General features: G+C 72.5%; 206 protein-coding genes, 7 tRNA genes, 4 pseudogenes and 1 riboswitch (1 of these 218 only partly in view). Of the genes and pseudogenes, 154 read left to right on the plus strand and 63 right to left on the minus strand.

The features are described from left to right. From arc to prcA, 5 genes are all read left to right on the plus strand, one after another. On the plus strand, positions 1–176 hold the end of the coding sequence (arc, locus tag PZB77_RS26050; protein WP_275495061.1) for a proteasome ATPase. It extends 1,591 nt beyond the left edge of the window; 176 of the gene's 1,767 nt are visible here — the last part of the coding sequence; the start codon falls outside the window, past its left edge; its stop codon occupies positions 174–176. A gap of 261 nt (positions 177–437) precedes the next feature. Beyond that, the gene (gene dop, locus PZB77_RS26055; RefSeq protein WP_275495062.1) at positions 438–1,949 is read left to right on the plus strand and encodes a depupylase/deamidase Dop; all 1,512 of its coding nucleotides are present in this window, start codon (positions 438–440) and stop codon (positions 1,947–1,949) included. A gap of 128 nt (positions 1,950–2,077) precedes the next feature. Continuing rightward, positions 2,078–2,296 carry a ubiquitin-like protein Pup gene (locus tag PZB77_RS26060; protein WP_275495063.1) on the plus strand — a complete coding sequence of 73 codons (219 nt, stop codon included), beginning with the start codon at positions 2,078–2,080 and terminating at the stop codon, positions 2,294–2,296. A 316-nt stretch (positions 2,297–2,612) separates the two neighbouring features. Next, positions 2,613–3,461, plus strand: coding sequence for a proteasome subunit beta (gene prcB, locus PZB77_RS26065; RefSeq protein ID WP_275495064.1), 849 nt, complete (start codon positions 2,613–2,615; stop codon positions 3,459–3,461). A gap of 58 nt (positions 3,462–3,519) precedes the next feature. Continuing rightward, positions 3,520–4,296: a proteasome subunit alpha gene (prcA, locus tag PZB77_RS26070; RefSeq protein WP_275495065.1), complete on the plus strand. Its 777-nt coding sequence runs from the start codon at positions 3,520–3,522 to the stop codon at positions 4,294–4,296. 71 nt (positions 4,297–4,367) lie between these two features. Here the strand turns inward: prcA and PZB77_RS26075 are convergent, their stop codons facing one another. Further along, positions 4,368–5,396, minus strand: a complete 1,029-nt coding sequence (locus PZB77_RS26075; RefSeq protein ID WP_275495066.1) for a LacI family DNA-binding transcriptional regulator — start codon at positions 5,394–5,396, stop codon at positions 4,368–4,370. A gap of 165 nt (positions 5,397–5,561) precedes the next feature. On the opposite strand from PZB77_RS26075, the gene PZB77_RS26080 reads away from it, so the two are divergent. The 12 genes from PZB77_RS26080 to PZB77_RS26135 all read left to right on the plus strand — a co-directional run bounded on the left by PZB77_RS26080 (position 5,562) and on the right by PZB77_RS26135 (position 17,864). After that, positions 5,562–6,824 carry an MFS transporter gene (locus PZB77_RS26080; RefSeq protein WP_275495067.1) on the plus strand — a complete coding sequence of 421 codons (1,263 nt, stop codon included), beginning with the start codon at positions 5,562–5,564 and terminating at the stop codon, positions 6,822–6,824. Positions 6,825–6,833: 9 nt separating this feature from the next. Then, entirely contained in the window at positions 6,834–8,195 is a 1,362-nt protein-coding gene (gene pafA / locus PZB77_RS26085) for a Pup--protein ligase (RefSeq protein WP_275495068.1), read from the plus strand. Positions 8,196–8,460: 265 nt separating this feature from the next. Next, positions 8,461–9,399, plus strand: coding sequence for an FKBP-type peptidyl-prolyl cis-trans isomerase (locus PZB77_RS26090; RefSeq protein ID WP_275495069.1), 939 nt, complete (start codon positions 8,461–8,463; stop codon positions 9,397–9,399). 45 nt (positions 9,400–9,444) lie between these two features. Then, complete coding sequence (locus tag PZB77_RS26095; RefSeq protein ID WP_275495070.1) at positions 9,445–9,816, plus strand: FKBP-type peptidyl-prolyl cis-trans isomerase; 372 nt, start codon at positions 9,445–9,447, stop codon at positions 9,814–9,816. A gap of 217 nt (positions 9,817–10,033) precedes the next feature. Continuing rightward, entirely contained in the window at positions 10,034–10,987 is a 954-nt protein-coding gene (locus tag PZB77_RS26100; protein ID WP_275495071.1) for a WYL domain-containing protein, read from the plus strand. 17 nt (positions 10,988–11,004) lie between these two features. Continuing rightward, complete coding sequence (locus PZB77_RS26105; protein WP_275495072.1) at positions 11,005–11,961, plus strand: WYL domain-containing protein; 957 nt, start codon at positions 11,005–11,007, stop codon at positions 11,959–11,961. A gap of 26 nt (positions 11,962–11,987) precedes the next feature. Then, entirely contained in the window at positions 11,988–12,269 is a 282-nt protein-coding gene (locus tag PZB77_RS26110; protein WP_343299909.1) for a hypothetical protein, read from the plus strand. A 21-nt stretch (positions 12,270–12,290) separates the two neighbouring features. After that, positions 12,291–12,488 (plus strand): hypothetical protein, encoded by a 198-nt coding sequence (locus PZB77_RS26115; RefSeq protein WP_275495074.1) that lies wholly within the window; start codon positions 12,291–12,293, stop codon positions 12,486–12,488. A 218-nt stretch (positions 12,489–12,706) separates the two neighbouring features. Then, a complete protein-coding gene (tatA, locus tag PZB77_RS26120) occupies positions 12,707–12,997 on the plus strand; it encodes a Sec-independent protein translocase subunit TatA (RefSeq protein ID WP_275495075.1) in 291 nt (96 codons plus the stop codon). 49 nt (positions 12,998–13,046) lie between these two features. Further along, positions 13,047–14,012 (plus strand): twin-arginine translocase subunit TatC, encoded by a 966-nt coding sequence (gene tatC / locus PZB77_RS26125; RefSeq protein ID WP_275495076.1) that lies wholly within the window; start codon positions 13,047–13,049, stop codon positions 14,010–14,012. Between the two features lie 18 nt (positions 14,013–14,030). Further along, positions 14,031–14,921 (plus strand): diacylglycerol kinase, encoded by an 891-nt coding sequence (locus PZB77_RS26130; RefSeq protein ID WP_275495077.1) that lies wholly within the window; start codon positions 14,031–14,033, stop codon positions 14,919–14,921. 114 nt (positions 14,922–15,035) lie between these two features. Next, on the plus strand, positions 15,036–17,864 hold the full coding sequence (locus tag PZB77_RS26135; protein WP_275495078.1) for a DEAD/DEAH box helicase: 2,829 nt from the start codon (positions 15,036–15,038) through the stop codon (positions 17,862–17,864). 86 nt (positions 17,865–17,950) lie between these two features. Here PZB77_RS26135 and PZB77_RS26140 read toward each other — a convergent pair whose 3' ends face one another. The 12 genes and pseudogenes from PZB77_RS26140 to PZB77_RS26190 form a co-directional block, all read right to left on the minus strand. After that, positions 17,951–18,400, minus strand: a complete 450-nt coding sequence (locus PZB77_RS26140; RefSeq protein ID WP_275495079.1) for a spore-associated protein — start codon at positions 18,398–18,400, stop codon at positions 17,951–17,953. Positions 18,401–18,558: 158 nt separating this feature from the next. After that, positions 18,559–19,323, minus strand: a complete 765-nt coding sequence (locus PZB77_RS26145; RefSeq protein ID WP_275495080.1) for a hypothetical protein — start codon at positions 19,321–19,323, stop codon at positions 18,559–18,561. Between the two features lie 411 nt (positions 19,324–19,734). Then, the gene (locus PZB77_RS26150) at positions 19,735–20,838 is read right to left on the minus strand and encodes an LLM class flavin-dependent oxidoreductase (protein WP_275495081.1); all 1,104 of its coding nucleotides are present in this window, start codon (positions 20,836–20,838) and stop codon (positions 19,735–19,737) included. A 183-nt stretch (positions 20,839–21,021) separates the two neighbouring features. Then, positions 21,022–21,237 carry a hypothetical protein gene (locus PZB77_RS31290; protein WP_343299912.1) on the minus strand — a complete coding sequence of 72 codons (216 nt, stop codon included), beginning with the start codon at positions 21,235–21,237 and terminating at the stop codon, positions 21,022–21,024. Between the two features lie 49 nt (positions 21,238–21,286). Next, a pseudogene (locus PZB77_RS31295) lies at positions 21,287–21,379 on the minus strand (hypothetical protein); the annotation flags it as partial. A gap of 85 nt (positions 21,380–21,464) precedes the next feature. Continuing rightward, on the minus strand, positions 21,465–21,977 hold the full coding sequence (locus PZB77_RS26160) for an SPW repeat protein (protein ID WP_275495082.1): 513 nt from the start codon (positions 21,975–21,977) through the stop codon (positions 21,465–21,467). Between the two features lie 284 nt (positions 21,978–22,261). After that, a complete protein-coding gene (locus PZB77_RS26165) occupies positions 22,262–22,906 on the minus strand; it encodes a fasciclin domain-containing protein (RefSeq protein WP_275496221.1) in 645 nt (214 codons plus the stop codon). A gap of 144 nt (positions 22,907–23,050) precedes the next feature. Continuing rightward, positions 23,051–24,619, minus strand: a complete 1,569-nt coding sequence (locus tag PZB77_RS26170; RefSeq protein WP_275496222.1) for a molybdopterin-dependent oxidoreductase — start codon at positions 24,617–24,619, stop codon at positions 23,051–23,053. A 229-nt stretch (positions 24,620–24,848) separates the two neighbouring features. Next, positions 24,849–25,604 carry an anti-sigma factor gene (locus tag PZB77_RS26175; protein ID WP_275495083.1) on the minus strand — a complete coding sequence of 252 codons (756 nt, stop codon included), beginning with the start codon at positions 25,602–25,604 and terminating at the stop codon, positions 24,849–24,851. Then, positions 25,601–26,185: a sigma-70 family RNA polymerase sigma factor gene (locus tag PZB77_RS26180; protein ID WP_275495084.1), complete on the minus strand. Its 585-nt coding sequence runs from the start codon at positions 26,183–26,185 to the stop codon at positions 25,601–25,603. Before PZB77_RS26180 ends, PZB77_RS26175 begins: the two co-directional genes overlap by 4 nt. A gap of 248 nt (positions 26,186–26,433) precedes the next feature. Further along, a complete protein-coding gene (locus tag PZB77_RS26185; RefSeq protein WP_275495085.1) occupies positions 26,434–27,276 on the minus strand; it encodes a siderophore-interacting protein in 843 nt (280 codons plus the stop codon). A 283-nt stretch (positions 27,277–27,559) separates the two neighbouring features. Further along, on the minus strand, positions 27,560–28,477 hold the full coding sequence (locus tag PZB77_RS26190; RefSeq protein ID WP_275496223.1) for a 5'-3' exonuclease: 918 nt from the start codon (positions 28,475–28,477) through the stop codon (positions 27,560–27,562). Positions 28,478–28,731: 254 nt separating this feature from the next. Here PZB77_RS26190 and PZB77_RS26195 point away from each other — a divergent pair, with 254 nt between their 5' ends. The 3 genes from PZB77_RS26195 (at position 28,732) to PZB77_RS26205 (ending at position 33,220) form a co-directional block, all read left to right on the plus strand. Further along, complete coding sequence (locus PZB77_RS26195) at positions 28,732–29,889, plus strand: glycine betaine/L-proline ABC transporter ATP-binding protein (RefSeq protein ID WP_275495086.1); 1,158 nt, start codon at positions 28,732–28,734, stop codon at positions 29,887–29,889. After that, the gene (locus PZB77_RS26200) at positions 29,882–32,503 is read left to right on the plus strand and encodes an ABC transporter permease/substrate binding protein (RefSeq protein WP_275495087.1); all 2,622 of its coding nucleotides are present in this window, start codon (positions 29,882–29,884) and stop codon (positions 32,501–32,503) included. Before PZB77_RS26195 ends, PZB77_RS26200 begins: the two co-directional genes overlap by 8 nt. 162 nt (positions 32,504–32,665) lie before the next feature. Then, on the plus strand, positions 32,666–33,220 hold the full coding sequence (locus PZB77_RS26205; protein ID WP_275495088.1) for a helix-turn-helix domain-containing protein: 555 nt from the start codon (positions 32,666–32,668) through the stop codon (positions 33,218–33,220). Between the two features lie 25 nt (positions 33,221–33,245). On the opposite strand, the gene PZB77_RS26210 is transcribed toward PZB77_RS26205, so the two are convergent. Continuing rightward, entirely contained in the window at positions 33,246–34,394 is a 1,149-nt protein-coding gene (locus PZB77_RS26210; protein ID WP_275495089.1) for a TDT family transporter, read from the minus strand. Between the two features lie 70 nt (positions 34,395–34,464). On the opposite strand from PZB77_RS26210, the gene PZB77_RS26215 reads away from it, so the two are divergent. Further along, entirely contained in the window at positions 34,465–35,400 is a 936-nt protein-coding gene (locus PZB77_RS26215; RefSeq protein ID WP_275495090.1) for a LysR family transcriptional regulator, read from the plus strand. A 78-nt stretch (positions 35,401–35,478) separates the two neighbouring features. Here PZB77_RS26215 and PZB77_RS26220 read toward each other — a convergent pair whose 3' ends face one another. Beyond that, positions 35,479–36,681 (minus strand): amino acid deaminase/aldolase, encoded by a 1,203-nt coding sequence (locus PZB77_RS26220; protein ID WP_275495091.1) that lies wholly within the window; start codon positions 36,679–36,681, stop codon positions 35,479–35,481. A gap of 804 nt (positions 36,682–37,485) precedes the next feature. Here PZB77_RS26220 and PZB77_RS26225 point away from each other — a divergent pair. Next, positions 37,486–38,388, plus strand: coding sequence for a hypothetical protein (locus PZB77_RS26225; protein ID WP_275495092.1), 903 nt, complete (start codon positions 37,486–37,488; stop codon positions 38,386–38,388). Next, positions 38,385–39,623 (plus strand): type VII secretion-associated serine protease mycosin, encoded by a 1,239-nt coding sequence (gene mycP / locus PZB77_RS26230; RefSeq protein ID WP_275495093.1) that lies wholly within the window; start codon positions 38,385–38,387, stop codon positions 39,621–39,623. Before PZB77_RS26225 ends, mycP begins: the two co-directional genes overlap by 4 nt. Before the next feature lie 93 nt (positions 39,624–39,716). On the opposite strand, the gene PZB77_RS26235 is transcribed toward mycP, so the two are convergent. After that, positions 39,717–40,655: a serine hydrolase gene (locus PZB77_RS26235; RefSeq protein ID WP_275495094.1), complete on the minus strand. Its 939-nt coding sequence runs from the start codon at positions 40,653–40,655 to the stop codon at positions 39,717–39,719. 85 nt (positions 40,656–40,740) lie between these two features. On the opposite strand from PZB77_RS26235, the gene PZB77_RS26240 reads away from it, so the two are divergent. Both PZB77_RS26240 and PZB77_RS26245 read left to right on the plus strand, forming a co-directional pair. After that, complete coding sequence (locus PZB77_RS26240) at positions 40,741–41,469, plus strand: SseB family protein (RefSeq protein ID WP_275495095.1); 729 nt, start codon at positions 40,741–40,743, stop codon at positions 41,467–41,469. A gap of 345 nt (positions 41,470–41,814) precedes the next feature. Continuing rightward, positions 41,815–43,131, plus strand: coding sequence for a PQQ-binding-like beta-propeller repeat protein (locus PZB77_RS26245; RefSeq protein WP_275495096.1), 1,317 nt, complete (start codon positions 41,815–41,817; stop codon positions 43,129–43,131). Between the two features lie 147 nt (positions 43,132–43,278). On the opposite strand, the gene PZB77_RS26250 is transcribed toward PZB77_RS26245, so the two are convergent. Further along, positions 43,279–43,638: a DUF1844 domain-containing protein gene (locus tag PZB77_RS26250; RefSeq protein ID WP_275495097.1), complete on the minus strand. Its 360-nt coding sequence runs from the start codon at positions 43,636–43,638 to the stop codon at positions 43,279–43,281. Between the two features lie 369 nt (positions 43,639–44,007). On the opposite strand from PZB77_RS26250, the gene infC reads away from it, so the two are divergent. The 9 genes from infC (at position 44,008) to PZB77_RS26295 (ending at position 54,265) form a co-directional block, all read left to right on the plus strand. After that, complete coding sequence (gene infC, locus PZB77_RS26255) at positions 44,008–44,736, plus strand: translation initiation factor IF-3 (protein WP_275495098.1); 729 nt, start codon at positions 44,008–44,010, stop codon at positions 44,734–44,736. A gap of 117 nt (positions 44,737–44,853) precedes the next feature. Next, positions 44,854–45,048, plus strand: coding sequence for a 50S ribosomal protein L35 (gene rpmI, locus PZB77_RS26260; RefSeq protein WP_275495099.1), 195 nt, complete (start codon positions 44,854–44,856; stop codon positions 45,046–45,048). Between the two features lie 113 nt (positions 45,049–45,161). Beyond that, entirely contained in the window at positions 45,162–45,545 is a 384-nt protein-coding gene (rplT, locus tag PZB77_RS26265; RefSeq protein WP_275495100.1) for a 50S ribosomal protein L20, read from the plus strand. A 148-nt stretch (positions 45,546–45,693) separates the two neighbouring features. Then, positions 45,694–46,533: an RNA methyltransferase gene (locus tag PZB77_RS26270; RefSeq protein WP_275495101.1), complete on the plus strand. Its 840-nt coding sequence runs from the start codon at positions 45,694–45,696 to the stop codon at positions 46,531–46,533. Positions 46,534–46,756: 223 nt separating this feature from the next. Continuing rightward, entirely contained in the window at positions 46,757–47,863 is a 1,107-nt protein-coding gene (locus PZB77_RS26275; RefSeq protein ID WP_275496224.1) for a PAS domain-containing sensor histidine kinase, read from the plus strand. Positions 47,864–48,064: 201 nt separating this feature from the next. After that, positions 48,065–49,204, plus strand: coding sequence for a phenylalanine--tRNA ligase subunit alpha (pheS, locus tag PZB77_RS26280; RefSeq protein ID WP_275495102.1), 1,140 nt, complete (start codon positions 48,065–48,067; stop codon positions 49,202–49,204). Further along, the gene (gene pheT / locus PZB77_RS26285) at positions 49,204–51,717 is read left to right on the plus strand and encodes a phenylalanine--tRNA ligase subunit beta (protein WP_275495103.1); all 2,514 of its coding nucleotides are present in this window, start codon (positions 49,204–49,206) and stop codon (positions 51,715–51,717) included. Before pheS ends, pheT begins: the two co-directional genes overlap by 1 nt. A 586-nt stretch (positions 51,718–52,303) precedes the next feature. Then, positions 52,304–53,647, plus strand: coding sequence for a transcriptional regulator (locus PZB77_RS26290; protein ID WP_275495104.1), 1,344 nt, complete (start codon positions 52,304–52,306; stop codon positions 53,645–53,647). An 87-nt stretch (positions 53,648–53,734) separates the two neighbouring features. Further along, positions 53,735–54,265: an NUDIX domain-containing protein gene (locus PZB77_RS26295; RefSeq protein ID WP_275495105.1), complete on the plus strand. Its 531-nt coding sequence runs from the start codon at positions 53,735–53,737 to the stop codon at positions 54,263–54,265. A gap of 342 nt (positions 54,266–54,607) precedes the next feature. Here PZB77_RS26295 and PZB77_RS26300 read toward each other — a convergent pair whose 3' ends face one another. Continuing rightward, positions 54,608–55,486: an ATP-binding protein gene (locus PZB77_RS26300; RefSeq protein WP_275495106.1), complete on the minus strand. Its 879-nt coding sequence runs from the start codon at positions 55,484–55,486 to the stop codon at positions 54,608–54,610. A 224-nt stretch (positions 55,487–55,710) separates the two neighbouring features. On the opposite strand from PZB77_RS26300, the gene PZB77_RS26305 reads away from it, so the two are divergent. Beyond that, positions 55,711–55,932, plus strand: coding sequence for a DUF6480 family protein (locus PZB77_RS26305; RefSeq protein ID WP_275495107.1), 222 nt, complete (start codon positions 55,711–55,713; stop codon positions 55,930–55,932). Between the two features lie 375 nt (positions 55,933–56,307). Here the strand turns inward: PZB77_RS26305 and PZB77_RS26310 are convergent, their stop codons facing one another. Beyond that, positions 56,308–57,168 carry a 3-hydroxybutyryl-CoA dehydrogenase gene (locus tag PZB77_RS26310; protein WP_275495108.1) on the minus strand — a complete coding sequence of 287 codons (861 nt, stop codon included), beginning with the start codon at positions 57,166–57,168 and terminating at the stop codon, positions 56,308–56,310. A 197-nt stretch (positions 57,169–57,365) separates the two neighbouring features. On the opposite strand from PZB77_RS26310, the gene PZB77_RS26315 reads away from it, so the two are divergent. After that, positions 57,366–58,598, plus strand: a complete 1,233-nt coding sequence (locus PZB77_RS26315) for a family 10 glycosylhydrolase (protein ID WP_275495109.1) — start codon at positions 57,366–57,368, stop codon at positions 58,596–58,598. A 398-nt stretch (positions 58,599–58,996) separates the two neighbouring features. Here PZB77_RS26315 and PZB77_RS26320 read toward each other — a convergent pair whose 3' ends face one another. Continuing rightward, complete coding sequence (locus tag PZB77_RS26320; protein ID WP_275495110.1) at positions 58,997–59,368, minus strand: hypothetical protein; 372 nt, start codon at positions 59,366–59,368, stop codon at positions 58,997–58,999. Between the two features lie 240 nt (positions 59,369–59,608). Here PZB77_RS26320 and PZB77_RS26325 point away from each other — a divergent pair, with 240 nt between their 5' ends. Beyond that, positions 59,609–60,868, plus strand: a complete 1,260-nt coding sequence (locus PZB77_RS26325; protein ID WP_275496225.1) for a tetratricopeptide repeat protein — start codon at positions 59,609–59,611, stop codon at positions 60,866–60,868. A 59-nt stretch (positions 60,869–60,927) separates the two neighbouring features. On the opposite strand, the gene PZB77_RS26330 is transcribed toward PZB77_RS26325, so the two are convergent. Both PZB77_RS26330 and PZB77_RS26335 read right to left on the minus strand, forming a co-directional pair. Continuing rightward, complete coding sequence (locus PZB77_RS26330) at positions 60,928–61,137, minus strand: DUF1918 domain-containing protein (protein WP_275495111.1); 210 nt, start codon at positions 61,135–61,137, stop codon at positions 60,928–60,930. A gap of 42 nt (positions 61,138–61,179) precedes the next feature. Further along, a complete protein-coding gene (locus PZB77_RS26335) occupies positions 61,180–62,184 on the minus strand; it encodes a DMT family transporter (protein ID WP_275495112.1) in 1,005 nt (334 codons plus the stop codon). Here PZB77_RS26335 and PZB77_RS26340 point away from each other — a divergent pair. Next, positions 62,183–63,715: a PLP-dependent aminotransferase family protein gene (locus tag PZB77_RS26340; protein ID WP_275495113.1), complete on the plus strand. Its 1,533-nt coding sequence runs from the start codon at positions 62,183–62,185 to the stop codon at positions 63,713–63,715. The genes PZB77_RS26335 and PZB77_RS26340 overlap by 2 nt on opposite strands. Here the strand turns inward: PZB77_RS26340 and PZB77_RS26345 are convergent. After that, positions 63,652–64,413 (minus strand): SDR family NAD(P)-dependent oxidoreductase, encoded by a 762-nt coding sequence (locus tag PZB77_RS26345; protein WP_275495114.1) that lies wholly within the window; start codon positions 64,411–64,413, stop codon positions 63,652–63,654. The genes PZB77_RS26340 and PZB77_RS26345 overlap by 64 nt on opposite strands. Positions 64,414–64,599: 186 nt before the next feature. Between PZB77_RS26345 and PZB77_RS26350 the strand changes: the two genes are divergently transcribed. From PZB77_RS26350 to PZB77_RS26365, 4 genes are all read left to right on the plus strand, one after another. Beyond that, the gene (locus PZB77_RS26350; RefSeq protein WP_275495115.1) at positions 64,600–65,475 is read left to right on the plus strand and encodes a helix-turn-helix transcriptional regulator; all 876 of its coding nucleotides are present in this window, start codon (positions 64,600–64,602) and stop codon (positions 65,473–65,475) included. Positions 65,476–65,631: 156 nt separating this feature from the next. Further along, positions 65,632–66,063 (plus strand): GNAT family N-acetyltransferase, encoded by a 432-nt coding sequence (locus tag PZB77_RS26355; RefSeq protein WP_275495116.1) that lies wholly within the window; start codon positions 65,632–65,634, stop codon positions 66,061–66,063. 67 nt (positions 66,064–66,130) lie between these two features. Further along, positions 66,131–66,706, plus strand: a complete 576-nt coding sequence (locus PZB77_RS26360) for a histidine phosphatase family protein (RefSeq protein WP_275495117.1) — start codon at positions 66,131–66,133, stop codon at positions 66,704–66,706. 138 nt (positions 66,707–66,844) lie between these two features. Then, positions 66,845–67,390 (plus strand): DinB family protein, encoded by a 546-nt coding sequence (locus PZB77_RS26365; protein ID WP_275495118.1) that lies wholly within the window; start codon positions 66,845–66,847, stop codon positions 67,388–67,390. Positions 67,391–67,507: 117 nt separating this feature from the next. Here the strand turns inward: PZB77_RS26365 and PZB77_RS26370 are convergent, their stop codons facing one another. Both PZB77_RS26370 and PZB77_RS26375 read right to left on the minus strand, forming a co-directional pair. Next, complete coding sequence (locus PZB77_RS26370) at positions 67,508–68,665, minus strand: DUF6596 domain-containing protein (protein ID WP_275496227.1); 1,158 nt, start codon at positions 68,663–68,665, stop codon at positions 67,508–67,510. Positions 68,666–68,673: 8 nt separating this feature from the next. Continuing rightward, the gene (locus PZB77_RS26375) at positions 68,674–69,081 is read right to left on the minus strand and encodes a YciI family protein (protein WP_275495119.1); all 408 of its coding nucleotides are present in this window, start codon (positions 69,079–69,081) and stop codon (positions 68,674–68,676) included. Between the two features lie 290 nt (positions 69,082–69,371). Between PZB77_RS26375 and PZB77_RS26380 the strand changes: the two genes are divergently transcribed. Next, positions 69,372–70,520, plus strand: a complete 1,149-nt coding sequence (locus tag PZB77_RS26380; protein WP_275495120.1) for a serine hydrolase domain-containing protein — start codon at positions 69,372–69,374, stop codon at positions 70,518–70,520. 134 nt (positions 70,521–70,654) lie between these two features. Here the strand turns inward: PZB77_RS26380 and PZB77_RS26385 are convergent, their stop codons facing one another. Both PZB77_RS26385 and PZB77_RS26390 read right to left on the minus strand, forming a co-directional pair. Next, positions 70,655–71,152: a peptidylprolyl isomerase gene (locus PZB77_RS26385; RefSeq protein ID WP_275495121.1), complete on the minus strand. Its 498-nt coding sequence runs from the start codon at positions 71,150–71,152 to the stop codon at positions 70,655–70,657. A 299-nt stretch (positions 71,153–71,451) separates the two neighbouring features. Beyond that, on the minus strand, positions 71,452–72,240 hold the full coding sequence (locus tag PZB77_RS26390) for a LysR family substrate-binding domain-containing protein (protein ID WP_275495122.1): 789 nt from the start codon (positions 72,238–72,240) through the stop codon (positions 71,452–71,454). Between the two features lie 125 nt (positions 72,241–72,365). On the opposite strand from PZB77_RS26390, the gene PZB77_RS26395 reads away from it, so the two are divergent. From PZB77_RS26395 to PZB77_RS26410, 4 genes are all read left to right on the plus strand, one after another. Beyond that, the gene (locus PZB77_RS26395) at positions 72,366–72,770 is read left to right on the plus strand and encodes a DUF5997 family protein (RefSeq protein ID WP_275495123.1); all 405 of its coding nucleotides are present in this window, start codon (positions 72,366–72,368) and stop codon (positions 72,768–72,770) included. A gap of 187 nt (positions 72,771–72,957) precedes the next feature. Further along, complete coding sequence (locus PZB77_RS26400; protein ID WP_275496228.1) at positions 72,958–73,848, plus strand: NAD(P)-dependent oxidoreductase; 891 nt, start codon at positions 72,958–72,960, stop codon at positions 73,846–73,848. A 311-nt stretch (positions 73,849–74,159) separates the two neighbouring features. After that, positions 74,160–75,053 (plus strand): neutral zinc metallopeptidase, encoded by an 894-nt coding sequence (locus PZB77_RS26405; protein WP_275495124.1) that lies wholly within the window; start codon positions 74,160–74,162, stop codon positions 75,051–75,053. A gap of 240 nt (positions 75,054–75,293) precedes the next feature. Further along, positions 75,294–76,178 carry an IS5 family transposase gene (locus PZB77_RS26410; protein WP_275492889.1) on the plus strand — a complete coding sequence of 295 codons (885 nt, stop codon included), beginning with the start codon at positions 75,294–75,296 and terminating at the stop codon, positions 76,176–76,178. A gap of 23 nt (positions 76,179–76,201) precedes the next feature. On the opposite strand, the gene PZB77_RS26415 is transcribed toward PZB77_RS26410, so the two are convergent. Both PZB77_RS26415 and PZB77_RS26420 read right to left on the minus strand, forming a co-directional pair. Further along, complete coding sequence (locus PZB77_RS26415) at positions 76,202–77,521, minus strand: hypothetical protein (RefSeq protein WP_275495125.1); 1,320 nt, start codon at positions 77,519–77,521, stop codon at positions 76,202–76,204. 161 nt (positions 77,522–77,682) lie between these two features. Next, the gene (locus PZB77_RS26420) at positions 77,683–78,279 is read right to left on the minus strand and encodes a TetR/AcrR family transcriptional regulator (RefSeq protein WP_275495126.1); all 597 of its coding nucleotides are present in this window, start codon (positions 78,277–78,279) and stop codon (positions 77,683–77,685) included. Between the two features lie 108 nt (positions 78,280–78,387). Between PZB77_RS26420 and PZB77_RS26425 the strand changes: the two genes are divergently transcribed. Beyond that, a complete protein-coding gene (locus tag PZB77_RS26425) occupies positions 78,388–79,416 on the plus strand; it encodes an aldo/keto reductase (protein ID WP_275495127.1) in 1,029 nt (342 codons plus the stop codon). Positions 79,417–79,560: 144 nt separating this feature from the next. Here the strand turns inward: PZB77_RS26425 and PZB77_RS26430 are convergent, their stop codons facing one another. Next, positions 79,561–81,087, minus strand: coding sequence for a multicopper oxidase domain-containing protein (locus tag PZB77_RS26430; protein WP_275495128.1), 1,527 nt, complete (start codon positions 81,085–81,087; stop codon positions 79,561–79,563). Positions 81,088–81,383: 296 nt separating this feature from the next. Between PZB77_RS26430 and argC the strand changes: the two genes are divergently transcribed. The 5 genes from argC (at position 81,384) to PZB77_RS26455 (ending at position 86,399) form a co-directional block, all read left to right on the plus strand. Next, a complete protein-coding gene (gene argC / locus PZB77_RS26435; RefSeq protein ID WP_275495129.1) occupies positions 81,384–82,412 on the plus strand; it encodes an N-acetyl-gamma-glutamyl-phosphate reductase in 1,029 nt (342 codons plus the stop codon). Between the two features lie 118 nt (positions 82,413–82,530). Further along, complete coding sequence (gene argJ / locus PZB77_RS26440; protein ID WP_275495130.1) at positions 82,531–83,685, plus strand: bifunctional glutamate N-acetyltransferase/amino-acid acetyltransferase ArgJ; 1,155 nt, start codon at positions 82,531–82,533, stop codon at positions 83,683–83,685. Next, the gene (argB, locus tag PZB77_RS26445) at positions 83,682–84,638 is read left to right on the plus strand and encodes an acetylglutamate kinase (RefSeq protein WP_275495131.1); all 957 of its coding nucleotides are present in this window, start codon (positions 83,682–83,684) and stop codon (positions 84,636–84,638) included. Before argJ ends, argB begins: the two co-directional genes overlap by 4 nt. After that, positions 84,635–85,837, plus strand: coding sequence for an acetylornithine transaminase (locus PZB77_RS26450; RefSeq protein WP_275495132.1), 1,203 nt, complete (start codon positions 84,635–84,637; stop codon positions 85,835–85,837). Before argB ends, PZB77_RS26450 begins: the two co-directional genes overlap by 4 nt. A 25-nt stretch (positions 85,838–85,862) precedes the next feature. Then, the gene (locus tag PZB77_RS26455) at positions 85,863–86,399 is read left to right on the plus strand and encodes an arginine repressor (RefSeq protein ID WP_275495133.1); all 537 of its coding nucleotides are present in this window, start codon (positions 85,863–85,865) and stop codon (positions 86,397–86,399) included. Positions 86,400–86,475: 76 nt separating this feature from the next. On the opposite strand, the gene PZB77_RS26460 is transcribed toward PZB77_RS26455, so the two are convergent. Further along, positions 86,476–87,183: a L,D-transpeptidase family protein gene (locus PZB77_RS26460; RefSeq protein WP_275495134.1), complete on the minus strand. Its 708-nt coding sequence runs from the start codon at positions 87,181–87,183 to the stop codon at positions 86,476–86,478. 98 nt (positions 87,184–87,281) lie between these two features. After that, positions 87,282–88,727 (minus strand): hypothetical protein, encoded by a 1,446-nt coding sequence (locus tag PZB77_RS26465; RefSeq protein WP_275495135.1) that lies wholly within the window; start codon positions 88,725–88,727, stop codon positions 87,282–87,284. Positions 88,728–88,994: 267 nt separating this feature from the next. Here PZB77_RS26465 and argH point away from each other — a divergent pair, with 267 nt between their 5' ends. The 3 genes from argH (at position 88,995) to PZB77_RS26480 (ending at position 91,914) form a co-directional block, all read left to right on the plus strand. Next, positions 88,995–90,428 carry an argininosuccinate lyase gene (gene argH, locus PZB77_RS26470; RefSeq protein WP_275495136.1) on the plus strand — a complete coding sequence of 478 codons (1,434 nt, stop codon included), beginning with the start codon at positions 88,995–88,997 and terminating at the stop codon, positions 90,426–90,428. A 105-nt stretch (positions 90,429–90,533) separates the two neighbouring features. Continuing rightward, positions 90,534–91,505, plus strand: coding sequence for an aldo/keto reductase (locus tag PZB77_RS26475; RefSeq protein ID WP_275495137.1), 972 nt, complete (start codon positions 90,534–90,536; stop codon positions 91,503–91,505). A gap of 193 nt (positions 91,506–91,698) precedes the next feature. Next, a complete protein-coding gene (locus PZB77_RS26480; RefSeq protein ID WP_275495138.1) occupies positions 91,699–91,914 on the plus strand; it encodes a DUF6243 family protein in 216 nt (71 codons plus the stop codon). 135 nt (positions 91,915–92,049) lie between these two features. Here PZB77_RS26480 and PZB77_RS26485 read toward each other — a convergent pair whose 3' ends face one another. Continuing rightward, on the minus strand, positions 92,050–92,565 hold the full coding sequence (locus PZB77_RS26485) for a hypothetical protein (protein ID WP_275495139.1): 516 nt from the start codon (positions 92,563–92,565) through the stop codon (positions 92,050–92,052). A gap of 122 nt (positions 92,566–92,687) precedes the next feature. On the opposite strand from PZB77_RS26485, the gene PZB77_RS26490 reads away from it, so the two are divergent. Then, positions 92,688–94,229, plus strand: coding sequence for an MFS transporter (locus tag PZB77_RS26490; protein WP_275495140.1), 1,542 nt, complete (start codon positions 92,688–92,690; stop codon positions 94,227–94,229). A 7-nt stretch (positions 94,230–94,236) separates the two neighbouring features. Here the strand turns inward: PZB77_RS26490 and PZB77_RS26495 are convergent, their stop codons facing one another. Together PZB77_RS26495 and PZB77_RS26500 are read right to left on the minus strand one after the other, a co-directional pair. Further along, on the minus strand, positions 94,237–94,983 hold the full coding sequence (locus PZB77_RS26495; RefSeq protein WP_275495141.1) for a class I SAM-dependent methyltransferase: 747 nt from the start codon (positions 94,981–94,983) through the stop codon (positions 94,237–94,239). Between the two features lie 132 nt (positions 94,984–95,115). Then, on the minus strand, positions 95,116–95,787 hold the full coding sequence (locus tag PZB77_RS26500) for a lysophospholipid acyltransferase family protein (protein ID WP_275495142.1): 672 nt from the start codon (positions 95,785–95,787) through the stop codon (positions 95,116–95,118). A gap of 238 nt (positions 95,788–96,025) precedes the next feature. Here PZB77_RS26500 and PZB77_RS26505 point away from each other — a divergent pair, with 238 nt between their 5' ends. The 3 genes from PZB77_RS26505 (at position 96,026) to PZB77_RS26515 (ending at position 98,535) form a co-directional block, all read left to right on the plus strand. After that, complete coding sequence (locus PZB77_RS26505; RefSeq protein ID WP_275495143.1) at positions 96,026–97,201, plus strand: glycerophosphodiester phosphodiesterase; 1,176 nt, start codon at positions 96,026–96,028, stop codon at positions 97,199–97,201. Between the two features lie 279 nt (positions 97,202–97,480). Continuing rightward, the gene (locus tag PZB77_RS26510; protein ID WP_275496229.1) at positions 97,481–97,990 is read left to right on the plus strand and encodes a sigma-70 family RNA polymerase sigma factor; all 510 of its coding nucleotides are present in this window, start codon (positions 97,481–97,483) and stop codon (positions 97,988–97,990) included. Positions 97,991–98,028: 38 nt separating this feature from the next. Continuing rightward, positions 98,029–98,535 carry a GNAT family N-acetyltransferase gene (locus PZB77_RS26515; RefSeq protein WP_275495144.1) on the plus strand — a complete coding sequence of 169 codons (507 nt, stop codon included), beginning with the start codon at positions 98,029–98,031 and terminating at the stop codon, positions 98,533–98,535. 77 nt (positions 98,536–98,612) lie between these two features. Here the strand turns inward: PZB77_RS26515 and PZB77_RS26520 are convergent, their stop codons facing one another. Beyond that, positions 98,613–99,059, minus strand: a complete 447-nt coding sequence (locus PZB77_RS26520) for a hypothetical protein (protein ID WP_275495145.1) — start codon at positions 99,057–99,059, stop codon at positions 98,613–98,615. A 1-nt stretch (position 99,060) separates the two neighbouring features. Further along, on the minus strand, positions 99,061–99,420 hold the full coding sequence (locus PZB77_RS26525; protein ID WP_275495146.1) for a hypothetical protein: 360 nt from the start codon (positions 99,418–99,420) through the stop codon (positions 99,061–99,063). Between the two features lie 720 nt (positions 99,421–100,140). Between PZB77_RS26525 and PZB77_RS26530 the strand changes: the two genes are divergently transcribed. The 8 genes from PZB77_RS26530 (at position 100,141) to PZB77_RS26565 (ending at position 111,542) form a co-directional block, all read left to right on the plus strand. Beyond that, the gene (locus PZB77_RS26530; RefSeq protein ID WP_275495147.1) at positions 100,141–101,247 is read left to right on the plus strand and encodes an ATP-binding cassette domain-containing protein; all 1,107 of its coding nucleotides are present in this window, start codon (positions 100,141–100,143) and stop codon (positions 101,245–101,247) included. Beyond that, on the plus strand, positions 101,244–101,912 hold the full coding sequence (locus PZB77_RS26535; protein ID WP_275495148.1) for a methionine ABC transporter permease: 669 nt from the start codon (positions 101,244–101,246) through the stop codon (positions 101,910–101,912). Before PZB77_RS26530 ends, PZB77_RS26535 begins: the two co-directional genes overlap by 4 nt. 120 nt (positions 101,913–102,032) lie before the next feature. After that, positions 102,033–102,896, plus strand: coding sequence for a MetQ/NlpA family ABC transporter substrate-binding protein (locus tag PZB77_RS26540; protein ID WP_275495149.1), 864 nt, complete (start codon positions 102,033–102,035; stop codon positions 102,894–102,896). Between the two features lie 140 nt (positions 102,897–103,036). Further along, the gene (locus tag PZB77_RS26545) at positions 103,037–103,675 is read left to right on the plus strand and encodes a GNAT family N-acetyltransferase (RefSeq protein WP_275495150.1); all 639 of its coding nucleotides are present in this window, start codon (positions 103,037–103,039) and stop codon (positions 103,673–103,675) included. A gap of 160 nt (positions 103,676–103,835) precedes the next feature. Then, the gene (gene cbiE, locus PZB77_RS26550; RefSeq protein ID WP_275495151.1) at positions 103,836–105,092 is read left to right on the plus strand and encodes a precorrin-6y C5,15-methyltransferase (decarboxylating) subunit CbiE; all 1,257 of its coding nucleotides are present in this window, start codon (positions 103,836–103,838) and stop codon (positions 105,090–105,092) included. Between the two features lie 335 nt (positions 105,093–105,427). Continuing rightward, positions 105,428–109,030 carry a nicotinate-nucleotide--dimethylbenzimidazole phosphoribosyltransferase gene (cobT, locus tag PZB77_RS26555; RefSeq protein ID WP_275495152.1) on the plus strand — a complete coding sequence of 1,201 codons (3,603 nt, stop codon included), beginning with the start codon at positions 105,428–105,430 and terminating at the stop codon, positions 109,028–109,030. A 374-nt stretch (positions 109,031–109,404) separates the two neighbouring features. After that, positions 109,405–110,658 carry a uroporphyrinogen-III C-methyltransferase gene (cobA, locus tag PZB77_RS26560; RefSeq protein WP_275495153.1) on the plus strand — a complete coding sequence of 418 codons (1,254 nt, stop codon included), beginning with the start codon at positions 109,405–109,407 and terminating at the stop codon, positions 110,656–110,658. 71 nt (positions 110,659–110,729) lie between these two features. After that, positions 110,730–111,542, plus strand: a complete 813-nt coding sequence (locus PZB77_RS26565; protein ID WP_275495154.1) for an RNA methyltransferase — start codon at positions 110,730–110,732, stop codon at positions 111,540–111,542. Positions 111,543–111,568: 26 nt separating this feature from the next. Here the strand turns inward: PZB77_RS26565 and PZB77_RS26570 are convergent, their stop codons facing one another. Beyond that, a complete protein-coding gene (locus PZB77_RS26570) occupies positions 111,569–112,948 on the minus strand; it encodes a serine/threonine-protein kinase (RefSeq protein WP_275495155.1) in 1,380 nt (459 codons plus the stop codon). A 583-nt stretch (positions 112,949–113,531) separates the two neighbouring features. Between PZB77_RS26570 and PZB77_RS26575 the strand changes: the two genes are divergently transcribed. The 3 genes from PZB77_RS26575 (at position 113,532) to PZB77_RS26585 (ending at position 115,367) form a co-directional block, all read left to right on the plus strand. After that, positions 113,532–113,738, plus strand: a complete 207-nt coding sequence (locus tag PZB77_RS26575) for a hypothetical protein (protein ID WP_275495156.1) — start codon at positions 113,532–113,534, stop codon at positions 113,736–113,738. A gap of 309 nt (positions 113,739–114,047) precedes the next feature. Then, the gene (locus PZB77_RS26580) at positions 114,048–115,010 is read left to right on the plus strand and encodes an aminoglycoside phosphotransferase family protein (RefSeq protein WP_275495157.1); all 963 of its coding nucleotides are present in this window, start codon (positions 114,048–114,050) and stop codon (positions 115,008–115,010) included. A gap of 66 nt (positions 115,011–115,076) precedes the next feature. After that, positions 115,077–115,367, plus strand: a complete 291-nt coding sequence (locus PZB77_RS26585) for a zf-TFIIB domain-containing protein (protein ID WP_275495158.1) — start codon at positions 115,077–115,079, stop codon at positions 115,365–115,367. A gap of 112 nt (positions 115,368–115,479) precedes the next feature. Here the strand turns inward: PZB77_RS26585 and PZB77_RS26590 are convergent. From PZB77_RS26590 to PZB77_RS26610, 5 genes are all read right to left on the minus strand, one after another. Then, positions 115,480–115,554 (minus strand) — tRNA-Val (locus PZB77_RS26590). A gap of 22 nt (positions 115,555–115,576) precedes the next feature. Further along, positions 115,577–115,648, minus strand: a tRNA-Val gene (locus tag PZB77_RS26595). 21 nt (positions 115,649–115,669) lie between these two features. Next, positions 115,670–115,741: transfer RNA gene (locus PZB77_RS26600), tRNA-Val, on the minus strand. Between the two features lies 1 nt (position 115,742). Continuing rightward, positions 115,743–115,816: transfer RNA gene (locus PZB77_RS26605), tRNA-Cys, on the minus strand. A gap of 38 nt (positions 115,817–115,854) precedes the next feature. Beyond that, positions 115,855–115,927 (minus strand) — tRNA-Gly (locus PZB77_RS26610). A 164-nt stretch (positions 115,928–116,091) separates the two neighbouring features. Here PZB77_RS26610 and PZB77_RS26615 point away from each other — a divergent pair. Next, entirely contained in the window at positions 116,092–117,114 is a 1,023-nt protein-coding gene (locus PZB77_RS26615) for a chorismate-binding protein (RefSeq protein ID WP_275496230.1), read from the plus strand. A 54-nt stretch (positions 117,115–117,168) separates the two neighbouring features. Then, positions 117,169–118,011, plus strand: a complete 843-nt coding sequence (locus tag PZB77_RS26620; RefSeq protein ID WP_275495159.1) for a GNAT family N-acetyltransferase — start codon at positions 117,169–117,171, stop codon at positions 118,009–118,011. 56 nt (positions 118,012–118,067) lie between these two features. On the opposite strand, the gene PZB77_RS26625 is transcribed toward PZB77_RS26620, so the two are convergent. Further along, positions 118,068–118,595, minus strand: a complete 528-nt coding sequence (locus tag PZB77_RS26625; RefSeq protein ID WP_275495160.1) for a DsbA family protein — start codon at positions 118,593–118,595, stop codon at positions 118,068–118,070. Between the two features lie 258 nt (positions 118,596–118,853). On the opposite strand from PZB77_RS26625, the gene PZB77_RS26630 reads away from it, so the two are divergent. From PZB77_RS26630 to PZB77_RS26640, 3 genes are all read left to right on the plus strand, one after another. Further along, positions 118,854–119,309: a hypothetical protein gene (locus tag PZB77_RS26630; RefSeq protein ID WP_275495161.1), complete on the plus strand. Its 456-nt coding sequence runs from the start codon at positions 118,854–118,856 to the stop codon at positions 119,307–119,309. Positions 119,310–119,586: 277 nt separating this feature from the next. After that, the gene (locus PZB77_RS26635; protein WP_275495162.1) at positions 119,587–120,606 is read left to right on the plus strand and encodes a LacI family DNA-binding transcriptional regulator; all 1,020 of its coding nucleotides are present in this window, start codon (positions 119,587–119,589) and stop codon (positions 120,604–120,606) included. Between the two features lie 146 nt (positions 120,607–120,752). Then, positions 120,753–120,908 (plus strand): hypothetical protein, encoded by a 156-nt coding sequence (locus PZB77_RS26640; protein WP_275495163.1) that lies wholly within the window; start codon positions 120,753–120,755, stop codon positions 120,906–120,908. 51 nt (positions 120,909–120,959) lie between these two features. Here PZB77_RS26640 and PZB77_RS26645 read toward each other — a convergent pair whose 3' ends face one another. Together PZB77_RS26645 and PZB77_RS26650 are read right to left on the minus strand one after the other, a co-directional pair. Further along, positions 120,960–121,532 carry a CGNR zinc finger domain-containing protein gene (locus PZB77_RS26645; RefSeq protein ID WP_275495164.1) on the minus strand — a complete coding sequence of 191 codons (573 nt, stop codon included), beginning with the start codon at positions 121,530–121,532 and terminating at the stop codon, positions 120,960–120,962. 237 nt (positions 121,533–121,769) lie between these two features. Beyond that, positions 121,770–122,183 (minus strand): SsgA family sporulation/cell division regulator, encoded by a 414-nt coding sequence (locus PZB77_RS26650; protein ID WP_003959770.1) that lies wholly within the window; start codon positions 122,181–122,183, stop codon positions 121,770–121,772. A 189-nt stretch (positions 122,184–122,372) separates the two neighbouring features. Between PZB77_RS26650 and PZB77_RS26655 the strand changes: the two genes are divergently transcribed. Then, positions 122,373–122,828 carry a TIGR02611 family protein gene (locus PZB77_RS26655; protein ID WP_275495165.1) on the plus strand — a complete coding sequence of 152 codons (456 nt, stop codon included), beginning with the start codon at positions 122,373–122,375 and terminating at the stop codon, positions 122,826–122,828. 54 nt (positions 122,829–122,882) lie between these two features. Further along, a tRNA-Val gene (locus PZB77_RS26660) sits at positions 122,883–122,954 on the plus strand. Positions 122,955–123,081: 127 nt separating this feature from the next. Here PZB77_RS26660 and PZB77_RS26665 read toward each other — a convergent pair. Continuing rightward, a complete protein-coding gene (locus PZB77_RS26665) occupies positions 123,082–125,502 on the minus strand; it encodes a hypothetical protein (RefSeq protein ID WP_275495166.1) in 2,421 nt (806 codons plus the stop codon). A 102-nt stretch (positions 125,503–125,604) separates the two neighbouring features. Here PZB77_RS26665 and PZB77_RS26670 point away from each other — a divergent pair, with 102 nt between their 5' ends. Together PZB77_RS26670 and PZB77_RS26675 are read left to right on the plus strand one after the other, a co-directional pair. Beyond that, positions 125,605–126,051 carry an SRPBCC family protein gene (locus tag PZB77_RS26670; protein ID WP_275495167.1) on the plus strand — a complete coding sequence of 149 codons (447 nt, stop codon included), beginning with the start codon at positions 125,605–125,607 and terminating at the stop codon, positions 126,049–126,051. 39 nt (positions 126,052–126,090) lie between these two features. Beyond that, positions 126,091–126,162 (plus strand) — tRNA-Val (locus PZB77_RS26675). A 95-nt stretch (positions 126,163–126,257) separates the two neighbouring features. On the opposite strand, the gene PZB77_RS26680 is transcribed toward PZB77_RS26675, so the two are convergent. Next, the gene (locus PZB77_RS26680; RefSeq protein WP_275495168.1) at positions 126,258–126,989 is read right to left on the minus strand and encodes a 3'-5' exonuclease; all 732 of its coding nucleotides are present in this window, start codon (positions 126,987–126,989) and stop codon (positions 126,258–126,260) included. Positions 126,990–127,123: 134 nt separating this feature from the next. On the opposite strand from PZB77_RS26680, the gene PZB77_RS26685 reads away from it, so the two are divergent. Next, positions 127,124–127,552 carry a hypothetical protein gene (locus PZB77_RS26685; RefSeq protein WP_275495169.1) on the plus strand — a complete coding sequence of 143 codons (429 nt, stop codon included), beginning with the start codon at positions 127,124–127,126 and terminating at the stop codon, positions 127,550–127,552. 207 nt (positions 127,553–127,759) lie between these two features. After that, positions 127,760–129,736, plus strand: coding sequence for a threonine--tRNA ligase (gene thrS, locus PZB77_RS26690; protein ID WP_275495170.1), 1,977 nt, complete (start codon positions 127,760–127,762; stop codon positions 129,734–129,736). A gap of 35 nt (positions 129,737–129,771) precedes the next feature. Here thrS and PZB77_RS26695 read toward each other — a convergent pair whose 3' ends face one another. Next, a complete protein-coding gene (locus tag PZB77_RS26695; RefSeq protein WP_275495171.1) occupies positions 129,772–130,488 on the minus strand; it encodes a potassium channel family protein in 717 nt (238 codons plus the stop codon). Positions 130,489–130,555: 67 nt separating this feature from the next. On the opposite strand from PZB77_RS26695, the gene PZB77_RS26700 reads away from it, so the two are divergent. Continuing rightward, positions 130,556–131,116: an HIT domain-containing protein gene (locus PZB77_RS26700; RefSeq protein WP_275495172.1), complete on the plus strand. Its 561-nt coding sequence runs from the start codon at positions 130,556–130,558 to the stop codon at positions 131,114–131,116. 151 nt (positions 131,117–131,267) lie between these two features. Here the strand turns inward: PZB77_RS26700 and PZB77_RS26705 are convergent, their stop codons facing one another. After that, positions 131,268–132,938 (minus strand): hypothetical protein, encoded by a 1,671-nt coding sequence (locus PZB77_RS26705; RefSeq protein ID WP_275495173.1) that lies wholly within the window; start codon positions 132,936–132,938, stop codon positions 131,268–131,270. A 306-nt stretch (positions 132,939–133,244) separates the two neighbouring features. Here PZB77_RS26705 and pgsA point away from each other — a divergent pair, with 306 nt between their 5' ends. The 15 genes and pseudogenes from pgsA to PZB77_RS26780 all read left to right on the plus strand — a co-directional run bounded on the left by pgsA (position 133,245) and on the right by PZB77_RS26780 (position 148,600). Further along, complete coding sequence (gene pgsA, locus PZB77_RS26710; RefSeq protein ID WP_275496231.1) at positions 133,245–133,928, plus strand: phosphatidylinositol phosphate synthase; 684 nt, start codon at positions 133,245–133,247, stop codon at positions 133,926–133,928. Beyond that, entirely contained in the window at positions 133,925–134,875 is a 951-nt protein-coding gene (locus PZB77_RS26715) for a phosphatidylinositol mannoside acyltransferase (RefSeq protein ID WP_275495174.1), read from the plus strand. Before pgsA ends, PZB77_RS26715 begins: the two co-directional genes overlap by 4 nt. Then, positions 134,872–136,032 (plus strand): annotated as a pseudogene (locus PZB77_RS26720) (glycosyltransferase family 4 protein); the annotation flags it as partial. The gene PZB77_RS26715 and the pseudogene PZB77_RS26720, both read left to right, overlap by 4 nt. Positions 136,033–136,187: 155 nt before the next feature. Next, the gene (locus tag PZB77_RS26725) at positions 136,188–136,733 is read left to right on the plus strand and encodes a hypothetical protein (protein WP_275495175.1); all 546 of its coding nucleotides are present in this window, start codon (positions 136,188–136,190) and stop codon (positions 136,731–136,733) included. 166 nt (positions 136,734–136,899) lie between these two features. Continuing rightward, positions 136,900–137,829, plus strand: a complete 930-nt coding sequence (pdxS, locus tag PZB77_RS26730) for a pyridoxal 5'-phosphate synthase lyase subunit PdxS (protein WP_275495176.1) — start codon at positions 136,900–136,902, stop codon at positions 137,827–137,829. A gap of 6 nt (positions 137,830–137,835) precedes the next feature. Further along, positions 137,836–138,438, plus strand: coding sequence for a pyridoxal 5'-phosphate synthase glutaminase subunit PdxT (gene pdxT / locus PZB77_RS26735; protein ID WP_275495177.1), 603 nt, complete (start codon positions 137,836–137,838; stop codon positions 138,436–138,438). 60 nt (positions 138,439–138,498) lie between these two features. Then, positions 138,499–139,254 carry a YebC/PmpR family DNA-binding transcriptional regulator gene (locus tag PZB77_RS26740; RefSeq protein WP_275495178.1) on the plus strand — a complete coding sequence of 252 codons (756 nt, stop codon included), beginning with the start codon at positions 138,499–138,501 and terminating at the stop codon, positions 139,252–139,254. A gap of 131 nt (positions 139,255–139,385) precedes the next feature. Continuing rightward, positions 139,386–139,919, plus strand: a complete 534-nt coding sequence (ruvC, locus tag PZB77_RS26745; protein WP_275495179.1) for a crossover junction endodeoxyribonuclease RuvC — start codon at positions 139,386–139,388, stop codon at positions 139,917–139,919. Then, a complete protein-coding gene (ruvA, locus tag PZB77_RS26750) occupies positions 139,916–140,542 on the plus strand; it encodes a Holliday junction branch migration protein RuvA (RefSeq protein ID WP_275495180.1) in 627 nt (208 codons plus the stop codon). The genes ruvC and ruvA overlap by 4 nt, the downstream gene beginning before the upstream one ends. Positions 140,543–140,574: 32 nt before the next feature. After that, positions 140,575–141,666, plus strand: a complete 1,092-nt coding sequence (gene ruvB / locus PZB77_RS26755; protein WP_275495181.1) for a Holliday junction branch migration DNA helicase RuvB — start codon at positions 140,575–140,577, stop codon at positions 141,664–141,666. A gap of 165 nt (positions 141,667–141,831) precedes the next feature. After that, positions 141,832–142,296 (plus strand): preprotein translocase subunit YajC, encoded by a 465-nt coding sequence (yajC, locus tag PZB77_RS26760; RefSeq protein ID WP_275495182.1) that lies wholly within the window; start codon positions 141,832–141,834, stop codon positions 142,294–142,296. Between the two features lie 147 nt (positions 142,297–142,443). Beyond that, entirely contained in the window at positions 142,444–144,234 is a 1,791-nt protein-coding gene (gene secD / locus PZB77_RS26765; RefSeq protein ID WP_275495183.1) for a protein translocase subunit SecD, read from the plus strand. 1 nt (position 144,235) lies between these two features. Continuing rightward, positions 144,236–145,348, plus strand: coding sequence for a protein translocase subunit SecF (secF, locus tag PZB77_RS26770; protein ID WP_275495184.1), 1,113 nt, complete (start codon positions 144,236–144,238; stop codon positions 145,346–145,348). Beyond that, positions 145,345–145,893, plus strand: a complete 549-nt coding sequence (locus tag PZB77_RS26775) for an adenine phosphoribosyltransferase (protein WP_275495185.1) — start codon at positions 145,345–145,347, stop codon at positions 145,891–145,893. Before secF ends, PZB77_RS26775 begins: the two co-directional genes overlap by 4 nt. Positions 145,894–146,050: 157 nt before the next feature. Next, the gene (locus PZB77_RS26780; protein WP_275495186.1) at positions 146,051–148,600 is read left to right on the plus strand and encodes a RelA/SpoT family protein; all 2,550 of its coding nucleotides are present in this window, start codon (positions 146,051–146,053) and stop codon (positions 148,598–148,600) included. A 111-nt stretch (positions 148,601–148,711) separates the two neighbouring features. On the opposite strand, the gene PZB77_RS26785 is transcribed toward PZB77_RS26780, so the two are convergent. Both PZB77_RS26785 and PZB77_RS26790 read right to left on the minus strand, forming a co-directional pair. Next, the gene (locus tag PZB77_RS26785; RefSeq protein ID WP_275495187.1) at positions 148,712–149,941 is read right to left on the minus strand and encodes a DUF349 domain-containing protein; all 1,230 of its coding nucleotides are present in this window, start codon (positions 149,939–149,941) and stop codon (positions 148,712–148,714) included. Between the two features lie 260 nt (positions 149,942–150,201). After that, complete coding sequence (locus tag PZB77_RS26790) at positions 150,202–150,984, minus strand: peptidylprolyl isomerase (RefSeq protein WP_275495188.1); 783 nt, start codon at positions 150,982–150,984, stop codon at positions 150,202–150,204. Positions 150,985–151,140: 156 nt separating this feature from the next. Between PZB77_RS26790 and PZB77_RS26795 the strand changes: the two genes are divergently transcribed. From PZB77_RS26795 to rpsD, 5 genes are all read left to right on the plus strand, one after another. Beyond that, the gene (locus PZB77_RS26795) at positions 151,141–151,827 is read left to right on the plus strand and encodes an MBL fold metallo-hydrolase (protein WP_275495189.1); all 687 of its coding nucleotides are present in this window, start codon (positions 151,141–151,143) and stop codon (positions 151,825–151,827) included. 14 nt (positions 151,828–151,841) lie between these two features. Continuing rightward, a complete protein-coding gene (gene hisS, locus PZB77_RS26800; RefSeq protein ID WP_275495190.1) occupies positions 151,842–153,104 on the plus strand; it encodes a histidine--tRNA ligase in 1,263 nt (420 codons plus the stop codon). A 378-nt stretch (positions 153,105–153,482) separates the two neighbouring features. Next, positions 153,483–154,118, plus strand: coding sequence for a vitamin K epoxide reductase family protein (locus PZB77_RS26805; protein WP_275495191.1), 636 nt, complete (start codon positions 153,483–153,485; stop codon positions 154,116–154,118). A gap of 91 nt (positions 154,119–154,209) precedes the next feature. Then, on the plus strand, positions 154,210–155,586 hold the full coding sequence (locus tag PZB77_RS26810; RefSeq protein WP_275495192.1) for a replication-associated recombination protein A: 1,377 nt from the start codon (positions 154,210–154,212) through the stop codon (positions 155,584–155,586). 270 nt (positions 155,587–155,856) lie between these two features. After that, positions 155,857–156,471: a 30S ribosomal protein S4 gene (gene rpsD / locus PZB77_RS26815; RefSeq protein WP_015607373.1), complete on the plus strand. Its 615-nt coding sequence runs from the start codon at positions 155,857–155,859 to the stop codon at positions 156,469–156,471. Between the two features lie 19 nt (positions 156,472–156,490). Here rpsD and PZB77_RS26820 read toward each other — a convergent pair whose 3' ends face one another. After that, positions 156,491–158,689, minus strand: a complete 2,199-nt coding sequence (locus tag PZB77_RS26820) for a regulator (RefSeq protein WP_275495193.1) — start codon at positions 158,687–158,689, stop codon at positions 156,491–156,493. 232 nt (positions 158,690–158,921) lie between these two features. On the opposite strand from PZB77_RS26820, the gene PZB77_RS26825 reads away from it, so the two are divergent. From PZB77_RS26825 to nusB, 13 genes are all read left to right on the plus strand, one after another. After that, complete coding sequence (locus tag PZB77_RS26825; RefSeq protein ID WP_275495194.1) at positions 158,922–159,368, plus strand: DUF948 domain-containing protein; 447 nt, start codon at positions 158,922–158,924, stop codon at positions 159,366–159,368. 7 nt (positions 159,369–159,375) lie between these two features. Next, positions 159,376–159,732: a hypothetical protein gene (locus PZB77_RS26830; RefSeq protein WP_275495195.1), complete on the plus strand. Its 357-nt coding sequence runs from the start codon at positions 159,376–159,378 to the stop codon at positions 159,730–159,732. Beyond that, positions 159,732–162,401 carry an alanine--tRNA ligase gene (alaS, locus tag PZB77_RS26835; protein WP_275495196.1) on the plus strand — a complete coding sequence of 890 codons (2,670 nt, stop codon included), beginning with the start codon at positions 159,732–159,734 and terminating at the stop codon, positions 162,399–162,401. The genes PZB77_RS26830 and alaS overlap by 1 nt, the downstream gene beginning before the upstream one ends. A gap of 17 nt (positions 162,402–162,418) precedes the next feature. Then, entirely contained in the window at positions 162,419–162,883 is a 465-nt protein-coding gene (gene ruvX / locus PZB77_RS26840) for a Holliday junction resolvase RuvX (protein WP_275496232.1), read from the plus strand. A gap of 99 nt (positions 162,884–162,982) precedes the next feature. Then, positions 162,983–164,917 (plus strand): endolytic transglycosylase MltG, encoded by a 1,935-nt coding sequence (gene mltG, locus PZB77_RS26845; RefSeq protein ID WP_275495197.1) that lies wholly within the window; start codon positions 162,983–162,985, stop codon positions 164,915–164,917. Then, entirely contained in the window at positions 164,904–165,740 is an 837-nt protein-coding gene (locus PZB77_RS26850; RefSeq protein WP_275495198.1) for a shikimate dehydrogenase, read from the plus strand. The genes mltG and PZB77_RS26850 overlap by 14 nt, the downstream gene beginning before the upstream one ends. A 457-nt stretch (positions 165,741–166,197) precedes the next feature. Next, entirely contained in the window at positions 166,198–167,382 is a 1,185-nt protein-coding gene (gene aroC, locus PZB77_RS26855; RefSeq protein ID WP_275495199.1) for a chorismate synthase, read from the plus strand. Next, a complete protein-coding gene (gene aroB / locus PZB77_RS26860) occupies positions 167,379–169,016 on the plus strand; it encodes a 3-dehydroquinate synthase (protein WP_275495200.1) in 1,638 nt (545 codons plus the stop codon). Before aroC ends, aroB begins: the two co-directional genes overlap by 4 nt. After that, a complete protein-coding gene (aroQ, locus tag PZB77_RS26865) occupies positions 169,013–169,453 on the plus strand; it encodes a type II 3-dehydroquinate dehydratase (protein WP_275495201.1) in 441 nt (146 codons plus the stop codon). The genes aroB and aroQ overlap by 4 nt, the downstream gene beginning before the upstream one ends. A 289-nt stretch (positions 169,454–169,742) precedes the next feature. Continuing rightward, positions 169,743–170,561, plus strand: coding sequence for a Pro-rich N-terminal domain-containing protein (locus tag PZB77_RS26870; RefSeq protein WP_275495202.1), 819 nt, complete (start codon positions 169,743–169,745; stop codon positions 170,559–170,561). 119 nt (positions 170,562–170,680) lie between these two features. Beyond that, the gene (locus PZB77_RS26875; RefSeq protein ID WP_275495203.1) at positions 170,681–171,787 is read left to right on the plus strand and encodes a M24 family metallopeptidase; all 1,107 of its coding nucleotides are present in this window, start codon (positions 170,681–170,683) and stop codon (positions 171,785–171,787) included. A gap of 52 nt (positions 171,788–171,839) precedes the next feature. Continuing rightward, a complete protein-coding gene (gene efp / locus PZB77_RS26880; protein ID WP_275495204.1) occupies positions 171,840–172,406 on the plus strand; it encodes an elongation factor P in 567 nt (188 codons plus the stop codon). 2 nt (positions 172,407–172,408) lie between these two features. Continuing rightward, entirely contained in the window at positions 172,409–172,840 is a 432-nt protein-coding gene (gene nusB / locus PZB77_RS26885) for a transcription antitermination factor NusB (RefSeq protein WP_275495205.1), read from the plus strand. 224 nt (positions 172,841–173,064) lie between these two features. Here nusB and bldD read toward each other — a convergent pair whose 3' ends face one another. Then, the gene (gene bldD, locus PZB77_RS26890; RefSeq protein WP_275495206.1) at positions 173,065–173,565 is read right to left on the minus strand and encodes a transcriptional regulator BldD; all 501 of its coding nucleotides are present in this window, start codon (positions 173,563–173,565) and stop codon (positions 173,065–173,067) included. Positions 173,566–173,796: 231 nt separating this feature from the next. Here bldD and pyrR point away from each other — a divergent pair, with 231 nt between their 5' ends. The 14 genes from pyrR (at position 173,797) to PZB77_RS26960 (ending at position 190,588) form a co-directional block, all read left to right on the plus strand. Beyond that, positions 173,797–174,381, plus strand: coding sequence for a bifunctional pyr operon transcriptional regulator/uracil phosphoribosyltransferase PyrR (gene pyrR, locus PZB77_RS26895; RefSeq protein ID WP_275495207.1), 585 nt, complete (start codon positions 173,797–173,799; stop codon positions 174,379–174,381). Between the two features lie 125 nt (positions 174,382–174,506). Next, complete coding sequence (locus tag PZB77_RS26900) at positions 174,507–175,484, plus strand: aspartate carbamoyltransferase catalytic subunit (protein ID WP_275495208.1); 978 nt, start codon at positions 174,507–174,509, stop codon at positions 175,482–175,484. A 2-nt stretch (positions 175,485–175,486) separates the two neighbouring features. Continuing rightward, positions 175,487–176,773 carry a dihydroorotase gene (locus PZB77_RS26905; protein ID WP_275495209.1) on the plus strand — a complete coding sequence of 429 codons (1,287 nt, stop codon included), beginning with the start codon at positions 175,487–175,489 and terminating at the stop codon, positions 176,771–176,773. Beyond that, positions 176,770–177,348: a hypothetical protein gene (locus PZB77_RS26910; RefSeq protein WP_275495210.1), complete on the plus strand. Its 579-nt coding sequence runs from the start codon at positions 176,770–176,772 to the stop codon at positions 177,346–177,348. Before PZB77_RS26905 ends, PZB77_RS26910 begins: the two co-directional genes overlap by 4 nt. Then, the gene (gene carA, locus PZB77_RS26915) at positions 177,345–178,502 is read left to right on the plus strand and encodes a glutamine-hydrolyzing carbamoyl-phosphate synthase small subunit (RefSeq protein WP_275495212.1); all 1,158 of its coding nucleotides are present in this window, start codon (positions 177,345–177,347) and stop codon (positions 178,500–178,502) included. Before PZB77_RS26910 ends, carA begins: the two co-directional genes overlap by 4 nt. Further along, positions 178,495–181,803 carry a carbamoyl-phosphate synthase large subunit gene (carB, locus tag PZB77_RS26920; RefSeq protein ID WP_275495213.1) on the plus strand — a complete coding sequence of 1,103 codons (3,309 nt, stop codon included), beginning with the start codon at positions 178,495–178,497 and terminating at the stop codon, positions 181,801–181,803. The genes carA and carB overlap by 8 nt, the downstream gene beginning before the upstream one ends. 102 nt (positions 181,804–181,905) lie before the next feature. After that, complete coding sequence (locus PZB77_RS26925; RefSeq protein WP_275495214.1) at positions 181,906–183,015, plus strand: quinone-dependent dihydroorotate dehydrogenase; 1,110 nt, start codon at positions 181,906–181,908, stop codon at positions 183,013–183,015. Then, positions 183,012–183,848, plus strand: a complete 837-nt coding sequence (pyrF, locus tag PZB77_RS26930; protein ID WP_275495215.1) for an orotidine-5'-phosphate decarboxylase — start codon at positions 183,012–183,014, stop codon at positions 183,846–183,848. Before PZB77_RS26925 ends, pyrF begins: the two co-directional genes overlap by 4 nt. 249 nt (positions 183,849–184,097) lie before the next feature. Then, the gene (locus tag PZB77_RS26935) at positions 184,098–184,421 is read left to right on the plus strand and encodes an integration host factor (protein WP_266702292.1); all 324 of its coding nucleotides are present in this window, start codon (positions 184,098–184,100) and stop codon (positions 184,419–184,421) included. Positions 184,422–184,459: 38 nt separating this feature from the next. Further along, a complete protein-coding gene (gmk, locus tag PZB77_RS26940) occupies positions 184,460–185,077 on the plus strand; it encodes a guanylate kinase (protein WP_275495216.1) in 618 nt (205 codons plus the stop codon). Between the two features lie 135 nt (positions 185,078–185,212). Continuing rightward, a complete protein-coding gene (rpoZ, locus tag PZB77_RS26945; protein ID WP_003970369.1) occupies positions 185,213–185,485 on the plus strand; it encodes a DNA-directed RNA polymerase subunit omega in 273 nt (90 codons plus the stop codon). 171 nt (positions 185,486–185,656) lie between these two features. Further along, positions 185,657–186,862 (plus strand): bifunctional phosphopantothenoylcysteine decarboxylase/phosphopantothenate--cysteine ligase CoaBC, encoded by a 1,206-nt coding sequence (coaBC, locus tag PZB77_RS26950; protein ID WP_275495219.1) that lies wholly within the window; start codon positions 185,657–185,659, stop codon positions 186,860–186,862. A 238-nt stretch (positions 186,863–187,100) separates the two neighbouring features. Next, positions 187,101–188,321, plus strand: coding sequence for a methionine adenosyltransferase (gene metK / locus PZB77_RS26955; RefSeq protein ID WP_275495220.1), 1,221 nt, complete (start codon positions 187,101–187,103; stop codon positions 188,319–188,321). A gap of 122 nt (positions 188,322–188,443) precedes the next feature. Beyond that, the gene (locus tag PZB77_RS26960) at positions 188,444–190,588 is read left to right on the plus strand and encodes a primosomal protein N' (RefSeq protein ID WP_275495221.1); all 2,145 of its coding nucleotides are present in this window, start codon (positions 188,444–188,446) and stop codon (positions 190,586–190,588) included. A 13-nt stretch (positions 190,589–190,601) separates the two neighbouring features. On the opposite strand, the gene PZB77_RS26965 is transcribed toward PZB77_RS26960, so the two are convergent. Then, on the minus strand, positions 190,602–191,156 hold the full coding sequence (locus PZB77_RS26965; protein ID WP_275495222.1) for a hypothetical protein: 555 nt from the start codon (positions 191,154–191,156) through the stop codon (positions 190,602–190,604). A 338-nt stretch (positions 191,157–191,494) separates the two neighbouring features. Here PZB77_RS26965 and fmt point away from each other — a divergent pair, with 338 nt between their 5' ends. The 4 genes from fmt (at position 191,495) to PZB77_RS26985 (ending at position 195,908) form a co-directional block, all read left to right on the plus strand. Further along, complete coding sequence (gene fmt, locus PZB77_RS26970; protein WP_275495223.1) at positions 191,495–192,427, plus strand: methionyl-tRNA formyltransferase; 933 nt, start codon at positions 191,495–191,497, stop codon at positions 192,425–192,427. 81 nt (positions 192,428–192,508) lie between these two features. Beyond that, positions 192,509–193,942: a transcription antitermination factor NusB gene (locus PZB77_RS26975; RefSeq protein ID WP_275495224.1), complete on the plus strand. Its 1,434-nt coding sequence runs from the start codon at positions 192,509–192,511 to the stop codon at positions 193,940–193,942. 154 nt (positions 193,943–194,096) lie between these two features. Continuing rightward, positions 194,097–194,780: a ribulose-phosphate 3-epimerase gene (gene rpe / locus PZB77_RS26980; RefSeq protein ID WP_275495225.1), complete on the plus strand. Its 684-nt coding sequence runs from the start codon at positions 194,097–194,099 to the stop codon at positions 194,778–194,780. 132 nt (positions 194,781–194,912) lie between these two features. Then, complete coding sequence (locus tag PZB77_RS26985) at positions 194,913–195,908, plus strand: sugar-binding domain-containing protein (protein ID WP_275496233.1); 996 nt, start codon at positions 194,913–194,915, stop codon at positions 195,906–195,908. Between the two features lie 71 nt (positions 195,909–195,979). On the opposite strand, the gene PZB77_RS26990 is transcribed toward PZB77_RS26985, so the two are convergent. Next, entirely contained in the window at positions 195,980–197,035 is a 1,056-nt protein-coding gene (locus PZB77_RS26990; RefSeq protein WP_275495226.1) for a terpene cyclase, read from the minus strand. 382 nt (positions 197,036–197,417) lie between these two features. Here PZB77_RS26990 and PZB77_RS26995 point away from each other — a divergent pair, with 382 nt between their 5' ends. The 5 genes from PZB77_RS26995 (at position 197,418) to PZB77_RS27015 (ending at position 203,884) form a co-directional block, all read left to right on the plus strand. Further along, positions 197,418–198,884: a GuaB1 family IMP dehydrogenase-related protein gene (locus PZB77_RS26995; RefSeq protein WP_275495227.1), complete on the plus strand. Its 1,467-nt coding sequence runs from the start codon at positions 197,418–197,420 to the stop codon at positions 198,882–198,884. 215 nt (positions 198,885–199,099) lie between these two features. Next, a complete protein-coding gene (locus PZB77_RS27000; protein WP_275495228.1) occupies positions 199,100–200,557 on the plus strand; it encodes an aldehyde dehydrogenase family protein in 1,458 nt (485 codons plus the stop codon). 109 nt (positions 200,558–200,666) lie between these two features. Beyond that, entirely contained in the window at positions 200,667–201,125 is a 459-nt protein-coding gene (locus PZB77_RS27005; RefSeq protein ID WP_275495229.1) for an Lrp/AsnC family transcriptional regulator, read from the plus strand. Between the two features lie 192 nt (positions 201,126–201,317). Beyond that, entirely contained in the window at positions 201,318–202,124 is an 807-nt protein-coding gene (locus PZB77_RS27010) for a carbon-nitrogen hydrolase family protein (protein ID WP_275495230.1), read from the plus strand. 68 nt (positions 202,125–202,192) lie between these two features. Further along, on the plus strand, positions 202,193–203,884 hold the full coding sequence (locus PZB77_RS27015) for an NAD(P)/FAD-dependent oxidoreductase (RefSeq protein WP_275495231.1): 1,692 nt from the start codon (positions 202,193–202,195) through the stop codon (positions 203,882–203,884). Positions 203,885–203,924: 40 nt separating this feature from the next. On the opposite strand, the gene PZB77_RS27020 is transcribed toward PZB77_RS27015, so the two are convergent. Next, complete coding sequence (locus PZB77_RS27020; protein WP_275495232.1) at positions 203,925–204,680, minus strand: DUF5995 family protein; 756 nt, start codon at positions 204,678–204,680, stop codon at positions 203,925–203,927. Between the two features lie 198 nt (positions 204,681–204,878). Between PZB77_RS27020 and PZB77_RS27025 the strand changes: the two genes are divergently transcribed. From PZB77_RS27025 to PZB77_RS27040, 4 genes and pseudogenes are all read left to right on the plus strand, one after another. After that, positions 204,879–206,021: a glycoside hydrolase family 6 protein gene (locus PZB77_RS27025; RefSeq protein WP_275496235.1), complete on the plus strand. Its 1,143-nt coding sequence runs from the start codon at positions 204,879–204,881 to the stop codon at positions 206,019–206,021. Between the two features lie 204 nt (positions 206,022–206,225). Beyond that, a complete protein-coding gene (locus tag PZB77_RS27030) occupies positions 206,226–207,596 on the plus strand; it encodes a solute carrier family 23 protein (RefSeq protein WP_275495233.1) in 1,371 nt (456 codons plus the stop codon). A gap of 436 nt (positions 207,597–208,032) precedes the next feature. Further along, positions 208,033–208,652 (plus strand): annotated as a pseudogene (locus PZB77_RS27035) (Tn3 family transposase); the annotation flags it as partial. 87 nt (positions 208,653–208,739) lie between these two features. Next, positions 208,740–209,909: a barstar family protein gene (locus tag PZB77_RS27040; RefSeq protein WP_275495234.1), complete on the plus strand. Its 1,170-nt coding sequence runs from the start codon at positions 208,740–208,742 to the stop codon at positions 209,907–209,909. A gap of 100 nt (positions 209,910–210,009) precedes the next feature. Here the strand turns inward: PZB77_RS27040 and PZB77_RS27045 are convergent, their stop codons facing one another. The 3 genes and pseudogenes from PZB77_RS27045 to PZB77_RS27055 all read right to left on the minus strand — a co-directional run bounded on the left by PZB77_RS27045 (position 210,010) and on the right by PZB77_RS27055 (position 213,141). Beyond that, a complete protein-coding gene (locus tag PZB77_RS27045) occupies positions 210,010–210,648 on the minus strand; it encodes an SMI1/KNR4 family protein (RefSeq protein ID WP_275495235.1) in 639 nt (212 codons plus the stop codon). A gap of 76 nt (positions 210,649–210,724) precedes the next feature. Beyond that, a pseudogene (locus tag PZB77_RS27050) lies at positions 210,725–211,427 on the minus strand (site-specific integrase). 481 nt (positions 211,428–211,908) lie between these two features. Then, the gene (locus PZB77_RS27055) at positions 211,909–213,141 is read right to left on the minus strand and encodes an MFS transporter (RefSeq protein ID WP_275496237.1); all 1,233 of its coding nucleotides are present in this window, start codon (positions 213,139–213,141) and stop codon (positions 211,909–211,911) included. Between the two features lie 136 nt (positions 213,142–213,277). On the opposite strand from PZB77_RS27055, the gene PZB77_RS27060 reads away from it, so the two are divergent. The 10 genes from PZB77_RS27060 (at position 213,278) to PZB77_RS27105 (ending at position 222,940) form a co-directional block, all read left to right on the plus strand. Further along, entirely contained in the window at positions 213,278–214,492 is a 1,215-nt protein-coding gene (locus PZB77_RS27060) for an ROK family transcriptional regulator (protein WP_275495236.1), read from the plus strand. A 133-nt stretch (positions 214,493–214,625) separates the two neighbouring features. Next, positions 214,626–214,756, plus strand: a riboswitch (FMN riboswitch). 546 nt (positions 214,757–215,302) lie between these two features. Continuing rightward, positions 215,303–215,932, plus strand: coding sequence for a riboflavin synthase (locus PZB77_RS27065; protein ID WP_275495237.1), 630 nt, complete (start codon positions 215,303–215,305; stop codon positions 215,930–215,932). Then, positions 215,929–216,573, plus strand: coding sequence for a nicotinamide mononucleotide transporter family protein (locus PZB77_RS27070; RefSeq protein ID WP_275495238.1), 645 nt, complete (start codon positions 215,929–215,931; stop codon positions 216,571–216,573). The genes PZB77_RS27065 and PZB77_RS27070 overlap by 4 nt, the downstream gene beginning before the upstream one ends. Further along, entirely contained in the window at positions 216,570–217,856 is a 1,287-nt protein-coding gene (locus PZB77_RS27075) for a bifunctional 3,4-dihydroxy-2-butanone-4-phosphate synthase/GTP cyclohydrolase II (RefSeq protein ID WP_275495239.1), read from the plus strand. The genes PZB77_RS27070 and PZB77_RS27075 overlap by 4 nt, the downstream gene beginning before the upstream one ends. Positions 217,857–217,901: 45 nt before the next feature. Continuing rightward, on the plus strand, positions 217,902–218,387 hold the full coding sequence (gene ribH / locus PZB77_RS27080) for a 6,7-dimethyl-8-ribityllumazine synthase (protein WP_275495240.1): 486 nt from the start codon (positions 217,902–217,904) through the stop codon (positions 218,385–218,387). A gap of 34 nt (positions 218,388–218,421) precedes the next feature. Then, positions 218,422–218,694 carry a phosphoribosyl-ATP diphosphatase gene (locus PZB77_RS27085; RefSeq protein WP_266702246.1) on the plus strand — a complete coding sequence of 91 codons (273 nt, stop codon included), beginning with the start codon at positions 218,422–218,424 and terminating at the stop codon, positions 218,692–218,694. A 98-nt stretch (positions 218,695–218,792) separates the two neighbouring features. Then, positions 218,793–219,641 carry an ATP phosphoribosyltransferase gene (hisG, locus tag PZB77_RS27090; protein ID WP_275495241.1) on the plus strand — a complete coding sequence of 283 codons (849 nt, stop codon included), beginning with the start codon at positions 218,793–218,795 and terminating at the stop codon, positions 219,639–219,641. 49 nt (positions 219,642–219,690) lie between these two features. Then, positions 219,691–220,155 carry a PH domain-containing protein gene (locus PZB77_RS27095; protein WP_275495242.1) on the plus strand — a complete coding sequence of 155 codons (465 nt, stop codon included), beginning with the start codon at positions 219,691–219,693 and terminating at the stop codon, positions 220,153–220,155. A 281-nt stretch (positions 220,156–220,436) separates the two neighbouring features. Next, positions 220,437–221,834 (plus strand): hemolysin family protein, encoded by a 1,398-nt coding sequence (locus PZB77_RS27100; RefSeq protein WP_275495243.1) that lies wholly within the window; start codon positions 220,437–220,439, stop codon positions 221,832–221,834. Then, positions 221,831–222,940: a hemolysin family protein gene (locus PZB77_RS27105; protein WP_275495244.1), complete on the plus strand. Its 1,110-nt coding sequence runs from the start codon at positions 221,831–221,833 to the stop codon at positions 222,938–222,940. The genes PZB77_RS27100 and PZB77_RS27105 overlap by 4 nt, the downstream gene beginning before the upstream one ends. Before the next feature lie 50 nt (positions 222,941–222,990). Here PZB77_RS27105 and PZB77_RS27110 read toward each other — a convergent pair whose 3' ends face one another. Continuing rightward, the gene (locus PZB77_RS27110; RefSeq protein ID WP_275495246.1) at positions 222,991–224,898 is read right to left on the minus strand and encodes an AAA family ATPase; all 1,908 of its coding nucleotides are present in this window, start codon (positions 224,896–224,898) and stop codon (positions 222,991–222,993) included. 347 nt (positions 224,899–225,245) lie between these two features. Continuing rightward, complete coding sequence (locus PZB77_RS27115; RefSeq protein WP_275495248.1) at positions 225,246–225,875, minus strand: hypothetical protein; 630 nt, start codon at positions 225,873–225,875, stop codon at positions 225,246–225,248. A 240-nt stretch (positions 225,876–226,115) separates the two neighbouring features. On the opposite strand from PZB77_RS27115, the gene PZB77_RS27120 reads away from it, so the two are divergent. Beyond that, entirely contained in the window at positions 226,116–227,495 is a 1,380-nt protein-coding gene (locus PZB77_RS27120; protein ID WP_275495249.1) for a peptidase C39 family protein, read from the plus strand. Positions 227,496–227,749: 254 nt separating this feature from the next. Here PZB77_RS27120 and PZB77_RS27125 read toward each other — a convergent pair whose 3' ends face one another. Further along, positions 227,750–228,952 carry a PP2C family protein-serine/threonine phosphatase gene (locus PZB77_RS27125; protein WP_275495250.1) on the minus strand — a complete coding sequence of 401 codons (1,203 nt, stop codon included), beginning with the start codon at positions 228,950–228,952 and terminating at the stop codon, positions 227,750–227,752. Between the last annotated feature and the right edge of the window lie 99 nt (positions 228,953–229,051).

Consider the following 229,051-nt stretch of genomic DNA (forward strand, 5'->3'; position numbering starts at 1 on the left):
ACGAGTTCAAGGAGAACGAGGACCTGCCGAACACGACCAACCCGGACGACTGGGCCCGTATTTCCGGAAAGAAGGGCGAGCGGATCGTCTTCATCCGCACGCTCGTCACCGGAAAGCAGGGCGCGGACACCGGCCGGTCCATCGACACGGTCGCGAACACCGGGCAGTACCTGTAAGAAGCGGACCGGCTGCGGCTGCCCGAGGAGGGCGTCCGCAGCCGGCTGTTTTTCCCGCTTTTCCCGCCCGTACCGGCGTCGTATCCGCGCCGCATCCGAAGAATGACGCAATGGATCTCCCCACCGGGGCAGAGGCGTTCTAGGCTCTGACGTACCGCCGAGCCGCGCAGTGCGGGGCCGGACGACCGCGCACGCAACCGGACAAGCAGCGGTACTTGAGCGCCGTTCCCCCAGGGGACGACGCCGGGCAAGGAGGGCCGCATGACCGTACGGCGAGTAATGGGCATCGAGACGGAGTACGGGATCTCCGTCCCCGGCCACCCCAACGCCAATGCCATGCTCACCTCGTCCCAGATCGTCAACGCCTACGCGGCGGCGATGCACCGGGCGCGCCGTGCCCGCTGGGACTTCGAGGAGGAGAATCCGCTGCGGGACGCGCGAGGCTTCGACCTCGCCCGCGAGACCGCCGACTCCAGCCAGCTCACCGACGAGGACATCGGTCTGGCCAACGTCATCCTGACCAACGGCGCCCGCCTCTACGTCGACCACGCGCACCCCGAGTACAGCTCCCCGGAGATCACCAACCCCCGGGACGCGGTGCTCTGGGACAAGGCCGGCGAACGCATCATGGCCGAGGCCGCCGAGCTGGCCGCCGCCATCCCCGGCGCCCAGCCGATCCACCTCTACAAGAACAACACCGACAACAAGGGCGCCTCCTACGGCACCCACGAGAACTACCTGATGCGTCGGGACACCCCCTTCTCCGACATCGTGCGCCACCTCACCCCTTTCTTCGTCAGCCGTCAGGTGATCACCGGGGCCGGCCGGGTCGGGATCGGTCAGGACGGCCACGACCACGGCTTCCAGCTCAGCCAGCGCGCCGACTACTTCGAGGTGGAGGTGGGGCTGGAGACGACCCTCAAGCGCCCCATCATCAACACCCGCGACGAGCCCCACTCGGACGCGGAGAAGTACCGCCGGCTGCACGTCATCATCGGGGACGCCAACCTCTCCGAGATCTCGACCTACCTGAAGCTCGGTACCACCTCACTGGTCCTCTCGATGATCGAGGACGGGTTCATCAACGTGGACCTCGCCGTCGACCAGCCCGTACGGACCCTGCACCAGGTGTCGCACGACCCCTCCCTCCAGCGCCTGATCACGCTCCGCAGCGGCCGGACGCTCACCGCGGTGCAGCTGCAGATGGAGTACTTCGAGCTGGCCCGCAAGTACGTCGAGGAGCGGTACGGCGCGGACGCCGACGAGCAGACCCGGGACGTCCTGGTGCGGTGGGAGGACACCCTCAACCGCCTGGAGAACGATCCGATGAGCCTGTCGGGAGAGCTGGACTGGGTGGCCAAGCGGGCCCTCATGGACGGCTACCGGCGCCGGGACGCCCTGGAGTGGGACGCCCCGAGGCTGCATCTGGTGGACCTCCAGTACGCGGACGTGCGGCCCGACAAGGGGCTCTACAACCGGCTCGTGGCCGGTGGGCGGATGAAGCGGCTGCTGGACGAGGCCGACGTCACCAGGGCGCGTACGAAACCGCCGGAGGACACCCGGGCGTACTTCCGCGGCCGCTGCCTCGACCAGTACGCCGACGACGTGGCCGCCGCCTCCTGGGATTCGGTCATCTTCGACCTGCCGGGACACGACTCCCTGCAGCGGGTGCCCACCATGGAGCCGCTGCGCGGGACGCGGGAGCACGTCGAGAACCTCCTGGACCGCTGCCGTACGGCGGAGGAGCTGGTCCGGGTGCTGTCCGGCGGCTGAACGGGCCGCCGGAGGGGAATGATCGGGACAGGGCCCGGACGTTGGAAAAGTACCGGGCCGATGTCGGACCCCGTGGGTAGGGTCTGATCGAGAGCTTCGAATGCTTCGAACCGAGCGGGGTGAGCTAGATGGCGACCAAGGACACCGGCGGCGGACAGCAGAAGGCGACGCGTTCCACCGAGGAGGCCGAGGAGCAGGCGCAGGAGGCGCAGGCTTCGGAGGACCTCAAGGAGCGCCAGGAGAAGCTGAGCGACGACGTCGACTCGGTACTGGACGAGATCGACGACGTCCTCGAGGAGAACGCCGAGGACTTCGTGCGGAGCTTCGTGCAGAAGGGCGGTCAGTAGCCGCCCCCCGGACACCGGACGCCTGCGGACCCCCGGCCGGGGAGAGCGGGTGTCCGGCGTCCCCGACGACCGGGGCGGTGTCCCGGGCGCGTGCCGTCGCCGCGGGCCGGGAGGCCACCGGCTCCGGCGCCCCGTCGCGGCGCCGGCACGGGGTCCGCCAGCCGTCTCCGGCCGCTTCCGCCGCACAGGTGGATCACCGCCACCCGACGGGTAGGGTCCGTGACGTACGGTGCTTCGACCGCACATCGGCCATCGGCACACCGGGCGTCCGCGCGACCCCCGGCGGGCCGTCGCATGCATACCTGGAGGGAAACGCGTGGAAGCCAACACACGTCACACCGGGCGTCTACCAGCTGCTTTCCTGACGCCGGGTTCGTCCTCGTTCATGGACTTCCTGTCCGACCACGCACCCGGGATGCTTCCGGGCAACCGGAACCTCCCGCCGCTCAAGGGGGCTGTCGAGGCACCGCACGGAACGACCATCGTCGCGGCCTCGTTCCCCGGCGGCGTGGTGCTCGCCGGTGACCGCCGGGCCACGATGGGCAACATGATCGCGCAGCGCGACATCGAGAAGGTCTTCCCGGCCGACGAGTACTCCGCCGTCGGCATCGCGGGCACCGCCGGTCTCGCGGTCGAGATGGTCAAGCTCTTCCAGCTGGAGCTGGAGCACTTCGAGAAGGTGGAGGGCGCGCAGCTCTCCCTGGAGGGCAAGGCCAACCGGCTCTCCACGATGATCCGCGGGAATCTGGCGATGGCCATGCAGGGACTCGCGGTCGTCCCGCTCTTCGCCGGCTTCGACGTCGACAAGGGCAAGGGCCGGATCTTCTCCTACGACGTGACCGGCGGCCGCTCCGAGGAGCACGTCGGCTACGCCTCCACGGGTTCCGGCTCGCTCTTCGCCCGGGGCTCCATGAAGAAGCTCTACCGCGAGGACCTGACGGAGTCCCAGGCGCTCACCCTGGTCGTGCAGGCCCTCTACGACGCCGCGGACGACGACTCCGCGACCGGCGGCCCCGACGTGGCCCGCCGCATCTACCCGATCGTCACGGTCATCACGGACGAGGGCTTCCGCCGGCTGTCGGACACGGAGTCCTCCGCGGTCGCCCGGGAGATCCTGGAGCGCCGCCTCGAACACCCCGACGGCCCGCGCGCGGCTCTGCTCTGACTTCCGGCCCGAGGCCCCCGAGATGCACTCGTCACTGACAGAAAGGGACGGATAGCCGGTGTCGACGCCGTTCTATGTCTCACCCCAGCAGGCCATGGCCGACCGGGCGGAGTACGCCCGTAAAGGCATCGCCCGCGGTCGCAGCCTGGTTGTGCTGCAGTACGCCGACGGCATTGTGTTCGTCGGCGAGAACCCGTCCCGCGCGCTGCACAAGTTCAGCGAGATCTACGACCGGATCGGCTTCGCCGCCGCCGGCAAGTACAACGAGTACGAGAACCTCCGCATCGGTGGGGTGCGCTACGCCGACCTGCGCGGATACACCTACGACCGCGACGACGTGACGGCCCGCGGGCTCGCCAACGTCTACGCCCAGACGCTCGGCACCATCTTCTCCAGCGCCGCCGAGAAGCCGTACGAGGTGGAGCTGGTCGTCGCCGAGGTCGGCGCCGAGCCCGAGGGCGACCAGATCTACCGGCTGCCGCACGACGGCTCGATCGTGGACGAGCACGGGTCGGTCGCGGTCGGCGGCAACGCCGAGCAGATCAGCACCTTCCTGGACCAGCGGCACCGCGACGGCATGACGCTCGCCGAGGCGCTCAAGCTCGCCGTGCAGGCGCTCTCCCGCGATCCCAACGGCAGCGAGCGGGAGATTCCCGCGGAGCGGCTCGAAGTCGCGGTGCTGGACCGGACCCGGCCCCAGCAGCGCAAGTTCAAGCGGATCGTCGGCCGGCAGCTCGCGCGGCTGCTGGATGCCGACGGGGCCGCGGGGACCACCACCGACGCACCGTCGGACGCCGAGGAGGCGGAGGAGACCGGCGGGTCGACCGAGGAGTAGGACGAGCGGCCGCTCCGCGACGGTGCCCCGGATCCCCGTCCACCGCGACGGCGGCCCGGGGCACCGTCATGTCACTCCCCGGGCGCCCGCGCGGTGGAGCCGCGTACCACCAGCTCCACGGGGAGGCTGCCGGTCGCGGCGGGGCGGCCGTCCAGCACCGCCAGCAGGGCCGCCATGCCCCGCTCGCCGACCTGCTCGGCCGGCAGCCGCACGGTGGTGAGTTCGGGCTCCACCGCGGTGGCCAGCGCCAGGTCGTCGAAGCCGGACACGGACAGGTCGTCCGGCACCCGCAGGCCGAGGCGGCGCGCCGCCTTGCAGGCTCCCGCCGCCAGGACGTCCCCGTCGCAGACCAGCGCGGTCGGGCGGTGCCCCGGTGCTGCCAGCGCCGTCTCGGCGGCGCGCAGCCCGTCGGCGACCTCCAGCGCCGAGGTGACCACGCGCAGCGAGGTGCCGGGCACGGCGGCCAGCGTCTCGCGCAGCGCACGGGCGCGCACCGCGAAGGTCCACGAGTCGACGGCGGCGGCGACGTGCGTGAACCGGCGGTGGCCGAGGGCGAGCAGGTGCTCCGCCACCTGGCGCATCCCGTCCGCGATGTCCAGGTTCACCCGCGCCGAGGCGCCCGGCCCGGACGGGTCGCTGTCCAGCATCACCAGGGGGAGTTCCGTGCCGCCCAGCGCGCCGAGCGCCTCCGTCGCCATGGACGAGGCGATCACCCCGTCGAGCGCGGCGCGGGCGCTGGCGAAGGGGTCCCTCGCCGGTCCCGTCCCGTCGGGGGAGGGGTAGAGCACCACCCCGAAGTCGTGGTCGACCGCGACCCGGGCGGCGCCGGTGTAGACCCGGGCGAAGAACTCGTGGGTGAGGGCGGGCACCACGAGGAGCGCGGTCCGGGTGCGTCCCAGGCGCAGGCTGCGGGCGGCGAGGTTGGGCCGGTAGCCGAGTTCGCGCGCGTTCGCCCTGACCCGCTCCGCGGTGGCGTCCGACACCCGGCCTGGCCACTTGCCGCCCAGCACCAGGGAGACCGTCGCCTGCGAGACCCCCGCGGCCCGGGCCACGTCCCTGCTGGTGGGGCGGGTCGCGGCCGGCTTGGGTGCGCTGCTCACTGGGGCCTCCGTGCGGGTGGTGCGGTGCCGGGCGATCCGGGCCGGCCGCCGGACGGCGGTGCCGCGCGGTGGACCGGCCACCTGCGCACATGGTACGTATGGCACTCGACGTTATACGTAAAACCTCGGGCGGGCGCGGGCCCGCAGCGGGGGAGAGGGGCGGGCATGGCCGCGGGATATGTGGACATCCTCCGGGAGCGGCACGCGGCCCGGCTGCTCACCGGCACCCTGGTGGGACGGCTGCCGAACGGCGTCGCCCCGATCGCCGTCGTGCTCTTCACCCGGGCCGAGGGCGGCAGTTACTCACTGGCCGGAGGGCTCGCCGCCGCGTACGGCCTCGCCACCGCCGTCGGCCAGCCGCTGCTCGGCCGGGCGGTGGACCTGTACGGCCAGCCGCGCGTGCAGTTCCCGGCGGCCGTCGTCTCCGCGCTCGGGATGGTGCTGCTGGCCCTGGCGGGCCTGGACCCGCTGCCGCTCGCCTACGCGGCGGTCGTCGTCGCGGGTGTGGCCACCCCGCCCCTGGAGGGCGGGCTGCGCGCCCTGTGGCCGTCCGTCCTGGGGGACAGGGAGGAGCGGGTGCACCGCGCCTACGCCCTGGACGCGGTCGCGCAGGAGGTCATGTTCACCGCCGGACCGCTGCTGGTGACCCTGCTGGTGTCGCTCTGGTCGCCCGGCGCCGCCCTCCTCGTCGTCAACGCCGCCGGGGTCCTGGGCGCCCTCTCGGTGGTCCTCTCCCCGCCCTCCCGCACCTGGCGGTCGGCGCCGCGCGAAGCCCACTGGCTCGGTGCCCTGCGCTCGCCCGGGCTCCTCGCCCTCCTCGCCTCGTTCTTCTTCGTCGGGCTCGCGCTGGGCTCGATCACCGTCGCGGGCGTCGCCTACGCCGACGACCAGGGCCGCGAGTCCGTGTACGGCTGGCTGATGGCGGCGCTGGGCGGCGGCGCGCTGATCGGCGGCGCGGTGTACGGGGCCCGGCAGTGGGCCGGGACGCCGGAGCGGCGGCTCCGGGGCATCGTCGCGCTGCTCGCCCTCGGCTACCTCCCGCTCGCGCTGACCCCCGGGGTGGGCGCGATGACGGCGCTCGCCGCCCTCGCCGGGGTGTTCCTCGCCCCGGCCATCGCCTGCTCGTTCCTCGTGGTCGACCGCCACGCTCCCCGGGGCACGGTGACCGAGGCGTTCTCCTGGCTCGTGACGACCATCGGCGTCGGTGCGGCGGCCGGCACGGCCGTGGCGGGACCCGCCGTCGAGCTGGGCGGGACGGCATGGAGTTTCGCCGTCGCGGGAGCCGGCGGAGTGGCCGCGCTGATCGTCCTGCTGGCGACCGGGAAGTTCCTCGCAGTTCCCGTACGCGCGCGCACCGTCGTGGCCGGATCGGAAAATGATCGGAACGGAGCTGTCGAACCCGGTTTCAGCTCACGCCGTAAGGCGTAATGTTCAGTCATGGACCGCCGCATTTTCGGGCTGGAGAACGAGTACGGCGTCACGTGCACGTTCAGGGGACAGCGCCGACTGTCACCTGACGAAGTGGCGCGCTACCTCTTCCGCCGTGTCGTGTCATGGGGCCGCAGCAGCAATGTCTTTCTGCGGAACGGCGCCCGCCTCTACCTCGACGTGGGTTCGCATCCGGAATACGCAACTCCCGAATGCGACGACCTCACCGAGCTCGTCACCCACGACAAGGCGGGCGAACGCATTCTGGAAGGTCTGCTCGTCGACGCCGAACGCCGCCTGCACGAGGAAGGAATCGCGGGCGACGTCTATCTCTTCAAGAACAACACCGACTCAGCGGGCAACTCCTACGGCTGCCACGAGAACTACCTTGTGGCCCGGCACGGGGAATTCTCCCGGCTCGCGGACATCCTCATTCCCTTCCTCGTCACGAGGCAGCTGATCTGCGGCGCGGGCAAGGTCTTGCAGACCCCGCGCGGCGCGGTCTACTGCGTGAGCCAGCGTGCCGAGCACATCTGGGAGGGCGTCAGCTCCGCCACCACGCGCTCCCGGCCGATCATCAACACCCGCGACGAGCCGCACGCGGACGCCGAGCGCTACCGCCGCCTGCACGTCATCGTCGGCGACTCCAACATGTCCGAGACGACCATGCTGCTCAAGGTCGGCGCCACCGACCTCGTGCTCCGCATGATCGAAGCGGGCACGGTGATGCGTGACCTGACGCTGGAGAACCCGATCCGGGCGATCCGCGAGGTCAGCCACGACACGACCGGCCGGCGCAAGGTGCGCCTGGCCAGCGGCCGCGAGGCGTCGGCCATCGAGATCCAGCGCGAGTACTACGACAAGGCCGTCGACTTCGTCGAGCGCCGGGGCATCCGCACCGGCAACGTCGACCGGGTCCTCGAACTCTGGGGCCGCACCCTGGACGCGATCGAGGCGGAGGACCTCGACAGGATCGCCACCGAGATCGACTGGGTCATGAAGTACAAGCTCATCGAGCGGTACCGGGCCAAGCACAACATGACCATGTCGCACCCGAGGGTCGCCCAGATAGACCTCGCCTACCACGACATCCACCGCCGCCGGGGCCTGTACTACCTCCTGGAGCGCAAGGGGCAGGCCGCCCGCATCTGCAACGACCTGAAGATCTTCGAGGGCAAGTCCGTGCCCCCGCAGACCACCCGGGCACGGCTGCGCGGGGACTTCATCAAGCGGGCCCAGGAGCAGCGGCGGGACTTCACGGTCGACTGGGTCCACCTCAAGCTCAACGACCAGGCGCAGCGCACGGTGCTCTGCAAGGACCCCTTCCGGTCCGTCGACGAGCGGGTGGAGAAGCTGATCGCGGGGATGTGACCTCGCGCGTCGTCCCCCGCCGCGTCACCCGGCACGGCGTGACAGGCCCCGGAACACCCGTTCCGGGGCCTGCCGGCGCGCCCGTGTCGTCCGGGGCGCCGGGGGCACTCGAACACCACGCCGTACGGGCCGCCCGGTGGCCGCTCGCACGGGGGGAGATGACCGGCCGGCCGCGTCGCGGGGCGTCGCGAACCGGTTCCGTACGGTGGGAAGGCCGTAAGGTGTCCGGGACCCCTGACCGTGTTGTCTGAGATCTGAGGAACCAGTGCGCCGACTTGCCGGCCTTCTCGTCGTCCCCCTCCTGCTGCTCTCCGCGGCGGCCTGCGGCAGCGACGACAAGGCCTCCGACTCCGCTTCGTCCGAGACCGGCGTGCCCGCGATCACCGCGGGCGCCAAGTTCGGTGAGAAACCCACCCTCGCCAAGGGCGCGGGCGACCCGCCCAAGGAGCTGAAGACCACGGTCATCAGCGAGGGCGACGGCGCCGAGCTGAAGAACGGTGACGCGATCCAGGTCAACTACCTCGGTCAGGCGTGGGACTCCACGAAGCCCTTCGACAACAGCTTCGACCGCAAGGCCCCGTTCGACCTGACCCTGGGCGCCGGCATGGTCATCCAGGGCTGGGACAAGGGCCTCCTCGGCCAGAAGGTCGGCAGCCGTGTCCAGCTCGTCATCCCGCCGGACCTCGGCTACGGCGAGCAGGGCCAGGGCGACATCAAGCCCAACGCGACGCTGGTCTTCGTGATCGACGTCGTCAAGGCCGTCCAGATCCCTGCCTCCGCCAAGGGCACCGAGGTCCCCCAGAAGGACGCCGCCCTGCCCAAGGTCGGCACCGGCACGGACGGCAAGGCGCCCAGCGTCACCGTCCCGAAGAGCGACCCGCCCGCCAAGCTCTCCTCCACCTACGTCCTGGAGTCCGACGGCGAGGTCGTCAAGGACACCGACAGCGTCGTGGTGAACTACGTCGGGCTGCTGTGGAAGGACGGAAAGACGTTCGACAGCACCTACGAACAGGGCAAGACGCAGACCTTCCCGCTGGAGCAGGTCACGCTCAAGGGCCTCAAGAGCGGGCTGGTGGGCAAGAAGGTCGGCAGCCGCGTCCTGCTGGTCATCCCGCCGGACCAGGGCTTCGGCGACGAGGCGCAGCAGTCGATTCCCGCCAAGTCGACGCTGGTCTTCGCGGTGGACCTGCTGACGAAGATGTAAGACTGACCCGGTTGTGCAGTTCATCTTTTCCGAGGAGCAGTTTCAGTGAGCATCGAGAAGCCCGAGGTCGACTTCCCGGGTGGCGAGCCGCCGGCCGATCTTGAGATCAAGGAGATCTGGGAGGGTGACGGCGCCGTCGCCCAGGACGGTGACACCGTCTCCGTCCACTACGTGGGTGTGGCCTTCTCCACCGGCGAGGAGTTCGACTCCTCGTGGAGCCGCGGTGTGCCGCTCAAGTTCCCGCTCGGCGCCGGCCGGGTCATCAAGGGCTGGGACCAGGGCGTCAAGGGCATGAAGGTCGGCGGCCGTCGCCAGCTGATCATCCCCGCCCACCTCGCCTACGGCGAGAACGGTGCCGGCAGCGCCATCGGCCCCGGCGAGACGCTGATCTTCGTCTGCGACCTCGTCGCCGTCTGACCCGGTCGCGACCTCGTCGCGGACCGGCCCCGTCGCCGGCCGTACCGGTCACGCCCCCTCACGGGGGCGGGTGACGCGCCTCCTCGCGGAGGCACAGGAGGGCCCGTGCCGTACGGCACGGGCCCTCCTGCCATCCGTACGGGGCACGCGTGTTTTTGCCGGGACCCCCGGGAGCGGTACGGTCGAGCGTCGTAGCGCATGGAGAGAAAGGGCGTCGATGGCGATTGCCAAGGCCGAGCGGCTGATGAACCTCGCGCTGTGCCTGCTGGGCACCCGGCGCCCGCTCAGCAAGCGGGAGCTCCGCGGCTCCATCGAGGCCTATCTCGAAGCCGGGTCCGACGAGTCCTTCAACCGCATGTTCGAGCGCGACAAGGACGACCTGCGCGAACTCGGTCTCGTCATCGAGACGGTGGAGGGGCTGGACGGCGACATCGGCTACCTCGCCCGCCGGGACAGCAACCGGCTCCCTCCCATCACGCTCGACGCGGAGGAGGCGGCGGCCCTGGAGATCGCCGCCAAGGTGTGGCAGCAGGCGCGCCTCGCCGGAGCGGCCAGCGGCGCGCTGCAGAAGCTGCGCGCCGCCGGAATGCCCGAGGCCGAGGACACCTACGAGGTACCGAGCGCCCTCGAACCGCGCATCCCCGTCCACGAGGCCGCGTTCGAACCGCTGATGCTCGCCTGCCGCGACCGACGCCCGGTCACCTTCGACTACCGCAAGGGCAATTCCGCCCACGCCGAGCAGCGCCAGGTCGAGCCCTGGGGGCTGGAGTGCTGGCGCGGCCACTGGTACCTGGCCGGCTGGGACCGCGAGCGCGGTGCCGAGCGCGTCTTCCGCCTCTCGCGCATCACCGGCAGGGTCCGCTCCCGGGCCGGTGTCTTCACCGCCGGCATCCCCGACGTCGTCACCGTCCGGGAGACCGTGGAGAGCTGGGCCGGCGAGACCGCCACCCGTACCGCCCGGATCAGGCTGCGGGCCGGCGCGGGCTTCCCGCTGCGGTCCCGCGCGGTCGTGACGCGGGAGCTCGGCGACGGCTGGGACGAGCTGGAGATCCCCTACGGACACGGGCTGGACGCCTGGCTCGTCGAGTTCGGACCCGACGTCGTGGTGCTCGAACCCGCCGATCTGCGGGCCGATGTGGTCGACCGGCTGCGCGCCGTGGCCAAGGACTGAAGGACGGGGACGGAACCATGGCCACGAACGCGATCGACCAGACCCGCCGCATGCTCTCCCTGGTGACCTATCTGCGCGAACGCCCCGGCGCCCACGTGCAGGACGTCGCCCGGGCCTTCGGCATCACCGAGGACGAGCTCATCTCCGACCTCGACGTCCTGCCCATGTGCGGCACCAGCTTCCGCGGCGGGGACCTGCTCGACATCGACACCGACGGCGACCGGATCTGGTGGCACAACCCGGACGACGTCGCCGAACCGCTGCGGCTCGCCGCCGACGAGGCGACCGCCCTGCTCGTCGCGGCGCGCGCCGTCGCCACCCTGCCCGGGCTGCGCGAGAGCGACCGGCTCGCGCTCGTACGGGCCACCGCGAAGCTGGAGACCGCGGCCGGGGAGAGCGGCGCGGCCAGCTCGCGGCTCTCGGTGACCTTCGAGTCCGAGGGCGGCGTCTTCGCCGACGTCGACCGGGCGATCTCCGAGCGCAGGCGGCTCTGGCTGCGTTACTACTCGCCCGCCCGGGACGAACTCACCGAGCGCGAGGTGGACCCGATCCGGCTCTTCGCCGTGGGCCACACCTACCTGGAGGGCTGGTGCCGGCTCTCCGAGGCCCGGCGCATCTTCCGCCTCGACCGGGTGGCGGAGATCCGGCTGCTCGACGCCCCGGCGGCGCCCCCGGAGCTGGAGCTGCGGGACCTGTCGGAAGGGCTCGTACAGCCGGCCGCCGAGGACCCGGAAGTGGTGATCGAGGTCGGCTCCGGTGGCCGGTGGGTCGCCGAGTACTACCCGCACGACAGTGCCGAGGAGCTCCCCGACGGCGGTCTGCGGATCACCCTGCGCACCCCGGACCCGGTCTCGCTGCGCCGGCTGGCGCTCCGGCTCGGGGGCGAGGGCCGCATCGTGTCGCCCCCGGAGCTCGCCGACAGCGCCCGGCGGGCCGCGGCCGACGCGCTGGCCGCCTACGACGGCGAGGTCTGACGATGACCGGAACGCAGGACGGCACCATGTCCCGGAGGCCGCGCACGGCGGGAGTCGTAGAAGCGGCCCGGCTCACCGCGGCGGTCCGCGCCGTACGCTTCAGGGCGGGCTGCCCCGACTGCCGTACGCGGTTCGAGCTCGGCGCCGAGGCACTGCGGCTCGCCATCGGGGCGGGCCCGAGCACCACGTTCTACTCCTTCACCTGTCCCGAGTGCGGTTCGGCCGTGCGCAAGCCCGCCGGGGAGCGCATCGTCGAGCTCCTCACCGGCGGCGGCGTCCGGACCCTGCGTCTGCACACCGCTCCGTAACGAGAGAGAGGCTCCGCCCGCATGCTCTGGCCCATGCTCGCCATCGCGCTGGGATTCCTCGGGACCGCCGTGCTCGGCGTCCTCGCCGTCCGGGTCTTCCTGGAGGTCCGGCGGCTGGGCCGCCAGGTGGCGACCACCTCGGAGCGGATCAACCAGGCGGCCCAGGACCTGGAACGGGCCGCGACGCGCCTCGCCGGCACGGCCGACGTCCTGCGATAGGTGGGGCAGCGCCCTCCGGATCGCCCGCCCGGAGGGGTACCCTGCTGAGGTCGGCCCAGGCGGGAGGCGTGGGCCGCAACCGCGTGTGTACGCAGGCATTGCCTCGCGTTTACCCCTGCGGGTTACGATCGCTGCCAGCTGACGGGTCGGACACGTGTCCGACTGATCGGGTAGTGAGCCCGTTTCTCAGTCGCCCCAGTGAGAAGGAAGTCGCACACATGATCGGCAATCTGAAGCCCCTAGAGATCGTTCTGATCATCGCTGTCATCCTGCTGCTCTTCGGTGCCAAGAAGCTCCCTGACATGGCGCGTTCGCTCGGCAAGTCCGCCCGCATCCTCAAGAGCGAGGCCAAGGCGATGAAGCGCGACGACGCCGAGCCCGCCGCCCCGACGACGGAGACGGTCGCCGACCCCGCTCCGCCGGCTCCGGCCCGTACCATCCAGGCCGCGCCGGGCGACGTCACCAGCTCCCGTCCCGTCGGCGAGCCCAAGCCCACCACCCAGAGCTGACGGCTGATCCGCTCCACCGACAGCCGACGCACGAGACGAGGGAAGTGGGTTGCTCAAGTCTGCCCGCAAGCAGGAGAAGAACGACGAGGGGCGGATGCCCCTCCTCGATCACCTGCGTGAGCTGCGTAACCGGCTTCTGAAGGCCGTTCTGGCCATTGTCGTGGTGACGATCGTCGCCGCCTTCTTCCAGAAGGACATCTACGACTTCCTTCTGCGACCGATCCTCTCGTCGGTCGGGTGCAAGGACGGCGTCGTCACCGCGGTCAACGGCAGGCCGTGCGCGCTGCTGAAGACCGACACCCTGATGGCGCCCTTCACCAACGCCCTGAAGGTCGCCCTCATGTCCGGCGTGCTCCTCGCCACGCCGGTCTGGCTCTACCAGCTCTGGGCCTTCGTGGCCCCGGGTCTGCACAAGGCCGAGAAGCGGTACGCCTACGGCTTCGCCGTCCTCGGCGCCCCGCTCTTCCTCGCCGGCGGCTACCTCGCCTACCTGATCCTGCCGCAGACCGCACAGATCATGCTCGGCTTCAGCCCGGACAACGTGCAGAACCAGATCGGGCTCGACAGCTACCTCGACCTGCTGACCCGCATGATCGTGGTCTTCGGCCTGGCCTTCGAGCTGCCCCTGCTCCTCGTCGCGCTGAACCTGACCGGAGTGGTCACCGGGAAGCGGATGCTCGGCTGGTGGCGCGGGATGATCGTCGGCCTCACCGCCTTCGCCGCCATCGCCACCCCCGGCGGCGAGCCGCTGTCGATGCTGCTCCTGGCCGGCCCGCTGGCCGTCCTGTACTTCATCGCGACGGGCTTCTCCCTCCTGAACGACAAGCGCCGCAACCGCGGCAACCCCGATGCCGGCCTCGACGACGACGAGGCCTCCGACCTCGACCTCACCCCCGAACGCATCGACGGGGTGGAGAGCGTCTCCGCGAGCCGGGCCACCCTTCCCGGACAGGCGTCCGGCGAGCAGGACGGCGCCGGAGCGCAGCGTCCGGGCGGTTACGACGACATCACCTGACCTTGTAGGGTCCGGCGGGTGACCAGTGAGATCACCCTCTTCGTCAATCCCACCGCGGGAAGCGGCCGGGGCGCGCGTGCCGCGCAGCCGGCCGCTTCCGCGTTGCGGGACGCCGGATTCTCCGTACGGACCGTGCTCGGCGAGAACGCCGACGACGCCCTGCGCCGGGCGCGCGAGGCGGTGGCCGGGGGGACCGGTGCGCTGGTCGCGGTGGGCGGGGACGGCCTGGTCGCCCTCGCGCTCCAGGCACTGGCCGGAACCCGGACTCCGCTGGGGGTGGTCGCGGTGGGCACCGGCAACGACTTCGCCCGGACCCTCGGGCTGCCGGTGGGCGACCCGGCGGTGGCGGGGCGGCTGGCCGCCGACGCACTGAAGCGGGAGCGGATACGCACCCTCGACCTCGGCCGGGCCGGCGACCGGTGGTTCGGCACCGTGCTGGCGTCCGGCTTCGACTCCCGGGTCAACGACCGCGGCAACCGGATGCGCTGGGCCCCCGGCCGCTTCAGGTACGACCTGGCCATCCTCGCCGAGCTGGCCACCTTCCGGCCGGTGCCGTACCGGATCCGGCTGGACGGCGGTGAGGAGCGCGAGATCGAGGCGACCCTGGTCGCCGTCGGCAACGGCACCTCGTACGGCGGCGGGATGCGGATCTGCGCGGACGCCGCGATGGACGACGGGCTCCTCGACGTGACCGTCGTCGGCGCCTGCAGCCGGACCACGCTGCTGAAGGTCTTCCCCCGCGTCTACCGGGGTACCCACCTCTCCCATCCCGCGGTCACCGTCCACCGCGCCGCCTCCGTCGAACTGGCCGCTCCCGGGACCACCGCCTACGCCGACGGCGAACCTCTGGGAGCGCTCCCGGTGAGGGCGGTGTGCGTACCGGGCGCCGTCCGCGTCCTCACGGACTGAGCCCCCGGGCCGGACCCGGGAGCACCTGCGGAAAAGGCGCCGGGAGAGCCGTGGATCCGGCCGGGAAAAAGGTCGCATGGAGTGTCGGAGGTGGCGGGTAGGCTCGTAGCCAAGATGACAGAGGACCTCTCACCAGCCGAGCGTTACCACGCCTCCCGCCTTCGCCAGGCCGAGATGGCCACCGCGCTGTGGCCCTTCCGCGAGATGTACGAGTTCGAACTCGACCCCTTCCAGATCGAGGCCTGCAAGGCACTGGAAGCGGGCAAGGGCGTGCTGGTCGCCGCCCCGACCGGCTCGGGCAAGACGATCGTCGGCGAGTTCGCGGTGCACCTCGCCCTGGAGCAGGGCCGCAAGTGCTTCTACACCACGCCGATCAAGGCGCTCTCCAACCAGAAGTTCGCCGATCTCGCCAAGCGCTACGGCGCCGACAAGGTCGGCCTGCTGACCGGTGACAACAGCGTCAACCCCGAGGCACCGGTGGTGGTCATGACCACCGAGGTCCTGCGGAACATGCTCTACGCGGGCTCCCAGTCCCTCACCGGTCTCGGGTACGTCGTGATGGACGAGGTGCACTACCTCTCCGACCGCTTCCGGGGCGCGGTCTGGGAGGAAGTGATCATCCACCTGCCCGAATCGGTGACGCTGGTCTCCCTCTCGGCGACCGTCTCCAACGCGGAGGAGTTCGGCGACTGGCTGGACACCGTGCGCGGCGACACCGAGGTGATCGTCTCCGAGGAGCGGCCGGTCCCGCTCTGGCAGCACGTGCTGGCCGGACGCCGGATGTACGACCTCTTCGAGGAGGAGACCGACCACGGCGGCCGCGGCTCCGGACGCCGGGAGACCAACCCCGACCTGATCCGGCTCGCCCGCTCGGAGAGCCAGGGCGGCTACAACCCGCGCGAGCGCCGGCGCGGCAAGATGGTGCGCGAGGCGGACCGCGAGCGCGAGCGCCGCCAGCGCAGCCGGATCTGGACGCCGTCCCGCCCCGAGGTCATCGACCGCCTCGACCACGAGGGACTGCTGCCCGCCATCACCTTCATCTTCAGCCGGGCGGCCTGCGAGGCGGCCGTGCAGCAGTGCCTCGCGGCCGGGTTGCGGCTCAACGACGAGGAGAAGCGCCGGACGGTACGGGAGATCGTCGAGGAGCGGACCGCCTCCATCCCCGGCGAGGACCTGCACGTCCTCGGGTACTACGAATGGCTCGAAGGGCTGGAGCGTGGCATCGCCGCGCACCACGCGGGCATGCTGCCGACCTTCAAGGAGGTCGTGGAGGAGCTGTTCGTCCGCGGGCTCGTCAAGGCCGTCTTCGCCACCGAGACCCTCGCCCTCGGCATCAACATGCCGGCACGCTCGGTGGTGCTGGAGAAGCTGGTCAAGTGGAACGGCGAGCAGCACGCGGACATCACGCCGGGCGAGTACACCCAGCTCACCGGCCGGGCCGGCCGCCGGGGCATCGACGTCGAGGGCCACGCCGTGGTGCTCTGGCAGCGCGGCCTGGACCCGGGTGCCCTGGCCGGCCTGGCGGGGACCCGCACCTACCCGCTCCGCTCCAGCTTCCGCCCCTCGTACAACATGGCGGTCAACCTGGTCCAGCAGTTCGGGCGGCACCGCTCGCGCGAGCTCCTGGAGACGTCCTTCGCGCAGTTCCAGGCGGACCGATCGGTCGTCGGGATCTCCCGTCAGGTGCAGAAGAACGAAGAGGGCCTGGAGGGGTACCGCGAGGGGATGACCTGCCACCTCGGGGACTTCGAGGAGTACGCCCGCCTGCGGCGGGAGCTCAAGGACCGTGAGACCGACCTGGCCAAGCAGGGCGCCTCGCAGCGCCGGGCCGCCGCCGCCTCGTCCCTGGAGAAGCTCAAGCCGGGCGACATCATCCACGTGCCGACCGGCAAGTTCGCCGGTCTGGCGCTGGTGCTGGACCCGGGGCTGCCCGCCGGGCGGGCCAACGGCCACCGGGGCTTCGAGCAGCACGACGGCCCCCGCCCGCTGGTGCTCACCGCCGAGCGCCAGGTCAAGCGGCTGGCGTCGATCGACTTCCCGGTGCCGGTGGAGGCCGTGGACCGGATGCGGGTGCCGAAGACGTTCAACGCCCGCTCGCCCCAGTCCCGCCGCGACCTCGCCTCCGCGCTGCGGACCAAGGCCGGCCACATCGTCCCGGAGCGCCACCGCAAGGGGCGCGCGGCGGCGGCCGACGACCGGGAGATCGCCCGTCTGCGCACCGAACTGCGGGCCCACCCCTGCCACGGCTGCGACGAACGCGAGGACCACGCGCGCTGGGCGGAGCGCTACCACCGGCTCAAGCGCGACACCCGGCAGCTGGAGAACCGCATCGAAGGGCGGACGAACACCATCGCCCGCACCTTCGACCGGATCGTCGCCCTGCTGACCGAGCTGGACTACCTGCGCTCCCACGAGGTCACCGAGCACGGCCGCCGACTGGCCAGGCTCTACGGCGAGCTCGACCTGCTGGCCAGCGAGTGCCTGCGCGACGGGGTCTGGGAGGGCCTCAACCCCGCCGAACTCGCGGCCTGCGTCTCGGCGTTGGTGTACGAGGCGCGGCAGGCCGACGACGCGGTGGCACCCAAGCTGCCGACCGGCCCGGCGAAGACCGCCCTGGCCGAGATGGTCCGCATCTGGGGCCGTCTCGACGCCCTGGAGGAGGACTTCAAGATCAACCAGACGGAAGGGGTCGGCCAGCGCGAACCCGACCTCGGCTTCGCGTGGGCGGTCTACATGTGGGCCTCCGGCCGCTCCCTGGACGAGGTGCTGCGCGAGGCCGAGATGCCCGCCGGCGACTTCGTCCGCTGGTGCAAGCAGGTCATCGACGTACTCGGCCAGGTCGCCGCGGCCGCCCCCCGCGAGGGGAGCACGGTCGCGAAGAACGCCCGCAAGGCCGTCGACGCGGTGCTCCGCGGAGTGGTGGCGTACAGCTCGGTGGGGTGAGGCGGCGCGCACGGACAGAGCGGGTCCGGGAGCACGGTGCTCCCGGACCCGCTCCGGCACTCAGCCCCCGAACCGGCCGTCCGGGGTCAGCGGACGGTGGTGGTCCGCTGCTCCCTCAGGGCCGCGCAGTTGGAGTTCTCCACCGACACGGACACGTTGGCGATGCCGCCGCCCCAGCTCACGCAGTGGCCCTTGCCGTAGACACGGACCGGACCGGCGTACGAGGTGTAGTTGCCGTAGTCGTCGGCCCACTCGTCGGTGTCGGGCACGTAGACGTACGCGGAGACGTTCGTGGCGGCGCCCGGGTTGGTGCGGATGGTCGCGACGCAGTTCTTGCCGTTCGACGCGTTGTACGTCAGGTAGACGGTGCCCAGCGAACCGATCGCCGCGGAGTTCACCGTCTTGTAGGCCGCGCCGCAGACCCCCTGCGGTGTGACGTTGGGCGCGGCCTGGGCAGTGGCGCCGAACGCCGCCGTGGTGCCCACCAGGAGCGCGGTCAACGCCCCGGCAGCCGCGACATTACGCGTGAATCCCATAATTTCCCCCTTGTGACTCCAGGAGCGTTTGCTCCCACTTGATGTGACCCTCGAACGCCACGGATGGTTGCACGGGGTGCACAGGGAGATATCGGGAAGCGGCCCGCCCCGCCCGGAAGCCGCGGAGGGACGCGCCCGGAGCGCGTCGGCCTCCCGCCTCAGCGGTGACGTTTCTCCAGCAGGGAGCGCCGGGCGGCCCGGGTACGCAGAACCCGGTAGTGGAGAGCGTCGAAGGGCCTGGGGGCATAGCGCCAGGGCAGGGCGTTCAGATGGCCGTCGACGTGGCGGAACTGTGCCACGGCCTCGCGGTAGCGCCCCTGCCGCACGAGGAAGTAGCCCACGAGGTGGCGCACGTACGGCAGCCTGGGGTGGTCGTCCGGTGCTGCCGCCAAGTCCGAAAGCGCGGCCTCGACCATGGCCCGCGCCTGCGGTGACTCGAAGGCCGCGGCGGACGGCCGCATGTCGTTGTTCTCGAACCAGGCGATCAGTGGGAGGACCGCCAGAAGGCTCCCGGCGGGCGCGTTCTCGGCAGCCTTCTCCGCGAAGTCGCGTGCGGTCTGCTGGGAGCCGTGCCACTTCGCGCACCAGTACTGCAAGGCGCTGACGTGTGCGTCGAAGTGGTGGGGAGCGCGCTCGGTTATCTCGCGCCAGAGCAGATGCATGTCGCGGTTGCGGTAGCTGAGTCCCATCGCCCGCCAGATACCGGCGATGTGGGGCGTGGGGTCCGCCGGGTTGAGCCGGGCGGCCCGGGCGAGGTCGTCGTGGGAGTCCCACGGCGCCTGGTGGAAGCGCGCGAACCTCGCCCGGGGTGCGACGTTCGCCCGCATCCGCCCCCGGAGCTTCCACGCGTACGCGATCCGGAACCGCGCGCGGACCAGCGCCGCGTCGGGGTCGTCGGGCCGGGCGGCCTCCCACGCCCGCAACCACCCGTCCCCCGAGCGGGCCGCGACCCGGCCGAGCACGTCGCTGTCAAGGCCCGCCGCTCCCAGTCCTCACCCGCCCCGGCCAGGAGCCGCGCCGCCGGCTCCCACTTCCGACGCCGGGCCGCTGCGACGGCCTTCCGCAACGCGGGTTCAGGACCCGCCAGTCGGCGGGTCTGCCACCTCAGCGGGAGGAGGCAGAACCAGAACAGGCAGACGACCGCCACCAGGACGAGGAACGACACCGCGATGACCCCCAGAAGATTTCCCGCGCGCAGGGAGACGGGAAGACCCGCGCTCCCCGTCGGCGTGGGCGGGGCGACACGTCGGTCCGACGCACCCGGCGGTCACACCGAATGATCATCGTAGGGGTGTTCTCCCGCCGGCGCGGCAGCGCCTCGGCCCCACCGGGGGTCAGGCGGCCGCGTTCCGCGCCGCGTCCCGCTTGGCGACTTCCTCCCGCACGATCGGGATGACGTGGCGGCCGAAGTCGATCGCGTCGTCGAGCAGGTCGTATCCCCGGGCGGACAGGATCTCGACGCCGAGGTCGTAGTAGTCCAGCAGGGCTTGGGCGACCGTCTCAGGAGTACCCACCAGGGCCGTCGAGTTGCCGGCACCGCCGGTCTCCGCCGAGGTCGGCGTCCAGAGCGCGCGATCGTGGCGCTCACCCCGCTCCGCGACGGCGAGCAGCCGCTGCGAACCCGCGTTCTGGGGGGCGGTCAGCGGGTGCCGGCGGCTCACGGGGCCGCCCGCCGTGCGGGCCTTGATCCGGTCGAGCGTCCGGTGCGCCTTCTCCCAGGCGAGCTCCTCGGTCGGGGCGATGATCGGGCGGAACGCCACCTGGATCTTCGGCACGTCGGTGCGGCCCGCCGCCTTCGCCGCGGCCTTGACCGATGCGATCTGCTCCGCGGTCTCGGCGAGGGGTTCGCCCCAGAGGCAGTAGATGTCGGCCTCGGCGCCCCCGGCCGCGTACGCCGCCGGGGACGAGCCCCCGAACGAGACCTGCGGGTGCGGCTGCTGGAGGGGGAAGATGTCGCTGACGAAGTCGTGGAAGCGGTAGTGGGTGCCCTCGTGGTCGAAGGGTTCGTGCGAGGTCCAGGCCCGCTTGATGATGCGGATCGCCTCCCGGGTGCGGGCGTACCGCTCGTCCTTGGTGAGGAAGTCGCCCTCGCGCTGCTGCTCGTGGTCGTTGCCGCCGGTGATGAAGTGGACCGCGAGGCGGCCGTCGCTGATCCGGTCGAGAGTGGCGAAGGTCTTCGCGGCGAACGTCGGGTACGAGACGTTGGGCCGGTGCGCGACGAGGATCTGCAGGCGGTCCGTACGGGCGGCGACGAAAGCGGCTGCCGGGGACGGGTCCGGGGAGCCGGAGCCGTACGCGAAGAGCACCCGGTCCCAGCCGTGGTCCTCGTGCGCGCGGGCCAGCCTGAGCGTGTACTCCTTGTCGAAGGACGCTCCCGAGCGGGGCGTCACTTCGGAACCGTCGTTGGTCGCGGCGATGCCGAGGAACTCTACGGGCATGGCGAAGCCTCATCTTCTGCTGCGGGGGCAACCGGCCGGACGGCGCGGCGCTGTCGTGCTGACGGAGAAGCAGTCAGGGACGACAGGACGCCGACCACACCCGACCGAAGTCGATGTGGTCGCGGGTGACCAGCCGCAGCTGAGGACGCATCCGCCGAGTCCACCAGCCGCACCGGTCCCGCGTCAACAGGGTGTCCGACGGGTGGGCGGCCCGGCGCCGCGGGGACGTGCGGTGCGGCGCGGGTGGGGGCGGACGGGTTCGGCTGTCGGCCGCCCGTCGCCGTACCAGTCCAGGCGCAGGGCGAGCCCACTCAGCCCGGCGGTGCGCACCACCCGGTCGCCGTCCACCGGGAGCGGTACGTGGAGCGACTCGGTCCAACGGGCCAGGATCGCGCTCATCTGGTGCACGGCAGCCGCGAGCGACCCGGTCGCCGCCGCGACCGGGTCGGTGTCCCCGCCGACGTCGCCGGAACCGGCCGAAGGGGTCGGGGAGGTCGAGCCCGTCCCGTTCGAGAAGGGACTCCGCCACGAGCACGGCCATCGGTGTGTCGCCCGTCGCCTCGCCGGGGCCCCAGCCGCAGCCCCCCGCACATCGTGCCGGCGCCGTCAGGGAACGTGCGGGGTTCTCAGCCCCGGGAAGCCCGTGAGGCCTGTCCGGCCCGTGAAGCCCGGCTTCCCCGTGCGCCGCGCTTCTTCATGGACGCGGCCGCGCAGATCACTCCCAGGACCACGGCGAGCCCGCCGATGATCACGTTGTTCAGGATCACGCCCAGATCGGGGCCGCTGCCCACGATCCATGGCGCGACGATCATCCAGGCACCCATCGCGCAGATGGCCCAGCTCAGCCCGTACATCCGCGAGGGCGACGCGGTGAAGCCGAGGCCCAGGACCGCGAGGGCGATGCCGATGACCAGGTTGTGCTGGACCAGGGAGGGCTGGCTCGACGTGAAGTGGAGCACCCAGGGGGAGACCGCGCAGTACAGACCGAGGAGGAAGACCGGTGCGTCCACGAGGGCCACGTCACGGCCCCCGAGCGTGCGGTCGTAGCGCTCCCGCATCTCCGGGAGGTCCGGATGATCCGCCATGTCGGCGGACGAGTCGGCACGGGTGCCGGCACGGGTGTGAGAGAGGTCGGACATGAGTCGTCTCCTTTTCTGTCCCGTGGGCCCGCCCGCCTCCGGCCCGAACTGGACGGAACGCCTGGTACGGACGGTGCCTCTCACCCCATGGTGCTCTTATCTCCCATTTACGCGGAGAGGTCCGGGGCGGGCCGGCCGCGCTTATCGCGGTGCACCCTCGGCCCGTAGGGAGCGCACCGCGATGAGCGCGGCCGACCCGTTCGGACCGGAAGAGGGCTCGGCGGGCGGTGGTCCCGCCGGCCAAGCCCTCCCCGGGGGCCCGGCCCAGCGGGCCGGGGCGGCGACTACATGGGCGGCATGAGGACCGAGTCGACGATGTAGACCGTGGCGTTGGCCGTCCGGACGTTGCCGCAGACGATCTTCGCGCTGTCGTTCACGGTGTAGGTCATGTCCGAGCCGGACGTCGTCAGCTTGCTCTTCTCCAGCGTCGCGAAGGAGCCGTTCGGCAGCTGCTTCGGAGCGATCTTCTCGCCGACCACGTGGTAGGTGAGGACCTTGGTCAGCTGCTCCTTGTCGGCGAGCAGCTTCTCCAGGTCGGCCTTCGGGACCTTGGCGAACGCCTCGTTGGTCGGCGCGAACACCGTGATGTTCTCGGCGTTGTTCAGCGTGTCGACCAGACCGGCCGCCTTGACCGCGGTGACCAGGGTCGCGAGGTCGGGGTTGTTCGACGCGGCGGTGGCGACCGGGTCCTGCGCCATGCCGTCGAAGGAGCCCGCACCGTCCTGCGGCACGGAGGAACAGGCGGGGCCGAAGGGCTGGTCCGGGGAGGCCGAGTCGCCCGTGGAGGCGCTGGCCGAGGCCGACTTGTCGGGCGCGGAGCCGGCGGCCGAGTCCTTGCTGTCCGAGGAGGAGCAGGCCGTCAGGGCCAGCGGCAGGACGGCGGCGGCCGCGACGGCGACGGCGAGACGACGGAGGTGCGGGTGGTTCAGGGTGTTCACGGTGTTCTCCTGGTGGGAAGGGTGATGCGGGGTCCGGGCGGTTCAGCGGCCCGGACGCGTCGGTAGGGAGCGAAGGGGTGGGGCGACCGCGGCCGAGGGAACTCTCCGGCCGCGGAGGGAAGTGGTGACGGGGGCTCAGGACACGTCGACCACCACCGAATGCCAGCCGGTCGCACCGTCGGGGACGGTGCCGGTGCGGTCGGCGGTCTGGGTGGCGCCGGTACCGTCCGTCGCGCGGACTTCGAGGGTGTGGTGGCCGGAGGTGGCGGGCCACTCCCACACCCACTGGCGCCAGGTGTCCCGGCCGTCCTCGGCACCCAGGCGAGCGGTGTGCCAGTCGCCGCCGTCCACCCGGACCTCGACCCGGGAGATGCCCCGGTGCTGGGCCCAGGCGACACCGCCGACCGGCACGGTGCCGGGCTTCGGCGAGGCGAAGGGGCGCGGGGTGTCGATCCGCGACTCCGTCTTGATCGGCGCTTCCGGTGCCCAACTCCGCTTGACCCAGTAGGCGTCGTAGGCGTCGAAGGTGGTGAGCTCGATCTCCTCGATCCACTTGCAGGCGGAGACGTAGCCGTACAGACCCGGTACGAGCATCCGCACCGGGAAGCCGTGCTCGAACGGCAGCGGTTCGCCGTTCATGCCGAGGGCGAGCATCGCGTCGCGGCCGTCCAGGACGGTCTCGACCGGGGTGCCCAGCGTCATCCCGTCCACCGAGCGCGAGACCAGCTGGTCGGCCGGGCCGCCCTCGGAGGGGGCCTTCACCCCGGCCTCGCGCAGCAGGTCCGCCAGCCGGACCCCGACCCACCGGGCGTTGCCGATGTACGGGCCCCCGACCTCGTTGGACACACAGGCCAGGGTGATGTCCCGCTCGACCGTCGGCCGGCGCAGCAGGTCGTGGTAGCCGAGGGTGAGCGGGCGGGTGACGCCCTTGCCGTGGATGCGCAGCCGCCAGCGGCCGGCGTCCACGCGGGGCACCACCAGCGCGGTGTCCACCCGGTAGAAGCTCCCGTTCGGGGTGAAGTAGGAGCTCACTCCCCGGACCCCGAGGTCCGTGCCCGAGGGAACGGCGGGGGCCGGCGAGCCGGCCACCGGCAGAGTGATCTCCGCGCGCGAGGCGGAGGCCCCGGCCTGTACGGAGGCGGCGAGGCGCCGCCCCGCGTACCCCGCACCGGCCGAGGCCGCCGCCGCGGAGGTGGCGGCGATCACGAAGCCGCGCCGGTCGAAACCGGCCGCCCCGCCCCGGGGAGCCCCGTCCCCGGGAGCCCCGTCCCCGGCCGCCGTCTCCCCAGCCGCGGGAGACGGGACCGGGGCCGGGGCCAGCCGCCCGGCCAGGAGATACAGCACTCCCGCGGCGACCACCGCCCCCACCACCGAGGGCAGCGCGTCGGCCGGGACGCCCTCGGGCCGTCCCACCGCCGCCACCGCCCCGACGAGACCGAAGACCAGCACGGCCGAGGCCCCGACGCGCCGGTGCCGCAGCGCCAGGACCCCCACCGCCAGCGCGAAGAGCGCCAGCAGCACGAGGATGCCGAGGCGCAGCACCAGCTTGTCGTCCGTGCCGAAGTTGCGTACGGCGAACTCCTTCACGGCCGGGGGAGTGCGGTCGACGACCGCACTCCCCACCGCCGTGACCGGTCCCGCCTCGGGACGGACGACCGCCGCGACCAACTCCCCGACGCACAGGGCGCAGAATGCGGCGATCACTCCGGCGAGCGCGCCCAGGGCGGCGCGCGCCCGGCCGGATCGCCGGGCCCCCGAGGCCCTCCGCGGTCGTGTGTCGTTCAGGTCTGCTGTCACACCAGGGATTCGGCGCCGAACGCCGCGCGGATGGGTCGTTCACCCGAACGGTTCACATCCGGACTCGCATTGACCCCGTGGAGCCTTGCGCGCGACGGCCCGGACCCCGGTGAGGGCAGGCGCGTGACGGCCCCGGTCAGGCGGTCGGGAAGTCCATCAGCGCCAGCGGCGCGGAGGTGGGCCGCGCCGAACCGCCCGCCGGCTCGACGGTGATGCCCATCCCCGACGCGCCGCCCACCGGACCGTCCAGGAGTACGGAGGCGGTCGCCGCGTCCGGGTCCATCAGCCCGGCCGGACGCATCGTCCCACCGTCGTCGAACCAGAGTTCGTAGACCTTGCCCCGCGGCGGCCGGGCCATGCCGGAGGCGAGGAAGACCGCCCGGTCCACGCTCGCCGAGACCACCACCGTGCCGCGCGCCCCGGCCACCGGCCCGCCCGCCGCCGTCTTCGCGTCGGGCGCGGCGAGCACGCGCGCCAGCAGCTCGTTCTGGCGCTGGGTGTGGTCGGCCTCCTGCCGTGCGTCCCGCGCCAGCTGGTTCTGCCACACCGCGACCCCGCCGAGGGCCGCCGCCGCCGCGAGGCAGGCCGCCAGCGCGTAGCGGGACCAGCGTCCGGGCCGTCCGGGGACCACCGTCGTCGGGGCGGGAACGCCGTGACCCGGTGACTCCTGACGGACCGTCGTGATTCTGCGCAGCACCTCCTCGCGCATGCCGCGCGGGGGAGAGGTGGAGACCGCGAGGGCGAGTCGGGACGCCGTGGCGGAGAGCTCCGCCACCTCCTGGGCGCACGCCCCGCACTCCGCGAGATGGCGCTCGAACGCGCGGCGCTCGTCCTCGGGGAGGGCGTGCAGCGCGTACGCACCGGTCAGCGTGTGGAGTTCGGCCGTGCTCACGCGCTCACCCCCAGGCAGTCGCGCATCCGGATCAGCCCGTCGCGCAGGCGTGTCTTCACCGTTCCCAGCGGGACGGCGAGGAGTTCGCCCACCTCACGGTAGGTCAGGCCCCGGTAGTACGCCAGGGTCACCGACTCGCGCTGGAGCTCGGACAGGGTCCGCAGGCAGCGGCGCACCTGTTCGCGCTCCAGCCGGATCTCGACCTGCTCGGTGACCTCGTCGTAGGCGGGAGTGCGGTCCAGCAGGGCGGCCCGGTGCTCCCGGGCGGCCGACGCCTCCGCCGAGCGGACACGGTCCACGGCCCGGTGATGGGCGAGCGTCAGCACCCAGTTCATGGCGCTGCCCCGGGACGGCTGGTAGCGCGGCGCGGTCCGCCACACCTCCACCAGCACCTCCTGGGTGACCTCCTCGGACTGGGCCGGGTCCCTCAGTACGGTCCGGACCAGGCCCAGGACGGGCCCGCAGATCGCGTCGTGGACCTGGGCGAACGCGCCCTGGTCACCCCGGGCGACCTGGACCAGCAGGTCCTGGAGATCGGGTCCGGCCGAGGGCACGGGGCCGATGTACACGGCTTCTTTCAACGCGGCTTCCTCCCAGGAGGCTCATGGAGTACCACCTGATTCGGAGCCGACGGCCGTACGGATGGGTACGGATCGAAAATCGTGGCGAAAACGCCTCCGCGGCCGGGCGGAGCCGGTGCGGGAAATTCTTCCACGGCCGCGGGCCCGGTCCGCGCGGCGCACGCGGCGGGCGGGCCGGACGCACCCGCGCGAAAGCCCCGGCGGCCCGTCCGGGGACGGCGGCCGGGGCCCCGCCGGGAGGGCCGTCGTCAGGAGGCGTCGGGCTCCTGCTCGCGCTCCACCTGTGCGTTCCACTCGCGCTTGACGGCGCGCCAGGCGTCGTCGTTCTGGCCGAGGCGCCAGTACCCCGAGATCGACAACCGGTCCAGCGGGATCTGGCGTTCGACGCGCAGGTACCGCCGGATCTCCTTGACGAATCCCGCCTCGCCGTGCACGAAGGCCTGCACCTCGCCCGCCGGGAACTCCAGCCCGAGCACGGCCGCGGTGACCAGCTCGCCGACCGGGCGCTCACCGCGGTGCAGCCAGGTGACCGAGATCCCCGCGGGGACGGTCAGCTCCTGCTCCTCGGTGGCGTCGGACACCTCGACGAAGACGTGGCCCCGGGCGCCTTCCGGCATCTGCTCCAGGGCGACGGCGATGGCGGGCAGTGCGCTCTCGTCGCCCACCAGCAGGTGCCAGTCCGCCTCCGCCCGCGGGGAGTAGTCGCCGCCCGGGCCGAGAATCGTCATCCGGTCCCCGGGGGCGGCCGCCGCGGCCCACGGGCCGGCCAGACCCTCGTCGCCGTGCACGACGAAGTCGATCGCCAGCTCCCGCGTGGCGGGGTCCCAGGCGCGCACGGTGTACGTACGCGTGGTCGGCCACAACTCGCGCGGGTAGGACTCGCGGATCGCCGCCATGTCGAAGGGGTGCGTGTAGTCGGCGCCCTCCGGCGCGAAGCAGAGCTTCACGTAGTGGTCGGCCAGGCCGTCGGTCGAGAAGGAGGCGAGGCCCTCGCCCCCCAGGACCACCCGCACCATGTGGGGGGTGATCTGTTCGGTGCGCACGACCTGCGCACCCTTGCCCTTGGGCGGTTGCCGCGTCGGACGCGCCACGTGGATCTCCCTGTGCTGGAACGTACGGAGACGTAAGGGACCGGAGGCCCGCAACCCGGAACGCGAGCCCGGCCGACCCGGAACTTAGGTCTGCCTAAGCTAGCACCGGCCGGCCCGTCCGGGCACCGGCGGTCCCGTCATCCATGCTTGCGCGGAACGTGCCGCGCGGGGCCTTGTCACCGGGTCCAGGGAACCACGCGTTCCTGTGGGAGCCGGGAGCGGGCTCCGCGCCCCGGGAGGAACCCGCCCCCTCCGGGAGCACGTAGCGCCGGGCCCGGGGACCTCAGGAGTGCAGCGCCGAGAGCAGCCGTTGCAACGCGCCGCGCAGGCCCCACCGCTCGGCCAGCTCCGCGAGGACCGCGGGATCGCGCGCCTCGCGGGGCAGCGTGGGGTCGAAGGCGGGCAGCGGCACGTCCACGGCGACCCGTACCACCTTCGGCGCGACCGCGACGTAGTCCCGGGCCTCGTCCAGCCGCTTGCGCTGCGAGGGGGTCAGCTTCGCCGCCGGGTCGTCCACCGCGGCCATGATGCCGGCGAGATCGCCGTAGGCGTCCAGCAGCTTCTTCGCCGTCTTCTCGCCGATGCCGGGGACGCCCGGGAGGCCGTCGCTGGGGTCCCCGCGCAGCAGGGCCAGATCGACGTAGCCCCGGCCGTCCACGCCGTACTTCTCGCGCAGCACCGCCTCGTCGGTCACCTGGAGCGTGCCGACGCCCTTGAGCGGATAGAGCACCCGCACCCGGCGCTCGTCGTCGACCAGCTGGTAGAGGTCCCGGTCGCCGGTGACGATGTCCACCGGCCCCCGCGCCAGGCCCGTCAGCGTGCCGATGACGTCGTCCGCCTCGTACGGCGCCACGCCCACCCGCGCGATCCCCACCGCGTCGAGCACCGCCTCGATCACCGGGACCTGGGGGGCGAGGGTGTCCGGGGTCTCCTCCTCGTCGGCCTGGCCGGCCTGGCCGGCCTGGGTCTCCGCGGCCACCCGGTGCGCCTTGTAGGTGGGGATCAGCTCGACCCGCCAGGCGGGCCGCCAGTCCGCGTCCATGCAGGCCACCAGGTCGTCCGGATGGTGGTCCTGGACCAGTCGGCCGATGAAGTCCAGCAGTCCGCGCACCGCGTTGACGGGGGTGCCGTCCGGCGCGCGCACCGAGTCCGGCACGCCGAAGTAGGCGCGGTAGTAGAGGGAGGCGGTGTCCAGGAGCATCAGGCGTCGCGTCACCCCCCGATCATGCCGCACGGCACCGACACCGGCCCGGGACGACCGCCCCGGAGGAAGCCGTACGACGTGACCCCGCTCACATCGGCGTTTGCTCGGGATAAGCCCGGGCACGCGTGGCACCGGAGCGGATCACGTCCAAATTTCAACTTGTGTACGTGCCAAGCGGACCGATTCCGTGCCGCTCCACGGTTCGTCCGCGGGGGAGGCGAAGCGTTCTCGGTTCTACCCGCGAGGTGTATGTGTCAAGGCTGCAGGCCGAGCATCTGTACAAGGTGTTCGGCAGACGACCCGATCAGGCCGTGGAAAAGCTCGGAAGCGGCGTGAGCCGCGACGAGCTGCGCGCCGACGGAACGACCGCAGCGGTGATCGACGCGTCGTTCACCGTGGAGCCGGGGCAGATCTTCGTCGTGATGGGTCTCTCGGGCTCCGGCAAGTCCACGCTTCTGCGCATGCTCAACGGACTGCTGGACCCCACAGCCGGAAGTGTGCTCTTCGACGGTCAGGACCTGACCTCCCTGACTCCCAGGGAACTGCGCCACGTCCGCTCGTCCCGGATCAGCATGGTCTTCCAGCACTTCGCGCTCTTCCCGCACCGCAATGTGCTGGAGAACGCCGCGTACGGCCTGGAAGTGCAGGGCGTGGCCAAGGGCGAGCGCGAGAAGCGCGCCGCCGAGGCGCTGGAACTGACCGGACTCGGCGGCTGGGAGAAGTCCTGGCCCGACGAGCTGTCCGGCGGCATGCAGCAACGCGTCGGACTGGCCCGCGCGCTCGCCACCGACGCGGACCTGCTCCTGATGGACGAGTCGTTCAGCGCGCTGGACCCGCTGATCCGCCGCGACATGCAGGACCAGCTCCTGGAGCTCCAGAAGCGCCTGAAGAAGACCATCGTCTTCATCACCCACGACCTCAACGAGGCCATGCGTCTGGGCGACACCATCGCGGTGATGCGCAACGGCGAGATCGTCCAGCTCGGTTCCGCCGAGGACATCCTCGTCACCCCGGCCGACGACTACGTCGCCTCCTTCACCCAGGACGTCGACCGCGCCCGCGTGCTGACCGCCGGCGCGATCATGGCCGAGCCGCACACCGTGATGGGCTCGAAGACCGAGGACGGCACCGAACTGCGCACCCCGCAGGACGTGTTGGCGGCGGCCCCCGCGGCGGTCGCCGCGGCCACGCCGGTCATCGAGCTCTTCGCCCCCTGCGCGACGAGCGCCAACCCGGTCGCGGTGACCGACGAACGGGGCAAGCTGGTCGGGGTCGTCCCCCGCGAGCGTCTCCTCGCCGTACTGGGCGAACCGATGAAGCCCGCCGTGCCGATGCCCGCCGCCGCGGGGACCCGCGACGCCGGGCCCGTGACCGGCCCCTCCGCCGCGAAGAAGGTGGCCCGTGTCTAGGCTCCCTCTCGGCGACTGGGTCAACTCCGCGGTCGACTGGCTGCAGACCCACCTCGCCTGGCTCTTCGACGCCATCAGCTCCGTCGTCGGCGGCATGTTCGACGGCATCGCGGCCGTCCTCTCCGGACCCGCGCCGCTGCTCTTTGCGGGCATCGTCGCCGTCGTCGCCTGGTGGCTGCGCGGACTGCCCGCCGCCCTCCTCACGTTCGTCGGCTTCTCCCTCATCGACTCCGTCGCGCTGTGGGACGAGGCGATGGACACCCTCACCCTGGTGCTCGTCGCCACCATCGTCACGCTGGTCCTGGCGGTCCCCCTCGGCATCTGGGCCTCCCGGTCCAAGGCCGTCAGCGCGGTGACCCGGCCGGTCCTCGACTTCATGCAGACCATGCCCGCCATGGTCTACCTGATCCCCGGTGTGATCTTCTTCGGCGTCGGAGTCGTCCCCGGCATCATCGCCACCATCATCTTCGCGCTGCCCCCGGGCGTCCGGATGACCGAGCTCGGCATCCGCCAGGTCGACGGTGAACTCGTCGAAGCGGCGGAGGCGTTCGGCACCACCTCCCGCAACACCCTGCTGCGCGTACAGCTCCCGCTCGCGCTGCCCACGATCATGGCGGGCATCAACCAGGTCATCATGCTCGGCCTGTCCATGGTGGTCATCGCCGGCATGGTCGGCGGCGGCGGTCTCGGCGGCTCCGTCTACCGCGCCATCGGCAACGTCGACGTGGGCCTCGGTTTCGAGGCGGGCATCTCCATCGTCATCCTCGCCATGTACCTGGACCGGATGACGGGCGCGCTGGGGCGCGAGGTCTCCCCGCTCGGCCGCCGGGCGCTCGCCAGGGCCCGCGCCTCGGCCGGCGGACCGAAGCTCTGGAACTACCGCCCGCAGGGCGTCGTCGCGCTCACCGGCGTGGTGATCCTCGCACTGGTCGCGGGCGGCATGGGCGTCTTCGGCGGCACCACGTCCTCCACCGCCGCGGGCACCTCGTCCGTCGGTGCGGGCAAGAAGATCAGCATGGGGTACATCCCCTGGGACGAGGGCATCGCCTCGACGTACCTGTGGAAGGAACTGCTGGAGCGCCAGGGCTTCGACGTCGACGTCAAGCAGTACGAGGCCGGCGCGCTCTACACCGGCATGGCCGGAGGCCAGATCGACTTCGAGACCGACTCCTGGCTCCCCGTCACCCACGCCAGCTACTGGAAGAAGTACCAGGACCGCCTGGAGGACCTCGGCTCCTGGTACGGCCCCACCTCGCTGGAACTGGCCGTCCCCGCTTACGTGAAGGACGTCCGGACGCTCGACGACCTCAAGGGCAAGGGGTCCGCCTTCCGGAACCGGATCGTCGGCATCGAGCCGAGCGCCGGTGAGTCGGCGCTCCTGAAGGAGAAGATCCTGCCGGGCTACGGCCTGGACGGCGAGTACAAGGTCGTCGACGGTTCCACGCCCTCGATGCTGGCCGAGCTGAAGCGCGCGTACGCCAAGAAGGAACCGATCGTCGTCCCGCTCTGGTCGCCGCACTGGGCCTACGACGGCTACGACCTGACCAAGCTGAAGGACACCAAGAACCTCTGGGGCAAGGGCGACGGCATCCACACCCTCTCCCGCAAGGGATTCGCCGCCGACAACCCCGAGGCCGCGTCCTGGCTGAAGAACTTCACGATGTCCGAGAAGCAGCTCACGAGCCTGGAGGCCGAGATACAGAGGGCCGGCGCGGGCAAGGAGCAGGACGCCGTCCGCACCTGGCTGAAGGCCCACCCGGACGCGGCCACCACGTGGACCCCCACCCCGAAGCGCTCCGCCGCGGCCGACGGCAAGGACGAGCGCGACCGCGCCCTGAACGTCGCCTGGTTCCCCTGGGAGGAGGACATCGCCGCCACCTACCTGTGGAAGGCGGTCCTGGAGGAGCGCGGCTACTCCATCAACCTCAAGCAGTTCGAGGTCGGTCCGATGTACGCCGCGATGTCGCGCGGCCAGCTCGACGTCCAGTTCGACGGCTGGCTGCCGTACACGCAGGCGAACTACTGGAAGAAGTACAAAAACGATCTGACGGACATCGGCTCCTGGTACGGCCCCACCTCCATCGAGGTCGCGGTGCCCTCCTACGTCAAGGACGTCCACACCCTCGCCGACCTCAAGGGCAAGTCCTCGCGGTTCCAGGGGCGCATCGTCGGCATCGAGCCCGGTACCGCCACCATGGAGAACCTGAAGAACGACGTCCTGCCGGCGTACGGGCTGGACAAGGAGTACGAGGTCGTGGACTCCTCCACCCCCGGCATGCTCGCCGAGCTGAAGCGGGCGTACGCCAAGAAGGAGCCGATCGCGGTCGTGCTCTGGACCCCGCACTGGGCGTACGACCGGTACGACCTCACCAAGCTGGCGGACCCGAAGAAGGGCTTCGGCGACCGTGACCGGCTGCACACGGTCGCGAGCAAGGAGTTTCCCTCGACGTACCCGCGGCTCGCGAAGTGGTTCGAGGACTTCGAGCTGACCGAGGACCAGCTCGCCGGACTGGAGAACGGCATCGCGAAGGCCGGCACCGGTCACGAGGAGGAAGCCGTGAAGACCTGGATGGGCGCCCATCCGGGAATCGTGGACGCGATGGCGCCGCAGTAGCGCGCCGGGACTCGACGTCCGCGCAGGTCAGGGGTGGTCACCGCCGGAAGGCGGGGGCCACCCCCTCGGCGTTGGGCGCTGCTCTCCCGCACGGGGGAATCACCCAACCACATGCGTAAGGTGCTGGCAGCCGGGAGGATGGCCAGGCGGGAGGGAACGGACATGGGCGAGAAGGACGAGAAGGAAGCACTGCGGGTGGGCGCCGCGGTGCGCCGGCGCCGAAGAACCCTGGGGCTCACGCTGGCCGTCGTGGCCGCGCGCAGCGGCCTCTCGGTGCCCTTCCTCAGTCAGATCGAGAACGAGAGGGCCCGGCCCAGCGCGCAGTCGCTCACCCGGGTCGCCCTGGCGCTGGAGACCACCACCGCCAAGCTGCGCGAGGCCGCCGACTCGGCACGCGCCGTGGACGTGGTGCGCGGCGACGACGAGGACGGCACGCGCCGGCTGGTGCGCGGACGCCACCAGCTCAGCGCCCTGGAGTTCACCGGGGAGCCGGACCTCGGCCGCGAGTTCCAGCACCGCAACGACGAGCTCATGTACGTCGTCGAGGGCGCCGTGGAGGTGGAGGCGGAGGGCCAGGCGTACCGGCTGGGCCGCGCCGACACGCTCTTCCTCTCCGGCGGGGTCCGCCACCGCTGGCGGGCCACCCTCCCCGGCACCCGACTCCTGGTCGTCGCGGTGGCCGAGCACATCGACGCCACCTACGACCCCCGCCGCTGAGCGACTCCGCGGCCCGGCCCCGCGCTCAGACCGTCACGACGGCAGAGGGACGGACCGGCGCCGCGAGCAGCGAGCCGCCGAGCAGCCCCCGTACGGTACGCGCCGCGGCCAGCGCCCACGCGGCCACCAGGCAGACGAAGAGGGCTTCGGCGAGCCACCCGAAGGCGTGCAGTCCGGTGTGCCGGGCGAGACCGGCCGCCCCGGTGACGCAGGTGCCGATCGGGAAGGTGAAGCCCCACCACGTCATCGCGAACCCCATTCCGGCCCGCAGGGCGCGCACGGTCAGGGCGGCGGAGAGGGCCAGCCAGAGCAGCGCGAAGCCCGTGGCCGGCACCCCGTAGAGCACCGCCAGGGCGCCGAGCCCGCTCGCGTACGGATCGCCGACCGCACCCGGAGCCACGTCGGCCAGCTGGTTCACCGCGGTCGTCGACTGGCCGAGCGGCCCCAGCACGAGGAAGAGCGTCGGCGTCAGCGCGAGGGGCAGCGGCCCGTGGTGCAGCAGCCGCGCGACGACCAGCGGCAGCACGGCCAGGACGGCCAGCAGCGACATCCCGAACATCGCGTAGCAGCCCATCAGCAGCGCCTCACGGCCCTGTCCCGCCGGGAGTTCCCGGATCAGCGGCGGGCCGAGCGCGGCGGACACCATGGGCGGGACCAGCGGCAGCAGCCACGCGGGGGCGGCGCTGCCGGGTTCGAGCCGGTGGCGCACCACCATGAGGTACGGGACGGCCACCGCGACGGCGAGCCCCAGCACGGTGCCCGCCGAGTACAGCACCGCGTCCACCACCAGCGCGGCCCGCCCACCCACCACCGGCGCCCCGGCCGCGTACGTGGCCCCGCCGACCGCGAGCAGCGCCATCGGCGGGCAGCCCAGGAACGGCGCGACCGCCGGGTCCAGCAGATGGGCGCGGGCCTGCCCCCGGTGATGGCGCCAGTGCCCGGCCCGCGCGATGAGGACCGCCACCAGCAGGAGGGCCGAGAGCGCCCAGACGGCGGTGCACGCACCCCGCAGACCGGGCACCCGGTGCGGCAGCGCCGCACCCGCGCTCGCGACGATCGCGGTGCCCATCACCACCGCGTACCAGTTCGGGCCGAAATGGCGCAGCGAGGGCAGCCGCGGCGCGTCGGGAAGCGTGGTCGGTGGCCGGACCAGGGTCCGCTCGTCTAGGGCCATTCCACGAGTCTCGGCCGCCCTCACGCCTCCCACCAGGGAGTTCGTGTCTATGGGGTCATAAGCTGGCCTTATGCCGCACGTTCCCGACGACCCCGCCCCCGTCCCCCTCTCCCACCGTGTCCCCGACCTCGGGGCGCTCGAACTGCTGCTCTCCGTCGCCCGCCACGGCAGTCTCGGCCGTGCCGCCAAAGAGCTCGGCATCAGCCAGCCCGCCGCCTCCGGCCGGGTCCGCACCATGGAGCGGCAGCTCGGGGTCGCGCTGCTGGACCGCTCCCCGCGCGGTTCCACCCTGACCGACGCGGGCGCCCTCGTCACCGACTGGGCCCGCCGGATCGTGGAGGCGGCCGAGGCCTTCGACGCGGGCGCCCAGGCGCTGCGCGACCGCCGGGACTCCCGGCTGCGGGTCGCGGCCAGCATGACGATCGCCGAGTACCTCCTGCCCGGCTGGCTGATCGCACTGCGCGCCGAACGCCCCGGCACCGCGGTCTCGCTGCTCGCCGGGAACTCCGAGCAGGTCGCCCGACGGCTCCTCCTCGGCGAGGCCGACCTCGGATTCGTGGAGGGTCTCACCACCCCCGACGGGCTCGACGGCACGGTCGTCGCGCACGACCGCCTGGTGGTCGTCGTCGCCCCCGTCCACCCCTGGGCCCGCCGCCGCACCCCGCTGACGCCGAGAGAACTGGCGGCGACCCCGCTGATCCTCCGGGAGCGGGGTTCCGGCACCCGCCAGGTCCTGCACGCGGCCCTCGCCGCGCACGGCGGTCTGGCCGAGCCGCTGCTGGAGCTCTCCTCCACGACCGCCGTGAAGGGCGCTGCGGAGAGTGGCGCCGGACCCTGCGTCCTGAGCGAACTCGCCCTCGGCGAGGAACTCTCCGCCCGCCGGCTCGTCCCCGTGCACCTCGCCGGCGTGCGGCTGCGGCGTCAGCTGCGGGCGGTCTGGCCCACCGGCCACCGCCCGGCCGGACCCGCCCGCGACCTGCTCACCCTGACGGCGGGCGGGATCTGACCGGTCACCTGTCCGAGGGCAGTTCCTCTCCGGGACGGCCCTCGGCCCGCCGGTGCGCCGTCCCGGAGCGACGGGTCCTCAGAGGAACGTCCGGCCCTCGCCCCGGTAGGTCGGTACGGTGGCCGTGATCCGATCGCCCTCGATCAGCTGCAACGCGTCGAAACGCTCGCAGAGTTCGCCCGCCTTCGCGTGCCGGAACCACACCTTGTCGCCGATCAGCAGATCGTCGGCGGCCGACCCCAGCAACGGCGTCTGGACCTCGCCGGGCCCCTCCTGCGGGTCGTAGCGCAGCCCTTCGGGGAGGTACGGCACGGGGAGCCGGTCCGGACCCGCCGCGCCGGACGCCGGATAACCGCCGCCGAGCACCGTCACCACGCCCACCCCGGGCCTGCGGACGACGGGCTGCGCGAAGAGCGCCGCCGGACGGCCGGTGAACGAGGTGTAGTTGTCGAAGAGCCGGGGGAGGTACAGTCCCGATCCCGCCGCGATCTCCGTCACCGCGGACTCGGCCGCCGTGTGCTGCACGCTCCCCGTGCCACCGCCGTTGACGAACTCCAGGTCGGGCGCGACCGTCCGGACCGCGCGGACCACCTCGGCGCGGCGCACCACCAGCTCCCGACGGGCCGTCGCCTGCATCAGCCGGACGGCCCGGGACCGCAGCGGACGGCCGGCGACCGCGTCGCCGACCCCCGCGATGTGCCCCTCGTACGCCATCAGGCCCACCAGGCGGAAGCCGGGCCGGCGCGCCACCGACCGGGCGAGGTCGGCGAGTTGGGCGGGGGAGCGCAACGGCGAGCGGAGCGCGCCCACCCGGACCCGGCCGCCCAGCAGACGCAGCGAGGTGTCCAGCTCCAGGGCCACCCGGATCACCTCGGCGCCGCCCGCCCGGGAAGCGTCGATCAGCTCCAGCTGCGCCGGGTCGTCCACCATCACCGTCACCGACGCGGCGAGCTTCGGGTCGGCGGCCAGCTCGGCGAAGGCCGCCCGGTCGGCGGACGGGTAGGCGAGCAGCACGTCGTCGAAGCCCGCCCGGGCCAGCCAGAGCGATTCCGCCATCGTGAAGGACATGATCCCGGCGAAGCCGGGCCGGGCGAGCACCCGCTCCAGCAGGGCCCGGCAGCGGACGGACTTGCTCGCCACCCTGATCGGCTTCCCGGCGGCGCGGGCGACGAGATCGTCCGCGTTGGCGTCGAAGGCTTCCAGGTCGACCACCGCGAGCGGTGCGTCGAGATGGGCGGTGGCCCGGTCGTAACGGGCCCGGTCGGTGGCGCGCACAGTCATGGCCGCAGCTTGCCAGAGAGGTGTACTCATCGGTAAGGCCTTACGGGCAATCACCGGTTCCGCGTTGCCGCCCCCGACGGCCGCCACGACGGTGCGACCTGCCGGCAAAGCGACGGGCACGGACGCCCCGCGCGGACGCCCGAACGGTGCGGACCTGTTCCCCGCGGCCCGCCCGCAGCCCGTAGAGTGACGGCACGCGGCGACCAACGGGCTTGCCCGGGTGCGTGTTCCGCGAGCGGTACGCGAGGTGAACCAGGGGGACGGATGAGTACCGAGGCGCAGCGCGCTCCCGTGCCGCCCCGCCCACCGGTCCCGCCCGGCGTACCCGCTCCGTCCGCCTCCTCCGTGCCGCCCGCGTCCGCCGCGCCTCCCGGCGCACCCGCGCCTCCCGTGCCCCCCGCGCCGACCGCTCCGCCGGCCCCGCCCGCCCCGCAGGGCCCCGTCCCCCCGGTGCCCGCGCAGGCCCCCGCGCCCCCTGCCGCCGGGCAGATTCCGTCCGGGACCACCCGGCGCCTGCGCCCGCCGCCCGCCACGGCGCCGCCCGCCGCCGTGCCCGGCGCTGTACCGCCGCCTGCCGCGGGGCCGTCCGCAGCCGTGCCGCCCGCCGCCGTACCGCCGTCCGCCGTACCGCCCGCACCCGTGCCGCCGTACGTCCCCGCGCCGACCCCGGCCGAGACGACCACCCGGCTGCGGCCCGTTCCGGCCGGCCCTCCGCCGCCCGCCGCCCGGCCCTCCGCCGTTCGGCCCCCCGCGGCCCCTCCCGCCGGTCCGCCTCCCGGGGGCCGGCGCAGGCCCGTCGGATCGGTGGACCTCACCCCGCCCCCCGGCGCCCCGCCGGCCTCGTACGGCGTGCGGCACCCGAGCACGTACCCCGTACCGCCGCGCTACGGCTTCCCCGAGACGCCGATGGAGAGGACCACCCGGCTGCGGCCGATCGGACCGGAACCCCGGCACCGGGCCAGGACCGCCGCCGCAGCCGCCTGCGTGGTGCTCGGGCTCGGCCTCATCGGCGGCGCCGCGGCGGGAGCCTGGCTCACCGACGACGCCTCCGCCTCCTCCGGCGCCGACACCTCCTGGTCCACGGCCCGGAGCGCCTGGCACAGCCTCCCCGTCGACACGCTCTTCCCCCGTACCCTCCAGGGCCGGGGGGCCGGACCGGGCGCCGCGGACCGGGTGTGGACCCGGCTCGGGGTCGCCGCCGACAGCGACTGCGCGGAGGCGCTCGACCCGCTGCTGGTGCGCGCGCTGGGACCGGTCGGCTGCGAACGCGTCGTCCGTGCCACCTACACCGACGCGACCCGCAGCACCGTCACCACCGTCGGCATGGTCTTCACCGAGGCGGACGCCGCCGCGATGCGGGCGCTCGGCACCCGGTTCACCGACCAGAAGCTCGGCGAGCGCAAGGACCTGATGCCCCGTACGTACCCCGTGCCCGGGACGGTCGCCGAGCGCTTCGGCGCCGCGCAGCGCGGCAGTTGGACGACGCACGTCGTCACCGGGGCGCCCGTCCTCGTCTACGCGGTCTCCGGATTCGCGGACGGCCGCGCCGTCACCGATCCGCAGCCCGCCGCCCTGGCCATGGCCAGGGGCGCCACCACCGCCGTCGCCCAGGCCGGTCTGGGCAACGATGCCGAGGGCGTGGCGGACCGGGTGGAACGCGCCCTGCGCACGAGAGTTGCCGACGGGACGGAGAAGAAGCCGCGATGAACCCCCGTGTCCCCGCGGCCTCCGTGTCCGGGTCCGGCCGCCGTCCGCACGCGGACCGCTCCCGTACCGCACGGGCCCTCACCGCCGCGTGTGCCGCCGGTCTGCTCGCGCTGCTGCCCGCCACCCCCGCGCGGGCCGACGCCATCCGGGACCAGCAGTGGGCACTCGCCGCCCTCCACACCGACCAGGCCTGGCGGACCACCAAGGGCGGGGGCATCACCGTCGCGGTGCTCGACACAGGGGTCGACGACAGCCACCCCGACCTCGCGGGCCGGGTGCTCCCCGGCAAGGACCTCGTCGGCTTCGGGGCGCGTCCCGGCGACAAGGCCTGGGCGCTGCACGGCACCGCCATGGCGGGCATCATCGCCGGCCGCGGCAACGGTCCCGGCCAGAGCGACGGCGTCCTCGGGATCGCCCCCGAGGCGAAGATCCTGCCGGTCCGGGTGATCCTGGAATCCACCGACGCCTCCCGTGCGAAGGCCCGCACGTCCCGGGGCACCGCCCTCGCCGACGGCATCCGCTGGGCCGCCGACCACGGCGCCGACGTCATCAACCTCTCGCTGGGCGACGACAGCAAGTCCGCCCATGCGGACGCCTCCGAGGACAACGCCATCCAGTACGCCCTCGCCAAGGGGGTCTCCGTCGTCGCCTCGGCGGGAAACAGCGGGGAGAAGGGCGACAGCGCCTCCTACCCGGCGGCCTACCCCGGCGTCATCGCCGTCGCCGCCGTGGACAAGTACGGCACCCACGCCTCCTTCTCCACCCGGCGCTGGTACGCCACCGTCAGCGCGCCCGGCGTCGACATCGTCGTCGCCAACCCCGACCGGCACTACTACATCGAGTGGGGCACCTCGGCCGCCGCGGCCTTCGTCTCCGGGGCCGTCGCCCTGGTCCGCGCCGCCCACCCCGGGCTCACCCCGGCCCAGATCAAGACCCTGCTCGCCGAGACGGCCCGTGACGCGCCGGCCGGGGGCCGGGACGACACCCGCGGGTACGGCATCGTCGATCCGGCGGCTGCCATCGAGGGCGCCGGGGCCGCCGCCCTCGCGGACAGCAAGGCCGCCCCGGCCGGGTACGGCAAGAAGTACTTCGGTGCCGGCCCCGACCCCGGGACCGGCGACGGTGGGGCGGATGCCTGGGCCGCCCCGGCCGCAGGGGTGGCCGGCGTCCTCTTCCTGGCGACGGCCGTCGTGCTCTGGCGCGGCAGGAGGCGCCCGGGCCGCACGTCCGGCTGACCCGCCGCCGTGCCGCGGGCGGCCCGGGCACCGCGGCGGCCCCCGCCGGGCGGGTCGGCGGCGGCCACCGCGTACGGTCGGCCCGCCGTAGGGTCAGGCCGCCGCGACGGCATCCACCGCCGCCTTCGCCACCGCCTCGACCAGGGCGACGCCCTCCTGCTGGGTGGCGTGCCCGTCACTGAGCACGGCCACCAGATACGTCCTGCCGCCCGACACGACCCGCCCCACGCTGTTGATGTCCCACAATCCGGTGGTGGTCCGGGGCATCCAGCCGTTCTTCAGCAGCGTGCCGTCGCCGTCACCCGCGGCGGAGACCCCCCACCGCTGGTCGGCCTCCACCTGCCCCATCAACTCCTGGACGTAGCTCCGCGAGTCCGCCGACAGTGCGGCGCCACGGCCCCCGCCTTCGGCGAAGACCGCCTCCAGCAGCCGCAGTCGATCGGCGGCCGTGGTCTGCGTCAGCCCCCAGGCGTGCGAGGCGGTGGTGCCGGTCAGCCCCAGCCGCTCGTTCGCCGCGTCGAGCGCACCCGCGCCGCCGACCACCTGGAGCAACCGGGTCGCCGAGGCGTTGTCGCTGTTCTCGATCATGGCGGCGGCCGAGGCGCGTTCGGCGGCGGTCAACTCCCGGCCCTCGTCCTGCGCGGTCAGCAGCAGGGCCGCCAGGATGTCCACCTTCACGACGCTGGCCGTGTCGAAGGTCTGCCCGGCGGCGCTCTCGTACGCCCCGCCCGCCCCGCTCTCCTGGTCGAGGACGGCGACGGAGAGCCGCGCCCGACCCGCCACCGGCCGCACGGCCGCCGCCACCAGCGCGTCGTACTCCACTTCCCGCTCCTCATCCGTCGCCGCGGAGGCCCTACCGTCCCCGGCGACCGCGGCCTGCGACGAGGCCGAAGCCACCGAGGCGACGGGGGAGGCCGCACCGTCCGCCGAACGGTTCGCCACGTACGCCCCACCGGCGGCCGTGCCGGCCAGCACGACCATCGCGGCCACCGAAGCGGACATCACCGACCTGCGCATTCTCCGACGGGGCATGGCCGCAGGCTAGGAACCGCGTCTGAGAAACGTATGTGGCGAACCTGTCGTCCGGGTGAGAAACCGGACCCACTACGCTCGTCCCGTGGAGCTCAAGAACATCCCGGACCCCGGTTTCTCCGACGACGACGGCACCGCCGACCCCGCACTGACGGCGGCGCTCACCGCCTGGTCGCGGGACCGGGCCGCCGTCGGGCCGGTCCTCGCCGCCCTCCGGGACGCCCGGCTCCTGGTGCCCGTGGTCGCCGTCCTCGGCGAGGTGGAAGAGGACGAGAACGGGCTGCGCCGCGAGAAGACCAGCGACATGGCCGTTCCCACCCTCCGGGCGGGGAACCGGTGCGCGCTGCCCGCCTTCACCTCCACCGCCTCCCTCGCGCTCTGGGACCCGGAGGCCCGCCCCGTCGCCGTACCCCTGCACCAGGCGCTCCAGGCCGCCGCCCACGAGAAGGCGGACACGGTCGTCCTGGACCTCGCCGGCCCCGTCGCCTTCGAACTCTCCGGTGCGGCCCTGCGCGCCCTCGCCGAAGGACGGGTCGGCGCCGACCCGCTGGACGATCCCGCCGTCGTGACGGCCGTGCGCGACGTCGTCGCGGCCGAGCCCGCCGTGCTCCGCGCCCACCTGGGCCCGGGGAGCGCCGACGGCACCCTCGCGCTGGTCCTCGCCCCGGACGCCGTCCCCGCCGAGGCGGCCCGGCGGGTGGCCTCGGCGCTGTCCGCCAGCGACGTGCTGCGCGCCCGGCTGGTACGCGGCCTCGACCTCGCCCTGCTGCCGGCCGGCGCGCATGCCCCCGGCGAGGCGCTCTTCACCCGCTGACCGCCGGCCCCCGAGCGCCGACCGCGCCCGCGTACCGGCGGGGGTCCTGCGGGCACCTCGTGGCCGAGGCGTACGCCTTCGCCACCTGAACGGCTCCGCGCGTGTCCGTCGCTCCTCCCCGGAACACGGCGAAGCGCTGCCCCCGCACCGCCCCTCCGTCGGGATGCCGCTCGTCGGCGGATCACGCCACGCGCGGACGAACTGCCCCCGGGTGACCACCTGTGTGGGGCGCGTGAGGCGTGTGGGAACCTGCGGAGGCACGGTGTGACGCTCTGTCAGGGGGATTTCTTGCACACGAACAATCCGACGCCGGACGGTGGGAGGCCTCGCAGGCTGCTCCGCAGAATGGGCCTTCTCGCGATACCCGTGGGCATCGTCGCGGTCGTCGCCACCCTCGTGGTGGCGCTCGTGGACTCGGAGGGCTACTGGCCGGGCGGCGCGATGGTCCGCGCCTGGGAGGCCCCGCGCGATCCGAACGCCGCGGACCACGGCAACGGCGGGTGGCTGGTGGACGACACCGTGATCCGCACCCGCTTCGACGCGGTGACCGGCTTCGGTGCGGCCGACGGCAAGGAGCGGTGGGAGTACGTGGTGCCGGGACGGGCCGAGATATGCGCGGTCAGCACCACGACCGCCGACGGGATCGGCCTGATCGCCTACGGCGAGGACGGGGACCTGGAGAAGGGCGGGGGCTGCGCCACCGCCGCCGCGATCGACCTCAGGACGGGGGACGAGCTGTGGCACACCCCGGTCGCCCCGGAGTCGGGAACCCTCCAGGAGCAGCCGGACCTGGTCGCGGTGGGCGGTGGACTGGCCGTCCTGCGCGACGACGACCCGTACTGGAGCTACGACGACGACGTGTACAACGATCCGGGGGAGCGACTGGCCGGCGCGGAGGCGCTGCGCGCCGTCGACGCCCGCACCGGGGCGGCACGGTGGAAGGCGGCGATGCCCGAGGGCTGCCTCCCGTACCGCGTCTCGGCGTCCACGGCGCAGGTCCTCGCCGTACTCGCCTGCGAACGGACGGACTTGAAGCTTGCCGCCTTCGATCCGGCCGACGGCGCCCTGCGCTGGCAGGCGCCGCTCGACGCGCGGCGCAGCGTCGCCACCGACGCCGAGGTGTCCGTCCTGTCCGCGGAGCCGCCGGTCGTGCAGGTGACGGAGAGGGCGGACCGCGGGGTGCACGCCTTCCTCGCCTTCACGGCGGACGGCGACCCGCGGGGACGGATCGAGTTCGACGGAGCCTACGGGCAGATACCCGCGGACCAGGCGCGCGCGAAGGTCGCGGTGAGCGACGGCAGACTCTTCGCGGTCGCCGCCTACCCGTACAAGAGCTACACCTACGACCAGCTGGTCGCCTTCGACCTGGAGACCGGCGACGAGGCGTGGCGTGCGAGGCCGGGACGACGCGACTTCTCCGGGCTCTATGCGGGCGGCGGCCGGATCACCGCCGTCTCCGACCCCAACGAGAAGGGCACCTCCGACGACGACCTCCACGTCTTCGACGCGAAGAGCGGCGACGAGAAGGACGACCGGTCGTTCCGTGAGGACGTCGACGACGACAGCAACGCCCTCGCCGACGTGTACATGTACGGGGACCTGCTGATCCTGGCGCGCTGGGGCGACGCGGTGCGTCCGCTGTCCGCGTACGAGACGTGGTGAGCCGGCGAGGATGACGCGGCGGCGGACGCATCGCGCGGTCCGCACCCCCGCCAAGCGCGGAGCCCGCCGTCCCCGGGGAGGGGAGGCGGGCTCCGTGGTGTCCGTGGTGTCAGTGGTGTCTCCGGGCTCCGGGCTCCGGGGGACGTCTCAGCCGTAGACGGGACCGGTGTACTTCTCGCCCGGGCCGGCGCCCGGCTCGTCCGGGACGAAGGATGCCTCGCGGAAAGCGAGCTGGAGCGACTTCAGACCGTCGCGCAGGGGAGAGGCGTGGAAGGTGGAGATCTCGGTCGTGCTGGCGTCCAGCAGGCCGGCGAGGGCGTGCACGAGCTTGCGGGCCTCGTCGAGGTCCTTGTGCTCCTCGCCCTCCTCGGTCAGGCCGAGCTTCACGGCGGCCGCGCTCATCAGGTTGACCGCGACGGTCACGATCACCTCGACCGCGGGGACCTCCGCGATGTCGCGGGCCATCTCGTCGAAGCCGGGGTTCTCGGTGCTGGGGGCGTCACTCATGCCCCACACGATACGGCCGCTCCCGGCCGCCTCCGCGCGCGGGAGGCGGAGGCGACGGCGCCGCGGGACGTCGGGGAGCACGGGGATTAGCGTCACCGTCCGGTGGCTGCTAACCTTGTGTAACGACCGGCCGGACACCTATGTGCTCGGCCCACAAGTGGAGGCTCCGATCTCCCACCCGGCCACCCTCAGGGCGGCGGGTCACCGGTCAGACGGCCACCATCGTTCCGTACGGACGATGGAGCCGTCCGATGCGCCCCGCGGATGTCACGCGGCGGTGTTCCGGTATTTCCAGGAGCCCCGCCTGTGTCCCGTCCGGGGCATTTTTCGTTTCCCGGGGCGGTTGGTCTTTTCGAAAACAGACGTTACGTGGCTGTCCGCCAGACGGTCGCGTGGTGCTACCTAGGAGGATCCATCAGCGCCGAGCCCCGCATCAACGACAGGATTCGCGTTCCCGAGGTGCGACTTGTCGGACCCAGCGGCGAGCAGGTCGGGATTGTTCCGCTTGCCAAGGCCCTGGAGCTCGCACAGGAGTACGACCTCGACCTGGTCGAGGTGGCGGCGACCGCCCGCCCGCCCGTGTGCAAGCTCATGGACTACGGGAAGTTCAAGTACGAGTCGGCCATGAAGGCCCGTGAGGCGCGCAAGAACCAGGCGCACACGGTCATCAAGGAGATGAAGCTCCGGCCGAAGATCGACCCGCACGACTACGACACCAAAAAGGGTCACGTCGTCCGGTTCCTGAAGCAGGGCGACAAGGTCAAGATCACGATCATGTTCCGTGGTCGTGAGCAGTCCCGCCCGGAGCTCGGCTTCCGCCTGCTCCAGCGCCTCGCTTCGGACGTCGAGGAACTCGGCTTCATCGAGTCCAGCCCCAAGCAGGACGGCCGGAACATGATCATGGTTCTGGGCCCGCACAAGAAGAAGACCGAAGCCATGGCGGAGGCCCGCGAGGCGCAGGCCGCCCGCAAGGCCGAGCGTCAGGGAACCGCCCAGGACGACGTCGAGGACGAGTCCGCGGACGGCTCCGGGACGCAGGCCGAGGCACCCGCCGAGGCCCCTGCCGAGGCTTCGGCCGAGACACCTTCCGAGGCGTGATCTCGGGGCCGCCACCCAGGCGGCCCCCGGTCCTCCCGGAATCCACAGAGATCTGACGCCCCTGTTGCCGCGGTGCCCCACCGTGAGGGGCGCCACTGACGAGGAGATAACGGCGCGATGCCGAAGAACAAGACGCACAGCGGTACCAGCAAGCGCTTCAAGATCACCGGCTCCGGCAAGGTGCTCCGTGAGAAGGCCGGCAAGCGCCACCTCCTCGAGCACAAGTCGTCCAAGAAGACCCGCTCGCTGACCGGCACGGTCGTCGTGGCTCCGGCCGACGCCAAGAAGGTCAAGAAGCTTCTCGGCAAGTGAGGTCAGGCCCCCGGTGACTCCGGGAGGCCGACCTCGATCACACCGGGACCAATTCGTTTCCGGGCTGGACGCGCCGAAGTCGTGAACACCAGCCCCGCTGCAAGGAGTTAAAAGTGGCACGCGTCAAGCGGGCAGTAAACGCCCACAAGAAGCGCCGGGCGATCCTCGAGGCTGCCAGCGGTTACCGCGGTCAGCGTTCGCGCCTGTACCGCAAGGCCAAGGAGCAGGTCACCCACTCCCTGGTCTACAACTACAACGACCGCAAGAAGCGCAAGGGCGACTTCCGTCAGCTCTGGATCCAGCGCATCAACGCGGCTGCCCGCCAGAACGGCATGACGTACAACCGCCTCATCCAGGGTCTGAAGGCCGCCAACATCGAGGTGGACCGCAAGATCCTGGCCGAGCTCGCGGTCAACGATGCCAACGCGTTCGCCGCCCTCATCGAGGTCGCGAAGAAGGCCCTTCCGGCCGACGTGAACGCCCCCAAGGCCGCCTGACCCAGGCGTCCTCGAAGGTTCTTGACCCGGACCCGCAGGCGCCTGCCGCCTGCGGGTCCGGTGCGTCACACGTCCTCTCGCGGCGCGTGACCCTGATCCGCCGGACACGTCCGAGTCCCGCCGCACGCAGAGAGGCCCGCCGCCGACCATGGGCATCCCCGAACTGATCTCCCCGCGTTCGCCCCGCGTCGCCGCCGCCCGGAGGCTGGCCAAGCGGAACTTCCGCGTCAAGGAGCGCCGGTTCATCGCCGAGGGACCGCAGGCCGTGCGCGAGGCCGCCGTACACCGGGGCGCCGACGGCGAACCCACGCTGATCGAGCTGTTCGCCACGGTGGAAGCCGCGGACCGCTACACGGAGATCATCGACGCCGCCCACGCGGCCGGTGCCCGGGTCCACCTCGCCGACGCGGACGTGCTCGCCGACGTCTCCCAGACCGTCACCCCGCAGGGCCTGATCGGTGTCTGCCGCTTCCTGGACTCGCCGTTCGAGGAGATCCTCGCCGCGAAGCCCCGCCTGGTGGCCGTCCTCGCCCACGTGCGCGACCCCGGCAACGCCGGCACGGTGCTGCGCTGCGCCGACGCGGCGGGCGCGGACGCGGTGATCCTCACCGACGCCTCGGTCGACCTGTACAACCCCAAGTCGGTGCGCGCGTCGGTCGGTTCGCACTTCCACCTGCCGGTCGCGGTCGGGGTCCCGGTCGAACGCGCGGTCCAAGGGCTGCGGGACACCGGTGCGCGGGTGCTGGCCGCGGACGGGGCGGGCACCGCCGACCTCGACGACGAACTCGACGCCGGCACCATGGGCGGCCCCACCGCCTGGGTCTTCGGCAACGAGGCCTGGGGCCTCCCCGAGGAGACCCGCGCCCTTGCCGACGCGGTGGTCCGGGTGCCCATCCACGGCAAGGCGGAGAGCCTCAACCTCGCCACCGCGGCCGCCGTCTGCCTCTACGCCTCCGCCCGCGCGCAGCGCCCCCGTACGGCCTCCTGAACCCCGTGGCGCGCCGGAATCATGCCCGTACGGTCCGGTACGAGCACGATCCTCCACCGTGCGACCGCACGCACCGGACGCCGCCCGGCCCGGCCTCCGGCCGAACGAGGGCGCTTCGACGACACGGCCTAGTAGGGTGACGGACTCGGGGGCCCACTGCACCGGTTCGAGAGGTGGGGTACGGGATATGGCTGTCGGCATGAGCGGGTCGCGTCGGACGCACATGGTGCCCGTACGCCCCGGGGCGTACGGGGACGGATCCGCCGGCGCGGACGTCCTCACCGGCGTCGAGCCCGACGACCTGCCGGACGGACTGGTCGTCGCCGACCGGACCGGGCACGTCGTCTGCTTCAACGCCGCCGCCGTCCGCATCACCTCCGTGGCGAGGGAGACCGCCCTCGGCAGCCCGCTGGAGCACGCGCTGCCGCTCGAAGACCTCAAGGGACGCCGCTGGTGGGCCCTGACCGACCCCTACGGCGGTCTCTCCACCCGTGTCGGGCAGCCCGAGCGCAACCTCCTGCTCCCCGGCGGCCGCGAGGTCCTCGTCTCCGCGCGCTACGTCCGCGAGTACCCCACCGGACCCGTCTTGCGGGTGGTCGTCTCGCTGCGTTCGACCGAGGCCCGCCGCCGCACCGAGCGCGGCCACTCCGACCTCATCGCCACCGTCGCCCACGAACTGCGCTCCCCGCTGACCTCCGTCAAGGGGTTCACCGCCACACTGCTCGCCAAGTGGGAACGTTTCTCCGACGACCAGAAGCGGCTCATGCTGGAGACGGTCGACGCCGACGCCGGCCGCATCACCCGGCTCATCGCCGAACTGCTCGACATCTCCCGGATCGACTCCGGCCGGCTGGAGCTGCGCCGCCAGCCCGTCGACATCGCGGCCGCCGTCGCCCGCCACGTACAGGCACTCGTCGCCAGCGGCCAGGCGCCCGACCGCTTCCTCGTCCGCGCCGTCCACCCGCTGCCCGACTGCTGGGCCGACCCCGACAAGGTCGACCAGGTCCTCGGCAACCTGCTGGAAAACGCGGTGCGCCACGGCGAGGGAACTGTCACGATCGACATCGCGCCCGCCACGGCGGACAACGACGAGACAGGAACGGCGGTCACCGTGAGCGACGAAGGGCCCGGCATCCCCGAGGAGTCGATGGCCCGCGTCTTCACCCGCTTCTGGCGCGGCAGCAAGCGCGGCGGCACCGGTCTCGGCCTCTACATCGTCAAGGGCATCGTCGCCGCCCACGGCGGCACCATCGCCGTCGACCGGGCCCCCGGCGGGGGCGCGGAGTTTCGATTTATCCTGCCCGTGAGCACCCCCGCGTACCTGAGATAACCAGGAGCGCGCGGAGGGACCGGGCGCCTTCGCACCGTGCGGTGGAGGGCCCCGAGCAGCCCACGGGCTTCGCAGCACCCCCGCGGCCTTTAGACTCGACCTTTGGCACCTTTGCGTCCTCCTGCCGTCGAGCAGGGCCACGGGGGTCCGGGGGTGTCCCCCGATACGCGCAGTATCAGCCAATCGGAAGCACGGGAAGAGATGTCGGCACCGAACAAGTCGTACGACCCAGTCGAGGTCGAGGCACTGAAACCGGAAGAGATCGAGCGCATGCGGGACGAGGCGTTCGCCGCCTTCGCCGCCGCGGGCGACCTCGACGCGCTCGCCCAGGCGAAGACCGCGCACACCGGGGGCACCTCACCTCTCTCGCTCGCCAACCGCGAGATCGGAGCCCTGCCGCCGCAGGCCAAGGCAGAGGCGGGCAAGCGCGTGGGCCAGGCCCGGGGCGCCGTCTCCAAGGCCCTGGCCGCGCGCCAGACGGAGCTGGAGGCCGAGCGGGACGCCCGGGTGCTCGTCGAGGAGGCCGTGGACGTCACGCTGCCCTACGACCGCACCCCGGCCGGCGCCCGCCACCCCCTGACGACCTTCATGGAGCGCGTCGCGGACGTCTTCGTGGCCATGGGCTACGAGATCGCGGAGGGCCCCGAGGTCGAGGCGGAGTGGTTCAACTTCGACGCCCTCAACTTCGTGCCCGACCACCCGGCCCGCCAGATGCAGGACACCTTCTTCGTCCGCGGCACGACGGCCGACGGCCGTCCCACCGAGGGCGACGAGTCCGGCGTCGTGCTGCGTACGCACACCTCGCCCGTCCAGGCGCGGTCGCTGCTCAGCCGGAAGCCCCCCGTCTACGTGGTCTGCCCCGGCCGGGTCTACCGCACGGACGAGCTCGACGCGACGCACACCCCGGTCTTCCACCAGATCGAACTGCTCGCCGTCGACGAGGGCCTCACCATGGCCGACCTCAAGGGCACCCTGGACCACATGGTGCGGGCGCTGTTCGGGGCGGACATGAAGACCCGGCTGCGGCCGAACTACTTCCCGTTCACCGAGCCGTCCGCCGAGATGGACATGGTCTGCTTCGTCTGCCGCGGCGAGTCCGTCGGCAACCCCGACCGCCCCTGCCGCACCTGCGGCAGCGAGGGCTGGATCGAGCTGGGCGGCTGCGGCATGGTCAACCCCAAGGTGCTCGTCGCCTGCGGTGTCGACCCCGAGAAGTACAGCGGATTCGCCTTCGGGTTCGGCATCGAACGGATGCTGATGTTCCGCCACAACGTCGAAGACATGCGAGACCTGGTCGAGGGTGACATCCGGTTCACCCGACCGTTCGGGATGGAGATCTGATGCGCGTCCCGCTTTCCTGGCTGCGGGAATACGTCGACCTGCCGGCTTCCGAGACCGGCCGTGACGTACAGGCCAAGCTCGTCGACGCCGGATTCGAGGTCGAGGCGGTCGAACGGACCGGCGCCGGCCTCACCGGCCCGCTGGTCGTCGGACAGGTGCTGACCATCGAGGAGCTGGAGGGCTTCAAGAAGCCCATCCGCTTCTGCACCGTCGACGTCGGCACCGCCAACGGCACCGGCGCGCCGCAGGAGATCGTCTGCGGCGCCCGCAACTTCTCCGTCGGCGACAAGGTCGTCGTGGTCCTCCCCGGCGCCGTCCTGCCCGGCGACTTCGCGATCGCCGCGCGCAAGACGTACGGCAAGACCTCGCACGGCATGATCTGCTCCACCGACGAACTCGGCATGGGCGACGACGGCACGCACGGCATCATCGTCCTCCCCCCGGAGGCCGAGCCCGGCGCCGACGCGATCGAGCTGCTCCAGCTCGTCGACGAGGTCCTGGACATCGCCGTCACCCCGGACCGCGGGTACGCCCTGTCGCTGCGCGGCATCGCCCGCGAGACCGCCACCGCGTACGGGCTGCCGCTGCGCGACCCCGCGCTGCTCGACGTGCCCGCGCCGAACGCGTACGGCTACCCGGTCCGGATCGCCGACCCCTTCGGCTGCCCGCGCTTCACCGCCCGCACGGTGACCGGCCTCGACCCCGAGGCCCGCTCACCGCTGTGGGTGACGCGCCGGCTGCAGAAGGCCGGGATGCGCGCGGTCTCGCTCGCCGTCGACATCACCAACTACGTGATGCTGGAGCTCGGCCAGCCGCTGCACGCCTACGACCGCACCCGCGTCGAAGGCCCCATCGGTGTCCGCCGCGCCACGCAGGGCGAGAAGATCACCACCCTCGACGGTGTCGTCCGCGTCCTGGACGCCGAGGACCTCGTCATCACCGACGACCGGGGGCCCATCGGTCTCGCCGGCGTCATGGGCGGCGCCCACACGGAGATCGCCGACGACGGGGGCGAGACCGCCGCCACCACCGAGGTCGTCATCGAGGCCGCGCACTTCGACGCGCTCTCGATCGCCCGCACCTCGCGCCGGCACAAGCTGTCCTCCGAGGCGTCCCGGCGCTTCGAGCGCGGCGTGGACCCGCAGGCCGCCGCTGCCGCCGCGCAGCGCACCGTCGACCTGCTGGTCCTGCTCGCGGGCGGCACCGCGGAGGCGGGCGTCACCGAGATCAGCGCCCCGTCCGCGCCCCGCACCATCGCGATGGCCGCCGACCACCCCAGCCGGGTGGCCGGTGTCGACTACGGCCGCGAGATCGTCGTGCGCCGCCTCCAGGAGGTCGGCTGCGACGTCTACGGGCAGGACGAGCTCCTGGTCACGGCGCCGTCCTGGCGCCCCGACCTGAGCGAGCCGAACGACCTCGCCGAAGAGGTCATCCGGCTGGAGGGGTACGCGAACCTCCCGTCCACCCTGCCGACCCCGCCCTCCGGCCGCGGCCTCACCGACCGCCAGCGGCTGAGCCGCCGCATCGGCCGGGCGCTGGCCGGCGCCGGCTACGTCGAGGCGCTCAGCTACCCGTTCACCGGCGACGCCGTCCTCGACCGGCTCGGCCTGGAGACGGACGACCCCCGACGCTCCACGGTCCTCCTCGCCAACCCGCTCTCCGACGAGGAGCCGGCGCTGCGCACCACGCTGCTGCCGGGCCTCCTCGGCGCACTGCGGCGCAACGACGGCCGGGGCTCGCACGACCTCGCGCTCTTCGAGACCGGGCTGGTCTTCCGGCCGACCGGTCACGAGACGCGGGCCGTCCGCCTCCCGGTGGACCGGCGCCCCTCGGAGGACGAGATCGCCGGACTCGACGCCTCGCTGCCGCGCCAGCCGCGCCACGCCGCCGTCGTCCTCGCGGGCGCCCGCGAGCAGGCCGGCTGGTGGGGCAAGGGCCGTCCCGCCGGATGGGCGGACTCGGTGGAGGCCGCGCGCACGGTCGCCCGTGAGGCGAACGTCGAGCTGACGGTCCGCGCCGACCGGCACGCCCCCTGGCACCCGGGCCGTTGCGCCGCGCTGTACGTCACCGTGAACGGCGAGGAGACCCTCCTCGGGCACGCGGGCGAGCTGCACCCGCGCGTCATCAAGGAGCTCCACCTCCCCGAGCGCACCAGCGCGATGGAGATCGAGCTCGACGTGCTGGAACGGGCTGTCGACGGACGGGTCAGGGCCCCCCGGATCTCCACCTTCCCGGTGGCGACCCAGGACGTCGCGCTCATCGTCGCCGACGGCGTGCCGGCCTCGGAGATCGAGGCCGCGCTCCGCGAGGGCGCCGGTGAACTCCTCGAATCGCTGCGGCTCTTCGACGTGTTCACCGGTGACCAGGTCGGTGAGGGCCGCAAGTCGCTGGCGTACGCGCTGCGCTTCCGTGCGCCGGACCGCACGCTGACGGTCGACGAGGCGTCGGCCGCCCGTGACACCGCGGTGGCGCTCGCCGCCGAGCGGACCGGCGCGGTGCTGCGCGGGGCGTGATCCCCGGCGCGGCGGGGCCCGCGGTCCCGTAGCACGGTGAGGAGGGGCGTATCCGTCGTGCGGATACGCCCCTCCCGCGTCTCGCCGTCCGCGGGGGACCGCAACCGGGCCCGGAGGCGGGACCGGAAGCGTTTCGGCCCCGGCCTCCGTCCCGGGTCCACCCTCCTGTTCGTTCGGGCAGTGGGACCGTGCGGTCCCGCGCCACCCGCCCTGCCGAGGTGTGTCGGGCGGGCCGGCAGGGCGGGCGGTGCGGACGGGGGCCGTCGGGGCTGTACGAGGGGGAGCCGCGACGACCCGGCCGCTTGCGGCGAGACGCCCAGTCAACCGAGGCGCGTCCCGGTGCGGGAGGGCGCACAGGGGGATGGTTCGGGCATTCCGTTCACACCCCGTGTGAATCGGTGGTTGGCTGGAACCTTGCGGTGTACGCGTCCGGCACGGGTGCGGCCCGCAGGTCCCGGCCGGCAGCGGCTCCCGGGCCCGCAGGTCCGGTCCCGGGGCCCCGGCCCGCCTGCTCCGGCCCTCCCTGCGGGCCCGCCTGCTCGGCGCACGTGCGCGGGACCCGGCGCCGTCGAAGGGGGGAGGGGTCATGGAACCCAACATCCTGCTGGAATCCCTCGTGGAGGAGGCGGAGGTCTCACGGGCGGGGCTCGCCGGCCACGTGAACCTGGCCGGACGGGCCCGCGGACTCCGGCTGCGGTACGAACACACCGCCGTCTCCCGCTGGTTGAAGGGACAGCGCCCGCGCGGCGAGGTACCGGACCTGATCTGCGAGGTCCTCGGGCGGCGGCTGGGCCGGCCCGTCACCCTCGACGACATCGGCATGGGCGCGGCGGGCGCACCGGCCGTCGAGGCGCCCGGTGCCCCGCTCGCCGGGTTCGTCGAACGGGCCACCGCGCTGTGGCGCGCGGACGGCCGTCACGACCCGCGGCTGACGGACGTCCCCGCCGTCACCGGGACGGCGGCCGTGATGCCGGTCTGGGAGTGGGAGAACCCGCCCGAGGACACCGACGTCTCCCGCCCGGGCCCGTCCCGCATCGGCCCCGCCGACCTGGAGACCCTGCGGGCCGCCCGCAACCACTACGAGCACCTCTACCGAAAGGCCGGCGGCATCGCGACGAGGGGCCGGGTGGTGGGCTTCCTCAACGCGGGCGCGGCACCGCTGCTGCACGCGGGCCACGATGACGCGACCGGCCGCCGACTGCACCGCGCGACGGCCGGACTCGTCTCCCTCGCGGGAATCTGCGCGTACGACTCCGACGCCCACGGACTGGCCCAGCGCTACTTCCACCAGGCGCTGCGCCTCGCCAAGGCGAGCGGCGACCGTGCCCTCGGCGGCTACGTGATCGCACTGCTGGTCAACCAGTCGCTGCACCTGGGGGAGTTCCGCCGGGCGGTCGCCTTCGCGGAGGCGGCGATACGGGCCGCCGGACACCGCCTCACGCCCGCGCTCGCCGCCGACCTCCATGCCATGCAGGCCAAGGCGTACGCCCGGCTCGGGGACGGCGCCACCGCCCGCGAGCGCATCGGCCGCGCCGAAGCGCTGGCCGCCCGCATCCTGCCCGGCGCGGAGCCGGAGGAGACCGCGTACGTCCAGCCGGGGCTGGTGGACGTCCAGGTCGCCGAGGCGCTCCTCGGTCTGGGCGACCTCACCGCCGCCCGGGAGCACGCGGTCCTGGCCGTACGCGCCCCCGCCCACGACCGGGGGCGGGTGCACCGGCTGGCGATGCTCACCCAGGTCGAGCTGCGCCTCGGGGAGGCCGACCGGGCGGCACGTACGGCCGTCGAGATGGCGGAACGGGCGCGCGGCGTCGAGTCGCGCCGGCTGCGCGAGCGGATGGCCGGCGTCCGGGACGACCTCGCGGCCAGCGGGAGCACGGAGGCCGCCCGTGCGGCCGAGGTGATCGGAGGAGCGCTGCGCGTGCCCCTGTGAGCCCCGGCGCATTTGGAGGCCTCCGTTCCCTCGCCCTGGTGCCCCTGCTGCGATGTTGTCACCGAGCGAACGAAAGGTGGCAAATCCGTGCAGTGGACGAACCTGAACGAACAGGCCGTGTACGAGAACCGCTGGTTCCGGGTGAACCTCGCGGACGTCGCACTCCCCGACGGCAGGCACCTGGACCACTACGTCATCCGGCTGCGCCCCGTCGCCGCCGCCACCGTCGTCAACGACGCCGACGAGGCCCTGCTGCTCTGGCGGCACCGCTTCATCACCGACAGCTGGGGCTGGGAACTCGCCGCGGGCGTGGTGGAGGACGGCGAGGACATCGCCGCGGCCGCCGCCCGGGAGATGGAGGAGGAGACCGGCTGGCGCCCCGGCCCGCTGCGCCCGCTGATGGCGGTGGAGCCCTCCAACGGACTCACCGACGCCCGCCACCATCTCTACTGGGCCGAGGAAGCCCACTGGACCGGCCCCCCGAGCGACGGATTCGAGTCCTCACGCCGTCAGTGGGTGCCCCTCAAGTCGGTACCCGACCTCATCGCGCGGGGCGAGGTGCCGGCGGCCAACATGGCGGCGGGGCTGCTGATGCTGCGTCATCTTCGCCTGGGATGAGGGAGACCGCGTACACCGCGGGGACAACCGGCCCGTCCCGGCGCGCCCGCGGTGTACGCACGGCCCGCCGACGGACGGTCAGGCGTACGGGGAATCCCGATGGCCGGATTTCGCCTCATCCGGGACGGCGCACGACGGCGTGAGGAGACGGGCCCCGGACCGCACGAAGGCGTACGACGACGACAACGGGCTCCTCGCGCACGTGTGCGGCGCATCGGAGCGGGACAAAGGTGTCGAGGAGTCCGGCTGCTCCGGTCTCGTGCCGGTCTCGTGCCGGTCCGCGGACGGGGAGGTCCAGGGAGGGGAGGGCTGGGGAATGCCGGTCCGGACACAGCGGACGCGTCAGGCGAACGAGAAGTGCGCGGCGGCTTCCTCGGGAGTGGTCGCCCGGCGGCGTCCAGGGACATCGTGGACGTCGGTGGCGCCTTCGGAGCGGAGCCGGTCGGCACTCGCGTCCCGGGTCATGAGGGCCGCGTAGGCGCGGACGTCCGTGGCGGTGAGGTCGGTGCGACCTCGCTCGGTGTACTGCCGGAGGAGGTCGGTGACGTCCGGGTCGAAGCGCAGCATGGTCACCGGTGCGTGGAAACGCGCTGCGAGGGCGATGAGTCGTGCGCGTGCCTGCGGGGTGACGTTCGTGGACTCGGCGATCGCGCTCTGTCCGGCGGCGAGCCTGGCGACGATCCTGCGGTCACGTTCCTGGAAGATCCGTGCGTCCGCCGCGTCGGATGTCGCTTCCGCGGGTGAGGTGCCGAACAGCTCCGTGCGGATCTCGTCGCTGGAGACCACGGCTTCCGCGTCGATCTGCCGCCGCGCGACCAGTGCCCGAACGAAGCTGGTCTTGCCCGAAGCCGGCGGGCCGACGAGGACGACGAGTCCTGTCGGCACCCGGACGGCCGAGGGGAGAACACTGAGGTAGAGGTCGCCTGCGCGGTCGAGGGCCTCCTCCGGGGCGCCGGCCGGCAGCCCATGGGGCAGGATGCCATCCCGGTAGCTGCCGTTGCCCGCCAGGTAGAGGGCGAAACCCCAGTCGTGCGGCACGCCGGTGAAGCGCAGCCGGCACAGCGGCAGGCTCTTTCCGCCGGGCAGCTCGGCTGCCACGTAGGCGAAGCCGGCACGGAAGTGGACCGTGATGGAGTCCACGTGGGGCCAGCGTGCACGGGCATGGCGGTTGAGACGGCGGCGCAGGTGGTCTTGCATCGAGGCCGGGGGGTTCTTCGGCACGGGCCCCATCCTGCCGGGCGCGGCGGCGGACCGCCATGATCGCCGGCCGTGGAAGAGGGAAGGTGGATGCCGGGCGGGGGACAGGGGTGGCGTCACGCTCATCGACACCACCGAGATGTGAGGCCCTCACATCGACACCGAGATTCACGGCCCCCAGTTGGTGCCGGGCCGGACGGTTCGGGTCTACCCGATTGCCTTCTCGATATCGGGTTACCCATCAGCGTATGACGAACCAGAATCAGGACCCGGATCCGCGCACGACCCCCGGTCTCGACCCGGGCGGTACGCCCCCGGCGGGGGACACCCCGCCCGCGGAGGGCAGCATGTCCGAAACGGGGCCACGTCACGAGCCGCCGCGGGGCTGGGCCAAGGGGCCCTTGATCGCGATCCTCGTGCTGGTCGTGGCGGTGGCCGCCTTCTTCCTCGTCTTCGCGCTGCTCGTGTAGGAGCCGTCCGCGCGTACCTCTCTCCTCGCACGCGGTACGCGCCGCCGACGCCGCTACCGGCGTGAAGGTTCCCTCGCCGACCAGGCGCAGTCCGCTCGGGGCGCCCTTCCGCCCCGACGACCGCTGGTTGGAGGATTGTCCACCGTCTGCCGGGCTCACCTTGTCGACCGGGTGTAAGCGGCCCTTCCCCGGTATCTCCCGCAAGTGAGCGGGCGCTCAGCCTCGGCTCAGGAACTCGCCGGTCTTGATCAAAGAGGCCTTATGCCGACGGGTGTCGCGGCAGGTCGCCGCCATGGTCGCGGTCAGGCCGGCGGCGATGTCGTGCCCCATCCGTACCGGGCCCGGCGGCGTCACCGCCGGGCCCGACAGAGACGCTCAGACGTACGGGTAGAACCCCGCCCCCGTCTTCCGGCCGAGCCGGCCCGCGTCCACCATGCGCTGGAGCAGCGGGGGAGCGGCGTACAGGGGCTCCTTGTACTCGGCGTACATCGAGTCGGCGACGGAGGCGACGGTGTCCAGGCCGATCAGGTCCGCGAGCTTCAGCGGGCCCATCGGATGGGCGCAGCCCATTTCCATGCCGTTGTCGATGTCCTCGCGGCTGGCGATCCCCGACTCGAACATCCGGATGGCGGAGAGCAGGTACGGGATCAGCAGCGCGTTCACCACGAAGCCGGAGCGGTCCTGCGCGCGGATGGGGTGCTTGTCCAGCACCTCCCGCACGAGAGTCTCGGCCCGCAGCACGGTCTGGTCGGACGTCGTCAGGGCGGGAATCAGTTCGACGAGCTTCTGCACGGGGGCCGGGTTGAAGAAGTGGATCCCGATGACCTGGTCCGGACGGGAGGTGGCCACGGCCAGCTTCACCAGCGGGATGGACGAGGTGTTGGACGCCAGGATCGCGTCCGGCCGGGTCACCACCTGGTCGAGCACCCGGAAAATCTCCGTCTTGACCTGCTCGTTCTCCACGACGGCCTCGATGACGAGGTCGCGGTCGGCGAACTCGCCGAGGTCGGTGGTGAAGCTGAGGCGGCCGAGGGTCTCGTCGCGCTCCTCGGCGGTGATCTTGCCGCGCTCGGCGGCCTTGGAGAGGGAGTTGTGCAGCCGGGTGCGGCCGATCTCCAGTGCCTCACCGGTGGTCTCGGCGACCATCACCTCAAGGCCGCTGCGGGCGCAGACCTCCGCGATACCTGCGCCCATCTGGCCACAGCCGACCACTCCGACGCGTGCAATGCCGGCCATAGAGTCCGTCACCTCGTGCCTCTCCCTGATCTCCGTATCGCGGGGCCCGTGGGTCGCGGAACCCGCTTCGACCCCCAGACGGTACCCGGCGACGCGGCCCAAGTTACCTGCGGGTCATCAGGGGTCCCGGAAGGCATGATCTGCGTCACGCGCCCCACCGGACCGGTGCGGCGGAGGACGACAGGAAGGTGGAGCGCATGCGGCGCATGGGCCGGAGAGCTTTCGTGCTGGGCGCGGCCGGAGTGGTGGCGGCGCTGGCAGGACCGGGGCCGGCGGGAGCGGCGGCTCCCGCCTCCCGTGACCGACGTCACCGCGCGGCGACCGGGCTGCGCGGGATGTGGATCGCCACGGTGGCCAACGTCGACTGGCCCTCGGCCCCCGGGCTGACGGCGGCCACCCAGCGCGCGGAGTTGACCGCCCACCTGGACCGGGCCGTCCGGTTCGGTCTCAACGCGGTGATCCTCCAGGTCAGACCCAGCGCGGACGCGTTCTGGCCGTCGCCCCACGAGCCCTGGGCGCAGTACCTGACCGGCGTCCAGGGCAAGGACCCGGGCTGGGACCCGCTCGGTACGGCGGTGGCCGAGGCACATGACCGGGGTCTCGAACTGCACGCCTGGTTCAACCCGTACCGCGTCGCCAACCACACCGACCCGGCGAAACTCGTCGCCACCCACCCCGCCCGGGTCCACCCGGACTGGGTCGTGCCGTACGGCGGCAAGCTCTACTACGACCCCGGCCTGCCGGAGGTCCGCGCCTTCGTCCAGGACGCCATGCTGGACGCGGTCAGCCGGTACGACATCGACGCGGTCCACTGGGACGACTACTTCTACCCGTACCCCGTGTCCGGCCAGGTCTTCGACGACGCCGACACCTATGCCCGGCACGGGAGCGGCTTCAGCAGCAAGGCGGCCTGGCGGCGCGACAACATCGACCGGCTGGTGAAGGAGACCGCCGACCGGATCAAGGAGATCAAGCCGCACGTCCGCTTCGGCATCAGCCCGTTCGGCGTCTGGCGCAACAAGACGACGGACCCGCTCGGCTCGCCGACCGCCGCCGGGGTGCAGACGTACGACGACCTGTACGCGGACACCCGCAAGTGGGTCAGGCAGGGGTGGATCGACTACATCTGCCCGCAGTTGTACTGGAGCATCGGCCAGTCGGGCGCCGACTACGCCGACCTGGTCCCCTGGTGGGCCGAGGTGGTGGAGGGCGCGGACGTCGACCTCTACATCGGTGAGGCGCTCTACAAGGCCGGCGACCCCGCCCAGAACGCCGCCTGGCAGAACGTGGCCGAACTCTCCCGCCACCTCACCCTCGCCGAGGAGTACCCGGCCGTCGGCGGACACGCCTTCTTCTCCGCGAAGAGCGTGAAGGCGGACCGTATCGGCGCAATGGCACGGGTGGCGGCGGACCATTACGGGGTGGGGTGAAGGGGCGGAGCGCCCGGCGCACCGCCCCCAGGAGGACTTTCAGGGGCGGCGGGGCGGCAGTCGGCGTTCGAGGCGTCCGCCGCCCTTGTCCGACGCCCTGTCCGACGCCCTGTCCGACGCCCTGTCCGACGCGGGCGGCGGGTGCCCGGTCCACCGCGGAGCCGGGGACGGAGACTGCGATGGAGCCGGAGCCGGAGCCGGTGATGCTGAGGGAGCCGGAGAGGGCCTCGCATCCGGGCTCGGCCGGCCGGCCCGTCGAGCCGCCCCGTGCCGAGGGCATTGGCATGCCGGCCAAGTGGACGTCACCGCAGGCGTCTTGAAGGGTTCCACCGGGCGGGTGGGGCGGATCACCTGGCGGGAGCCCGCCGCGTCCACCCGGTACACCGTGATCCTCATGGTCACGGATGTTCTCCGCTCGTCGGTACGGGAGGGTGTCCGCCTCGCGCGGTGCCGTGCCGCCCCACCCAGATCCGCAGGAGGCGCCGAGCGAGGTCAGCCGCTTCCCGCACGTGGGCGTACGCGCTGAAGCACGGCGTCTCCCGGGTGGGAGCCTTCGCCGCCAGCAGCGCGTACGCCCTGACGACCGTCTCCCGCACGGTCGGGTCACCGTCGGCGCCCAGATCCTCGCGGACGAGCAGGTTCAGGAAGCCGTGCACGGCCGCCGCGTGGGCGAGGATGTCCTCCCTCGTGGACGTGCTGAGGTGGAGGGCCAGCACCTCAGCCGTGATCTCCGAGATCGTCTCCACATCCACGTCCACGTCCACGTTCACGGGCGCGGGGCGTGGGCCTGCCGTCGCACTTCTCTCGCTTCCGTCCGCCGTCACGTCGCTCTCCCTCGTTCGTTCTCTCACGCAGTACGTAACCGTGCGGTCACGCTCGGCGGTACCGTGAAAGAGGCGGGAGAACTTGAAAGCCTTGAAACCCGAGGGGTGACTGTGCATCAGAAGACAGCGAACGAGGGACTGGCTCGTCTTCTGCGAGAGACGGGCTGGACGTACAGCAGTTTCGCCATGGCTGTGAACAGAGTGGGTACGGAGTCCGGGCGGCCCACGCGTTACGACGAGTCCGCCGTGAAGCACTGGCTCCAAGGCACCGTTCCACGAAAAGAGGCGAGGGCTTCGATCCTGGAGTCCCTCTCCCGTCGTCTCTGTCGGCCAGTCACACACGGGGAAGCGGGACTGCCTCGACCGGAGAGCGGTGAGACTCAACGCGTCGCGGTGCACGGCCTCGTGGATCTGGGGAGGCAGGACATGGACCCGTCGCGCCGCTCCGTGCTGGGGGCAGCGCTGTTCTCGGTCGCCCTCACCATCCCGGATTGGCCGGATGTGGTGGGTCGAGCCGAGGCGTTCGCAGCCGGCGAGGTGACCCGCATCGGGTACGGAGAAGTCGACATGGTCACACAGATGACCGAGCGTGTGTCCGAGTTGGACGATCAGTTCGGCGGCAGGCACGCCCGGCCCATGGCTGCGGCTTTCCTGGTGAATACCGTCGCCGGATATCTGCACGCCCAGGCGCCCAGCGCCGTTCGTAAGAGGATGCTTTCCGCGGCTGCGGACCTGTGCTACTTGACCGGCTACATGGCAGTGGACGAAGGGCTGCATGGTCTGGCCCAGAGCTACTACCTCAAGGCGTTGGAACTGGCCGGTGCCGCGGACGACCATCTGACCTACTGCACGACTCTCCGGGGCATGTCCGTGCAGGCCGTGGATCTCGGGCACGGGAATCACGCGCTTCGTCTCGCGGACGCCGCCGCAGCGGCCTCGCCGCAGGCCGGTCCGCGTATGCAAGCCTTCCTCGCGGGTCAGCAGGCCCACGCGGCAGCGCAGTCGGGAGAGCGTGACCGGGCCCTGCGGCACATGAAGGAAGCGGAGAGAGCGATGGACATCGCCGAATCGCAGACGAAGGCCTTCGGCTCGTACGATCCGTCTTCGCTGATGTACCACGAGGCGCAGGTGCAACACGAGTTGGGCAACGCAGCCGGATCCGTCAAGGCCATGCAGGAGTCCAACGAGCTTCGCCACAGCCTCTACCGTCGGGCCAGGGTGCGCCACCTCGGCCTGACGGCCGAGCGGCAACTCGCCGTGGGCCACCTCGAAGCGGCGATCGCCACGTGGCACGAGGCTCTGGACGATTACCCGGTGGTCCAGTCGGGCCGCTGCGACGAACGCATGAAGGAGATGGTTTCCGTGCTCTCCCCTCATGCGGCCAATCGGCGCGCGAAGGCCCTCCTGGAGCGAGCCGGAGCAGCAGGTGTGCCGTCGGCGGCGTAAAGGTGCCGTCTCTGTTGGGACAGTCGTGTCGGCTGGGACGTGCTCGCGCTCAGTGCCGGTCAGCCGGATTCAGGTATGTCCCGCCCCGCCCTCTGCTCGACCACGCTGTCCGGCCCCGGGTACACCAAGGACTCGTGGCCGTCCGGGTAGCGCAGCCGGTAGGGCGGGGTGCCGTGCGGGCCGCGTACCTCGACGATCTCCGCGACCCGGTCGGGCCGGCCGACGGTTCTGCCGTGGGTCAGCAACCGGTCGCCGGTATGTGCCTCCATGGGGAACGACCTCCTCCTGGACGCGTTCCTTTGTCGACAAGTCTATGACTGCGGAGCCCTGCGTCCACGCGGGGCGCCCGCTCGCTGGGTCGCCGCGATGCACACCAGCACCCCCACCGCCGCGAGCGGGGCCGCCGCCGAGAGGTCCTCGCCGAGCAGCAGGAACGACCAGAGCAGCGTCAGCAAGGGCTGGGCCAGTTGCAACTGGCTGGCCCGGGGAATGCCGATGGTGGCCATGCCCCGGTACCAGACGTAGAGGCCGGCGAACGTGGACCCGGCCGCCAGCCACACCAGGCCGCCGATGCCGCGCCCGGTCAGGTGCACCGGCTCGTACGCCAACGCCACCGCGCTGCCCGCCACCGCGAGCGGGAGCGCCAGGACCAGTGCCCAGCCGATCACCTGCCAGCCGGGCATCACCCGCGCCAGCCGGCCGCCCTCCGCGTACCCGGCGGCGCACACCACCAGTGAGCCGAAGAGGTAGAGGTCGCCGGCCGAGACCGCGCCGCCGCTCTGCGCGACGGTGAACGTGATCACCACGGCCGCTCCCGCGAGCGCCGCGATCCAGAACGCCCGGGGCGGGCGGGAGCCCGTGCGCAGGGACGAGAACACCGCCGTGGTCAGCGGGAGCAGCCCCACCACCACGGCGGCGTGCGAGGAGGTCGTCGTGCGCAGGGCGAGGGTGGTCAGCAGGGGGAACCCCACCACCACCCCGCCCGCCACGACCAGCAGCCCGCCCAGATGGCGGCGGCCGGGCCGAGCACTCCGGGCGAACGCCAGGAAGCCGCCCGCGATCAGAGCGGCGAGCACACTGCGCAACGCCACCAGGGACCACGGGCCGAAGCTCTCCAGCGACCACACGGTGGCGGGGAACGTCAGGGAGAAGGCGAGGACCCCGAGGGAGGCGAGGAGGAAACCGGTCCGTTCGGAGGCGGGACGCGCGGACGCCGGGGTCGGGGTCGGGGGAGCGTCGGGAACGGCGGAGGCGGGGGTGGTGACCGGGGCGAGCGCTATCGTTCCCGAAGGGGTAGCGCTATTGTCGTCTCTCATGGAAGAGCGTAGCAGTGTGGGGGAGTTGGCAAAGTCCCTGAGGGGCGAACTGAACCGCTACTCACCAGGTGGAAAGCTGCCGTCGAGCCGGGCTCTCGTCGAGCGGTTCCGGGTCAGCCCGGTCACGGTCACCCGGGCGCTCGCCCAACTGGCCGCCGAAGGGCTGGTCGTCACCCGGCCGGGTGCGGGGGCCTTCCGGGCGGAGCCCCGTACCACCGCCCCGCCCGCGGGGGACACGTCCTGGCAGGAGGTGTCGCTCAGCGGGGACGGCGGACCCGAAGTGGTACCGCGTACCGTCGACGCCTCGGGGGTCCTCGTCACGCTCGCCGCGCCCTCGCCGGGCGTCATCGAGTTCAACGGGGGTTACCTCCACCCCACCCTCCAGCCCGAACGGGCGATGGCCGCCGCCCTCGCCCGGGCCGGCCGCCGCCCCGGCGCCTGGGGCCGGCCGCCCGTGGACGGACTGCCCGAGCTGCGCGCCTGGTTCGCCCGGGAGATAGGGCCCGGCGTCGGAGCGGCCGACGTCATCGTCACGGCGGGCGGGCAGAGCGCGCTGGCCACCGCGCTGCGGGCGCTCGCACCGCCCGGGGCTCCCGTTCTCGTCGAGTCGCCGACCTACCCCGGCATGCTGGCCGTCGCCCGCGCCGCCGGGCTGCGGCCGGTCCCCGTGCCGGTGGACCGGGACGGAGTGCGGCCCGAACTGCTGGCCGCCGCGTTCCGCGCCACCGGGGCCCGCGTCTTCGTCTGCCAGCCGCTCTTCCAGAACCCCACCGGCGCCGTCCTCGCCCCGGAACGGCGGGCCGAGACGCTGCGGATCGCCCGGACCGCCGGGGCGTTCGTCGTGGAGGACGACTTCGCGCGCCGCCTCGCCCACGAGGACGCGGGCCCGCTGCCCCCACCGCTCGCCGCCGACGACCCGGACGGCGTCGTCGTGCACGTCTGCTCGCTCACCAAGGTCACCTCACCCAGCCTGCGCGTCGGCGCGATGGCCGCGCGCGGCCCGGTGCTGGAGCGACTGCGCGCGATTCAGGTCGTGGACAGCTTCTTCGTACCGAGACCGCTCCAGGAGGCCGCACTCGAACTGGTCGGATCGCCGTCCTGGAACACCCATCTGCGCTCCGTAGCAGCCGAGTTGGCCCGACGCCGCACCCTGCTCGCCGGTGAGCTCCGCCGCCTGCTGCCCGAACTCGATCTGCCGCACGTGCCCTCCGGCGGCGGCAGCCTCTGGTTGCGTGTCCCCGGTGAGGGCGGCAGCGGCGCCGACGAGGCCGCGTTCGTCTCCGGCGCGCTGCGCGCCGGAGTCGCCGTCGCCCCCGGCCGCCCGTACTTCTGCGCCGAACCGCCCGCCGCGCAGACCCGGATCAGCTTCGCGGCCGCCTCCGGTGCGGGCGAGATCGCGGAGGGGGTCCGCCGCCTGCGCACCGCGTACGACACCCTGCGCGCCGGTGCGGGCCGACGGCCGGGGAGTCAGCCCTCGCGGCCGGGCAGCAGGGAGAGGGCCCCGGAGCGCTGGGCGACGAGGTCGTCGTAGGTGCCGTCGCGCTCGGCCCAGCGGTGCATGAGGACCCCCTTCACGAGGATCTCGCGCGGGGTGGGGTCCTTCGCGAGCAGGTCCATGACCTCGCCGGCGAAGTCGTCGAGCGGCAGAGCGTGCGGGTTCACCTTCTGCTGGCCGGACGTGGCGACGGCCGGGGGAACGAGCTCGACGACACCGACCCCGGTGCCGTCGAGCTGCGCGCGCAGGGCCTCGGAGTAGGCGTGCACCGCGGCCTTCGAGGCGGCGTAGCTGGGCATGGGCGGGAACGGCAGGAAAGCGATGCCGGAGGTGACGGTGACGAAGGTGCCGGCGCCCCGCCCGATCAGATGCGGGGTGAAGGCGTCGATCACCCGGATGGTGCCGAGCAGGTTGGTGTCGATCGTCCTCTCGGCCGCCCCGAAGTGCGCGGGGTCGCGCAGATCCTCCATGAGCATGACGCCCGACATCGTCACCACCGTGTCCAGCCCGGGGTACCGGGCGAGTACGGCGTCGCGGACGGACGTGACCGAGGCGCCGTCGGTGACGTCGACGGGAAACGTGCCGAACCCCTCCGCGGCGAGTTCGCAGAGCGCTTGGGGGTCACGGCCGCCGACGGCCACGGTGCTGCCCGCCGCGGCGAACCGCCGGGCCAGTTCCCGCCCGATGCCCGAGGTCCCGCCGACAACGAAGACGGTGCGGTGCGAGAGGTCCATGAGGTCTTCCTTCCGGTCCAGGCGCCGACGGCATGCCCGCCGCCGGCCCGGACGGCGAGTCCGCCGCCCTTCCCCACCAGTGCTACCGCAGTCGCCGAGACATCGGTGGGATGTGGCGGGGCCCCGGTTCTCCCTGGTCCTGACAGGGCCCCCGCTGTCCCCCGGCCACCGGATTACGGTGGCGGTATGAAGGATCAGGAACCCGGCAACCGCCTCGGCAGCTACCTCCGGGCCCGGCGTGAGCTGGTCTCCCCGGCGCAGGCAGGGCTTCCGCCCGGCGGCAACCGACGCGTGCCGGGCCTGCGCCGTGAGGAAGTCGCCCTGCTCGCGGGCATCAGTCCCGATTACTACCTGCGTCTGGAACGGGGCCGCGACACCAACCCCTCGCCGCAGGTCCTCGCCTCGCTCGCGCGCGTCCTGCGGCTCGACGACGTCGAGCGGACCTATCTGCTCGGCCTCTCGGCGGCGCGCCCCAGGGCGCCGCGCCGCAAGCGGCCCGAGCACGTCCCAGCCCGGGTGCACGAGCTCCTCGCCCACCTGTCGATCCCGGCGTTCGTCGAAGGGCGCGCGTTCGACGTCCTTGCTTCCAACCCTCTGGCCGTCGCCCTCTCGCCCCGCCTGCGGCCCGGCCACAACCGGCTCCGCTCGCTCCTCCTCGATCCGGAGGAGAAGGCCTTCCACCAGGACTGGGAGAAAGCCACCGCCGACTTCGTCGCCGCTCTCCGTACCACCGTCGGGGACGACACCGACGATCCGGGGTTCATCGAACTCGTCGGAGAACTCGCGCTCGCCAGCGAGCGGTTCCGCGCGCTGTGGGCGCGCCACGACGTCCGCAGTCTCGACGGAGGCACGACCACGGTCCGCCACCCCGTCGTCGGCGCTCTCCAGCTGCACCGGGACAAACTCGCCATCGAGGACGTCATCCTCGTCGTGTACTACCCCGACAAGGACAGCGACAGCGACGAGAAGCTGCGGCTCCTCGCCGCCCTCTCCCTCCCCGAGGCCGCCGACGACGGGACACACCGCAGTCCGGCGGGCACCCCCCGCCCGGAGGCACCCTGACGCGCACGCGCGCCCACCCCCCGGATCGGCGCGCCCTTCCCTCCCGTCCTCCCGGATCTCCCGTCCTCCCGTCGTCACCGGCAGCACGATCGCGCGCCGGTGAGAAGTGCGGTGGGCTCCAGGACTCCGCGGCCAGGACGCCGATACTCTGCGGTCATGACCGACCTGATCGCGCAGGAGTACGACATATCGACGGATCCGGCCCGCCTCGACCCGGCCCGTATCCACCACTGGCTCTCCACCGACGCCTACTGGGCTCTCGGGCGCAGTAGGGCCACGCAGGACGAGGCCATCGCCGCCTCGCTCAACTTCGGTGTGTACGAGCGGAGTTCCGGAACCCAGGTCGGATACGCACGCGTGGTGACCGACCAGGTCACCTTCGCCTGGCTCTGTGACGTCTACATCGAGCCGGCGGCCCGCGGGCACGGCCTCGGAGTGCGGCTCGCCGAGGCGGTCCGCGACCACCTCGCCCTCACCGGCGTCCGCAGGATTCTGCTCGCGACCTCCGACGCCCACGGGGTGTACGGGAAGGTCGGCTTCCTGCCCCTGGAGGAACCGGGCCACTGGATGGCCCTGATCCGGAGCTGACGGACGTCAACTCCCTTTGCTGCGAGCCCTCTTGACCCATGCGGTCGGCGGCCTCACGATCGCGGCCATGAGTGTTCGGGTTTCTCTCGTGGCGGCAGCGCGAAGCTCGTCCCTGCTCGCCGAGCGTTTCGACGACGACCGTCCGCTCGACCACGCCGGCTGGCACGAGGTGCGACTCGTCGCGCACGCACTGGCCCCGCTCGGCGCCGCCGACCTCCGCTACTGCGCGCCGACGCCCCGCAGCCGCGCCACGGGCGACGCCCTCGGCTACGCGCCCATGGTCCAACCCGACCTGCGGGACTGCGACATGGGGCGCTGGCGGGGGATGACCCTCGCGGAGGTCGCGGCCCGGGAGCCCGCCGCCGTCGACGCGTGGCTCGCCGATCCCCGCTCCGCGCCGCACGGCGGCGAGCCGCTGCTCGGCTTCATCGCGCGCATCGGGCACTGGCTCGACACCCGCCCCGTCGACGGCGGTTCCCTCGTGGCGGTGGCCGAACCCGCGGTGGTCCGCGCGCTCCTCGTCTACGCGCTGAAGGCCCCGCCCTCGGCGTACTGGAACATCGACGTGCGACCCCTCTCCGCAGTCACCGTCGTCGGCCTGCCGGGCCGCTGGATCCTCTCCCTGGAACCCCCGGTGCGATGAGCGCCGCTCCGCGCCGGGCCTCCGCCCGTCGACGCGCGCCGACCCGCCGGGGATCTTTGTCCCGGCGACGTACCGAGCACGCACCGGAAGGGTGAAAGTCGGTGCGGCCGGGGGCGGACGTGGACCACAATTCCCGACATGCAACGGTTCGCAGAGATGTTCACCGACCCCGACAGCGACCCCCGCGTCGAGATTCCGACGCGGAGCGACGAGAGGACCATGCTCGTCGCGTCCCTGCGCCGCCAGCGGGAGACCCTGGTCCTGAAGTGCTCCGGGCTCGACCCCGAGGCCATGGCCCTGAGGTCCGTGGACTTCTCCGGCTTGTCGCTGCTGGGACTCGTACGGCACCTGGCCGACGTGGAACACCGGTGGTTCCGGCAGCGGCTGGCCGGCCAGGACGGACCGGCACCCTTCGCCACGGACGCCGAGCCGGACGGTGCGTTCGACCACGCCGCCCCCGGCGCCGCCCGGACGGCCGCGGCCTGGCGGGCCTGGCAGGAGGAGGTCGACTTCGCGGAGCGGTTCGTCGCCGAAGCCCCGGACCTCGACGTCTGGGCCATCGACCCGTGGCAGGGGAGGATCTCGCTCCGCTGGGTCCTGCTCCACATGGTCGAGGAGTACGCGCGGCACAACGGCCACGCCGACCTGCTGCGCCAGGGCATCGACGGCGCCGTGGGGCTCTGACCCGACGGCGCCGTGGGGCTCTGACCCGACGGCGCCGTGCGGCTTCGACCCGGCCGGCCGAGTGACCTGCCGCCACCCGGGGAGTCCGCGGAGGCCGCGCCCCTCGGGGAGCGCGCGTCAGGGGAGCCGACGGGCGGCCAGAAGGGTGTTCAGGCGGGCGGCCCGGCGGGTCAGGTGGTCGCGTTCGGCGAGGTCGGGCGCCTTGCGGGCCGCCTCGGCGTAGAGCCGCGCCGCCGTCACGAGATCCCCGTCGCGCTCGTGGAGGTACGCCGCCACCGCGGTGTGGCGGGGCAGCGAGGCGTCCAGCACCGCGAGCGCCGCCAGGCCCGCCCGCGGCCCGTCGGCCTCGCCCACGGCCACCGCCCGGTTGAGCCGTACGACGGGGTTGTCCGTCAGGCGGGTGAGTTCGTCGTACCACTCGACGATCTGCCGCCAGTCGGTCTCGTCGGCGGAGCGCGCGTCGGCGTGCAGGGCCGCCACGGCGGCCTGGGCCTGGTACTCGCCCAGCCGGTCGAGGGCGAGCGCCGCCTGGAGGATCGCTACGCCCTCGGCGATGGCCCCGGTGTCCCACCGGTCGCGGTCCTGCTCGGCGAGCGGCACCAGGCTGCCGTCGGCGGCGGTCCGGGCGGCCCGCCGGGCGTGGTGGAGCAGCATCAGGGCGAGCAGCCCCGCCGCCTCGGGGTGATGGACCTGCGCCGCGAGCCGCCGGGTGAGCCGGATGGCCTCGGCGGCGAGGTCGACGTCGCCGGAGTACCCCTCGTTGAAGACCAGATAGAGGACACGCAGCACGGTCGAGACATCACCGGGCCGGTCGAACCGCACGCCGGAGACCGTGCGCTTGGCCCGGCTGATGCGCTGCGCCATGGTCGCCTCGGGCACCAGGTAGGCCCGCGCGATCTGGCGGGTGGTCAGCCCGCCGACGGCGCGCAGGGTGAGCGCGACCGCGGACGACGGGGTCAGCGACGGGTGGGCGCAGAGGAAGTAGAGGTGGAGGGTGTCGTCGGCCGCCGGCGCGGGCCCGGGCGCCGGCTCCTCGTCGACGCGGTCCTCGCGCCGGCGGCGGGCGGCGTCCGCCCGCGCCGCGTCGAGGAACCGGCGCCAGGCCACGGTGACCAGCCAGCCCTTCGGGTCCCGGGGCGGATCGGCCGGCCAGACCCGGACCGCCTCGACCAACGCGTCCTGTACGGCGTCCTCGGCCGCCGCGAAGCCGGCTCCGCGGCGGACGAGTACGGCGAGCACGCTCGGGGTGAGGCGACGGAGCAGGGCCTCGTCCAGGGAACGGGTCACTCCGTGATGGTGGGCGGCGCGCTGAGGAACGGGCGTACCTCCAGCCACTCGTGGATCGGCTTCCCACCCGCCCCCGGGGCGGCCGACAGTTCCCCGGCGAGCTCGACCGCACGCTCGGGGGTGTCGACGTCGATGATCATCCAGCCGGCGATCAGGTCCTTGGTCTCGGCGAACGGGCCGTCGGTGACCGGCGGGCGCCCCTCCCCGTCGTACCTGACCCATGACCCCTCGGGGGCGAGTGCCTGGCCGTCGACGAACTCGCCGGTCTTCTCCAACCGGGCCGCGAAGTCGTTCATGTACCCCATGTGCGCCGAGATCTCCTGGGGCGTCCACTGGTCCATCGACACGTCGTTGACCGGGGCCGGAGCGCCGCGGTAGTGCTTCAGCAACAGGTACTTGGCCATGATGTCTCTCCTCGCCGGTGCGACCCCTCGTGGCCGCTCTCACTTCGGGGACGGAGCCGGTCACGGGATCTCGACATCCCCGTCCCACCTTTCTCTCCGGATTCTTCCGGCCCGCCCTGCGTGTGCCGTGCCGTCGTGTCGCGTCGTGCTGTTCCGCCTGTCGTGCCGATCTGCCGGGCCGGGTTTCCCGTATCGAACCACCCTGCCCGCTTCCCGTACGTCCGACCAGTCGGTATGTTGCGGGAAGTCCGGGCCCGGGCACCGGGACCCACCCAGAAGAAGGAGGCCCCGTGGTGCGGATCCACGGCCGCTGCGACGAACGGTTCGCCCGCGTGCGCGCGGCGTTCGAGGAGAACTTCGCCGTACGGGACGAGTTGGGGGCGGCCGTCACCGTCCTGGTGGACGGAGCGCCGGTCGTCGACCTCTGGGGCGGATGGGCCGACGGCGCGCGGACCCGCCCGTGGGAGCGCGACACCCTCGTCAACGTCTGGTCGACGAGCAAGGGGCCCACCGCCCTCTGCGCCCACATCCTCGCCGACCGGGGCCTGCTGGACCTCGACGCCCCGGTGGCCACGTATTGGCCCGAGTTCGCCGAGGCGGGCAAGGAAGCGGTCCGGGTACGCGATCTCCTCTCGCACCGCGCCGGTCTCGCCGGGCTGCGGGAGCCGCACTCGCTCGCGGACCTGTACGACTGGGAACTCACCACCTCCCGGCTGGCCGCGACCGAGCCGTGGTGGGAACCCGGCACCCGCTCCGGCTACCACGCGCTGACGTACGGGTTCCTCGTCGGCGAGGTCGTCCGGCGGGTCAGTGGCGAACTGCCCGGCGAGTTCCTCCGGCGCGAGGTCACCGTCCCCCTCGGCATCGACTTCTCGGTGGGGCTGCCGGAGGCGGAGACGGACCGGTGCGCCGAACTCGTCACCACGAGGGCCACACGCGAGCAGGCCGCACTCTTCGGGAGCCTGCCCCCGGTGGCCGTCGCCTCCCTCGCCAACCCCGGTACGGGAGCCGGCGCCGCCAACAGCGCCGCCTGGCGGGCGGCGGAGATACCGGCGGCCAACGGCCACGCCACCGCCCGCGCCGTCGCCGCCCTCTACGGGATCCTCGCCGGGCGCGGCACGCTGTTCGGCCGCCGCGTCCTCTCCGAGGAGGCGGCCGAGCGGGTGCGCGAGGGCCAGGGGAGCTGCCGCGACCTGGTGCTGGGGGCGGGGTTCGCCCACGAGACGGAGATCGCCCTCGGCGTCTGGTTGAGCGGCCCCAACGCCTCCTACGGCCCCAACCCGCGCGCCGTCGGCCACGACGGGGCGGGCGGCTCCTGCGGCCTCGCCGACCCGGAGTCGGGAGTGGCCCTCGGATACGTCATGAACCGGATGGGCGCGGGACTCGCCGACGACCCGCGCAAGATGGCCCTGGTCGAATCCGTCTACGCGTCGCTCTGAGGCCGCGCGGGTCGGGCGCCCACCGGCCGTCCGGGCTCACCGACCCCGGAAACACCGAAGCGCGGCCCGGCGAGGTTCCGCCGGGCCGCGCTTCTCCCCGTCCGCGTCCGCGCGGCCGGGGGCAGTCGGAATCCTTAGAGGACGCCGCTCGCCGAGATGGTGATCTTCTTCGAGGTGCGGCCGTTGCCGGAGCCGAGGGCCTCGATCTTCTTGACGAGCTTCATGCTCTCCTCGTCCGCGACCTCACCGAAGACGACGTGCTTGCCGTCGAGCCACGGGGTCAGGACGGTGGTGATGAAGAACTGCGAGCCGTTGGTGTTCTTGCCGGCGTTGGCCATCGAGAGCAGGCCCGGCTTGGTGTGCTTGAGCGTGAAGTTCTCGTCGGCGAACTTCTCGCCGTAGATGCTCTTGCCGCCCGTGCCGTCGCCACGGGTGAAGTCGCCGCCCTGGAGCATGAACTCCGGGATGACGCGGTGGAAGGAGGACCCGGCGTAGCCGAAGCCCTGCTCGCCGGTGGAGAGCGCGCGGAAGTTCTCCACGGTCTTCGGCACGACGTCGTCGAACAGGTTGAACGTGATCCGCCCGGCGGGCTCGTCGTTGATGGTGATGTCGAAGTAAGTCTTGATGGTCATAGAACCATCCTGACACTTCTCGGGCCGGACCTCGCGCAGAGGGGGTCCCCCGCGCGTTCCGGCGCGGCCCGCCCGGACGGGAGCGGGATGGGCACGAGGGGGCCGCGGAGGCGGCCGGACGGTCGGCGGAACGATTCGGCGTACCACCCCGGAGCCCTCCGGCGGCGACCTGCACCGCCGCCCCCGGCCTGCCCCGCGGCCCGCCCCGCCTGCCCCGCGGCCCGGCCCCGCCCGCCTCAGCACCCGTCCCGCGGCCTGTCCGCCTGATCCCGGCCCACCGTCCGGCCGAAGCCCGTCGGCTACCGGCCGCGCGGCTTTCCGCGCTTGGCTCCCTTGGCCCCGCCGGTGCTCTTCGCCCCCTTGGCGCCTCCCGACCCGCCCCGCGGGTTGCGGGATGACGGCTTGCCCGCGGTGGCGCCACGGCGCTGACCCCCGGAGGCCGGCCGCTTCTCCTGCTTCGGCTGCGGGGGAGTGGCGGCACGCCCGCGCGAGCTGTTCACGGTGCGGCCCCGGACGATACCGATGAAGTCCTCGACCCTCTCGGTCGTCTTCTCCTCCGGCCACGCGAGCGCGAGACGCGACTCGGGCGCGTCCGTCACCGGCCGGTAGGTGAGGTCCTTGCGGGCGTGGAGCCGGGCGAGCGACTGAGGCACGACCAGCAGACCGATCCCCGCCGCGACGAGCGCCACGGCGTCCTCCGTCGTCGCGGGCCGCTCGAACGCGGGCAGCCCCGGCAGGCTCTCCCAGCCGAGGGTGTCGTCGAGCGGATGCAGCACGATGTCCTCCGCGAGGTCCCCGGTGGACACCTCCTCCGCGGCGGCGAGCAGGTGGTCCCTGGGGATCACCACCACGCTGGTCTCGGTGTACAGCGGGATCGCGCTGAGCTCCTCCCGGCCGGCCGGCATCCGCACGAAACCCGCGTCGGCGCCCCCGTCCACCAGCAGCGCCTGGGCGTCCGCGGAGGGTACGGAGACCAGGTCCAGCGGGATACGGGGGAAGCGCTCTTTCCAGATGCGCACCCACTTGGAAGGTGTTACGCCCGGAACGTAGGCGAGGCGGAACGAGGGGGATGCGTCGGAGCCAGTCACCCCGCCAGGTTACCGGCCCCGCCCCGCCCGCCGGGGCGCCCGGCGGCTCGTCGCGGGACGCCCTGCCGCACCCGCCCGCCACCGGGGTGGTCGGCGGCCTCGCACACGCTCGCTACTCTTGAGACATGACCTCGCACCAGACACCCCAGACGATGAAGCCCGCCACCGCGGCGAAGAAGCTGGGTGTGTACCTCGAAGCCACCCCCGCCGAGTTCCAGGAGGGTGTGGTCTCGCGCAGCGAGTTCAACGCGCTGCAGGCCGAACCGCCGGCCTGGCTGGAAGAACTGCGCCGCAACGGCCCGCACCCCCGCCCGGTCGTCGCCGCCAAGCTGGGCGTCTCCATCGCCGGCCTCGCGCGCGGCGGGGTCACCGAGCCGCTCACCACCGAGCAGATCGACGCACTCAAGAACGAGATGCCGGAGTGGCTGAGCGCCGAGCGCGCCACCCAGGCCGACGTCCGCAAGGAGACCCTCCGCATCAAGGAGCGGAACGCCGAGCGTGCGGCGCGCTCCGAGAAGGCCGGTTCCTGACCCTGCCCCACAGCACAGCACAGCACAGCACCCCCCGCCCGGCCGCGACGTATCCCGTCGCGGCCGGGCGGAGTCGGTCGAGGGCCCGAACCCGGCAGATCGCCGTACCGTGCGGGTGGGGGCGCCGCTCCCGCAGTACGCGCTCCCGCAGACGTTCCACCCTCCCGACAGAGAGCCGATGACCACCATGACCGACACACTCACCGTCAGCGTTCTGGGCACCGGGATCATGGGCGCGGCCATGGCCCGCAACCTCGCCCGTGCCGGGCACGCGGTACGGGCCTGGAACCGCAGCCGGGACAAGGCCGAGCCGCTGGCCGAGGACGGCGCGCGGATCTGCGACACCCCCGCCGAGGCGGTGGACGGCGCCGACGTGGTGCTGACGATGCTGTACGACGGTGCGGCGGTGGCGGAGGTCATGCGGCAGGCCGCCCCGGCGCTCCGGCCCGGCGCCGCCTGGGTGCAGTCGACGACCGTGGGCGTGGACGCCCTCGGGACGCTCGCCGCCTTCGCGGACGAACACGGGCTGGTCTTCTTCGACGCCCCGGTGCTCGGCACCCGGCAGCCCGCCGAGGCGGGGCAGCTCCTGGTCCTCGCGGCGGGTCCGGTCGGGGGCCGGGCGGCCGTCGCCCCGGTCCTGGACGCGGTCGGCGCGCGTACCGTCTGGACCGGCGAGGACGGGGCCGCCGGGGGCGCCACCCGCCTCAAGCTCGTCGCCAACAGCTGGGTCATCGCCGCCACCACCGCCACCGGAGAGGCCCTCGCGCTCTCCAAGGCGCTCGGGGTGGACCCGCGGGACTTCCTCGCCGCCATCGCGGGCGGGCCGCTCGACATGGGGTACCTGCGCGCCAAGGCGGGTCTCATCCTCGACGGCGGGCTCGAACCGGCCAGTTTCGCGGTCACCACCGCCGAGAAGGACGCCCGCCTGATCGTCGAGGCCGGCCGGCGGTACGGCGTCCGCCTCGACGGCGCCGCCGCGAGCGCCGCACGCTTCGCGCGCGCCGCCGCCCAGGGCCACGGCCATGAGGACATGGCCGCCGCCTACTTCGCGAGCTTCGACACGGACGAGCCGCGCTGACCGGTTCCCCGCCGACCGGTTCCGGGCCGACCGGTTCCGGACCCGGGGTGAGTGCCGGTTCACCGAGGAGGACCGGCCGCCCCAGCCGCACTCCGTTCACCGCGCCGTCCTTCCCCGGCACCTGAGCGGTGGCGTGAGAGACCGGTCCGGGGCGCTTTCCGGAACGTCTGCGGCCCTGATTCGGCCCTGATTCGGCCCGGAACCGGACAACCTCCGGTCACGCTTCGCCGCGAGGGCGGGTGGAGCGGCTTCCCCGGGGTACGCGAGCCGAGCGACGCAGGGCGGACCGGCGCGCTGTGAGGGAGAGTCTGATGAAGTTCGACGACGACGCTGCCCTGGACACCTCCGAGGTCCAGGACAACCGGGGCGGGGCACTGGGCGGCATCCCCGGGGGCGGGAAGACCGTGGGGGGTGGGGTGGTCGGTCTGCTGGTGCTGATCGCCTCGGTGGTGTTCGGAGTGAACCCGGACATGCTCAACTCGGACCCCTCCACCGGCGCGGGCGCATCCAGTGGAACCGGGGCCGGTGATCTGGCAGCGGACTGCCGGACGGGCGCCGACGCCAACACCAAGGACGACTGCCGGATCGTGGCCGTCGTCGACAGCGTCCAGGCGTTCTGGAAGCAGACCGAACAGGACGCCGGGAAGTCCTACACACAGGCACCGACCTGGTTGTTCACCGACAGTGTGAGCACCGGCTGCGGCGACGCGACCTCCGAGGTGGGCCCCTTCTACTGCTCCGCCGACGACAAGGTCTACCTCGACCTGGGCTTCTTCGACGAGCTCACCAGCAAGTTCGGCGCCGAGGGAGGCCCCTTCGCCGAGGCGTACGTCGTCGCGCACGAGTACGGGCACCACATGCAGGACCTCAGCGGCACCATCAACCGCGGCAGCGGCCAGGGGCAGAACAGCGGCTCCGTGAAACTGGAACTCCAGGCGGACTGCTTCGCCGGAGTCTGGGCCCACCATGCGACCACCACCCCCGACCCGAAGAGCGGCAAGCCCCTGATCACCGAACTCACGGAGTCGGACATCAACAACGGGCTGGACGCGGCCGCCGCCGTCGGCGACGACCGCATCCAGGAGAAGTACCAGGGGAAGGTCACGCCGGACACCTGGACGCACGGCTCCGCGGCGCAGCGCCAGAAGTGGTTCACCACCGGCTACCGGTCCGGCAAGGTCGCCGACTGCAACACCTTCGCCTGACGGGGTGCGCCGGGGCCGGGACGACCCCGCTGGTCCCGGAAGGCCGGGGCGGCCGGTCGGCGGTCCCGGGGGAGGGGCGTTCCCGGTCGCCGGCCGGCCCGTGCGCCGGCTACCGACCGGCGTTCCGACGGGTCCGGCCCCGGCGCCGCGCTCTCAGAAAGTGTTGGGTAACTGATCGCTTGCGTTCTGTGGCCGACGGTGGTGATCTTCGCGGGTCGGGCGCCAGCGAAGATCATCTACATGTGCGTCTGCTCCTGTAAGCCTTGCTACGAGACGTCGTTGACGGATGCTCAGTGGGCGGTGATCGAGCCGCTTCTGCCCGTGCGTGACCTGCGGCGCGGTGGCCGTCCGCTGAAGTTCTCGCGTCGGCTGGTCCTGGACACGGTGCTGTACGTGCTGGGCACCGGGTGTGCCTGGCGGCTGGTTCCGCATGATCTTGCCCCGTGGGACGTCGCCTACCGGTGGTTCAGGTCATGGGCGGCCGACGGGACCTGGGACCGGGTCCATGACGCGTTGAGGGACCGCATCCGGGTGGCCGAGGGTCGTGATCCGGAGCCGTCGGCCGCGGTGCTGGACTCGCAGTCGGCGAAGTCCCATCAGGGTGGCGAGAGCATCGGTTACGACGCGGGAAAACGGGTGCGCGGGCGCAAGCGCCATCTACTGGTGGACACCTGCGGGCTCGTACTGCGCGCCGTGGTGCACTCCGCTTCGGTCCAGGACCGGGCCGGAGCGAAACTGGTCCTCACCGGCATCCGGGAGCTGTTTCCGCGGGTCGGCCTGGTCTGGGTCGACGGCGGCTACGTCAATCGCGTCGATTCCGGACTGATCCGCTGGGCGGCGGACAACGAGAACGTCGAGATCGTCGCAGTACCACGCAACGCGGACGTGAAAGGCTTCCAGGTGCTGCCCCGCAGGTGGGTGGTGGAACGAACATTCTCCTGGCTGGGACGGTGCAGACGGTTGGCCCGCGACTACGAGCGCAAGACGGCGCACGCCGAAGCCATGATCAAGGTTGCGATGATCCGGCTCATGGCCGCCCGCCTCGCCGGCGAAACCATCGAACCCCACGGCCCCATCGAAACCGAAGCGGCCCGACGCCTCACCGACGACCTCGACCACGAGTAATCAACCAGTTACCCAACACTTTCTCAGGCGAACCGTGAGCTGCGTACCGGTCCCGACGAACCGAGCCGGCGACGGTCGCCCCGCAGCCAGGTGTCCCGGACGCTCGCGGCGAAGGCTTCGAGGACCTCGTCCGGATCGGCGGGTCCGTCACCGTCGCCCGGGTCCACCGCGGGGGCGGCCGCCACGACCTCGGCAGCGATCCGTTCCGCCGGGCGGTCGTCGGACGGCCCGCGCTCCACCTGCCCGTCGGCGCCCGCACGCAGTTGTCCGGCCCAGGGTGCCACCACGGACTGGTGGAGGAGGGTGACGCTGTCCGCCGTGACCCCGGGGGCGTCGGTCCAGCAGCTCGCGTGCTCGTGGAGCACTTGGCCGGGCGTGCGCTCCACGAGATCCCCGAGGATCTCCGGGCCACCGGCCTCTCCCGCCACCTCGTCGAGGTCGTACGCGATCACCACGGTGTCCGGCTCGCCGGGCGCGAAGGGCCGGGACGGTACTCCCAGTACCTCGGCGGCCGCGAGCCCGAGGACGTGGCTGCCGCGACCGGGCAGCAGCGACACCGAACGCGGCGTCACCTCGGCAGCGGCCAGTGCGGACTTCAGCCGCCGAAGTCCCAGGAGGCACTGCTCGTAGGAGTCCTGGAGGAAGGCGTAACGGCCGCTCATCCCGGCGCTGAAGCCGTACGGGGAGAGGGTGGCGAGCAGCGTCCCGCCGATCACGAACTGCCAGCCGCGCAGATCGGTGCCGTCCAGCGGGGTCGCGCCGGCGGCGTTCGCGGCCCGTTCCAGCATCATGTTCTGCCGGGCCCGGGCCGGCAGCCACATCGGGTCCCGCGGATCCGGCAGCAGCGCGTGCTGGCGTCTCGCCAGGTCGAGGTCGCCGGACATGAGCGCGTTGTGGACCAGGAGATAGCGGTCGGGCCAGTCGGCGAAGCTCTTCTCGTACCCGCTCAGCACGCCGACGGCCTCGCGGTGACGGCCCTCGTGCTCGTACGCCGCGACCAGCTCGCGCACCACGACGAGCGAGCCCGGACTCAGGCGCAGCGCCTCCCGCAGCGGGGGAATCGCCGTCTGGTTCAGGCCGCGCTCGATGCAGGCGTACCCGAACCGGAACAGGGCCTGCGCCTTCCCGGGGTCGGCCGCCAGCGCCGCCGCTGCCTCGCGGAGATCGTCGAAGCCCGCCGCCTCGGCGGCGCGCCCGACCACGAGCGCCACCTCGGCCGCCGGCAGATCCTCCCCGCCCTGCCTCACCTGCCGCAGGGCGCCGGGTATGTCCCCGGCATCGAGGCTCTCCCACGCCCTCAGGAGTTCGGCGGACTTCGGACGGCGATTCCTGCGCGAGAACATCCGGCGATGATCGCCGACGCCGGGTCCGCTCTCAACCGGATTACCGGGCGCGGCCGTTCGGGGGGCGGGGACCCGCGCCCGTTACCCGTCACCGGGCGTCGAGAGGACCGTCGCCGGGACCGTGCACCCGGGCACGGCCGTGCCCGCGTCCGTCGCTTCCGTCACCCCGCCGAGGGGCCCGAACCGGCGCCCCAGCGGAGCCCGTCGACGAGCAACGCGGTCATGCGCACGGTGTACTCCGGGTCGTCCGGTGCGACGAGGTCGCCGACGGCGCGCAGGAGGTCGTAGGGGACGACGTCGGAGCGGATCGCGCCGGACGCGGCGGCGGCGTCCAGCAGCTCGGTCAGGACCGGGACGAAGCGCTGCTCGAAGTAGGCGGGCAGGTTCTCGTACGCCGGATCGCCGGAGTGCAGGGCGGCTTTCAGGCCGCGCTTGGCCGCGATGAACTGCGTGAAGCGCCCCAGCCACCGCCCGAGGGCCTCGACCGGCTCGTACCGCTCCGAGATGCCGGGGGCGGCCTCGGCGCAGGCGTCGACCTCGCGGCGGAAGACCGCGGTGATGAGGTCGGAACGCTGCGGGAAGTGGCGGTAGAGGGTGCCCGCGCCCACCCCCGCCCTGGCGGTGATCCGGCGTACCGGGGCGTCCACGCCGTCCGTCACGAAGACCTCCGAGGCGGCGGTCAGCAGGGCGTCCAGGCTGCGCTGGGCATCGGGCCGCACCCGGCGGGCGGCCGGCTCTCCGACGGGGCGATCGGTCATGGGGCAGCTGCCTCCTTGCAAAGCGGAACAGTGTTCCGTATTGTCGTCGCTGAACGGTGTTCCGCTTTCCGATTCTAGCGGGACCCGCCGAGCGCACGAAGGAGAGCCATGCGATACCGCACGCTGGGCCGGACCGGCATCAAGGTCAGCCCCTACTGCCTGGGCACCATGATGTTCGGCGCCCTGGGCAACCCCGACCACGGCGACTCCGTCCGCATCATCCACAAGGCGCTGGACGCGGGCATCAACTTCGTGGACACCGCCGACGCCTACGCGCGCGGTGAGTCGGAGGAGATCGTCGGCAAGGCCCTCAAGGGCCGTCGCGACCACGTCGTCCTGGCCACCAAGGCGCACCTCCCGATGGGCGAGGACCCCAACCAGCGGGGCAACTCACGCCGTTGGCTGGTCCGTGCCCTGGAGGACTCGCTGCGCCGGCTGGGGACCGACCACGTCGACCTGTTCCAGATCCACCGCCCCGCGCCGGACACCGACATCGAGGAGACCCTCTCGGCCCTCACCGATCTCCTCCGCGCCGGCAAGATCCGGGCCATCGGCTCGTCCGCCTTCCCGGCGTCGGACATCGTCGAGGCGCAGTGGACGGCGGAACGGCGTGGCCTGGCCCGCTTCCGCACCGAGCAGCCGACGTACTCGATCCTCAACCGGAGCATCGAACGCGAGGTGCTGCCGGTCTGCGAGCGCTACGGAATGGGCGCGCTGGTCTGGAGCCCGCTCGCCGGCGGCCTGCTCACCGGGCGCTACCGCAAGGGCCAGGAGCCCACCGCGCACCGCGCCGGCTTCGGCTTCCAGCACCTCAAGGACGAACACCGTCTCGACGTCGTCGAACGGCTCGTCCCCCTCGCCGAGCAGGCCGGGATGCCCCTCACCCACCTGGCCACGGCCTTCGCGATCGCCCACCCCGGTGTCACCTCCGCGATCATCGGACCGCGCACCATGGACCACCTGGACGACCTGCTCGCCGGTGCCGACGTCAGCCTGAGCGACGAGATCCTCGACCGGATCGACGCCCTCGTGCCGCCCGGCACCGACGTCGGGCGGCTCGACATGGCCTACGATCCGCCCGCTGTCCAGCGGCCCGCGCTGCGCCGCCGCGACCACGGCGAGAGGGCGGCCGCCTGAACCCCTGCCCGGGCCCGGTGACGCGGTGCACCCGGTCCGGTCCCCTGGACCGACCTCCCCGGCGCCCCGGCGTGCGGACACCCGACCTGCGCCGGCCCCGACCCGCCGGGCGCCGCCGCCGAGCCCCGTCGCCGCCCGGGCGGGTCAGTCGACGTACTCGACGAGCTGCATCATCCCCCGGTCCTCGTGCTGCAGTTGATGGCAGTGGACGAGCGCGCGGCCGGTGAAGTCGTCGAAGCGGACCCGGATGGTCACCGAGCCGCCCCGGTTGATGCCGACGGTGTCCTGCCAGACCGGTGTGGCCAGGGGACGGCCGTCGACGGCGGTCACCAGGAAGTGGTTGGTGTGCAGGTGGAACGGGTGGTTGGAGTGGCCCGTCGAGTCGTTGCGGAGGGTCCACTCCTCCGTCTCGCCCAGCCGGAGGGTGTGGTTGACGTACGTCGGATCGAACCGGCCGTAGGCCGGGTCCGCCGGATCGGCGGCGTCACGGGCCGCCGGCGTCGCCCCGTCGCCGGTGATGCGGAAGGCGTGGGGGAAGGGCTGCCCGGGAAAGACGTTCTGGTCGCTGTGGAAGGTCAGGGAGCGACGCCGGGTCACCGCCAGCGGATCGAGGTACGGGGCGGGCCCCGGCAGATCGGTGGGGAGCTCCATCTCCGCGCCGGTACCGTCCACCACCGTGACGGTCGCCAGCAGGACCTCTCCCGCCATGACGCGGTAGTCGCCCGGGCTCTGCGCCTTGATCATGACGTCGGCGCGGTTGCCCATCGACAGGGTGACCCGGTCGCGCTCGACGGTCCGGGTGAGGGCGATGCCGTCCATGGCGATCTGGTGCAGCGCGTGCCCCTCCACCCGGATCGGCAGGAAGGTGAAGGCCGACGCGTTGATCAGGCGCCAGCGCTGCACCTCGCCCACACGCAGCCGGATCACCGGCCGGTACACGCCGTTCACCACGAACGTCGACCCGACCGCGGCGAGGTCGTTCTCGGCGCGCAGTTCCGGTACCCGCCCGTCCTTGAGCTTGAGTTCCGCGACGCACATCACGATGTCGCTCGCCGCCGCGATCTGCGGAACCCTGTCGATCGCGCCTTCCACGACGAGGGCCCCGAGCAGGCCGCCGGAGAGGTGGACGGCGGACGCTCCGTGCACGTGCGAGTGGTACCAGAACGTGCCGCCCTGGTGGTCGGCGGGGATCTCGATCCGGCTGCGGTAGCGCGTGACGGTCAGCCCGTTGGCCGGATCGTAGGGGGTGAACTCCCGGAAGACGTTGTCCGCCTCACCGGCCGGAGACACGTGCAGCCCATGGGTGTGGAAGTTGAACGTGTTGAAGGTGTGCGGGACGTTGTGGTCCCCGTGCGAGGTCTGATCGGGATTGGGCGGCAGGTCGTTGACGTGCTCGAGGTCGAGTACGTCGCCCGGACGCACCCGCAGCGTCGGCCCGTTGACGTACCCGTTGTAGAGCCGGAGATCGACCTCCCCGACCCCCGGGAGCAGTCCTCGGGTGAACGCGACCCGCAAGGTGGTGGACAGCACACCGTCGGCCGACCCGATGAGGGGAGGCCGGCCCAACGGCAGCGCCGCCGCGGAAGCGCCGGGGGCCCGCAGGACGCCCGTGGCCAGGGCGGGAGCTGCCGCCAGTACCGCACGTCTGCTGATACCGCGTGATGAGTCCATGCGTGTCACTCCTGTTCGTGAACGGCCACCGGCCACCGGCCGTCCAGCGTGCGAGTGCGGTACGGGATCCGCCGGGCGACACGTCCCGCGCCGCCGGGCTTCCCCCGATCGGCGCACCGGACGGAACCGTCTACAGCCACCGCCGAGGGGCGGCCGGGCGCGGCTGCGGGCGGACCGCGCCGGGGCGCTGCCCGGGTCCGGTGTTCACCCGTCGTCCCGCTGCCGGCCTTCCGCGCACACCTTTGCATAAAAGTGCATCACTGCGTATAGTCATGCCATCGATGAGGAGGATTCCGATGGTGGTACGTGCAGCGGTGGCAGGGGCGAGCGGATACGCCGGCGGTGAGCTGCTGCGCCTGCTGCTGGCCCACCCCGAGATCGAGATCGGCGCGCTGACCGGCCACTCCAACGCAGGTCAGAAGCTCGGCGCGCTCCAGCCGCACCTGCGTCCCCTCGCCGACCGGGTGCTGGAGCCCACCACCGCCGAGGTGCTCGCCGGACACGACGTGGTCTTCCTCGCCCTGCCGCACGGGCAGTCCGCCGCCGTCGCCGAACAGCTCGGCGAGGAGGTCCTGGTCGTCGACATGGGGGCCGACTTCCGGCTGCGGGACGCGGCGGACTGGGAGCGTTTCTACGGATCACCGCACGCCGGTACGTGGCCCTACGGGCTGCCCGAACTGCCCGGCGCCCGCGCCGCGCTCACCGGAACCCGGCGGATCGCGGTCCCCGGCTGCTACCCGACCGCCGTCTCGCTCGCGCTCTTCCCCGCGTACGCCGCCGCACTCGCCGAGCCCGAGGCCGTCATCGTGGCCGCGTCGGGCACCTCCGGCGCCGGCAAGGCCGCCAAGCCGCACCTCCTCGGCTCCGAGGTGATGGGGAACATGACCCCGTACGGTGTCGGCGGCGGCCACCGGCACACGCCGGAGATCACCCAGAACCTCAGCGCCGTCGCCGGCGACCGGGTCACCGTCTCCTTCACCCCCACCCTGGCGCCCATGCCGCGCGGCATCCTCGCCACCTGCAGCGCCAAGGCGAAGCCGGGCGTGGACGGGGAGGCGCTCCGCGCCGCCTACGAGAAGGCGTACGCGGACGAGCCGTTCGTCGACCTCCTCCCCGAGGGCCAGTGGCCGGCCACCGCCTCCGTGTACGGCTCCAACGCCGTCCAGATCCAGGTGGCGTACGACCCCGAGGTCCACCGGATCATCGTGGTCAGCGCCATCGACAACCTCGCCAAGGGCACCGCCGGGGGCGCCCTGCAGAGCACCAACATCGCCCTCGGACTGCCCGAGGACACCGGTCTGACCACCATCGGCGTGGCCCCCTGAACGACGTGAGTCCGGCCGGGCCCGCCCCGGCCGCCGCGCGTACGGACGCCGGGCCCCGGACCACCACGGAAACCGCAGCGCCGCATCGCGCGGGCGGAGAAGCGAACGAGGAGATGCAGTGAGCGTCACGGCAGCACAGGGATTCTCGGCGGCGGGCATCGCCGCCGGGATCAAGGAGAGCGGCAACCCGGACCTGGCCCTCGTGGTCAACCTCGGGCCGCGCCGCGCCGCCGCGGGAGTGTTCACCTCCAACCGCGTCAAGGCCGCACCCGTCCTCTGGTCCCAGCAGGTCCTCAAGGGCGGCGAGGTCTCCGCCGTCGTCCTCAACTCCGGTGGCGCCAACGCCTGTACGGGACCCCAGGGCTTCCAGGACACGCACGCCACCGCCGAGAAGGCGGCCGAGGTCCTCGAAGGCCACAGCGCCGGCGAGATCGCCGTCGCCTCCACGGGGCTCATCGGCATGCTGCTCCCGATGGAGAAGCTCCTCGCCGGCATCGGCACCGCCGCGGCGGCCCTCAGTGAGGACGGCGGCACGGACGCCGCCATCGCCATCAAGACCACCGACACCGTCCACAAGACCGCCGTGGTCCGCGGCGAGGGCTGGACCGTCGGCGGCATGGCCAAGGGCGCGGGCATGCTCGCCCCGGGCCTCGCCACCATGCTCGTGGTCCTCACCACCGACGCCGACCTCGAAGCGCCCGCGTTGGACGCCGCGCTGCGCGACGCCACCCGCACCACCTTCGACCGGGTCGACTCGGACGGCTGCATGTCGACCAACGACACGGTGCTCCTCCTCGCCTCCGGCGCCAGCGGGATCACCCCGGAGCAGGACGCGTTCGCCGAGGCCGTACGGACCGTCTGCGCGGACCTGGCCCGGCAGCTGATCGGCGACGCCGAGGGCGCCTCCAAGGACATCCGGATCGAGGTCGTGGGAGCCGCGACCGAGGACGACGCCGTCGAGGTGGGCCGCTCCATCGCCCGCAACAACCTCCTCAAGTGCGCCCTCCACGGCGAGGACCCCAACTGGGGCCGCGTCCTCTCCGCGATCGGCACCACCGGCGCCACCTTCGAACCCGACCGGCTGAACGTCGCCATCAACGACGTCTGGGTCTGCAAGAACGGCAGCTTCGGCGAGGACCGCGACCGCGTCGACATGCGCTACCGGGAGGTCCGGATCACCGCCGACCTCTCCGCCGGCACGGAGTCCGCCGTCGTCTGGGCGAACGACCTCACCGCCGAGTACGTCCACGAGAACAGCGCGTACAGCTCATGAGCGAGGCGAAGACCGCGGATGCCGGGAAGAGCACGGCGCGCAAGCACACCGCCCTGCCGAAGGCACAGATCCTCATCGAAGCACTGCCCTGGCTGACCCGGCACAACGGCCGGACCGTCGTCATCAAGTTCGGCGGCAACGCCATGATCGACGACGACCTCAAGGCGGCCTTCGCCCAGGACGTCGTCTTCCTGCGGCAGGCCGGCCTCAAGCCCGTCGTCGTGCACGGCGGCGGCCCGCAGATCAACGCCCAGCTCGACAAGCAGGGCCTGGTCAGCGAGTTCAAAGCCGGCCTGCGGGTCACCACGCCCGAGGCGATGGACGTCGTACGGATGGTCCTGGCCGGACAGGTCCAGCGCGAGCTCGTCGGGCTGCTCAACCAGCACGGACCGCTCGCCGTCGGCATGACCGGCGAGGACGCCCGCACCATGACCGCCGTCCAGCACCGTCCCACCATCGACGGCGAACTCGTCGACATCGGCCGGGTCGGCGAGATCACCGAGATCGACACCGGCGCCATCGAGGCCCTGCTGGCCGACGGCAGGATCCCGGTCATCTCCTCCATCGCCCGCTCCGCCGACGACGACCACGTCTACAACGTCAACGCCGACACCGCGGCCGCCGCCCTGGCCGCCGCGCTGAACGCCGAGACCCTGATGGTCCTCACCGACGTCGAAGGGCTCTACGAGGACTGGCCCCACAGCGACGACGTCATCAGCCGCATCACCGCGACCGAGCTGGAGAAGCTCCTGCCCGAGCTGTCCAGCGGCATGGTCCCCAAGATGGAGGGCTGCCTGTACGCGGTCCGCAACGGCGTCGAGACCGCCCGGGTCATCGACGGCCGGGTCCAGCACGCGATCCTGCTGGAGATCTTCACGGACGAAGGAGTCGGCACGATGGTCGTGCCCGACGCGCAGACGACCGCCGTGGGCGGCGTGGAGGGAACGTCATGACCAACGCGGAACTCGGTCAGCGGTGGAGCGACGCGCTGATGGACAACTACGGCACTCCGCAGATCCCCCTCGTCCGCGGTGAGGGCGCCCGGGTCTGGGACGCCGACGGCAAGGAGTACCTCGACTTCGTCGGCGGCATCGCGGTGAACGCGCTGGGCCACGCCCACCCCGCGATCGTCGAGGCCGTCTCCACCCAGATCGCCTCTCTCGGGCACGTCTCCAACCTCTTCATCTCCGAACCCCCGGTCGCGCTCGCCGAGCGGCTGCTCCAGCTCTTCGGCCGGAGCGGACGGGTCTACTTCTCCAACTCCGGCGCCGAGGCCAACGAAGCCGCCTTCAAGATCGGCCGGCTCACGGGCCGGACCGGCATGGTGGCCACCCACGGCGGCTTCCACGGCCGGACCATGGGCGCCCTCGCCCTCACCGGCCAGCCCAAGAAGCGGGATCCGTTCCTGCCGCTGCCCACCGAGGTCACCCACGTGCCCTACGGAGACGTGGAGGCGCTCCGCGCCGCCGTCACCACGGACACCGCGCTCGTCGTCATCGAGCCCGTACAGGGCGAGAACGGCGTGGTCGTACCCCCGAGGGGGTACCTCTCCGCCGCCCGGGAGATCACCCGGGCCACCGGCACGCTCCTCGTCCTCGACGAGGTCCAGACCGGGATCGGCCGCTGTGGCACCTGGTTCGAGTACCAGGCCCACGAGGACGTCGAGCCCGACATCGTCACCCTCGCCAAGGGCATCGGCGGCGGGCTGCCGCTCGGTGTCACCGTCGGCTTCGGCCCGGCGGCGGACCTGATGAAGCCGGGGCACCACGGCACCACGTTCGGCGGCAACCCGGTCGCCTGCGCCGCGGGCCTCGCCGTGCTGGACACCCTGGCGGCGGACGGGGCGCTCGACACCGTCAAGCGGCTCGGCGAGCGGATCCGCGAGGAGGTGGAGGCGCTCGGACACCCCCTCGTCTCCCACGTCCGCGGCTCCGGCTTGCTGCTGGGTATCGTGCTCACGGGCCCCCACGCACCGCAGGTGCAGCAGGCCGCCCAGGCAGCGGGCCTCCTGGTCAACGCCCCCGCGCCGGATGTCGTACGGCTCATGCCGCCACTGATCATCGGCGACGCGGAGGTGGACGCGTTCCTGGCGGGCCTGCGGGACGCGCTGGACACGGTGAACCCGGGCGGCGACGGAGAGCCCGCGGCATGACCACCCGGAGAATGAGGCGACGACGATGACCGAGGCGCAGGACACCGACCACGGCGGCCCTGCCGTGCCGCAGACCCGCACGGCTCGCCACCGCCGGATCGTGGACATCCTCAACCGGCAGCCGGTGCGCTCGCAGAGCCAACTGGCCAAGCTGCTCGCCGACGACGGGCTGAGCGTCACCCAGGCGACGCTCTCCCGCGACCTCGACGAGCTGGGCGCGGTCAAGATCCGCAACACCGGCGGCGAGCTGATCTACGCGGTGCCGAGCGAGGGCGGTTTCCGCACCCCGCAGGCACCGCTGGGCGGTTCGGCCAAGGAGGAGCGGATGCGGCGTCTCTCCTCGGAGCTGCTCATCTCCGCGGAGGCCTCGGCCAACCTCGTCGTCCTGCGCACGCCCCCGGGCGCCGCGCAGTTCCTCGCCTCGGCCATCGACCAGGCCGAGCTCCACGACGTCCTCGGCACCATCGCCGGGGACGACACGCTCATGCTCATCAGCCGTGACCCGGCAGGCGGCCAGGGGCTCGCCGACCACCTCCTGCGGCTCGCCCAGAACGAGCGCTGAGCCGCTTCCCCCCTCGCGCCCGCCGACGGGGCCCGGTCCGGATCACCCGGACCGGGCCCCGCCCGCGTCGGCGGTGTCAGTAGCGGGTGACCGCGAGCTCCCCGGCGGACGTGCCGATCGCGATGTGCGGGCGTGCGGCCGGATCGGCCCAGGCGAGGAGGCGGTCCATCGCCCCGGCCGCCACCGAGACGCAGCCGGCCGTCGCCCCGGCACCGTCGACGTGCAGGAAGACGCCGGCGCCCCGGCCCCGTACCGGCTTCGCGTAGTTGAAGCCGATCACCAGGGCCCGGGCGTACTGCGTGCGGTAATCGATCAAGTGCTCGGCCTCGGCCGCCCCGCAGTCGGACGGCAGCGGCTCCGCCCACCGGTTGTAGGCGCGGGCCCCGTTGTCCTGGCACCACCACGAACGGTCCGTCACCCTGCGGTAGGGGTACGCCGTCCCGGCCGGCGCGGGCCGCACACCGAAGGCGTACGGGAGGTCGTACAGGCCGGCCGGGGTGGTGCCGGTGCCCTGTCGCCTCGTACGCCCCTCGGTCAGCCCGCCCGCCCCGAACCGGGCGGGAGCGGAACCCGCCCTCGTCCACCGCCCTCGCCGGCGCTCCCACCAGGTGAGCGTGCCGGTGGTGGACCCGGCTTCCGGGGCCTCGGCGATGATCAGCTGCCGGCCGCCGCCCGTGTCGGCCAGCCGCTCCGGTGCCGGCCGGGGAGCATCCGGGGGCGCTCCCGCCGCGACGGAACCGGTCAGGGCCAGCAGGACGGAGAAGACCACCAGGGAACTGCGCATGTCCGGACCGTACGGGCGCCCGGGAGGCGGCTCCACCGGGGTGATCCGTACGGACGAGCCGTCCGCGACCGCGTGCCCCCCCCGCCTTCGGAGCCGGGTCACGCGGTCCCGTCGGGACCGGCGGGCGGCAGCGGCTCGTACCGGGCGCGCTGCGCCTCGTGGGCGACCTCCTCGTCCTCGTCCTCCTCCATCCCCGCCAGCACCCGTTTGCGCAGCGCCAGGCCGTGCGCGCAGAGGAGCCGGAGTCCGGCCCGGCGGACGTGCGCCGGCCGGCCGGCCGCCACCAGCGCGGCCAGCCACTCCTCCGGTACGAGCAGGACGTACGGCGTCAGCGCCTTGCGCGCGGTGCGCACCACCGGCGGATGGGGATCGTCCATCGCGGCCATCAGTTCGTCGGGGGAGACCGCGTCGAGCATGCGCAGCCCGGCCAGCGCCGCCGCCCGCACCCGGCCCTCCCGATGGCGCGTCAGCGGCCGCAGCAGCACCGCCGCCGGGGGACCTCCCGACTCGGCCAGCCCGAACACCGCCCCGGGCGGCAGTGAGGGACCTGCCGGGTCCGCGCACCGCTCCCGGTAGTACGCCCCCGGGTCCGCGCCCTCCAGCCGGACCACCAGCCGGGCCGCGGTGCGCACCCGGGCCGAGGGGTCGGCGAGGTGGCAGACCGCCTCCCGCCCCCGGCCCGCCCGGTGCAGCGCCGCCACCGCCGAGGAGCGGGTCACGGCGGAGGAGGCGGTGAGCAGCGGATCGAGAAGACGGTCCGGGTCACCGGCGGTGACCCGCGCCAGGAGCGCGTCGGTGCAGAGCCGGCGGACGGCCCGGTCCCGGGCGGTCAGGATCACCTCCGTGAGCGGTCCCGACGGCAGGAGCCCCCGGTCGAGGCAGAGCCCGATGCCGAGCAGCCGGGCCCGCGGCCGGCGGCCCGCCAGCACCGCGGCGGGCAGTGAGGGCGGCAGCACGGGAGCGGCGGTGAGGACCAGCGCGAGACCGGTCCCCCCGTGCGGGCGGATCGACAGCTGTACGGCCAGCGGTACCAGGCCGGCCGCGCGCTCCACCCCCTCGGGCCGGTCCAGGGCGGCGCGGAGCGTGCGGCGGGCCCGGTCCCGCACGGGGGCCCGGCGGTCCGCGCACCGGATGAGGAGCAGCGGGAGGAGGCCGGGCCGGCCCGCGGCGAAGGGCAGGGCGGCCTCCCGCACCTGCCACCGGTGATGGCAGAGGGCGAGGGCGGTCTCCCGCTCGGAGGGCGGGAAGACCGACCAGGTCACGTCCTCGGCGTGGTCGTCCCACTCCGGCACGGGAGGAGGACCGGGAAGCCTGTCGTGGGCGCTTTCGAGGGCACGGGGGTCGTCGGCACGGGAGTACCGCGCCCGCTCGGAGCGCCGTACGGTCCCGGGGCCCCACTGGGTGCGCGCGAGGATGCCCTGGTCGAGATGGATCCATGCTTCCGGATCGGCCGTGTCCAGCGCGGTGGCCAGGGGGTCGCCCCGCAACAGGCGCTCGTGCGGCGCGAGGTCGCGCGCGCGGGACGGGTGGATCGGCTTCCGCATGGGCGCAGCCTAAGGGTGGCCCCTCCCACGCTGTTCGGGCCCCCTTTGCCGGCTACTTTGACAAAACATACGGAGGATTGCATAGTTATGCCGAGCGTGGACGCCCGCGGAACGGCTCCACCTCTTCCGCGAGGACCACCGCGGCGGCGTGGCCTCGCCCGACGGCGCGCCCCACGCCCCGCACCACGGTTGCGAAAGCGGCCTCTTCGACCCCGGTGGCGAAGGGGCGGCAGCACATCCACCCCCTTGTTCTCCGAGGAGCACGCAGTGAGCAACGGCAACGGCAACAGCGACGTACGCCTCTGGGGCGGCCGTTTCGCCGACGGACCGGCCGAGGCGCTGGCCAAGCTGTCCGCCTCCGTCCACTTCGACTGGCGGCTCGCGCCCTACGACATCGCCGGTTCCCGCGCCCACGCACGCGTCCTGAACAAGGCCGGCCTGCTCACCGGCGACGAGCTCACCCGCATGATCGCCGGACTCGACCAGCTCGAAGCCGACGTGGCGGACGGCTCGTTCACCGGCACCATCGCCGACGAGGACGTCCACACCGCCCTGGAACGCGGACTGCTGGAGCGCCTCGGCAAGGACCTCGGCGGCAAGCTCCGCGCCGGCCGGTCCCGCAACGACCAGGTCGCCACCCTCTTCCGGATGTACCTGCGCGACCACGCCCGGATCATCGGCGGCCTGATCGCCGAACTCCAGGACGCACTGGTCGGCCTCGCCGAGGCCCACTCCGACGTCGCGATGCCCGGCCGCACCCACCTCCAGCACGCCCAGCCGGTGCTCTTCGCCCACCACGTCCTCGCCCACGTACAGGCGCTCTCCCGGGACGCCGAGCGGCTGCGGCAGTGGGACGAGCGCACCGCCGTCTCGCCGTACGGCTCCGGCGCACTGGCCGGCTCCTCCCTCGGGCTCGACCCGGAGGCGGTCGCCGCCGACCTCGGCTTCGAGCGCGGCTCCGTCGCCAACTCCATCGACGGCACCGCCTCCCGGGACTTCGTCGCCGAGTTCGCCTTCATCGCCGCGATGACCGGGATCAACCTGTCCCGGATCGCCGAGGAGATCATCATCTGGAACACGAAGGAGTTCTCCTTCGTCACCCTGCACGACGCCTTCTCCACCGGCTCCTCGATCATGCCGCAGAAGAAGAACCCGGACATCGCCGAGCTGGCGCGCGGCAAGTCGGGGCGGCTCATCGGCAACCTGACCGGTCTGATGGCGACCCTCAAGGCGCTCCCGCTCGCGTACAACCGCGACCTCCAGGAGGACAAGGAGCCGGTCTTCGACTCCTGCGACCAGCTGGAAGTCCTGCTTCCCGCCTTCACCGGCATGATGGCCACGCTCACCGTCAACCGGGAGCGCATGGAGGAGCTGGCCCCGGCCGGCTTCTCGCTCGCCACCGACATCGCCGAGTGGCTGGTGAAGCAGGGCGTGCCGTTCCGGGTCGCGCACGAGGTCGCCGGTGAGTGCGTCAAGGAGTGCGAGCACCTGGGCATCGAACTCGACGAGCTGACGGACGAGCAGTTCGGGAAGATCTCCGAGCACCTCACCCCCGAGGTCCGCACGGTCCTCAACGTGCCCGGCGCGCTCGCCTCGCGCGACGGACGCGGCGGCACGGCCCCCTCCGCCGTCGCGGTCCAGCTCGCCGAGATCAAGCAGGACCTCGCGGTCCAGCACGCTTGGGCGACCGCCCGGCGGTAGACCGCCCGGCCGGGGCGCGCGCGGGGTGCGGGTGTACGAACGGCGTCGCGGGCTACGTTGACGGGGAAGGGTGAAGACCCGCCCCCGGACCACGAGGAGCCCGCGATGCCGTTCGACCGCCTGACCGGGGCCACCGCCTCGACCGCCCACATCGGCCTCGGCCTCGCCGCCGTCGGCAGGCCCGGCTACATCAACCTCCACCGCGCACGCGACCTGCCGGAGGACCGCACCCCCGACGCTCTGCGCGACCGCACCCACGAACTCCTGGACGCCGCCTACGCCCAGGGCGTCCGCTACTTCGACGTGGCCCGTTCCTACGGCCGTTCCGAGGCGTTCCTCGCCGAGTGGCTCCTCGCCCGTCCCGCCCTGGCGGACGTCGTGGTCGGCAGCAAGTGGGGCTACACCTACACCGCCGACTGGTCCGTCGAGGCCGAGGCCCACGAGGTCAAGGACCACGGGACGGCCACCTTCGACCGGCAGCGCGCCGAGACCCGCGCCCTGCTCGGCGACCGGCTCGACCTCTACCAGATCCACTCGGTGACCGCCGACAGCCCGGCCCTCACCGACAAGGAGCTGCACGCCCGGCTCGCCGATCTGGCCGCCGAGGGCGTCACGATCGGCCTGACCACCAGCGGCCCGGGCCAGAAGGACGCGATCCTCGCCGCGCTCGCGGTCACCGTGGCGGGCGAGCCCCTCTTCCGTACCGTCCAGGCCACCTACAACGCCCTGGAGACCTCGGCGGGCCCGGCGCTCGCCGAGGCGCACGGCGCCGGCCTCACCGTGATCGTCAAGGAGGTCATGGCCAACGGACGGCTCGCCGGTACGGAGGCCCCGGCGCTGATCCGCGAGATCGCCCGGGACCGGGAACTCGGCAGCGACGCGGTGGCCCTCGCCCATGTACTCCGCCGGCCCTGGGCCGGGGTGGTCCTCTCCGGCGCCGCCACGGTCGGGCAGCTCTCCGGCAACCTGCACGCCGTCACCCTCGACCTCGACGAGGAGGAACGCGCGCGGTTCGGCACCCTCGTCGAGGACCCGGAGGCGTACTGGCGCTACCGGGCGTCCCTGCCCTGGAGCTGACGGGTTCCCCGGCCGGACCCCGCCCGCACTGCCCTGGTCCGCGGGGCCCACGGAAGCGGGTAACGTCGTTGCCATGTTCTTCCGGACGCCGCCGAGCTACGAGTGAGAGCGTGACGGGCCCGCCGGCGTCCCTGTGACGCCCCCCCGCGCCCGTCCCCCACCGACCGACCCGTAGACCCCTCCTGGAGGACCCGTGACCGTGAGCAAGAACATCAACAACCCCGTCGGCATGGGAGGCGGCCAGCGCAAGCGGCTCTCCCGCACCGAACGGCAGAACAACGGCCCGCACCGCAACCTCGACCGCCGGGGCGCCGCCGACCAGAAGGCGGAACTGGTGCGCAAGATGCGCGAGAAGGCGGCCGCCACCGAGGACGCCGGGCAGACGGGCGACGACTCCGCGCAGAGCTGACGCACGGCTGCCGGGCCACACCGCACGGGGCGGGCCCCGGACCGCGACGCGCGCCCGGGTCCCGGTCGGTTGTCCGGCCCCCGATCCGCCGACACCGCCTGACGGTCCTCGCCGCCGTGGACGAACCGGTCGGGCTCAGTTCTCGGCCGCCCACCGAGCCAGCGCGTCGAAGTCGTGGCGTTCCAGTCCGACGAGCGGATCGATCTGCCGCAACAGGGCCCGGCCGGGATGGTGGACCGCCACCCACTCCCGGTCCCGCTCGCGGATCTCGTCGTCGATCCAGGCGAACGGCCGTCCGGCCGCGTACGCCACCACGTGCCGCGTCTTCCAGAGGGTCCCCTCGCCGGTGCTCCCGCCGACCTCCGGCCAGTCGACGAACGGCAGCGGTGGCAGACCCAGGTGCGGACCGATCCACTCGTTGGCCTCGTTCTTCCAGGTGGTGGCCCAGACCAGCTCGTACCGGTCGGTCAGGGCCAGCAGTTCGTCACCGTGCTCCGCGTTGAGCAGCACCGGCAGCGCCTGCCCGGTCTCCCACCCCGTCGGGCGCATGCGGTGGCGCCGGTAACCCTGCGGGCTCCGCCGCCGGGACAGCGCCATGTACGGGTTCAGCGGACCGTCGACGTCGATCAGCAGCAGCGCCTTGGTCTCCATGGCCACCATGCTGCCGCCCGGCGCCCGGGAGCGGTAACGCATAAAGGTCGGCGGGGTCCCGGTGGCCGGTCGTACACGATCGCCGGGTTGCCGTCCGGCGGCGCACACCGGAGCGTGGAGCGATGAGCACAGCGGAGCGCGGGCCCGGCGAAGAGGACGTCCACCGTTCGGGCCGCTGGATCGCGCTGGCGGTCCTCGTGCTCGCCGTCCTGCTGGTGGCGGTGGACGCGACCGTCCTCGGTCTCGCCACCCCCTTCCTCACCGAGGACCTGGAACCGACCGGCACCCAGCTGCTCTGGATCGGTGACATCTACTCCTTCGTGATCGCCGGACTCCTCGTCTCCATGGGCAGCCTCGGTGACCGCGTCGGACGCAAGAAGCTCCTGCTCACCGGTGCCTCCGCGTTCGGGGCCGTCTCCGTCCTCAATGCGTACGCCGGCAGTGCCGAGACGATGATCGCGGCCCGCGCACTGCTCGGCGTCGCGGGCGCCACCCTGATGCCGTCCACCCTGGCCCTCATCCGCAACATCTTCCACGACCCGCGCGAGCGGAGTCTCGCCATCGGCATCTGGGGCGCGGCGGCGTCGGCGGGCGCGGCGGTGGGGCCCGTGGTCGGCGGATTCCTGCTCGAACACTTCTGGTGGGGCTCGGTCTTCCTCATCAACCTGCCGGTGATGGCGGTGCTGGTCGTCGTGGGCGCCCGGCTGATCCCCGAATCCAAGGACCCGGCCCCCGGACCCTGGGACCTGCTCGGGGTCGCCCTCTCGCTCGTCGGCATCATCGGGGTGGTCTACGCCGTCAAGGAGGCGGCCGCACACGGATTCGGTGGGGGTGTCGTGCTCGCCGCCGTGACCGGCGCCGCCGCCCTGGTGTGGTTCGTCCGCCGGCAACTGCGCCTGCCCTCGCCCCTGATCGACGTGCGCCTCTTCCACCACCGGGGCTTCTCGGGGGCCGTCCTCGCCGATCTGCTCACCATCCTCGGCCTGTCCGGACTGGTCTTCTTCCTCTCCCAGTTCCTGCAACTGGTCCAGGGACGGGGTCCGCTGGAGGCCGGGCTCGCGGAGCTGCCCGCAGCCGTCGGCTCGGTGGTGGCGGGGCTGCTGGCGGGCCGGGCCGCCCGCCGCTTCTCGGTGCGGTCCGTCGTCTCCGGAGGGCTCGCCGCCGTCGGTGTCGCCCTGGCCGCGGTGACGCTGATCGGCCAGGACACCGCCTACCCGCCGATCGGAGCCGTGCTGCTGGTCCTCGGCGTCGGCGCGGGCTTCGCCTTCACGGTGACCGCCGACGTCATCCTCTCCACCGTCCCCAAGGAGCAGGCGGGGGCCGCCTCCGGGGTGTCCGAGACGGCGTACGAACTCGGCGCCGCCCTCGGCATCGCCCTGCTCGGCTCCATCGTGACGGGCCTCTACCGGGGCTTCCCCACCCCGGCCGGAGTGCCGCCGGAGACCACGGCCGCCGCCCACGAGTCGCTCGGCGGCGCCGTCGACGCCGCCGGTACGCTGCCCGCCGCCCAGGCCGATCCGCTGCTCGCCGCCGCGCGGGACGCGTTCACCGACGGCCTGCGGGCCGCTGCCGGGGTCGGCGCCGCCGTCCTGCTGGCGACGGCGGTCGCCGCCTGGTACCTGCTGCGGGGCCAGCGCCTGGAGGAGGGCGTCGAGCACCCGTGACGACCGGTCACGGCCGGCCGGCGGGCTTCTCCCAGACCGACACGTGCCGCCCGCTCTCGTTGCCGAACGGGCTCCGGTCCCAGTCCTCGAACCGCTCCCGCAGCCGCATCCCCGCGAGCTGCGCCATCAGGTCGAGTTCGGCGGGCCACACGTAGCGGAACGGGATCGAGCGGTACGTACCCCGCCCCTCCACGACATCCACGTAGTTCGAGCTCACCGACTGGGTGGCCACGTCGTACGCGTCGTACGCCCACCGCGTCGCACTCGTGTGGAACGGCACGATCCGCTGCCCGGCCGGGAGCTTCCGCAGTTCGGGGACCATCACCTCGACCACGAAGGTGCCGCCCGGCGCGAGGTGGTCCGCGACGTTGCGGAAACAGGCCACCTGCTCCGCCTGGGTCGTCAGGTTCATGATCGTGTTGAAGACCAGGTACGCGAGGGTGAAGGACCCGGACACCCTCGTGCCGGTGAAGTCCCCGATGGTCACCCCGATCGCGTCGCCGCCCGGTTTGGCACGCAGCCGCGCCACCATCGCGCGGGACAGGTCGATGCCGTGCACGGGCACCCCGCGCCGCGCCAGGGGCAGCGCGATCCGGCCGGTGCCGATCCCGAGTTCGAGCGCCCGGCCGCCGCTCGCGAGCGCCGCCAGGAAGTCCGCCGTGGTGTCCACGAGGTCCGGCGCGAACATGCTGTCCGAAGGATCGTCGTAGGTTGCCGCGATCCGCTCTCCGAAGAAGTCTTCCTTGTCACTCACGCCCGGGACGGTACCGCCGGCCGACCCGCGGCGCCCCCGGTTTTCCGGCGGCGTACGGGTGTGCGGGCGTGCGAAGGGCCCGCACACCCGGCGGCGTGCGGGGGGTGCGGGCCCGGTGCTCCGTGCCGCCGGTTACGCGGCCTTCGCCTTCGTGGCGTACATGTCCACGTACTCCTGGCCGGAGAGGCGCATGACCTCGGACATCACCGAGTCGGTGACGGCGCGCAGGACATAACGGTCGCGGTCCATGCCCTCGTAGCGGGAGAACTCCATCGGCTCGCCGAACCGGACCGTGACCTTGCCCGGCCGCGGGATGCCCGCGCCGCCCGGCTGCAGCTTGTCCGTGCCGATCACCGCGAACGGGATCACCGGGGCGCCCGTCATCAGGGTGAGGCGAGCGATGCCCGTACGCCCCCGGTAGAGCCGGCCGTCGGGGGAGCGGGTGCCCTCGGGGTAGATGGCGAAGGCGCCCCCCTCATCCAGCACCCGCCGGCCCGTCATCAGCGCGGCGACCCCGCCCCGCCCGCCGTCCCGGTCCACCGGGATCATGCCGCTGCCGGTGAAGAACCAGGCCATCATGCGGCCCTTGATCCCCTTCCCGGTGACGTACTCGTCCTTGCCGATGTAGTACACCGGCCGGTCGCAGCAGATCGGGATGATCATCGAGTCGATGAAGGTGAGGTGGTTGCCCGCGAGGATCACCGGACCGGTTCCAGGGATGTTCTCGGCACCCTCGATCTGGGGGCGGAACATCAGGCGCAGGATCGGACCGAGCACTGCCTTGATGACCGTGAGTCGGGACAACGGTTCCTCCGGTGTCGTGGCCGGGCCGGCCGGGGCGGGTACGCGATGGTCTGCGCAGGTGAGGACGATACTCGCGGCGACCCACCGACCGCACATCGGGTTCACGCAACGGATACACGGTGTTGACATGTGTTCGCGGTGTGTTGGCCCGCGCGCCGCCCGGCGTACGGCACCCGTGCCTACGCTCGGGGCCGCGCCGAAGCCGGTGTCGGTCGAACATCACATGCGAGGAGCGTCCATGACAGAGCGTACGCGTACGAGCCCCGGCCGCCGGGCCCTGCTGGGAGCGGCGGTGCTCGGAACGACCACGCTCGGCCTGCCAGCCGCCGGCGGCGCCACCGCCGCGGCCGCCGACCGCGGTCACGGGGAGGACGGCCGCCGCGCCGGGCGCTCCCTGCGCGACCTGCCCGTTCCCACCGTCGTCGGCCACCGGGGCGCCAGCGGCTACCGTCCCGAGCACACCCTCGGCTCGTACCAGCTCGCCCTGGACCTCGGCGCGGACATCATCGAGCAGGACCTCGTCCCGACGAAGGACGGCCACCTCGTCTGCCGTCACGAGAACGACATCACCGGCACCACCGACGTCGCCGCCCACCCGGAGTTCGCAGGCCGCAGGACCACCAAGACCGTCGACGGCGCCCGGTTGACCGGCTGGTTCACCGAGGACTTCACCCTCGCCGAGCTGAAGACCCTGCGAGCCACCGAGCGCATCCCCGCCAACCGCCAGGAGAACACCCTCTACGACGGCCGCTGGGAGATCCCCACCTTCGAGGAGGTCCTGCGCTGGGCCGAGACCGAGGGCCGCAAGCGCGGCAAGCCGGTCTGGCTCTACACCGAGACCAAGCACCCCTCGTACTTCCGGGGGATCGGCCTCGCCCTGGAGGAACCGCTCGCCAAGCTGCTGCGCCGCTACGGGCGCGACCGCGCCGACGCCGCCCTCATCCTCCAGTCCTTCGAGCCCGACTCCGTGCGACGCCTCTCCCGGCTGGTCGACACCCCGCGCATCGTGCTGCTGGGCGGCGCGGCCTCCCGCCCCTGGGACTTCGTCGAGGCGGGCGACCCGCGCACCGTCGCCGACCTCGTCACCCCGGCCGGCCTGAAGTGGCTCGCGTCGTTCTCCCAGGGCATCGGGCCCACCCTCGACCTGGTGATCCCGAAGGACGCCGCCGGCCGCCTCACCGCGCCGACCACCCTGGTCCGGGACGCGCACGCGCAGGGCCTGGTCCTGCACCCGTACACGATGCGCAACGAGAACGTCTTCCTGCCCGCCGAGTTCCGCCGGGGCACCGACCCCAACGCGTACGGGGACGCCTTCGGCGCCTTCCGCGCGTACTTCGCGACTGGCATCGACGGCATCTTCTCGGACAACGCCGACACCGCGGTGCTCGCCGCCGCCGACGCCCGCCGGGGCTGACCCCCCCCGCTCCCCGCCACCCCGCCGGGGCACGGCTCGGGCCGCGTCAGCGGCGGCCCCGCCGTGCCCCGGCCGGGTGGGACTTCCTGCCCGCGGCAACCGCCCGCGCGCCGCGAGCGTTGAGCGGGCGTGACCCCTTCCGCCCGCCTTCCCCGTGCTCCCACCGCCGCCCCCGTGCCCGGCCCCGGCGCGCCCGCCCCCGTTCGTGGCCCCGTGACCACCGCTGCCGCACCCGGCCCCGCGGCCCGTGCTCCCGCCGCTCCCACCGCGTACGCCGTCGTGATCCTGACGGCGCTCCATCCGCTGGTCCGCGCCGAGGCCACGGCCGAGGCGGTGGCCTCCGCCACCGACCCGGCCGACCTCGAACAGACCGTCTGGCTGCGCCTGCTGGAGCGCCTCACCACCGGCGCCCCCGTCCCCGACCCGGCCCGCTGGGTGCGCGGCACCGTGCGCGCCGAAGTCCGCCGTGCCCGCCGCGCCGTCCTGCGCGAACACCCGCACACGGACGGGGGACCCGTCGCCGGACCGGGCGGATGCCCCGAGCGCGCGACCCTCGGCGCCGAAGAGCGCCGGGTGTTGCGCGCCGCCGTCGCCCGGCTTCCCGGCCGCTGCGCCGTGCTGATGCAGGCGTTGCTCGACCCCGGCGACCCCACCTACCGGGAGATCGCCGGTGAGTTGGGTATGTCACAGGGCAGTTTGGGGCCGGTTCGTTCCCGATGTCTCGGATGTCTCCGCAGAATGCTGGCGGCGAAGGTTGCGGCTTCCGGCACACGGGGAGATGGTGCGTGAGGCAATCGGCCTATCAGGTGAGCGGGAGGCATGCACACATGGGCATGAGCGTGATCATCTCGGCGGCGACCCCGGAGGACGCCGAGCAGCTCTTCAGGCTCCAGTACCTCTGCTTCCAGAGCGAGGCGGAGCTCTACGGGAACTACCGCATCGACCCGCTCGTGCAGACCCTGGAGTCCGTCCAGAGCGAACTCGCCACGGACCTGGTCTTCGTGGCCCGGCTCGGCGACGAGGTCGTCGGCGCGGTCCGGGGATCCACGGCCCAGGACGGCACCGGCCGGATCGGCAAACTCTGCGTCCACCCCCGTCTCCAGGGCCACGGCCTCGGCGCCCGGCTGCTGCGCGCGGCCGAGACCGGCCTCGCCGCCGAGCGCTCCGCCACCCGTTTCCGCCTGCACACCGGGCACCGCAGCGAGGGCAATCTGCGCCTCTACCGCCGCGCCGGATACGCGCAGGTGGGAGCCGAGACGGGCGAGGACGGGGTGCGGCTGATCCTGCTGGAGAAGGAGGCCCCGGCGGCGACCGAGTACCTCGCGAGCGCCTGAGGCGCTCGCGGTCACCACGGCTTCCGCCGGGACGTGCACGCGGTCCCGGGGCGTACGGCCCCGGGACCGCGGCGTCCTCAGACCCGCACGGCCCGGCGCAGCCAGAGCAGCCCGGTGACCGGCAGGATCACCGGGATGAAGACGTACCCCATGCCGAAGTCCGACCAGACGGTGGCGTCCGCGAACGCGGAGGGCTCCAGCAGCGTCCAGGTGCCGACGACCAGAACACCCGTCAGTTCGGCGGCGCAGCAGACCAGTGCGGCCCGCCGGGCCTTCTCCCCGCCGCGCACCAGGGAGTACGTGATGAACCCGTACACCAGGGCGGCGACGGCCGACAGCACGTACGCCAGCGGGGCCTTCTCGAAGTCGAGGATCACCTGGACGATCGCCCGCGAGGCGGCGGCGACCGTGAACACCCCGTAGAACCAGACGAGCACGCGTCCGGGGCCGGTCCCGAGGTCGAACGACGGCTTCGGCGCCGCCGCGCCGGCCGCCGGGGTCCCGGTGCGATCGGTCTCGCTCACGTCAGTCACCCCAGATGTCGTAGAGCCGCACTTCGAGGACGGCCAGCACCACCGCGCCGGCGGCCACGGTCACCGAGCCCCAGCGGGTCCGCTCGGTCAGCGACAGGAACCCCGCCGCGGGCACGGCCGCGAAACAGCCGACGAGATAGCAGATGAAGATCGTCATGCCCTGCTCCGGGCGCTCGCCGCGCGCCAGCTGCGCGATCCCCACCACGAGCTGGGCGAACGCCAGCAGCGTGACGACCGCCATGCCGATGAAGTGCCAGTCCTTGGTCGGCTGGTCCCGGTAGGCGGCCACACCGCACCAGGCGGCGAGGGCGAGCGCGGCCACGGCGAGCGTGACCGTCAGGGCGTCGAGCATGAGCCGAGGGTATTACGGCCGGACCCCCGCCCCGCGCCCGGCCCCGTCTCCCCGCACCCGCCCGCCCGGGAGGCGGGGGACGGCCGCGGCGCGGAGGAGGGGCGGCTGCCACGGGGAGGAGGGAGGACCGTCTCGGGCAAGGGGGAGGGGCCGTACGGCGGGGCGGCAAAGGGTCCTTCGCGCCGTGCTCGTGGCGTCCACCACAGATGCTTGGGCCTGTGTTCCGGCCCTGAGGGGAGCGGGTGTCGGACCCATTGCGCCGGCCGCCGCGCGCGTTCGCCCAGGTCACAGGGGGTGCCCCGGGAGGCGTGGCGAGCGGCGTGCTCACGGCCTGAGGGCGCGGGACGGGGTGTCCGGGATGCGGACGTGCTGGTTCCGCTCTTCGTCCCGTCTGTTTTACTGGGGGCATGACTACGACGAGCAGCCGCACCCCTGCGACCGAGGCGATCCGTACGCCCGGTGCTCGTCGCATGTGTCGAATGCGCGCCATCTGAGGGCCCCCTCCCGAGTCCCGCGCCCCGAAGCGGGACAGCGCCGACGCCACCCCCTCCCGGTCGCCCCGGAAGGAACGGCCCGGCCCGCACGGATCCGGCCGGCACCGCCGTGCCGCGACCGTGCCGAGACCCCGGCCGACGAGGGCCGGACGCGTCTCCCCCTCGGACGAATGCCCCGTGCCCGGTGGACACCACGCCGCGAGCACTCGACAGTGACGGAAACCCTGTGATCACCACCTCGGGCCTCACGAAGGTCTACCAGTCGCGCGACCGCGAGGTCACCGCACTCGACGGAGTCGATCTGCACGTCGGGACGGGCGAGGTCTTCGGCGTCATCGGCCAGAGCGGCGCCGGCAAGTCCTCCCTCATCCGCTGCGTCAACCTGCTGGAGCGCCCCACCTCGGGCACCGTGACCGTGGCCGGCCAGGACCTCACCGCCCTCGCCGGCCGGGGCCCTCGCGCGGGCAAGGAGCTGCGCGCGGCGCGCAGCCGCATCGGGATGGTCTTCCAGCACTTCAACCTGCTCGCCTCGCGCACCGTCCAGGGCAATGTGGAACTCCCCCTGGAGATCCTCGGCGTGCCCGGCCGCGACCGCTCGCGCAAGGCCCTCGAACTGCTCGACCTGGTCGGCCTCGCCGACAAGGCGAAGGCGTACCCCGGCCAGCTCTCCGGCGGCCAGAAGCAGCGCGTCGGCATCGCCCGCGCCCTGGCCGGCGACCCCAAGGTGCTCCTCTCGGACGAGGCGACCTCCGCGCTCGACCCCGAGACCACCCGCTCCATCCTCCAATTGCTGCGCGACCTCAACCAGCAGCTCGGCCTGACCATCCTGCTCATCACCCACGAGATGGACGTCGTCAAGGCGATCTGCGACTCGGCCGCGCTGATGCGCCGGGGCCGGATCGTCGAGTCCGGCACCGTCGGCGAACTCCTCGCCACCCCCGGCTCCGAACTGGCCCACGAACTCTTCCCGGTCGGCGGCACCGCCTCGGCGCCCGGCCGCACGGTGGTGGACGTCACCTTCCACGGCGACTCCACCGGCAGGCCGGTGATCTCCCAGCTGTCCCGTACGTACGACATCGACATATCGATCCTCGGCGCGGCGATGGACACCGTGGGGGGCAAGCAGATCGGCCGGATGCGCATCGAGCTGCCCGGTCCCTTCGAGGACAACGTCGTGCCCATCGGCTTCCTGCGCGAACAGGGACTGCGGGCCGAGGTGGTGGAGCCCGCCTCGGACACCGCCGCGATCCCCGTTCGGACCCCCGCCGAGACGCCCGTACGGACCGCCGTGGCGAAGACCCCCGCCCCGCTCACCGAAGAGGCCGCGAAGTGACCTGGTCCGAAATGCAGCCCCTGCTGACCCAGGGCACCGTCGACACCCTCTACATGGTGCTGTGGTCCGCGGTCGTCACCGTCGTGGTCGGTCTGCCGCTCGGCGTCCTGCTGGTCCTCACCGACAGAGACGGTCTGCTGCGGAACACCGTGGTCAACAAGATCGTCGGAGTGGTCGTCAACATCGGCCGCTCGCTGCCGTTCATCATCCTGCTGATCGCGCTGATCCCTTTCACGACCTGGGTCGTCGGCACCTTCATCGGCCCGACCGCGATGATCGTCCCGCTCGCCGTCGGCGCGATCCCGTTCTTCGCGCGCCTCGTCGAGACCGCCGTCCGCGAGGTCGACCACGGACTCGTCGAGGCGGTCCAGTCGATGGGCGGCTCCGTCCCCACCATCGTCCGCAAGGTCCTGCTGCCGCAGGCGCTGCCCTCGTTGATCTCCGGGACCACCACCACCGTGATCGTGCTCATCGGGTACTCCGCGATGGCCGGCGCGGTGGGCGGCGAAGGGCTCGGCTCCAAGGCCGTCACCTACGGATTCCAGCGCTTCGACAACCAGTTCATGATCGTCACCGTCGTGCTGCTGATCGTCATCGTCACCGCCGTCCAGCTCCTCGGCGACCTCGCCGGACGTCTGCTCGCCCGCAGGAGCCGCACCTCCTGACGCGGCCCCGACCACGGCGCCCCCGCACTCCGTCACGCCCCGCGACTCCCGCGGACGCGCGACGGCCGAGCCCGCACTCCTTGTCCGGGCGTACCACCCCACCCGAAAGAGGCACTTTTCGTGCGCAAGACCATCAAGCTCTCCGCGGCAGCCGCCGCCACCGCCGCGCTCGCCCTGGGCCTCAGCGCCTGCGGCACGGACTCCGACCCGTCCGCCGGCGGCACCGGCGCGGACGCCGACACCTCCAAGGCCCTCGTCGTCGGCGCGTCCCCCACGCCGCACGCGGACATCCTCGGCTTCGTGAAGAAGAACCTCGCGGCCAAGGCGGGCCTCAAGCTGGAGATCAAGGAGTTCACGGACTACGTCCTGCCGAACACCGCCACGGAGAACGGCCAGATAGACGCCAACTTCTTCCAGCACAAGCCCTACCTGGACGACTTCAACAAGAAGAACGGCACCCACCTCGTGCCGGTCGTCGACGTCCACCTCGAACCGCTCGGCCTCTACTCCAAGAAGGCCGGGTCGATCAGCGACATCAAGGCCGGCCAGACGATCGCGGTGCCCAACGACACGACCAACGAGGGCCGCTCCCTCCTCCTCCTCGCCGACCAGGGCCTGATCACGCTGAAGGCGGGAGTCGGCACCGACGCCGCGCTGAGCGACATCACCGACGCGAAGGGCCTGAAGTTCAAGGAGCTGGAGGCCGCCACCGTGCCCCGCGCCCTGGACGACGTCGACGCCGCCGTCATCAACGGGAACTACGCGATCGAGGCGAAGCTCAAGCCGGCCGAGGACGCCCTCGCCCTGGAGAAGGCGGACGGCAACCCGTACGCCAACATCCTGGTCGTCAAGGAGGGCGGCGAGAAGGACCCGCGCGTCGAGAAGCTCGCGAAGCTCCTCCACTCCGACGAGGTCAAGAAGTACATCGAGGACACCTACGACGGCGCGGTCATCCCCGCCTTCGGGACCCCCGCGGCCTCCTGACCCGCGTCCCGCGCACCCGGGTGCGGGCCCGTACCTCCCGTCGAGGAGGTACGGGGCCGCACCGTGCGGACCCGCCCATGCGCGCCGCAGGCCCGATACTGCATGCTGTGCCTTTACCGGTCTTCGGCATGGAGCTGCGCATGACTACCACCTTTCCGTCGATCTCGATCAGCACGGACCGACTGGTGCTGCGCCCCTTCGACATGTCCGACCTCCCGGCGCTGACCGACATGATGAACGACGAGGCCGTCACCGCCTGGACGGACGCCCCGCACCCGTACACCGCGCTCGACGGCGAGCGCTGGATCCGGCGGATCGCCCCGGGGGAGCGCACCCAGGGACGCGGCATCGTCTTCGCCGTCCACGAGTTCCTCACCCAGCGGCTCGTGGGCTCCGTGCGGCTGCTCCACACCGACTGGCGCACGCGCTCCGCCGAGGTCGTCCACATCACCGCTCCCTGGGCGCGCGGCGAGGGGTACGCCACCGAGTCCGTGCTGGCCCTCGCCGAGTGGCTCTTCCGCGACCAGGCCTTCGAGCGCATCGAGTTGCGCACCCAGGCCGACAACACCGCCTCCCAGCAGGTGGCCCAGAAGCTCGGCTGCATCAGCGAGGGCGTCCTGCGCAACGCCCGGATAGCGCGGATGCAGACGGAGGACGGCGGCTGGGCCGACTTCCGCACCGACCTGATCGTCTGGGGCCTCCTGCCGGAAGACATCGAGGGGGTCGCCGAGCAACTCGCGGACGCGGGCGGCTACGGCTCCTACGACGACTGGAACTGACGGGACGGCAGCCCGCTTCCCTCCGGCATCCGCGGTCTCCCCTCGGGGCCACCCCGTGGTCCGACCCGATAACCTCTACCCGATCACCGCGCGGGGACGGTCCCGCCGGCCGACGCACCACCTCGCGCACGCCCCCCACACCCCCAGGAGACGGACGACGATGGCCGACCGGGTCACGGTGATCGGCTGGGACGGCTCACCGCTGACCAGAGCGGCCACGGCAGCGCTCTCCGCGGCCACGCTCGTCGCGGGCGCCCCGCACCACCTCGCACTCGCGGACGTCCCCCGGGACGCCGAACGCATCCGCCTCGGCAGCGTCGACCTCGCCGCCCGTCGCATCGCCGGACACCGGGGGAGCGCGGTCGTCATCGCCGACGGCGACCCCGGCTTCTTCGGCGTCGTACGCACCCTGCGCGCGCCCGAGCACGGCCTGGAGGTCGAGGTCGTTCCGGCCGTCTCCTCCGTCGCCGCCGCCTTCGCCCGTGCCGGGATGCCCTGGGACGACGCCCAGGTCGTCGTCGCCCACCCCAGGACCCTGCGACGGGCCGTCAACGTGTGCCGGGCCCACCACAAGGTCGCCGTCCTCACCTCGCCCGGAGCCGGCCCCGCCGAGCTCGCCCTGCTGCTCGACCAGATCCACCGCACGTTCGTCATCTGCGAGGAACTCGGCACCGACCGCGAACGCGTCACCGTCCTCACCTCCGACAAGGCCGCCGACCACGCCTGGCGCGACCCGAACGTCGTCATCGTCGTCGGCAGCGGCCCCACCACCGGGTCCACCGGCTGGATCGGCGGCCGCGACCCCGCCCGCCCCGACGGCGTCCGCGGCTGGGCACTGCCTGCCGACGCCTACGCCCGGAGCGCGGACACCCCCGCCGGCCCCGACCGGCCGCGCGGCGCGGAGATCGCCGAAGGGGAGTCCGCCGGCATGCGCGCCGCCCAGCTGGCCCGGCTCGGCCCGCGCACCGGCGACTTGGTCTGGGACATCGGCTCGGGCGCCGGCGCGCTGGCCGTGGAAGCGGCCCGTTTCGGCGCGGCCGTCATCGCCGTCGACCGCGACCCCGCCGCCTGTGCCCGCGTGACGGCGGCGGCCCGCTCCTTCGGCGTGGCCGTCCAGGTCGTCCAGGGGCTCGCCCCGCACGTGCTCGAACGGCTCCCCGAACCGGATGTCGTACGGATCGGGGGCGGAGGCGTCCCCGTGGCCCTCGCCGTCGCCGACCGGCGCCCGGAGCGGATCGTCACCCACGCCTCCACCCGGGACCAGGCGGAAGCGCTCGTCACCGCGCTCCGGGGCGGCGGCTACACCGTGGAGTGCGTCCTCCTCCAGAGCGTGGACATGGACACCTCGGTCTGGGAGGAACGTGAACGGTCCGTCGCGTTCCTGCTCTGCGCGGTGCGTTCGGACCTTGCCCCGTGACCACGCCGCTACGGCGCGGAAGGTAGGCTGGCCGATTGTTGTACCGAACCCGGTCGTTCGTCGCTTCGTTGGCCAATGTCCGGAAAAGGGAGTCCTTTTGATTCTCCCTGTGGTACGGCGCGATCCGGGACGCGCGACGTGGCGCAGTCCACAGCGAACCGCGGCGCAACAACCTGTCGCCGCGGCGATCGGCCGCGAGAATATGTAGAGGTCCGCGGGCGTTTCGTGCCGCGGGGCAAACCGGCTCGTTCTTGTTGACGGGCACCGGCGTGCCGTGACGCGGGCGTCCCGGGCGATGGGCCGAAGGAGCACTGACGATGGGCGAGGGGTACCGCATGACTGACACCGGCCAGATCCCGGGCGAGGGACAGCCGGAGAACGCAGGCATGGTGGAGCAGCCGGGCGTCCTCGCCCCGGATGCGTACACCTACCTCGATCCCTCCGAGCAGGCACCCGACGAGGAAGACCTGCTGTTGATGCCCGCCGTCCAGGGCACGTGGAGCGACCCGCAGGTCGTCCCGCCGCCCGCCGCGGACGCTTACGGGCAGTTCCCGTCCCAGAGCGCCGCCCCGGTCCACGAGTACCCGGTGCAGGAGGAGTCCCCGGTCCACGAGTACCCGGTCCGGGAGTCGCCGTCCGCGGCGCCCGACTCGGGCGCCTTCGACCTCGCCGGCGTACGCATCCCGGCCCCGGCCTCCGCCCCGGTCGCCGCGCACGCGGCGGCCTCCGCCGCCCCGTCCCGCCGCCCGCTCCACCGAGGCCCCTCGGTCGACGGCCCCTCCTACGGCGGGCAGAGCAGCCTCGTGCGCTCGCTCGCCGACCGGGGCCCCGCCGGATCCCCGCAGCCCCACGCCCCGGTCCGCCCTCCCGTCCGCACGGCGCCCCCGGCCCCCGCACCCGTCGCGCCCGAGCCCTCCGCGTACGCCGAGGCCCCCGTCGTGCCCGAGGCCCCCGCGTACGCCGAGGCCCCCGTCGTGCCCGAGCCCTCCGCGTACGCCGAAACTCCCGCCTACACCGCAGCACCCGTCGCGCCCGGGCCCGCCGAGGCCCCCCACCCCGCCGAGGCCCCTGCCTACGCCGAAACCTCCGCCTACGCCGAGGCCCCTGCCTACGCCGAGGCCCCCGCCGCGTCCGAGTACCCCGCCCCCGCCGAGCTCCCGGTCGCGCCCGAGTACGCCGAGGTCCCCCTCGCGCCGGAGCCCGTCCTGCCGGGCCCGCAGCCGGGGGAGATCCCGCTGCAGGGAGCCGCCCCGTGGGGCGCCCCGGAGCCTGCGGCCGCCGAGGAGCCCTCCGGCGCGGCCGGGACCGTGACGGCCGAAGCCCTGCCGTCCGAAGCCCTGCCCGTGGAGACCGCGCCCGCCGGCACCCTCCCCGACGGACCCGACCCGACGCCGGCCGAGGCGCTCCAGCAGCCCGCCCCGGACTTCGCCACCCCCGATGCGGGGTCCGCACCGGACCACCTCCGCGCGGAGGCGCCGGCCGGACTCCCGGCGGAAACGGTCGTCCCCGACGCGCCGGCCGAGGCGGAGGCCCCGGCACCGCTTCCCGCCCAGGCGTCGGTCTTCGTGCCCGGCGCCGCCCCGGAGCCGTACGTGCCCGTGCAGGGCTCGGTGCCGGACACCGCCCCCTTCCCCGCTGGGCCGGACGGCCTCGCCGAGGCGCCCGCGGAGGTCCCCGCCCCGGCGGCGACCGTGCGGGAGCCCCACGTCCCCGCCGAGCAGTACGCCGTCGCCGAGCCGCCGGCCACCGAGCCCCCGGCCGCCGGACCCCTCACTGCCGAGCCCGTCCCGGTCGAAGCCGTCGACGCCGAACCGGCCTTCGAGCCGGTCGCCCCCGACGCCGTCCCGGTCGCTCTCCCGGAGCCGGACGCGCGGGTCACCGATGTCCCGGAGACCGGGGCGCAGCAGGCCGACAGGGCACCCGAAGCCGTCGACCACCTCGCCGAGGGGTCCGCCCCGGCGCCGGGCCACGAGGACACGGCGGCCGGTCCGGCCGACTCCGTCGCATCCGCCTCCATCCCCGCCTCCATCCCCTCCGAAGCCGAGGCCGAAGCCGTCGCGGAGCCCGTGGCCGTGGCCGAAGCCGTCGCGGAGCCCGTGGCCGAGACCGTCGGCGACCCCTTCGGCGAAACGGCCCCGGAGGCCTCCGCCCCCGGCACGACCCTGCCGGAGCCCGGTCGGACCGACGCGCCGGAGGAGCCCGTCTCCGACCCGGCCCCCGGCTACGACGAGGCCGAACGCGAGGCCGTCCTGCGCGTGATGCGCGAACGCCGCGACATCCGCAACGGCTTCCGCAGCGACCCGATCCCGCACGAGGTGCTGCTGCGCGTGCTGGAGGCCGCCCACCACGCCCCCAGCGTCGGACACTCGCAACCCTGGGACTTCGTCGTCATCCGCTCCGCGGAGACCCGGCGCTCCATGCACGAGCTCGCCCAGCGCCAGCGCGACGCCTACGCGAAGTCGCTCCCCAAGGGCCGCGCGAAGCAGTTCCGGGAGATGAAGATCGAGGCCATCCTCGACACCCCCGTGAACATCGTCGTCACCGCCGACCCCACCCGCGGCGGACGGCACACCCTCGGCCGCCACACCCAGCCGCAGATGGCTCCCTACTCCTCCGCCCTCGCCGTGGAGAACCTGTGGCTCGCCGCCCGGGCCGAAGGCCTCGGCGTCGGCTGGGTCAGCTTCTTCGACGAGCGCGAGATGGTCCGCGCCCTCGGTCTGCCCGAGCACCTGGAAATCGTCGCGTACCTCTGCGTCGGGTACGTCGACGAGTTCCCCGACGAGCCCGAGCTGATGCAGGCCGGCTGGTCCAAGCGGCGCCCGCTCTCCTGGGTCGTCCACGAGGAGACGTACGGCCGCCGGGCGCTGCCCGGCGAGGAGCCGCACGACCTGCTCCAGGAGACCATCGCCACCATCCGGCCGCTGGACGCCAAGGCGCTCGGAGAGGCGTGGGAGCGCCAGAAGCGGATGACCACGCCCGCCGGCGCGCTCGGCATGCTGGAGATCATCTCCGCGCAGCTCTCCGGGCTCTCCCGGATGTGCCCGCCGCCGATCCCGGAGCCCGCCGCCGTCGCGATCTTCGCCGGTGACCACGGCGTGCACGCCCAGGGCGTCACCGCCTGGCCGCAGGAGGTCACCGGCCAGATGGTCGCCAACTTCCTGGCCGGCGGCGCCGTCTGCAACGCCTTCGCCTCCCAGGTCGGCGCCGAGGTCTGCGTCGTCGACGTCGGTGTCGCCCAGGAACTCCCCGCCACCCCGGGCCTGTTGCCCCGCAAGGTGCGGCCCGGTACGGCGGACTTCACCACCGGCCCCGCGATGAGCCGCGAGGACGTCCTCGCCGCGATCGAGGTCGGCATCGAGACCGCCCGCGACCTCGTCGCCGCCGGCAACAAGGGCCTCCTCATCGGTGAGATGGGCATCGCCAACACCACGGCGTCGGCCGCCCTCATCTGCGTCTACACCGGCGCAGACCCCTCCGAGGTGACCGGACGCGGCACCGGCATCAACGACGAGATGCACGCCCGCAAGATCGACGTGGTACGCCGCGCCCTGGAACTCCACCAGCCCGACCCGGCCGACCCGATCGGGGTGCTCGCGGCCGTCGGCGGCCTGGAGCACGCGGCCATGGCCGGCTACCTCCTGGGAGGCGCCTCACTGCGCACCCCGGTCATCCTGGACGGCGTGAGCGCCGGCGCCGCCGCCCTGGTCGCCCGGGCCATCGCCCCCGAGGCGCTGGCCGCCTGCATCGCGGGTCACCGCAGCGCGGAGCCCGGCCACGTGGCCGCGCTCAACAAGCTGGGTCTGCGTCCGCTGATCGACCTCGACCTGCGCCTCGGCGAGGGTACGGGCGCCCTGCTGGCGCTCCCGATCGTGCAGAGCGCCGCCCGCGCCATGCACGAGGTGGCGACGTTCGACTCGGCGGGCGTCACGGAGAAGTAGCGCCGGGGCCGGGCCCGCGGCGCCGGGTGGGGCCGACGCCGCGCACCCACCGGGAAGCGCGGGGCCCCCGGTCCGGGGCCGGCCTCGCGGTGGTCTCCGCCGTGATCCGCCGTCCGCCGGACGCAGCCTCGGTCCCCGGCCGGCCCCCGCGCCCGTCCGGGGACGGTCCACGCCGCCCCGGGGCCCTGCCCCCGGGGCGCTCCACCCCGTATGGTGGTCCCCGCCCCACCTCGTGAACCCGCACGTCACAGCCGCTCCAGAGCCGCAGCGGCCGCACCGTCCGCCGCGCCGCGTCCCGGGGCGCCGGACCGGACTCCCCCTGCGCGTCGCACCGCGCCGCACGCACCGTTCCCTGCCGAGGAGCCAGCACCGCCATGGCCGAGCACGTCGATCACCCCGCATACCCCGTCGGACTGCGCCTGAGCGGGCGCCGCGTCGTCGTCGTCGGCGGCGGCCAGGTCGCACAGCGCCGCCTCCCCGCGCTCATCGCGACGGGCGCCGACATCACCCTCGTCTCGCCTTCCGCGACCCCATCCGTCGAGGCGATGGCCGACGCCGGGGAGATCCGCTGGGAACGCCGCCGGTACGCGGACGGCGACCTCGCCGACACCTGGTACGCGCTGGTCGCCAGCAGCGACCCCGCCGCCAACACCGCCGCCTCCGCCGAGGCCGAGCGCACCCGGACCTGGTGCGTCCGCAGCGACGACGCCGAGGCGGCCACCGCCTGGACCCCGGCCACCGGGCGCAGCGAGAACGTCACGGTCGCCGTGCTCACCACCACCTCCCGGGACCGCGACCCCCGCCACTCCGCCGCCGTCCGCGACGCCATCGTCGAAGGCCTCCGCGACGGCACCCTCGCCGCCCCGCACCACCGCACCCACACCCCGGGCGTCTGGCTGGTGGGCGGCGGACCCGGCGACCCCGACCTGATCACCGTGCGCGGCCGCCGCCTCCTCGCCTCCGCCGACGTCGTCATCGCCGACCGGCTCGGCCCCCGCGACCTGCTCGACGAGCTGCCGCCGCACGTCGAGGTCATCGACGCCGCGAAGATCCCCTACGGCCGCTTCATGGCCCAGGAGGCGATCAACCGGGCGCTCATAGAACACGCGAAGGCGGGCAAGGCCGTCGTCCGCCTCAAGGGCGGCGACCCGTTCGTCTTCGGCCGCGGCATGGAAGAGGCCCAGGCGCTCGCCGCCGAGGGCATCCCGTGCACCGTGGTCCCCGGCATCTCCAGCTCCATCTCCGTACCGAGCGCCGCCGGCATCCCGGTCACGCACCGGGGCGTAGCCCACGAGTTCACCGTCGTCAGCGGCCACGTCGCCCCCGAGGACCCCCGTTCGCTCGTCGACTGGGCGGCGCTCGCCCGGTTGCGCGGCACCCTCGTCCTCCTCATGGCCGTCGACAAGATCGGCGCCATCGCCGAGGCCCTCATCTCCCACGGCAAGGACCCCGCCACCCCCGTCGCCCTCGTCCAGGAGGGCACCACCGCCGCGCAGCGACGCGTCGACGCGACGCTCGCCACCGTCGGCGAGCGCGCCGTGGCCGAGGACGTCCGTCCGCCCGCCGTCATCGTCATCGGGGAGGTCGTCGCCGTCGGACCCGACGCCTTCACCACCCCCGCCGTGTGACGGCGCTCCCGCCGCCGCCCCGTGCGACCGGCGCCCCGCCGTCACCCCACCCCGGACAAGGCAGCACCACTGTGGCAGAGACCATCACCGTCGAGGACCCCGACGACCCGCGTCTGCACGACTACACGGGCCTCACCGACGTCGAGCTGCGCCGCAGGCGCGAACCCGAGGAGGGCCTCTTCATCGCCGAGGGCGAGAAGGTGATCCGCCGCGCGGGCCAGGCGGGGTACGCGATGCGCTCCATGCTGCTCACCCCCAAGTGGACCGAGGTGATGCGCGACGTCATCGAGGCGGCCGAGGCACCGGTGTACGTGGTCACCCCCGAACTCGCCGAGCGGGTCACCGGCTACCACGTGCACCGCGGCGCGCTCGCCTCCATGCGGCGCGAACCGCTGCCCGACGCCGCCGGCCTGCTGGCCGGGGCCCGGCGGGTCGCCGTGTTCGAGGACATCGTCGACCACGCCAACATCGGGGCCGCCTTCCGCAACGCGGCGGCCCTCGGCGTCGACACCGTCCTGCTCACCCCGCGCTGCGCCGACCCCTTCTACCGACGCGCGGTGAAGGTGTCCATGGGCGGCGTCTTCCAGGTGCCCTGGACCCGTCTGGAGTCCTGGCCCGACGACGTCGGGGTGCTGCACGCGGCGGGCTTCACCGTCGCGGCGCTCTGCCTCAGCGAACGCGCGATCACCCTGGACGAACTCGCGGCACGGAAGGACGAACGGCTCGCCCTCGTCTTCGGTACGGAAGGGGCGGGCCTCACACCGAAGACCCTCGCCGCCGTCGACGACCACGTCCGCATCCCGATGGACGCCGGGGTCGACTCGCTCAACGTGGCGGCCGCCTCGGCCGTCGCCTTCTACGCGACCCGCCCCCGCCCGGCCTGACCCCGCTCACACACCGCCGGGCACGGTCAGACCGTGTCCGGCGGTGCCGTCCACCCCTGTCCGGACCGCTCCGGCGCGGGCAGGACGCCGAGGCCGCGCGCCGGCCCCTGACAGCCCTGGGCCGCCGCGATGCCGAGGGCCACCAGCAGCGTCACCACGACGAACACGAAGAGGCGCTGCCGCAGCAGCCGCGGGTTGGCCGGACGGCGCCCGGTGCCGGTCGGACGGGCCCCGGGCCGGGTGCCCGGCCTTCCGTTCGTGCCGTGGGTGCCCTGGGCGGGGCCGGGCCGCTTGCCCGGCCGCACCCCGCCGCGCGCCGGACGGGGCCGCGCCCCCTTCGGCCGGGGCACCCCCGTTCCGGGGCGCGGGGAGCTCCCCGACGACGGTGACGGAGCGGACGAGGAGGGACCCGGCGAGGAGGCGGAGGCCGGCGAGGGGCGACGGGCCTGCGGCGAACGCCCGGTGGACGGCCCCTCGGACCGCCGCGTCTGCTGCTCGGTGTACGGGCCCTCGACGAGCCGGCCGGTGGGCCGGTCGGCCTCGTGCGCGGAACGCTGGACGGGCGGCCGGCTCTCGTGCAGCCCCTGCGCCTCCCGCGCCGCGATCTCCTTGAGCCGCATGGACAGCTGCAGCGTGCTCGGCCGGTCCTCCGGGTCCTTCGCCAGACAGGCCCGCACCAGCGGGGCGAGCGCGTCGTGCACCTCGGCGAGGTGCGGCTCCTCATGCACCACCCGGTAGAGCATCACCTCGGAACTGCCGTGCCCGAAGGGGGAGTCGGCCGTCGCCGCGTAGGCGAGGGTGGCGCCCAGCGAGAAGACGTCCGTCGCCGGCGTCACCGCCGCCCCGCGCACCTGCTCCGGGGCGAGGAACCCGGGCGACCCGACCGCCGTGCCCACATGGGTGAGCGTGCTCGCTCCGGTCGCCCAGGCGATGCCGAAGTCGATGATCCGGGGGCCCTTGGGGGAGAGGAGGATGTTCGACGGCTTGAGGTCCCGGTGCACCACCCCCGCCTCGTGGACCGCGACCAGCCCTTCGGAGAGAGCGGCCCCGATCGCGGCCACCTCCGAAGCGGAGAGCGGGCCCTCCTCGGCGACCTTGTCGTGCAGCGAGGGACCCGGGACGTACTGCGTGGCGAACCACGGCCGTTCGGCGTCCAGATCGGCGGCCACCAGCCGGGCGGTGCAGCCGCCGCGGATACGCCGCGCGGCGGACACCTCGCGGGCGAACCGGGAGCGGAACTCCTGGTCCTCCGCCAGGTCGGGGCGGATCACCTTGAGAGCGACCCGCTGACCCCGCCGGTCCGAACCCAGGTAGACGACACCCATCCCGCCGGCCCCGAGCCGCCGGTGCAGCCGGAACGAGCCGACGAGACGCGGGTCCTCGCGCCGGAGCCGCATCATCGCCATCGTCTGCCCATCCCCGCTGCCTGGTCCGCCTGACGAGGCACAGCTTACGTACCCGGCGCCCGGCGCGCTCAGAGGCCGCGCCTTCGCCCAGGATTCGATTGCCCACAGCGGACCGGATCGGTGAAGGCCGGTCAGGAGAGCGCCGATCCGGGCCATTTTGTCCCCTGCTACTGCCAAAAGGGTTGCCGCACAAAGGGATTGACGTACCCCCACCGGACCGGGTCCGACCGCGCGCCACCCCCCGGGGCGGGCCCGCCGGCCGGCCCGGGCGACCGCGGCCGCCCTCCCCGTCGGCCGAGGGCGCCGGATTCTCGGGACCGGCGTGAGTGATCTCACCCGTTCCCTCGCTTTCCGGGACGGACCGGCCCGTTCCGGCCGGCCCCCCGGCTCCTCCCCGTACACCGGCTCTCCACCCAGAGGAGTACTCCGGCTACCCACGGCTCATCCTCCCGGAGGCCCGGCGATCGGTACGCGGGCATGACGCCCGTCCCTCCGCGCCTCCCTAGGCTGGAAGCGAACGCGGCGGCTCCGGCACCGGAGCCGGGAGACGGCCGCCGGCGTTCATCCGGTCAGGAGAGGAACCATGTCGGACACGGCCACGCGGACCACGCTCCGCACGCGGCGACGCAAGGCGTACGACGCGATCGGCGTCCGCCCGTCCGGCACCCGCCACCCGCTGGTGGCGGCGGCCATGGTCCTTCCTCTGGCAGCCCTGCTCGTGGTCGCGTTCGGCGGCTGGGAAGCAGTGGTCACACAGGCGTCGTCCGTGGGCGTGATGATGGGGCGCTGAGAGGCACCCCGCCGGGACCGGAAGAGCGGTCCGGACCGGTCCATACGGCCAACAGCCCCGTGGGGACGGGGGTACGGCGGACGACAGCGTGTGTCCGGCCGGCTGGGGAGCCGGCCGGACATCGCGCTTTCCGGGGCGCGGCGCACGCAGCCGGTACGGCGGCCGCGCCGGTCACCCAGCCGGTACGGCGGCCGCGCCGGTCACGCAGCCGGTACGGCGGCCGACGCGGGCCGGCCGACGCCCTCCCCGCCGGGAATCGCGGGCCGGCCCGTAGCCTGGGCTTCTGCCCCCACCGCCCCCAGGAGACCCGTGAACAGCGCCGTGGTCGTCGACACGCTGGGCCGCCTGGCCCACGCCGCCGCCCACCCGGCCCCCGCCGACGGCTGCCCCTGCCCGCCGCCCCGGGTGCTCGCCGACCGGGCGGACGGCACCGTCGTCCGGAGCGGTCCCGTCGTGGCGAAGGCCCACGCCCCCGGCACCGGCGGCCCGGAGTTCGCCGCGCGCCTGGCCCTCGCCGCGGCCCCCGCGCTCGCGGGCGTCCTGCTGCCGCCCCTGCCCGCCCCATCCCCGCCGCCGAGCGCGCACGGACGCCCCGTCACCCTCTGGCCGTACGGTGAACCCGTCGACCCGGCCGACCCCGACGCGGCCCCCTGGGAGGAGACGGCCGTCCTCCTCGCCCGCCTCCACCGCACCGCACCCCCGCTGCCGCTCCCCCCGATGCGCGGTCCCGCCAAAGCGGCGCTCGCCGTGGCACGGATGCGGACCGCGTGCCCCGGAGGTCCCGGCCGCGCCGCGGTCCTCGCCGCCTGGTCGACGGTGCCCGGCTGGGCCCGTGACGAGGAGCCGGCTCCGGCCGGCCCCGCCGGATCCCTCTGCCACGGCGACCTCCACCTGGGCCAACTCGTCCGCCGTCCCGGCCCGCACGGCCCCTGGCTGCTGATCGACATCGACGACACCGGGGTCGGCGACCCCGCCTGGGACCTCGCCCGGCCCGCCGCCTGGTACGCCGCGGGGCTGCTGCCCGAGAGCGTCTGGCTGCGGTTCCTCGACGCCTACCGCGCGGCGGGCGGCCCCGCCGTCCCGGGCACGGGCGACCCCTGGCCCGAACTCGACGTCCCCGCACGGGCTCTCACCGTGCAGACCGCCGCCCTCGCCCTCACCAAGGCGGCGGAGCAGGGGCGGGAACCCGACGAGGTGGAACGGCTGATGATCGGCGCCTGCGCCCGTATCGCCTCGCTCCCTCCCGAGTTGGGCGTGGGCTCCACGCCGTAGGGTGAACCGACCGCCGCCGGGCAGGATTTCCGGTGGCCAGACCCCGAACGGCGAGGAGCCCAGCCGATGATGCAGTGTCCGAAGTGCCACGCGCAGATGCATACGTACAACCGCAATGGTGTCCAGATCGAGCAGTGCAGCGGCTGCCGGGGGATATTCCTGGACTTCGGCGAGCTGGAAGCCCTGACCCGTCTGGAGTCGCAGTGGACGCAGCAGGCGCCGCCCGCGCCGCAGGCCCCGCAGGCCTACCCGGCCGCGGGCCCCGCCTGGGGCGCCCCGCAGCAGGGCCAGCACGGCGGCGGCCACTACGGCCACCACCGCCAGAAGAGCTTCGGACGGATGCTCTTCTCCTCCTGAGCCGGCGCCGCCGCCCGCCGGTCAGGCCGGGCGGCACCTCCGGGCCTCCCGACGCACCGGGCGGCGTGAGCACAGCGAAAACCCCGGTCGTGGAGACGACCGGGGTTTTCCGTGGTGCGCGATACTGGGATTGAACCAGTGACCTCTTCCGTGTCAGGGAAGCGCTCTCCCGCTGAGCTAATCGCGCGGGGCGGACCCGCGTTACTGCGTGCGCGATACTGGGATTGAACCAGTGACCTCTTCCGTGTCAGGGAAGCGCTCTCCCGCTGAGCTAATCGCGCGGGAAGATCCTTGCGGACCAGTGGACGATACTGGGATTGAACCAGTGACCTCTTCCGTGTCAGGGAAGCGCTCTCCCGCTGAGCTAATCGTCCTTGGAGGTGGAGACGGGATTTGAACCCGTGTAGACGGCTTTGCAGGCCGTTGCCTCGCCTCTCGGCCACTCCACCAGAATCAGGGGGGTCGGGAAGATCCCCCTTTTCCTGCGAGCGGACGACCAGGTTCGAACTGGCGACCTCAACCTTGGCAAGGTTGCGCTCTACCAACTGAGCTACGTCCGCTTGTCTTTCCCGTTCGGCTTGCGCGTCCCGGTGACGTGTTGAACTCTAGCGGATTCCTGGGCCAGTACAAAAACGCGTTTGCGCAGCGTGCTGCCGCCCCCTCGCTCCGCCCCGGCCCGCGGGCCCCCGGACCTACACTCGACCGTGTGTCCGACATCGCCCCCATGGCCCGCTTCGGCGGCCTCGTCGCCTCCGGTCTGCGGGACGTGACCAGCGATCCCGCCGCCCTCGACTCCGCCGGTTTCTGGGCCGTCTCCGCCGATTTCGAGGGGCGTGTCGTCTGCGCGCGCTTCTCCTCGGTACGCCGGGAGGCGGTGCCCCCGCCCGTACCCGGTGCCTGGCGCGGCCCCCGTCGGGAGGAGTGGACCTCCTCGCTGGACCGCGCGGCCTACCAGGAAGGCGTACGGCGGGTCCGCGCCCACATCGCGACGGGCCGGGTCTACCAGGCGAACCTCTGCCGGGTGCTCTCCGCGCCGCTGCCCGACCCCGGCCGCGCCGACGTGGACGCGCTGACGGCCCTCCTCGCGCGCGGCAACCCGGCCCCCTACGCCGGTACCCTCCGGCTGCCCGGCCACGGCGTCGAGATCGCCACCGCCTCGCCCGAGCTGTTCCTCGCGCGCGACGGCAGGACCGTCGAATCCGGCCCGATCAAGGGCACCGGCCGCACCGAGGCGGATCTGCTGGAGAAGGACCACGCCGAGAACGTGATGATCGTCGATCTGGTCCGCAACGACCTGGGGCGTGTCTGCGCGACCGGCACCGTACGCGTCCCCGACCTCTGCGTGGTGGAGAAGCACCCCGGCCTCGTCCACCTCGTCTCCACCGTGCGCGGGGAACTCGCCCGGGGCGCGGGCTGGCCCGAGCTCCTCGGTGCCGCCTTTCCGCCCGGCTCGGTCAGCGGGGCGCCCAAGTCCAGTGCGCTGCGGATCATCGAGGAGCTGGAGACCGCCCCGCGCGGCCCCTACTGCGGCGCGGTCGGCTGGGTCGACGCGGACCGGTCGGCGGCGGAGCTCGCGGTGGGCATACGCACGTTCTGGATCGACCGCACCGGACCCGTTCCGTGCCTGCGTTTCGGCACCGGGGCGGGCATCACCTGGGGATCCGACCCCGAACGGGAGTGGGACGAGACGGAGCTCAAGGCGTCCCGGCTGCTGGCGGTGGCCTCCGGCGCCGGGCCGTTCTCCTGAGAAAGGGCCGGGGAACGGGTGACCCGGAGGCGCCGGGCCGGTAGAACGGGTCCGGTGACCACGACCCTGCGGCCGACCGGGCCGACCCAGCAGAGCGCCGACGGCGCGCGTTCCCGTACGTACGACGTGTGTGACAACGGGCGCCCCGTCGGTACCGTCACCCTCGCCACCGACCCGGCGTTCGGCCCGGCCGCCGGGGTGCTGGACGCCCTGCGCATCGACGAGCACCGCCGCCGTCGCGGCCGGGCGATCATCGCCTCGCTCGCCGCCGAAGAGGTGCTGCGGGCCTGGGGGTGCGTGGAGGTGCGCGCCGAGGTTCCGGCGGGGAACGAGCCGGCCCTGCGGCTCGCCGCCGTACTCGGCTACACCGAACGCGGCCGGAACATGGACAAGGCGACGCCGGCGCGGGCGGCCGCCCTCCCGCCCGGTCTGGTGGGGCGCCCGATGACGGCGCGGGAGTTCACGCCGTGGCTGGCCGACCGCCACGAGGAGTACGCGCGGGAGTGGGCCCGGCGCGGTGTTCCGGAGGAACTCGCGCGGCACAAGTCGGCGACCGACCACGCGCGGCTCCTCCCGCTGGGTCTGGCCACGCCGGGCACGTCCATCGACGTCCTGGTGCGCGAGGAGGACGGCCGGGCGGTGGGCCACGTCTGGCTCGCGGGCCGGCCCACCGGGACCGGCGGGACGGCGGGGCACGTCTACTACGTCGAAGTCGACCCCGAGTTCCGGGGGAGGGGGTACGGCCGCGCCCTCATGGGACTCGCCGAGGACATGGCGCGGGGCGCCGGCTTCGACCGGATCTCCCTGCACGTCTTCACCTCGAACACCCCGGCGCGCGCGCTCTACGCGTCCCTGGGCTACGAGCCCACCTCGCACACGCTGGTGAAACCGCTGTAGCGCCCGGACCCCGTCCGGGCCGCCGACGACCGGCCCGCGCCCTGCCTCCGCCGGGGTCAGGCGCGGGGTGCCAGCAGCCCGTCGACGATCCCCTCGATCCGCTCGCGGAGGCCGTCCTGGCTCTTGCCCCCGTCGAGGCGCTCGCCGCCGACGACGTACGTCGGCGTGCCGGTCACCCCGATCGCCTTCCCCTCGGCCTGGTCGGCGTCGACGATCAGCAGGTGACGTCCGTCGATCAGGGCGGTGTCGAACTCCTCCGCGTCCAGGCCGAGTTCACCGGCGATCTCCAGGAGCAGCGACTCGCCCGCCCGGGAGAGCTCGGCCGTGCGTCCCAGAACCGCCTCGATGTACGCCCAGTCCTTGCCCTGGGCCGCGGCCTCCTCGGCGGCCTGGGCCGCCGCGTACGCGTGCCGGTGCTTCTCCAGCGGGAAGTGCCGCAGCCGGATCTCGACGCGGTCGCCGTACCGGGCACGCAGGGCGTGCACATCGGTGAGGGCCCGGTGGCAGTCGGGGCATTCGAGCTCGCACCAGAGATCGACGAGGACGGGGGCCGTGGGAGGGGCATCGGGAGTGGAATCGCTCATGGAACCAGTCTTCCAGGCGGCACCGCGACCACCCAATCGGTACCCGGCCGCCCTCCGGCCCCTCCCGCGCACGGCCCGAACACCTCCCGTACCGAGGGTGGCGCGGTCGAACGCCCAGCGGGCCGGTGCGGTCCCGGAGGAGGAGTCGGACCCCGAAATGTCCCTGACGTGCCGCCGACGGCATGGCCCGGTCCGCCATCGGCGGTGCACGATGGAAGAGGCGCGTCCCGACGCCCTCGTCTGCCGCTGGAGGCTCCGATGATTGCCGAGACCATCTGTTCCGCGGCTTCGGCGGCGGGCGTGGGCATCGCCGCGGTGACGGCTTACCGCCGGAGGTTCCTCGCCGCGGCCCGGATCACGGCGTACGCGCTCGTCCCGATCGGCCTCGTCCTCACGGGTGTCGTGGAGTGGGTGGCCGGCATCGCGTTCGAGCCGAGCGTCTGGCTCGGCTTCGTGCTGCTCGGCGCCGCCTGGCTGCTCTTCGTCGGCACCCGGGCGACGGAGCGCCGGCGCGGACCGGCCCGCGAGCGGCGCAAGGCCGCCCGGCGCGGCGAGGAACACGACCGCCTCGCCCCCGCCGCCCCGTCCCGCGCGGCCGACGCCGGCCGGCGTTCCGGCGCCGCTCCCGGGGAGAAGCCCCGCGGTGACGGCACGGCCCAGCCGGGCGACGACTTCAGCGACATCGAGGCCATCCTGAAGAAGCACGGCCTCTGACCCCGGGCCGGGGAGCGCGGACCGGCTCCAGGGCTGCGGCGCCGGACGCCGGGTCCGGAGCACCGGCGTCGGTCCACCGGTCCCGGACGCCGCCTTTCGGGTAACGCTGCTACTCGGGTCCCCGACGAGAGTGGACGGGCCCGGCGGACGGTCCGGGCCTCTCCCTTTGAATCATTTCATTCGATCGGGGCGCCGCTTCCCGCCGGGGCGGCTCTCCGTAGGATGGGGCCATCCGCCGACCGGCACGGCGGCCGAGGGCATCGGTGGGGCAGGGCCAGTGGCGCGTGTGGCAGGGATCAAGGATGTGGCCCGGCGGGCCGGAGTCTCCGTGGGCACCGTCTCGAACGTGATCAACCGGCCCGACGCGGTCCTGCCCGAGACGCGGGCCCGCGTCCTCGCCGCCATCGACGAGCTGGGATACGTACGGAGCGAGTCCGCGCGGCAGCTCAGGGCCGGCCGCAGCCGCATCATGGCGCTGCTCGTCCTCGACATGGGGAACCCGTTCTTCGTCGACGTGGCCCGCGGCGCCGAGCGAGCCGCGCGGAAGTCCGGCTTGGGGGTCATGGTCTGCAACAGCGACCAGAACCCGGCCGAAGAGGCCGCGTACCTCGGCCTCTTCGCCGAACAGCGCGTCTGCGGGGTGCTGGTCACTCCGGCGGACGCGAGCGGGAGCAATCTGGAGGCGTTCGGCCGGCACCGGATCCCGTTCGTCCTGGTCGACCGCGTGGCGTCCGGTCCCGACTCCTGCTCCGTCTCCGTCGACGACGTGCGCGGCGGTGCCCTGGCGGTCGGCCACCTCGTCCAGGCCGGCCACCGGAGCGTCGCCTACGTCAGCGGTCTGGGCGACCTGCACCAGGTCCGCGACCGCCGGGTGGGCGCCCTCGCGGCCCTCGCCGAGGCCGGTCTGCCCCCGGAGGCGCTCGTCGAGATCGCCTCCGAACGCCTGGACGTCGCCGCCGGCCGCGACGCCGGAGCCCGTCTGCTCGGTCTGGTACCCCGCCCCACGGCCGTCTTCTGCGCCAACGACCTCCTGGCTCTCGGCGTGCTGCAGGCGCTCTACGCGGCCGGAGTACGGGTCCCGCAGGACGTCGCCATCGTCGGGTACGACGACATCGAGTTCGCCGCCGCCGCGGCCGTACCGCTCACCTCCGTCCGGCAGCCCGCCGTCCGGATGGGGCAGCTCGCCGCCGAGCTCCTGCTGGAGGAGGCGGACGACGATTCCGGCACCCATGTGCACCGGGGCGTACTGCTCCAGCCCGAACTCGTCGTACGGGCGTCCAGCGCGGCCCCCCGCTGACGGGCGGCGTTGGCGCGGCATCGTACGGACGTCTGACGGACATCCGCGCGGTTGAGCGATTTCCGCGTTTCTTCGAGGTGAACTCCCGGAGAGAAAACCAGGGTTGATCTCCCGGGAGGTCCCCCCTGGGTCAGGATCGCTACGAAATGTTGGACACCTCCCGGGGCGACGCCCCCGCACAGACCGCCGAAGAGCCGCGTGGCTGCCTCTTCGCCCTCTCCCAGCCGCCGCTGATGATCTTCCTGACGGTGGTCGGCGCCCTCCTGCTCATGGCCGCGCTGCACGATCTCTTCCTGCTGTGAGCCGGGGGAGGAGGAGAGTGCGGCCCATCCGCGCTCCGGCGGGCGGTCCGCTCAGCCGGTCGCTTCCCTGCGCCGGGCCCGGTACGCGGCGACATGGAGGCGGTTGCCGCAGGTGCGGCTGGAGCAGTAGCGGCGGGAGCGGTTGCGCGAGAGGTCGACGAAGGCCCGGCCGCAGGCGGGTGCCTCGCAGCGGCGCAGCCGCTCCAGCTCCCCCGTGACCACGAAGAACGCCAGGGCCATACCGCCGTCGGCGGCGAGGTGGTCGGCGATCGAGGCGTCGGGCGCGAAGTAGTGGACGTGCCAGTCGTACCCGTCGTGGTCGGTCAGCTGCGGGGTGGTCCCCGCGGCGGCGACCAGCTGGTTGACGTACCCGGCCGCGCTCCGGGCGTCCGGGGACGAGAAGATCGCCGCGAACGTCGCGCGAACCTCCCGCACGGCCAGCAGGTCCTTCTCGCCGAGCGTGCCGACCCCGCTGATCCGGTGGAGTTCCGCGAAGGCGCTCAGCTGCGGGATGCCGGCGAGGCCGTCGGTGGCACCGTCGTCCGGCGACCCGCTCCCCGGGGCGGTGTTCACCAGATCGACCACCGTGTCGAGGGCGATCCGGGTGTCGTGGGGGATCAGCACGCTTTGCTCCCTGGCCTCCCGCGGGCGCCGCGCCCGCCGATGCGGGCAGACTCTACTGGCTCGGAGGGCCCGCGCGGGGCCGGTGGGCGGCAGGGGCGCCGACCGGGCACGCACGCGCGCCGACGCCGCCACCGCGGTGGGTTCCGCGGTGACGGCGTCGGTGTCCGCCCTATATGAGGTTGTCCGCGCGACGCCGTCTCCCCGAGTCGGACGGCGCCCCGCAGTTCGTTGCCTGGCTCAGCTTTCGGCCAGGATGTGTGAGAGCTCGGTGTCGAGGTCGAAGTGCCGATGCTCGGTGCCCGGCGGAACCGCGGCGTCGGTCCTCTTCAGGAACGACTCCAGGGCCCGCGCCGGGGCTTCGAGCAGGGCCTCTCCCTCCGGAGAGCTCAGGGCGATGCAGACGACGCCTTGGCCGTGACTACGAGATGGCCAGACGCGGACGTCTCCGGTGCCGGTGGGCCGGTGAAGCCCCTCGGCAAGGAGGTCACGGGCGAAAACCCACTCGACCGTCTCCTCCGCTCCGGTGTGGAAGGTGGCGTGCACGGCATAGGGATCGGCCGTGTCATACCGCAGGCCCGCGGGTACAGGCAGTGAGGACTCGCTCGACACAACGAGGCGCAGGTGCAGCTCGCAGCTGACCGTGGTGTTCATAAGCGCCAGGGCCTTTCGCTCAGTGTGCGCTCGGGGATTCGCACGTCGGCGAAATCGACATGCCACCTACGGTGGCGTTGTAAACCCCTCTGACCGTTTTGTGCTTCTTTGAGTCCCCCGTACAGCGGTGTGTAACTTTCCGTCATGCGTCCATTCCAGTGACGCCGAGCATTCGGGTACGTTGGGCCCATGAGTGCGCAGAGTGACGAACGGGACGGGATCGCCGCGACGGCGGCCCCGCATCCCGCGGCGGGGGACACGGCGGAGACGGAGCGCGAGCTGGGCTCACGGGCGCCGGCGTTCATCAAAGCGTCCAAGCCCCTCCACCTCAGCTGGCAGGTCGGGGTCTTCGCCGTGGGCCTCGCGGTCGTGGCGGCGGGGATCGCGATGCTGGTGCTGCCCGGCCCGGGGTGGCTGGTGATCTTCGGCGGCATGGCGATCTGGGCGACCGAGTTCGTCTGGGCACAGCTCGTGCTCCGCTGGACCAGGCGGAAGGTCGCTGAGGCGGCGCAGAAGGCGCTCGACCCCGAGGTGCGCCGGCGCAACATCATCCTGACCGTGGTCGGACTGGTGATCATCGCGGCCCTGGTGGCGGTCTATCTCTGGCGCTTCGGCCTCAGCCTGCCGTGGAACGTCGACGAGTGAGGACCGCGTGGTCCAGGGGCACCGCTGACATGCGGTAATGTTTGCGGTGCGCCCGGGCGATTAGCTCAGTGGGAGAGCGCTTCGTTCACACCGAAGAGGTCACTGGTTCGAACCCAGTATCGCCCACCCGGACGGAAGGCCCGAGAGACCGCCAGGTCTCTCGGGCCTTCCGCGTCGTGCGGCCCCTCCGGGCCGCACCCAGGACTCCCGCGCAGGACTCCCGAGGCTCCCGACGTCGGCCGGGAAAGGCCCCTCACCGCATCCGGCCGAGGGCCTCCCGCAGCCTGCGGGCGTCCCGCAGCCGCTTCTCGTAGGTCGCGCCCACCGCGAGCAGCAGCACCCCGGCCGCCGCCGGCACCAGCCACCTCGGCAGGACGCCCACCACCTGGACCACGTACGGGGCCAGCTCGTGGAGTCCGAGCAGGGCGAGCACCCCGCCGCCGAGGAGCAGCGGGGCCCGGAGGCGGGCCCGGGCCCCGGCCAGCGTGACCACGAGCGCGGCGAGCCCCAGCAGCAGGGGACGGACCCAGCCCGGATCGCCCCAGGCCACCAGCAGGCTCGGCGCCAGTGTGACCGCGAGCCCCGGGCCGTAGGCGGTCCAGGAGGAGACCCCGGCGGCGCGCCGGCGGCGCAGCACGCCGACCACCAGCGCGGGCACCGTCACCGGCAGGGTGTACGCCTCCGGGGCCGTGGCCCCCGACGCCGCCAGCCGCACCCAGGTGGCGAGCACGCACAGCACCAGCGCCGCGGCCCCCGCCACCTTCCGGCGCTCCGGCCGTACCGCCGTGGCGGCGGCGAGTACCCCGGAGAGACCCAGCACCAGGGCGAGCCACGCCGGGTCCGTGACCGCCAGGCCGACCGCCACCAGCGCGCCGAGCACCCCGGTCAGCTCCACCCACACCGCCACCGGACGGCCCCGGAGCGCTCCGCCGAGCCACACCGTGACCGCCGGCACGACCAGCAGGAGCGGCGCCCCGTGCGCGGCGGAGAGCCCCAGCGACCCGACCGCCGCACCGGTCAGCGCGGTGCCACCGAGGACGGCGGCGCAGGCCGCCACCGACCGCTCCGGGCGCCCGGCCAGCCGGATCGCCGTTGCGGCGAAGAGCGCCGTCAGCACCGCGACCACCGCGTACGTCGCCACCTCCGAGGCGAGCGAGAGCGCCACCACGCTCACCGCCCCCGCCGAGGCGCAGCCGAGTGCGACGCGCAGCGCGGCGGTGGAACCGTCCCTCCCGGGCACGGAACGCGCCGCCAGCTCCAGCGCACCCGCCACCAGCAGGGTCTCCAGCACCACGCCGAGCGCGTACGGGACGTCGGCGACGGCCGCCGCGAGCAGTGAGGCGCCCCACACCAGCGCCGGCACGGCCGACCGGACCGCGGTCCGCCACCACGTCCGGGGCGCCCGGGCGCCGGCCGCCGCCCCCAGCGCGGCCACCACCGCGAGCACCACCGGCGCGGCCACCGCCCACGACCAGGGGACCGGCACGCCGAGCGCGTCCCGCAGCCCTTCCGGAGCGCCCGCCCACACCGGCGTGACACCCGCGAGCGGACCGGCGAGGACCATGGCGGCCCAGGGCACCGCCCAGAGCAGCGCTCCCGCGGCCACGACCGCCGAGGCCGCGACCACACCCCGGCCGGCCGGCCGCACCGGCCCGGTCCGCGCCACCGTCAGGAGCGCCGCGCCGGCGAGCAGGTACGCCAGGACGGTCCACTCCGCGGGCAGCGCGGCCCGCAGCACCCCGCCCGCGCCCGCCACCCCGGCGAGACCGCCGACGAGACCGCAGGAGGTCGCGAGCGAGGCCGGCGACCACCGCACGGCGAGCAGCACGGCGCCCCCCGCGAACGCCAGCAGCGCTCCCGGGGCGAGCGCCGCCGCCGGGCCGTCCGCCGTCAGGGAGTCCACCAGGGCCACCAGCAGCGCCCCCGAGCCGGTGAACCCCAGGCAGACCAGGGCGGTGACCCGCACCCCGGCCCGGCCGGACCGGAGCGCCACCCCGGCGTCCGCCGCCGCCGTGAGCAGCAGCGCCCACCCGAAGGCGAGGGGCGGAGCGCCGACGGCCCAGCAGCCCAGGATGAGCGGCAGTTGGGCCGCCACCAACGCCGCCGGAGCCGGCAGCACGGGCCGGCCGGGGGCCCGGCCGTAGAGCGCCCAGAGGACGGCGAGGACGGCCGAGGCCACGGCGGCGAACGCCGCCCCGTCCGGCTCCGGAAGGGCCGCCGCCCGCAGGGCGTACGCGTCGAGCACGGTCAGCACCAGCCCGAATCCGCCCAGCGCCTCCGCCGTGGCCCGCAGGCCCCGATGCCGCAGCGCGACCGGGACGCCGAGGGCCGCGGCCGTCACCGCTGCCAGGACCGCGGACCGGCCGCCGATGCCCAGGGTGCCCCAGCTGAACAGCGTGAAGGCGATGGCCGCCACTGCGAGCAGCAGCCCGCCCAGGGCGAGGAGCACGTTCTGCGCGCCGTGCCCGGAGGGGGCGGCCGGGGGGACGGGCGGCCGCGGCCCCCACGGCGGGGGAGCGGCCACCGCGCGGGCGAGCCCGGAGCGCGCCGGGGTGCGCAGGACTTCGACCAGCCAGGTGCGCCGCTGGAGCAACTGCGCGCGGCGGGCGTCCAGATGGGCCAGTTCGCGATCGATGAGCGCCAATTCCTCGGCGGGCGGCGGGAGATGTTCCATGCCGCGAGTGTCGGGCCCCGGCCGGGGTGCGCACATGCGTTCAGGTACTCACTTACGGGTGAGCCCTGGGCCGTGCGGGCCGTTCCCGGGCAGGCTGGACCCATGGATCTCAGTCACTACACATTCACCTGCGCGTGGGACCTGCCCGCGCCGCCCGCCGCCGTCCTCGCCGTGCTGGAGTGCGCCGAGGAGTACCCGCGCTGGTGGCCGCAGGTCCGCGAGGTGGTCCCGCTGGACGCCGTCACGGGCCGCGCACGGTTCCGTTCGGTCCTCCCCTACGACCTCGTCGTCACCCTGGAGCGGGGCCGCCGGGACCCGGCCGCGGGTGTCCTCGAAGTCTCCCTGACCGGCGATCTGGAGGGGTGGGCCCGCTGGACCGTCACCGGACGGGGCGGCGGCAGCCGGGTCGGGTACGAGCAGGAAGTCGACGTCCGCAAGCGGCTGATGCGGCTGCTGGCGCCGGTCGCGCGGCCGGCTTTCCGGGCCAACCACGCCCTGATGATGCGCGCCGCGCGGCGCGGGCTGACCAACCGGCTCGCGACGGTTTGAACGAACCCCGCCGCGCCCTGTATGGTTCAACCCGTTCCCGGGCGATTAGCTCAGTGGGAGAGCGCTTCGTTCACACCGAAGAGGTCACTGGTTCGAAACCAGTATCGCCCACCGGGAAAAGCCGGTCCGTCAGCACCCGTGACGGACCGGCTTTCGCGCGTTCCGGGACGCGGTTCCGGTCGTGGCCCGAGCCGTCTCCCGCCCCCTCATGCCGCCGCGGCCACCTCCGGACGCGGACGCAGCGGCCACGCGGGGTCGACCCGCTCGGGGGCGCCGCTGCGGGCGAACCACGCCTCCAGCCCCCGTGCCTGCGCCGCGTGCCAGGCCACTTGGAGCGTGTGCAGCTCCGCCGGGCTCAGCCGCTCCAGGCGGGCGGTGAACCGCCGGCCCACGGCGCGTACCAGCTCCATCGAGGCGGCCGCGTCCGCCGCCGCGTCGTGCGCCCCGTCCAGGACCACCCCGTACGACTCGCAGAGGTCGGTCAGCGTGCGCCGGCCCTTGCGGTAGCGGTCCAGGTGCCTGTCGAGCACCCGCGGATCGATCACGCACAGCGGCACGTGCTCCAGATAGCCCGCGAGCGACGACGCCCGGTGCCGCTTCAGTTCGCGGTCCAGCAGCGTCAGGTCGAAGGGGGCGTTCATCACGACCAGCGGACGGCCCGTCGCGCACTGCTCCGCGAGCGACCGCGCTATCTCCTCCACGACGGGCGCCGGCCACCGGCCGTTGCGCTGGAGGTGGTCGTCGGTCAGGCCATGGATGCCGGTCGCCCGGGGCGGCACCGGAATCCCCGGATTGATCAGCCAGCGGGTCACCCGGGCCCGTCCGCCGGCGGTGTCCTGGACGACCAGGGCGGCCGAGACGATCCGGTCCTCCTCGACGTCGACACCCGTGGTCTCCGTGTCAAATGCGGCCAGCGGCCCCTCGAACCAGTGCATCATCCCCGAACTCCTCGCACCCGCACGGCAGATGGCGTGATTCCTCTGCCCGATATCGGTGATACCCGCGCTGTTCGCCTGATACGCCGTTCGCGGGCCCTCTCCTTCGGTGACAACACATCCGACGGGAAGGGAAGTTGACCCGCACCCCGTCGCAGCAGGCCCACCACCGGAGGCCCGCGGGCCGCGCCGCCGCGGGCCGCGCCGGACGACGTCCTGACCGGGCCGGTCCCGGGCGGCCGTCGGATCACTGCCTTCCTCACCGGTCGCCCCGCCGCGCCGTCGCCGCCCGTCTCCACCGGGCGCCGCACGCCGCCCGGGAGGCCGCCGACCACCAGCGGGCCACCGGCGGGACGGGAGCCGTCGAGGCCACCGTCCCCGCCGGTGCCGGCCGCGAACCGGACCAGGCCCTGGTCGCCCTGGTCCGCGGCTCCGCAGGCGCGAGGAGCACCGTCCCGCTGCGGGGGGAGGGCGGGCTGGAGGGCCGGGACGGTCTCCGGCGGCTCACGGGCGCCGGCCGGGTCACGCCCGGCCGGGTCGGCGAGTCGGGCAACGGGGCCGGCTGACAAAGGCGCCCCGGGAGAACACGGACCGGTGCGAGGAGGCGTGCGCGGGGGACGAGCGGTAGCTCCGTGAAGGGGTACGGCTCCCGTCCCCGGGGCCGTCGCCCCTCGCGCGGACGGAACGCAGTGTGAATCAGGCTGCCCGGCTCGGTACGATCCATGGTGCACACGCAAGCCATGCGGTGCGCCCCCGTGAGTCAGGAGAGACCGGTGTCAGACGTCCGTGTGATCATCCATCGCGATTCCGAGCGGGAAGAGCGCGTGGTGACGACGGGCACGACGGCCGCCGAGCTCTTCCCCGGTCAGCGCTCGGTCGTCGCCGCCCGCGTCGGCGGCGAGCTGCGCGACCTCAGCCACGTCGTCCAGGACGGTGACACCGTCGAGCCCGTGGAGATCTCCTCCGAGGACGGCCTCAACATCCTGCGCCACTCCACCGCGCACGTGATGGCCCAGGCCGTCCAGGAGCTCTTCCCGGAGGCCAAGCTCGGCATCGGCCCGCCGGTCAAGGACGGCTTCTACTACGACTTCGACGTCGAGAAGCCGTTCACGCCCGAGGACCTCAAGGCCGTCGAGAAGAAGATGCAGGAGATCCAGAAGCGGGGCCAGCGGTTCTCCCGCCGCGTCGTCACCGACGAGGCCGCCCGCGAGGAGCTGGCCGCCGAGCCGTACAAGCTGGAGCTCATCGGCATCAAGGGCTCGGCCTCGTCCGACGACGGCGCCGACGTCGAGGTGGGCGGCGGCGAGCTGACCATCTACGACAACCTCGACGCCAAGACCGGCGACCTGTGCTGGAAGGACCTCTGCCGGGGTCCGCACCTGCCGACCACCCGGTTCATCCCCGCGTTCAAGCTGATGCGCAACGCCGCCGCGTACTGGCGCGGCAGCGAGAAGAACCCGATGCTCCAGCGCATCTACGGCACCGCGTGGCCCACCAAGGAAGAGCTCAAGGCGCACCTGGAGTTCCTGGAGGAGGCCGCCAAGCGCGACCACCGCAAGCTCGGCAACGAGCTGGACCTCTTCTCCTTCCCCGACGAGATCGGCCCCGGGCTCGCCGTCTTCCACCCCAAGGGCGGCGTCATCCGCCGGGCCATGGAGGACTACTCGCGGCGCCGCCACGAGGAGGAGGGCTACGAGTTCGTCTACAGCCCGCACGCCACCAAGGGCAAGCTCTTCGAGAAGTCCGGCCACCTGGACTGGTACGCCGACGGCATGTACCCCCCCATGCAGCTCGACGACGGGGTGGACTACTACCTCAAGCCGATGAACTGCCCGATGCACAACCTGATCTTCGACGCGCGCGGCCGTTCCTACCGTGAACTCCCGCTGCGCCTCTTCGAGTTCGGCACGGTCTACCGGTACGAGAAGTCCGGCGTGGTGCACGGCCTGACCCGCTCGCGCGGATTCACCCAGGACGACGCCCACATCTACTGCACCAAGGAGCAGATGGCCGAGGAGCTGGACCGCACGCTCACCTTCGTGCTGAACCTGCTCCGCGACTACGGGCTGAACGACTTCTACCTGGAGCTCTCCACCAAGGACCCGGAGAAGTTCGTCGGCTCGGACGAGATCTGGGAGGAGGCCACCGAGACCCTGCGCCAGGTCGCCGAGATGCAGGGCCTCCCGCTGGTCCCGGACCCGGGCGGCGCGGCCTTCTACGGCCCCAAGATCTCCGTGCAGTGCAAGGACGCCATCGGCCGCACCTGGCAGATGTCGACCGTGCAGCTCGACTTCAACCTGCCGGAGCGCTTCGACCTGGAGTACACCGGCCCGGACGGCACCAAGCAGCGCCCGGTCATGATCCACCGTGCCCTGTTCGGCTCCATCGAGCGCTTCTTCGCGGTGCTCCTGGAGCACTACGCGGGCGCCTTCCCGGTTTGGCTCGCCCCGGTCCAGGCGGTCGGTATCCCGATCGGCGACGCCCACATCCCCTACCTCCAGGAGTTCGCCGCCACGGCGCGCAAGCAGGGGCTGCGGGTCGACGTGGACGCCTCCTCCGACCGGATGCAGAAGAAGATCCGCAACCAGCAGAAGGCCAAGGTCCCCTTCATGATCATCGCGGGTGACGAGGACATGGCCAACGGCGCCGTCTCGTTCCGCTACCGCGACGGTTCCCAGGAGAACGGCATCCCGGTCGCCGAGGCGATCGCCAAGATCGCCAAGGCCGTGGAGGACCGCGTCCAGGTCTGACCCCGGCGTCCTGTGCGAAGGGCCCCCGCGCGGCATCAGCCCGCCGGGGGCCCTTCCTCGTCCTCCCGCCGGAAAACCTGCAGCAGCCAGGACGAGAAGGAGCCCGTCACCGCGCCGAGCAGGGCCAGACCACAGGCCATCAGCCCCGCCGCGACCACCCGGCCCTCCGGGGTGACCGGCACCACGTCCCCGTACCCCACCGTGGTCAGCGTCTCGCACGCCCACCAGACCGCGTCCCCGAAGGTACGGATGCCGGCGCCCGGAGCCGTGTGCTCCACGTGGTAGACGGTGAGCGCGGCGGAGAGGCCCAGCAGGAGGGCGGAGAGCCCGGCGTACGACATCACGCGGGCGTACAGGCTCAGCCTCGGGCGGGCCCTGCGCTGCTGGACCGCCGCGTACACCTTCACCACCCGCAACGGCCGCAGCAGGGGCATCACCAGCACCACGGTGTCCAGCCCGTGCGACCGCACGAAACGGTGGCCCTGCCCGCTGAGCCGCAGACGGACGCCGTAGTCCACGACGAAGAGTGCCCAGGTCCCGTAGACCAGCACCAGTCCCACGTCCGGCCACGGAGGCCGGTCCCGGCCGGCCAGCACGTGGAGCGCGTATCCCGCGAGGAAGACCAGCGAGGCGATGCCGAGCGGGATCTCCGTGCGCGCCTCCCACCGGCGGAGCCCCGGCGGTACGAGGACCGCGGGACGGCCGTTCGGGGGATCGGGGCGGTCGCTCGGCGGAACGGGGCGGTCGCTCATGGCCGCAAGCATCGCGCCGCCGACCGGGGCCGGGCCCCGGCGACACGCGCGCCAGGGGTGACGCCATATGCTGAAGCGCATGACGAGTGAGCCCGAGCAGCAGATCGGAGTGGGGACGCCCGACGCGTTCCAGCGCCTGTGGACGCCCCACCGGATGGCCTACATCCAAGGGGAGAACAAGCCGAGCGGTCCCGGCGCGGACGACGGCTGTCCGTTCTGCGCGATCCCGTCCAAATCGGACGAGGACGGGCTCGTCGTGGCGCGCGGCACCCACGTCTACGCGGTGCTCAACCTCTACCCCTACACCGGGGGCCACCTCATGGTCGTGCCGTACCGGCACGTCGCGGACTACACCGGGCTGGACGCCCCGGAGACGCTGGAGCTCGCCGACTTCACCAAGCGGGCCATGGTCGCGCTGCGGGCCGCCTCCGGAGCCCACGGCTTCAACATCGGCATGAACCAGGGCGCGGTCGCCGGCGCCGGCATCGCCGCCCACCTGCACCAGCACCTCGTCCCGCGCTGGGGCGGCGACACCAACTTCATGCCCGTCGTGGGACACACCAAGGTGCTCCCGCAGCTCCTCGGCGACACCCGCGCGATGCTGGCCGACGCCTGGCCGGCCGCCTGACGCGAACACGGACGAGGGGGCGCTCCCGCCGGGGGCGCCCCCTCGTCCGTCTCCGGCGGAACACGTCGGGCGGGAACACCGACCCCGGCCACGGGCCGCCGCACGCCGCCCGGCCGTGCGCGGACGTCTGCCCGTCCGCCTCCGCACGGCCTCAGGCGTCGTACACGTCCGCCTTCTTGGGGGAGGCGTCCTGGACCGCGCCGCTCAGCGACATCGAGCGGCTGCTGAAACGCTCCGTGTCCACGCCGTTCTCCCGCAGCACCCGCAGCGCCGCGGTGTGCACGACCCGCAGCACCGGGGCGGCGGCGCGCAGCGCGTCGTCCGCCATGAAGCGGTGGTTCCACGGCTGGGAGGCCCAGGCGTGCCGCATCCCGAACGGCTCCGGCAGGCTGATCTTGCCGCCGAGGTGGTCCAGCAGCGGCGGATACCAGGTCAGCGGGGCGCGCAGCGCCAGACGGACCACTTCCTCCGGTTCGATCAGCGGCAGGTTGACCGTCCGGGTCTCCCAGAAGCGGAGCGTCTTGTTGACCTTCTTCGTCTTCGCCGCCGGCTTGGAGAAGAAGAGCGGGTGGACCGGACCCAGCGCGTGACCGGTGACCTCGATGCGCAGCGTGTCGTGCAGCACCGTCACCGTGATCATCATGGTCAGCACCAACTGCCCGTCCCAGAGCGTGAACTGCACGCCCAGGTAGTGCCGGGCCCCCGCGCCGAACTGCTGGTGGTTGCAGATCCGCTGTATCTCGTGCGGCTTGACCTGGAAGTTGGCCACGCCGTCACCGGCCGGCCGGGAGACGGAGTCCGCGTTCTCGCCCACCGGGGAGACGATCCAGTGCGTCACCGACGGCTTCGGGAATCCACCGGTCTTCAGTGACCCGCGCTCCAGCAGCGTCAACTGGTCGTGGATGGCCCGGACCACGTCCCAGCTGCGGAACTGGTGGAACTCCTTCGTGGGGTCGGCGGAGACCAGCTCCTCCGCCAGCTGCCAACTGCCCCAGCGCGTCCCCATGCCGAGGATGCCCTTGGGACCCGCGTAGAAGACCGAGTTGGACCGCTGTTCGGCGGCGAGCTTCTCCAGCGACTGGCGCAGCGCCTCGCGCGCGGTCTCGTTCGGGTTCTTCGGCACCGCGTCCGGGATCTTGGCGCTGACCCCGCCGCCCGACAGCAGCCCTTCCCAGCGGGCCCGCATGTCCCTCGCGGAGGTCTCCGCGATCCGCTTGGCGATGAGCCAGCCGATCACCGGAGCGACGATGGCGCCGCGCAGGTACAGCCCCAACAGGCCGCTGACCGGCAGCGCGACCAGCGCGACCACGGCCAGGGCGCCGATGATGACCAGCACGAGCGTGCCCAGCGCCTTGAACGCCGCGTCCGTCGACCTGGCGAGCACGTCCCGCAACCGGAAGGCGATGACCCACAGCAGCAGTCCGGGCAGGAAGAGCACCCCGCAGACCAGGGTGACCAGCGTGAGCCGGGTGTCCCGCTCCTTGCGCAGCCGGGAGGCCGACAGGCAGTGCTCGACGACCGTCTGCGGGTCCATCCCGAACGACTGGATCAGGGCGCCGCGCGCGCCGCCCAGGGTGCGCTCCGTCACCGCGCGCGAGAAGGCCTCACCCAGATTCGGCTTGAAATAACCGGCCTTGAAGAGCTTCGAGGCGCCCTCCGACACCGAGGACTTGTGCCACTCGTTGTTCGCCTTGAGGATGTCCTCCACCGGGCTGTCCCGGTACGCCGCCGAGGCCAGGGCGTTCGTCGCCACCGCCCCGGCGCTCGCGCCCTGGATCGGGATCTGCGCTCCGGGAGAAAAGTCGAATACGTCGCTGGCCACTGTTCGCCCCCACTCGCCGCACGGTCTGCTCCTGCGGGTGTGCCCAACTACCGTACGCGGCATACCTTCTGAGCTGCGCCCACAGCGTAGCGTCCGAACGCCCCCACCGCCCGTCACCGGAGCGGAGCCGACGGTGATTGCGTCAACGCGCCGGTCGAGCGCCCCCGTGACACCGCGAACGCGGCACGCGCGACGCGCAGGACCCGTGGGACGGGTGCCCGTCGGGTGAACAGCCGTGTGGTGACTACGATGGGCCAGCCGGTGGCCGAAGGGGCCGCGCGGCCCACCGACCCCTCAGGGAAGGCCATGCTGAACAAGTACGCGCGTGCGTTTTTCACGCGTGTCCTCACGCCGTTCGCCGCACTGCTGCTCCGCCTCGGGGTGAGTCCCGACGCGGTCACCCTGATCGGCACGGCCGGAGTGATGGCCGGTGCGCTCGTCTTCTTCCCCATGGGGGAGTTCTTCTGGGGCACCATCGTCATCACCGTCTTCGTCTTCTCGGACCTCGTCGACGGGAACATGGCACGGCAGGCCGGGATCTCCAGCCGTTGGGGCGCGTTCCTCGACTCGACGCTCGACCGGGTGGCGGACGGTGCCGTCTTCGGCGGCTTCGCCCTCTGGTACGCGGGCAGCGGGGACGACAACGTCCTGTGCGCCGTGGCCATCTTCTGCCTCGCCAGCGGCCAGGTCGTCTCCTACACCAAGGCGCGCGGCGAGTCGATCGGCCTTCCCGTCGCGGTGAACGGCCTCGTCGAGCGGGCCGAGCGCCTGGTGATCTCGCTGGTCGCCGCCGGTCTCGCCGGACTGCACGGCTTCGGTGTGCCCGGCATCGACGTCCTGCTGCCGATCGCGCTGTGGATCGTCGCCGCGGGCAGCCTGGTGACCCTCGTGCAGCGCGTGGTGACCGTGCGCCGTGAGTCCGCCGAGGCCGATGCCGCCGCGGCAGCCGCAGCCGGCCCGGTGGGTCGGGGGACCGAGGACGGCCGGTGAGCGCCCCCCGCACCGACCTCAGGGACAGGCTGACCGACGGGCTCTACGGGCTCGGCTGGGGCGCGGTGAAGAAGCTGCCCGAGCCGGCCGCCCGGGCCCTCTTCCGTACCCTCGCCGACCAGGTGTGGAAGCGGCGCGGCACGAGCGTGCTCCGGCTGGAGTCCAACCTGGCACGCGTCGTGCCCGACGCCTCCCCGGCGCGGCTCGCCGAACTCTCCCGGGCCGGCATGCGCTCCTACATGCGGTACTGGTTGGAGTCCTTCCGGCTGCCCACCTGGAGCCCGGAACAGATCAGGGAACGCATCGACGTCTCGGACGTCCACCACCTCACCGAGGCCCTGGACGCAGGACGCGGAGCCGTCGTGGCCCTGCCGCACCTGGGGAACTGGGACCTGGCCGGAGCCTGGGTCACCACCGACCTCAAGGTCCCCTTCACCACGGTCGCCGAACGCCTCAAGCCCGAAACCCTCTACGACCGCTTCGTCGCCTACCGCGAGAGCCTCGGCATGGAGGTGCTGCCCCACAGCGGCGGCGCCGCCTTCGGCACCCTGGCCCGCCGGCTGCGCGCCGGCGGCCTCGTCTGCCTGGTCGCCGACCGGGACCTGTCCGCCTCCGGCGTCGAGGTCGACTTCTTCGGCGCCCGCGCCCGGATGCCCGCCGGCCCCGCCCTCCTCGCCCAGCAGACCGGAGCGTCGCTGCTCCCCGTCACTCTCGGCTTCGACGACACACCCGTCATGCGGGCCAGGGTCCACCCGCCCGTCGTCGTACCCGGGAACGGGACCAGGGCCGAGCGGACCGCCGTCATGACCCAGGCGCTCGCCGACGCCTTCGCCGAGGGCATCGCCGCCCACCCGGCGGACTGGCACATGCTGCAACGGCTGTGGCTGGACGACCTCGACGGCCACCAGGGCCCCGGGACCCAGGAAACCCGAGCGGAGCCCGCGTGAAGATCGGCATCGTCTGCCCGTACTCCTGGGACGTCCCCGGGGGCGTCCAGTTCCACATCAGGGACCTCGCCGACCACCTGATCCGGCTCGGCCACGAGGTCTCGGTGCTCGCCCCGGCCGATGACGACACCCCGCTGCCGCCGTTCGTCGTCTCGGCCGGCCGGGCCGTGCCCGTCCCGTACAACGGCTCGGTGGCCCGCCTCAACTTCGGCTTCCTCTCGGCGGCCCGGGTGCGGCGCTGGCTGCACGACGGCACCTTCGACGTCATCCACATCCACGAGCCCGCCTCGCCCTCGCTGGGGCTGCTCGCCTGCTGGGCGGCGCAGGGGCCGATCGTCGCCACCTTCCACACCTCCAACCCGCGCTCCCGCGCCATGATCGCCGCCTACCCGATCCTCCAGCCCGCGCTGGAGAAGATCAGCGCCCGCATCGCGGTCAGCGAGTACGCGCGCCGGACCCTCGTCGAACACCTCGGCGGTGACGCCGTGGTCATCCCCAACGGCGTCGACGTCGGGTTCTTCGCCGACGCCGAGCCGAAGCCCGAGTGGCAGGGCGCCACCCTCGGCTTCATCGGCCGCATCGACGAACCGCGCAAGGGCCTGCCGGTCCTCATGAAGGCCCTGCCCGCGATCCTCGCCGCCCGGCCGGACACCCGGCTGCTGGTGGCCGGCCGGGGCGACGAGGAGGAGGCCGTCGCCACCCTCCCCGAGGAGCTGCGCTCCCGGGTCGAGTTCCTCGGCATGGTGAGCGACGAGGACAAGGCCCGCCTGCTGCGCAGCGTCGACGTCTACGTCGCCCCGAACACCGGCGGCGAGAGCTTCGGGATCATCCTCGTCGAGGCCCTGTCGGCGGGAGCCGCGGTCCTCGCCAGCGACCTGGACGCCTTCGCCCAGGTACTGGACCAGGGCACGGCCGGCGACCTCTTCGCCAACGAGGACGCGGGAGCGCTGGCCGCGGCGGCGATCCGCCTGCTCGACGACCCGGCGCGACGGGCTGGGCTCAGCGAGCGGGGCAGCGCGCACGTGCGGCGCTTCGACTGGTCGACCGTCGGCGCCGACATCCTCGCGGTGTACGAGACCGTGGCGGACGGTGCCGCCTCCGTGGCGGCCGACGAGCGCGCGACCGGCCTGCGGGCCCGGTTCGGCCTCGCCCGGGACCGGGACGCGTCCCAGCCGGTCCGGGACCGTGACGCGTCCCAGCCGTTCGGACCGGTCGGCGACTGACGGAGCGGTGACCGCGTCGAGCCCCGGCCGGAACCTCGCCGGGATCGGCCGGTCGGGGCGGGCGCCGGGCCCCGGTAGCCTTTGCGCCCGTGACCGCAACCTTGATCTGGACCGTCGTCGCGCTCGTCGCGATCGGCCTGTACCTCAGCTGGACCGCCGGACGCCTGGACCGGCTGCACGCGCGGATCGACGCCGCCCGGGCCGCCCTCGACGCCCAGTTGCTGCGCCGCGCCTCGGTCACCCAGGAGCTGGCCACCTCCGGCCTGCTGGACCCGGCCGCCTCCCTCGTCCTGTACGAGGCCGCGCACGCCTCCCGGCAGGCCGAGGCGGACCACCGCGAGGTCGCCGAGAGCGAGCTGTCCACCGCCCTGCGCGCGGTCTTCGGCGAGAGCGTCCAGATGGAGGCCGTACGCGAGGTCCCGGGCGGCGAGGAGGCGGCGGACGAACTGGCGGCCGCCGTACGCCGGGTGCCCATGGCCCGCCGGTTCCACAACGACGCGGTCCGTGCCGCGCGGGCCCTGCGCACCCACCGCACGGTGCGCTGGCTCCGGCTGGCCGGGCACGCCCCGTTCCCGCTCGCCTTCGAGATGGACGACACCCCTCCGGCCGCGCTCGCCGACCGTCCCGGGACCTGAGAGCACGCCCGGCGCTCCCGGGGCACCCGCACCCGGGAGGCGGCCCGGCGCGCGGCGGCCAGGGCGCAAAACGATCCACCGCCTCCCCATTGGCCCTTGCAGTGGACTGGTCCCGGGGCGTTTCCTCGGTCGTGCAGGAATCAGCCCTTTCACCGAGTGAGGTCCCGTGTCCACGCTTCCCAGCACCCCGCAGTCCGCAGAGTCCGCCGGTTCGCCCGCCACCGGCACCGCCCGTGTCAAGCGCGGCATGGCCGAGCAGCTCAAGGGCGGCGTGATCATGGACGTCGTCGACGCCGAGCAGGCGAAGATCGCCGAGGACGCGGGCGCGGTGGCCGTGATGGCCCTGGAGCGGGTGCCGGCCGACATCCGCAAGGACGGCGGCGTGGCCCGGATGTCCGACCCCAACATGATCGAGGAGATCATCGGGGCCGTCTCCATCCCCGTCATGGCCAAGTCCCGCATCGGGCACTTCGTCGAGGCCCAGGTCCTCCAGTCCCTCGGTGTCGACTACATCGACGAGTCCGAGGTCCTCACCCCGGCCGACGAGGTCAACCACAGCGACAAGTTCGCCTTCACCACCCCGTTCGTCTGCGGTGCCACCAACCTGGGCGAGGCCCTGCGCCGGATCGCCGAGGGCGCCGCGATGATCCGCTCCAAGGGCGAGGCCGGCACCGGCAACGTCGTCGAGGCCGTCCGCCACCTGCGCCAGATCAGACAGGAGATCGCCCGCCTGCGCGGTTACGACAACAACGAGCTGTACGCCGCCGCCAAGGACCTGCGCGCCCCCTACGAGCTGGTCAAGGAAGTCGCCGAGCTCGGCAAGCTCCCCGTCGTGCTCTTCTCCGCCGGTGGTGTCGCCACCCCCGCCGACGCCGCGCTCATGCGCCAGCTCGGAGCCGAGGGCGTTTTCGTCGGCTCCGGCATCTTCAAGTCGGGCGACCCGGCCAAGCGCGCCGCCGCCATCGTGAAGGCCACCACCTTCTACGACGACCCCCAGGTCATCGCCGACGCCTCGCGCAACCTGGGTGAGGCCATGGTCGGCATCAACTGCGACACGCTGCCCGAGGCCGAGCGCTACGCCAACCGCGGCTGGTAACCCCCGATGACCGACACTCCCGTGGTCGGGGTGCTCGCCCTCCAGGGCGACGTGCGCGAGCACCTGATCGCCCTGGCCTCGGCGGACGCCCTGGCCAGGCCGGTCCGGCGCCCCGAGGAACTGGCCGGGGTCGACGGTCTCGTCATCCCCGGCGGCGAATCCACCACCATGTCCAAACTCGCCGTGCTCTTCGGCATGATGGAGCCGCTGCGCGAACGGGTCCGGGCGGGCATGCCGGTCTACGGCACCTGCGCCGGCATGATCATGCTCGCCGACAAGATCCTGGACCCGCGCTCGGGCCAGGAGACCGTCGGCGGAATCGACATGATCGTGCGCCGCAACGCCTTCGGCCGCCAGAACGAGTCCTTCGAGGCCTCGGTCACCGTCCGCGGCATCGACGAGTCCACCGGCGGACCGGTGGAGGGCGTGTTCATCCGGGCACCCTGGGTGGAGTCGGTGGGCGCCTCGGCCGAGGTCCTCGCCGAGCACCGCGGCCACATCGTGGCCGTACGCCAGGGGAACGCGCTCGCGACCTCGTTCCACCCCGAGCTGACCGGCGACCACCGTGTCCACGCGCTCTTCGTCGAGATGGTGCGCGCGACGCTCTGACCGATCCCGGTAGGATCTCTCGGGTTCGGATCGATTTTGGTGACGCGAAGGAGAAGGCAGATGTCCGGCCACTCTAAATGGGCTACGACGAAGCACAAGAAGGCCGTGGTCGACGCCAAGCGCGGCAAGCTCTTCGCGAAGCTGATCAAGAACATCGAGGTCGCGGCCCGCTCCGGCGGCGTCGACCTCGACGGCAACCCGACGCTCGTCGACGCCGTCCAGAAGGCGAAGAAGAGCTCCGTCCCCAACAAGAACATCGACTCCGCGGTCAAGCGCGGTGGCGGTCTCGAAGCGGGCGGCGCCGACTACGAGACGATCATGTACGAGGGGTACGGTCCCAACGGTGTCGCGGTGCTCATCGAGTGCCTCACCGACAACCGCAACCGCGCCGCCTCGGACGTGCGTGTGGCGATGACCCGCAACGGCGGCTCGATGGCCGACCCGGGCTCCGTCTCGTACCTGTTCCACCGCAAGGGCGTCATCCACGTGCCCAAGGGCGACCTGACCGAGGACGACGTGCTCGGCGCCGTGCTCGACGCGGGCGCCGAAGAGGTCAACGACCTCGGCGACACCTTCGAGGTCGTCAGCGAGGCCACCGACATGGTCGCGGTCCGCACCGCGCTCCAGAACGAGGGCATCGACTACGACTCCGCCGACGCCAACTTCCTGCCCACCATGCAGGTGGAGCTCGACGAAGAGGGCGCGCGCAAGATCTTCAAGCTCATCGACGCGCTGGAGGACAGCGACGACGTGCAGAACGTCTTCGCCAACTTCGAGGTTCCGGACGAGGTCATGGAGAAGCTCGACGCCGCCTGATCCCGGCGGCTTTCGGCCGTGACGACGCGACGGGCCGACGGGGACACACCCCTGTCGGCCCGTCGTGTTGTCACAGCCGCCCGATAACCTGCCAGAACAGTTGACCGAGTGGTGAGGACAGGGGGCGCTCCATGCGCGTACTCGGCGTGGACCCGGGGCTGACCCGGTGCGGGGTCGGCGTCGTCGACGGCGTCGCCGGCCGCCCGCTGACCATGATCGGAGTCGGCGTGGTGCGCACCCCGCCCGACGCCGAACTCGGCGACCGCCTGGTCGCCGTCGAGCGGGGCATCGAGCAGTGGCTCGACGAACACCGCCCCCAATACGTCGCCGTGGAGCGCGTGTTCAGCCAGCACAACGTCCGTACGGTGATGGGCACCGCCCAGGCCAGCGCGGTCGCCATGCTCTGCGCCGCCCGCCGCGGCATCCCCGTCGCCCTGCACACCCCCAGCGAGGTCAAGGCCGCCGTCACCGGCTCCGGACGCGCCGACAAAGCCCAGGTCGGCGCCATGGTCACCCGGCTGCTCCGGCTCGACGCGCCCCCCAAGCCCGCCGACGCCGCCGACGCCCTCGCCCTCGCGATCTGCCACATCTGGCGGGCCCCGGCGCAGAACCGGCTCCAGCAGGCCGTCGCCGCCCAACGCACGCTGAAAGGCCGCACCGCATGATCGCCTTCCTCTCCGGCCCGGTGGCCGCCCTCTCCCCGGCCGCGGCCGTCATCGAGGTCGGCGGCATCGGCATGGCCGTCCAGTGCGCCCCGCGCACCCTCGCCGACCTCCGGATCGGACAGCAGGCCAGGCTCGCCACCTCGCTCGTCGTCCGCGAGGACTCCCTCACCCTCTACGGCTTCGCCGACGACGACGAGCGGCAGGTCTTCGAGACGCTCCAGACCGCCAGCGGGGTCGGACCCCGCCTCGCCCAGGCGATGCTCGCCACCCACAGCCCGGACGCACTGCGCCAGGCCGTCTCCACCGGCGACGAGAAGGCCCTCATGGCCGTCTCCGGCATCGGCAAGAAGGGCGCCCAGAAGCTCCTGCTGGAGCTCAAGGACCGGCTCGGCGCCCCGCTCGGGGCCCTCATCGGCCGGCAGACGCCCGGAGCCGCGGCCGTCGCCGACTGGCGCGAGCAGCTGCAGGCCGCCCTGATCGGTCTCGGCTACGCCCCGAGGGAGGCCGAGGAGGCGGTGTCCGCCGTCGCCCCGCAGGCCGAGGCGGCCCTCGCGGACGGCGTCCGGCCGCCCGTGCCGCAGCTGTTGCGCGCCGCCCTCCAGACCCTCAACCGCACCCGCTGACCGGCGCCGAACCCCGAGGCAGGACAGACCCGATGAACTGGGACGAGACCGGACCCGACACCGACGAGCGGGCGGCCGACGCGGCGGCGTACGACGACCGGCTGGTCACCGGCGTTGCGGACGGCGAGGACACCGCCGTCGAGGCCGCCCTGCGACCCAAGGACCTCGACGAGTTCGTGGGCCAGGAGAAGGTCCGCGAACAGCTCGACCTCGTCCTCAAGGCGGCCCGTGCCCGCGGTGCCACCGCCGACCACGTGCTCCTTTCGGGGGCACCCGGTCTCGGCAAGACCACTCTTTCGATGATCATCGCAGCGGAGATGAACGCGCCCATCCGGATCACCTCCGGACCCGCCATCCAGCACGCGGGCGACCTCGCCGCGATCCTCTCCTCCCTCCAGGAGGGCGAGGTCCTCTTCCTGGACGAGATCCATCGCATGTCCCGGCCCGCCGAGGAGATGCTCTACATGGCGATGGAGGACTTCCGCGTCGACGTCATCGTCGGAAAGGGACCGGGCGCCACCGCCATCCCCCTCGAACTTCCCCCGTTCACCCTGGTCGGCGCCACCACCCGGGCCGGCCTGCTGCCGCCCCCGCTGAGGGACCGTTTCGGCTTCACCGGTCACATGGAGTTCTACGCCCCCGCCGAGCTGGAACGCGTCCTGCACCGCTCCGCCGGACTCCTCGACGTGGCCATCGACACCGCGGGCGCCGCCGAGATCGCCGGCCGCTCCCGGGGCACCCCCCGCATCGCCAACCGCCTGCTGCGCCGCGTCCGCGACTACGCCCAGGTCAAGGCGGACGGCGTGATCGACCGGGAGATCGCCGCCGCGGCGCTCAAGGTGTACGAGGTCGACGCCCGCGGGCTCGACCGGCTCGACCGGGCCGTCCTCGGCGCGCTGCTGAAGCTCTTCGGCGGCGGTCCCGTCGGCCTCTCCACCCTCGCCGTCGCCGTGGGGGAGGAGCGGGAGACGGTCGAGGAGGTCGCCGAGCCCTTCCTCGTACGGGAGGGACTGCTGGCCAGGACGCCGCGCGGAAGGGTGGCCACACCGGCCGCCTGGGCCCATCTGGGCCTTGTTCCGCCGCAGCACGGCGCAAAGGGACAAGCGGGCCTGTTCGGGGCGTGATGCGTCACAGCTTTCACGTTTACGGAACCGGGGTGCGATGCTGGGCGTTGTTCCAGCGATGCGGACTCGCTTAGACTCCGCCGATGCCGCCCTAAAAGGTCGGTGTACCCACCCCCGTAGATACAGGCCGCATTCCAGCGCGGTCGTGCGAAGGAAAACCGTCCCGTGAGCTTCCAATTTCTTCTCCCCTTCATCGTGATCATCGGGGCCATGTTCCTGATGACCCGGTCCGCCAAGAAGAAGCAGCAGGCGGCCTCCCAGATGCGCAACGAGATGCTGCCGGGCACCGGTGTCCGCACGATCGGTGGCATGTACGCCACGGTCAAGGAGATCCAGGAGGACACCGTCCTCCTGGAGGTCGCTCCGGGCGTCCACGCGATCTACGCGAAGAACGCCATCGGCGCCGTCCTGGAGGACGCGGAGTACAACCGCATCGTCCACGGCGACACGGAGGAGCTCGACACCCCGGTCGTTCCGGACGACGCCTCGTCGCTCACCGGTGACCACGCGGTGGAGGTCGAGAAGATCGACCTCGGCAAGAAGCCCGTGGACGACGACGCCGAGGGCACCCCGGCGAAGGACGCTCCGGTCGCGGACGCCAAGGACGACGGCGACACCGGCGCGAAGTAGTCGCACGACACGGGGACACCGCCCGCCCACCCGGCGCGCGGTCTTCCCGGACCGTCCGGTCTTCTGCGGGGGCGGGTCCCCACATCACTTCGTGGCCGCTCGGGCGCGTACCCGGCGCGGGGCGGTTGGACAGGGAGAAACGACAAGGTGGCAGCACCGAAGAAGGGCCGAGGGCCGGCCGGCGGTCAGGGAAGGCCGGGGCGTTCCCTGGCTCTCATCCTGATCGCCATGGTCGCGCTCGCTGGCGGGATGTTCCTGTCCGGCCACACCACTCCGAGACTGGGCATCGACCTGGCGGGCGGAACCTCGATCACGCTCCAGGCCAAGAGCCAGCCCGGCAAGCCGGACGCGATCAACGAGACCAACATGAACACCGCGGTGAACATCATCGAGCGCCGTGTCAACGGTCTCGGTGTGTCCGAGGCCGAGGTCCAGACCCAGGGCTCGAACAACATCATCGTGAACATCCCGAAGGGGACCAACTCCGAGCAGGCCCGGGAGCAGGTCGGTACGACCGCCCAGCTCTACTTCCGGCCCGTTCTGACCGTCGAGGCCAGCGGCTCCGACGCGACCCCCCCGGCCACCGCCACCCCCTCGGGCAGCGCCTCCCCGAGTGCTTCGGCCTCCGCCTCCGCGAAGGCCACCGAAGGTGAGACGGCCACCGACGGTGACGACGCCGGCTCCTCCGCCACTCCCTCCCCGAGCACCACCACGCAGGGCCGCGCCGTCACCGGCGCGCTGACCGCGGACACCACCCCGAGCCCGTCGGCCACCGCGACCGGCGACGCCGCCGCGACCGCCGACCCGTCGGCGAGCGCCTCCGCCGACCCCGCCACCGCGAAGCTCCAGGCCGAGTTCGCCGCCCTCGACTGCTCCGACCCGAAGCAGCGCGCAGAGGCCGGCCAGGACGCCAAGGCCTCCGACACCATCGTCGCCTGCGGTTCCAACACGCCGGGCAGCTACGAGAAGTACGTCCTCGGCCCCGCCGCGGTCTCCGGCAGCGACGTGGACAACGCCCAGGGCACCATCGACCAGACCACCGGTGAGTGGATCGTGTCGATGGAGTTCACCTCCGGCGGTGCCAAGAAGTTCAACAAGATCACGTCGACGCTCTCGCAGCAGACCTCGCCGATGAACCAGTTCGCGATCGTCCTCGACGGCGAAGTGGTCTCCGCGCCCTCGGTCGCCACCGCGCTCAGCGCCAACGCCCAGATCTCGGGCAACTTCGACCAGCAGTCGGCCCAGGACCTCGGCAACATCCTGTCCTACGGCGCCCTGCCGCTCACCTTCACGGAGGCGAGCGTCACCACGGTGACCGCCGCCCTCGGTGGCGAGCAGCTCCGCGCGGGCCTGATCGCCGGCGCCATCGGCCTCGCGCTGGTCGTCATCTACCTCGTGGCGTACTACCGCGGCCTGGCGTTCATCGCGCTCCTCAGCCTCCTGGCCTCCGGCATCCTCACGTACACGATCATGGCCCTGCTCGGCCCGGCCATCGGCTTCGCGCTGAACCTGCCCGCCGTCTGCGGCGCCATCGTGGCCATCGGCATCACCGCCGACTCGTTCATCGTGTACTTCGAACGGGTGAGAGACGAGATCCGCGAGGGACGCACCCTCCGGCCGGCCATCGAGCGTGCCTGGCCCCGTGCCCGGCGCACCATCCTGGTCTCCGACTTCGTGTCGTTCCTCGCCGCCGCCGTGCTCTTCGTGGTCACCGTCGGCAAGGTCCAGGGCTTCGCGTTCACGCTCGGCCTCACCACCGTGCTCGACGTCGTCGTGGTGTTCCTCTTCACCAAGCCGGTCATGACGCTGATGGGCCGGACGAAGTTCTTCTCCAGCGGGCACCCGTGGTCCGGCCTGGACCCCAAGCGGCTCGGCGCGAAGCCGCCGCTGCGCCGCTCGCGCCGTACCACCCCCTCCACCGACCCGAAGGAGGCGTGAGATGTCGCGACTCGGCAACATCGGCGCCCGGCTCTACCGCGGCGAGGTCGGTTACGACTTCATCGGTAAGCGCAAGATCTGGTACGGCGTCTCGATCCTGATCACCATCACGGCCATCCTCGGCCTGGCGGTCGGTGGCCTCAACATGGGCATCGAGTTCAAGGGCGGCGCGGTCTTCACGACCGACACCAAGGCCAAGATCTCCACCTCCCAGGCCCAGGAAGCGGCCGTGGAGGCCTCCGGTCACGAGGCGATCGTGCAGGAGCTCGGCAACGGCGGTCTGCGCATCCAGATCACCGAGGTCGACACGGCCAAGGCCGACGGCATCAAGAAGCAGCTCTCCGAGGACCTCGGCATCCCCGCGGCGAAGATCAACGCCGACCTGGTCGGCCCGAGCTGGGGCGAGCAGATCGCCAACAAGGCGTGGACCGGCCTCGGGATCTTCATGGTCCTGGTGGTGGTCTACCTGGCCATCGCCTTCGAGTGGCGGATGGCCGTCGCCGCCCTGGTGGCGCTGATCCACGACATCACCATCACGGTCGGGGTCTACGCCCTGGTCGGCTTCGAGGTCACCCCGGGCACCGTGATCGGTCTGCTCACCATCCTCGGTTACTCCCTCTACGACACGGTCGTCGTCTTCGACAGCCTCAAGGAGGGCCAGAAGGGGATCACCAAGCAGACCCGGTACACCTACAGCGAGATCGCCAACAAGTCGATCAACAGCACGCTGGTGCGCTCCATCAACACCACCGTGGTCGCGCTCCTGCCCGTCGCCGGTCTGCTCTTCATCGGTGGCGGTGTGCTCGGCGCCGGCATGCTGAACGACATCTCCCTCTCGCTCTTCGTCGGTCTCGCGGCCGGTGCGTACTCCTCGATCTTCATCGCCACGCCGCTCGTCACCGACCTCAAGGAGCGCGAGCCGCAGATGAAGGCGCTCACCAAGCGCATCCTCGCCAAGCGTGCCGCCGCCGCGGCCAAGGGCGAGTCCGAGGAGGACGACGACGACCCGCAGGGCTCCGTCCCCGCGGGCGCCGGTGCGGGCTCCTCCCCGGTGATCGGACAGCGCCGCCAGCCCGGCGACAGCACCGGCCGCGGCCCGGGGAACCGCCGATGACCACCGCCGAATCCGTCCGGGAGCTGCTCCTCAGCCGCATCCGTGACGTACCCGATTACCCCAAGCCGGGCGTCCTCTTCAAGGACATCACCCCGCTGCTCGCGGACCCGGTGGCCTTCACGGCGCTGACCGAGGCCCTCGCGGAGCTGTGCGTGAAGCACGGCGCCACCCGGATCGTCGGCCTCGAAGCGCGCGGCTTCATCCTCGCCGCGCCCGTCGCGGTCCGCGCGGGGCTCGGCTTCATCCCCGTGCGCAAGGCCGGGAAGCTGCCCGGAGCCACGCTCCGCCAGGCCTACGACCTGGAGTACGGCACCGCCGAGATCGAGGTGCACGCCGAGGACATCACCGCCGAGGACCGGATCATGGTCATCGACGACGTCCTCGCCACCGGTGGCACCGCCGAGGCCTCGCTGGAGCTCATCCGGCGTGCGGGCGCCCGGGTCGCGGGCGTCGCGGTCCTCATGGAGCTCGGCTTCCTCGCCGGGCGCGGCCGCCTGGAGCCCGCGCTCCGCGGCGCCCCGCTGGAGGCCCTGATCACGGTCTGAGTGATTGGCACGACCACGCGCGGGCATCCGGGGAACAACCGGGTGCCCGCGCGCGTTGTGAGGGCCTCCAGGGTCCCCGGACGGGGCCGACCGTGCCGGTTCCCGGCACTGGATACCATGGCCTTCCGGGTAGTCCGGATACGCACGAGGAGTGCCCTTGCCAGACGAGGCCAACGCAGCCGGAGCGCCGCAGCCGGAGAAGCCCGCGGCGCAGTCCGCCGCGCCCGGTCCCGCCACATCCCCCGGCGAGACAACGCAGGGGCCCGAGAAGCGGCCCGCCGCGTCGGACAGCGCGGGGGCCGTGAAGCAGCCCGCTCCCGCCCTTCCGGCGCCGCCCGCCTCGAAGAACCCGACGCGGCCCGTGAAGCCGGCCACACCGGCCGGCCCGGCGGCCCGCACCGGTGGCGGCTCCTCCAACCGGGTGCGGGCGCGCCTCGCCCGACTGGGCGTGCAGCGCTCCAGCCCGTACAACCCGGTCCTCGAACCGCTGCTGCGCACCGTGCGCCAGAACGACCCCAAGATCGAGTCGGCCACGCTCCGGCAGATCGAGCGGGCGTACCAGGTCGCCGAGCGCTGGCACCGGGGGCAGAAGCGCAAGAGCGGCGACCCTTACATCACGCACCCGCTCGCGGTCACCACCATCCTCGCCGAGCTGGGTATGGATCCGGCCACCCTGATGGCGGGGCTGCTGCACGACACCGTCGAGGACACCGAGTACGGCCTGGACACCCTGCGCCGTGACTTCGGCGACCAGGTGGCGCTGCTCGTCGACGGCGTGACGAAGCTGGACAAGGTGAAGTTCGGCGAGGCCGCGCAGGCCGAGACCGTCCGCAAGATGGTCGTCGCGATGGCGAAGGACCCCCGGGTCCTCGTCATCAAGCTCGCCGACCGGCTGCACAACATGCGCACCATGCGCTACCTCAAGCGGGAGAAGCAGGAGAAGAAGGCCCGCGAGACGCTGGAGATCTACGCTCCGCTCGCCCACCGCCTGGGCATGAACACCATCAAGTGGGAGCTGGAGGACCTCGCCTTCGCGATCCTCTACCCGAAGATGTACGACGAGATCGTCCGCCTCGTCGCCGAGCGGGCGCCCAAGCGCGACGAGTACCTCGCCATAGTGACCGACGAGGTCCAGTCCGACCTGCGGGCCGCACGCATCAAGGCCACCGTCACCGGCCGGCCGAAGCACTACTACAGCGTCTACCAGAAGATGATCGTGCGGGGCCGCGACTTCGCCGAGATCTACGACCTGGTGGGCATCCGCGTCCTCGTGGACACCGTCCGCGACTGCTACGCGGCGCTCGGCACCGTGCACGCGCGATGGAACCCGGTCCCGGGCCGGTTCAAGGACTACATCGCGATGCCGAAGTACAACATGTACCAGTCGCTGCACACCACGGTCATCGGCCCCAGCGGCAAGCCCGTCGAACTCCAGATCCGCACGTTCGACATGCACCGCCGCGCCGAGTACGGCATCGCCGCGCACTGGAAGTACAAGCAGGAGGCCGTCGCCGGGGCGTCCAAGGTCCGCACCGACGTGCCCAAGAGCACCAGCGGCGGCCGGAACCAGGACACCGTCAACGACATGGCGTGGCTGCGCCAGCTCCTCGACTGGCAGAAGGAGACCGAGGACCCCGGCGAGTTCCTGGAATCGCTGCGCTTCGACCTCTCGCGCAACGAGGTCTTCGTCTTCACGCCCAAGGGCGACGTGATAGCGCTGCCGGCCGGCGCGACACCCGTCGACTTCGCCTTCGCCGTCCACACCGAGGTCGGCTACCGCACGATAGGAGCGCGCGTCAACGGGCGGCTCGTTCCGCTCGAATCGACGCTCGACAACGGCGACCTGGTGGAGATCTTCACCTCCAAGGCGGCCGGCGCCGGACCCTCCCGGGACTGGCTCGGCTTCGTCAAGTCGCCCCGGGCCAGGAACAAGATCCGGGCCTGGTTCTCCAAGGAGCGCCGCGACGAGGCGATCGAGCAGGGCAAGGACTCCATCGCCCGGGCGATGCGCAAGCAGAACCTGCCGATCCAGCGGATCCTGACCGGCGACTCCCTCGTCACCCTCGCGCACGAGATGCGCTACCCCGACATCTCGTCCCTCTACGCGGCGATCGGCGAGGGCCACGTCACCGCCGCCGGCGTCGTGCAGAAGCTGGTGCAGGCCCTCGGCGGCGAGGACGCCGCCAACGAGGACCTCGCCGAGAGCGCGCCGCCCTCCCGGGGCCGCAGCAAGCGCCGGGCGAACAACGACCCCGGCGTCGTGGTCAAGGGCGTCGACGACGTCTGGGTCAAGCTGGCCCGCTGCTGCACCCCCGTACCGGGCGACCCCATCATCGGATTCGTCACCCGGGGCAGCGGCGTCTCGGTGCACCGCGCGGACTGCGTGAACGTCGACTCGCTCTCGCAGCAGCCGGAGCGGATCCTCGAGGTCGAGTGGGCGGCGACCCAGTCCTCCGTCTTCCTGGTCGCCATCCAGGTCGAGGCGCTGGACCGCTCGCGGCTCCTCTCGGACGTCACCCGTGTCCTGTCCGACCAGCACGTCAACATCCTGTCGGCGGCCGTGCAGACCTCCCGCGACCGGGTGGCCACCTCGCGCTTCACCTTCGAGATGGGCGACCCGAAGCACCTGGGGCACGTCCTGAAGGCCGTACGCGGTGTGGAGGGCGTCTACGACGTCTACCGGGTCACCTCCGCCCGCCGGCCCTGAGACGCACCCGCGGACACGAGAAGGGGGCCCGTACGCGAGACGCGTACGGGCCCCCTCCTCCGTCCGGCAGAGGTCCGGCTCCGATCCGCCGGACCCCTCCCGAAAGGGCCGTCAGCCGCCGAACTCCTGCAGGCCCTTCAGCGCCTGGTCGAGCAGTGCCTGCCGGCCTTCGAGCTCACGGGCGAGCTTGTCGGCACGGGCGTTGTTGCCCGAAGCGCGGGCGGTGTCGATCTGTCCGCGCAGCTTGTCCACGGCCGCCTGGAGCTGCCCCGTCAGACCCGCGGCACGCGCCCGCGCCTCGGGGTTGGTCCGGCGCCACTCCGACTCCTCGGCCTCCTGGAGCGCCCGCTCCACGGCGTGCACCCGGCCCTCCACCTTCGGGCGGGCGTCGCGCGGCACGTGACCGATGGCCTCCCAGCGCTCGTTGATGGCCCGGAAGGCGGCACGGGCCGCCTTGAGGTCCGTCACGGGCACCAGCTTCTCGGCCTCGGCGGCGAGCTCCTCCTTGAGCTTGAGGTTCTCGCCCTGCTCCGCGTCCCGCTCGGCGAAGGTCTCGCCCCGGGCCGCGAAGAAGACGTCCTGCGCCCCGCGGAAACGGGCCCACAGCTCGTCCTCGGCCTCGCGCTGGGCGCGGCCCGCCGCCTTCCACTCCGTCATCAGATCGCGGTACCGGGCCGCGGTGCCGCCCCAGTCCGTCGAGCCGGAGAGCGACTCGGCCTCGACGGCCAGCTTCTCCTTGACCTTGCGGGCGTCCTCGCGCTGGGCGTCCAGCGAAGCGAAGTGGGCCTTGCGGCGCTTGGAGAAAGCGGACCGGGCGTGCGAGAAGCGGTGCCACAGCTCGTCGTCCGACTTGCGGTCCAGCCGCGGCAGGCCCTTCCACGTGTCGACGAGGGCCCGCAGCCGCTCCCCGGCGGAGCGCCACTGCTCGCTCTGGGCCAGTTCCTCGGCCTCGGTGACCAGCGCCTCCTTGGCGAGCTTCGCCTCGTCGGCCTGCTTCGCCTTCTGGACCCGGCGCTCCTCGCGCCGCGAGTCGACCGTCGCGACGAGCGCGTCAAGCCGTGTGCGCAGCGCCTGCAGGTCGCCCACGGCGTGGTGCTCGTCGACCTGCGTCCGCAGGTGGTCGACGGCTGCCGTGGCGTCCTTGGCCGACAGATCGGTGGTCTTCACCCGCTTCTCGAGGAGGCCGATCTCGACCACCAAGCCCTCGTACTTGCGCTCGAAATAGGCCAACGCCTCCTCGGGCGAACCGGCCTGCCACGATCCGACGACCTGCTCGCCCTCGGCAGTACGCACGTACACGGTGCCCGTCTCGTCGACGCGGCCCCACGGGTCGCTGCTCACAGCGCCTCCTCCACCTGATGCCTGCGAGGGGGTGGGCCCCCCGGGCATCGTCCACAGTTTCCTGGGGCGGGCAGCGCCCGCCCTGCACCCCGCCAATCTAGGCGACCGGCGGCCCGGCTGTCCGCACTCAGCACGGCCGGATTTCTCCGGTGCGGGCTTTCGGCCCGGGTGATCTCCGGCCACCCTCCCGGCATTTCGGCAACACACCGAGCCCCGGCGGCCAAGAGGACGGCCGCCGGGGCTCCCGGGAACCGAGCGGGTCACTTCTTCTCGACGGTCACCTTCGACACGTCCACGGCCTTCTTCGGCGCACCGTCGGTCGCGCCGCCGTCCACACCGGCCTTGCCGATCGCCTGGACGGCCTTCAGCGAGGCGGCGTCCATCGTGCCGAACGGGGTGTACGTCGGGGGCAGCTTGGAGTCCTTGTAGACGAGGAAGTACTGGCTGCCGCCGGTGTGCTCCTGGCCGGTGTTGGCCATGGCGACCGTGCCGGCCGGGAACGTCACCGTGCCGTCGGCGCCCGCCTTGCCGAGGGCGTCGAGGTTCTCGTCCGGGATGGTGTAGCCGGGACCGCCGGTGCCGTCACCCTTGGGGTCGCCGCACTGGAGGACGAAGATCCCCTCCGTCACCAGGCGGTGGCACTTCGTACCGTCGAAGAACCCCTTGTCCGCGAGGTACTTGAACGAGTTCGTCGTGTGCGGGGTCTTCGACGCGTCCATGGTGAACTTCAGCTCGCCCTGGCTCGTCCTGAGGTCCATCGCGTACGTCGCCGTCTTGTCGATGGTGACCTCCGGCTCCGGCTCCGCGCTCTCGCTCGCGGACGGCGACGGGGAGGCCGAGGCTTTCGCCGCCGGCTTCTTGTCGTCGTCGTCGTTCCCCACGGTCGCGAACGCGACCCCGCCTATGACGACGGCCGCGGCCACCGCTGAGGAGATGATCATCGTGAGCCGCCTGGTGCGCCGGCGCGCTTCCTCCCGCCGCTGCTGCTGCCGCTCGTACTTCTCCCGGGCGAGCTGCCGCCGCCGCTGATCGCTGCTGACCACCGGTTGGTCTCCTTGTAGTCGTGTGGGTCGGGCCTGGGCTGCCCGTACCGTATATGGGTTAGCTGTGGAATGAGGAGCGCCGGTAGGCTCTGATCCGCCGCATCGGCTGCCGCGGCCCCTTTTCGCCGTCTCGCCCGTACCGAACGAAGGACGATCGTGCTCATTGCCGGGTTCCCCGCCGGGGCCTGGGGGACCAACTGCTATCTGGTCGCCCCCGCCGCCGGTGAGGAGTGCGTGATCATCGACCCGGGCCACCAGGCCACCCAGGGCGTCGAGGACGCACTCAGGAAGCATCGGCTGAAGCCCGTCGCCGTCGTGCTCACCCACGGACACATCGACCACGTCGCCTCGGTGGTCCCGCTCTGCGGCGCGCACGACGTCCCCGCCTGGATCCACCCCCGGGACCGCTACATGATGAGCGACCCGGAGAAGGCCCTCGGCCGCTCCATCGGGATGCCGCTCATGGGCGAGCTGACCATCGGCGAGCCCGACGACGTGAAGGAACTCACCGACGGCGCGCGTCTGGAGCTGGCCGGGCTGGAGTTCGGCGTCGCGCACGCGCCCGGCCATACGAAGGGGTCGGTCACGTTCAGGATGCCCGGGGCCGCCGACGTACCGCCGGTCCTCTTCTCGGGCGACCTGCTCTTCGCCGGCTCCGTCGGACGCACCGACCTGCCCGGCGGCGACCACGCCGAACTCCTCGAATCGCTGGCCCGCGTGTGCCTGCCGCTCGACGACTCGACCGTGGTGCTGTCCGGCCACGGCCCCCAGACCACCATCGGCCGCGAGCGCGCCGCCAACCCGTTCCTGAACGGGCTCGACGCGCCGCGACGAGGAATGTGACGAGAGATTTCGCTGTGAGCACTTTCCAGGCCCCCAAGGGCACCTACGACCTCATCCCGCCGGACTCCGCGAAGTACCTGGCGGTCCGTGAGGCCATCGCCGCACCCCTGCGCTCCTCCGGCTACGGCTACGTCGAGACTCCGGGCTTCGAGGACGTGAACCTCTTCGCGCGCGGCGTCGGCGAGTCCACCGACATCGTCACCAAGGAGATGTACACCCTCACCACCAAGGGCGGCGACGAACTCGCGCTCCGCCCCGAGGGAACCGCCTCCGTGCTGCGCGCCGCGCTGGAGGCCAACCTCCACAAGGCCGGGAACCTGCCGGTCAAGCTCTGGTACTCCGGCTCGTACTACCGCTACGAGCGCCCGCAGAAGGGCCGCTACCGCCACTTCTCGCAGGTCGGGGCCGAGGCGATCGGCGCCGAGGATCCGGTGCTCGACGCCGAGCTGATCATCCTGGCGGACCAGGCGTACCGCTCGCTGGGCCTGACCGGTTTCCGCATCCTGCTGAACTCGCTCGGCGACAAGGAGTGCCGGCCGGTCTACCGCGAGGCGCTCCAGGGCTTCCTGCGCGATCTCGACCTGGACGAGGAGACCCGCCGCCGCATCGAGATCAACCCGCTGCGGGTGCTCGACGACAAGCGGCCCGAGGTGCGGAAGCAACTCGTCGGCGCCCCGAAGCTCGGCGACCACCTCTGCGACGCCTGCAAGGCGTACCACGAGGAGGTGCGCGGCCTGCTGACCGCCGCCGGAGTCGTGTTCGAGGACGACGAGAAGCTCGTCCGCGGCCTCGACTACTACACCCGCACCACCTTCGAGTTCGTCCACGACGGTCTGGGGTCGCAGTCCGCGGTGGGCGGCGGCGGCCGGTACGACGGCCTCTCCGAGATGATCGGCGGACCGGCGCTGCCGTCGGTCGGCTGGGCGCTCGGCGTGGACCGCACGGTCCTGGCGCTGGAGGCCGAAGGCATCGAGCTGGACATCCCCGCCGCCACCAGCGTCTACGCGGTGCCGCTCGGGGAGGAGGCCCGCCGGGTGCTCTTCGGCGTGGTGACCGCCCTGCGCAGGGACGGGATCGCGGCGGACTTCGCGTTCGGCGGCCGCGGTCTCAAGGGCGCCATGAAGAGCGCCAACCGCTCGGGGGCTCCGTGGGTGATCGTCGCCGGCGAGCGCGACCTCGCCGAGGGCGTCGTACAGCTCAAGGACATGGAGTCGGGCGAGCAGACCGCGGTGCCGCTGGACGGGATCGCCGACGCGGTACGCGCCCGCCTCGCCTGAGCGGCCTCAGTGGCACACCGCCGAGGGGCGGTCCGGTCGAACCGACCGGGCCGCCCCTCGGCGTATCGGCACATCCGGCGGCGGCACGTCCGGCCCCGGCGCATCCAGCCCCGGCGCTTCCGGCCTCCGGGAGTCAACGTCGCGTTCCGGAGGTCGTTCGCCCGGGTGATCCCCCCGCGCGCACGCGGAGATCTTCCGCCGCGCCGCATGAGGTCGCGCCGGACGCGTTCTGCCTCACCAGAGCCCCGGCGCCCCCGAGAGACCGGGGAAGGGGTCGCCCTCGGGTCGCACATCCTTATGCGCATCGAACTGAAGACCCGAACGGTGGTACGGCACAATGACGGTGCCCGGCTGGACTCTCAGTGATGGAACGGCGATATGACGACTGCAGCGGTAGATCACCACTCCTCGACGCAGGCCGGGGACGGCGGTAGACGCACCATCGGGAGCGGGCGCGGCCTCGCGCTGCTGCTGGTGATCACGGGAGCGGCCGGACTGCTGGCCGCCTGGGTCATCACCATCGACAAGTTCAAGCTCCTGGAAGACCCCGGCTTCACCCCGGGCTGCAGCCTCAACCCGGTGGTGGCCTGCGGCAACGTGATGAAGAGCGAGCAGGCGTCCGCCTTCGGGTTCCCCAACCCGATGATCGGGCTCGTCGCCTACTCCATCGTGATCGGCATCGGCATGGCGCTGCTCGCCGGAGCCCGGTTCCGCTCCTGGTACTGGCTCGGCCTCAACGCCGGGACCCTCTTCGGCGTCGGTTTCTGCACCTGGCTCCAGTACCAGTCGCTGTACAACATCAACTCGCTCTGCCTCTGGTGCTGCCTGGCCTGGGTCGCGACGATCTTCATGTTCTGCTACGTCACCATCCACAACGTCAAGCACCGCATCCTGCCCGCGCCGTCCTGGCTGCGCAGCGGACTCACCGAGTTCCACTGGGCGCCCCCGGTGCTCTGGATCGGCATCATCGGCATGCTCATCCTGACCCGCTGGTGGGACTTCTGGACCAGCTGACCGGCGCCGGGCGCGCGTCCCCGGGGGCCCGGACCGCACGCCCGCGGCCGGGCCGGCCGCTCTGTCGGTGCGGTCGCTTAGGCTTCCTGTCGTGGAGCCCGATCTTTTCACCGCCGCAGCCGAAGAACGCCAGGAGAAGGACCCGTCGAGCAGCCCCCTGGCTGTCCGGATGCGCCCACGGGTCCTCGACGAGGTCGTCGGCCAGCAGCATCTGCTGAAGCCGGGCTCCCCGCTGCGCAGGCTCGTCGGCGAGGCCGGCGGCGGTCCGGCCGGTCCGTCCTCGGTGATCCTCTGGGGGCCGCCGGGCACCGGCAAGACCACCCTCGCCTACGTGGTCAGCAAGGCCACCAACAAGCGCTTCGTCGAACTCTCGGCGATCACCGCGGGGGTCAAGGAGGTCCGGGCCGTCATCGACAGCGCCCGCCGGGCCTCCGGCGGCTTCGGCAAGGAGACCGTCCTCTTCCTCGACGAGATCCACCGCTTCTCCAAGGCCCAGCAGGACTCCCTGCTCCCCGCCGTGGAGAACCGCTGGGTCACCCTCATCGCGGCGACCACCGAGAACCCCCACTTCTCCATCATCTCGCCGCTCCATTCGCGCTCGCTGCTGCTGACCCTGGAGTCGCTCACCGAGGACGACGTGCGCGCCCTGCTGCACCGCGCCCTCACCGAGGAGCGCGGTCTCGGCGGTGCGGTGACGCTCCCCGAGGACGCGGAGGACCACCTGCTGCGCATCGCGGGCGGCGACGCCCGCCGCGCGCTCACCGCCTTGGAGGCCGCCGCCGGGGCCGCCCTCGCCAAGCAGGAGGCGGAGATCACCCTCTCGACGGTCGAGGAGACCGTCGACCGGGCCGCCGTGCGGTACGACCGCGACGGCGACCAGCACTACGACGTGGCGAGCGCGCTGATCAAGTCGATCCGCGGCTCGGACGTGGACGCGGCCCTGCACTACCTGGCGCGCATGATCGAGGCGGGGGAGGACCCCCGGTTCATCGCCCGCCGACTGATGATCTCGGCCAGCGAGGACATCGGGCTGGCCGATCCGACCGCGCTGCCGACGGCCGTGGCCGCCGCCCAGGCCGTCGCCCTGATCGGTTTCCCCGAAGCCGCCCTCACCCTCAGCCACGTCACCATCGCCCTGGCCCTCGCCCCCAAGTCGAACGCGGCCACCCTGGCGATCACGGCCGCCCGGGAGGACGTCCGCAAGGGCCTGGCCGGCCCGGTCCCGGCCTACCTGCGCGACGGCCACTACGCGGGCGCCGCCAAGCTGGGCCACGCCCAGGGCTACGTCTACCCGCACGACGTCCCCGGCGGCATCGCGGCCCAGGAGTACGCCCCCGAGGCGGTCCGGGGCCGCCGTTACTACACCCCCACCCGGTACGGCGCCGAGGCCCGCTACGCCGACGTCGCCGACCGGGTCCGCGAACGCCTCGGCCGCACGGACGGCGACGCCGCGGCGCAGGAGCGCTGACCGGCCCCGGCGAGACCCCGGTAAGAGCAGCTCCGCGGAGCAGGTACTCTGTAGAGGAGTTCGTGTGCGTACGGCCTGCTCGACGGCAGCCGGACGATATTCAAGCCCGCTGGGACGCGGCTGACCACGATCAGATCGGCCTTCCGTCGTAACGGCACCCTCGTGCGTGCCGTCGCTTCTTCGTGATGTCCGTGATGTGTGTGGTGTTCCCAGGGCGAGACGCGCGATCTCTCGAGTGAGGTAAACCCCTACAACGGAGGTCTGGAGAACGTGCCTAACCAGTCGCGTCCCAAGGTCAAGAAGTCGCGTGCCCTCGGCATCGCTCTGACGCCCAAGGCTGTCAAGTACTTCGAAGCGCGTCCGTACCCGCCGGGCGAGCACGGCCGTGGCCGCAAGCAGAACTCGGACTACAAGGTCCGTCTGCTGGAGAAGCAGCGCCTGCGTGCGCAGTACGACATCAGCGAGCGCCAGATGGCGCGTGCCTACGACCGCGCCAAGAAGGCCGAAGGCAAGACCGGCGAGGCGCTCGTCGTCGAGCTCGAGCGTCGCCTCGACGCCCTGGTCCTGCGTTCGGGCATCGCCCGCACCATCTACCAGGCCCGTCAGATGGTCGTCCACGGCCACATCGAGGTCAACGGTGGCAAGGTCGACAAGCCGTCGTTCCGCGTGCGCCCCGACGACGTCGTCCAGGTCCGCGAGCGCAGCCGCACCAAGGTCCCCTTCCAGGTGGCCCGCGAGGGTGGTTACGACACCGACGGTGAGACCCCGCGCTACCTCCAGGTGAACCTGAAGGCCCTGGCCTTCCGCCTGGACCGGGACCCGAACCGCAAGGAAATCCCGGTCATCTGCGACGAGCAGCTCGTCGTCGAGTACTACGCCCGCTGATCCAGGCGCAGCGCTCGCATCAGAGCTCGGGCCCGCCCCTTCCGTTCATCCGGGAGGCGGCGGGCCTTCGCGTTTCCCCGGCCGCTTGTACACCCGCCGCAGGCGGCCCCTCCGCGGACGGTGCGGCGCCGGCCGCCAGCGCCCGCCGTACCGCCGTGTCGTGGTCGAGCAGCGCCCCCGCGCGCAGGGCGGCACCGTACGCGTCGTCCCCCAGCTCCCCGCGGGCGAGCTCCGCGCACTCGGCGCGCGGAGCGCCGTAGTGGGCCGAGCCGAAGACGGGCACTCCCACGGAGGGCCATATCACCGACGCGGCCCCCTGCAGCACGGCGGCCTCCTCCGCGTCGCCCTCCACCGCGGTCAGCAGGGCCAGCAGCTCCAGGCAGAGGACGGTGCCCAGCAGGTCGTGGAACCGGTGGCCGGTGGTCAGCGCCTCCCGCACCATCCGGCGGCTCGGCCCGGTGCGCCCCCGCCGCAGTGCCACGAAGCCGAGGACGTAGAGCGCGTACGCGCGGGCCCAGCGCTCCCCGTGGTCGTCGCAGATCTCCTCGACCTCACGGCAGGTCGCGGCGGCGCCCGCCAGGTCTCCCCGGAACGCCAGAGTCATGGAGAGTTCGACCTGGGCCATCAGGACGTTGCTGTTCAGCTCGCCCACCTCGCGGTAGCGCGCCAGCGCCTCCCGCAGCAGTTCCCCCGCGCGCGCCAGGTCGTCGGTGACGAGGGCCAGACAGCCGGTGCGGTGCACCGCGTACGCGGCCGCGACCCCGTCCCCGGACCGTTCCGCCCCCTCCCGGCAGCTCTGGAGCGCGGAGATCGCACCGGCCGCGTCGCCCTGGAGCACCGCCACGTACCCGAGGACCCACTGTGCCTTGAGGCGCGACGGATCGTGCGTGGCCTCCTCGTCGAGCACCTGCTCCAGCCAGTACCGGCCTTCGGCCAGCCGCCCGCAGCCGGCCCAGAAGTACCAGAGGGTTCCTGCCAGGTACTGCGCGAGGTGGACCTCGTCCACCGACTCCATCGAGAACTCCATCGCCCTGCGGATATTGGGGAGTTCGGACTCGACGCGGGCCGCCACCTCCTCCTGCCGGGGGGAGAACCAGTCCAGCTCGCACATGGTCGCGAGCCCCAGGAACCAGTCCCTGTGCCGCCGCCGCAGCCGCTCCGCGTCCCCGGTCGCCGAGAGCCACTGGGCCCCGTACTCGCGGACCGTGTCCAGCAGCCGGTAACGGGTCGTGGCGGGGGAGTCCTCGCGCAGCACGACCGACTGGGCCAGCAGCCCGTCCAGCACGTCCAGCACGGTGTCGGCCGGCAGGTCCGGACCGCCGCAGACGTACTCCGCTGCCTCCAGGTCGAAGTGGCCGGCGAAGACCGAGAGCCGCGCCCACAGCAGCCGCTCCGCGGGCGCGCACAGTTCGTGGCTCCAGCCGATGGCCGTGCGCAGCGTCCGGTGGCGCGGCGGGGCGCTCCGGCTGCCGCCGGTCAGCAGCCGGAACCGGTCGTCCAGCCGCTGCAGGATCTGCTCCGGCGCGAGCGCGCGGGTCCGTCCGGCGGCGAGCTCCAGGGCGAGCGGGATCCGGTCGAGGCGCCGGCAGAGTTCCCGCGCCGTGTCCCGGGCCGCGCCGGTGAGCGCGGAGCCGGGCCGTACCGCCGCCGCCCGGGAGGCGAACAGCTCCAGCGCGTCCTCGTCGTTCATCGGCGCCAGCGGGAACAGCACCTCACCGTCCACCCGCAGCGGCAGCCGCCCCGACGCCAGCACCGTCAGACGCGGGGCCCGGCGGAGCAGCTCCAGGACCAGGTCCGCGCAGGCCCCGACGTGCTGTTCGTACCCGTCGACCACCAGCAGCAGCTCGCGGTCGGCGAGGTGGTCGACGAGGACGGCCCGGGGCGGGCGCCGGGTGTGGTCGGTGAGCCCGAGCGCATCGACCACGGCGTGCTCCAGGAGGTCGGGATCGCCGAGGCCGGAGAGCTCGGCGATCCCGACCCCGTGGCAGTACCGTTTCTCCGCGAGCGAGGCCGCGCGCACCGCGCACCGGCTCTTGCCGACACCGGCGACACCGACGACGGTGACCAGCCGGTTCTCCTCCAGCAGCCCGCCGACGGCGGCCAGGTCGTCGAGGCGTCCGACGAACGGGTTCAGCTCCGCCGGCAATCCGCGGGGGCGGGGGGCGGGCCCGGAGGCCCGATCGTCGGGTCCGGGAGCACGGTCCTGAAGACGTCGCATGAACACGCAGGGTACTCATCCGGAAGCGCGCCGTACAAAATTTCTTCGAAGACCCCTGGCCGGGGCACGGGTAATGCGGTACGGGGCGTCACGCCCGGCGCGATAGGCTCGTGGCGACGACGACCGGCCGAGTGACGGGCCCCCGCCCCGGCGCCCCGGCCGGCTCCGGACGGTGACAGGCCCTCAGGGGCGAGCGACAAGCAGAGAGCGGTGCACAGTGTCCGGTGGAGAGGTGGCCGGGATCCTGGTGGCCGTCTTCTGGGCGATTCTGGTCTCGTTCCTCGCCGTGGTGCTGGTGAGGCTCGCCCAGACGCTCAAGGCGACCACCAAGCTGGTGGCGGACGTGACCGAGCAGGCCGTGCCGCTCCTCGCGGACGCCTCCGCGACCGTGCGCTCCGCCCAGACCCAGCTGGACAAGGTCGACGCCATCGCGTCGGACGTCCAGGAGGTCACCTCCAACGCCTCCGCCCTCTCCACCACCGTCGCCTCGACCTTCGGCGGCCCCCTCGTGAAGGTGGCGGCCTTCGGCTACGGCGTCCGCCAGGCCCTCGGCCGCCGGACCGTGCCCGAGCCCGCCCGTGAGGCCCCGGCCCCCCGCCGTACCGTTGTCGTCGGACGAACCGTGCCGTCCGCCCGCAAGAAGCGCGGCGGGCGCAGCTCCCGCGGACAGAAGGACTGAACCAGCGATGTTCCGCCGTACCTTCTGGTTCACCACCGGCGCAGCCGCCGGCGTGTGGGCCACCACCAAGGTGAACCGCAAGATCAAGCAGCTCAGCCCCGAGAGCCTCGCGGCGCAGGCGGCCGACAAGGCGATCGAGGCGGGCCACCGGATCAAGGACTTCGCCCTCGACGTGCGTGAGGGCATGGTCCGGCGCGAGGCCGAACTCGGCGGAGCGCTGGGCCTCGACGCACCGGTCGGCCCGGAGCTCTCCGCGCAGCGCCCGCGCGCCGTCGGGGCGGCCGGACCCGCCGGCCGCGCGGACGAGGCGCCCCTGTACCGCACCCTCCCCCACAACCCGAACAACCGGAATGAGGACCACTGATGGAGTCGGCCGAAATTCGCCGCCGCTGGCTGAGCTTCTTCGAGGAGCGCGGCCACACCGTCGTCCCCTCGGCGTCGCTCATCGCGGACGACCCGACTCTGTTGCTGGTCAACGCGGGCATGGTGCCCTTCAAGCCGTACTTCCTCGGTGAGGCCAAGCCCCCGGCCCCCCGCGCCACCAGCGTGCAGAAGTGCGTCCGTACCCCGGACATCGAAGAGGTCGGCAAGACCACCCGCCACGGCACGTTCTTCCAGATGTGCGGGAACTTCTCCTTCGGCGACTACTTCAAGGAAGGCGCCATCAGGTACGCCTGGGAACTGCTCACCAGTTCCGTGGCGGACGGCGGCTACGGCCTGGAGCCGGAGAAGCTCTGGATCACCGTCTACCTCGACGACGACGAGGCCGAGACGATCTGGCGCGACGTGATCGGCGTCCCCTCCGAGCGCATCCAGCGCCTCGGCAAGAAGGACAACTTCTGGTCCATGGGAGTCCCCGGTCCCTGTGGACCCTGCTCCGAGATCAACTACGACCGCGGCCCCGAGTTCGGCGTGGAGGGCGGCCCGGCCGTCAACGACGAGCGCTACGTGGAGATCTGGAACCTGGTCTTCATGCAGTTCGAGCGCGGCGCCGGCGACGGCAAGGAGGACTTCCCGATCCTCGGGGACCTGCCGTCCAAGAACATCGACACCGGTCTCGGCCTCGAACGCCTCGCGATGATCCTGCAGGGCGTGCAGAACATGTACGAGACCGACACCCTGCGCGTCGTCATGGACAAGGCCACCGAGCTCACCGGTGTCCGTTACGGCGCCGCCCACTCCACCGACGTCTCCATGCGCGTGGTCGCCGACCACATGCGCACCTCCGTCATGCTCATCGGCGACGGCGTGACCCCGGGCAACGAGGGCCGCGGTTACGTGCTGCGCCGCATCATGCGCCGCGCGATCCGCAACATGCGCCTCATGGGTGCCACCGGCGCCGTGGTGCAGCAGCTCATCGATGTCGTGATCGACACGATGGGCCGGCAGTACCCGGAACTCCTGACCGAGCGCAAGCGCATCGAGACGGTCGCGCTCGCCGAGGAGACCGCCTTCCTGAAGGCCCTCAAGGGCGGCACCAACATCCTGGAGACCGCCGTCACCGAGACCAAGGCCGCCGGCGGCCGGGTCCTCGCCGGTGACAAGGCGTTCCTGCTCCACGACACCTGGGGCTTCCCGATCGACCTGACCCTGGAGATGGCCGCCGAGCAGGGCCTGGCCGTCGACGAGGACGGGTTCCGCCGCCTCATGCAGGAGCAGCGCGACAAGGCCAAGGCCGACGCCCGCGCCAAGAAGACCGGCCACGCCGACCTCTCCGCCTACCGCGAGGTCGCCGACACCGCCGGCGCCACCGAGTTCACCGGCTACACCACCACGACGGGGGAGTCGACCGTGGTCGGCCTCCTCGTCAACGGGGTCCCCTCGCCCGCCGCCTCCGAGGGCGACGAGGTGGAGGTCGTCCTGGACCGCACCCCCTTCTACGCCGAGGGCGGCGGCCAGCTCGCCGACACCGGGCGCATCCGCCTCGACAGCGGCGCCGTCGTGGAGGTCCGCGACGTCCAGAAGCCCGTCCCCGGTGTCAGCGTGCACAAGGGCGTCGTCCAGGTCGGCGAGGTGACCGTGGGCTCCTCCGCCTACGCCACGATCGACATCACGCGCCGCCGGGCCATCGCCCGCGCCCACTCCGCCACCCACCTCACCCACCAGGCGTTGCGTGACGCCCTGGGCCCCACGGCCGCCCAGGCCGGTTCGGAGAACTCCCCGGGCCGCTTCCGCTTCGACTTCGGCTCGCCCGCCGCCGTCCCCGGCACGGTCCTCACCGACGTCGAGCAGAAGATCAACGAGGTCCTCTCGCGGGAGCTCGACGTCCAGGCCGAGGTCATGTCCATCGACGAGGCCAAGAAGCAGGGCGCCATCGCCGAGTTCGGCGAGAAGTACGGCGAGCGGGTCCGGGTCGTCACCATCGGCGACTTCTCCAAGGAGCTGTGCGGCGGCACGCACGTGAACAACACCGCGCAGCTCGGTCTGGTGAAGCTGCTCGGCGAGTCCTCCATCGGCTCCGGCGTGCGTCGCATCGAGGCCCTGGTGGGCGTCGACGCGTACAACTTCCTCGCCAAGGAGCACACGGTCGTCGCCCAGCTCCAGGAGCTGGTCAAGGGCCGCTCCGAGGAGCTGCCGGAGAAGGTATCCGCCATGCTCGGCAAGCTGAAGGACGCCGAGAAGGAGATCGAGAAGTTCCGCGCGGAGAAGGTCCTGCAGGCCGCCGCCGGGCTGGTCGAGTCCGCCCAGGACGTACGCGGTGTGGCTCTGGTCACCGGCCAGGTGCCCGACGGCACCTCCGCCGACGACCTGCGCCGCCTGGTGCTCGACGTACGCGGCCGCATCCAGGGCGGCCGGCCCGCCGTGGTCGCCCTGTTCACCACCGCCAACGGCCGCCCGCTGACGGTCATCGCCACCAACGAGGCCGCCCGCGAGCGCGGCCTCAAGGCCGGCGACCTGGTGCGCACGGCCGCCAAGACCCTCGGTGGCGGTGGCGGCGGCAAGCCGGACGTCGCCCAGGGCGGCGGCCAGAACCCCGACGCCATCGGCGACGCCGTCGCCGCCGTCGAACGCCTGGTCACCGAGACCGCATGACCGAGGAGAGGGCCCCGATGCGTCGCGGACGCAGGCTCGCGATCGATGTCGGGGACGCCCGGATCGGGGTCGCCTCGTGCGACCCCGACGGCATCCTGGCCACGCCGGTGGAGACCGTGCCGGGACGTGACGTCCCGGCCGCCCACCGGCGGCTCGGGCAGATCGTCGAGGAGTACGAGCCGATCGAGGTCGTCATCGGCCTTCCCCGGTCCCTGGGCGGTGGTGAGGGTCCCGCCGCGGCGAAGATCCGCGTCTTCGCCCAGGCGTTCGCCCGAGCGGTCCACCCGCTGCCCGTGCGGCTGGTGGACGAGCGGATGAGCACGGTGACGGCCACCCAGGGGTTGCGCGCCTCGGGCGTCCGGTCCAAGAAGGGGCGGTCGGTGATCGACCAGGCCGCTGCCGTGGTGATCCTGCAGAACGCGCTGGAGTCCGAACGGGCGTCAGGGCATGCACCTGGCGAGGGCGTCGAAGTGGTGCTGTGATCGCGATACGGTAACGTTCCGCGCGATGCTGCGGTGTTCGAACAGCCCGCACGGCGAAGCGAAGAGACGGACAGCGCGTCTCGCGGCTCTAGGGGATCGATGACTGAGTATGGCCGGGGCGCAGGCCCCGAACCGTGGCATCCCGAGGATCCCCTCCAGGGGGACCAGGGCTGGGATTCCCAGGAAGGGCCGCAGGGCCAGAACACCTACGGTGGCCATCCGCAGGACCCGCACGCACCCGGGCAGCCGTATCCGCAGGACCCGTACGCCCCGCAGCACCAGCAGGGCTACGGCGACCCCCAGGACCCGTACGCCCAGCACCAGGCATACCCCCAGCAGGGTTACGGCAATCCCCAGGACCCCTACGGGCATCAGCAGCACCAGCAACACCAGCAGCAGCACCAGGGCGGCTACGAGCAGCAGCCCTACGAGCAGCAGCACCGGGGCGGCTACGAGCAGCAGCAGTCCTACGAGCAGCAGTCCTACGACCCGCAGCAGCCCTACGGACAGCAGCACCCGGGGCAGCAGACCCCCTACGGTCAGCAGGACCACCAGCAGCAGCCCGGCTACGACCAGGGCTGGGACACCGGCGGCCGACCGGTCATGCCCTACGGCGCCCAGCCGCACGACCCGTACGACTACCCGGCGGAGAGCTACGGCGCCCCCGGTGACCAGTACGCCACCGCGGAGGCCTTCCCGCCGCCGCAGCCCCCGGGCCGCCGCACCGCACCGGAGGCCGAGCCCCGGCCGGAGACGGACTGGGACCCGGACGAACCGGTGGAGGAGACGCACCCCTTCTTCACCGGCGCCGACACCCCCGAGGAGAGGCGCGGGCGCGGCACGAACGGCGCCGGCGAGCCGGGCCGGGACTCCGACCCTGACGACGGCGCCGACTCCGAGTACGACGACGACCCGGGCTCCGGCAGGCGCGGCGGACGCACCAAGGGCAAGAAGAAGAGCCGCAGCGGCTGCGCCTGCCTCGTCGTTTCCCTGGTCCTCGTCGGCGGACTCGGCGGGGTCTCCTACTTCGGGTACACCTACTGGAAGCAGCAGTTCGGCGCCCCCGAGGACTACGAGGGGATGGGGACCGGCCCGCAGATCGAGGTCGAGGTCCCCAAGAACGCGCTCGGCTACGACATCGCCAACAAGCTGAAGAAGCTGGGCGTGGTCAAGTCGGTCGACGCCTTTGTCTCCGCGCAGAACGCGAACCCCAAGGGCAACTCGATCCAGGCGGGCGTCTACCTCCTCAACAAGGAGATGTCGGCGGCCGACGCCGTCAAGATGATGCTCGACCCGAAGAGCCAGAACGCCCTGGTGATCCCCGAGGGCACCCGTAACGTCAAGATCTACGCCATGATCGACCAGCGGATCGGTCTGGACGAGGGCACCACCCAGAAGGTCGCCCGGGCCAAGGCCGCCGACCTCGGTCTGCCGGACTGGGCGACGAACCACCCCGATCTCAAGGACCCGCTGGAGGGCTTCCTCTTCCCCGCGGCCTATCCGGTGGCCAAGGGCTCCAAGCCCGAGGACGCGCTGAAGCGGATGGTCGACCGCGCGAACGAGGAGTACAGCAAGCTCGACCTCGCCGGTGCTGCGAAGAAGTACGACCTGGACGGTCCCTGGCAGGTCCTGACCGTCGCCAGCCTGGTCCAGGCGGAGGGCATCTCGCACGACGACTTCCGCAAGATGGCCGAGGTGGTCTACAACCGCCTCCAGCCGGACAACACGATCACCAACCGCAAGCTCGAATTCGACTCGGCCTTCAACTACCTGAAGAAGCAGAGCGAGATCAAGATCGGTTCGAACGAGATCCGCACCAACCCGGACCTCTACAACACCTACTACCACGCGGGTCTGCCGCCCGGTCCGATCGGTAACCCGGGGGACGAGGCGATCAGCGCCTCCCTCAACCCGACCTCCGACGGGTGGATGTTCTTCATCTCGCTCGACGGCAAGAAGACCGACTTCACCAAGACGGTGGAGGAGCACGAAGAGCTCAACCAGAAGTGGAAGGAGCTGAATGACCTCCAGTGAGGGACCCCGCCGCGCCGCGGTCCTCGGCTCGCCGATCGCCCACTCGCTCTCCCCGGTCCTGCACCGGGCCGCGTACGCGGAGCTCGGTCTCGACCACTGGTCGTACGAGCGCCACGACGTCGACGAGGCCGGACTGCCGTCCTTCGTGGAGAAGCTGGACGCCGGCTGGGCCGGACTGTCGCTGACCATGCCGCTCAAGCGCGCGGTCATCCCGCTGCTCGACGAGATCAGCGACACCGCGGCCTCGGTCCGGGCCGTGAACACGCTCGTCCTCACCGCGGACGGCCGGCGGGTCGGGGACAACACCGACATCCCCGGCATGGTCGCCGCCCTGCGGGAGCGGGGCGTCGAGAAGGTGGAGTCCGCCGCCGTCCTCGGTGCGGGCGCGACCGCCTCCTCCGCGCTCGCCGCCCTCGCCGTGCTCTGCACGGGACCGGTCACCACCTACGTGCGCAGCCGCGCCCGGGCCGACGAGATGCGCGGCTGGGGCGAACGCCTCGGCGTGGACGTCCGGATCGCCGACTGGGCCGAGGCCGCCGGGGCGTTCGCCGCCCCGCTCGTCGTCGCGACCACCCCGGCCGGTACCACGGACACCCTCGCCGCAGCCGTGCCGGACGCGCCCGGCACGCTCTTCGACGTGCTCTACGAGCCCTGGCCCACCGCCCTCGCCGCCGCCTGGGCGGACCGGGGCGGGGCCGTGGTCGGCGGTCTCGACCTGCTGGTGCACCAGGCGGTCCTCCAGGTGGAGCAGATGACCAGCCGCTCCCCGGCGCCGCTGGCCGCGATGCGGGCGGCGGGAGAAGCCGCGCTCGCGGCTCGCTGAGGCCCCGCCGCCGCAGGCGGGGCTCATCATCGGAGCAGGACCTCGCACGGCCCGGCGCGGGGAGCCGAGGGGAGGACAGCCCTCGGCGTCCGCAGGCTCCCCGGCTCCCCGCAAGCTCCCCGGCGTCCGCGGCTCCTCGTCGCGGCGAACAGCTCCCGGGCCGTCGGTCAGCCGGTCACCGGCTCTTCGCGTCCCCCTCGTCTCCCGCCGACATCTCCCGGAGCCGGTCCGGAGGCCCCGGTCGGTGCGGGGACCCCGCCGTGCCGAGCGGACCGCCGGGGGGCCGTCGGGCGTGCGCCTCCCACCGGACCGCGCCCCCCCGGGACCGGAAGAAACGTCCGTCTTCTGGACCGGGGGCCGGACCGGTCCCCGGATCGTGGGAGGATCGGGGGCGGCGGGCCAGGGCCGCGCACCCGGCCGCGCCGTCGCAGTTTGCGCGCGAGCATGAGGAGCACCGTTGAGCAGGTTGCGCTGGCTGACTGCCGGGGAGTCGCACGGCCCCGCACTCGTGGCGACGCTGGAGGGTCTTCCCGCCGGCGTCCCGGTCACCACGGAGATGGTGGCCGACGCCCTCGCCCGACGGCGGCTCGGCTACGGCCGCGGTGCCCGGATGAAGTTCGAGCGGGACGAGGTCACCTTCCTCGGCGGGGTGCGCCACGGCCTCACCATGGGCTCGCCGGTCGCCGTCATGGTCGGCAACACCGAGTGGCCCAAGTGGGAACAGGTCATGTCCGCCGACCCGGTTCCCGAGGACGAGCTGGCCGCACTGGCCCGCAATGCCCCGCTGACCCGCCCCCGGCCCGGCCACGCCGACCTGGCGGGGATGCAGAAGTACGGATTCGACGAGGCCCGGCCGATCCTGGAGCGCGCCAGCGCCCGGGAGACCGCCGCCCGCGTCGCACTGGGCGCCGTCGCCCGCTCCTACCTCAAGGAGACCGCGGGCATCGAGATCGTCAGCCACGTCGTCGAACTTGCCGCCGCCAAGGCGCCGTACGGTGTGCTGCCGACCCCGGCCGACGTGGCGACGCTCGACGCCGACCCGGTCCGCTGCCTCGACCAGGACGCGTCGAAGGCGATGGTCGCCGAGATCGACCAGGCCCACAAGGACGGCGACACCCTCGGGGGCGTCGTCGAGGTGCTCGCGTACGGCGTGCCGGTCGGACTCGGCTCGCACGTGCACTGGGACCGCCGGCTCGACGCCCGGCTCGCCTCCGCCCTCATGGGCATCCAGGCGATCAAGGGGGTGGAGGTCGGCGACGGCTTCGACCTCGCCCGGGTGCCCGGCTCCCAGGCCCACGACGAGATCCTGGTCACCGAGGACGGCATCAAGCGCGCCTCCGGGCGGGCCGGCGGCACCGAGGGCGGCCTCACCACCGGCGAACTGCTGCGGGTCCGTGCCGCGATGAAGCCGATCGCGACCGTGCCGCGCGCCCTGGCCACCGTCGACGTGGTGACCGGCGAGCCCGCCAAGGCCCACCACCAGCGCTCCGACGTCTGTGCCGTGCCGGCTGCCGGAATCGTCGCCGAGGCGATGGTCGCCCTGGTGCTCGCCGACGCGGTCGCGGAGAAGTTCGGCGGCGACAGCGTGGCCGAGACGCGCCGCAACGTGCGGGGGTACCTCGACAACCTCCAGATCCGATGAGTGCGCCGCTGGTCGTCCTCGTCGGCCCCATGGGGGTCGGCAAGTCCACGATCGGTGAGCTCCTCGCCGAGCAGCTCGGGGCCCCGTACCGCGACACCGACGCCGACGTGGTGGAGACGGCGGGCAAACCCATCTCGGAGATCTTCTTCGACGAGGGCGAGGAGCGCTTCCGCGAACTGGAGCGCCGCGCCGTCCGTGAGGCCGTCGCCGGGCACTCCGGTGTGCTGGCACTCGGCGGGGGAGCCGTACTCGACGCGGACACCCGTGCCCTGCTGGCGGGACACGCGGTCGTCTACCTCTCCATGGACCTGGAAGAGGCGGTCAAGCGCGTCGGACTGGGCGCCGCCCGGCCGCTGCTGGCGGTCAACCCCCGACGGCAGTGGCGCGAGATGATGGAGCTCCGCCGTCACCTGTACGAAGAGGTGGCGCGGGTGACCGTCGCCACCGACGACCGCACCCCCGACGACATCGCCCGGGCGATCATCGACGCGCTGGCCCTGCCGGAACGCGACACGACGCCCGGCCGGGAGAAGACAGCAATGACCGAGCAGGCACCCACCCGCATCCAGGTCGCCGGCACCGCGGGCAGCGACCCGTACGACGTGCTGGTCGGCCGGCAGCTCCTCGGCGAGCTGCCGAAGCTGATCGGCGACCGTGCCAAGCGTGTCGCCGTACTGCACCCCGAGTCGCTCGCCGAGACCGGTGAGGCGGTCCGCGAGGACCTCGCCGCCCAGGGGTACGAGGCGATCGCGATCCAGCTGCCGAACGCCGAGGAGGCCAAGACCATCGAGGTCGCGGCCTACTGCTGGAAGGCGCTCGGCCAGACCGGTTTCACCCGGAGCGACGTGATCGTCGGGGTCGGCGGGGGAGCCACGACCGACGTCGCCGGGTTCGTCGCGGCGAGCTGGCTGCGGGGGGTGCGCTGGATCGCCGTACCCACCACGGTGCTCGGCATGGTCGACGCGGCGGTCGGCGGCAAGACGGGCATCAACACCGCCGAGGGCAAGAACCTCGTCGGCGCCTTCCACCCGCCGGCCGGGGTGCTCTGCGACCTGGCCGCCCTCGACTCGCTCCCGGTGCACGACTACGTCTCCGGGATGGCCGAGATCATCAAGGCCGGTTTCATCGCGGACCCGGTGATCCTCGACCTCGTCGAGGCGGACCCGGAGGGCGCCCGTACGCCGACCGGACCGCACACCGCCGAACTGATCGAGCGCTCCATCCGGGTCAAGGCCGAGGTCGTCTCCAGCGACCTCAAGGAGGCCGGACTCCGCGAGATCCTCAACTACGGCCACACCCTCGGCCACGCGATCGAGAAGAACGAGCGGTACAAGTGGCGTCACGGCGCCGCTGTCTCGATCGGTCTGGTCTTCGCCGCCGAGCTGGGCCGGCTCGCGGGCCGGCTCGACGACGCCACCGCCGACCGCCACCGCACCGTCCTCGCCTCGGTCGGGCTGCCGCTCACCTACCGCGGTGACCAGTGGCCGCGCCTGCTGGAGAACATGAAGCTCGACAAGAAGTCCCGCGGCGACCTGCTGCGCTTCATCGTGCTCGACGCCCTCGGCAAGCCCACCGTCCTGGAGGGCCCGGACCCGGCCATCCTGCTGGCCGCCTACGGGGAGGTCTCCGCGTGACCCGCAGGGTGCTCGTGCTGAACGGCCCCAACCTCGGCCGGCTGGGCTCCCGCGAGCCCGACGTCTACGGGGCCACCTCCTACGCCGGACTCGTCGAGACCTGCCAGGCGCTGGGCAAGGAGCTCGGCTTCGACGTCGAGGTCCGCGAGACCAACGACGAGGGCCAGATGATCCGCTGGCTCCACGAGGCGGCGGACGGTTCGCTGCCGGTCGTCATCAACCCCGGTGCCTTCACCCACTACTCCTACGGAATGAGGGACGCGGCCTCGCAGCGGACCGCGCCCCTCATCGAGGTGCACATCTCCAACCCGTACGCACGCGAGGAGTTCCGGCACAACTCCGTGGTCGCACCGGTCGCGACCGGGACGGTCGCCGGATTCGGCATCGGCTCCTACCGGCTGGCCCTGCGCGCGCTGGCCGACGAGCTGACGGACTGACCCGGCGTCACCACCCGCCGGGTGCCCGCCTCCGGGCACCCGGCCGAGTCCGCGGGCCCTCCCCGTCGCCCGGCCACTCCTCCGGGTGGCCTTCCCCGCGGTCGGCCTCTGGCTCGGGCGGCCTTCCCCGCGGTCGGGCCTTCCCGTCGGGCGTTCGGCCGGGGAGCGGGCAAGTGGCGCCGTCCCGGGCCGTTCACCCGGTGACGGCCGTTCCCCCGGGGAAGGCCCGGGGCGGTACGGTAGCCGTCCGACCAGCGCCAGTTGACCGCACGAGACGGAGTGGCACCGGATGCAGCACGCAGTGGGGGCTCCGTTGCCGCCGCCCCACAGGCCCGGGCACGGCCCCGTCGACGGCCGGCACCCCGGCAGCAGCCCCGTGCCGCCGCCCCCGATACCCCCGGCGCCCACCGCGCCCCCCGCTCAGGGGTGGGCCGGCTCCGACTCCGACCAGCAGCCCCCGCCCCCTTCCCGCGAGGTCACCGGCCACTTCCGGCTGCCGCCCGGAGGCCTCGTGCCGGTGCCGGCGGGGCCCGTCGAGGCCGGCACGGGCGCCGCGACCCTCGCCGTCCTGCTCATCGGCCCGGCGGGCGCGGGCAAGACCACCGTCGCCAAGCTGTGGGCCGCCCGTCGCCGGGTGCCCACCGCCCACGTCTCGCTGGACGACGTACGCGAGTGGGTGCGCTCCGGCTTCGCCGACCCGCAGGCCGGCTGGAACGACCAGTCCGAGGCCCAGTACCGGCTGGCCCGCCGCACCTGCGGCTTCGCCGCCCGCAACTTCCTCGCCAACGGCATCTCCTGCATCCTCGACGACGCCGTCTTCCCCGACCGCCCGGTCATCGGCCTCGGCGGCTGGAAGCGCCACGTCGGCCCCGGTCTGCTCCCCGTGGTCCTGCTGCCCGGCCTGGAGATCGTCCTGGAGCGCAACGCCGCCCGCACCGGCAACCGCCGCCTCTCCGACGAGGAGGTCGCCCGCATCCACGGCCGGATGGCCGGGTGGTACGGCTCCGGGCTGCCGATCATCGACAACTCGGCGTACGACGTCGAGACCACCGCCCGCGTCCTCGACGACGTCCTGGCCCGCGCCCTGGCCAGCCCGCCCGCCTGGTAGGGCGTACCCCGCTCCCGGCGGTCCGGGCGTGCCGGGTCCCGGCGGACCGGGCTTCCCGGCCGCCCCCGGTCGGACAGTGCTGACGCGCGGCCCGGCGGATGCGCTCGTACGCTCGGGGCATGTCAGAGGTGTACGCCGTCCGCCGCGGGCTGGTCCGCGACCGGTGCGCCGCCGCAGGATCGGCCGCCGCCCTGGTCTCCCGCCCCGCCAACGTCCGCTATCTCGCCGGCGGGGCGCCCCCCGGCGCCGTCCTGCTGCTCGGCTCCGGAGAGGACGTCCTGCTGTGCCCCCGTGCCCCGGTCGCGGATCCGTCCCACGGGCAGCCGGACGAGGCGCTGCGCGTCTCGGTCCTGGGCGGCGGGCGCGGGGACGCGGCCGTGGCCGCCGCGGGCCTGGCCGCCGCGCACGGTGCGGAACGCCTCGCGGTGGAGGAGCACGACCTCACCGTGGCCCGTCACCGGGCCATGGCCACCGCTGCCCCCCGGCTGCGCCTCGCCGACCTCGGGACCACCGTGGAGCAACTGCGGGTGGTCAAGGACGAGGAGGAGATCGCCTGCCTGCGCATCGCGGCGGAGATCACCGACCAGGCGTTGGGCGAACTCCTTGAGTCGATCCTCGTCGGCCGCACCGAACGCCACCTCGCCCTGGAGCTGGAGCGCCGGCTGGTCGACCACGGTGCCGAAGGGCCGGCCTTCCCCACCTCCGTCGCCACCGGGCCCCACTCCGGCCAGGGGCGTCACCGGCCGACCGACCGCAGGGTCGAGGAAGGCGATTTCCTCAGTGTCTGCCTCGGCGCCAGCTACCGCGGGTACCGCTGCGAGATCGGCCGCACCTTCGTGATCGGCACGGCCCCGGCGGAGTGGCAGATCGAACTGTACGAACTCGTTTTCGCCGCTCAGCGCGGGGGTCGGGAGGCCCTGCTGCCCGACGCCACCTACCGTGAGGTGGACCACGCGGCCCGCCATCCGCTGGACTCGGCGGGGCACGGCGAAGGGCTCCAGCCGAGTACCGGGCACGGGGTGGGACTCGAAATCGTCGAGGACCCGCAGTTGGCACCGACAGCCATGGGTAAACTGGACGCTTGCGTGCCGGTCACCGTCGGACCGGGGGTCCACCTCCCGGGCCGGGGCGGTGTCCGGATCGATGACACGCTCGTCGTGCGCCCCGAGGCGGACGGCGGACCCGAGCTACTCACCATTACGACCAAGGAGCTGCTCGCGCTCTAGCGCGTGTTCTCCTGGCCGTCCACCAGCTTTCAGTCCAGGAGACTCCGCAACCGTGGCTTCCACGAACGACCTCAAGAACGGCCTGGTGCTCAAGCTCGACGGAGGCCAGCTCTGGTCCGTCGTCGAGTTCCAGCACGTCAAGCCCGGCAAGGGCCCCGCCTTCGTGCGCACCAAGCTCAAGAACGTGCTCTCCGGCAAGGTCGTCGACAAGACGTTCAACGCCGGCGTGAAGGTCGAAACGGCCACCATCGACCGCCGGGACATGCAGTTCTCGTACATGGACGGCGAGTACTTCGTGTTCATGGACATGAGCACGTACGACCAGCTGATGGTCGACCGCAAGTCCGTCGGCGACACCGCGAACTTCCTCATCGAGGGCTTCACCGCCTCGGTGGCCCAGCACGAGGGCGAGGTGCTCTACGTGGAGCTGCCCGCCGCCGTCGAGCTGACCATCCAGCACACCGACCCGGGCGTCCAGGGCGACCGTTCCACCGGTGGCACCAAGCCCGCCACCCTGGAGACCGGTTACGAGATCGGTGTGCCGCTCTTCATCAGCACCGGTGAGAAGATCAAGGTCGACACCCGTACGGGCGACTACCTCGGCCGGGTGAACAGCTAACCGTGGCTGCCCGGAACAAGGCCCGCAAGCGCGCCTTCCAGATCCTCTTCGAGGCCGACCAGCGCGGCGAATCCGTGCAGACGGTCCTCGCGGACTGGGTCCGGCACTCGCGGACCGACGACCGTCAGCCCCCCGTCGGCGAGTTCACGATGGAGCTCGTCGAGGGGTACGCGCGCTACGCGGACCGCATCGACGACCTCATCGTCACGTACGCCGTGGACTGGGAGATCGACCGCATGCCGGTCGTCGACCGCAGCATCCTCCGGCTCGGCGCGTACGAGCTGATCTGGATGGACGCGACGCCGGACGCCGTCGTCATCGACGAGGCGGTCCAGCTCGCCAAGGAGTTCTCCACGGACGACTCCCCGTCCTTCGTCAACGGCATGCTGGCCCGTTTCAAGGACCTCAAGCCGAACCTGCGCCGCGAGCAGTAGCTCCGGAACGCGCGGTGTTCAGCCGACGAAGGCCCGCGGTCGTGAGACCGCGGGCCTTCGGCATGTCCGGCCCGGCCCTTCCGGGGAGTTCCGTGGAGCCCGCGGCGCACGCCGCGGACGGCGGGGCCGGAAACGACGCCGGGCCGGCGGGGCGGACCGTCTCCGGTCCGCCCCGCCGGCCCGGCGACGCGTGTTCCGCAGCGGGGACCGGGGTCCCCGCGGGCTCAGCCCTCTTCGTGGGCGACGGCCCGGCGCGCGTCCGCGTCCAGCACACCCCAGTTGATGAGCTGGTCCGTCAGCACGGACGGCGACTGGTCGTAGATCACCGCGAGGGTGCGCAGGTCGTCCTGGCGGATGGAGAGGACCTTGCCGTTGTAGTCGCCGCGCTGGCTCTGGATCGTCGCGGCGTAACGCTGCAGCGGTCCGGCCTTCTCCGGCGGCACGTGGGCGAGGCGCTCCAGGTCCAGGACGAGCTTCGGCGGCGGCTCGGCCGCGCCGCCGGGGGTCGTGCCGGGCAGCAACTCCTGGACGGGAACGCCGTAGAAGTCCGCCAGCTCCGCGAGACGCTGGACGGTCACCGCACGGTCGCCGCGCTCGTACGAGCCGACGACGACGGCCTTCCAACGGCCCTGCGACTTCTCCTCCACACCGTGGAGGGAGAGGCCCTGCTGGGTGCGGATGGCGCGGAGCTTGGCCCCGAGCTGTTTTGCGTATTCGCTGGACATAAGGCTCCCCGGACGCTCGAACAAGATGCGGCGCCGCCGCGTGGCTGGTGACTCACTGTGAGGTTACGCAGCGTTACGTGGATGCGTCAAGCCGGAAGGTCCACAGCGGCTCCTGACGGGGGCGGGGACGGGACTCCCGAGCGGCCCTGGTACCGTTGACGACGTAGTTTTCAGAATTTCCGACGTCCTTTAAGGTCCGTCCCGTGAGGCGGAGAAGGAGGTCCGTTTCCAATGGACGCACAGCACGACGGCACCGGCAACGCGGCACGGCCCGTTCTGGAAGCCCCCGACATCGCCCGCGCACTGACCAGGATCGCCCACGAGATCGTCGAACGCGCCAAGGGCGCCGACGACGTGGTGCTCCTCGGCATTCCCACCCGGGGCGTCTTCCTGGCCCGCAGACTGGCCGCGAAGCTCGAAGAGATCACCGGCCGCGCGATCCCGGTGGGATCACTCGACATCACGATGTACCGCGACGACCTGCGGATGCGTCCCGCGCGCGCCCTGGGCCGCACCGACATCCCCGGCGACGGCATCGACGAACGCCTCGTCGTCCTCGTCGACGACGTGCTCTTCTCCGGCCGCACCATCCGCGCCGCCCTCGACGCCCTCGGCGACATCGGCCGGCCGCGCGCCGTGCAGCTCGCCGTCCTGGTGGACCGGGGCCACCGCGAACTCCCGATCCGCGCCGACTACGTCGGCAAGAACCTCCCGACGTCGCACCGGGAGACGGTCACGGTCCAGCTGTCCGAGGAGGACGGCCGCGACGCCGTGCTGCTCGGCGACCGGCGGACCACCGCGGTGGGCGGGCAGTAGTGCCGCGACAGGCCACGGCACCGACACCCTTCCCGCACTAGCGCTCCCGTACGGCCCGCCACCCGGCTCGTACGGCCGCTGCCGCACGCCCGCACGCCACCTCCACCACCCCGGAGAACACCCAGATGAAGCGCCACCTCATCTCGGCCGCCGACCTCACCCGCGACGACGCCGTCCTCATCCTCGACACCGCCGAGGAGATGGCCCGGGTCGCCGACCGGCCGATCAAGAAGCTCCCGACCCTGCGCGGCCGGACCGTCGTCAACCTCTTCTTCGAGGACTCGACGCGCACCCGCATCTCCTTCGAGGCCGCCGCCAAGCGCCTCTCCGCCGACGTCATCAACTTCTCCGCGAAGGGCTCGTCCGTCTCCAAGGGCGAGTCCCTCAAGGACACCGCCCTGACCCTGGAGGCGATGGGCGCCGACGCCGTCGTCATCCGGCACCACTCCTCGGGCGCCCCGTACCGCCTCGCCACCTCCGGCTGGATCGACGGCGCGGTGGTCAACGCCGGCGACGGCACCCACGAGCACCCCACCCAGGCCCTGCTGGACGCCTTCACCATGCGCCGCAGGCTGGTCGGGGCCGACCAGGGCCTCGGCCGCGACCTCGACGGCCGCCGGATCACCATCGTCGGCGACGTCCTGCACAGCCGGGTGGCCCGCTCCAACGTCCACCTGCTGACCACGCTCGGCGCCCACGTCACCCTGGTGGCCCCGCCCACCCTGCTGCCGATCGGCGTGGAGCAGTGGCCCTGCGACGTCAGTTACGGCCTGGACGAGGTGCTCCCGCAGTCCGACGCGGTGATGATGCTGCGCGTGCAGCGCGAGCGCATGAACGCGGCGTACTTCCCCACCGAGCGCGAGTACTCCCGGCGCTACGGCCTGAACGGCGACCGCATGGCGAAGATGCCCGGGCACAGCATCGTCATGCACCCCGGCCCGATGAACCGCGGCATGGAGATCACCGCCGAAGTGGCCGACTCCGACCGCTGCACCGCCGTCGAGCAGGTCGCCAACGGCGTCTCCGTCCGCATGGCCGTGCTCTACCTGCTGCTCGGCGGCTCCGAACCCGCCACCTCCGCCCGTCCCGAGGGGAACAAGTAATCATGAGCAAGATCCTTATCCGCGGCGCGAAGATCCTCGGGGGCGACGTCGCGGACGTCCTGATCGACGGCGGGACCGTCGCCGGGATCGGCACCGGCATCGAGGCGGCGGACGCCACCGTCGTCGAGGCGGCGGGCCAGATCCTGCTGCCCGGCCTGGTCGACCTCCACACCCACCTGCGCGAGCCCGGCCGCGAGGACTCCGAGACCGTCCTGACCGGCACCAGGGCGGCGGCGGTCGGCGGCTTCACCGCCGTGCACGCCATGGCCAACACCTTCCCCGTCGCCGACACCGCCGGAGTCGTCGAGCAGGTCTGGCGGCTCGGCAAGGAGTCCGGTTACTGCGACGTCCAGCCGATCGGCGCCGTCACCGTCGGCCTGGAGGGCAAGCAGCTCGCCGAGCTCGGCGCCATGCACGACTCGGCCGCCGGGGTGAAGGTCTTCTCCGACGACGGCAAGTGCGTCGACGACGCCGTGATCATGCGCCGCGCCCTGGAGTACGTGAAGGCGTTCGACGGGGTCGTCGCCCAGCACGCCCAGGAGCCCCGCCTCACCGAGGGCGCCCAGATGAACGAGGGCACCGTCTCCTCCGAGCTCGGCCTCGTCGGCTGGCCCGCCGTCGCCGAGGAGTCGATCATCGCGCGCGACGTGCTGCTCGCGGCCCACGTCGACTCCCGGGTGCACATCTGCCACCTCTCGACCGCCGGCTCCGTCGAGATCGTCCGCTGGGCCAAGTCCAAGGGGTGGAACGTCACCGCCGAGGTCACCCCGCACCACCTGCTCCTCACCGACGAGCTGGTGCGCTCGTACGACCCGGTCTACAAGGTGAACCCGCCGCTGCGCACCGAGGCCGACGTCATGGCCCTGCGCGAGGCGCTCGCCGACGGCACGATCGACTGCGTCGCCACCGACCACGCCCCGCACCCGCACGAGGACAAGGACTGCGAGTGGGCCGCCGCCGCCATGGGCATGGTGGGCCTGGAGACCGCGCTCTCCGTCGTCCAGCAGACGATGGTCGAGACCGGTCTGCTCGACTGGGCGGGCGTCGCCGACCGGATGTCCTTCCGCCCCGCGGCCATCGGCCGCCTCGACGGTCACGGCCGGCCCGTCTCGGTCGGTGAGCCCGCCAACCTCGTCCTGGTCGATCCGGCATACCGTGGAGCCGTGGACCCCGCGGGCTTCGCGTCCCGCAGCCGCAACACCCCCTACGAGGGCCGTGAGCTGCCGGGCCGCGTCACCCACACCTTCCTGCGGGGCCGCGCCACGGTCGTCGACGGGAAGCTCACGTGACACATCCGATCCCCCTGTACCTGCTGGCCGCCGATCAGAAGTCGGCCGAGGTCACCGACTGGTCCGCCCGGATCAGCTGGGTCGTCGGCATACTGGTCTTCGTGGCCTTCGTCTACTGGCTGATGCGCCAGGGATGGAAGTGGCGCGGCAGCCTCCAGTCCGACCTGCCGGAACTCGCCACCACCCCCGAGGGCTTCATGGACCGCCCCCCGCTGCTGGAGCTCACCGGCCGCTACCACGGCTCGACCACCGCCGGGCAGTGGCTCGACCGGATCGTCGCCCACGGCCTCGGCACCCGCAGCCGGGTCGTGCTCACGCTCACGGAGCAGGGCCTGGACGTCGTACGCCCCGGAGCCGCCGGGTTCTTCGTGCCCGCCGAGGCGCTGCGCGGGGCCCGGCACGAGCGCGCGCTCGCGGGCAAGGTCCTCCCCGAGGGCGGCCTGCTGGTCGTCACCTGGGCCCACGGCGACAAGCTGATCGACTCCGGGTTCCGCTCCGACCGGGCGGCCGACCACCAGACCTGGATCGACACCCTCACCTCTCTCACCAGCACTACGGAAGGCACCGCACGATGACGATCTCCAATCCGGGGCACGCCTCGCAGAGGAAAAGGGTGTCTCCCGCCGTACTCGTCCTGGAGGACGGCCGCATCTTCCGCGGCCGTGCCTACGGGGCCGTGGGGGAGACGTTCGGCGAGGCCGTTTTCTCCACCGGCATGACCGGCTACCAGGAGACGCTGACCGACCCCTCATACGACCGCCAGATCGTCGTCGCCACCGCGCCGCAGATCGGCAACACCGGCTGGAACGACGAGGACGACGAGTCCGGCCGCATCTGGGTCTCCGGCTACGTGGTCCGCGACCCCGCCCGCATCCCGTCCAACTGGCGCTCGCGCCGTCCCCTGGACGAGGAGCTCGCACGGCAGGGTGTCGTCGGCATCTGCGGCATCGACACCCGCGCCCTCACCCGCCACCTGCGCGAGCGCGGCGCGATGCGCTCCGGCGTCTTCTCCGGCGAGGCACTCGCCCCCGACGCCGAACTGCTCGCCCGGGTCCGGGCGCAGCCGCAGATGACGGGCGCCAGCCTGTACGAGGAGGTCGCCACCAAGGAGGCCTACACCGTTCCGGCGGTCGGCGAGAAGAAGTTCACCGTCGCCGCCATCGACCTCGGCATCAAGGGCATGACCCCGCGCCGGATGGCCGAGCGCGGCATCGAGGTGCACGTGCTCCCCGCCACCGCGACCGCCGAAGAGGTCTACGCCGTCGCCCCCGACGGGGTGTTCTTCTCCAACGGCCCCGGCGACCCCGCCACCGCCGAGGGCCCGGTGGCGCTGATGCGCGCCGTGCTCGAGCGCAGGACGCCGCTCTTCGGCATCTGCTTCGGCAACCAGATCCTCGGCCGTGCCCTCGGCTTCGGCACGTACAAGCTGAAGTACGGCCACCGGGGCATCAACCAGCCCGTCCAGGACCGTACGACCGGCAAGGTCGAGGTCACCGCGCACAACCACGGCTTCGCCGTCGACGCGCCCCTGGACAGGGTCTCGGAGACCGAGTTCGGCCGTGCCGAGGTCTCCCACGTCTGCCTGAACGACCAGGTCGTCGAAGGACTGCACCTCCTCGACCAGCCTGCCTTCAGCGTCCAGTACCACCCCGAAGCGGCAGCCGGCCCGCACGACGCCGCCTACCTCTTCGACCGTTTCGTCACCCTGATGGAGGGCCAGCGTGCCTAAGCGCTCCGATATCCAGTCCGTCCTGGTCATCGGCTCCGGCCCGATCGTCATCGGCCAGGCCGCCGAGTTCGACTACTCCGGTACCCAGGCGTGCCGCGTGCTCAAGGCCGAGGGCCTGCGCGTCATCCTGGTCAACTCCAACCCGGCCACGATCATGACCGACCCGGAGATCGCCGACGCCACCTACGTCGAGCCGATCACCCCCGAGTTCGTCGAGAAGATCATCGCCAAGGAGCGCCCCGACGCCCTCCTCCCGACGCTGGGCGGCCAGACCGCGCTCAACACCGCCATCTCCATGCACGACAACGGCGTGCTGGAGAAGTACGGCGTCGAGCTGATCGGCGCCAACGTCGAGGCGATCAACAAGGGCGAGGACCGCGACCTCTTCAAGGGCGTCGTGGAGGCCGTCCGCGAGAAGATCGGCCACGGCGAGTCCGCGCGCTCGGTCATCTGCCACACGATGGACGACGTCATCCAGGGCGTCGAGACCCTCGGCGGCTACCCGGTCGTCGTCCGCCCCTCCTTCACCATGGGCGGCGCCGGCTCCGGCTTCGCCCACGACGAGGAGGAGCTGCGCCGCATCGCCGGACAGGGCCTCACCCTCTCCCCGACCACCGAGGTGCTCCTGGAGGAGTCCATCCTCGGCTGGAAGGAGTACGAGCTGGAGCTCATGCGCGACAAGAACGACAACGTCGTGGTCGTCTGCTCCATCGAGAACTTCGACCCGATGGGCGTCCACACCGGCGACTCCATCACCGTCGCCCCGTCGATGACGCTCACCGACCGCGAGTACCAGCGCCTGCGCGACCTCGGCATCGCGATCATCCGCGAGGTCGGCGTCGACACCGGCGGCTGCAACATCCAGTTCGCCATCGACCCCAGCGACGGCCGGATCATCGTCATCGAGATGAACCCGCGTGTCTCCCGGTCCTCGGCGCTCGCCTCCAAGGCCACTGGATTCCCGATCGCGAAGATCGCTGCCAAACTGGCCGTCGGCTACACACTGGACGAGATCCCCAACGACATCACGGAGAAGACCCCGGCTTCCTTCGAGCCGTCGCTCGACTACGTCGTCGTCAAGGCCCCGCGCTTCGCGTTCGAGAAGTTCCCCTCCGCCGACTCCACCCTCACCACCACCATGAAGTCGGTGGGCGAGGCCATGGCGATCGGCCGCAACTTCACCGAGGCGCTGCAGAAGGCGCTGCGCTCGCTGGAGAAGAAGGGCTCGCAGTTCTCCTTCACCGGAGAGCCCGGCGACAAGGACACCCTGCTCGCCGAGGCGGTCCGCCCCACGGACGGCCGCATCAACACCGTCATGCAGGCGATCCGGGCCGGGGCCACCCCCGAGGAGGTCTTCGACGCCACGAAGATCGACCCGTGGTTCGTCGACCAGCTCTTCCTGATCAAGGAGATCGCCGACGAGCTTGCCTCGGCCCAGCGCCTCGACGCCGACGTGATCGCCGAGGCCAAGCGCCACGGCTTCTCCGACGCGCAGATCGCCGGGATCCGCGGCCTGGGCGAGGACGTCGTCCGCGAGGTCCGCCACGCCCTGGGGATCCGCCCGGTCTACAAGACGGTCGACACCTGCGCCGCCGAGTTCGCCGCGAAGACGCCGTACTTCTACTCCTCGTACGACGAGGAGAGCGAGGTCGCGCCCCGCACCAGGCCCGCGGTGATCATCCTCGGCTCGGGTCCCAACCGCATCGGCCAGGGCATCGAGTTCGACTACTCCTGCGTCCACGCCTCCTTCGCACTCAGCGACGCCGGCTACGAGACCGTGATGGTCAACTGCAACCCGGAGACCGTCTCCACCGACTACGACACCTCCGACCGGCTCTACTTCGAGCCGCTCACCCTGGAGGACGTCCTGGAGATCGTCCACGCGGAGACCCTCGCCGGCCCCGTCGCGGGTGTCATCGTCCAGCTCGGCGGCCAGACCCCGCTCGGCCTGGCGCAGGCGCTCAAGGACAACGGCGTGCCCGTCGTCGGCACGTCGCCCGAGGCGATCCACGCCGCCGAGGACCGCGGCGCCTTCGGCCGGGTGCTCGCCGAGGCCGGCCTGCCCGCGCCCAAGCACGGCACCGCCACCACCTTCGACGAGGCCAAGGCCATCGCCGACGAGATCGGCTACCCGGTCCTCGTCCGCCCGTCGTACGTCCTCGGCGGACGCGGCATGGAGATCGTCTACGACGAGACGCGCCTCTCCACGTACATCGCCGAGTCCACCGAGATCAGCCCCACCCGGCCGGTCCTGGTCGACCGCTTCCTCGACGACGCCATCGAGATCGACGTCGACGCGCTCTACGACGGCACCGAGCTCTACCTCGGCGGCGTCATGGAGCACATCGAGGAAGCCGGCATCCACTCCGGCGACTCGGCCTGCGCGCTGCCCCCGATCACCCTCGGCGGCCACGACATCAAACGCCTGCGGATCTCCACCGAGGGCATCGCCAAGGGCGTCGGCGTCCGCGGCCTGATCAACATCCAGTTCGCGCTCTCCGGGGACATCCTCTACGTCCTGGAGGCCAACCCCCGCGCCTCCCGCACCGTCCCCTTCACCTCGAAGGCCACCGCCGTCCCGCTCGCCAAGGCCGCCGCCCGCATCTCGCTGGGCGCGACCATCGCCGAGCTGCGCGCCGAGGGCCTGCTGCCGGCCCACGGCGACGGTGGCACCCTGCCGCTCGACGCGCCGATCTCCGTCAAGGAGGCCGTCATGCCGTGGTCGCGCTTCCGCGACATCCACGGCCGCGGGGTGGACACCGTCCTCGGCCCGGAGATGCGCTCGACCGGCGAGGTCATGGGCATCGACTCGGCCTTCGGGACGGCCTACGCCAAGTCCCAGGCAGGCGCCTACGGCCCGCTGCCCGTCAAGGGCCGTGCGTTCATCTCGGTCGCCAACCGCGACAAGCGCTCGATGATCTTCCCGGCCCGGGAACTCGTCGCCCACGGCTTCGAGCTGATGGCGACCTCCGGCACCGCCGAGGTCCTCAAGCGCAACGGCATCAACGCCACCGTCGTGCGCAAGCAGTCCGAGGGCGAGGGGCCGGAGGGCGAGAAGACCATCGTCCAGCTCATCCACGACGGCCAGGTCGACCTCATCGTCAACACGCCGTACGGCACCGGCGGCCGTCTCGACGGCTACGAGATCCGGACCGCCGCGGTGGCCCGCTCCGTGCCGTGCCTGACGACCGTCCAGGCGCTCGCCGCCGCGGTCCAGGGCATCGACGCGCTCAAGCACGGGGACGTCGGCGTACGTTCCCTCCAGGAGCACGCCGAGCACCTGACGGCGATCCGCGACTAGGAGCGGGGTACGACCGGCTCCGGGACCCGCGCGGTCCCGGAGCCGGCCAGGCAAGGGGGGCACCGGTCAAGCGGTGTCCCCCTCTTCGTGAGGACACCTTCGATGTACAAGTTCTTCTTCCAGCTCGTCTTCAAGCGGATGGACCCGGAGCGGGCCCACCACCTCGCCTTCCGGTGGATCCGCCTCGCCGCCCGTACCCCCGTCCTGCGGACCTTCGTTGCCGCCGCGCTGGCTCCCCGGTACGCGAGCCTGCGCACCGAGGCCCTCGGGCTGCGCATGCACGGTCCCTTCGGGCTCGCCGCCGGCTTCGACAAGAACGCCGTCGCGATCGACGGCATGGCGATGCTCGGCTTCGACCACGTCGAGATCGGCACCGTCACCGGTGAGCCGCAGCCCGGCAACCCGAAGAAGCGGCTCTTCCGCCTCGTCGCCGACCGCGCGCTCGTCAACCGCATGGGCTTCAACAACGAGGGCTCCGCCGCCGTCGCCGCACGTCTCGGCGCCCGCACCGCCGTCTTCCGCACCACCGTCGGCGTCAACATCGGCAAGACCAAGGTGGTGGACGAGGCCGAGGCCGCCGCCGACTACGTGAAGTCCACCGAGCGCCTCGCCGCCCACGCCGACTACCTCGTGGTCAACGTCTCCTCGCCCAACACCCCCGGCCTGCGCAACCTCCAGGCCACCGAGGCACTGCGCCCGCTGCTGACCGCCGTCCGCGAGGCCGCCGACCGCACCGTGACCGACCGGCGGGTCCCGCTGCTCGTCAAGATCGCCCCGGACCTCGCGGACGAGGACGTCGACGCCGTCGCCGACCTGGCCGTGGAGCTCGGCCTCGACGGCATCATCGCCACCAACACCACCATCGCCCGCGACGGCCTCGGTCTGCGCTCGCCCGCCTCCCTCACCGGGGAGACCGGCGGACTCTCCGGCGCCCCGCTCAAGGAGCGCTCCCTGGAGGTCGTCAGGCGCCTGTACGCGCGCGTCGGCGACCGGATCACCCTGGTGGGCGTCGGCGGCGTCGAGAGCGCCGAGGACGCCTGGCAGCGCATCCTCGCCGGTGCCACGCTCGTCCAGGGGTACAGCGCCTTCATCTACGAGGGTCCGTTCTACGCCCGCGCGATCCACAAGGGGCTGGCCGCCCGGCTGGCCGCGTCCCCCTACGCCACCCTCGCCGAGGCAGTCGGCGCCGGAACCCGGAAGGCCGCCCAGTGACCCCCGAACCCTTCGGCGCACGCCTGCGCCACGCCATGGACACCCGCGGGCCGCTCTGCGTCGGCATCGACCCGCACGCCACGCTGCTCGCCTCCTGGGGTCTGCCCGACGACATCGCGGGCCTGGAGCGCTTCACCCGTACGGTCGTCGAGGCCCTGGCCGACCGGGTCGCCGTCCTCAAGCCGCAGTCCGCGTTCTTCGAGCGCTTCGGCTCCCGCGGCATCGCCGTGCTGGAGACGGCCGTCGCCGAGGCCCGCTCGGCCGGCGCGCTCGTACTCATGGACGCCAAGCGCGGTGACATCGGGTCGACCATGGGCGCCTACGCGGCCACCTACCTGGACAAGGACTCGCCGCTCTTCTCGGACGCCGTCACCGTCTCGCCGTACCTCGGCTTCGGCTCGCTGCGCCCGGCGCTCGACGCCGCCGCGGTCTCCGGCGCGGGCGTCTTCGTGCTGGCGCTCACCTCGAACCCGGAGGGCGCCGAGGTGCAGCGCGCCACCGCCGCCGACGGCCGTTCGCTGGCCCAGCTGATGCTCGACCACATGGCCGCCGAGAACGCCGGGGCCGAGCCGATGGGGTCGGTCGGCGCCGTGGTCGGCGCGACCCTCGGGGACGCCGGGGCCGACCTCGCGATCAACGGGCCGCTGCTCGCTCCGGGCATCGGTGCCCAGGGCGCCACCCCGGCCGACCTGACGGCCGTGTTCGGTGACGCGGTGAACAACGTGGTGCCGAGCGTGAGCCGGGGTGTCCTGCGCCACGGACCGGACGCCGCGGGGCTCCGCGGCGCCGCCGAACGCTTCGCCGACGAGATCCGTACGGCCGTTCACGGATAGTTGAATGCGACACATAACAGCGCGTTGACGAATTCCTGAGGAAAATCCCGGCCTTTATGTCGCGAATGTCCTGGTCGGCCACAGCTGACCAGGACTTTTCGTTCGTTCTCGCTGACTCCGGGGCAGTTGGCCGCTAGTCTCCGTCGAGAGCCAACGAGCACAGGTTGTTGTTCGTGGCTCGCCAGGTGTGGGGCAACAGGTTCCTCACCGGTCCGTATCCGACAGATCGACATCCGAGGTGACGTAGGCGTGGCTCTTCCGCCCCTTACCCCTGAACAGCGCGCAGCCGCGCTCGAAAAGGCCGCCGCGGCTCGCCGGGAGCGGGCCGAGGTAAAGAATCGACTCAAGCACTCCGGCGCCTCGCTCCACGAGGTCATCAAGCAGGGCCGGGAGAACGACGTCATCGGCAAGATGAAGGTCTCCGCACTCCTGGAGTCCCTGCCGGGCGTGGGCAAGGTCCGCGCCAAGCAGATCATGGAGCGTCTCGGGATCTCCGAGAGCCGCAGGGTCAGGGGTCTCGGCTCCAACCAGATCGCATCCTTGGAGCGAGAGTTCGGCGGCTCCGCCGCCTGACGTTCTCAGGCACTCCTGAGAACCTGGATAATCGCTGCATGGCTGCAACATCCCGGGGGACGTCCCCCGTACCCCCGGACGTACGTCCGCGGCTGACCGTGCTCTCCGGCCCCTCCGGGGTCGGCAAGAGCACGGTCGTCGCGCATATGCGCAAGGTCCACCCCGAGGTCTGGCTCTCGGTGTCGGCGACGACCCGCAAGCCGCGCCCCGGCGAGACCAACGGCGTCCACTACTTCTTCGTGGACGACCAGGAGTTCGACAAGCTGATCGCCAACGGCGAGCTGCTCGAATGGGCGGAGTTCGCGGGCAACCGCTACGGCACCCCCCGCCGGGCCGTCCTCGACCGCCTGGAGAACGGCGAGCCGGTGCTGCTGGAGATCGACCTCCAGGGCGCCCGGCTGGTCCGCGAGTCGATGGCCGACGCGCGGCTCGTCTTCCTCGCCCCTCCGAGCTGGGACGAACTGGTCCGCCGGCTCACCGGCCGGGGCACCGAACCGCCCGAGGTGATCGAGCGCAGGCTCGCCGCCGCACGGGTGGAGCTGGCCGCCGAGGCCGAGTTCGACACCACCCTCGTCAACACCTCCGTCGAGGACGTGGCGCGCGAGCTGCTAACGTTGATGCTTCAGGCTTCCGACCACCGTGCCACGAGCGACTGAGATCAACTGAGGAAACGACGCGATCGGCCCCCCGGGCCACCGCCGAGTGTTCAGTCGCACCGCACGGATCAGCGCCGGCCGGCAGCCGCAGCATCAAAGATCTCTTTGATCTACACCCCCTTCGGAAGGCAGAGAGTGTCCTCTTCCATCACCACGCCCGAGGGCATCATCAACCCGCCGATTGATGAGCTCCTCGAGGCCACCGACTCGAAGTACAGCCTGGTGATCTACGCCGCCAAGCGCGCGCGTCAGATCAACGCGTACTACTCGCAGCTCGGTGAAGGCCTCCTCGAGTACGTCGGTCCGCTCGTCGACACCCACGTCCACGAGAAGCCGCTGTCGATCGCGCTTCGCGAGATCAACGCCGGCCTGCTGACCTCGGAGGCCATCGAGGGCCCCGCGCAGTAAGCGGCACCACATCCTGCCGAGAGCAGGAAGCTCGCACCTTCACCCCGGGCCCGGCGGATCATCCGCCGGGCCCGGGGTGCGTCCGCGGGCCGGTCGCACCGGGCCGCCGGACCCCGGGCGGGGGCGGTGGGGCAGCATGGAGGGACACCGAGCCGAGTGCGGGGAGACGCAGTGGAGAAGCCGAAGGTCGTTCTGGGGGTCAGCGGCGGCATCGCCGCCTACAAGGCGTGCGAGCTGCTGCGCCGGCTGACCGAGTCCGGACACGACGTACGAGTCGTGCCCACCGCGGCCTCCCTCCACTTCGTCGGCGCCGCCACCTGGTCCGCGCTCTCGGGCCACCCGGTCTCCACCGAGGTCTGGAACGACGTCCACGAGGTCCCGCACGTGCGGACCGGGCAGAGCGCCGACCTCGTGGTGGTCGCCCCGGCCACCGCCGACATGCTGGCCAAGGCCGCCCACGGCCTCGCCGACGACCTGCTCACCAACACCCTGCTCACCGCCCGCTGCCCGGTCGTCTTCGCGCCCGCGATGCACACCGAGATGTGGGAGCACCCCGCCACCCAGGAGAACGTCGCCACCCTGCGCCGCCGGGGAGCGGTCGTGGTCGAACCCGCGGTCGGCCGCCTCACCGGCGCGGACACCGGCAAGGGCCGGCTCCCCGACCCCGCCGAGATCTTCGAGGTCTGCCGCCGGGTGCTGGCGCGGGGCGCCGCCGGCCCCGACCTGGCGGGGCGCCACGTGGTCGTCTCCGCCGGTGGCACCCGCGAACCGCTGGACCCGGTCCGCTTCCTGGGCAACCGGTCCTCCGGCAAGCAGGGGTACGCGCTCGCGCGCACCGCCGTCGCCCGGGGCGCCCGGGTCACGCTGGTCGAGGCCAACACCGGCCTGCCCGACCCGGCCGGCGCGGACGTGGTGCACGTGGGCACCGCCGTCCAGCTGCGGGAGGCCGTGCTGAAGGCGGCGGCCGACGCGGACGTGGTGGTGATGGCCGCGGCCGTCGCCGACTTCCGGCCCGCCACGTACGCCGAGGGGAAGATCAAGAAGCGCGACGACCGCGCGGATCCGGTCATTGAGCTCGTGCGTAATCCGGACATCCTCGCCGAGGTCTCCGCCGAACGGGCCGCACCCGGACAGGTGGTCGTGGGATTCGCCGCGGAGACCGACGAGGTGCTCGCCAACGGGCGCGAGAAACTCCGCCGCAAGGGGTGTGACCTCCTCGTGGTGAACGAGGTGGGCGAGCACAAGACCTTCGGTTCCGCCGAGAACGAAGCGGTCGTCCTGGCCCCGGACGGCACGGAGACGGCCGTGCCCTACGGGCCCAAGGAGGGTCTGGCGGACACTTTGTGGGATCTGGTCGTCGCACGCTTCCCGGAGTAGATTCACCCCCGCCGAGCCCGTGGAAGGGGCGAAGGAGAAGATAGGCCTTCACCACGCTTCCGCGGGAGGAACCGCACCCCGGGTTCTTCGGTGCCGCACGTCACAGCGCTCCAAGGGGCGAGACGCGTGGCCCAACCGCAGGAAGCGACCGATAAACTGGTCGCGGAACGTGCCGGGCGCAGCTCCCGACCGTTCCACCCATGATCAGCCAGCAGCCGCTGCAACCCCAGGGAGCGATGTGTCCCGCCGTCTCTTCACCTCGGAGTCCGTCACCGAGGGTCACCCCGACAAGATCGCTGACCAGATCAGCGACACGATTCTCGACGCGCTCCTGCGCGAGGACCCCACCTCGCGCGTCGCCGTCGAGACCTTGATCACCACTGGTCTGGTGCACGTCGCGGGTGAGGTCACGACCAAGGCCTACGCCGACATCCCCAACCTCGTGCGCAACAAGATCCTGGAGATCGGCTACGACTCCTCCAAGAAGGGCTTCGACGGCGCCTCCTGCGGCGTCTCGGTGTCCATCGGAGCGCAGTCCCCGGACATCGCCCAGGGCGTCGACACCGCGTACGAGAAGCGGGTGCTGGGTGCGGCGGTCGTCGAGGACGACGAGCTCGACAAGCAGGGCGCGGGCGACCAGGGCCTGATGTTCGGGTACGCCTGCGACGAGACGCCCGAGCTGATGCCGCTCCCGATCTACGTGGCGCACCGGCTCTCCCGCCGTCTCTCCGACGTCCGCAAGAACGGCACCATCCCCTACCTGCGCCCCGACGGCAAGACGCAGGTCACCATCGAGTACGACGGTGACAAGGCCGTCCGGCTCGACACGGTCGTCGTCTCCTCGCAGCACGCCTCGGACATCGACCTCGACTCGCTGCTCGCCCCCGACATCCGCGAGTTCGTCGTGGAGCACGTGCTGGCCCAGCTCATCGAGGACGGCATCAAGCTCGACACCGAGGGGTACCGCCTGCTGGTGAACCCGACCGGACGCTTCGAGATCGGCGGCCCGATGGGCGACGCCGGCCTCACCGGCCGCAAGATCATCATCGACACCTACGGCGGCATGGCCCGTCACGGCGGCGGCGCCTTCTCGGGCAAGGACCCGTCCAAGGTCGACCGGTCCGCCGCGTACGCCATGCGCTGGGTGGCCAAGAACGTCGTCGCAGCCGGGCTCGCCGCCCGCTGCGAGGTGCAGGTGGCGTACGCGATCGGCAAGGCCGAGCCCGTCGGTCTCTTCGTCGAGACCTTCGGCACCGCCGCGGTGGACACCGAGAAGATCGAGCACGCCATCGGTGAGGTCTTCGACCTCCGCCCGGCCGCGATCATCCGCGACCTGGACCTGCTCCGTCCGATCTACGCGCAGACGGCGGCGTACGGCCACTTCGGCCGCGAGCTCCCCGACTTCACCTGGGAGCGCACCGACCGGGTGGACGCGCTGCGCGCGGCCGCCGGCCTGTAGGACACCGCCTCCGGCGGACTTCCCGTACACAGGGCCGGGGCCCGCACACCCTCACGGTGTGCGGGCCCCGGCCCTGTGCCGTGCGCCGCGGGCTGTCGGACCCCTCTGGTAGGAATGTGGCTGTGAGCAGCGACGACGGGCGGGCGGACGAGCCGGGGGACGGCATGCCGGAACAGCTCGAGCTGATCCGGGAGACCGTGCGCCGGGCGAAGGTCCCGCGCGCCAAACCGCGGACCTGGCGGGGGGCGCCGCTCGCCGCCGAGCTGCCCGTCGCCCGGGTCCTGGTGAACAAGGGCGTGCTCCACCTCGACCAGTACTTCGACTACGCGGTGCCCGAGGAGCTCGACGCCGACGCGCAGCCGGGGGTCCGGGTGCGGGTCCGTTTCGGCGCCGGCGGGCGCCAGGTCCGGGGCGGCCGGCGAGAGGGCGGCGGCCTGATCGACGGGTTCCTCGTCGAGCGCCGGGCCGAGTCGGACTACCAGGGGGCGCTCGCCGCGCTCGCCTACGTCGTCTCGCCGGAGCAGGTCCTCGGGCCGGAACTGCTGGCGCTGGCACGCGCGGTCGCCGACCGGTACGCGGGCAGCCTCGCCGACGTGCTCCAGCTCGCCGTGCCGCCGCGCAACGGCCGCGCCGAGAGCAGGCCCTCGCCCGAGCCGCTGCCGCCGCCCCCGGCCCCGGAGGCGGGCAGCTGGGAGCGGTACGCCCAGGGGCCCGGCTTCCTGCGCGCCCTCGCCGAGGGCGGATCGCCCCGGGCGGTGTGGACCGCCCTGCCCGGACCGCACTGGCCGCACGAGATCGCCCGGGCCGTCGCGGCCACCCTCGCCTCGGGGCGCGGCGCGCTCGTCGTCGTCCCGGACGGGCGGGCCGCCGGTCGGGTCGACGCCGCGCTGACCGCTCTGCTGGGGCCGGGCCTGCACGCCCTGCTCACCGCGGAGTCCGGCCCCGAGGCCCGCTACCGCCAGTGGCTCGCCGTGCGGCGCGGCTCGGTCCGCGCGGTGGTCGGGACCCGGGCGGCGATGTTCGCCCCCGTCGCGGACCTGGGGCTCGTCGTGATCTGGGAGGACGGCGACTCCAGCCACAGCGACGACAACGCCCCCTTCCCGCACGTCCGGGAGGTGCTGGAGCTGCGGGCCGCCCACGGACGCTGCGGGTTCCTGCTCGGCGCCACCGGCTGCACGGTGGAGGCCGCCCAGCTCGTCGAGACCGGCTGGGCGCTGCCGCTGGCCGCGCCCCGCGAGCAGGTGCGCCGCAGCGCCCCTCTGGTCCGTACGGTCGGCGACGAGCAGCTCGCCCGGGACGGTGCCGCCCGCTCCGCCCGGCTGCCCAGCCTCGCCTGGCAGACCGCCCGTGACGGGTTGCGCGACGGCCCGGTCCTGGTCCAGGTCCCGCGCCGGGGCTACGCCCCCCGCCTCGCCTGCGAACGCTGCCGTACGCCGGCCCGCTGCCGGCACTGCGCAGGACCGCTCCAGGCCCAGGACCAGCGGGAACTCGACTGCGCCTGGTGCGGACGCCCCGAGCACGGGTGGCACTGCGCCGCGTGCGGGAGCGACCGGCTGCGCGCCCGGATCGTCGGGGCCCGGCGTACGGCGGACGAGCTCGGCCGCGCCTTCCCCGCCGTGCCCGTCCGCACCTCGGGCCGCGACCACATCCTGGACGAGGTACCGGGCGAGCCCGCCCTCGTGGTGAGCACACCGGGGGCGGAGCCCGTCGCCGAAGGCGGTTACGCGGCGGCGCTGCTCCTCGACGGATGGGCCATGCTCGGCCGGCCCGACCTCCGGGCGGGAGAGGAGGCGCTGCGCCGCTGGATCTCCGCCGCCTCGCTGGTCCGGGGGCAGGAGGAGGGCGGCACCGTGGTCGTCGTGGCCGAACCGACGCTCGGGCCCGTCCAGGCGCTGGTGCGGTGGGACCCGGCCGGGTTCGCCCGCCGGGAGCTCGCCGAGCGGGCCGAACTCGGCTTCCCGCCCGTCTCCCGGATGGCCTCGGTGACGGGCACTCCCGGGGCGCTCACCGCGTTCCTGGAGAGCGCGGGGCTGCCGCCGGAGGCCGAGGTCCTCGGACCGGTACCGGTGCACTCCGCCGGACCTGGCCGGCCCCGCCGGACCGGGGACGCGCCGCAGGGGGAGACGTGGGAGCGGCTGCTGATCCGGGTGGTTCCCGGACGGGGTGCCGCTCTCGCCGCCGCGCTGAAGGCGGCTCAGGCCGCGCGGACCGCCCGGGGCGGGGCGGAGCCCGTACGCATCCGGATCGATCCGCCCGACATCGGCTGAACGCCGGCCCGCGTCAGCCGTTGCGCGGACCGGGGAAGGCGCCCGGTCGCAGCTCCGCACGCAGGGGTGCGCCGCCCGGCGAGGACTGCGGCGGCATCGAACGGGCGGCGGGGACGGTCGGCATCGGCGCGCCCGCGGCGGGCGAGGGCGCCGGTTCGTCCGGAGCCGTCGCGGAGCGCCCGGACGCCGGTTCGGCGGCCTCCCCGGCGGGCTGCGGAGCCGTCCGGCGCGCGCCGTAGCGGCGGTGCACCGCCTGCTTGGTGACGCCGAGGGCGGACCCCACCGCGTCCCAGGAGAAGCCCAGCGAACGGTCGAAGTCGACCGCAGCGGTGACGAGGGTCTCGACGCTGTCCCGCAGCTCCTGGGCGAGACGGACCGTGGGGGCCGGGGCCCGCCCGTACACCACGAAGCCCGCGGACGGACCCGAGCGGCGCGGACGGTAGACGTTGCCCAGCTGCGCGGTGAGGGTGCGCAGGGCGTCCACCTGCCGCCTGACCCGCTCGATGTCCCGCACCAGGAGATGCAGACTGGCCCGCGCTTGGGCGTCGTGCGTTGCGTGGTCGGCCATGAAGAAGCCTCTCGAACCGGCGTTGAAAGGGATCGGGCCGCCGCAGCGCGGCGACTCGCTTCGGTCAATCTCCTTTGACCAACGCCCGACCCGCCCTTCTGGTCACGCTCTGCGGGCGTTTCCGCATGTGCGCCCGGCGTACGCCAGCGCGTGCGCCCCCTCGGAGGGCGCCCGTGCCCGGCTCCTCGCTCCGCGGCCCTCCGCGCGGGGCCGGCCGGGCCCGCGCTCCGGCGGCGCCCGGCCCGCGGAACCGGCGCCCGCAGCCCGTCCGCACCCGGGGTCATAGACTGGTGCGCTGCTCGTCCCCGTACGCCCGCCCGAGAGGCAGTCAGCCACCCATGAAGCTCGTCTTCGCAGGCACCCCCGAGGTCGCAGTCCCCGCCCTGGACGCTCTGATCGCCTCCGGCCGCCACGAGGTGGCCGCCGTGGTCACACGGCCCGACGCACCGGCGGGCCGGGGACGGCGACTGGTCGCCAGCCCGGTCGCCGAGCGGGCCGAGGAGGCCGGCATCGAGGTCCTCAAGCCGGCCCGTCCGCGCGACGAGGCCTTCCTGGAGCGGCTCCGCGAGATCGCCCCCGACTGCTGCCCGGTCGTCGCCTACGGCGCGCTGCTGCCCAAGGCGGCCCTGGACATCCCCGCCCGGGGCTGGGTCAACCTGCACTTCTCCCTGCTCCCCGCCTGGCGCGGCGCGGCCCCCGTGCAGCACTCCGTGATGGCCGGGGACGAGGTCACCGGAGCCTCGACCTTCCTGATCGAGGAGGGTCTGGACTCCGGACCCGTCTACGGGGTCCTCACCGAGGAGGTGCGGCCCACCGACACCAGCGGTGACCTGCTGACCCGGCTCGCCTTCGCCGGATCGGGGCTGCTCGTCGCGACGATGGACGGCATCGAGGACGGCACCCTGCACGCCGTTCCCCAGCCGGCCGACGGGGTCACCCTCGCACCGAAGATCACCGTCGAGGACGCCCAGGTGCAGTGGTCGGCGCCCGCCCTGCGGGTCGACCGGATCGTGCGCGGGTGCACGCCGGCCCCCGGTGCCTGGACGCTCTTCCGCGGCGAGCGCCTCAAGATCGTCCAGGCCGCCCCGGTGCTCGACCGCCGTGACCTCGCCCCGGGCGAGATCTCCGCCGCCAAGAAGAACGTGTACGTGGGCACCGGCTCGCACGCCGTCGAACTGCTCTGGGTGCAGCCCCAGGGCAAGAAGCCCATGCAGGCCGCCGACTGGGCGCGCGGTGTCCGTATCCTCCCCGGCGAGCTGCTCGGAGCGTGAGAGTCGTCGTTCCGTCACCGGGTGGACGGCGGCGTAGGGTGGATGGGTTCGCCCCCTCACCATCAGCGGAGCACCTTTCACGTGAACGACCAGCCGCGTCGCCGTCCCGCCCAGCCCCACCGCCGCCCCAAGAAGGACCCGGTGCGGTTCCTGGCCTTCGAGGCCCTGCGCGCCGTCGACGAGCGTGACGCCTACGCCAACCTCGTCCTGCCCCCGCTGCTGAAGAAGGCCCGGGCCAAGGGCGACTTCGACAGCCGCGACGCGGCGCTGGCGACGGAGCTGGTCTACGGGACGCTGCGCCGGCAGGGCACGTACGACGCGATCGTGGCGGCCTGCATCGACCGGCCGCTGCGCGAGGTCGACCCGCCCGTGCTCGACGTCCTCAACATGGGGGTCCACCAGCTGCTCGGCACCCGCATCCCCACCCACGCCGCGGTCTCCGCCAGTGTCGAACTGGCGCGTGTGGTGCTGGGGGAGGGGCGGGCCAAGTTCGTCAACGCGGTGCTGCGCAAGGTCACCGCGAAGGACCTGGACGCCTGGCTCGACCAGGTCGCCCCCTCCTTCGAGGAGGACGCCGAAGCGCACCTCGCCGTGGTCCACTCGCACCCGCGCTGGGTGGTCTCCGCCCTCTGGGACTCCCTCGGCGGCGGCCGGGCCGGCATCGAGGACCTCCTCGACGCCGACAACGAGCGCCCCGAGGTCACCCTGGTGGCCCGCCCCGGACGCTCCACCACCGACGAACTGGCCGAAGCGCTGGGCGAGGAGCAGTCCCTCCCCGGCCGCTGGTCCCCGTACGCCGTGCGGATGGCCGAGGGCGGCGAGCCCGGCGCCCTGGCCGCCGTGCGGGACGGCCGGGCCGGTGTGCAGGACGAGGGCAGCCAGCTCGTCGCCGCCGCGCTCGCCAACGCCCCCCTGGAGGGCGACGACACCCGCTGGCTCGACGGCTGCGCCGGTCCCGGCGGCAAGGCCGCGCTCCTGGCCGCGCTCGCCGCCGGTCGCGGCGCCGCCCTGCTCGCCGCCGAGAAGCAGCCGCACCGTGCGCGCCTGGTGGAGCGGACGCTGGCCGGCAACCCGGGTCCCTACCAGGTGATCACCGCCGACGGCACCCGTCCGCCGTGGCGGCCCGGCAGCTTCGACCGCGTCCTGATGGACGTGCCCTGCTCCGGGCTGGGCGCGCTGCGCCGCCGCCCGGAGGCGCGCTGGCGCCGCCGGCCCGAGGACCTGGAGAGCTTCGCCCCACTCCAGCGCGGGCTGCTGCGCGAGGCGCTGAAGGCGGTCCGCGTGGGCGGAGTCGTCGGCTACGCGACCTGCTCCCCGCACCTCGCCGAGACCCGGACCGTGGTGGAGGACGTCCTCAAGGGGCGCGGCGGCGACCCCGTCGAGGCGCAATGGGTGGACGCCCGTCCCCTGATGCCCGGCGTTCCCGCACTGGGTGACGGCCCCGACGTCCAGCTCTGGCCCCATCTGCACGGCACCGACGCGATGTACCTCGCGGTGCTGCGGCGTACGGGCTGAACGGCCGGCCCCGCCTCCGGGGGCGCGGCGCGCGGCCCTTCCCTCCGGCGGAGGGGCGGCGGAGGGACGCGGGTTGCCCGAACCGTGACCACCCCGTGAGGCTTTGGGGCTCCCCGTGGCGGGGAACCGCTCCGGAGCATGGCAGGCTGGGGGCATGGCCCAGATCAACCCCAGCATTCTCTCCGCCGACTTCGCCCGTCTCGCCGATGAGGCGAAGGCGGTGCGGGGCGCCGACTGGCTCCACGTCGACGTGATGGACAACCACTTCGTACCCAACCTGACCCTCGGTCCGCCCGTCGTGGAGTCACTGAGCCGGGCCACCGACACCCCGCTCGACTGTCACCTCATGATCGAGGACCCGGACCGCTGGGCCCCGGCGTACGTCGAGGCGGGTGCCGGTTCCGTCACCTTCCACGTGGAGGCGGCGGCCGCTCCGGTCCGGCTCGCGCGGGAGATCCGGGCCAAGGGCGCGCGGGCGTCGATGGCGCTCAAGCCGGCGACGCCCATCGAGCCGTACGAGGACCTGCTCCCCGAACTCGACATGCTGTTGATCATGACCGTGGAGCCGGGCTTCGGGGGGCAGGCGTTCCTCGACATCATGCTGCCGAAGATCCGTCGCACCCGTGACCTGATCTCCCGGCGCGGTCTGGACCTGTGGCTGCAGATCGACGGCGGGGTCTCCGCGGAGACCATCGAGCGTTGCGCCGAGGCGGGCGCGGACGTGTTCGTCGCGGGTTCCGCGGTGTACGGGGCGGCCGACCCGGCCGAGGCGGTGCGCGCGCTGCGGGCCAAGGCGGAGAAGGCGACCGCCGCGGCGCCCTGGGCATGCGGCCACTGAGCCAAGGGCAGATGAACGCGGCCCGACGAGGCCGATCAAGTTCGCCGGATCTGACAGGATGAGCGGCGTAGCGGGCATGTGAACAGCAGTGAGGAGATCGCGGTGTCTGGCATCTCGGCGGGTCGGTCAGCCATGCGGATGGGCCCCGCGGAGCTCGTGCAGGCGGCGGCCATGGCTCGGCGGTTCTATCTGGAGGGCAAGTCCAAGATCCAGATCGCCGAGGAGTTCGGCGTCAGCCGCTTCAAGGTGGCGCGGGTCCTGGAGACGGCGCTCGAGCGTGATCTCGTGCGCATCGAGATCCGGGTACCGGCCGAGCTGGACGCGGAGCGTTCCGACGCGCTGCGTTCCCGGTACGGGCTGCGGCACGCGGTCGTCGTGGAGTCCCCGGCGGAGGAGCAGGACGACGCTCCCGACCCGGAGAACCTGGGCGAGGTCGCGGCCGATCTGCTCGGCGAACTGGTGAACGAGGGCGATGTCCTCGGACTGGCCTGGGGCCGGTCCACCATCCACATGGCGGCGGCGCTCGACCAGCTGCCTCCGTGCACGGTGGTCCAGCTGACCGGTGTGTACGACGCGGGCACGGCCGAACGCGGCTCCGTCGAGGCGGTCCGGCGGGCCGCGCAGGTCTCCGGCGGCGAGGCGCACCCCATCTACGCCCCGATGCTGCTGCCGGACCCGGCCACCGCCGCCGCGCTCCGCCATCAGACCGGGATCGCGCGCGCCTTCGACTACTTCGACAAGGTGACGGTGGCCGCGGTCTCCATCGGCTCCTGGGAGCCGGGCATCTCCACCGTCCACGACATGCTGTCGGACGAGGAGCGCGCCCACTACGCCTCCCTCGGCGTCGCGGCCGAGATGTCCGCCCACCTCTTCGACGCCGAGGGGCGGCGGGTCGGCCGGGACCTGGGCGAGCGGTGCATCACGGTGGAGGCCGACCGGCTGCGCCGCATCCCGGAGGTCGTCGCCATCGCGGGCGGCCAGCGCAAGGCTGCGGCGATCGGAGCGGTGCTCCGCTCGGGCCTGGTGACCAGCCTCGTGACGGACACCGCCGCCGCCGACTACCTGCTGACCGAGTCGGCCGCCGGCATCCGGCCCGCCCTGGAGCGGGCCGACCCGGACGGCCACTGACCGCAGCCGCACGTCGAAGAGGCCGGCCCCCGTCGTGGGGGCCGGCCTCTTCGACGTGCGCGGGAGAGGTGTCAGCCCCGCCCGTTGCCGGCGGCTTGAGCCGCGTGGTCGGCCGCGATGCCGAGGACCGCTTCCTCCAGGTACCTGCCGGGCTCCTGGTACTGGCCGACGCTGGCGGAGTCGTAGCGGGGCGTCTGCCGGGACCAGTCGAGGTTGCCGCGCATCCAGCTGCGCATCCCGTCCAGGTAGGGCACGAGCAGGGGGGACAACTGGGGGTACAGGTCGAGGAGTTCGTCCTCCGCCGTCAGGAACCGCTCGGTCTCCGTGGCGATCCGCTCCGCGACCAGGTCGAGCGCCTCCTGCTCACCGAGCCCGCGGTGGTGGCGGACGAGGTGGACGAGGTTGTGGATCTCGCCGAGGACCTGCTCCTTCTCGTAGGAGTAGACGTCGTTGGCCCAGCAGACCACGTTGCACGAGGCTTCGAGGGCGGTGATGAAGCGGGGGTCGTTGTGGATCGACTCGGGCGCCTCGATCCCGGCGACGATCTCTATGAGGTCCATGCAGACCTGTATCGCCCCGGTGTGGCGCCGCTTGGCGATGTACGTCTCCTCCGACGGCACGACGTCGTCCGCGCGGTTTCCCGCCTCCCAGGTGGTGGCCGTGGTCAGGTAGGCGACCAGGTGGAAGGCGAAGCGGGTGCGCCAGTGCGGGGCGACCCCGGGAACCGTGCGTTCCCACAGGTCGGCCAGGGCCACCACGGCCCGGGGCGGGTCCTCCTCCCGCTCCGGGTCCGGGGCACTGCCGTCCACCACGGCGCGCATCCGGTCGACCACGTTCCGCACCCGCTCGGGATCACGGCCGAGATGGCCGTCGTCGAGCTGGTCGTCGACGAGGAACAGCCAGACGAACCAGTCGGCCACCAGGTCCAGTCGCGCCGGGTCCGCCGTGGGGTGCACCATGCCGACGAACGCGGCGAAGTCGGCTTGTTCGAACCGTTGGCGCGCGGCCTCGCGGTGCACCAGCCCGGTGCGGCGCGTCCATTCGGCGAGATGTCTGCGGGTGTGACCGACGTGCGGATTCGTGCGCTGGGGGAACGGGCAGTAAATGTCCGGCAGTTCACTTTCCACGGGCGGATCCGGGTCCTCTCCGGTCATTCGCGTGACGGGCGGCCGGGAACGCGCTCACGGCGCCCCCGGTACCCCCAGGCCGTGTCGGGCGGTTACCGCCGATCCGGCGCTGCTCGTCGGACACGGCCTACACCTGCGGTGGGTGAAACTACCTGACTGCTTGTCACCTGGTCCAGCCTGGGAGATCATCCCGTATTCGAATCCTGTTCGATTGTCTGGCGGTGGTGTGTGCCCGCCGTGGGATCGGGGTAGGTTCCGCCGGTCGGACCGTGCCTCGCGCGAGGCCGCCGACACGCCTTTGGAGGAACCTACGAGCGAGCGCGGCCATCGCTGTTCCTTTTCCGGGGCGACCTGCGGCGATTCCCGTGGAACCATGGGTGACATGCGTTTTCTCGAACCTGGCACCGGCCGCTACTCAGACACCCCGTCCGTCCCGTACGACCTCACGTACGACGACGTCTTCATGGTTCCGGGGCGTTCGGCGGTCGGATCGCGCCAAGGAGTGGATCTCTCCGCGCCGGACGGCACCGGGACGACCATCCCGCTCGTGGTGGCCAACATGACCGCCATCGCCGGACGGCGGATGGCCGAAACCGTCGCCCGTCGCGGCGGCCTCGTCGTCATCCCGCAGGACATCCCGATCGAGGTCGTCACCGACGTCATCTCCTGGGTCAAGACGCGCCACCTCGTCCTCGACACCCCCATCGTGCTGGCCCCGGGCCAGACCGTCGCGGACGCCCTCTCACTGCTGCCCAAGCGCGCCCACGGCGCCGGTGTCGTGGTGGACGAGGACGGCAAGCCGGTCGGCGTCGTCACCGACCACGACCTGACCGGCGTGGACCGCTTCACCCAGCTCTCCGAGGTCATGTCCAGGGACCTGGTCGTGCTCGACGCGGACATCGACCCCCGCGAGGCCTTCAACCGGCTCGACAACGCCAACCGCAAGCTCGCTCCCGCCGTCGACGCCCAGGGCCGGCTCGTCGGCATCCTCACCCGCAAGGCGGCGCTGCGCGCCACCCTGTACAAGCCCGCCACCGACGCCCGGGGACGGTTGCGCGTCGCCGCCGCCGTCGGCATCAACGGCGACGTGGCCGGCAAGGCGAAGCAGCTCGTCGACGCCGGGGTGGACACCCTCGTCGTGGACACCGCCCACGGCCACCAGGAATCCATGATCAGCGCGGTCCGCGCGGTGCGCGCCCTCGACCCGCACGTGCCGATCGTCGCGGGGAACATCGTCGCCGCCGAAGGCGTGCGCGACCTCGTCGAGGCCGGGGCGGACATCATCAAGGTCGGCGTCGGACCCGGCGCCATGTGCACCACGCGCATGATGACCGGCGTCGGCCGGCCCCAGTTCTCCGCCGTCCTGGAATGTGCCGCCGAGGCGAAGAAGTACGGCAAGCACGTCTGGGCGGACGGTGGCGTCCGCCACCCGCGCGACGTGGCCATGGCCCTCGCGGCCGGCGCCTCCAACGTGATGATCGGCTCCTGGTTCGCCGGTACGTACGAGTCGCCCGGAGACCTCCAGCAGTCGGCGGACGGCCGGTACTACAAGGAGTCCTTCGGCATGGCCTCGGCGCGTGCGGTGAAGAACCGCACGTCGGACGAGTCGGCCTACGACCGGGCCCGCAAGGCGCTCTTCGAAGAGGGCATCTCCACCTCGCGGATGTTCCTGGACCCGACACGGCCCGGCGTCGAGGACCTGATCGACTCGATCATCGCGGGCGTCCGCTCGTCCTGCACCTATGCCGGCGCCGCCTCCCTGGAGGAGTTCGCCGAGAAGGCTGTCGTGGGCGTGCAGAGCGCCGCCGGGTACGCGGAGGGCAAGCCCCTGCACGCCAGCTGGAGCTGACCGGACGGGCCGCCCCCGGCCCGGACAACTCCCGAGCCCCCCACGACGATCCCCGTGGGGGGCTCGGTCGTACGCCGTCGGCGGGTGGCGGACCGGCCGTGGGCCCCGACTCCGGCCACGACGGGGTCCTGGCCGGTCTGCCGCTTCAACTCCAGTACGACGTAAGTAATATGAGCTCCGTTCAGTCACCCGCCCACTCTGCGGTAAGGGATCTCATGTCCTTCTTCACTGACCTGGCCCATCAGTACATCGACGGCGAGTGGCGGCCCGGCAAGGGCTCCTGGGACATCATCGACTTCAACCCGTTCGACGGGGAGAAGCTCGCCTCCATCCCCGTCGCCACGGCCGAAGAGGTGGACCAGGCCTACCGCGCCGCCGAGCGCGCCCAGCGGTCGTGGGCCGAGACCAACGCCTACAGCCGGCGCGGTGTGCTGGAGCAGGCGCTGCGCATCGTGGAGGAGCGGGAGCCGGAGATCGGTGACGCGATCGTCGCCGAACTCGGCGGCACCCGCCTCAAGGCCGCCTTCGAGCTGCACCTCGCCAAGGAGTTCCTCCGTGAGGCCATCCAGATCGCGCTGCGCCCCACCGGCCAGCTGCTCCCCTCGCCGGTCGAGGGCAAGGAGAACCGGGTCTACCGCGAGCCGGTCGGCGTGGTGGGCGTCATCAGCCCCTTCAACTTCCCTTTCCTGCTCTCCCTGAAGTCGGTCGCACCGGCGCTCGCCCTCGGCAACGCGGTCGTCCTCAAGCCGCACCAGAACACCCCGGTCGTCGGCGGTACGCTCATCGCCAAGATCTTCGAGGACGCCGGTCTGCCCGCCGGTCTGCTGAACGTCGTGGTCACCGACATCGCCGAGATCGGCGACGCCCTGCTGGAGCACCCGGTGCCGCAGGTCATCTCCTTCACCGGCTCCGACAAGGTGGGCCGGCACGTCGCGACGGTCGGCGCCGCCCACCTCAAGCGGGTCGTGCTGGAGCTCGGCGGCAACAGCGCGCTCATCGTCCTGGACGACGCCGACATCGACTACGCCGTCGACGCGGCGGTCTTCAGCCGCTTCGTCCACCAGGGCCAGGTCTGCATGGCGGCCAACCGCATCCTCGTCGACCGGTCCGTCGAGGCCGAGTTCACCGAGAAGTTCGTCGCCAAGGTCGCGTCCCTGACGGTCGGCGACCCCGCCGACCCCGCCACCCAGATCGGCCCGCTGATCAACTCCACCCAGGCCGAGGCCGTCACCAAGCTGGTCGAGCAGACCGTCGCCGGCGGCGCCACCGCGCTGCTGCGGGGCACCACGGACGGCAACCTGGTCAGCCCGTCCGTGCTCACCGGCCTCTCCGCCGACTCGCCCGTCCTCCAGCAGGAGATCTTCGGTCCCGTCGCGCTGCTCGTGCCCTTCGACGGTGAGGACGAGGCGGTCAGGATCGCGAACGACACCCCGTACGGCCTGAGCGGCGCCGTGCACACCGGCGACATCGAGCGCGGGGTGCGCGTCGGGCAGCGCATCCACACCGGAATGATCCACATCAACGACGGCACCGTGAACGACGAGCCCATCGTCCCGTTCGGCGGAGTGAAGAACTCGGGCCTCGGGCGCCTCAACGGCGAGGCGACGATCGACGCCTTCACCACCCAGAAGTGGATCTCCGTCCAGCGCGGCCGCACCCGGTTCCCCTTCTGACCGCTCCGCCACGCGAGGGGCGCCCCGGCGAGGGGCGCCCGTGGTCTACTGCGGGGGCGGCACCGCCGCCCCCGCCGGCAGCCCCTCGCAGAGAAATGAACCGCCCCCCGTGCGCCTGAACGACCTCGACGAACGCATCGTCCACGCCCTCGCCGAAGACGCCCGACGCTCCTACGCCGACATCGGCGCGCTCGTCGGCCTGTCCGCGCCCGCCGTGAAGCGCCGCGTCGACCGGCTCCGCGACCAGGGGGCGATCACCGCCTTCACCGTACGGGTCGACCCCTCCACCCTGGGCTGGGAGACGGAGGGCTTCATCGAGATCTTCTGCAGCCGCAACACCTCTCCCGACGCGATCAGGAGCGGACTGTCCCGCTACCCCGAGATCGCGTCCGCCTCCACCGTCACCGGCGACGCGGACGCCGTCGTGCAGGTCTTCGCGGCCGACATGCGCCACTTCGAGCAGGTACTCGAACGCATCGCGGGGGAACCGTACGTCGAGCGGACCAAGTCCGTCCTGGTGCTCTCCCCGCTGGTCCGCCGGTACGTCTCCGGACCGCCCGTCGAGTAGCCCGGCCCGCCTCGGGAGCGAGACCAGGATCACCCGCCTGACCTGCGGCGACGACGAACGCAACGAATCGCCGCGCAAGGGCGGTCCGGCGCAACGGATCGACGGTCGGTGCGCAACGCTCGCGCCTTGTCGGGGGTCTGCGCGGACCGTACCTTCGGATACGTCCCCCGCCGCTTCCGTCCGAGGTCAGCCATGCCGTCGTTGCGCACCGCCCTGTTCCAGAGCTCCGGCACCCCGGGGGACGTTCCGGCGAACCTCGGCGCCCTCGACGACGCCGCCGCGCGGGCCGCCGCCGACGGAGCCCAGCTGCTGGTGACCTCCGAGATGTACCTCACCGGCTACGCCCTCGGCGACGCCGTTCCCCGCCTGGCCGAGACCGCCGACGGTCCTGGCGCGCGGGCCGTCGCCGCCCTCGCCGCCCGCCACCGGATCGCCGTCCTGTACGGCTACCCGGAGCGCGCCGGCGAGCTGGTCCACAACGCCACGCAGCTCGTCGGCCCCGACGGCACCGTCCTCGCGCACTACCGGAAGACCCACCTGTTCGGCGACTTCGAGCACGCCTGGTTCACCCCCGGGGAACGGACCGTCGTCCAGGCCGAGGTCGGCGGTGTCCGCGTCGGGCTGCTGATCTGCTACGACGTCGAGTTCCCGGAGAACGTCCGGGCCCACGCGCTCGCCGGCACCGACCTGCTGCTCGTGCCGACGGCGCAGATGCACCCCTTCCAGTTCGTCGCCGAGTCCGTCGTACCGGTCCGCGCCTTCGAGAACCAGTTGTACGTCGCGTACGTCAACCGGACCGGCCCGGAAGGCGAGTTCGAGTTCGTCGGGCTGAGCTGCCTGGCCGGTCCGGACGGCACCGTGCGCGCCCGGGCCGGACACGGCGAGGAGCTCGTGAGCGGCGACGTGGACCCCGGCCTCCTGGCCGCCTCGCGCGCCGCCAACCCGTACCTCGCCGACCGGCGCCCGGAGCTGTACGGCGCGCTCGCCCGCCCCGCCTGAGGCCGGCCCGCCCGAGGCCCTCCGCTTCCGCGCACCTCCCGCTCGTACCCGCAAGGAGTCCGTACCCCATGACGTCCACGGTGCCCAACGCCGTCCCGCACGCCGACACCGCCCCGCCGATCACCATGTTCGGCCCGGACTTCCCGTACGCGTACGACGACTTCCTCGCGCACCCGGCGGGCCTCGGCCAGATACCCGCCACCGAGCACGGGCAGGAGGTCGCGGTCATCGGCGGCGGCCTCTCGGGCATCATCACCGCCTACGAGCTGATGAAGATGGGCCTGCGGCCCGTCGTCTACGAGGCCGACCGCATCGGCGGGCGGCTGCGCACCGTCGGCTTCGACGGCTGCGACCCCAAGCTCACCGCCGAGATGGGCGCGATGCGCTTCCCGCCCTCGTCCACGGCGCTCCAGCACTACATCGACCTGGTGGACCTGGAGACCCGGCCGTTCCCCAACCCGCTCTCTCCGGCGACCCCTTCGACCGTCGTGGACCTCAAGGGCGAGTCGCACTACGCGCGCACCATCGACGACCTGCCCCAGGTCTACCGCGACGTCGCGGCAGCCTGGAACGCCTGCCTGGAGGAGGGCGCCGACTTCTCCGACATGAACCGCGCCCTGCGCGAGCGGGACGTCCCGCGCATCCGCGAGATCTGGGCCCGGCTCGTGGAGCAGCTCGACAACCAGACCTTCTACGGCTTCCTGTGCGCGTCGGAGTCCTTCCGGTCCTTCCGCCACCGCGAGATCTTCGGCCAGGTCGGCTTCGGCACCGGCGGCTGGGACACCGACTTCCCCAACTCCATCCTGGAGATCCTGCGGGTCGTCTACACCGAGGCCGACGACCACCACCGCGGGATCGTCGGAGGGAGCCAGCAGCTCCCACTGCGTCTGTGGGAGCGCGAGCCGCGCAAGCCGGTCCACTGGCCGCTCGGTACCTCGCTCTCCTCCCTGCACGCCGGCGACCCCCGGCCCGCCGTCACCCGGCTCGACCGCACGGCGGGCAACCGCGTCACGGTCACGGACGCGGGCGGTGACATCCGCACCTACCGCGCCGTCGTCTTCACCGGACAGTCCTGGCTGCTGCTCTCCAAGATCGCCTGCGACGACGCGCTCTTCCCGATCGACCACTGGACGGCGATGGAGCGCACCCACTACATGGAGTCGTCCAAGCTGTTCGTGCCGGTCGACCGCCCGTTCTGGCTGGACAAGGACGAGGTCACCGGCCGCGACACCATGTCGATGACGCTGACCGACCGGATGACCAGGGGCACCTACCTGCTGGACGACGGGCCCGACGAGCCGGCCGTCATCTGCCTCTCGTACACCTGGTGCGACGACAGCCTCAAGTGGCTGCCGCTCTCCCCGAACGAACGCATGGACGTCATGCTGAAGTCGCTCGGCGAGATCTACCCGAACGTCGACATCCGCAAGCACGTCATCGGCAACCCGGTGACCGTCTCCTGGGAGAACGAGCCCTATTTCATGGGCGCGTTCAAGGCGAACCTGCCCGGGCACTACCGCTACCAGCGGCGCCTGTTCACCCACTTCATGCAGGACCGGCTGCCCGCCGACAAGCGCGGGATCTTCCTGGCCGGCGACGACATCTCCTGGACGGCCGGGTGGGCCGAGGGGGCCGTGCAGACCGCGCTGAACGCCGTGTGGGGCGTGATGACCCAGTTCGGCGGCTCCACCGACCCCACCAACCCGGGCCCCGGCGACCTCTTCGACGAGATCGCACCGGTCGAACTGCCGGAGGACTGACCCCGCCACCGCCTCCCGGTCCCCGGCCGGGGGCGGCGGATCAACCGCAGGGCGTCAGCAGGAAACGGCCCACCAAGCCGACCGCGGCGTCCGTACGCCCGCGGAACTCCTCGGCCAGCGGCGGCACCGACCGGAGCCGCCAGAGCACCTTCGCCGCCGACCGGGCACCCTCCCGGGCCCGCTGCAGGCTCCAGGACGTCAGCAGATGGGTCAGCGGATCGGCGATCTCCAGCAGATCCGGTCCGGGCATCAGCTCCTCGCGGATGCGCTCCTCCAACAGGACGAGGAGGTCGCCCACGCGCTCGAACTCATCCTCCAGCTCCGGCGGAGCGCAGCCGAGGGTACGACAGGTGTCCACCACCGCCAGCGCGAGGTCGTGGCCGATGTGGGCGTTGATGCCCGCGAGGGCGAACTGGATCGGGCGTACACCCGGATGCCGGCGGTACTGCAGGAGCGGCCGCCAGCACTCCGGCGGGAGACCGCCGCCGTCGGCCGTGCCGATCGCCGCCAGGTAGCGCTCGGCGAACCGGACGTCCAGCGCCGAGGTGGCCGCCCGGTCGGCGAAGCCGCCCGCCGCCACCTCCGCGCCGATGGCCTCGGTGACCGCCAGGTAGACCTCGTTGAAGACCCCCACGCCGTCGCCGCCGGGACACCGCACCCCCAGAGCGCGCATGCGTTCGATCACGTCCGTGATGCCGGTGGAGGCCGCGTCCCCCGCGGTGTCCGTGCTCCCGGTGTGCTCGGTGTGTTCGGTGTGTTCGGGGACCGGGACCGCGATCTGCTCCGACTGCGCCATGGCAGCAGCGTCCCAGCCGTAGGCTCGACGCGGCGCCGACCGGGCCGCGGTTCATCGGATCGGACGAACCCCGGTGCGCCGGAAGGATGGTGAGGGGTGCCCGACCACGGAGGCACGGCCACCGGGCCCACACACGGGTCCGGTGGACACCGCGCGGGCGCCCGTACCCGGCGCCGCGCCGCCCGGCGCCACGCGGCGATGAGCGCCGCCGCCGCCCTCGTCGCGGCCGCCGCCGGCCTCGCGGCGCTGACCGCCGCCACGGGCGGCGACGACCGCGCCGCGGACCTGCCCCGACCGACCGGCAGCCCGGTCCCGGGGCCGCTCCCGGGTGGACCCACCGCCGGGCCGGGCCCGTCTGCGGAGACCTCCGCGACCCGGGTCCCGCGGGGTCCGGCACCGGGCGCCGCGGCGGACCCGTCGCCGGTCCCGGCCCGGTCGTCGAAGACCCCGCCGCCGCCCGCCGGCGGGAAGCCGGCCGCGCTCCCGGAGCTCTACCGTTCCCCGGACTCCCCGCTGCTGGAGTGGATCGCCGCTCACCCGGGCGATCCGCGCCGCCCGGTCGTCGCATCCCGGATAGGAGACCGGCCGGCCGCCGTCTGGTTCACCTCGTACGACCCGGCCACGGTCACCGGCCGCGTCTCGGCCGTGACCCGGGCGGCCGGGGCCGCGGGCCGCACCCCCGTCCTGGTGCCGTACGCCATCGCGGACCGCGATTGCGGCGGCGCCTCCGGGGGCGGCGCCCCCGACCTCGGCTCCTACGACACCTGGATGCGCGGCTTCGCGGCGGGGCTCGGCGGCGGGCCGGTGATCGTCGTCCTGGAACCGGACGCGGTGGCGGACGCGGACTGCCTCACGCCGGACGGCCGGGCCGCCCGGTTCGCCTCGCTGGCGCGGGCGGCCCGGACCCTGCACGCCGCGAACCCGCGGGCCCGGGTGTACTTCGACGGCGGCCACTCCGCCTGGCACGGCGCGGCGGAACAGGCGGCGCTGCTGCGGGCGGCGGGCGCCGCCCGGTACGGCGACGGGATCTTCACCAACGTCTCGAACTTCCGCGCCACGGCCGAGGAAGCCGCTTACGCGCGGCGGGTGCTGGACGCCCTCGGTGGTCCGCCCGGCCTCGGCGCCGTCATCGACACCAGCCGCAACGGCAACGGCGCCCCGGCGGACGACGCCTGGTGCGACCCGCCGGGGCGGGCCCTCGGCCGCGCCCCGACGACGCGTACCGGCGAGCCCCGGATCGACGCGTACCTGTGGGTGAAGTCGCCGGGGGAATCCGACGGCTGTTCGGCGGAGGCGGGCGCGTTCAGCCCGGAGTACGCGTACGCCCTCGCCACGGGGTGACCGGCTTCTCCCACCGGCCCGCCGGACCGAGTTCCCGCGAGTGGATCACCCGTACGCGAGGATGAACGTTTTGGCGCCGCCGGACGGTGTCGGCTACAAAGGATCTTTTCGGTCATCGTTGCGCAGGGTGGTCGGCGGTGCCGGAGCCCGGCGCGGCCGCGACCCCTCACCGTGCGGAGGGGTGACCCGAGCGGAGGGGTGAGCATGGCGGGCTTCGGCTGGAAGCTGCACGGTGACGGCAAGCACTTGCGGCCGGGGGAGGTCGTCAAGCCCGGTGAGCGGCTGACCTGGGGCCGGACGGCCGGGCTCGGCGCCCAGCACGTGGTGTCCATGATCGGCGCGTGTTTCGTCGCGCCGGTCCTGATGGGGCTGGACGCCAACCTCGCCGTCATGGCCTCGGGCGTCGCCACCATCCTCTTCCTGCTCCTCACGCGGGGACGTATCCCCAGCTACCTGGGGAGCAGCCTGTCGTTCGTCGGCGTCGCCGCCGTGATCGCGACCCAGGGCGGCGACGCGTCGACCCTCACCGGCGCGCTGCTGGTCGTCGGAGCCGTCCTCTTCCTCTGCGGGGCGGTGGTGCGCGCACTCGGCGCGCGGATCATCCACCTCGTCCTGCCGCCGGTGGTCACGGGCGCGGTCGTCATGCTCATCGGATTCAACCTCGCCCCGGTGACGGCAGGCACCTACTGGCCGCAGGACCAGTGGTCGGCGCTGCTCACCATGGTCTTCACCGGCTTCGCCCTGGTCGTCCTGCGCGGCTTCTGGTCGCGTATCGCGATCTTCCTCGGGCTGGCCTTCGGCTACGTCCTGTCCTGGGTGCTCGACCGGGTCTTCGGCCGTATCCACTCCCCGGCGGGCGGCACCGAGTCCGTGGACCACTGGCGCCTCGACCTGTCCGGGGTCGGCGACGCGAGCTGGATCGGACTGCCGGACTTCCACGCCCCGAGCTTCTCCGGCTCGGCGATCCTGGTGGCGCTGCCCGTGGTCATCGCCCTCATCGCGGAGAACGCGGGTCACGTCAAGGCCGTCGGGGAGATGACCGGCGATCCGCTGGACGACCAGCTCGGCACCGCGATCATGGCGGACGGCGTGGCCACCGTCGTCGCGACCTCCGTGGGCGGACCCGCCACCACCACCTACGCGGAGAACATCGGTGTGATGGCCGCCACCCGCGTCTACTCCACCGCCGCCTACTGGTGCGCGGCCGGGTTCGCGATCCTCTTCGGACTCTGCCCCAAGTTCGGTGCCTTCGTGGCGGCGATCCCCGGCGGGGTCCTCGGCGGCATCACCGTCATCCTCTACGGCATGATCGGCCTGCTCGGTGCCCAGATCTGGGTCCGCGCCGGGGTCGACCTCGCCAACCCGCTGCACCTGGTGCCGGTGGCGGCCGGGCTCATCGTCGGGATCGGCAACGTCAGCCTGACCTTCACCGACAACTTCGAGCTCAGCGGCATCGCGCTGGGAACGATCGTGGTGGTCCTCGGCTACCACGTCCTGCGGGTCCTCGCCCCGGCACACATGACCGGCGAACCACCCCTGCGGGAGCCGGAGAACCCGGGGTACGACCGCGGCTGACCCGCGGGACGCCGGTCGCCGCGGACCCGCACCCGCTCCACCCGGCCCGGGGACGCGCGGGCGCCCGCTGAGCGGCCCGCACGGGACGATGACGGGGCACCACGACAGGACGGGGACCTGGCCATGAGGGGTACGAGCCGAGCCGCGGCGGGGCGGCCGGTCGGGCCGGACCGGACGCGGGTCCTCGCGCCCGCTTCACGGCCCACGGGCCGGGCCGCTCCTCGGACGCGGCGGACCCAGCGTGCCGGGGCTTGAGGAACATCCATGCCAGATCGTGCGCTAAGGCCCAGCCGACTCCGGGAGGCCGTTGACCAGGGCTGATCGTGCGGTTGAACCTTCGCGGATCGATGTTGTCGATCTTCGGAGGGCCGTTGGGGCGGTCGAGTTTCTCACGGATGAGCAGGCGGCGCGGTACGGGTCGTTCTACGGGGCGCCGGTGTGGCGCGTGGATCGCGCTGCCGACTACGGGGCCTTCCAGGATGCGGCTTGCGGCCGGGTCGACCTGGTGCGCATCGTGCGGCACTGGGAGGACATCCTGCGGATGATCGGCTCGACCACACCGGGGCGGTGCGGGCCTACGATGTGATCCGGGTGCTGTCCCGTGACGGCCGGCCCACCCCGCTGGGCGACGCTATCGCGCACTACGGGCGGGTCTCGAAGTCGCTGCACATCCTGCGGCTGGCCGACGAGCCCGGCTACCGCAGGCAGATCAAGACGCAGGCGAACCTGCAGGAAGGCCGCCATGCTCTCGCCCGGAAGATCTTCCACGGCAGGGCCGGGCAGCTCTACCAGCACTAGCACGACGGCAGGGAGGACCAGATCGGTGCGCTCGGCCTGGTCCTCAACGCCCTGGTGCTCTTCAACACCCGGTACATGGACGCCGCCGTTGCCCAGCTCCGCGCCGACGGCTTCGACGCCCGAGAGAAGGACGTCGCCCGGCTCTCCCCGTTCGTGCGGCACCACGTCAACATGCTCGGCCGGTACTCGTTCCGGCTGCCGGAACTGCCGGGCGGCTTGCTACCCCTGCGTGATCTGAGCGCCGCCGACGACATGTGATCGAGCGCGAACAACCGTCCTCCGTCCTCCCCGGGCCAGGCGGGTCGTATCGTAGGCGCGAAGGCTGCTCACACGTTCGGGGGTTGGGTGCGCACCGCAGATCACGACCGGGGGCTTCTGGTGAACTACCTCCTGGTTCAGGAGGACGAGGACGGCGTGGAACAGCTCTGGGGGAGGTGTGCGGGCGTCGAAGGGTTCTTCGTCGACCCGGTCCCGCCGGCACGGGAGGTCCTCACTCTCCGCGGATGCCGCCCCGACGGTCTCCTGAGCAACATCCTGGCTGAGCCCGACGTCTCGCTGCGGGGTATGGGTGACGTGTGCGTCGAGGTCTGGGACGACGAGAAGCCCGTGCAGTGGTGGACACTCGTCGATGCGGTCGTGGTGGCCCATCAGCCCCACCCGGCCGACCCGGCGCGGTACGACATCGTGCTCGGCGCCGGCGTCAGGAACGAGGAGAGCTTCTTCGAACTGCCTGCGGTGCCACGCTTCGAGCTCTTCGCGGGGACGACGGTCGCTGCGGCAAGTGCAGGCCGGTGCTCCGCCGTGGACGGCCTGTTCAAGGCGCGAGCGGACCCTGTCCCCGTTCCGATGGAGCTGATCGGCTGCGAGCCTGCGGAGCCCCTGCTCGCGGCGCTGCGACGGCCCCGTCGGTCGGAGCGGGACTGGGCCTACCTCCTGGTTCTGGATCGCCATGGTGCCGTGATGGCCTCCCGCACCGTGGGCCTGGCCATCACCGGAGCGCGTCCGTCCGTGCTCGGCGGCACGCTCGTCGACATCACCCTCACCGATGGTGGAGACGGTCGGCCATCGTCGGCGGCCCGCCCGATCTGGGCGCAGTGGTATCAGGGCCCGCCGGCAGAGCCCAACCTCTGGGCGCCGTACGACTCGCAGGGCAGGGCCGAGTGGCTGGACCTCACCACTCGTGCCTGGAGGGTGCCCGCGCCCCAGCCGGATCGGTCCGGCGGTGAGCACCATCTCGACGGCCGGTTCATCACTGACGTTCCCGGTCTGCACTGCGCGATCGCCGAGGCCCTGCTCGGGCCCGGCCGCTACTACGGCCGGGAGTGGAACGCCTTCAAGGACTGCCTGGGCGGTGGATTCGGAGTGGCTCCGCCCTTCACCCTGACCTGGCACGACTCCGAGATCGCACGCCGCGCACTGGCGGACATTGTGGAGAATCCGCATGGCCAGCTCTCCTACTTCGAGGAGATCGTGCGACTCCTCGAACGATGCGACGTCGCGGTCGTGCTCCGGTGAGCTGCTGGCACCCGAGCGAATACGACTCCGGGATGGGCTGAGCAAGCTTCAGTGGTCGGGTCGCGCGGGGATTGAGATTCGCCCCGGGCGGCCCCGCCACTCAGGGCCAGTCCTCGGTGATGGGAAACATGTCGGCGTAAGGACTGGGTTCGCCGGTCTGCGGGTCCAGGCCGGCAAGAAGCCGTCGACGTTGCTCGCGCCAGCTGACGAAGGTGTCTGGCTGGTTCCAGAGCGACGCATCACCGAGTGGGCAGGCATCGAACCGGCCCAGTATCATGCGTGCGATGAACTGGGCCATGCCGCACTCAAACAGGGCCCACGGCGACTCGCCCGACGAGTAGTGCCGCCGCCAGGCTACGACTGGCCACTTGTCCGGTTCGGGGTCGTTCATCAGCCAAGCCATCTCGTTGGCATTCATTCCTGAGCCCCAGGGCAGGACAGCATCAGCACCTAGCGTCACGCCAAGGACACCTGCGTCCTCGTCCCAGAGTCTGCGCAGACCAGCCGTCATGCTGCCGATGTGACACCCCTCCCACCCACGCACGTCACTCGGCAGTGGGGGCAGAATGACAAGCTCTCCGATGTCGCCCACGCCGTAGGTGTCCAGCAGTGCCCTGTAGTCGCTCGGAAGCTTGGTGCCCAGCAAAGCTTCGGCCGCCGCCCAGTCGATCCGCTCGCCGCCCGCAAGATCTGCTGGTACGAGATCGAGCAATACGGCTACATCTGGATGAATGCCCATGATGGATCCCCTTGAGGTCAGTGACCGGCCACCTTAGTTGTGCGGGCTGACACCGTTTCTCCGGAGAACCAGGTCATCAGCGCCTGCTGTTGCCGGGCGTAAGCAGTCTGGTCACCTCGGAGATTGCCTCCGGGGACGGCTTGAAGTAGCGGCGGACGTTCTCCGTCTTCTCGTGCCGCGACTTCGCCATCAGCATCAGCAGGCTGGCCCCGGCCTCATCAAGGTGGGTCAGGCCGGAGTGGCGGTACTCGTGCAGGCTCCCAGCCAGTGCCTGGCCCTCGCATCGCGGTGTGCTCATCAAGCGGCGCGGGCCTGCCCGTAGGAGAGGCGGGCGAGCCCAGTGTCCGGGCACACGTCGCGAGGGGCGAGCACCTTCCCCGGGCCCGGGCGGCGATGCGTGACGAAGACCGGCCCGCAGGTGCGGCCCTTGAGCAGCCGGGCGGTACCAGCGTCCCAGTACACCGTCTCCAGAACGTAGTCCTCGCGGGCGACACCGCAGCGACGAACCTTCGGCTGGGCGCCCTTCGCCTTTACCGGGCAGTGGCGTCCGGCCAAGTCCAAGTCCTCGATGTTGACGCTCAGAACTTCCTCGCCTCGCCGATCTCGTCGTCCTCGACCGAGGCGAGCGGCCGGTTCTCGCCGATCCGCTCGGCGGTCTTCCCGAGGGCGGGGCCGAAGTTCCGGACGGTGTCCGGGTGGGTGAGCGAGTCAAGGAAGGCGTCGGCCGTTGTCGGGACGGCCAGCGCCTTCCCGGTCGGCAGTAGCAGGACCGCGGGCACTGCCTCTCCCTTGCCGCAGATAACCGGGTCGCCTCACGCAGCGTGCGGAAGGCGTCCCCGCAGGTCGCGCTCAGTGATACCGCAGGTAATAGGGCGTTATCTGCGGAAGACTTCACCGCCGTTCCGGCGCCGACGCTCCGTCAGGTGCCGACCAGCGGCAATCCGGGCTTAGCGCACGATCTGGCATGGATGTTCCTCAAGCCCCGTGCCGGGCCCGCTCGGGGTGTGGGACACCCCGGCCGGTTCCGCGCGGCTCGCGCTCGCCGCGCGCGATCCCCTTGACGGGCTGGAACGGGTGCGGACGTTCGGGGGCGCCCCGCACGCGCCCCGGTTGGAGGAGTCGCCCGGGCGGGCCGAGGGGCTCCGGCCGCTCGACGACGGCGACGCCTCGGCCTGTGTCCGTACGACGGTCGTCGAGGAGGGCGCGAAGCCCGGACCGCGCGCCGGCCGGGGCCGCCGCACCCCTGCCGACCGCCCCTCCTCAGCCCTCGGACGGGCTCTTCGCCACCACGGGGCCCGGTGCCGGCACCCGGTCCGCCACCTTGCGGTCGGCGCCGCGCAGGACACCGGCCCCGATCACCAGGCCGAAGGCCAGCACCGTCACCAGGCCGAAGGAGACGACCAGCGACGTCGCCTCCGCCAGCGATCCGATCGCGGACGGCGCGACCAGCCCGGAGGTGTAGGTGATGGTGGCGACGCCGGCGATCGCCTGACTCGGGTTCGGTCCGCTGCGCCCCGCCGCCGCGAAGGCCAGCGGGACGACGACCGCGACCCCGAGGCCGAGCAGGCCGAACCCGCAGAGCACACCCACCGCGCCCGGGGAGAGGACCACCAGGGCGCCGCCCACCGTGGCGAGCGTGCCGCCGGCCCGCACCGTGCGGACGGCACCGAAACGGTCCACGATCTTGTCCCCGGCGATCCGCGCCACCATCATCATCAGCGCGAACGCCGTGGTGGAGGCGGCCGCGAGACCGGCCGAGGTGTCGACGACGTCCCGCAGGTAGACGGCCGACCAGTCCATGGAGGCCCCCTCGGCGAACACGGCGCAGAAGCCGATCGCACCGATCACCAGCGCCGACCTGGGCGGCAGGGTGAAGCGCGGCGGCGGCTCCTCGTCCGGCTCGCTGCGCAGGTCCAGTACGCCCTGGACCGCGACGACGCCCAGCACGGTGAGGGCCAGCGCGGCAACGGTGTGGTGGAGCCGCGCGTCGGCACCGACGTGGGCCGCCACCGTGCCCGCCGCCGAGCCGATCAGGGCGCCGGCGCTCCACATGCCGTGCAGACCGGACATGATCGAGCGGTCGAGGCGGTTCTCGACCTCCACGCCCAGGGCGTTCATCGCCACGTCGGACATGCCCGCCGAGGCGCCGTAGACGAAGAGGGCCGCACAGAGCGTCAGCAGGTTCGGAGCGAGCGCCGGCAGGATCAGCGCCAGCGTCCAGAGGGCGAGCAGGACCCGCAGCGCGTTGCGGGCGCCGAACCGGTGGCTGATCCGGCCGGCCACCGGCATCGCCAGCGAGGCGCCGATCGCCGGGAAGGCGAGGGCGAGGCCCAGCTGTCCCGCGCTGACCCCCGCGTGGTCCTGGATCCAGGGGACCCGGGTGGCGAAACTGCCGGTCACCGCGCCGTGCACGGTGAACACGGCGGCGACCGCGTATCTGGCGCGCTTCACCTGCGCGGGGTCGAAGGCTGTCGCGATCGAGTCCGATGCCATGTCCGGGTTCCCTCCCATGCGCGCCCGCAGGGCGGCCGTCTCTCCTGTCCCAGGATCGAGCCGTAAACTATCAGGAACCTTGCCTGATAAAAAGCCCGCGTCGGAGGACGCCACGGTGATCTGGAAGGATTCCGCCATGCCCGCCTCCCCGAGCACCGCCCGGGCCATCAACGACCGGCTCGCCCTGCGGCTCCTCCAGCAGGACGGCCCCTTGACGGCCACTCAGCTCAAAGCGTCGACCGGGCTCTCCCGCCCGACCGTCGCCGACCTGGTCGAACGGTTGCAGGACGCCGGCCTGATCGAAGTGGTCGGCGAGGCCGGCGCCGAACGCCGGGGGCCCAACGCCCGGCTCTACGGAATCGTCGCGGACCGCGCCCAGCTCGCCGCGCTCGACGTGCGCACCGGCAGCGTCTCGGTGATCGTCGCGGATCTCCTCGGCCGCACGCTCGCCGAGGCGAGCGTGCCCATCGGCGACACCGGCACCGCCGTCGAGCGGGCGGTCGCCCTGCTGGAACGCACCGCCCGCGAGGCGGGTGACGCCCCCCTGCACAGCGTCGGCATCGGCGCCCCCGGACTGATCGACCCCGCCACCGGGGAGCTGCGGGTCACCATCGGACTGCCCTCCTGGCACCGGGAGTTGGTGGCCTCCCTCCAGCAACACCTCTCCGCACGGGTGCTCGTGGAGAACGAGACCAACCTCGCCGCCGTTGCCGAACGCCGGGTCGGAGCCGCCCGCGACCGGTCGACGTTCGCCCTCTTCTGGCTCGGCCACGCCGTCGGTGCCGCCCTCATGCTCGACGGCACCCTGCGCCGGGGCGCCTCCGGAGGTGCCGGGGAGATCGGTTTCATGCCCGTACCCGGGGCGGTCGGCCCTCTCTCGGCCGCCACCTGCGAAGGGGGCTTCCACTCGCTCGTGGGCTCGGAGGCCATCTGCGCGCTCGCCGTCTCGCACGGCATGGAACCGCCGCGCGCCCGCCCCGACACCCCGGAGGCGCGGTACGCGGTCACCGGCGCCGAGCAGGGCTTCGCAGCCGCGGCGGCCGTCCACGACGCCCTCGCCGGGGCGAAGGGCGGGGACGGCTTCCTGAGCGCCCTCGCCGAGCGCATCGCCCTGGGCGCCGCCTCCGTCGTCTCGGTCGTGGACCCCGGCTGCCTGGTCCTCGCCGGAGAGGTCGGGCACGCCGGGGGAACCGGGCTCGCCGCCCTGGTCGAGGACCGGCTCGCCACCATGTCCCCGCTGCGCACCGAGGTCAGGGCGGGTGAGCTGGGCGGTACGGCGATCCTGCGCGGCGCCCTCTTCACGGCCCGGGAGTCCGCGCAGGACGCGCTCTTCGCCCCGGCCGCCCCCTGACCCCCGGCCGGACGCGACGGAGGCGCACCGGCCGGGGCCGGGAAACGTCACGGAACGTGCGCTGTGAGCCAGCGCACAGCTACCCCCCTGCTGGCCCGGGGCAACTCGTGGCAGACTGATGGGGTACCAGCAGCAGCGCACTCCGGGGTCGGTGTAATTCCGAACCGGCGGTTATAGTCCGCGACCCGTCCGCATCCAGCGGCCGGTTGACCAGGTGAGATTCCTGGACCGACGGTGAAAGTCCGGATGGGAGGCAGTGCGCGGCGGGCCGTATCGGGTATGCCGCCGTGGGCGGACGCGGGTTCCGGAGCATTCCGGCCCACGCGTCCGGATTCCCGCGGACCAGGCGTTTCTCCCGTCGCGTTCCGCTTCTTCTGTCGTCACCGACAGGCCCCGGAGTCCGTGCCCGAAGAGGCAGGAGGACCCGGTGGCACCCGCAGCCGACATCACCGCCGTGCGACGAGCGACCCCGCTCGCCACCCGCGGCCCCGGCTCCCCGCGCCCCGCCCCGGTCGTCGCAGGCGTATGCGCCGCCGACCGCCCCGCCCCGGTCGTGGCACGCGTCCCCGCCGACGCAGCCGGCCGGCGGCGACTCCACCGCAGCGCCCCCGGAACGCGCACCCGGACGCGCCCTCCGCGCCGGACCGGCGGACAGGCCCGCGCCGGCGCCGCGCACCTCACCGGAATCCCCACGGCCGTCCGGGCGTTGCGGCCCGATGTGACCGGGACCGTGCGCGTCGGCCCCGGCCTCCGAACCACCCTCGTCCGCACCACCGCCCCCGCGGCTTCCACCGCTCGGAAGGGAAACTAGTGTTCACCGGAATTGTCGAAGAACTGGGCGAGGTCACCGCCGTCGAGAAGCTCGACGACGCCTCCCGCTTCCGGCTGCGCGGCCCCGTCGTCACCGAGGGCGCCAAGCACGGTGACTCCATCGCCGTCAACGGTGTCTGCCTGACCGTCGTGGAGACCGGCGAGCACGAGTTCACCGCCGACGTCATGGCCGAGACGCTCAACCGCTCCAGTCTCGGCGCACTCACCGCGGGCTCCCGGGTCAACCTGGAGCGTCCGATGGCGCTCGGCGGACGGCTCGGCGGCCACCTCGTGCAGGGCCACGTGGACGGCACCGGTCACATCGTCGCCCGAACCCCGTCGGAGCACTGGGAGATCGTCAAGGTCTCACTCCCCGCCGAACTCGCCCGGTACGTCGTGGAGAAGGGCTCGATCACCGTCGACGGGGTGAGCCTGACCGTCGTCGACGCCGCGCCCGACCACTTCACCGTCAGCCTCATCCCCACCACGCTCGCGTTGACCACGCTCGGCCTCAAGCAGCCCGGCGACCCGGTCAACCTGGAGGTGGACGTGCTCGCCAAGTACGTCGAGCGCCTGCTCGGCGACCGTGTGGAGAACCAGCGCGACGCGGACGGGGAGGGAGCGCGGTGAATCCCGCCGACTGGCTCAACTCCGAGGCCTTCACCCTCCTCGACCAGCACATCAAGTGGTCGGACATGATCGGCAACACGATCGGCCTGGCCGCCCTGGCGCTCGGCTGGAAGCGTTCCGTCTGGACCTGGCCCGCCCAGCTGCTGTCCGGCGCGATCCTGCTCTTCGCCTTCGCCTCCGCCCACCTCTCGGGCAGCGCCGGCAAGCAGCTCGTGGTCATCGTCGTCTCGCTGCTCGGCTGGTACTCCTGGACCCGCGGCACGCAGCGGGCCCAGGACGGTTCCATAGCCGTACGGTTCGCCACCTGGCGCGAACGCGGCGTGCTGGCCGCGGGCGCGGTCGTCGGCACCCTCGCCGTCGGCGGCCTGTTCACCGCCTTCCCCGAGCTGTCCTGGGACCCGTGGCCGGACGCGTACGTCTTCGTCGGCACCATCGTCGCGATGTACGCCCAGGCGCGCGGCATGGTCGAGTTCTGGTTCGCCTGGCTGCTGGTGGACCTGGTCGGCGTCCCGCTGAACTTCGCCAACGGCTTCGCCTTCTCCGGATTCGTCTACGTCATCTACGGGGCCCTGGTCCTGTGGGGCATGCGCGACTGGTGGCTGCGTACGCGCACCCCCGGTCTGGAAGGAGCCGCCGCATGACCGCCCGGTCCACCAACCCGCAGCACCACGAGCGTGACCTCGCGCTCGACCCCGTCGAGCAGGCGATCCGTGACATCGCCGCGGGCCGCCCCGTGGTGGTCGTCGACGACGAGGACCGCGAGAACGAGGGCGACCTCGTCATCGCGGCCGAGAAGGCCACCCCCGAGGTCATCGCCTTCATGATGAGCGAGTGCCGCGGCCTGATCTGCGCACCCATGGAGAACGACGAGCTGGAGCGGCTCGAACTCCCGCAGATGGTCGAGCACAACACCGAGTCGATGAAGACCGCCTTCACCGTCTCCGTGGACGCCTCCGCCGCTTACGGCGTCACCACCGGCATCTCCGCCGCCGACCGCGCCACCACCCTGCGGATGCTCGCCGGCGGCACGGCCGGCCCCGGCGACTTCGTCCGGCCCGGCCACGTCTTCCCGCTGCGCGCCCGCGCCGGCGGCGTACTCGTCCGCAACGGCCACACCGAGGCCGCCGTCGACCTCGCCCGGCTGGCCGGTCTGCGTCCGGTCGGCGCGATCGTCGAGATCGCGGGCGAGGACGGCGTCATGCTGCGGCTGCCCGAACTCGTGCCGTTCGCCCGCAAGCACGGGCTGACGATCATCTCCATCGAGGACTTGATCGCGTACCGCCGCCGCGCCGAACCGACCGTCCGGCGCGAGGCCGAGGTGCGGCTGCCGACGGCCTTCGGCGACTTCACCGCCCACGGCTACCGTTCCCTCACCGACGGCGTCGAGCACGTCGCCCTGGTCCACGGCGACCTCGGCGACGGAGCGGACGTCCTCGTCCGCATCCACTCCGAGTGCCTCACCGGTGACATCTTCCAGTCCCAGCGCTGCGACTGCGGCCCCCAGTTGCAGGCCTCCATGGAGCGGGTGACCGCCGAGGGCCGGGGCGTCGTCGTCTACCTCCGCGGCCACGAGGGCCGGGGCATCGGCCTGCTCCAGAAACTGCGCGCGTACGAACTCCAGGAGCGCGGCTCCGACACCCTCGACGCCAACCTGGAACTCGGCCTGCCCGCCGACGCCCGCGACTACGCCGCCGGTGCGCAGATCCTCGAGGACCTCGGGGTGCGCAGCCTGCGGTTGATGACCAACAACCCCGACAAGACGGCCGCGGTGGTCCGGCACGGACTCGTCGTCAACGGCCGCGAGCCGATGCCCGTCCAGGCCGGCGAGCACAACCTCGGCTACCTGCGCACCAAGCGCGACCGGATGGGGCACGACCTGCCCTGGCTCGACGGCGTGCCGGCCTCGACCTGCGGCAACCAGTAGACCCACCACCACCCCACCGACCAGAGTGACGGAAAAGGGAGAGACATGAGCGGCAAGGGCGCACCCGAACTGTCCGTGAGCAACTGCGAGGACCTCCGCGTGGCGGTCGTCGCCGCCCAGTGGCACGAGAAGGTCATGGACGGACTCGTCGACGGCGCCCTGCGCGCGCTCGGCGAACTCGGCATCCAGGAGCCGACCCTGCTGCGCGTCCCGGGCAGCTTCGAGCTCCCGGTCGTCGCCAAGGTCCTCGCCGGACGCGGCTACGACGCGGTCGTCGCCCTCGGCGTGATCATCCGCGGCGGTACCCCGCACTTCGAGTACGTCTCCCAGGGCGTCACCGTCGGCCTCACCCAGGTCACCGTCGACACCGGCGTCCCCGTCGGATTCGGCGTCCTCACCTGCGACACCGAGGAGCAGGCGCTGGACCGGGCCGGCCTGGAAGGGTCCGCGGAGGACAAGGGCCACGAAGCGGTCACCGCCGCCGTCGCCACCGCCACCACGCTGCGCAGCGTCAGCGAACCCTGGCGCTGAGGGCGGCCGAAGACCCCGTATTCTAGGGACCATCATGGCCAACAAAACCTTCGAAGAACTCTTCGCCGAGCTGACGCTCAAGGCCGCGGACGGCGACCCCTCCACCTCGCGCACCGCCGAACTGGTGGGCAAGGGGGTCCATGCCATCGGCAAGAAGGTCGTCGAGGAGGCCGCCGAGGTCTGGATGGCCGCCGAGTACGAGGGCAAGGAAGCCGCCGCCGAGGAGATCTCGCAGCTGCTCTACCACGTCCAGGTGATGATGGTCGCGCGCGGGATCTCCCTCGACGACGTCTACGCCCACCTCTGAGCACCGCCCCGCACGACACCGCCGCCGCACCCCGGCAGCGCCTCCGCACGCCCGCAGAACCGTCCGCACGCTCCTCCGTACGAAGGAAACCCGAGCTCATGCTGCGCATCGCCGTTCCCAACAAGGGTTCACTCTCCGGGCCTGCGATGGCGATGCTCCATGAGGCCGGCTACCAGCAGCGCAAGGAGTCGAAGGAGCTCGTCCTCGTCGACCCCGTCAACGAGGTCGAGTTCTTCTACCTGCGGCCCCGGGACATCGCGATCTACGTGAGCTCCGGCCGTCTCGACATCGGCATCACCGGCCGCGACCTGCTGCTCGACTCCGGGGCCGACGCCGAGGAGATCCTCCAGCTCGGCTTCGCCCGCTCGACCTTCCGGTACGCCACCAAGCCCGGGACCGCCGAGGGCCCGCAGGACTTCGACGGGATGACGATCGCCACCTCCTACGAGGGCATCGTCGCCAAGCACCTCGCCGACGCCGGCGTCAGCGCCTCCGTCGTCCACCTCGACGGCGCGGTCGAGACCGCCATCGAGCTCGGGGTCGCCCAGGTCATCGCCGACGTGGTCGAGACCGGCACCAGCATGCGCAACGCCGGGCTCGAGGTGATCGGCGAGCCGATCATGAAGTCCGAGGCCGTCGTCATCCGCCGCACCGGCGCCGACGCCGAGGAGCCCAAGGTCCAGCAGTTCCTCCGCCGCCTCCAGGGCGTCCTGGTGGCCCGGACGTACGTGATGATGGACTACGACTGCCGCGTCGAGCACCTGGAGCGCGCGGTCGCCCTCACCCCCGGCCTGGAGTCGCCGACCGTCTCCCCGCTGCACCACGAGGGCTGGGTCGCCGTCCGCTCCATGGTCGCCTCCCGCGAGGCACAGCGGATCATGGACGACCTGTACGAGCTCGGCGCCCGCGCCATCCTCACCACGGCCATCCACGCCTGCCGGCTCTGACGACAGGCCGGGCCCGCACCCGAACCCGAGTAGAGGACAGAAGGATCCGATGTCCGCTTCCGCTCCCCGGACCGAAACCCCCGCCCTCCCGGTCACCTTCCGGCCGGGTCTCACCCGGCTGGTCCTGCTCGCCATCGCGCTGGCGCTCTTCGCCGTCATCACGGTGGTGGCACTGATGCTGGAGAGCCTCGGTCCGGGGGACCGGGTGACGTTCGTCGTCTTCGCCGCCCTCTTCTCCGGGGTGCTGGTCCTGCTCGCCCGGCCCAGGATCACGGCCGACGAGGAGGGGGTGACCGTCGTCAATCTCACCCGGACGCACCGGCTCGCCTGGGAGCAGATCCTCCAGGTCAACCTGAGGGTCGGAGACCCCTGGCTCTTCCTCGGCCTCAGCGACGGCACCAGCCTGCCCGCGCTCGGCATCCAGCCCGGTCTCTCCAAGCGGCGGGCCGTCCAGGACGCCGAAGCCCTCCGCGGCCTCGTCGCGTCGCGGGGCACCGCCGTCGAAGCGGGCTGACGCGCGCGGACCCCGCCCGGGGCCCGCGGTCGAAGCGTGCGACCGGCGGGGGCACCGCGCCCGGTTGTGCACGGGGCGCCCGGCGGATGGCCGTGAGCCCCCTGCCCGGACGCGCCGATTGTTGACTACTCTGGAGTCCGGCGGCGCCGAGTGGCGCCCCGCCCCGCCCATACGGTCCGCAGACCGGCGGGGCTCTTCCTGCGACCCGAGGAGTGACTCCTTCCAGCAATGGACGGATCGTCCGGTAGTATCTGCGCCGCCCCTTCCCCGGAGGCGGCGGCATGACCACCCCCCTGCTGCTGCTCATCGCGGCATTCCTTCTCATCCTGGCCAACGGGTTCTTCGTGGCGGCCGAGTTCGGCCTCGTCACCGTCGAGCGACCCGAGGCCGAACGCGCGGCCGACGAAGGCGACCGGCGCGCGCGCACCGTCGTCGAGGCGCTGCGCGAACTCTCCTTCCAGCTCTCCGGCACCCAGCTCGGCATCACCATCACCTCGCTGGTCGTCGGCATGCTCGCCGAACCCGCGCTCGCCCAGCTCTTCACCGGACCGCTCACCGCCACGGGCCTGCCCTCCGGGGCCGTGCCCACCGTCAGCGTGGTGATCGGCATGCTGCTCGCCTCCGCCGTGCAGATGGTCATCGGCGAGCTGGTGCCCAAGAACTGGGCCGTCTCCAAGCCCCTCCAGGTCGCCCGGTTCGTGGCGGGCCCCCAGCGCCGCTTCACCACCGCGCTCCGCCCGGTGATCACGGCGCTGAACACGCTCGCCAACCGGCTGGTCCGTCTGCTGGGCGTCGAGCCCACCGACGAACTCGCCTCCGCACGCACGCCCGGCGAGCTGGTTTCGCTGGCCCGGCACTCCGCGGAGGCCGGCACCCTGGAACAGGACACCGCCGACCTCTTCGTACGGACCCTGTCGCTCGGCGGCCTCACCGCCCAGCACGTCATGACCCCCAGGGTCCGGGTCAGCGCCCTCCAGTCGTCCGCCACCGCCGCCGACGTCCTCAACCTGACCCGCGCCACCGGCCTCTCCCGCTTCCCGGTCTACCGGGAACGTATCGACGAGGTCGTCGGCATGGTCCACCTCAAGGACGCCCTCGCGGTCCCGGCCGCCGACCGGCTGCGCACGCCGGCCGGCCGGATCGCCGTACCGCCGCTGCTGGTCCCCGAGTCGCTGCCCGTCGAACAACTGCTCCAGCGGCTCCGCAACGAGCAGCCGATAGCCGTCGTCGTCGACGAGTACGGCGGTACCGCCGGGGTCGTCACGCTGGAGGACATCATCGAGGAGCTCGTCGGCGAGGTCCGCGACGAGCACGACGGCGAAGGCGCCGACCGGCCCGAGCTGGTCCCCGTCACCGGCGAGGACGGCCGCCCCGCGTGGGACGCCGACGGCAGCTGCCGTGTCCTGAGCCTGCGCCGGATAGGCCTCGACGTGCCCGACGGGCCGTACGAGACCGTCGCCGGACTCGTCGCCGACCTGCTCGGACGCATCCCGGCCCCCGGCGACCGCACCGAACTGCCCGGCTGGCGGCTCGCCGTCCGCCAAGTGGGCCACTACCGCGCCGAACAGGTCCGCTTCGTCCGCACGGCGGACGTGTCCGGACAGCCGGACGGTACGCACCTCCCGGACGACGCCCGCTCCGCGGCCCCCGGCCGGACCCTGCAGGAGGCCACCCGATGAGCCTGCTCCAACTGGTCTTCGCCGGACTGCTCGTCCTGGCGAACGGCTTCTTCGTCGGCGCCGAGTTCGCGCTCGTCTCGGTCCGCCGCAGCCAGGTCGAACCGCTCGCCGCGAGCGGGTCGGCCCGCGCCCGCCAGGTGCTGTACGGCCTGGAGAACCTCCCGCAGATGATGGCCGCCGCACAGTTCGGCATCACCGTCTGCTCCCTCACCCTGGGCGCCGTCGCCGAGCCGACCGTCGCCCATCTCTTGGAACCCCTCTTCCACGCGGCACACGTGCCCGAGGGCCTCGTCCACCCCCTCGGCTACGCCCTCGCCCTCGTCTTCGTGGTCGTGCTCCACCTCGTCATCGGCGAGATGGTCCCCAAGAACCTCGCGATGGCCGCCCCGGAGAAGACCGCGCTCTGGCTCAGCCCCACCCTGGTGGGCTTCGCCCGCCTCTGCCGCCCGGTCACCGCGGCGCTCGGCGCCTGCGCCCGGCTGGTGCTGAAGCTCTTCCGGGTCGAGCCCAGGGACGAGGTCGAGGCCGTCTTCACCAGCGAACAGCTCAACCGCCTGGTGGAGGACTCCGGTCAGGCCGGACTGCTGGAGCCGGAGGCACAGGAACGTCTGGAAGACGCCCTGGAGCTCGGCAGCCGGCTCGTCACCGACGTGCTCCTGGACAACGCCTCGCTGGTGACGGTCGACCCGTCCGTCACCCCGCGCCGGATCGAGGAGCTCACCGTACGGACCGGCTTCTCGCGCTTCCCGGTCCGCGCCGAGCGCGGCGGCCCGTTCATGGGCTACCTGCACGTCAAGGACGTCCTCGACCTGGAGGACGGCGAGCGCGCCGTGCCCCAGCAGGTCTGGCGCCCGATGGCGACCGTACGGGCCGAGCTCCCGCTCGACGACGCCCTGACCGTGATGCGACGGGCGGCGACCCATCTCGCCCAGGTCGCCGACGCGCAGGGCAAGGTCCTCGGACTCGTCGCCCTGGAGGACGTGCTGGAGACGCTGGTGGGCGAGGTCCGCGACCCCGCCCACCGGGTGTCCGTACCGCGCCGGACGGTCGACGTGCCCCCCGGGCACCTGCCGCACGAGCCGAAGGCCATGGCCGACATCGGCTGACGGGGTACGCCGGACGGACCCGGGACCCGGGCCCGTCCGGCGTACCTGCCTCACGCGCCGGGTGCCTCCGTCGGGCCCCGTCCCACCGGTCCCCGGCCGGAGAGCACCTCGCCGTACGCCTGCATGAGGTCCGGCAGCCGCAGCGTCGCCAGATCGTCCCGCGTCGGGGTCGCGGCGTACCCGGAGAGCCTCAGGTCGCGGTAGGCGCAGCTCTTCTCGTACAGGGTGCGCAGGAAACGGCCGTTGCCCAGTTCGTCGATCCACCCCTGCTCGACGACGTGACCGCTGATGCTGCGGAGCTCGTCCAGCGCCTCCTCGTCCCAGCGGTCGCCGTCGGCGGCGGCCAGGACCCCGCCGATCGCGGTGAGTTCGAGCGGCCGGTAGCTCGGGAAGTCGACCCGGCTGGTGAACCGCGAGGAGAGCCCCGGGTTGGCGGCCAGCAACCGGTCCATGCCCTCCGGATAGCCGGCGAGGATGACCACGAGATGGTCGCGGTTGTCCTCGGCCCGCTTCAACAGGACCTGGAGCGCCTCGTCGCCGTAGGCGTCGCCCTTGCTGTAACCGGAGTTGGCGAGGCTGTACGCCTCGTCCACGAAGAGCACCCCGCCCAGCGCCGAGTCGATCAGCTCGTTGGCCTTGACCGCGGTCTGACCGAGGAACTCGCCCACCAGGTCGGAGCGCTGGGCCTCCACCAGGTGGTCGCCCCCCAGCAGACCCAAGGCGTAGAAGACCCGGCCCAGGATGCGGGCCACCGTCGTCTTCCCCGTACCCGAGGGGCCGGAGAACACGAAGTGCCGCTTGGGCGGCTGGACGGGGAGCCCCTGCTCGGCCCGCAGCCGCGCCATGTTCAGCTGTGCGGAGAGCGCCTTCACCTGCCGCTTGACCGGATCCAGCCCGACCATCCGCTCCAGCTCGGCCAGCGCCTCGGCCAGCAGGGCCGGATCGCTCGGCCCGGCGGGCAGCACCGTACGCCCCGTGCGGCCGGGGCCGGCGCGTTTGACACGCGCACCCTCCGGGGCGGCCGTGGCCACGGGGGAGACCGGCCCGAGCTGCTCGCCGCCCAGCCAGGGATCGCGGCCGTCCCCCCGATCCGTCCCGAGCAGCGCGTCGCCCTCCGGCTGGGACTCGGCGCCGACCTCGTCCGTGCCGTAACCGCTCAGGGCGGCCGGGGCGAGTCCGGCCGGCTCGTCGAACGCGTCGTGATCGGTGATGGCCGCCAGCCGGGCCGAGGTGTCCATGAACGAGGGGTCCACCCGGTGCACCGCCCGGTACAGGGGCAGCGCCGCTGCGCTGCGCCCGGTCCCCTCGTGCGCCCGCGCCAGCCAGTACCGCAGCTCCTTGCGCTGCGGCTGCTCACTGCGACAGCGCATCAGGGCCGCGGAGAGCAAGGGCTCGGCCTGCCCGTACATCTCCAGCCGGACCCGGGCCATACCGCCGAAGAGACGCGCTTCGATCCCGAGCAGCGGATCGTCGACGAGCCGCTCGGTACAACGGACCAACTGCTCCCAGTCCTTGGCGAGGTAGGCCCGGCACGCGTGCAGGAAGCGCACCTGGGCGTCCGTGTCGACCGGCCCGAGCCCGGCCAGCGCCCGGTCCAGCTCTGGCACGTGGCGACCGTCCAGCCAGTGCGAGGCGTGGGCCAGCAGCAGCTCGCGCGGAGTCTCCAGGACGGGCTGCACCCACCAGCCGAGCCAGTACCAGGAGTTGAGCGTGCGTTTGTGCCGGGTGCGCTGTTCGCCGAAGCGGTCGCGGTACCGGTACATGTTCAGCAGGGCGGTGGTGGTGTCGATCCGCAGCGCGTGGAGGCCCAGCCAGCCGTCCGCCATGCCGGGATCGAGCCGTACCGCGGCCCGGAATTCCTCCTCGGCATGGGGGTACGCGCCCATGGTGTAGGCGTCCACTCCCCGCAGCCAGGCCAGTTCGGCAGGGGCGTGCGCGCCCTGCGTGCCGATGTCCATCAGGTCCCCCACACGACTGTGCCCCAGGATGTCCCGCCCGCACAGCATGCCCACGAAGGCGTTCCGAATCACCGTTTCGCGGAAGGGAATTGACCGAGTCGTCGGAGATCGTACCCAGCGCGGAAGGACACGGGAACGGTGCCGTTCGTGACGGACGGTGAAGGAAGGGGTCCGTGTGGTGCGCGTGCGGGGGAGCGGTGGACAGAACGAAGCCCCCGATCACGGGGGAACAACCGGGGGCTTCGTGTCCTGGGAGGGCTCCGAAAAGCCTCACATTGAGAACGTAAGACCTGTAAGCCCCGCCGGTCAAGCCGAGTTGGAACATGCGCCTGGCGATTTCCAGTGCCTCAACCGGATGACCTGCCGCCTTCACCCTCCGTGAGATTCCGGGGCGCGGCCGCAGCCACCCGGGGCCCGTCCAGCCACTCGTATCCCTCGGACACCTGGCGTACCAGCGCATCCGCGTACGGCCGGGAGGGGTCTTCGGCGAAGTGCCGTTCCTCCGCGACCGTCCAGCCGTCCCAGAAACCGCGCAGTGCCGCCCCGTCCCGCCGCCGGCCGCGCTCCCAGGACGTGTCGCGGTCCATCTCCATCCACCACAACGCGGCCAGCCGGGACCGCAGGAGACGGCGTCCGGCCCCCACCCCCTCGATCAGCACCACCGGAGCGGGCGCCAGGGTACGGGGCGGCCCGAACCGCCGGGCGGTCCAGTCGTAGGGGGCGTACCGCGCCGGCTCCCCGCGCGAGAGCGGCCGCAGCACCTGCTCGCGCAGCCGGTCCGTCCACGCGAACAACTCCGCGTGGGTGGCCAGATCGTCCAGCCGGAGCAGAGGAGCGCCGCCCAGAGCCTCGGCGAGCCGGGTCGCCAGGGTGCTCTTCCCCGAACCCGCGTGCCCGTCGATCGCCACGAGCCGTACCGGACCGCAGGACGGCGGGAGGGAGAGGAGGCCGCGGGCACGCCCGGCCAGGTCGTTCATCCCCCCAGGGTACGGGGCCCGGGAGAGACCGGTCCGGGTCGGGGCCGGACCCCACCCGGCCCCACGGAAGCCGCCGCAGGTCACGCCAGTGGTCCAGTCCCATGTTGCTCCGTCCGCGCGGGGCGAATCACTGGCCCGGCGGGGGCGGGACCCGCGATAGTTGGCGCACTGATCGCCGTCGTACCCGCGCCCCGCACCCGCTGCGCACCCTCGCCCGCCCCCGACCCGGGAGTTCCGACCATGACCGGACCGACCAACCGCAGGACCGTCCTCGCCGCCCTCGCGGCCGTCGCCGCCACTTCCGCGGTGGCCTCCGCCGGACCCGCCTCCGCCGCCGCGGGCTCCGCCTCCCGCCCCGGTGCCCGTCCCACCAGGGCCCCGGAGAGCGCTGTGGACAACCACTTCTGGACCACGTACACCGACTGGCGCTCCGGCTCCGCCGCCGGCACCCGGGCCGTCGCCGGCCACAGGCCGGGCCTGGTGATCGGCGCCCCCGCCGGCACCACCGACCACACCGACCCGCACACCGGGACCACCGCCGCCTGGGAGTACGCCACCTGGACCTCACCGGCGCACCGCAGCGCCGTACCGGCCACCGAGGTGATCGCCTCCTGGAACGCCGACACCCCCGACGGCACCTGGATCCAGATCGAACTCCTCGGCCGCTACTCCGACGGCACCGAGACCCCCTGGTACGTGATGGGCCGCTGGGCGGCGGGGGACACGGACATCCGCCGCACCTCGGTGGACGACCAGACGGACGGCAAGAGCTCCGTCTGGACCGACACCTTCTCGGTCGACGACGCGGCGAGCGGCCTGCGCCTGACCCACTACCGGCTGCGCCTCACCCTCCACCGCACGCCCGGCACCCGCCTCACCCCGACGGTGTGGCGTGTCGGCGCCATGGCCTCGGACGTCCCGGACCGCTTCACCGTCCCGGCGAGCACCCCCGGCGCCGGCAGCGGCCACGAACTCGCGGTGCCCCGCTACTCCCAGAACCTCCACGCGGGGGAGTACCCCGAGTACGACAACGGCGGCGAGGCATGGTGCAGCCCCACCTCCTCGCAGATGATCATCGAGTACTGGGGCCGCAAGCCCACGGCGGAACAGCTCGCCTGGGTCAAGCCCGGCCTCGCCGACCCCCAGATCTGCCACGCGGCGCGCTACACCTTCGACTACCAGTACGACGGCTGCGGCAACTGGCCTTTCAACGCCGCCTACGCCGCCACCTACCGGGACATGTCCTCCGCCGTCACCCGGCTCGGCTCCCTCACCGACGTGGAGAACCTCGTCCGGGCCGGCATCCCGGTCATCACCTCGCAGTCCTTCCTCAAGGAGGAGCTGACGGGCGCCGGGTACGGCACCTCGGGCCACCTGATGACGGTGATCGGCTTCACCGAGGACGGCGACGTCGTCGCCAACGACCCGGCCTCCAAGGACAACGACGCGGTGCGCCGGGTCTACGCCCGCGCGGAGTGGGAGAACATCTGGCTCCGGACCAAGCGGTACGACGCGGCCGGCAAGGTCAGGAGCGGCACGGGCGGGGTCTGCTACCTCTACTGGCCGGCCGATCCGTCTGCCGCCCAGCGCCGCGTTCTGAAGTCCCTCGGACTGGCGTGAGCATGTGAGGTCCCGCGGCCGCTCCGACGGCGCGACGGCGGCGGTCGCGCCCGTCCCCCGTGAGTCGGCCGTAGGGGTCCACCGTCACCTTGGGCGAGCGGTGCCCGAACCCATCGGGTCACCCCGTGGAGCGGGCCACCGCTCGTCAAGGTGAGGGGTGGCCGCGAACGGTCGGGCCGGACCACGTCGTCGACGTGCGTCCCCCTCGGGAAGCCGCTGTCCGGGGCGGGTGTCCGACACCCGGTCCGGCCGCTTCACTCCGCCGAGGTGTCCGCACCGTTCCATTCGCAGAACAGGACGGTGGCGTCGTCGTCCAGCTGTCCCTGGTGGTACTCCATGACGGCGTGCATGAGACGGCGCAGGGTCTCGTCGACCGGCAGGTTGTCGGCGTGGTGGCGGATGATGAAGTCGGTGAAGCGCTCCACACCGAACTCACGGCCGTCCGTGCCGCGGGCTTCGGTGATGCCGTCGGTGAACAGCAGCAGCCGGTCGCCGGGCTCCAACTGTTCGGTGCACTGCTTGATGGGCAGGTTGAACCCGCAGCCCATCGGTCCGGCAGGCGGACAGTGGAGCGTACTGGCCCAGCGGCCGCCGCGGATCAGCACCGGTGGCAGGTGACCGCGGTTGACCCAGCTGAACTTGCCGGTGTCCAGTTCCAGGTCGGCGAGGATACCGGTGGCGTAGCGGCTGTGCCCGAACTGCTCGACCAGGGTGTCCTCGATGGCTGCGCTGGCGTCGGGGATGGTCGCCCCGGCGCGGCGGTGGCTGCGGCAGGTGGCCATCGCCAGGGCCGCGGTCAGGCCGGCGGAGGTGTCGTGGCCCATCGCGTCGAAGACCGCCAGGTGCAGGACGTCGTCGGCCACCGCGTACTCGTAGGCGTCCCCCGCCACCTGGTAGGCCGGTTCCATGAAGGCGCTGACCGTGACCCGCCGGTCGGAGAAGGTGCGCGGCGGCATCATGCTCCACTGCAGTTCCGCCGGTATCCCCATCGGCCGGGTGCGGATCAGCCGGGCGTGGGAGTCGCTGTTGGCCCGCTTGGAAACCAGCAGCAGCCCCGCCACCGACGCCAGCGCCCGCATCACCTCGTCGTCGGGCCTGCCCCCGTCGCGGGGACCTGGCACGATCTGCAGGACCCCCAGGCGTTCGGCGCCGTCCCGCACCGGCACCCAGCACGCCCCGCCACGCGCGGACGCGACGACTTCGGCGATCTGGTAGGCACGGCCCGGCAGCGTTCCTTCGATCCGGAACTCCTCGCCCTCCTCGCCTGCGCTCAGACCGATGCCGGTGACCTCGCGCAGCACCTCCTCCTGGAGATCCGCCACGAACAACCGGGCCCCTCCCGCACCGGCCTCCTTCGCCGCGGAGTCGAGCAAGCGGGGCAACCGCTCGAAGGGGGCCGTGTGACTGGCCTCCAGCAGCCCGGTCAGCGACCGCGCGACGTTCCACTCTTCCGACATCTCTTGTCCCCACAGGTGCACGACCACAAGGGTCCGCGAATCGACGCATGTGCCGCGGAGATCACACGGGACTCAGTCCGAAGGAGCCGTACCGGTGCG

It is taken from the genome of Streptomyces sp. AM 2-1-1, assembly GCF_029167645.1.
GTDB lineage: Bacteria > Actinomycetota > Actinomycetes > Streptomycetales > Streptomycetaceae > Streptomyces.

Excerpts from the sequence above, each read along its gene's own strand:
- dop (WP_275495062.1), top strand. The coding sequence starts at position 438 with ATGACCGTACGGCGAGTAATGGGCATCGAGACGGAGTACGGGATCTCC.
- PZB77_RS26060 (WP_275495063.1), top strand. The coding sequence starts at position 2,078 with ATGGCGACCAAGGACACCGGCGGCGGACAGCAGAAGGCGACGCGTTCC.
- PZB77_RS26080 (WP_275495067.1), top strand. The coding sequence starts at position 5,562 with ATGGCCGCGGGATATGTGGACATCCTCCGGGAGCGGCACGCGGCCCGG.
- pafA (WP_275495068.1), top strand. The coding sequence starts at position 6,834 with ATGGACCGCCGCATTTTCGGGCTGGAGAACGAGTACGGCGTCACGTGC.
- PZB77_RS26100 (WP_275495071.1), top strand. The coding sequence starts at position 10,034 with ATGGCGATTGCCAAGGCCGAGCGGCTGATGAACCTCGCGCTGTGCCTG.
- PZB77_RS26105 (WP_275495072.1), top strand. The coding sequence starts at position 11,005 with ATGGCCACGAACGCGATCGACCAGACCCGCCGCATGCTCTCCCTGGTG.
- PZB77_RS26110 (WP_343299909.1), top strand. The coding sequence starts at position 11,988 with ATGTCCCGGAGGCCGCGCACGGCGGGAGTCGTAGAAGCGGCCCGGCTC.
- PZB77_RS26115 (WP_275495074.1), top strand. The coding sequence starts at position 12,291 with ATGCTCTGGCCCATGCTCGCCATCGCGCTGGGATTCCTCGGGACCGCC.
- tatA (WP_275495075.1), top strand. The coding sequence starts at position 12,707 with ATGATCGGCAATCTGAAGCCCCTAGAGATCGTTCTGATCATCGCTGTC.
- PZB77_RS26135 (WP_275495078.1), top strand. The coding sequence starts at position 15,036 with ATGACAGAGGACCTCTCACCAGCCGAGCGTTACCACGCCTCCCGCCTT.
- PZB77_RS26140 (WP_275495079.1), bottom strand. The coding sequence starts at position 18,400 with ATGGGATTCACGCGTAATGTCGCGGCTGCCGGGGCGTTGACCGCGCTC.
- PZB77_RS26150 (WP_275495081.1), bottom strand. The coding sequence starts at position 20,838 with ATGCCCGTAGAGTTCCTCGGCATCGCCGCGACCAACGACGGTTCCGAA.
- PZB77_RS31290 (WP_343299912.1), bottom strand. The coding sequence starts at position 21,237 with ATGAGCGCGATCCTGGCCCGTTGGACCGAGTCGCTCCACGTACCGCTC.
- PZB77_RS26160 (WP_275495082.1), bottom strand. The coding sequence starts at position 21,977 with ATGTCCGACCTCTCTCACACCCGTGCCGGCACCCGTGCCGACTCGTCC.
- PZB77_RS26190 (WP_275496223.1), bottom strand. The coding sequence starts at position 28,477 with ATGCTCCTGGACACCGCCTCCCTCTACTACCGCGCCTACTTCGGCGTG.
- PZB77_RS26205 (WP_275495088.1), top strand. The coding sequence starts at position 32,666 with ATGGGCGAGAAGGACGAGAAGGAAGCACTGCGGGTGGGCGCCGCGGTG.
- PZB77_RS26210 (WP_275495089.1), bottom strand. The coding sequence starts at position 34,394 with ATGGCCCTAGACGAGCGGACCCTGGTCCGGCCACCGACCACGCTTCCC.
- PZB77_RS26215 (WP_275495090.1), top strand. The coding sequence starts at position 34,465 with ATGCCGCACGTTCCCGACGACCCCGCCCCCGTCCCCCTCTCCCACCGT.
- PZB77_RS26220 (WP_275495091.1), bottom strand. The coding sequence starts at position 36,681 with ATGACTGTGCGCGCCACCGACCGGGCCCGTTACGACCGGGCCACCGCC.
- mycP (WP_275495093.1), top strand. The coding sequence starts at position 38,385 with ATGAACCCCCGTGTCCCCGCGGCCTCCGTGTCCGGGTCCGGCCGCCGT.
- PZB77_RS26235 (WP_275495094.1), bottom strand. The coding sequence starts at position 40,655 with ATGCCCCGTCGGAGAATGCGCAGGTCGGTGATGTCCGCTTCGGTGGCC.
- PZB77_RS26245 (WP_275495096.1), top strand. The coding sequence starts at position 41,815 with ATGGGCCTTCTCGCGATACCCGTGGGCATCGTCGCGGTCGTCGCCACC.
- PZB77_RS26250 (WP_275495097.1), bottom strand. The coding sequence starts at position 43,638 with ATGAGTGACGCCCCCAGCACCGAGAACCCCGGCTTCGACGAGATGGCC.
- rpmI (WP_275495099.1), top strand. The coding sequence starts at position 44,854 with ATGCCGAAGAACAAGACGCACAGCGGTACCAGCAAGCGCTTCAAGATC.
- PZB77_RS26270 (WP_275495101.1), top strand. The coding sequence starts at position 45,694 with ATGGGCATCCCCGAACTGATCTCCCCGCGTTCGCCCCGCGTCGCCGCC.
- PZB77_RS26275 (WP_275496224.1), top strand. The coding sequence starts at position 46,757 with ATGGTGCCCGTACGCCCCGGGGCGTACGGGGACGGATCCGCCGGCGCG.
- pheS (WP_275495102.1), top strand. The coding sequence starts at position 48,065 with ATGTCGGCACCGAACAAGTCGTACGACCCAGTCGAGGTCGAGGCACTG.
- pheT (WP_275495103.1), top strand. The coding sequence starts at position 49,204 with ATGCGCGTCCCGCTTTCCTGGCTGCGGGAATACGTCGACCTGCCGGCT.
- PZB77_RS26290 (WP_275495104.1), top strand. The coding sequence starts at position 52,304 with ATGGAACCCAACATCCTGCTGGAATCCCTCGTGGAGGAGGCGGAGGTC.
- PZB77_RS26305 (WP_275495107.1), top strand. The coding sequence starts at position 55,711 with ATGACGAACCAGAATCAGGACCCGGATCCGCGCACGACCCCCGGTCTC.
- PZB77_RS26310 (WP_275495108.1), bottom strand. The coding sequence starts at position 57,168 with ATGGCCGGCATTGCACGCGTCGGAGTGGTCGGCTGTGGCCAGATGGGC.
- PZB77_RS26315 (WP_275495109.1), top strand. The coding sequence starts at position 57,366 with ATGCGGCGCATGGGCCGGAGAGCTTTCGTGCTGGGCGCGGCCGGAGTG.
- PZB77_RS26325 (WP_275496225.1), top strand. The coding sequence starts at position 59,609 with ATGGCTGTGAACAGAGTGGGTACGGAGTCCGGGCGGCCCACGCGTTAC.
- PZB77_RS26330 (WP_275495111.1), bottom strand. The coding sequence starts at position 61,137 with ATGGAGGCACATACCGGCGACCGGTTGCTGACCCACGGCAGAACCGTC.
- PZB77_RS26340 (WP_275495113.1), top strand. The coding sequence starts at position 62,183 with ATGGAAGAGCGTAGCAGTGTGGGGGAGTTGGCAAAGTCCCTGAGGGGC.
- PZB77_RS26335 (WP_275495112.1), bottom strand. The coding sequence starts at position 62,184 with ATGAGAGACGACAATAGCGCTACCCCTTCGGGAACGATAGCGCTCGCC.
- PZB77_RS26345 (WP_275495114.1), bottom strand. The coding sequence starts at position 64,413 with ATGGACCTCTCGCACCGCACCGTCTTCGTTGTCGGCGGGACCTCGGGC.
- PZB77_RS26350 (WP_275495115.1), top strand. The coding sequence starts at position 64,600 with ATGAAGGATCAGGAACCCGGCAACCGCCTCGGCAGCTACCTCCGGGCC.
- PZB77_RS26355 (WP_275495116.1), top strand. The coding sequence starts at position 65,632 with ATGACCGACCTGATCGCGCAGGAGTACGACATATCGACGGATCCGGCC.
- PZB77_RS26360 (WP_275495117.1), top strand. The coding sequence starts at position 66,131 with ATGAGTGTTCGGGTTTCTCTCGTGGCGGCAGCGCGAAGCTCGTCCCTG.
- PZB77_RS26365 (WP_275495118.1), top strand. The coding sequence starts at position 66,845 with ATGCAACGGTTCGCAGAGATGTTCACCGACCCCGACAGCGACCCCCGC.
- PZB77_RS26375 (WP_275495119.1), bottom strand. The coding sequence starts at position 69,081 with ATGGCCAAGTACCTGTTGCTGAAGCACTACCGCGGCGCTCCGGCCCCG.
- PZB77_RS26385 (WP_275495121.1), bottom strand. The coding sequence starts at position 71,152 with ATGACCATCAAGACTTACTTCGACATCACCATCAACGACGAGCCCGCC.
- PZB77_RS26395 (WP_275495123.1), top strand. The coding sequence starts at position 72,366 with ATGACCTCGCACCAGACACCCCAGACGATGAAGCCCGCCACCGCGGCG.
- PZB77_RS26400 (WP_275496228.1), top strand. The coding sequence starts at position 72,958 with ATGACCGACACACTCACCGTCAGCGTTCTGGGCACCGGGATCATGGGC.
- PZB77_RS26405 (WP_275495124.1), top strand. The coding sequence starts at position 74,160 with ATGAAGTTCGACGACGACGCTGCCCTGGACACCTCCGAGGTCCAGGAC.
- PZB77_RS26410 (WP_275492889.1), top strand. The coding sequence starts at position 75,294 with ATGTGCGTCTGCTCCTGTAAGCCTTGCTACGAGACGTCGTTGACGGAT.
- PZB77_RS26415 (WP_275495125.1), bottom strand. The coding sequence starts at position 77,521 with ATGTTCTCGCGCAGGAATCGCCGTCCGAAGTCCGCCGAACTCCTGAGG.
- PZB77_RS26420 (WP_275495126.1), bottom strand. The coding sequence starts at position 78,279 with ATGACCGATCGCCCCGTCGGAGAGCCGGCCGCCCGCCGGGTGCGGCCC.
- PZB77_RS26425 (WP_275495127.1), top strand. The coding sequence starts at position 78,388 with ATGCGATACCGCACGCTGGGCCGGACCGGCATCAAGGTCAGCCCCTAC.
- PZB77_RS26430 (WP_275495128.1), bottom strand. The coding sequence starts at position 81,087 with ATGGACTCATCACGCGGTATCAGCAGACGTGCGGTACTGGCGGCAGCT.
- argC (WP_275495129.1), top strand. The coding sequence starts at position 81,384 with ATGGTGGTACGTGCAGCGGTGGCAGGGGCGAGCGGATACGCCGGCGGT.
- argB (WP_275495131.1), top strand. The coding sequence starts at position 83,682 with ATGAGCGAGGCGAAGACCGCGGATGCCGGGAAGAGCACGGCGCGCAAG.
- PZB77_RS26450 (WP_275495132.1), top strand. The coding sequence starts at position 84,635 with ATGACCAACGCGGAACTCGGTCAGCGGTGGAGCGACGCGCTGATGGAC.
- PZB77_RS26455 (WP_275495133.1), top strand. The coding sequence starts at position 85,863 with ATGACCGAGGCGCAGGACACCGACCACGGCGGCCCTGCCGTGCCGCAG.
- PZB77_RS26460 (WP_275495134.1), bottom strand. The coding sequence starts at position 87,183 with ATGCGCAGTTCCCTGGTGGTCTTCTCCGTCCTGCTGGCCCTGACCGGT.
- PZB77_RS26465 (WP_275495135.1), bottom strand. The coding sequence starts at position 88,727 with ATGCGGAAGCCGATCCACCCGTCCCGCGCGCGCGACCTCGCGCCGCAC.
- PZB77_RS26475 (WP_275495137.1), top strand. The coding sequence starts at position 90,534 with ATGCCGTTCGACCGCCTGACCGGGGCCACCGCCTCGACCGCCCACATC.
- PZB77_RS26485 (WP_275495139.1), bottom strand. The coding sequence starts at position 92,565 with ATGGAGACCAAGGCGCTGCTGCTGATCGACGTCGACGGTCCGCTGAAC.
- PZB77_RS26490 (WP_275495140.1), top strand. The coding sequence starts at position 92,688 with ATGAGCACAGCGGAGCGCGGGCCCGGCGAAGAGGACGTCCACCGTTCG.
- PZB77_RS26505 (WP_275495143.1), top strand. The coding sequence starts at position 96,026 with ATGACAGAGCGTACGCGTACGAGCCCCGGCCGCCGGGCCCTGCTGGGA.
- PZB77_RS26515 (WP_275495144.1), top strand. The coding sequence starts at position 98,029 with ATGGGCATGAGCGTGATCATCTCGGCGGCGACCCCGGAGGACGCCGAG.
- PZB77_RS26525 (WP_275495146.1), bottom strand. The coding sequence starts at position 99,420 with ATGCTCGACGCCCTGACGGTCACGCTCGCCGTGGCCGCGCTCGCCCTC.
- PZB77_RS26545 (WP_275495150.1), top strand. The coding sequence starts at position 103,037 with ATGACTACCACCTTTCCGTCGATCTCGATCAGCACGGACCGACTGGTG.
- cbiE (WP_275495151.1), top strand. The coding sequence starts at position 103,836 with ATGGCCGACCGGGTCACGGTGATCGGCTGGGACGGCTCACCGCTGACC.
- cobT (WP_275495152.1), top strand. The coding sequence starts at position 105,428 with ATGACTGACACCGGCCAGATCCCGGGCGAGGGACAGCCGGAGAACGCA.
- cobA (WP_275495153.1), top strand. The coding sequence starts at position 109,405 with ATGGCCGAGCACGTCGATCACCCCGCATACCCCGTCGGACTGCGCCTG.
- PZB77_RS26570 (WP_275495155.1), bottom strand. The coding sequence starts at position 112,948 with ATGGCGATGATGCGGCTCCGGCGCGAGGACCCGCGTCTCGTCGGCTCG.
- PZB77_RS26575 (WP_275495156.1), top strand. The coding sequence starts at position 113,532 with ATGTCGGACACGGCCACGCGGACCACGCTCCGCACGCGGCGACGCAAG.
- PZB77_RS26585 (WP_275495158.1), top strand. The coding sequence starts at position 115,077 with ATGATGCAGTGTCCGAAGTGCCACGCGCAGATGCATACGTACAACCGC.
- PZB77_RS26615 (WP_275496230.1), top strand. The coding sequence starts at position 116,092 with ATGGCCCGCTTCGGCGGCCTCGTCGCCTCCGGTCTGCGGGACGTGACC.
- PZB77_RS26625 (WP_275495160.1), bottom strand. The coding sequence starts at position 118,595 with ATGAGCGATTCCACTCCCGATGCCCCTCCCACGGCCCCCGTCCTCGTC.
- PZB77_RS26630 (WP_275495161.1), top strand. The coding sequence starts at position 118,854 with ATGATTGCCGAGACCATCTGTTCCGCGGCTTCGGCGGCGGGCGTGGGC.
- PZB77_RS26640 (WP_275495163.1), top strand. The coding sequence starts at position 120,753 with ATGTTGGACACCTCCCGGGGCGACGCCCCCGCACAGACCGCCGAAGAG.
- PZB77_RS26650 (WP_003959770.1), bottom strand. The coding sequence starts at position 122,183 with ATGAACACCACGGTCAGCTGCGAGCTGCACCTGCGCCTCGTTGTGTCG.
- PZB77_RS26655 (WP_275495165.1), top strand. The coding sequence starts at position 122,373 with ATGAGTGCGCAGAGTGACGAACGGGACGGGATCGCCGCGACGGCGGCC.
- PZB77_RS26665 (WP_275495166.1), bottom strand. The coding sequence starts at position 125,502 with ATGGAACATCTCCCGCCGCCCGCCGAGGAATTGGCGCTCATCGATCGC.
- PZB77_RS26670 (WP_275495167.1), top strand. The coding sequence starts at position 125,605 with ATGGATCTCAGTCACTACACATTCACCTGCGCGTGGGACCTGCCCGCG.
- PZB77_RS26680 (WP_275495168.1), bottom strand. The coding sequence starts at position 126,989 with ATGATGCACTGGTTCGAGGGGCCGCTGGCCGCATTTGACACGGAGACC.
- PZB77_RS26695 (WP_275495171.1), bottom strand. The coding sequence starts at position 130,488 with ATGAGCGACCGCCCCGTTCCGCCGAGCGACCGCCCCGATCCCCCGAAC.
- PZB77_RS26700 (WP_275495172.1), top strand. The coding sequence starts at position 130,556 with ATGCTGAAGCGCATGACGAGTGAGCCCGAGCAGCAGATCGGAGTGGGG.
- pgsA (WP_275496231.1), top strand. The coding sequence starts at position 133,245 with ATGCTGAACAAGTACGCGCGTGCGTTTTTCACGCGTGTCCTCACGCCG.
- pdxT (WP_275495177.1), top strand. The coding sequence starts at position 137,836 with ATGACCGACACTCCCGTGGTCGGGGTGCTCGCCCTCCAGGGCGACGTG.
- PZB77_RS26740 (WP_275495178.1), top strand. The coding sequence starts at position 138,499 with ATGTCCGGCCACTCTAAATGGGCTACGACGAAGCACAAGAAGGCCGTG.
- ruvC (WP_275495179.1), top strand. The coding sequence starts at position 139,386 with ATGCGCGTACTCGGCGTGGACCCGGGGCTGACCCGGTGCGGGGTCGGC.
- ruvA (WP_275495180.1), top strand. The coding sequence starts at position 139,916 with ATGATCGCCTTCCTCTCCGGCCCGGTGGCCGCCCTCTCCCCGGCCGCG.
- ruvB (WP_275495181.1), top strand. The coding sequence starts at position 140,575 with ATGAACTGGGACGAGACCGGACCCGACACCGACGAGCGGGCGGCCGAC.
- secF (WP_275495184.1), top strand. The coding sequence starts at position 144,236 with ATGTCGCGACTCGGCAACATCGGCGCCCGGCTCTACCGCGGCGAGGTC.
- PZB77_RS26775 (WP_275495185.1), top strand. The coding sequence starts at position 145,345 with ATGACCACCGCCGAATCCGTCCGGGAGCTGCTCCTCAGCCGCATCCGT.
- PZB77_RS26805 (WP_275495191.1), top strand. The coding sequence starts at position 153,483 with ATGACGACTGCAGCGGTAGATCACCACTCCTCGACGCAGGCCGGGGAC.
- PZB77_RS26820 (WP_275495193.1), bottom strand. The coding sequence starts at position 158,689 with ATGCGACGTCTTCAGGACCGTGCTCCCGGACCCGACGATCGGGCCTCC.
- PZB77_RS26830 (WP_275495195.1), top strand. The coding sequence starts at position 159,376 with ATGTTCCGCCGTACCTTCTGGTTCACCACCGGCGCAGCCGCCGGCGTG.
- alaS (WP_275495196.1), top strand. The coding sequence starts at position 159,732 with ATGGAGTCGGCCGAAATTCGCCGCCGCTGGCTGAGCTTCTTCGAGGAG.
- ruvX (WP_275496232.1), top strand. The coding sequence starts at position 162,419 with ATGCGTCGCGGACGCAGGCTCGCGATCGATGTCGGGGACGCCCGGATC.
- mltG (WP_275495197.1), top strand. The coding sequence starts at position 162,983 with ATGACTGAGTATGGCCGGGGCGCAGGCCCCGAACCGTGGCATCCCGAG.
- PZB77_RS26850 (WP_275495198.1), top strand. The coding sequence starts at position 164,904 with ATGACCTCCAGTGAGGGACCCCGCCGCGCCGCGGTCCTCGGCTCGCCG.
- aroB (WP_275495200.1), top strand. The coding sequence starts at position 167,379 with ATGAGTGCGCCGCTGGTCGTCCTCGTCGGCCCCATGGGGGTCGGCAAG.
- PZB77_RS26870 (WP_275495202.1), top strand. The coding sequence starts at position 169,743 with ATGCAGCACGCAGTGGGGGCTCCGTTGCCGCCGCCCCACAGGCCCGGG.
- PZB77_RS26875 (WP_275495203.1), top strand. The coding sequence starts at position 170,681 with ATGTCAGAGGTGTACGCCGTCCGCCGCGGGCTGGTCCGCGACCGGTGC.
- bldD (WP_275495206.1), bottom strand. The coding sequence starts at position 173,565 with ATGTCCAGCGAATACGCAAAACAGCTCGGGGCCAAGCTCCGCGCCATC.
- pyrR (WP_275495207.1), top strand. The coding sequence starts at position 173,797 with ATGGACGCACAGCACGACGGCACCGGCAACGCGGCACGGCCCGTTCTG.
- PZB77_RS26900 (WP_275495208.1), top strand. The coding sequence starts at position 174,507 with ATGAAGCGCCACCTCATCTCGGCCGCCGACCTCACCCGCGACGACGCC.
- PZB77_RS26905 (WP_275495209.1), top strand. The coding sequence starts at position 175,487 with ATGAGCAAGATCCTTATCCGCGGCGCGAAGATCCTCGGGGGCGACGTC.
- carA (WP_275495212.1), top strand. The coding sequence starts at position 177,345 with ATGACGATCTCCAATCCGGGGCACGCCTCGCAGAGGAAAAGGGTGTCT.
- PZB77_RS26925 (WP_275495214.1), top strand. The coding sequence starts at position 181,906 with ATGTACAAGTTCTTCTTCCAGCTCGTCTTCAAGCGGATGGACCCGGAG.
- gmk (WP_275495216.1), top strand. The coding sequence starts at position 184,460 with ATGGCTGCAACATCCCGGGGGACGTCCCCCGTACCCCCGGACGTACGT.
- PZB77_RS26965 (WP_275495222.1), bottom strand. The coding sequence starts at position 191,156 with ATGGCCGACCACGCAACGCACGACGCCCAAGCGCGGGCCAGTCTGCAT.
- fmt (WP_275495223.1), top strand. The coding sequence starts at position 191,495 with ATGAAGCTCGTCTTCGCAGGCACCCCCGAGGTCGCAGTCCCCGCCCTG.
- rpe (WP_275495225.1), top strand. The coding sequence starts at position 194,097 with ATGGCCCAGATCAACCCCAGCATTCTCTCCGCCGACTTCGCCCGTCTC.
- PZB77_RS26985 (WP_275496233.1), top strand. The coding sequence starts at position 194,913 with ATGCGGATGGGCCCCGCGGAGCTCGTGCAGGCGGCGGCCATGGCTCGG.
- PZB77_RS26995 (WP_275495227.1), top strand. The coding sequence starts at position 197,418 with ATGCGTTTTCTCGAACCTGGCACCGGCCGCTACTCAGACACCCCGTCC.
- PZB77_RS27000 (WP_275495228.1), top strand. The coding sequence starts at position 199,100 with ATGTCCTTCTTCACTGACCTGGCCCATCAGTACATCGACGGCGAGTGG.
- PZB77_RS27010 (WP_275495230.1), top strand. The coding sequence starts at position 201,318 with ATGCCGTCGTTGCGCACCGCCCTGTTCCAGAGCTCCGGCACCCCGGGG.
- PZB77_RS27015 (WP_275495231.1), top strand. The coding sequence starts at position 202,193 with ATGACGTCCACGGTGCCCAACGCCGTCCCGCACGCCGACACCGCCCCG.
- PZB77_RS27020 (WP_275495232.1), bottom strand. The coding sequence starts at position 204,680 with ATGGCGCAGTCGGAGCAGATCGCGGTCCCGGTCCCCGAACACACCGAA.
- PZB77_RS27025 (WP_275496235.1), top strand. The coding sequence starts at position 204,879 with ATGAGCGCCGCCGCCGCCCTCGTCGCGGCCGCCGCCGGCCTCGCGGCG.
- PZB77_RS27030 (WP_275495233.1), top strand. The coding sequence starts at position 206,226 with ATGGCGGGCTTCGGCTGGAAGCTGCACGGTGACGGCAAGCACTTGCGG.
- PZB77_RS27045 (WP_275495235.1), bottom strand. The coding sequence starts at position 210,648 with ATGGGCATTCATCCAGATGTAGCCGTATTGCTCGATCTCGTACCAGCA.
- PZB77_RS27055 (WP_275496237.1), bottom strand. The coding sequence starts at position 213,141 with ATGGCATCGGACTCGATCGCGACAGCCTTCGACCCCGCGCAGGTGAAG.
- PZB77_RS27060 (WP_275495236.1), top strand. The coding sequence starts at position 213,278 with ATGCCCGCCTCCCCGAGCACCGCCCGGGCCATCAACGACCGGCTCGCC.
- PZB77_RS27075 (WP_275495239.1), top strand. The coding sequence starts at position 216,570 with ATGACCGCCCGGTCCACCAACCCGCAGCACCACGAGCGTGACCTCGCG.
- ribH (WP_275495240.1), top strand. The coding sequence starts at position 217,902 with ATGAGCGGCAAGGGCGCACCCGAACTGTCCGTGAGCAACTGCGAGGAC.
- PZB77_RS27085 (WP_266702246.1), top strand. The coding sequence starts at position 218,422 with ATGGCCAACAAAACCTTCGAAGAACTCTTCGCCGAGCTGACGCTCAAG.
- hisG (WP_275495241.1), top strand. The coding sequence starts at position 218,793 with ATGCTGCGCATCGCCGTTCCCAACAAGGGTTCACTCTCCGGGCCTGCG.
- PZB77_RS27095 (WP_275495242.1), top strand. The coding sequence starts at position 219,691 with ATGTCCGCTTCCGCTCCCCGGACCGAAACCCCCGCCCTCCCGGTCACC.
- PZB77_RS27100 (WP_275495243.1), top strand. The coding sequence starts at position 220,437 with ATGACCACCCCCCTGCTGCTGCTCATCGCGGCATTCCTTCTCATCCTG.
- PZB77_RS27105 (WP_275495244.1), top strand. The coding sequence starts at position 221,831 with ATGAGCCTGCTCCAACTGGTCTTCGCCGGACTGCTCGTCCTGGCGAAC.
- PZB77_RS27110 (WP_275495246.1), bottom strand. The coding sequence starts at position 224,898 with ATGGACATCGGCACGCAGGGCGCGCACGCCCCTGCCGAACTGGCCTGG.
- PZB77_RS27115 (WP_275495248.1), bottom strand. The coding sequence starts at position 225,875 with ATGAACGACCTGGCCGGGCGTGCCCGCGGCCTCCTCTCCCTCCCGCCG.
- PZB77_RS27120 (WP_275495249.1), top strand. The coding sequence starts at position 226,116 with ATGACCGGACCGACCAACCGCAGGACCGTCCTCGCCGCCCTCGCGGCC.
- PZB77_RS27125 (WP_275495250.1), bottom strand. The coding sequence starts at position 228,952 with ATGTCGGAAGAGTGGAACGTCGCGCGGTCGCTGACCGGGCTGCTGGAG.